This window comes from Burkholderia vietnamiensis LMG 10929 (assembly GCF_000959445.1).
In the GTDB taxonomy this organism is placed as follows: Bacteria; Pseudomonadota; Gammaproteobacteria; order Burkholderiales; family Burkholderiaceae; genus Burkholderia; species Burkholderia vietnamiensis.
In genome coordinates, this window is sequence record NZ_CP009630.1 from 685,639 (window position 1) to 916,324 (window position 230,686).

Genomic DNA, 230,686 nt, shown 5'->3' on the forward strand with positions numbered 1-230,686 from the left:
GCGCAGTAGCAGCCGGAGGCTCGTGCCGGAGTGCGGTCGCTGCGTTCGGGCACATCTGGCGCGCCCCGATTACGTATGTCGCCATTGGCTGGTCGTCGATGTGGCACGTTGACGCACGGCGCGCTGGCGCGCCGCGGAGGGCGGCCCGCGAGGCCCGTGCCGCTTGACTTGCGAACAGTTTCGATCGACTGGCCGGTTCCGATAGGCAAGTGTAAGCCCTGATGGTGCGTCGCAACATTCTTTGACTAGACTGGCGAATGGCAGGATCGCGTCGGCACTCGGCGCAATTTTTCGACATGCCCGGCGGCGCCGATGCGACGCGCAGGGCAGGAGCACAATCCGTGATCGTACTGGACTCATCCCTCGAACCCTCGCTGCACGTCTTCGAACAAGACGGCGGATGGCAATGGGCGCTGACGGTGAAGCGGACGTCCGGCGTGGGCGTGAAAGTCGTCGCGTTCAGCACCGAGGGCTACCACCGCGAAGCCGACGCGTATGCCGCCGGCGAGCGGGCGCGCGCCGAGTATGACGACGCCGTGACGACGTGAGCCGCTGACGCTGCCGCATCGGGCGGTATGCGGGCAGGCGTCCGTTCGTCGTCTCCTTTCTTTCTGCCTTTCCGATTTTCTTAGCTCTCTACCCCGCGTCGCGCCAGACACCGGCGTGACCTCGGGCCGCGCGCCAATCGAGCCAAATAATCCGCACGCTTCGATACACCGCTGCAATACGCGGTGCTCGTCGCCGATTTCCTCCATTCGCTGCCACGCATTGCGTCACGCGCACGCGTGCCTCAGGCCGCCCGCGGTCCGACCGAAACGATCCGGACCCTTCGAATTTCCTCAGTTCCTCGCGACGCATCGCGTCATGCAACGACGTGGTGCCGGGGCATGCGTCGCCCGAAATGATTCGTAGCTTTCGCCACGGATCTGCCATACGTGCCGCTTTCCCCACTTTGCTGCGCTCCCCGTCACGCATTCGCGTCACTTACCGGCGTGATCCTGGCGCGTGCGCCGCCCAAAATGATCCGTACCTTTCGACACGTCCGTGCCATACGCTCCGCTTAACGTGCACGGGTGGCGTCCGCCATGGCGACGCTGCGCGACGCGTCGCGTGCCCGGCGCACGCCGCGCGGCGGCGACTCACCGACTCGAACGCAGCTCATGTGCGATGACAGAACCGACACTTTCCGCGCTGCTCGGGCATCGCGACGGGGCTTCACATTGATCGAGGTGCTGATCGCGCTGGCGATCGTCGCGGTGGCGCTCGGCGCCGTGATGCGCGCGATCGGCGCGCTCGCCGCGGATACCGACACGACCCGCATGCGGCTGCTCGCGCTCTGGAGCGCAGACAACGCGCTCGGCGAACTGCGCATCGCGTCGAGCTGGCCGGACGCCGGCACGCAGACGTTCGCGTGCCCGCAAGGCCGTTACCGGTTCGTCTGCCGACAGTCCGTCGCCACGCTGCCGAGCCCGCTCGTGCGGCGCGTGACGGTCAGCGTTTATCCGTCGGCATCGAGCGGCACCGTGCTCGCCGAAGTCGTGACGGTGATCCAGAATGAAGCACGGCGCTGATCGGCCCGCGCGCCTCCATGCGCGCGGCTTCACGCTGATCGAGATGCTGGTCGCGATCGCGCTGCTCGCGGTGATCGCTCTGCTGTCGTGGCGCGGCCTCGATGCGACGATTCGCGGCCGCGACGACATCGCGTCGAATCTGGCGCAAACGCGTCTGCTCGGCCGCTACTTCTCCCAGCTGCAGTTCGACCTGATGAACCTCGTGACGGCCGACGAGGTGTTCGGGCCGCCGCTGCGCATCCGGCCGAACGAGCTCGTGATGGTGCGCCGTCTCGGCGTCGGCAGCGGGCCGACGCACGTGCAGGTCGTGCGCTACCGGCTGAACGGGCGCGCACTCGTGCGCAGCGCGTCGCAGCCGCTCGCCACGCTCGCCGAGGTGGACGCGGCGCTGCGGCACATGGACGATTTCGCGCAGGTCGTCGTCAGCAGCGATGCACGCGCGATGCAGCTCGCGGTGTGGATCGCCCCCGGCGGCTGGACGACCAGCCAGGCCGCGATCGAGCAAGCCTACGCGCAGTTTCTCGCGCAGCACGGCATCAGCAATTCGACGTCGCTCGGGATGCCGCTGCCGCGCGGTGTGCGCTTCGCCGTGACGATCGGCGCGCCGCCGGTCGAATACGTGAGGACGATCGCGATCGGTCAGTGACGGCGGCGGCAACGCCCTGCGGCGCCGGCACGGCCGCGGTCGGCCGCAGCCGACCGAGCGCTGCGTGACCCGGCAAAAATGGTCCGTAACTTTCGTCATACGGCTGTTATCGGGCGTCCGTTAGTCTCGTGCCGAACATGACCGCCGCGACCGGCCGCTTCGGCCCGTCGCCGGCATCGGCAAACGGGAAGGGGGCGAACGTGACGGTCGAGCACCGGCATGATCCACACGCGGGCGCGCCGGCGAACGGTGCGTCCGGGCAATGGCAAGCGGCGGCGCTCCTCGGCCGCGCGCAGCAATGGCACGGCGCCGGGCGCTTCGACGACGCGGCACGCGACTATCTTGCCGTGCTCGCGAACGAACCCGATCATCCGCAGGCGCTGCACCTGTACGGCGTGCTGCAGTTCCAGCGCGGTGCGGCCGATCAGGCCGAAGCGCTGCTGCGCCGCTCGATCGCGCTCGACGCGAGCGCACGCGCGTTGTCGGATCTCGGCGCGCTGGTAGGCGAGGAGGGACGCGTCGACGAGGCGCTCGACCATTTCGCGGCGGCGCTGCGGGCATCGCCCGACGACGTGCAGACGCTCGTGCGCCGCGGCAACACGCTGCTCGGGCTGCGGCGCTACGACGACGCGCTTGCGTCGTTCGATCGCGCGCTGGCGCTGTCGCCGCTCGTGCTCGATGCGCTGTGCAATCGCGGCGGTGCGCTGCGGGCGCTCGGCCGCTTCGACGAAGCGCTCGACACCTACGAGCGCGCGCTGATGGTCGACCCGCAATCGTGCGAATCGTGGTTCAACCGCGGGCTCGTGCTGCGCGAGCTGCAGCGATCCGTTGACGCGCTGCACTGCTTCGAGCGCGCGCACGCGCTGCGGCCGGGCGTGGCCGCGATCGAGGCCGAGCGCGGCCGCGCACTGGCCGATCTTGGCCGCGACAACGAAGCGCTCGCCGCGTTCAACGATGCGATCGCGGCCGACCCGGCGCGGCTCGACGTGCTGCGCGACAGCGCGGCCGTGCTCGAACGGCTCGGTCGCGCGGACGAAGCGCTTGCCCGCTGGGAGCGCGTGCTGGCGTCCGATCCGGATCAGGTGCATGCGCTGGCGGGTGGCGGCAATGCGTTGCCGCCACTGCGCCGCGACGTCGATGCGCTCGACGGCCGCGCGAGGTCCTCGAACCTGGAACGAGCGCCACGCGCGAGCGCGCCGGCCGCGCCGCGATCGGCCGATGGCAGTCAGCACGATGGCAGCGCGTCGGTTGGTCATCAGCCAGATGCCAGGCGAGCCGATGCCGGCCGGTCCAATGGCAACCGGTCCGATGCGAGCTCGCCCGACGACAGCGCGCCCATTGGTAACCAGCCCGATGCCAGGCGAGCCGATGCCGGCCCGTCCAGTGGCAGCCGGCCCGGTGCGAGCCAGCCCGATGACAGCGCGCCCATTGGTAACCCGCCCGATGCGAGCCGAGCCGATGCCGGCCCGTCCAATGCCAGGCAACCCAATCCCAGCGCCCCCGAAGCGCTCGCCCCCGACCAACTACTCGCCCGCGCACGCGCCGCGCACCGCGACGGCGCGCTGCAGCAGGCCGAGCACGCGTACGCCGCGCTGCTCGCAGCCGATCCCGACCATCCGGAAGCGCTGCACCTGCTCGGCGTGTTGCGTTTCCAGCAGGGACGGCTCGACGATGCCGAGCCGCTGATGCGGCGCTCGATCGAGCGCCAGCCGGCGCCGCTAGCGCTCGCGAACTACTCGGCGGTACTCGCTGGGCTCGGCCGCACACACGACGCACTCGCACGGCTCGACGATGCGCTCGCGATCAATCCGACGCACGCGCGCGCACTGTTCCAGCGCGCGGGCCTGCTCGCGGAACTCGGCCGGCACGACGAAGGCCGCATAGCCTACGACCGGCTGCTCGCACTGACCCCGGGCTTCGCCGACGGCTACGTGAAGCGAAGCGACACGCAGCGCGCGCTCGGCCACCACGCTGCGGCGCTGGCCGACTGCGATCGCGCAATCGCGCTCGCGGGCCGCACGTTCGACGCGATGCGCGCGCGCGGTCTCGCGCTGCGCGAACTCGGCCGCTATCGCGACGCGGCCGACAGCTACGACCATGCGCTCGCGCTGGCGCCCGGCAGTGCCGACGTGCTGTTCCTGCGCGGCGTCGTTCATCTCGATCTGCACGATCCCGAGCGCGCGCTCTCGGATTTCAACGCGGCGATCGCGACGAAGCCGACCTTCGTCGATGCGCTCGTCAACAGCGCAATCGCGCTCGAGCAGCTTGGCCGCCACGACGAAGCGCTGCTGCGCTGCGACCGCGCGCTTGCGCTCGAGCCGCGCCACGCGTGCGCGCTCGCCACCCGCGGCAACGCGGCGAGCCAACTCGGACGTCACACGGACGCAATCGATAGCTATGCGCGCGCGCTCGACGCCGATCCGCTCAGCACCGTCGTGCTGTGCAACTTCGCCGATGCGCTGATGCGCGTCGATCGCCACGCCGACGCGCACGCGCTGTGCGAGCGCGCGCTCGAGCTCGACCCGCAGTGCGCGCCGGCGTGGTTCACGCGCGCACGCGTGCGGCTCGAAACGCATCGTTACGACGATGCGCTCGACGATCTCTCACGCGCGATCGCGCTCGCGCCGCTCGACAAGCTCGCGCACTTCCATCGCGGCCACGCGTTGCGCGCGCTGCGCCGGCACGACGACGCGCTGCACGCCTACGCGCGCGTGCTCGACATCGATCCGGACGATGCCGCCGCACACTGCACGCGCGCCTTCCTGTGCCTGTCGACCGGCGATTTCGAAACCGGCTGGGCCGAGTACGAATGGCGCTGGCGCGACAGTCAGCTCGACGCCAGCCGGCGCGATTTCGCGCAACCGCGCTGGACGCGCGGCATGCCGCTCGACGGTCGCACGATCCTGCTGTATCCGGAACAGGGGCTCGGCGACACACTGCAGTTCTGCCGCTACGTGCCGCTGGTGAAGGCGCTCGGCGCGCGCGTGGTACTGGAGGCGCCGGTCGAGCTGACGACGCTGTTCGCCACGCTCGACGGCGTCGACGTGCTGGTCGCGCGCGGCGAGCCGCTGCCGCCGTTCGACCTGCATTGCCCGCTGCTGAGTCTGCCGCTCGAATTCCGCACGAATCTCGCGTCGATTCCCGCGGGCGCGCCGTACCTGCGCGCCGATCCCGAGCGGGTCGAACGGTGGCGTGCGCGCCTCGGCGACAGCGGTCGTGCACGCATCGGCCTCGTATGGACCGGCAACCCGCTGCATCTGAACGATCGCAACCGTTCGATGACGCTGGCCGAGCTGCTGCCGCTGCTCGACGATCGCTACGACTGGATCAGCGTGCAGAAAGTGATTCGCGACGACGACCGCGCGGTGCTCGACGCGAGCGCGATCCGTTTCGTGGGCGACGACCTGACCGATTTCGCCGAGACGGCCGCGCTGATCGGCGCGCTCGATGCGGTGATCAGCGTCGATACGTCGGTTGCGCACCTGGCCGGCGCGCTGGGCTGCCCGCTCGCCGTGCTGCTGCCGCACACGCCCGATTTCCGCTGGCTGCTCGATCGCGACGACAGCCCGTGGTATCCGCGCGCGACGCTGTTCCGGCAACCGGCCGGCGGCCAGTGGGTGCCGGTGGTCGAGCGCGTGCGCGCCGCGCTGCCGGCGCTGCTTGCGCGCGCGACGCGATGAGCACCGTGCCCGCGCCGCCGCTGCGGGCGGCCGTCGACGACGCGCTGCGACACGCGCGCGCGAAGCTCGCGCGGCACGATTTCGCCGGCGCGGCGCGGCTCTACGAAGGTGTGCTCGCGATGCTGCCCGATCACGTCGAGGCGTTGCACCTGCTCGGCGTCGTGCATCTGGAACGCGGCGACCCGTCGCGCGCGGAGCCGCAGATCGCGCGCTCGATGCGCTTCGGGCTCGATCAGCCGTGGAATTTCACCAACCATGCGGTGGCGCTGACCGGAATCGGCCGCCATCGCGACGCGCTCGACGCGGCCGCGCAGGCGCTCGCGCGCGATCCCGGCCATGCGCGCGCGCATGCGGTGCGCGGCGACGCGCTGCTTGCGCTCGGCCGGCATGCGGAAGCGCTCGGCGCATACGACCTCGCGCTGCTGCGCGAGCCGGGGCGCGTCGCGACCAGGGTGCGGCGCGGCGAGGCGCTGCGCGTGCTGGGCCGTCCCGCCGACGCGCTGATCAGCATCGAACGCGCGCTGCAGATCGACGCGCACGACGCGGACGCGCTCGCGCAACGCGGCCATGCACTGCGCGCGCTGGGGCGCGGCGACGAGGCCGTGCATTGCTTCCGGCTCGCGATGGTGGTGCGCGGCAAGACCGCCGAACTCGTCTACGCATGCGGCCATGCGCTGATCGAACTGGGCCGCCCGGCCGACGCGCTCGCATGCATCGACGAAGTGCTGACGCGCATGCCCGACGACGCCCAGTTGCTGTTCGTCAGCTGCGTCGCGCTCGATCTGCTGCATCTGCACGACGAATTGCTGAAGCGCGCCGACCGTCTGCTCGCGCTCGACCGCGACAGCGTCGGCGCGTGGCTCGGCCGCGGCAACGCGTTGCTCGGACTGCGCCGTCACGACGAAGCGGTGCGTGCCTACGACGAAGCGCTGGCGCGCGCGCCGGGCGACTTCGACGCGCTGCGCAATCGGGCGGGCGCGCTGCGCACGCTGGGCGCCTGTGAAGACGCGCTTGCCGATTACGATCGCGCGCTCGCCGCGCGCGGTCCGCATGCCGAAGTGCTGTGCAATCGCGCGATCGCGCAGCAGTTGCTCGGCCGTTACGACGATGCGCTCGCGAGCTACGCGGCCGCCGCCGCCGCGCCCGGCAGCACCGCGCAGGAGCTCTGCACGCGCGCGGTCGCGCGCCAGCAGCTCGGCGACTACGCGGGGGCGCTCGCCGATTTCGCGCTGGCCTGCCGGCACGACCCGAATCACGGCATCGCCCGCCGTTCCGACGCATTCTGCCGTCTGCTGACCGGCGACTTCGCGACCGGCTGGCGGCTGCACGAGGCGCGCTGGGACGCCGCCGACGTGACGTTGCACCGGCGTCATGCGGGCCGCCCGCAGTGGACCGGCGACGCACCGCTCGCGGGCCGCACGCTGCTGCTGCACGCGGAGCAGGGCTTCGGCGACACGCTGCAGTTCTGCCGCTACGCGAGCCTCGCGCACGATCTCGGGGCCACCGTCGTGATCGATGCGCCGGCTGCGCTGGCCGAGTTGCTCGGCACGCTGCGCGGCGTGAGCCGCGTCGTCGCCGCTGGGCAGCCCGCGCCGGCGTTCGACCTGCATTGCCCGATGATGAGCCTGCCGTTCGCGTTCCGTACGACGCTCGACACGGTGCCGGCCGACGTGCCGTATCTGCATGCCGACCCGCGGCGGCGCGCGGCCTGGCGCGCGCGGCTGGACGCGGCCGCGCCGTCGCGGCGCCTGCGCGTCGGGCTCGCGTGGTCGGGCAATCCGCATCACGCGAACGACGAGAACCGGTCGATGACGTTGGCGGCGCTGGCGCCGCTCATGGCGCTCGACGCGACCTTCGTCAGCCTGCAGGTCGACGTGCGCGCGCGCGACGCCGCCGCGTTCGCGGCCGGCGGCGTGCTGTCGTTCGCGAACGCGTTGACCGATTTCGCGGAAACGGCCGCACTCGTCGACGCGCTGGATCTCGTGATCGCCGTCGACACGTCGGTCGTGCATCTGGCCGGCGCGCTCGGCCGGCCGGTGTGGGTGCTGCTGCCGCGCGTGCCCGACTGGCGCTGGCTGCTCGAGCGCGACGACAGCCCGTGGTATCCGCACGCGACGCTGTTCCGCCAGCGCCTGCCGGGCGACTGGCCGGCGGTGGTCGAGCGCGTGGCCGATGCGCTCGCCGCGCGTGTGCGCGCCCACGCGGCCGGCCGACTGTGACAAAAGCTACGGACCATTCGCGCGCGGCCGGAATGGTCCGTAACACCCGCCATGTCGCTGCCATCGGGCCTTCGTATGTTCTCGGGATTCCCGCGGCCGGGTTCCGGCCGACGCGCAACGACCAGGCGCGGCAACGGATCGGCGTCGTGGGCGGCGCGATCGTCGCCGAGCGCCATTTCATAGGATTCGGGGTGACGAATGGCAGCACGCGCACGTACGGCACGACAATCTGACGCGACGGGGTCGCGCTCGACCCTCAACTCGGAACTGCGGCCGCTGGTGCGCGCCGCTGCGCTGATGTTGCTGGCTGCGGCGTCCGCGCATGCGCACGCGGCCGGCATCATGAATCTCGGCGCGACCACCGCGCGCGCCGCAGGCGGCGGCAGCGGCGCGGCCCGCGTGCCGGGCATGCCGAACCTCGGCGTCTCGCCGCAGCAGGCCGCGCAGGCGAGCCAGCCGTCGATCCGCAACCTCGGCTACGCCGCGCATGCGATCGCCGCCCAGATCGCCGCGCAGCAGAACGCGGCCGCCGCCGCGGCGAAGCTGCCGTCGAGCGTGCCGAACGGGCTCGCGCCGGGTGGGCTGCAGGTGGCGGCCGGCGCGACGGCCGATACGAGCAGCCCGGTGCTGTGGTTCAACGCGAACGCGCCGACGCAGAGCGTCGACGCGAACGGGCACGTGAACGTCGACGTCAAGCAGACCGGCCAGAATGCGGTGCTCACGTGGGAGACGATGAACGTCGGCCGTCAGACCACGCTGAATTTCGACCAGTCGGGCGGCACGCAGACCAACGGTGCGAACAACTGGGCGGTGCTGAACCGCGTCAACGATCCGAGCGGCCGGCCGAGCCAGATCCTCGGCAACATCGCCGCGCAGGGCGCCGTCTACGTGATCAACCGCAACGGCGTGCTGTTCGGCGCCGGCTCGCAGGTCAACGTGCATTCGCTGGTCGCGTCGTCGCTGAACCTGCTCGACATGAAGAAGCAGCTCGTGCCGACCGCGGACGGCATCGTCGCGAGCAACCTGCAGTTCCTGAGCGTGCAGCCCGGCAAGACGGGCGGCCTGGCCTATCCGCAATCGGGCAGTTCGAGCGGCGTGGCGGGCGCCATCGGCCGCCCGAACGAGGTGCTCGGGCTCGGCGGCCCGGTGCTGCTGAGCGGCGCGTATCAGGCGCCGGGCGACGTGACCATCGAGCAGGGCGCGTCGATCACGACGCACACCAACGGGACGGCGAGCGACGGCGGCTTCGTGCTGGTCGCGGCGCCGAACGTGACGAACGCCGGCAGCATTTCCGCGACGGCCGGACAGGTGGTGCTGGCGGCGGGCGTCGGCGTGAGCCTGCGCCCCAACACCGCCGGCGTGACGGCTAATCCGCAGGTGCTGTTGCCGGAGTTGAGCGGACAGATCGTCAAGACCGACCTGCAGACCGGCGGCACGATCGACGTCACGCCCGCCGGCACGCTGACCAACACCGGCATCGTCCAGGCCGCGCGCGGCAACGTGAACCTGCTCGGCAGCCGCGTCGCCCAGAACGGCGTGGTCGGCGTGACGACGAGCGTGAACACGCCGGGCACGATCACGATCTCGACCGCGGACGAATATGCGTCGAACGATCCGCTCGGCAATCCGTACCCCGGCTCGGGGCTGGTCTCCAGCGGGACCGGCGGCGCCGACAACGTCAATCGCGCGGGCCTGCTGAGCTTCGGGCCGCAATCGGTGACCACCGTGCTGGCGGACAGCGCCGGCCAGACGGCGACGTCGACGCCGGGCACGACCTTCACGCCGGGCGGCATCGCGATGACGGCCGGTTCGGTGTGGTTCCAGCGCGGCTCGCTGATCGAGGCGCCGGGCTCGAACGTGTCGGTGACGGCCTATGTGCCGTCCGTCGTGTCGAATTCGACGCCGGGGCAGAGCGCGGTGCCGGGCCGCATCTACGTGGACGACGGCGCGACGATCGACGTATCGGGGCTGGCCGACGTGCACGCGCCGATCTCGCAGACGCTGCTGACCATCGACCGGATCGGCCAGAACGAGCTGGCCGACTCGCCGTTGTTGCGCAACAGCTTCCTGTTCGGACTGAAGGGCGTGGTCGTCGACAGCACGCTGACCGGCACGCGCAGCGACGGCGTGCAGTGGGTCGGCAGCCCGATCCTGAACCTGTCCGGCTACGTGAACCTGATTCCGCGCACCGTCGACCAGCTGCTGACCAACGGCGGCACGATCACGCTGTCCGGCAACGAGGTGATGACCGCGACCGGTTCGTCGATGAACCTGAACGGCGGCTACGTGCATTACGACGGCGGGATGGTGAACACGACGCGGCTGGTGGACGCCAACGGCGCGATCGTGCCGATCGGGCAGGCGAGCCCGTACGAGCGCTATGTCGGCATTGCCGGGCAGTTCGTCGAAAGCCATCCGCGCTGGGGCGTGACGAAGTCGTGGTTCAACCCGCTGCAGACGGGCGCCGCGTACCAGGCCGACTACATCGTCGGCGGCAATGCGGGCACGCTCGACCTGTTCGCGTCGCAGGCGCTGGTGCTCGACGGCGACGTCAGCGCGCAGGCGTTCGGCGGCGCGAAGCAGACGCAGGGCAACAGCCTGCCGTCGGGCGGTACGTTCAACCTCGGCGCGGACCCGAAGCTGGCCGGCGGCGCGCTGGCCGGGATGGCGTGGAACGCCGCGGCCAGCACGTCGCTCACGATCAACGGCATCGCAGGCCTCGTGATCCTGCAGAACGAAGCGCCGCAGCTCGGCGCGTTGATGCCGGGCTTTTCGATCGACACGCGGCTCGACCCGAGCGCGTCGGCGGCGCTCGCCGCGAACGATCCGGACAATCTGCCGGCCGCGCAGGTCGTGCCGGTGGCGACGCTGAATCGCGGCGGCTTCGCGAGCCTGAACGTGACCGGCGACAGGAACGCCGGCAAGGGCATCGAGGTCGCGCAGGGCACGCAGCTGAACCTGCAGCCCGGCGGCTCCGTTTCGCTCGACAGTTCGGCGATCGGCGCGGACGTGAACATCGCGGGGCGCGTCTCGGCGCCGTCCGGCAAGATTTCGGTCACGAGCGGCGGCAATGTCGTGGTCGGCCCGCACGGCGCGCTCGACGCGGCCGGCCAGTGGGTGAACAACGACGTGCAGGCCGCGCCGGGCACCACGCCCGGCAACAGCCAGTTCATCAACGGCGGCAGCATCTCGCTGTCGGCGATGCAGGGCTCGACGCGCGTGAACGGCGCCGACGTGGATGCGACCGGCTCGATCGTGCTGCAGCCGGGCAGCGTGCTCGACGTGTCGAGCGGCGGCGAAATGCTCGCGAACGGGCAACTGCTGATGCGCGACGGCGTGCCGGTCGGGCGCGGCGGCAACGTCACGTTGCAGACCTATGCGGCATCCGGCGCGACCAGGCAGTTCGGTCACACGCTCGACGGCGGTGCGCCGCTGCCCGCCACGCAGCCGAGCGCCGGCACGATCGCGATGGGCGGCACGATACTGAGCGAAGGCTTTTCGGGCGGCGGCACGCTGACGCTCGAGGCGCTCGGCTTGCGGATCGGCGGCGACCGCTCGGCCGCCTCGCCGTGGGACGTGTACCTGCCCGACAGCTTTTTCGCGCAGCAGGGCTTCGGCAAGTACGTGCTGAACGCGTACTACGACTCGACCATCGCGCCGGGCGCGACGCTCGCGCTGACGCAACGCAACCGCATGCCGGACGCGCTCGCGCTGCAGCGCACCGGTTCGGGCGCGAACCTCGCGTCGGCGGGACTGACGACGATCGGGCAACTCGACGCCTATCACCGGCAACCGACGAGCCTCGTGTTGACGGGCGGCAACTATCTGACTTGGCAGAGCACGCCCAATGGCCCGCCGCCGTCCTATGCGGACGTGACCGGCGCCGTGACGCTGGCGTCGGGCGCGTCGATCCATGCGGATGCCGGCGCGAGCATCGGCTTCGGTTCGCCGCTGCAGGTGACGGTGCTCGGCTCGGTGGTCGCGCCGGGCGGCTCGATCACGCTGAGCGCCGATACGGGCGGCGGCCCGTTTGCGCAGCCGGGGCAAGCCATCGTGTTCACGCCGAGCGCCGGCCGCTCGGTGTGGCTGGGCGCCGATGCGACGCTCGACGCGGCCGGTGTCGCGTTGGCCGATCCGCTGGCCGCGCCGGTCAGGATCGGCGCGACGACGGTCACGCCGCATACCGGCAAGGTGTTGCCCGGCGGCTCGGTGACGCTGTCGAGCGATGCCGGCTACGTGGTCGCGCAAGCCGGCTCGACGATCGACGTCTCGGGCGCGTCGACGAACTTCGACCGCCTGCAGGCGAACGGCGCCTATGCGTCGCAACCGGTGTGGAGCGACGCCGGCTCGATCACGCTGTCGGCCGCATACGGGCTGTTCGCGGACGGCAAGCTGGCGGGCCACGGCGGCGCGTCGCAAGCGCGCGGCGGCACGCTGACGATCCTGCCGCACCAGAACGGCGGTTCGCCCGGCGCGACCGCGCTCGTCGTGCGGCAGAGCGGCACGTTGCTGCCCGCCGGGTTCGCGCCGGGCGCGGCTGTCCCGACGCCGGCCGATAGCGCGGCCGGCCAGCCGAGCGGCGTGATCGAGTTCGCCGCGGATCGCCTCGACGGTTCGGGGATCGCGAATCTCGTGTTGGGCGACAGCACGCCGTCGCCGCTTTCGGCGCCGGTGCCGACGATCGCCTTCGCGGGCAACGTGAGCCTCGCGCTGCCCGAGTCGGTGACGCTCAATGGCGGGCGCATCGCCGCGATCGGCATGGACCAGCTGCAGACGCTGCTGGCGACGCCGCAGCAGCCGGGCGCCGCCGGTTCGGCGCTCGACGCCCTTTTGTCGCAGGCGCCGGCTCACCCGCTCGGCACGAAGGTGACGATCGACGCGCCGTACGTCGCGCTGGCGGGCCCGACGGCAACGTCGTCGACGCCGCAGTTCGCGCCGGTCGAGACGCTGTCCGATGCGACGCTGAACGTCAATGCGTCGTTCGTCGATCTGCGCAACCAGATCCAGCTCAACAACTTCGGTCACGCGAACCTGAGCAGCCGCGGCGACATCCGGCTGAGCTCGACGAGCGTGTCTCAGCAGGGCAATACGCTGCTGCCGGGCGTGCTGTACACGCCGGGCAACGTCACGTTCAATGCGGCGAGCCTGTATCCGGCCACCGGCAGCACCTTCATCGTCGATGCGGTCGGTCCCGTCGATCCGGTCACGGGCCAGCGTGCGCCGACCACCGTCACGTTCGGCTCGACCGGCGCGTCCGGCACGCCACTGTCGGCGGGCGGCACGCTGCTCGTCGACGCCACCGACATCGTGCAGGGCGGCACCGTGCGCGCGCCGTCGGGCGCGCTCGTGTTCGGCGTCGGCGATCCTGCGAGCGGTGCGACGCAGAAACAGTTCGGCACGCTGCCGCTCGTCGCGACCGATTCGGTGACGTTCGCGAACGGCAGCGTCACGTCGGTCTCGAACGGCACGTCGATCATTCCGTACGGCACGACGATCGACGGCGTCGAATGGCAGTTCAATCCGCTCGCCGGCGCGTCGGCGGGGGACCTGAACGCGCCGCCCGCGAAGTACGTGGGCGTGAACGGCGCGCGCGTCGCGCTCGGCAAGGGCGCGACGATTGACCTGTCGGGCGGCGGCGATCTGCAGGCCGCCGAATGGGTGCCGGGCACGGGCGGCACGCGCGACGTGCTGGCGCAATACAACGTGAGCTATGCGAGCGGCAACGGGGCAACGGCGGTGCCGGTCAACGCCGGCGCCGGGAACGTCTACGCAATCGTGCCGGGCGTCCAGTCGCCGGTCGCCGCATACGATCCGATGTTCGCGCAGACGCTGCAGCCGGGCGTCGCGAGCAACGGGACGCCGACGACCACGACCGCGACGCTCGATGTCGGCCAGGCCGGCTTGCACGACGCGATCGGCAAGGCTGTGTACCTGTCCGGCGTGCCGGGCCTGAAACCCGGCTACTACACGCTGTTGCCGGGCAAGTACGCGACGCTGCCGGGCGCGTACCGCGTGACGGTGTCGGGCACCGGCGGCAACGTCGTTCCGGGCGCGACGCAGGTGCGGCCGGACGGCACCGTGACGACGGCCGGCTACTTCGCCGACGCGGTCACCGGCGGCCGCAGCGCGACGCCGACGCTGTTCGACGTGCAGTCGGGCGCAACCTGGCAGCAGTATTCGCAGTACACGCTGAAGGGCGCGAACGATTTCTTCGCCGCGCAGGCCGCGAAGCAGGGCAACGTGACGCCGCCGCTGCCGGTGGACGGCGGTCAGCTCGTGCTCGCCGCGACCAAGGCGCTGGCGCTCGGCGCGACGCTCAACGCGGCGCCCGGTGCACTCGGCGCGCCGGCGGAGGTCGACATCGCGTCGCGCGACATCCAGATCACCGGCAGCGGCAGCGCGGCATTGGCCGGCTATCTGCAGATCGGCAGCGATGCGCTCGATTCGCTGAATGCCGGCAGCCTGCTGATCGGCGGCACGCGTGCGGCGACCGCGAACGGCGTGACGATCACGCCGATCGCGAACAGCGTGGTCGTGTCGAACGACGCAAGTTCGTCGCTGAAGGGCCCCGAGATCCTGATCGCGACGAGAACCGACGCGAGCGGTACGGATCCGAATGCGGCGAACGGCTTGCGCGTCTACGCCGGGGCATCGATCGCGGCGGCGGGCGACTACCCGGCGGCCAAGGATCAACCGATCACGATCGCAGGCGACGGCGCGCTGCTGCGCGTATCGAACGGCGCGATGGCGCCGCTCACGCGCAGCGGCGCGACCGGCGCCGGGCTGTTGACGGTCGGCGCGGGCGCGACGCTGTCGGGCGGACAGGCGCTGCTGCTCGATTCGTCCGGCACGCTGAAGGCCGACCCGAGCGCGCTGCTGTCGGCCAAAGCGATCACGGTGGACGGCTCGGCGATCACGTTCACGAATGCGGGCGGCGCAGCCGCGGCGGGCCTGCCCGGTTTCGTGATCGATCCGTCGGGCCTCGCGCAGTTCGCGAACGCCGATCTCGTGTCGTTGCGCAGCTATGGCGCGATGGGCTTCATCGGCGACGTGAATGCGACGTTCGGCAAGCACGTCGACCTCAGCGCGGGCACCTTCACGAGCGACGGCGGCCGCGTGACGCTGAACGGGCAGCAGATCGCGTTCACCAACGAGACGGGCGCGCCGAACGGCGCCGTCACGCCGGGCCGCGGCACGCTGACGGTCAACGCGCAGGAGATCGATTTCGGCGCCGGCACGAAGTCGCTGAGCGGATTCGCGTCGGCGAACCTGAGCGCGAGCGCCGGCATCGTCGGGCAAGGCACGGGGACGTTCGATTTCGGTGCGCTGCCGGTGACGCTGAACGCGCCCGTGTATCTGGCCGATACGCGTTCCGCGTCGACCGTGAAGACGGCCGGCGCGCTGACGTTGAACGGCGCGGCGGGCGCCGCGTTGCCGCAGACGCCGGTCGGCGGTGCATGGCACTTCGTCGGCGCCACGCTCGCCGACAACGGCGCGACGATCGCGGCGCCGGCCGGCAACGTGAGCCTCGAGGCGACCACCGGCAATCTGACGATCGGCAGCGGTTCGACGGTCAGTTCGGCAGGCGTGTCGAAGCAGTTCTTCGACGTGACGCAGTACGCGCCGGCCGGTTCGATCACGCTGACCGCCGATGCGGGGACGGTCGACCTGCAGCCGGGCGCGACGCTCGATTTCTCGGGCGCGAAGGGCGGCGGCGCGGCGGGCAGCCTGACGCTGTCGGCGCCCAAGCAGGTCGTGAACCTGAACGGCACGATCAAGGGCGGCGCGGCGAGCGGCTATGCGGGCGGCTCGCTGTCGCTCGACACGGCCGGTGCGGCCGACCTCGACGCGCTGGCGAAGACGCTCGCGTCGAGCGGCGTGAACCAGTCGATCGACATTCACACGCGCTCGGGCAACCTGACGCTGTCGGCCGGCAATGCGCTGTCCGCTCACGCGGTGTCGCTGACGGCCGACGGCGGCGCGGGCAACGCGTCGGATGCGGCGAACGGCAACGTCGACGTGCTGGGGACGATCGATGCGTCCGGCAAGGCGGGCGGGCAGATCAGCCTGTACGGCAAGAGCGGCGTCGATATCGAGGGCTCGCTGCTCGCGAAGGCAACCGATGCGAGCCAGCGCGGCGGCAAGGTCGCGATCGGCACGAGCGCGACGTTCGATCCGGCCGTCGCCGATCCGTACAACGCGAGCTACGGCTACGAGAACGTGTCGGCCGCGCAGTCCGGCGCGATCCGGCTCGGTTCGAATGCGTCGATCGACGTGTCCGGCGGTACGCCCGGCGGCACGCTGGACGGCACGGTCGATTTCCGCGCGCCGCTGCTGCGCGACGGCACGGTCAACGTCGTGCTCGACGGAAGCCGCGTGCGCGGGTCGCGCAAGACGACGGTCGAAGCGTATGCGGTGTGGAGCACCGCCGATGCGACGACCGGCTCGCAGCATTTCGACGGCCTCGTCGATCCGGCCGGCTGGTACGACGGCAGCGGCCATCTGCTGGCGGGCACGTTCACGGTGCCTGGCAGCACGCCGGCGACGTACAGCTATACGCCGGGCGGCGCGGGCGGCGGAACGCTCGTCAACGACGCGACCGGAGAGTCGACGGCGGTGACCGAGGATCAATTGCGCAACGGGATTTCCGGCAGCGGCTTCACCGGGCTGTCCGGCGCGTACTTCGCCGCCGCGGCCGCCAACGCCGATCATGTCGCGTTCTACGGGTATCGCGCCGACGCGTCCGGCGCAGCGCCGGGCACGCTGATGGCATTCGTCCAGCATGGACCGGATGGCGTCGCCGGCCAGTTCGCCGCTGCATCGCTGCAGAATTTCAGCGTCGCGCCGGGCATCGAGCTCGCCAATCCGGGCCATGCGGTCAACGGCGGCAATATCTCGGTGCTGTCGAACTGGAACCTCGGCGCGGGCGCACCGAACAACAGCGGCAGCATCACGCCTGATTTCCGCTATCGGTCGACGATCGCGCCGACGCTGACGTTCCGCGCGGCCAACGATTTCGATGCGTACGCAAGCATTTCGGACGGGTTTTATCAGAGCCAGGTGGCGTCGATCCTGGGCGGATCGGGGCCGGCTACGGCAACCGGCACTTATACGGACGCGAAGCAGCAATTCGACCAGTTGGTGTCGCTTGACGATCCGACGCAGGTGACCGTGACGTTTACGAACGGGGGAACGGCGGGCCTCACGTCGCTGGATCCGAATGCAATGCTGGTATCGCCGCTGACGGGGCAGACCGGTGGCTATTACTCGGCATATCTGTCATATACCGGCGCGTGGCAACAGGATATCGAAGCGTGGACGTCGCCGAATTCCTCATCGATTTACACCGGGCACATTCTGCCGGTCAGGCCGTCGGTTACGCCGGCGCCGGTACTGGCCGATCATTCGACCTACAGCGACTATCTGACGGCCTATTGGGGCTCTGACCTCACGAGCGGCCCCGCGCCCGGCACTTACATGAATGGGTACACCCCCAGGACGGTTACGAGTTTTGGCACACCTGCCGCACCGACTCCGCCGACCGGCCTGGCCGCGAACGCGACGTTGTCGGAGCAGCGTGCCTACCTTGCCGATTACGCGAACTATATGCTCGCATATTCACGCTATTTCAATCGTCGGCTCCCGAGCCTGTTCACACCGCCCGTACGTGCATACAACGTGTTCTATGCGCCCATTGCGCCTTCGTCGGTGCCGGATACCGGCGTCGTGAATATCGGCGCGCTACCCGGCAACGCGGCGGCGAACGTGCCGACCGCGAACAATCCGCTACCGGTCGCTTTCGCGACCTTGCTCGGCGGCGAAAGCTCGTCGTACCGGATCGTGTCCGGCGCCGATGTGTCGAGCGCGAACCCGCTCGCGTTGCAGCCGGCTTCGACGTCCACGAACGCAGCGGCGGCTTCCGCCAACCTCGGCAACGTGGTGCTGAGCGGGCACACGGGCTACGTGGACAGCAACGGCTTGACGCTCGTCGAACCGGTAACGATCCGGACCGGCAAGGGATCGATCGACGTGGCGGCCGGCAACGACGTGTCGTTGTTCGACACGTCGCGGGTCGCCGATCCGTCGACGCTGATCATTCCGGGCGTGATCTATACGGCCGGCGCGCCGGCGGCAGGCGCGCCGCCGGTCGGTTTGACGACCGCGATCGCGCATGGCAACGTCGCCGGCCTGCAGGACGTTCTGGTGACTTCGGCAGTGAATCCCGATTCGGCCGGCGACATCACGATTCATGCGCGACGTGACATCAAGGGCATGCAGAAGGTGATCGACGCGAACGGAACCGTGACCGGAAATGCCGGTAACTCGATCGACCAGTATTGGTGGCAGTGGATGCAGATCACCGGCGCGAAAACGGCCGACGGCAACACACTCGTTGCTCCGCTGGCCCGGACCTCGATCGATTTCGGCGCCTTCGACCAGGGCGTGATGAGCGTCGGCGGCAATGTCTCGCTCAGTGCCGGCGGGAATATTTCGGATCTCGCGGTGTCGTTGCCGACCACCTGGTACAAGGACGCAACCGGCCAGCCCGTCACCGTCGGCGGCGGCAATCTGTCGGTACGCGCCGACGGCGACATTTTGAGCGGCACTTACTTCGTCGCGAAAGGCGCGGGCGTGATCTCGGCAGGCGGCAGCATCGGCTCGGACATCGCGGTGCCGGTGTCGATCCCCGGGCAAGCTCCAGTAGCGGTATCGACGATCCTGGCGACCCAGGACGGCGTGTTCGACGTGACCGGCCGACAGGGTGTCGAGCTCGGCGCGGTGCTCGATCCGTCGTATGCGAGCGCGTTCCCTCAGGCAGGCGATTCGCCGACCCACCAGATCAACCTGCAGTACTACGGGCAGTACGCCGACAGCCAGGGCTACTCGCCGACCTCGTCGGTGAACGTGTCGTCGACGACCGGCGATATCCGGCTCGGCGCAATCGGCAGCCTGTTGACCGGTGCGAACGGCGTGCTGCCGGCCAGCGTCAATCTGACCGCATTCAGCGGCGGTATCGACGTCGAATCGGGCGGTTCGCTGTTTCCGTCGGCGCGCGGACAACTGAACCTGATCGCGGATCGGTCGGTGCGCCTGTCCAACGCCGCGGCGTTGTCGGTCGGCAGCGACACGGCGCCGGCGACGCAATTCGGCCTGTCGGACGCCGATCCGTCGACGATGCCGTCGCCGACCAACCCGCTGCCGGTCGTCGCGATCCCGGCGCTGACCGACGCGACGCTCGCCGCCCATGCGCGCACGGCGCTGCACGGGGACGACGCGACCCCGGCGCGGATCTACAGCGTGAACGGCAGCATCGTCAACGGCGTCGCCGACACGTCCGCCGACGGCGATGGCTTCTATCGCAACCTCCTCACGCTGTCGATCGACAAGCCGTCGCTCGTGCAGGCCGGACAGGACATCGTGAACCTCGCGTTCTGGGGGCAAAACCTGCGCGGCTCGGACGTGACGCGGATCGTTGCCGGCCGCGACATATACGACACGCCGACGCCTCAGAACGGCAGCGGCGTGGTGCCGGTCCTGTCGGTCGGCGGCCCTGGCTGGTTCGATGTCCAGGCCGGCCGCAACATCGGCCCGCTGACGAGCCAGGCCGAGCTCTACAACCAGCACGCCAACACAGGCGGAATCGCGCACGTGTTCACGGGCATCGACGCGGTCGGCAACGCGAACAACCCGAATCTGCCGCACCAGAGCGCGAACCTCGACGTGCTGTTCGGCGTGGGCCCCGGCATCGACGTTCCCGGTTTCGTGGCGGCCTACGTCGCGCCGGGCAGTTCGGTCGCCGGCGTGCCGAGCGCGACGCCGGCGTTGATCGCGTTCATGGAGCAGTACGACGCGGGGCTGCGCGTCGATACGGGGCTGCAGGCCGACCACGACGCGGCGCTCGCGAACGTCGGCCGGCTGACGGCCGCCGAAGCGTGGAAGCAATTCCAGGCGTTGCCGTCGTATGTGCAGCAACGCTTCGCGCAGAAGGTGCTGTTCGGCGTGCTCGCGCAGGTCGGGGCCGACTACAACGATCCGTCGAGTCCGTACCGCGGCCAGTATGCGCGAGGCTATCAGGCGATCAACACACTGTTCCCCGGTTCGCTGGGCTATACGGCGAACAGTCTGGGCGGCGGATCGAACGGCGCGAACCGGCAGGTCGCGACCGGCAATCTCGACATTCGCAGCACGACGATCCAGACCCAGCAGGGCGGCGACGTGACGATCCTCGGCCCCGGCGGGCAGGCGCTCGTCGGCAGCACGACGGCGCCGCCGCAGATCGTCGACGGCACCGGGAGCGTGGTCGCCGGCCCCGGCACGATGGGGATCCTGACGCTCGAGAAGGGCAACGTCGACATCTTCACGGACCAGAGCGTACTGCTCGCGCAGAGCCGGATCTTCACCGAGCAGGGCGGCGACATGACGATCTGGAGTTCGAGCGGCGACATCAACGCGGGCAAGGGCGCGAAAACGGCGGCCGACACGCCGGCGCCGCAGTACGTGTGCGACGCGAACCATTACTGCACCGTCGACGCGCGCGGGCAGGTGACGGGCGCCGGCATCGCGACGCTGCAGAGCATACCGGGCGCGCCGAAAGGCACGGTGAATCTGATCGCGCCGCGCGGCACCGTCGATGCGGGCGACGCCGGCATTCGTGCGGGCAACCTGAACGTTGCCGCGTTGCACGTCGTGAATGCGGACAACATCCAGGTGACGGGCACCGTGAACGGCATCCCGCTCGTGCAGGCGGTGAACACCGGGGCGTTGACCGCCGCGAGTTCGGCCGCCTCGGCCGCGAGCCAGGCCGCGCAGGACATTGCGAAGAACAACGCGTCGGGCGTCGCGCCGCGTCGCTGGACGATCAGCGTGCAGGTCGAGGGCTTCGGCGACAACGGTCCGGATGGCGGATCGAAGCGGCGCAGGCCGGAGCAGGTCGGCTACGATTCGTCGAATTCGGTTTCGCTGCTCGGCTTCGGCGCGCCGGGGGCGACGCAGAAGACGCTGCTGAGCAAGGACGAGCTGGCGAAGCTGAACCGGTTCTGAAGCGCGCGTCGCAGCGGGACGCGCGCTGACGGGGCGGCGACGGGTGACGTCGGTCGCCGGCCGCGGAAAGTCGACATCGAGATCGGCGATGTGACGCGCGTAGTGCTTGGCGGGATTTCATCGACGCTGGGGCAGTCGCAGACGCCGTGTGCTTCGGCCCCAGAGCGATCGGTTATCGGCTCACTGTGCCGCATCGGGCAGCGCCGTATCGCGCAGGCGCTCGGCTCTCTCCTTTCGGTTCGAACCCGATGCATCGCTTCACCACGGCTCGCGTGAATCGCTGCGCTGTCCGCAATGAAAAACCCCAAAGGTCGGCTTCCGACCTTTGGGGCTCCGTCCGTCACTCGACGCGCTTCATCCGCGCGCCGATTCGGAAGCGATCCGGCTTACCGGCCCGCGTAGCCACCCGAACCGCAGATGGTCGAGTCGTTGATGTCGAGGAAGTTGCCGCTCGAGTTGCTCAGGAAGTTCGCGGAAATCGCGGTCTGGAAGCTCGACGGAACGGTGTCGAAGCCGTTGCCGTGCACGACCGACGCGTAGCTCGCGTTCGTGTAGTGGTTGTTGAGGAAGTCGTGGATCGCCGTAGCCGCGGCGCCGTTCGCATAGCACTGGCTCAGGATGATCTGGCTCGTGCCGGAGACCGGATAACCGGATGCAGGGTTCGCCAATGCGGTATACGCCGAGCCCGACACCGGCACCCAGTTGGTCGGATCGCTGGCGGCAATGCCCGAAGGCGGAGCGATCGTGCCGAGCGCCGTCTTGGCGTTCGTATACGTCGGGGCGTAGTACGCCTTGGCCGCCGTGTTGTACAGGCTCGCGATCGGCAGTTGCAGCGCGCCCGACGACGTGACGACCGAGCTTTGCGACGCGAGGAACGTGTTCGTGTAGTCCGGGCTCAGATACGCGACGGCGGCCGTACCGGCAGCCGACAACGACGCGAGCGAAGCGCGCACGCCGCCGCTGCCCGACGCCGCGACGAAGTTCGCCGGCACGCCGGACGGGAATGCGACCGTGTTCGCGAACGTCAGCGAATCGACGAACGACACGCCGGTCTTGGTATTGGCCGTCGTGCAAACCGCGTGCAGATGGCGGGTCAGCAGTTCGGTCGTGCCGCTGCCGTCCGCACGGTAGACGACCGAGATCGCCTTGTTCAGCGGATAGGCCGAGCCGGTTTCCGGGTTGGTGACCTGGTTCCAGTTCGTCAGCTTGCCCGAGAAGATGCCGCACAGGTCGTCGTCGTTCAGCGCGACGCTGTGCGCCTGACCCGGCGTCGTTTGCGGCGTCGTCGTGCTCGTCACGGCAGGGCCGTTGACGACCGGCACCGTGATGGCCGTCACGATGTACGGGATCTGGATCAGCGGGCCGTTGCTGGTGCCGAGGCCCGTGTTGTTGTACGCGCTGACCTGAGCGGTCGTGAGCGCGGCATCGCTGTTGGCGAAATGCACCGTGCCGGTCACGCCCGAGCCGAAGAAGGTCGGCTGGTTGTTCAGGAACGCGTTCTGGCCGGCGCCCGAGCCGACCGAGTAGTACGTGAACGTGCCTTCGGACGTGCCGAACAGGCCGATTTCACCGGACGCCGGCGACACGGCGCCGATCGTCGGTGCGACGAGCGACGAGCCGCCGCCCTGAAGCACCGGGCCGGCGGCCATCGCCACCGATGCGCCCATGCCCGCGACGACGAGAGCCAGGACCTGACAGATCTTGCGCTTGCTGGATTTCATGAGAAATTTCCTTGGACGAAGATAAACGGGAACCCCTGCTACTGCGGTTGGAATACTTGTGGACCGCCGGGTAAATGTAGGTGTAAATCGAAAATGTCCGTGTGAATTTTTCATAACGAATGATGCGTAACATTTTGAGCGAATACGGCATTGCGTTACTGGAATTGGCGATGCCGTTATTTCGCCTGCGTTCGCTGCGGACCGGCGTCCCGGATGTTGGGCATCGCATCGACGCATCGTCGCAATGCTCGCCCGGGCGCCGCGCTTGCGCCGAGCCGGCGCACGGCAAAGCGCTAACCCAATGCCAAGTCGGTTTCATGTCGAATGGTGCGTAACATTTCACGCGTCGTCGCTTGAACGACGTTTTCGTCGGCATATTTAAATCGGCGAAACGTATTGAATCGAGTATTCGATCTACATTATAAGAGCGAGTGATTTAGAGATTCGGAGATTAAGGTGCGTGTTATGAAATCGTTTTTTTGTGAGGCGAGTTGAATCATATCGGCCGATAATCGGCCGCGATCAAAAAGGTAGCCCAACATCGGTCACAAATTTGCGCCGGTTCGCGCCTTAGTCTTGCGCGGGCGACGCGATCCGCCTTGCCGTCTCAAGTCATCGCGGGCGGTCGCGTACGTGACAGGAGAATCCCGGCATGTCGGCATTCCGCTACGAAGCGATCGATCCCACCGGCCGCACGCTGAAGGGCGTGCTCGAAGCCGACAGCGCGCGCGCCGGCCGCAGCCAGTTGCGCACGCAAGGCCTCACCCCGCTCGTCGTCGAACTGGCCGCGCAACGTCTGAACGGTGCGCGTCAGCGGCGTCTGTCGCTCGGCCGCAAGCTGTCGCAGCGCGAACAGGCGATCATCACGCGCCAGCTCGCGAGCCTGCTCGTCGCGGGGCTGCCGCTCGACGAATCGCTGTCGGTGCTGAGCGAGCAGGCGGAGCGCGAATACGTGCGCGAACTGATGGCGTCGATCCGTGCGGAAGTGGTCGGCGGGCATTCGTTCGCGAATGCGTTGACGCAGCATCCGCGCGACTTCCCCGACATCTACCGCGCGCTGGTCGCGGCCGGCGAACACACCGGCAAGCTCGGCGTCGTGCTGGCGCGGCTCGCCGACTACATCGAGCAGAGCAACGCGCTGAAACAAAAGATCCTGCTGGCCTTCACGTATCCGGGCATCGTCACGCTGATCGCGTTCGGCATCGTCACGTTCCTGCTGAGCTACGTGGTGCCGCAGGTGGCGAACGTGTTCACCAGCACGAAGCAGCAACTGCCGACGCTGACGGTCGTGATGATGGCGCTGTCCGGTTTCGTGCGGCACTGGTGGTGGGCGTCGCTCGCGGCGACGGTCGCGATCGTCTATGCGATCCGCAAGGTGCTGTCGCGCGATGCGCCGCGCCTCAGGTTCGACACGTGGGTGCTGACCGCGCCGCTCGCCGGCAAGCTCGTGCGCGGCTACAACACGGTGCGCTTCGCGAGCACGCTCGGCATTCTGACGGCGGCCGGCGTGCCGATCCTGCGCGCGCTGCAGGCGGCCGGCGAGACGCTGTCGAACCGCGCGATGCGCGCGAACGTCGACGATGCGATCGTGCGCGTGCGCGAAGGCTCGGCGCTGTCGCGCGCGCTGGCCCATACGAAGACGTTTCCGCCGGTGCTCGTGCACCTGATCCGCTCGGGCGAAGCGACCGGCGACGTGACGACGATGCTCGATCGCGCATCCGAAGGCGAGTCGCGCGAGCTGGAGCGCCGCACGATGTTTCTGACCAGCCTGCTCGAACCGCTGCTGATCCTCGCGATGGGCGGCGTGGTGCTCGTGATCGTGCTGGCGGTGATGATGCCGATCATCGAGCTGAACAACATGGTGCAGTGATGGGCGTGTCAGCGCACGAACGCGTCGGCGTGCCCGGCCGCGGGCAGCGTGATCTCGCGGCGCAGCCCGTTGCGCTCGACGACGATCGAGCGCGCGCGCACATCGGCGAGCGTCGCGGCCGCGCCGATCGGCGCGCCGCGCGACACGACGCGGGCCGCGTCGCCGCCGACGCCGACGATCGCGGCCGCGCGGCGTGCGTCGAATGCGATCACGCCGAGCACCCGGACCGCATCGCGGCCGTCATCGGGCGGCGCGCCGAACAGCCGTGCGCCGGCCGTGACGTCGGGCGGTGCGGGCAGCATCGGCGCGGCAACCGGCGCTGCGGTCGTGCCGAGCACGCGCACCGCATACAGCGATACGGCGACGAGCGCGGCCGCGGCGGCCAGCGTCGCGACGACGGCGACGGGATCCGCGCGGGACGCGACGGTGTGGAGCAGCGTGAGCGGTTTCATGGCGATCGGGCGGTTCGGGCGACGCTTTCCATTCTTTGACGCAACGGCGAATGCACGATGACGCGGCACGAAAACCCACGAACCACGGACGCGCGGCGGCCGCGCACAGGCACGCAACGCGGCTTCACGTTGCTCGAGATGCTGGTCGTGCTCGTGATCGTCGGGCTGCTGGTCGCGGTCGTCACGCTCACGCCGTCGCGCAATCGCCGTACCGATCTCGCCGAGGAAGCGCAGCGGCTCGCGAACCTGCTCGAATCGGCGGGCGACGACGCGCAGGTGCGCTCGATACCGATCGCATGGCAAGCGGTCGGCGGCGGCTACCGGTTCGTCCAGCGCACCGACGGCGGTGGCTGGGCGCCGATGACGGACGACCTGTATCGCGCGCGCCGCTGGGGCGCCGCGGTGACCGGCGTCACCGTACGCTACACCGGCGGCGGCGACGCACCGTCGCCGGTCGTGCTCGGCAACGAGGGCATCGACGTGCCCGTCACGATCACGCTGTGGTCCGGCGACGTGCGGATGGCGGTGGTCGGCACCGGTATCGGCAACTTCGTCGTGCGCCGGCCGTGAGCGATGCGACGCATGAGGCGGGTCGGTTTCGCGCGACCGCACGCTTCACCTGACTGTCACAGTGGCCGCTCACAATCTGACGTTCGCTCGCGACGGTACGGCTGTCGGCGGGATGCGTTCCGGCACGCGGCGTGCAACTCCACTTCCGACCAGGGATTCATGACTCGTTCACGGGCGCCGACCGGTGTCGTGGCGCTCGTCGCGTGGCTCGTGTTCGTCGTGCCGTGCCTGCGCGGCGCGCTCGCGCAGGAAGCGGGTGTCGCGGGCCGCCCGCCGGGCAGCGTCGCGCACTTCGCGCTGCGCGCGCAGCCGCTCGCGAAGGCGCTGCAGGATTTCGCGCGCTTGACCGAGCTGCTCGTGCTCGCGCCGGCGCCGCTGCTCGACGGCCGCACGAGCGCACCGGTGCAGGGGGATTTCGCGCCGCGCGACGCGCTCGAGCGGATGCTGGCAGGAACGGGGTTGCGCGCGGAATTCGCGCGCCCGGACGAAGCGATCATCGTCGCGCAGCCGGCCGCCGACGCGGTACCGTCCGCGGCCGACGCATCGGACGCCGCGCTGCCGATCGACGGGCTCGGCGAATCGGGCGAGCGGCGTGCGTTCGCGGGCATGCTGCAGGCGCATCTGATCGATGCGCTGTGCGCGCAGCCCGCGGCGGTGCCGGGCAGCTATCGACTCGTCGCGCAGGTGCGCATCGACAACAGGGGGACGGTGGTGGCAGTCAACATGGTGGCATCGAGCGGTTCGGCCGCCCGCGACGCGGCGGTGCTGCACGCGTTGCGCGCGCTGAAGCTGGACGATGCGCCGCCGGCCGACCTGCCGCAGCCGGTCACGATCCTGCTGCGGCCGGAGGGCAACGGCGTGCATTTTCGCTGTCCGCCGGCGGCGTCGCGAGGCTAGGGCGACATGTCCAATACGTCAGATACGTCCGACACCACGCGCGGCGGCCTCCGGAAGCTGCTGGCGGCGCGCTACGCGTACCTGGTCAGGCGTCTGGAGCGCGTGACCGGCTCGAAGGACGGCGCGACCGACGCGCTGCACGAGACCTGGCTGCGTCTCGAGAACGCCAACGTGTCGACGCAGGTGACGAACGCGGACGCCTACATCCTCGGGATGGCGAACAATGTCGCGATCGACCAGCATCGCCGCGAGCGCCGCCATCTGCACGACGACGATGTCGAAACGCTGCTCGAGACGCCCGACGAGCTGGCCGACCCGGAGCGCATCGTTGCGGCGCGCCGCAAGGTCGACACGCTGAAGGACGTGCTGCTCGGCCTGCCGCCGCGGCGCCGTGCGATCCTGCTGGCCGCGCGCGTGGACGGGCTGCTGAACCGCGAGATCGCCGAGCAGTTCGGCATCTCGTTGCGGCTCGTCGAAAGCGAACTGAGCGCGGCGATGAAGTACTGCCTGCAACGCATGCAGGAAGACGGCGATTCGTACACGGGCTCGCGAGGCGGGCCGCGTAAATTTTGAGTACCCGGATGATGACGAAAGCCCAGGCAGAACCCGCCCACGACGCCCTCGACGAAGCGAGCGCGTGGCTGCTGCGTCTGCGCTCGGGCGAAGCGAGCCAGGCCGACGCCGACGCGTTCGAGCGCTGGTGCGCGCAGCGTCCGCAGGCGGCCGCGCTGCTGCGCGACACGTGGGGATCGTTGCGCACGGCGGCCGCCGAACTCGCGCAGGAAGAACGCACGAACGCCGCGTGGGCCAGCGTCGCGAAGCGCGAGCGCACGATGCGCACGGGCCGCCGCGCGTTCATCGGCTTCGCGGTAGCCGCGGGCGCGTCGTGGCTCGCGGTGCGCCCGCCGCTGCAGCTGTGGCCGTCGCTCGGCGACCTGACCGCCGATTACCACACGGGCACCGGCGAGCAGCGCAGCGTCGCGCTGTCGTCGCGCGTGACGGTCGCGCTCAACACGCAGACGCGCATCGACATGCTGCCCGCGAGCGATGCCGCGCACGGTGTCGAAGTCGTCGCGGGCGAGGCGGAGATCGACGCGGCCACGCCGCTCGCCGGCCGCGCGACGCCGCTCCAGCCGGTGACCGTGGTCGCCGGCGACGGCCGCATGCAGGCTACCGTCGCGCGCTTCAACGTGCGGCGCACCGGTGCGCAGGTGTGCGTGACGTGCCTGTCCGGCACGGTCGCGCTCGCGCATCCGCGCGGCGCGCGCACGCTGAAGGCCGACGATCAGGTGGTCTACGACGATCGCGGCGTGCAGCCCGTAACGCGCGCCGATCCGGGCGCGATCAGCGCGTGGCGGCGCGGCATGCTGGTGTTCAACGACGTGCCGCTGTCGAGCGTCATCGACGAAATCAACCGCTATCGTCCCGGCCGGGTCGTGCTGCGGCGCACCGCGCTCGGCGCCAACCGGATGCAGGCGCAGTTTCCGATCGCGCGGCTCGACGACGTGATCGACATGGTCGGCCGCCTGTACGGCGCGCACATCACGCGCCTGCCCGGCAACATCGTGTTGCTGAGCTGACCGGCGCGTTCTTCGCCTTCTTTCTCCTTCTTTCTCCTTCCTCTGCCGCAACGGGCGGCGCGCTCGCGCTGCCGCGCGCGCGTTGCGGGTTACCGTCGTCCGATACGACCTGATCAATGAGGGCCGGCAAACGTCGGGCCGCCGTATGCGGCTGCCCGGTGGCGCGTGGTCGGATCCGGGGCGTGGATGGCGGGCGCCCCGGCCGTGCAGCGATGCGCGGCGCGGGGGATCGGTGTCGAGGCAGCTTCGGGCGGTGGCGTGATGATCGACGAATCGCAACGGGATGCGGATTCCGGCGACGCGCACGCGCGCGCCGACGCGATCCGCGAAGGCGCGGTGCGCTGGCTGCTGTGGCTGCGCACCGGCGAGACCACGGAACGCGAACTCGACGCGTTCCGGCGCTGGCGCGCGCAGAGCGACGAGCATGCGCGCACCGTGCGCGAGCTGATCTGGATGTGGGCCGTGCTCGCGGCGATCGGCGGCCCGGAGCGGGGCGGCTCGACGCGTACGCATTGAGCGCCCGGTCCATGCGGCATGCCGGGCCGCGGTGGAATCGTTTTCGTCTGCGCGGCAGCGCGTCGTGCGCGAAATTCTGCGGGTTAGGCGCGCCCGCTTCGACCTTGTATACGAGAGAGCGAGGGGGCCGTGAAGCGGGACCGGAGGCCGATGCGGGCCTGCGGATCGCCGCCGCGTGGGGCGTGGGGTGTGGCGCAGTGAGCGGCCGGCCGCGGGCAGTCGTACGTGCCACGCCGCGCGGCGTCTAGCCGATCGTCCACGTCGCGTGGCGGTTCACACAGAAACGGGAAGCGTTCGAACAACGGGCGGATTCTTGCAGAGCAACGATATGGTCGACCATCCATTGCAGCAGCTCGCCGCCGTGCCGGACCTGCGCCGGGCGCCAGTCAGGCATCGTCGCGACGTGCGCGTAAGTGAAGTGCGCGTCACCGCGTGCGTCGATGGCGAACCGCGCGCCGCGACGGCAGGCGGCGGTGCGCGTTCGGTCGCTCGCGAGGCGGCTGCTGCGGCCCGGCAACGGCGAGCGTGCCGGGGCGAACGATACGGAGCGGCCCGATGACGCGCGCGGTGGTCGAACGCTTCGTCGAACAGAGCCCGATGGCGATCATGACGCGGCTCATGCTGCAATGCGCGATGCACGACGACTGGCCCGATACGCGCGACGATGCAGGCGGCGAGCCCGACGACGAGCCGATCCGCGAGGCGCTGTTCGCGCGCGCGGTCGATGCGATCGCGGCGATCGCCGCACGGGCGCGCACGCGATCCGATGCGGGCGGCAGCGCATCGACCGGCGGCGCCGCGGTCGCCGCGCTGCACGACGCGATGAGCCGGCTGCGCGCCGGCTGGGGGCGTGCGCTCGTGAAGGACAGCGCGGAGCTGCTGCAGCCGATCGCGGCGGTGCGCGCGGACGAGCGCGGATTCGAGGGGATGCGACTGCGCGTGCTCGAGGACGCGGACGACGGATGGATGGCCGCGCCGGATGCCGGCGATGGCGGCCGGCCGCGCGACGCTGCTGCGCGCGAACGCGCGCCCGACACCGGCGCGCGCGTGCTGCCCGTCTACGATCCCGATCTCGGATTGATCGTCGATCTGCTGCCGGTCGAACGCGGCCGGCAGAACGCGCGCGCGTTCGTCGCCGCGCTGCTCGAGACGGTGCGGCCCGGCGAGCTGTGGATCGTCGACGGAGGCTTCGATGCGGACGCGATCCTGTCGGGCTGGCCGCGCCGCGGCGGCGCGTTGATCTTGCGCGAACATGGGCGCGCAAGCGGATGCCGGCCGCTCGGTGCGTGGCGCGAGGCCGGCGCATGCGGCGACGGCCTCGTGTACGAGCAGCCGGTCGCGATGGCGGGCGACGACGATGCGGCCGGTGCGTTGCGCCGCATCGAATGGCGTCGCGCGCGGGCGGACGGCGAGCTTGCGGGGACGACCACGCTGTTGACGGACTTGTCGCCCGCCCGGTTCGATGCGGTGCAGATCGTGCAGCTGTCGCGCCGACGCTGGCGCGACGCGCTGCCGTTGCCGCTCGCGCCGGTACGGGAAGGTGCGCCGTTCGGCGACGCGCCGGCGCGCGCGTCGCTGCTCGCGTGCGGTATCGCGGCGCTCGCGTACAACGCGTTCAGCATGATGACCCAGGTGATCGGCGCGGCGCTCGACCTCGACGCGCGCAACGCCGAACGTCTCCCGGCGCATATCGCCGACGGCGTCACCGCGGTCTACGCGGGGATGATGGTCGCGCTGCCGCCCGACTGGTGGCGCCGCTACGACCAGCTGCCCGCGACCACGCTCGGCCAGCTCGTGCGGCTGCTCGCCGTGCATGTCGATCCGCGCAGCGAGCGGCGCAAACGGCGCGACCGGCTGTCCGCGAAATCGCAGGCGCTGCTGCGCGCGGCGACGCTCGAACGGCTGCTGCACGACGACGGCGACGATGCGGCCGCGAACGTGTTCAGCCTGCGCACGATCGCGATGGGGACGCGCGACTTCAGCAGCAATCCGTCGAAGGCGCTGCGGCATGCGGGCGATGCGCTCGTGATGGTCACGAAATACAACCGGCCGATCGCGCTGCTCGTGTCGATCGACGACTGGAACCGCCTGCTCGGCGAAGTGCGGGAGACGAGCCTCACGCGCTTGACGTTCGAGTGTGCGATGGTCCCGCAAGCGGCGTGCACGGTCGGGTTGACCGAGTCGTCGCCCGTCTAGCGCGGCGGCGCCTGCGCAACCAGCGCGGCCCGCTTCAACTCGTGAGCCGCCGCACCCAGATCACCGATGTCCACGTGAAGTTGCCGCTGCCGTAGCGCGCGATCAGCGTGTCGACGCGTGCGTTGATCCGCGCCGAATGCACGCGGCAATGCACGATGAAGTAGCCGCTGGTGACGCCCACGGCCGCGCCGTCGGGCAGCGTCGCGTTGCCGCCCGGCGCGGGCAGCAGATATTCGGCGATGTCGCCGGTGCTGACGAAGTACGCGGTGGCGCGCCGGTCGACGAGCCGCTTTGCCTGGCTTGCCGACAGCGTCGGAATCGCCGCGACGAGCACCGGCTCGGCCGCCGTGTTCGCATTCACCATCGTCAGGTCGGGCAGCACCGTCACGAACGGTGCGAGCGCATCGATCGCACGTGCGTCGTAGCCGGGAATGCGGGCGAGATCGTCGACGCTCACGAGTTGCAGCGGCCAGCCGTCGGGGCCGTTCGTGTCGCGCAGCGAGCGCAGCATGTAGTCGGCCGTCGCTTGCGCGAGCGCGGCGTCGAGCCCGAGTGCGCCGAGCAGGCGCCGATACGCGAGCACGCCTTCCGCGTTGGCCTGCCACGGCTTGCCCGGCGCGACGCGCGACACGAGGTTCAGCAGGTTGAAGCGCGCCTGCGCGTCCTCGACGTTGCCGGCGATCGACGCGCGCGCAAGCTCTGCATTGACCGCGATCGCATCCGGCGGCAGCAGGTCCGACAGCCGCACGTCGGCGAACGGCGTCGACCACGGCTGGCCGACGAAGGTGACGTTCGACGTCGCGTTCTGCGCGCGCAGCAGCGCACGCGCCCATTCGACCGCGGCGCGCTCGACCCACATCGTCTGCGTCGCGAGCCGCTGGTTCTCGACGTCGCGCATCGCCACCTGCTGGCGCCACAGCACGCTGGCCGCGAGTGTCGCCGCCAGCGCGACGACCAGCAGCACCGTCACGATCGCGATGCCGCGCGCGCGCGGCGCGCGTGTTGCACAGGATCTTCCGTGTCGATGCATTCGCGTGCCCCCGTTATGTGGTCGCAGCCGCGTTCAGATCCTGATTCAGGCCTCGAACGCCAGCCATGCGTGAGCGATGCTCGCATGCGCAGATGACGTGACGCCGAACGTCGCCGCAAGCGCCGCGACCCAGCATGCTAGCGTCGCGGGGCGCAGGTCGCCGCCGTCGACGGCGAGCGGCCCGACCAGTGCCGGGATCGCATGCGAGCGCCACATCAGCAGCACGAACAGCGTGCAGCCGATCGCCGTCGCAACGAAGAACATGAACAGCGCGACCGTCGAGCGGCGCGTGAACGGCATGCGGTGATGGCGCTGATTCGCCGCGACGATCGCGATGCCGTTCGCGACGGGCACGATCGCGATCGCGAATGCCCAGAACAGCGGCTGGTCGCTCGACGCGTTGACCAGCAGCAGCGCGCCGATCGACCAGACCGGCGGTGCGAGCAGCGTCAATGCGCACCACGACAGCAGTTGCCACGCGAGCCACGGCGCCCGCCAGCGCAACGGGCGCGGCGACGCGACGCTGCGGGCGGCGGCCGCGCGCTGCGGGTTCGGCGGTGCGGCCGCGCCGGCGATTCGGCCGGCGAGCCAGCGCACGAGCATCGTGGCGAATGACATGAAACGGACCCTTCGTCGGCGTGTTGTTCTCATTTGATTAAGACGGATCGGGGCGCGCGATACCGCAGCCTTTCACGATGCGTGCGCGATCGCCGTCGCTCTGGTGGATATCTTCAGCTCAATGTCACAAAAACTTCCCGATAGCATCAGACGATGGTCGGGCTGCCCGCATGGCGCGTCGCGCATCGCGCGATGCCCGTCGGGCGGCGTACGTTTGCCGACGCTGCAAGCAAGTGCAACGCCGTAGAGCCGTGATGGCCACGCAAACGATACGCATACGAAACCGGGGGCCACGCACATTCCTGCACGGCATCCCGCGCGAGCGCGCGGGCTTCCGCCGTGCGCGCATTGCAGGCCGCATGCCGTCGACGACGCTGCTGGAGCGGCGCCGTCGGCCGCGCGTATTCGCGGGCCGAGCGGCGGCTGCACGTGTTCGGCGTCGCGCCGGCCGCTCGCACAAAAAAGTTTGCGGCAATGCGTACTTCGTTCCGTCTAGGTAGGTGAGAGCGGCAAGCCGGTGCATCGGGCACGCTCGCGACGCGGTCGAATGCGATGCGGCCGCGTCGATGGTTGCGGGTTGTGCGATGACGATTCGTCCTTTCCGATTGACACGGTCGAGGCCGTTCGACAGTGCGACGGCGGCGACACGAACGGCGCCATCGTTCGATGCTACGGCTGCGGGTATCGGAAATCTCGGCAACGCACCGCGCAGTCCAAGATAAGGATGGCGAACCAAGCGTCATCAAAGTGAAACAGGCATTTGATAACGGAGCGGGCGGCGCATGCAGCACGGCCGGTCCGGGAATCGGAACCACATAGGGGAATGGCGCATGCCGCCGAGAGTAGACCGCAAGTCACGCGAACGATGGCGGCTGAGATGCCGATGCCTCGCCGGCGCCGTAATGGCCGGCGGCCTGTGCGTCGCACCGGGCGTGCGCGCACAGCAAGCCGCCGCGGCGCCGGCCGCGAGCGCCGCCGCGCCGCAAGCGCCGGCGCCGCAGACGTTCGACGTCAACGCATTCGTCGTGCGCGGCAACACGACGTTGCCCGCGCTCGAGATCGAGAAGGCCGTCTATCCGTTCGAAGGGCCGGGCCGCACGCTGGCCGACGTGAACGGCGCGCGCGATGCGCTGCAGAAGGTCTATCAGGATCGCGGCTATCAGTCGGTCGTCGTCGAGCTGCCGCAGCAGCAGGTGAAGAACGGCGTGATCCTGCTGCAGGTGACCGAGGCGAAGGTCGGCCGGCTGCGCGTCGAAGGTGCGCGATACGACTCGCCGCAGAACATCCGCGACGCGGTGCCCGCGCTCGCCGAAGGCAAGGTGCCCGACTTCAACCAGGCGCAGCAGCAGCTCACGGGCCTGAACCGCTCGGCGGATCGGCAGGTGATTCCGGTGCTCAAGCCGGGCACGATGCCGCAGACGGTCGACGTGGATCTCAAGGTCGACGATCACAGCCCGCTGCACGGCACGCTCGAACTGAACAACGACAACAGCCCCGGCACGTCCGCGCTGCGCACGAGCGCGAGCCTCAGCTACTCGAACCTCTGGCAGCTCGGCCACGTGATCTCCGGCACCTACGTGATCGCGCCGCAGCATCCGAACGATGCGCGCGTCTATGCGTTTTCGTATCTCGCGCCGATCAAGGACACGCGCTGGAGCTTCCTCGCGACCGTCGTGCATTCGGACAGCAACGTCGCGTCGGTCGGCGGCACCAACGTGCTCGGCAAGGGCACGACGTACGGCTTCACCGCGATTTATGCGCTGCCCGGATCCGACACCTACGCGCACACGGTCAGCATCGAGATCGACCGCAAGCATTACGACGAGAACGTGAGCGTGGTCGGCCAGACCTCCACCGCGCCGCTGACCTATGTGCCGGTGACGTTCTCGTACAGCGGCCAGCTGAGCCTGACGAACTCGCAGACGTCGTTCTCCGCGTCGCTGACGACCAACATCCGCGGCCTCGGCAGCGACTGGGGCGCCTGGGACAACAAGCGCTACAACGCGACGCCGGATTTCGTGTACGGCAAGTTCGACGTCAACCACACGCAGCGCTTCGCGAACGACATGCAGGCCAACGCGCACGTGAGCGCGCAGCTGTCGAACTCGCCGCTCGTGTCGAGCGAGCAGTTCGCCGCGGGCGGGATGAACAGCGTGCGCGGCTACATGCAGGCCGAAGACACCGCGGACAGCGGCGTGATCGCGTCGCTCGAGCTGCGCAGCCCGTCGCTGTCGAAGTGGCTCGGCGGCGCGGTCGGCAGCCGCGTGAACGAGTGGCGCTTCCACGCATTTTTCGACGCCGCGCATCTGTGGCTGCTGAGCCCGCTGCCGGAGCAGACGTCGCGCTTCAACCTGATGAGCGTCGGCGTCGGCACGCGGCTGCAGCTGATGAAGTACGCGAGCGCGGATTTCGAGGCCGGATGGCCGCTGAAGGCCGGCGTCTATACGCGGCAGTACAGCCCGCGTTTCGATTTCTACGTACGGCTGGGGTTCTGACGGATTTTTTTTTGACCGTGCCGGGGCGCTGCGGCGAGCGCGGCGCCCGCACATTCGGGGAGTGGATCGTGAAGCGAGTCTTGTTTTTCCTGTTGGCGGCGATGCTCGGCGTGCTGCCCGGCATTGCCAACGCATGGTGGCAGAACGACTGGTCGTACCGGAAGGCGATCACCATCGACGCGAGCCCGAAAGGCGCGAACCTCGCCGAGTCGGCCGGCCGCGTGCCGCTGCTGATTCGCCTGCATTCGGGCAACTTCCAGTTCGACGGGCTGGCCGACAACGGCGCGGACATCCGCTTCGTCGCGGCCGACGACAAGACCCCGCTGAACTACCACGTCGAACAGTACGACCCGGTGCTCGGCGTCGCGCTGATCTGGGTCGACGTGCCGAAGATGCCGGCGGGCGCGGCGGAATCGATCTGGATGTACTACGGCAACAAGAAGGCGCCGGACGGCGGCAAGCCGGCCGACACGTTCGACGCCGACTACACGCTCGTGTACCACTTCAACGGCGCGCCGGGCACGCCGCCGAAGGACGCGACCGCGTACGCGAACAACGCGCAGAACGCGACGTCGCGCGCGATCGAGGACGGCATCGTCGGCAAGGGCGCGCGCTTCGACGGCAATGCATCGCTGACGCTGCCCGCGAGCCCGTCGCTGAACGTGCCGGCCGGCGGCAGCTTCACGTTCAGCGCGTGGGTCAAGCCGGCCGCGCTCGCGCCGAACACGCTGCTGTACGGCCGCCGCGACGGCGCGAACGCGTTGCTGATCGGCCTCGACAACGGCGTGCCGTTCGCGCAGGTCGACGGCGCGGCCGGCAGCGCGGCGCCGGTGCGCACGCCGACTGCGGCGCCGCTCGCCGCGAACCAGTGGGCCTATCTCGCGGTGACCGCCGACGGCAAGAACCTCACCGTCTACGTGAACGGCAAGCAGGCCGCGCAGGTCGCGGCGGTGCTGCCGGCGCTGAACGGCGCAGCGACGGTCGGTGCGGACGCGGCCGGCGCGCCGGCCGGCTTTGCCGCGTACAACGGCGCGCTCGACGAGCTGCGGCTGTCGAAGATCGCGCGCACGCCGGCCGCGCTCGCGCTCGATGCGCTCGCGCAGGGCTCGGAATCGAAGCTCGTCGCCTACGGCGCGGACGAGAAGCAGTCGGGCTTCGGCTTCGGCTACTTCGGCGTGATCGTGCAGTCGGTGACGGTGGACGCCTGGGTCGTGATCACGATCCTGCTCGGCATGGCGCTCGTGTCGTGGGTCGTGATGTGGACCAAGGCGCGCTACGTCGGCACCGTCGACAAGGCGAACCAGTACTTCGTGCAGCGCTTTCGCGAAGTGGCCGGCCGTCATCTGGTGGGCCTCGCGCACGTCGACGAGGCGAGCGCCGACGGGCGCCGGCTGTACCAGTCGTCGCTGTACCGCCTCTACAAGGCCGGTGTGCACGAGATCCACAGCCGCGTGGACGGCAACGGCCGCACGGTGATCACCAGCGAATCGATCGAGGCGATTCGCGCGTCGATGGACGCGACGCTCGTGCGCGAGAACCAGCGGCTGTCGAAGTCGATGGTGCTGCTGACCATCGCGATCTCCGGCGGCCCGTTCCTCGGCCTGCTCGGCACGGTGGTCGGCGTGATGATCACGTTCGCCGCGATCGCCGCGGCCGGCGACGTGAACGTGAACGCGATCGCGCCGGGTATCGCGGCCGCGCTGCTCGCGACGGTCACCGGGCTGTTCGTCGCGATTCCCGCGCTGTTCGGCTACAACTACCTGCTGATCCGCAACAAGAACGTGACCGCCAACATGCAGGTGTTCGTCGACGAGTTCGTCACGCGCCTCGCCGAAGCGCACCGCACGCCGGACCACGCGGTGCTGGCCGACTGAACGCACGCAGGAGACCACCATGCAGGTTCAGGACGACGACAAGCCGTACGACGACATCAACATCACGCCGATGCTGGACCTCGCGTACGTGCTGCTGATCATCTTCATCATCATGACCACCGCGTCGGTGCAGGGCATCAAGGTCGATCTGCCGAAGGCGAGCTCGTCCGCGAGCCTCGCGAAGCCGAAGACGAAGGCGATCACCGTGGCCGATTCCGGGCAGATCTTTCTCGACGCGTATCCGGTGACGATGGACGAGCTAGAGAGCCGGCTGCGCACCGAGAAGGCGACCAACCCGGAATTCCCGATCGTGCTCAAGGGCGATGCCGCCGTGCAATACCAGAAGGTGATGGACGTGCTCGACCTGCTGCGCCGCCTCGACCTGTCGCAGGTCGGCCTCGTGACGGGCAAGGCGAAGCAGGGCGGCTGACGCGATGGAAATGACCTACAACGGCGGCCCGCCGCACAAGGGCCCCGGCCGCTACGTGAAGCCGGTCGCGATCGCGCTCGCGCTGGCCGCGCTCGCCGCGCTGATCTGGCATTTCGCGGGCGATACGGCCGGCGTGAAGCGCGCGAGCGCGCCGCAGGTGACGACGGTGATCCCGCTGCCGCCGCCGCCACCGCCGCCACCGAAGAAGCCGCCGCCCGAGAAGGTGAAGGACGAGGTCAAGACGCCGGTCGAGCGGCCGACGATCGCGCCGAAACCGTCCGAAGCGCCGAAGCCGTCGGACGACCAGCCGAAGCAGATGACGATGAACGCGCCCGCGCAGGCCGGCACCGACAGCTTCAACATCGGCGCGGGCGACGGTTCGGGGATGGTCGGCAGCGGCGGCGGCGGCAAGTTCGGCAATGCGAGCTACGCGCAGTACATGGTGTACGTGCTGCAGCGCGCGATCGAGCAGGACAAGGGCGTGCAGGAAGCCGGCGGCGCGCGCTTCGCGGGCAGCCTGAACCTGTGGATGGACGCGTCCGGGCGCATCACGAAGGTGACGATCGCGCAGTCGACCGGCGACGCGAAGATCGACGCGGCGGTGCTCGCGGCGGTCGAGTCGCTCGGCCGGGTCGACGAAGCGCCGCCGCCCGCGACCGCGTATCCGGTGCTGGTGCGGCTGCAGGGGCGCAAGCCCGCATGACGCACCGCGCGCGAATGGCGAATCAATCCAAGGGGCAGCTCCGTTGCACGGATGCTGCCGCACAAGAAACGGAAATTGTTCGGAGTGCTTCGATGAGTCACAAGATGAATGGACCGGGCGCGGCGCCCCGCAGCGGGGCGCTGCCCGCGCGCCTGTCGCGCGTCGGCGCGGCGGTGCTCACGCTCGGGCTGGCCTGCGCGTCGACCGCGCACGCGCAATCGCTGGCCACGCAAGCCGCGGCGGGCAAGGCCGCGCCGACCGAGAGCGTGGTGATCAACCTGATCAACCTGCTCGTCAAGCGCGGCGTGCTCACGCAGCAGAACGCGAACGAGCTGATCAGCGAGGCGCGCAGCGAGGCCGTGCAGGCGCGCGCCGCGCGCGGCGCCGGCGTGCCGGTCGCGGCCGCGGCGGGCGTCGTGAACCCGCCGACGCAGCCGGGCGACGTCGCGGTGCCGTACGTGCCGCAGCTCGTGCGCGACCAGATCCGCGACCAGGTGAAGCAGGAGGTGATCGCGCAGGCGAAGGCCGAGAACTGGGCGCAGCCGAACACGTTCCCCGACTGGGTGTCGCGCATCAAGCTCGACGGCGACATGCGCGTGCGCGACGAATACCACTTCTACGGCAGCCGCAACGCGAACAACGTGACGAACTTCGCGGCGATCAACCAGGGCGGCGGCTTCGACATCAACTCGAACACCAACACCACGCAGCTGCCGACGCAGAACACCACGCAAAACCGCAACAACCTGCTGCGCTACCGTGCGCGGCTCGGCGTGACCGCGACGCTGTCCGACGAGATGATCGCCGGCCTGCAGCTCGCGAGCGGCAATGACAACGGCCCGGTGTCCACGACGGGGACGGCCGGCGGCGGCTGGGGCAAGAAGAGCATCTGGCTGAACAAGGCGTTCTTCGCGTACCGGCCCGCGCCGTGGCTGAACCTGACGGCCGGCCGTTTCGACAATCCGTTCTTCAAGTCGGACCTGGTGTTCTCCGACGATCTGATGATGGACGGCTTCGCCGCGAACCTGCAGCATGCGCTGCCGTGGAATCCGGACGTCACGCTGTTCGGCACGCTCGGCGTGTTCCCGATCCAGTACACGGGCGAGAACTTCCCGTCCAACAGCACCGACAAGGCCGGCAGCGATACCAAGTGGATGTTCGGCGCGCAGTTCGGCGCGGACTGGAAGATCGACGCGCGGAACCGGCTGAGGGGCGCGGTCGCGTACTACGACTTCCAGAACATGCGCGGCACGCTGTCGTCGCCGTGCGCGCTGTATCTCGGCGCGACCAGCTGCAGCACCGACAACGAGGCGCCCGTGTTCATGCAGGGCGGCAACACGCTGATGGCGCTGCGCAACATCGTGCAGAACCCGAACCTCGCACCGGGGATGACGCCGCAGCCGCAGCTGTTCGGTCTCGCGTACAACTACCGGCTGCTCGACCTGAAGGCGCAGTGGGATACGGTCGTCGCCGATCGCATCAAGCTGCGCCTCGACGGCGAATACGTGCGCAACCTCGCGTACAACGACAACAAGGCGTTCGCGGCGGCGTCGCTGCCGGTCAACAACTACGAGTCGACGTCGGTGAACGCGACGCGCGCCGACTATCGCAGCGGCCCGAACGGCTTCCTCGCGAAGGCGACGATCGGCGAGCCGGAGCTGCGCGAGAAGGGCCAGTGGAATTTCTCGATCGCATACAAGTACCTGCAGCCGGACGCGGTGCTCGACGCATTCAACGATTCCGACTTCCATCTCGGCGGCACCAACGCGCGCGGCTACGTGATCGGCGCGGCCTATGCGGTCGCGCGCGATACGTGGGTGTCGGCCCGCTACCTGAGCTCGAAGGAAGTGTACGGGCCGCCGGTGTCGATCGACGTGCTGCAGCTCGAGCTCAACGCTCGTTTCTGACCGGAGCCGCGCATGAACACGACCTATCGCACGATGCTCGCGGGCGTGCTGCTGCTGCTGGCGGCCGGCGCGGCGCATGCGCAGAGCATCGACGACAAGCTGCGCAGCCAGCTGCGCTCGACCGTGCAGGAGTTGCGCCAGCTGCAGGACAACCAGGCGCAGTTGCGGGCCGACAAGGCGGCCGCTGAGAAGCAGCGCGACGACGCGCTCGCCCAGTTGAAGGCGGCGCAGGCCCAGCTCGCGGCCGCACGCGGCGACACGGGCGCCGAAGCGGCCGCGAAGCGCGCGCTGGCGGCCGAACGGGCGGCGCGCGAGCAGGATGCGCGCTCGCTCGCGAAGTACAAGGCGTCGTACGACGATTTGCTCGCCGTGTCGCGTACGCGCGATGCGCAGCATGTGCAGGCGCAGCAGGATCTCGCCGCGCGTGACACGCAACTGAAAACCTGCGAGGCCCACAATGCGGCGCTGTATCGCGTCGGGCACGAGATCCTCGACGCGTACGAGCATGTCGGCATCGGCACGTTCTTCGCGTCGCGCCAGCCGTTCGCGCAGTCGGCGCGCGTCAGGTACGACGAGCTCGCGCAACGCTACGGCGATGCGCTGTATGCGGGCAAGTACGACGCGGCCGCACGCGCGCCGGCTGCGGCGCCCGCGTCGGCGGCCGCCGCATCGGCCGCGTCCTCCGGCGCAAGCGCTGGTGCAAGTGCGAGCGGGCAGTGACCGCGAGCCGGCGCCGGCCCGAACCGATCGATTCGTTGAATACCGGGAACACAGACATGGAACATGAGCAAACCCACACCGCCGACGAACGCGCGGCACACGATGCGCCGATCGAAGCCGTCAGCGCCGAGCTTCTCGCCGAGATCCTGCGACGCGCGGGCTATCGCGTGACGGTGGCCGAACAGAACGGTGCGATGCAGCTGATGAGCGCGAGTCAGGGCGTCGGCTTCGCGGTGCGCTTCGGCAATCCGGCCGTAGGCGTGCCGCCGGCCATCGACGCCGCGCGGATCGTCTACCTCGACTACACGCTGTCCTGCGTGTTGCAGGTGCAAGGCGAGTTGCCGGCCGAACTGGTGGCGAACTGGAACAGGACCAAGCGCTTCGCGCGTCTCGCGAGCCACGGCGCGTTTCTCGCGCTCGAGATGGACGTGGTGGTCGCGGGCGGCGTGTCCGAGCGCCATCTGCGCTCGACGGTCGAGCTGTGGGACCGGCTGATCCAGGAATTCCTGCTGCATCTGCGCGACCGTCCGACGCTCGCCGAGCAGGAAGCGGCGGCCCGTGCGGCCGACGCCGACCGTCCGGATGCGCCGGCTGCCGTGACGGCGTCGTCCGGGGCCGCGGTGCCGTCATGATCGCCGCGAGCGCACGCGTGGGACGTCGGATCGGTGCCGCGCTGCGTGCGCTGCTGCCGCCGCATGCGCTGCCCGCTGCGAGCGCGGTGGCGAGCGACGCGGCGCCGGCCGTCTGGGTCGCGTATGCGGAGTGCGTGTCGCGGCGCCTGCAGGCGGTGCTCGACGGCGACGATGCCGTCGCGTGCCGGGTGCGCGCGGATGTCGGGCGCTGGGCCGATCGGCTCGCCGATACCGGCGACGACCGGCCGGTGCTGCCGATACGTGCGTGGCTCGACGGGCGCGGGCACGTGACGCGCGTCGATAGCGTGCCGGCCGGCGATCCTGCGGTCGATGCCGCGCTGCGCGACGCGCTCGTGGGCCGCGCGGTCGGCAGTGCGCCGCCGCACGGCATGACGCAGCCGATCGTGTTGCGCATGACGCTGTCGAGCGTGCGCTAGGGCGATGCGGCGATGAACGTGGCGACGCGCATGTCGTGCGACCGGCGGCGTGCGCACTTGAACAGCAACCGAGAGGGCGGTGCAGCGATGATGACGAAGATGAAGACGCGGGCGCTCGTGACGGCCGGCTTGCTGCTGGCCGCACCGCTCGCCGCGCATGCGCAGGACGACGTGATCGCGAGCGTCGCGCAGGCGTCGGTCACGCAGGCCGATATCGCCGGCGTGCTGAAGGCGGTGAACGCCGAAGGCCGCGAGCGGCTCGCTGCCGACCCGGCGGCGCTCGACCAGGTCGTGCGCGCGACGCTCGCGCAGAAGGCGGTGCTCGCCGAGGCGAAGTCGAAAGGCTGGGAGAAGGACGCGCAGGTGCAGGCGGCGATCGAGCAGGCGCGGCGCGACATCGTCGCGCGCAGTTATCTCGCATCCGTCAGTGCGCCGCCTGCCGACTATCCGTCCGATGCCGAGATCCAGTCCGCATACGAGCAGAACCGCGCGGCGCTCACTACGCCGCGTGCGCTGCACGTCGCCCAGATCTACATCGCGGTGCCGTCGAACGCGGACGCCGCGACGCTGGAAGCCGCTCGCAAACGGGCAGCCGATCTCGCGAACCGCGCGCGCAGCGGCGATTTCGCGGCGCTTGCGCGGGCGAATTCTCAGGACGCCGCGAGCGCGGCGAACGGCGGCGATCTCGGTTTCGTACCGGATTCGCTGATGCTGCCGGCCGTGCGGCAGGCGGCCGACGCGCTGAAGCCCGGGCAGGTGTCCGCGCCGGTTCGCACGCCGTCGGGTTTTCATGTCGTGAAGCTGATCGACGTGCGCGCGGCTGCGCCGCGTCCGCTGGCCGACGTGAAGGAGCAGCTGCGCACGATGCTGCGCGCGCAGCGCACGCAGCAGAATGCGCGCACGTATCTCGCGAACCTTGCCGCGAACGCGCCGATCAACGAAGACGCGCTGAAGAAAGCGCTCGCCGCTGCCCGGTAGGCCGCCATGGCAACTGTCCGTCCGACGCCGCCGGTCGCGGCTCCCGATGCGCGCACGCCGGAGCGGCGGCGCGCGGCCGTCGCGTCCGATCGTCCGCGCCTGCCGAAGGCGACGCCGTGGCCGAGCCGCCGCGGCGAATGGCCGACGCATTGTCCGCTGTGCTTCGGCGCGCTCGAGCCGCTGCCCGGCGCGGGCGGCTATGCGCGGCACCGCAGCGCGCGTTGCTCCGCGCAATGCGTGCTGACGACGCGGCAATATCAACCGGATGAGCTCGCGATCCGCGGGTCGAGCGATGTGGAGGTCGCGGCGCGTCATCGCGAGCGGTTCGTCGCGCGGTGGGCGTGTCATTACGCATCGATGCGGCATGTGTGGCCCGCGCTGACGATCGAGCGCTTCATCGCGGTGATCGCGTGCGCGGACGTCGCGGATCTGTGGTCGTACCGAATGTTGCGCGACGACGATCTGGCCGCCGTGCTGCTCGTGCTGGCGGGGTTTATGCGCGTGCCGGAGGTGGTGGGCGGGGATGCGGTGCGGGCGGATACAGCGGCTGGTGATGTGGCGTGTGCTGTTGCGCGGTTTGCCGATACGTCGTCTGCCGTCGCGCCGTCTGCGGATACACCGTCTGCCGACACACCTCCGGCCGTCTCTCGCAGCGCTGCCGCGCTCGCCCCGACCGTGCGCTGGGTGCGTTTCTGGTTCGACGCGAGCGTGCGCGACGTCGGCGATTTGTGGACCGCGGGCGGCGATGCGCCGCGGCTCTTTCGCGTCGACTATCGCGAGCCCGTCGTCACGCCGTATCCGACCGGCGCGCAGGTGCTCGCGTGGCAGCCGATCGACGGGATGCGCGACGTCTGGGGGCAATGCGCGAATGCGCACGAGCCAGCGGTCGGCGCGGCCGAGCGCGCGGCGTTCGCGCGCTTTCTGGCGCAACCGGTCGCGCGCGCGGTGCGTGCATGAGCGCGCGAATGCTGACGGACCGGCCATGATCGACGGAGAACGGATGAACGGACGACTTGGGGTGATGATGACGATCGCATGCGTGCTGCAGGCCGCGGGCGCGCACGCGCAGGGCGCCGGCGCGGCGGCTGCCGAGCCCGGTTCGGCTGGGAAGCCGGTGTGCGTCGATGCGGAAGTCGACGGCAAGCGCGCGCTGTCCTATGACTGCCTGAGCCGGCAACTGAAGCCGGCGTCCGACGCGCAACCGGGCGGCGCACCGCAGACCGATGCCGAACGGCTGTCGAAGCAGCCGTCGAACCGCCTCGGCACGTTCAACCTGTCGACCGAACGCAACCGCTTCGGCTCGAACTGGGGCCGCTCGGCGACGCCGCAGCGGCCCGACGCGCCGGTCGCGGTGCCGCCGAAGCGATGATCGCGCGGGATCGTCGGCCGGCGCGCAGCGATGCCATGCGCATGCGCATGAAGGCGGGCCGCGCCACGTTGCTGCGAGCGCTGACGGGTGGGCTCGTGCTCGCGTGCGCGGGGATTGCGGCTATCACAGTTGGCAGGGCTGCCACGGTTGCCACGGCTCCGACGACTTCCGCGATTTCCGCGGCTTCCACGGCCTCCACAGCGCCCACGGCCGCCACGACGCCCGCGCCAACCGAGCGCAGCCCCATCGCCACGAACAACCGCGCATCCGCAACCGTCGCACTGCCGAACTTTGCGGCGCTCGTGCGGCGCGTAGGCCCGGCCGTCGTCAACATCAGCGTCACGCGCGAAGTCGCGCAGATGGGCATCCAGCTGCCGCCCGGCATCGCACCCGATCATCCGCTCGCGCCGTTTCTCGGGCGGCGCGTGATCGGCAACCGCGAGGAGGTGAGCCTCGGCTCCGGCTTCATCGTCGACGCGGACGGCGTGATCCTCACGAACCGGCACGTAGTCGGCGACGCAACGAGCGTCGACGTGAAGCTCACCGACAAGCGCGAGTTCACGGGCCGCGTGCTCGGCAGCGATCCGCTGTCCGACGTCGCGGTGATCCGTATCGACGCGCACAACCTGCCGGTCGTCGCGACCGGCGATCCGGCACGCACCGAGGTCGGTGACTGGGTGATGGCGATCGGATCGCCGTACGGGTTTGCCAATACGGTCACGCAGGGCATCGTCAGCGCGAAGTCGCGCTCGTTGCCCGGCGAGCGCGCGATTCCGTTCATCCAGACCGACGTGCCGATCAATCCCGGCAATTCGGGCGGGCCGCTGTTCGATCTCGACGGCCGCGTGATCGCGATCAATTCGATGATCTTCTCGAAGACGGGCGGCTATCAGGGGCTCGCGTTCGCGATCCCGATCGATATCGCGCTCGACGTGAAGGACCAGTTGCTGCGCACCGGCAAGGTCGTGCGCGGCCGGCTCGGCGTGGCCGTGCAGGAAGTGAGCCGCGCGCTCGTTCGGCCTCCCGGGCCCGGACGGCGCGCTGATCACGATGGTCGAGCCCGACGGCCCGGCCGCGCAGGCGGGATTGCAGGCGGGCGACGTCGTGCTCGCGGTGGACGGCAACGCGGTTGCCGAATCGGCGGATCTGCTCGGCACGATCGCCGGCATGCGGGCCGGGCGGCAGGTCGACCTGCTCCTGTGGCGCGCGGGGCGGGCGATGCATGTCGGCGCGACGGTCGGCGCGTTCGACAGCGGGGCGGCGCCGGCCGGCGTCGCGCGCGGACCGGCCCGCTTCGGGCTCGTGCTGCGCGCCGCGACCGACCGCGAACGGCGGCGGCTCGGCGTGGGCCAGGCGCTCGTCGTCGAACGGGCGAGCGGTCAGGCGGCGCGCGCGGGGTTGCAGCCGGGCGACGTCGTGCTGTCGGTCAACGGCGCGACGGTCGCGAGCATCGACACGTTGATGGCCGCGATGGACGCCGCGCACGGCAACGTCGCGCTGCTCGTGCAACGCGGCGGCACGCGGCTGTATGTGCCGATCGGGGCAGGATGAACGCGCAGGCCGACGCGGTGCGATGCGCGCCGTTCGCGCACGCGAGCGATACACATGGAACGGGAGGCGGGATGACGCGAACGCGGGTAGGGACGGTATCCGGATGGTTGCGCGCAGGCGTTTGCGCGGCGTTGCTGGCCGCGTGTACGTCGGTCGCCGCACAGACGACCGACGTGCCGCAGTCCTGGATCACATATGCACAGTTGGTCGGGCATCAGTTCGAGATGTGGCTCGAAGCGGGCGGAGACGCGTCGCAGCGGCTGCATCGCCATCTCGAAGCGCGCGGCCCGGATGTGAACGCCGATGCATCGCCGCCGATCGCGATACGCGCATGGATCGGTGCGAACGGCGTGGTCACACGAGTGGATTTCGCGACGCTCGGCTCGGCCGACGCGGACGCGGCGCTGCGTCAGTTGCTCGTCGCGCGAGCGCTTGCCGAAGCGCCGCCACCGGACATGCTGCAGCCGCTGCGCGTGCGCTTGCAGCTGATCGCCAATCCGCAAGCCGCGGCGGCGTCGGATACGCATACGCCGTGACGAGACGTCGCGCGACATGACGCGCGCGCTCCATCCCGAGCAACATCGAAACGGCCTCCGCACGCGCCATCGATCCCGCCTCCGCGCTGCGAACGAATGTCGCATCGGCATCGTGCGGTGTGCGTACTAGAGTCGGACGGTAGCGTACCCACCGACTTCAGGACAACGCATCATGGCCAAAAAATTCGCGCTGCACCCGGCGCATCCGGAGCGGATCTGCTGGGGATGCGACAACTACTGCCCGACGGATGCAATGCGGTGCGGCAACGGCTGCAGTCGCACGCAGCATCCATGCGAATCGCTCGGCGAAGACTGGTATCGCTACGGCGACTGGGGCATCGAATTCAGCGAAGGCGAAGCCGACCACGCGCCCGCCGAACCGGCCGGCGCGCAGTCATAGCGACAAGTTGTCCCACACGTGTGCTTTTTTGATCTGCGTCAGGGTGGCAGATGCTGCGCCGAAAGATCATGAAAAAGATGCATAGAGAACGCATCTTGAAGCGGGCGTAGCGCCCGGCGGCCGAAACACGATTTGCGGCGCCGACGCACCGACCCGCGTCCCCATGATCGACAAAGGAGAGCACCGTGTTTTGCTATCAATGCGAACAGACCGACCGGACCGGCGCACGGCCCGGCTGTGCAACGGCGAAGGGCAACTGCGGCAAGGACGAGACGACTGCCGACCTGCAGGATCTGCTGATCCATGCGGTGAAGGGCATCGCGCAGTACGGCGCACTCGCGCGCACGATGGGCGTGCGCGACCGCGAAGCCGACCGGTTCGTGCTGTACGCGATGTTCACGACGCTGACCAATGTGAACTTCCACGCCGCGCGCTTCGTCGCGCTGCTGCGTGAAGCGGCGCAGACGCGCGACCGCGTGAAGGCCGCATGCGACGCGCAGGCGCGCGCCACGGGCGCGGCGCTGCCGGCGCTGCAGGGTCCGGCAGCGTGGCAGCCGGCGGACGATCTGCCCGGTCTGCTGAAGCAGGCAGCGGCCGTCGGCATCGACGCGGGCCTCGATACGGTGGGCGCCGACATCGTCGGGCTGCGCGCACTGGTGCTGTACGGGCTGAAGGGTGTGTGCGCATATGCACACCATGCACGCGTGCTCGGCTACGAACGCGACGACATCTACGAAGGCATCGAAGCGGCGCTCGCGTTTCTCGCGACCGACCCGACCGACGTGAACGCATTGCTCGAGCAGGCGCTCGATCTCGGCCGGCTGAACCTGACGGTGATGGAGCTGCTCGACAGCGCGAACACCGGCCGCTTCGGCGCGCAACAGCCGAGCGCCGTGCGCGTGTCGCCGGTGGCCGGCAAGGCGATCCTCGTGTCGGGCCACGACCTCGGCGATCTGCATGCGCTGCTCGAACAGACGGCGGGCACCGGCATCAACGTGTACACGCACGGCGAGATGCTGCCCGCGCATGCGTATCCGGCGCTCAAGGCGTTTCCGCATCTGGTCGGCAACTACGGCGGCGCGTGGCAGGATCAGCAGAGCGATTTCGCGCACTTCCCCGGCCCGATCCTGATGACGTCCAACTGCATCATCGAGCCGCTGCCGCAATACCGGCAGCGGATCTTCACGACGGGGCCGGTCGGCTGGCCCGGCGTGCGGCACCTCGAACATCACGATTTCTCGACGCTGATCCGTGCCGCGCAGGCGCTGCCCGGCTTCCCGGTCACCGCGCCCGAGGAGACCATCACCGTCGGCTTCGGCCGTCATGCGGTGCTCGGCGTGGCCGACAAGGTGATCGACGCGGTGAAGGCCGGCCAGATTCGCCACTTCTTCCTGATCGGCGGCTGCGACGGCGCGGCGCCGGGACGCAACTACTACACCGAGTTCGCGGAGCAGGCGCCGGACGACACGGTCGTGATGACGCTCGGCTGCAACAAGTACCGCTTCAACCGGCACGCGTTCGGCGATATCGGCGGCATTCCACGTCTGCTCGACGTCGGGCAGTGCAACGACAGCTATTCGGCGATCCGCATCGCGACGGCGCTCGCGGACGCATTCGAATGCGGCGTGAACGACCTGCCGCTGTCGCTCGTCATCTCGTGGTTCGAGCAGAAGGCCGCGGCCGTGCTGCTGACGCTGCTCGCGCTCGGCATCCGCAACATCCGGCTCGGACCGACGCTTCCGGCGTTCATCACGCCCGGCGTGCTCAACGTGCTGGTCGATCAGTTCGGCATCCAGCCGATCGGCGACGCCAGTGCGGACCTCGCCGCTGCGCTGTCGCGCCAGGCAGCGTGAGCGGGATGATTCGATGAGCTATCGGATCGAGATCACGACGCGCGACGGCGAGCCGTTCGGCTTCGACTGCGAACCGGGCCAGGACGTGCTCGCCGCCGCTGCGCAGGCCGACATCACGCTGCCGTCGCAATGCCGGCGCGGCAGTTGCGGCGCGTGCCAGGCCACCGTCGTCGACGGCCCGTACGAGCTGCAGGGGCACAGCGCCGACGCGCTTGCGGCAGGCCAATCCGGCGCGGTGCTGCTGTGCCGGACGACGCCGCTCGGCGATCTGCGGGTCGCCGCACCGTACGACCGCAGCAAGGTGCTGCTGCAGCCGGTGCCGGTGCGCACGGCGCGCATCGTGACGCTCGACACGATCGCGCGGGACACGATGCGCGTCGAGCTGCAGATCGAGCCCGACGACGTGTTCGGCGCGGCGGCGGAATTCGAGGCCGGCCAGTTCGCGGAGCTGGAGGTGCCGGGCAGCGGCCTGCGCCGCCCGTATTCGCTCGCGAATACGAGCAACTGGGACGGCCGCCTGGAATTCCTGATCCGGCTGCGGCCGGGCGGCTGGTTCTCCACCTATCTGCGCGAGCGCGCACGGCTCGGCGACGCGCTGACGGTGCGCGTGCCGATGGGCGGCTTCGGACTGTTCGCGGACAGCTTGCGGCCACGCTGGTTCGTCGCGGGCGGCACGGGGCTCGCGCCGATCCTGTCGATGCTCAGGCGCATGGCCGAGTATCAGGAGCTCGCCGACGCGCGGCTGTTCTTCGGCGTCAATGAGGAAAGCGAGCTGTTCCTGCTCGACGAGCTGGAGCGGCTGCAGGCCGACCTGCCGCAGTTGCGGGTCGACCTGTGCGTGTGGCGGCCCGGCCCGCAATGGGCCGGACTCCACGGCACGCCGGTCGATGGATTGCGCGCGGCGCTCGCGCAGGCCGACGTGTCGCCGGACCTCTACGTGTGCGGGCCGCCGCCGCTCGTCGAGGGCGCGCGTGAAGCAGCCGCAGCGGCCGGCCTGCCGGCCGCGCAGTTCGCCAGCGAGCGCTTCACCGTGTGATGCGCGTGCGTCGTGCGGTCCGGCAGCGGCTTGCCGGATTGCGCGGGCGCACGTACGCTGCGTCGATACCGAGGCTCTCGAGCAGGTGATCGACCATGCAAGCCCTTCCTTTACGTCTGTCTCCCGGTGACGATCTGCGCGCGTCGATCGAGCACGCGTTGCGTCGGCTCGATGTTCATGCGGCGTTCGTGCTGCAGGGCATCGGCAGTCTCAGCGTCGCGCGCGTGCGTTATGCTGGCGTCGATTCGCCGGCCGAGTTGCACGGCGACCTCGAAATACTGACGCTGGCCGGCTCGGTGTCGCCGGACGGCGCGCACCTGCACATGACGGTTGCCGACGCGTACGGACGCGTGTCGGGCGGACACGTCGCGAGCGGCTGTGTCGTGCGTACCACCGTTGAACTGCTCGTTGCATCGTTGCCCGCGCATCGGTTTTCCCGCGAACGCGACGCGCGTACCGGCTTCGACGAGCTCGTGATTCGGCCGGCGAGCGGTTGATCGGGTGGGTTTGCCGGCTGGGTCGATCGTGTGCGATACGGTGGGGCCGGGCCCGGAGCGAGCTGGTGCGGCCGTGCGCGATACGGGCGCGGCCCGAAGCGGCACGACACGACATGGCGCGGCTCGAAGCGGCACCGTGCTACACCGCGCATCGCGTGATCCCGCGGCCACGATTCAGCGCCCCGTCCTCCGCAGCACATGGCGACGGCAATGTTCCAGATACGCCTGCTCATGCGCGGCCATCAATTCGATGTTGCTTCGCCACAGCCAGGACGGTGCGTCGACCGTCTTCGGACGCCTGCTCCGCAACTCGTTACGCCATGCCCGTTGCGTCGCGTCGTCCATCTGTATCGCATGTGCGTGTCCGACCACGCGCGCAAGATATCGCGCCGCGTCGATCGCGTCCGCTTCCGACAGGCGTTCGGCGTCCAGCTTCAGATCCTGCGGCATCAATTCGCGCATGACGACCGGGCGCCCGTCGAGGCGCGCCGCGCACATGCGACTTCCGAGCATCGGCGACACGTGCCGCGCGCCTTCGAGCACGCGCTGCGCGGCATCCTGCGGCATGCGTATGCCTCTCTGTTTCGGCGCGTCGGCCGTGGTGGCCTCCTTGATGTCGATCAGATAGGGGCGGCGCTCATCGGGACACCCGTCGTCGATCTCGAGCATCACCGCGAAGCGGCGCCGGCCGAGCGAGCTGCATCCCTTGACCCAGTAGGCGGCGTCGAGCACCGTCATGCGCGCGTTGGCGCAAGCCGCATGACTGAGCGCGGCGCTGACCGGAGACACCGGAGCCGATTCGAACAGCACGTGAATGGCGCGCCGCTCGGCTTCGGACAGTGGCCAGAAGCGCTTGCCGAGCGGAATGTGCGGGGCGCGTTTGCGCAGCGTCTGCCGCTCGAGCTTGCGCCACGATCGGTGCAGCGCCGCCTGCATCGCTACTTTCACTGCGGTCGGGCGCTTCGTTCGGGCGAGTTCGTCGCGACGCCGCGGATCGAACGCGAGCGCATAGCCGTCGATCAGCGCTTCCATCATGCGCCATGTGATGACGCCGGGCAGATCCGAGCTGCGCGCCGCGGACGCCAGCGAGAAGCCGAGCCGCAGCAGGTCGTGCACCGGATTGCCGATCACGCTCTGGTCGAGGTCGCGTATCTGCACGGCGACTTCGCCCGTCTTCGCCGCGACTGGCCCGAGGTTGCCGAGATGGCAGTCGCCGCAGATCCACACCGCGGGGCCGTCGGGCAACGTGCCGGTTCGATGGTCGGCCAGCCACGCGTAGAAGCGTTCGGCGCTGCCGCGCGTGTACGTGTGGATCGAGCGCGCCATCTTGCGGCTGCGCGGGCGCTCGAGAGTGCGCGCGCGTTCGTCGCTCGCGGGCAGCCGCGCGGATGCTGCGCTTTGTTTCGCCACGATGCTTCCTCCTTCTTCCACACGGCGCCGGCCTGTCGGCAGGCAGGTCGGCGCACGAGACGTCCGCCGAGCGCGCCGGGATCGGCCTTGCGGCTCAGCCCGGCACGAACACGCCGGTGGCGGCGATCGCCATCGCGGCCGTCGCGATCCAGCCGCCCCAGGCCAGCACGCCGCGGACCGCGAACTCGCCCATGATGCGTCGGCTGCGCGCCATCAACATCATCACGATCATGATCGGCACGGCGGTCACGCCGTTGATGACCGCGCTCCAGTAGAGCGCGCGGATCGGATCGAAATGCATGAACGTGATCGCGACGCCGCCGATGATCGCCAACGCGATCACCGCATAGAACTCGGGCGCGACACCGACCTTCAGCGCGAGACTGTTGCGCCAGCGGAACGTGCCTGCGGCCGCGTAGGCGGCCGATCCGGCGAGTACGGGCAGCGCCAGCAGGCCCGTGCCGATGATCCCGAGCGCGAACAGGATGTACGCGAAGTGGCCGGCAATCGGTTCGAGCGCGCGCGCGGCGTCCGCCGAGGTCTTCACGGCGATGTGATGGCGGTTCAGCGTGGCCGCGGCCGTGAGCGTGATGAAGAATGCGATGACGTTCGATACGCCCATGCCGACCCAGGTGTCGAAGTTGATTCGTTGCAGTTGCGCGGGGGCCTGATGCGGCGCCCGCCGCAACGACTTCTGGTTCGGTTTCGCGCGCAATTCCTCGACTTCCTGCGATGCCTGCCAGAAGAACAGGTAAGGGCTGATCGTCGTGCCGAGCACGGCGACGACCGTGGTCAGGTACGCCGCGGTCAACTGGAACCGCGGCCGCACGAGCGCGCGGCCGACTTCACCCCAATCGACCGGCACGATCAGCGCGACTGCGACATACGCGAGCAGCGCCAACGCGGTCCATTTGAGCAGGCGCGCATAGCGGTCGTACGGCACGAAGATCTGCAGCAGGGCCGACAACGCGCCGAGGAAGACGACATAGAGTTCCTGCGGACCGTGCAGCAGCAGATTGACGGCTGCGCCCATCGCCGCGAGGTCGGCCGCGATGTTGATCACGTTCGCGACGATCAGCAGCACCACGGTGGCGTAGAGCAGCCACGGCGGATAGTGGGCGCGCATGTTCGAGGCGAGCCCCTTGCCCGTCACGCGACCGATGCGCGCGCTGACGAGCTGGATGGCCGTCATCAGCGGATAGGTGAGCAGCAGCGACCACAGCAGTTCGAGGCCGAATTGCGCGCCGGCCTGCGAGTAGGTGCCGATGCCGGAAGGGTCGTCGTCGGCGGCGCCGGTGACGAGACCGGGGCCGAGGCGACGCAGCCACGAGCCGCGATGCGGACGAGTTTGGGCGGAATCGAGTGAGTTGTTGTCGTTCATGTAGGTTGGCGGCCCGTGGGGATATGGCGATCGGGGAGCAATCGGTGTACCTGGGGTACGCGGTCGCTGCGAGGGGCTCGGGACGAGCGATGCGGTGGGCTGTCGACAACAAACGATGGGGATCGGGGACGCGGCGCGGCGGAGGCGCGTGGCCGTCGTGTTGTGAGCGTCGCGGGCGTTGGTTGCGGCGCGGAACGGCAGCGGCGGCCGTGTCGGCCGAGGGATGCGGCGTGCGTGTCTATCGACCGCGTCGGGCGCAGTAGGGTAGTGGGGCGAGTATCACCGCGATGTGGGTGTCGGCTCCATCAGTCGCAAGCCGCGGAAGCCGAAAGCCGAAAGCCGAAAGCCGGAAGCCGGAAGCCGGAAGCCGGAAGCCGGAAGCCCGAAGCCCGAAGCCCGAAGCCCGAAGCCCGAAGCCCGAAGCCCGAAGCCCGAAGCCCGAAGCCCGAAGCCCGAAGCCCGAAGCCCGAAGCCAGAAGCCCGAAGCCGCAAGCCCGAAGCCGCAAGCCCGAAGCCGCAAGCCGCAAGCCGCAAGCCGCAAGCCGACGAAAAGCGCCGATCGCTACCGAAGTCCGCGCGAGAGCCGCAGCGGACGCCGCGCACCGAACGTCAACGGGACGCGGTCGTCGCATCCATATCGGCGCGCCCGCTCACGAGGCATCCCGACATGAACGCCTCGCTTTGGCTGCCGGCAGCCGCGGCGCCGAAGCCGCGGCTGAGCGCGTCGTATTTCACCTGCTCGGCGCGCTGCGAGCATGCACTCGGCGTGGCGTCGCGGCCTTGCGCGTGCAGCAGCGCGCGATCGCCGATCAGGTATGCCAGCAGCGCAAAAAAAGCGATGTGCACGACTCGTCTCATGATTCGTCTCCTCGTTGCCCGAGCGTAACGCGGGCACGGCTCGCGCCGCACTTGGGGCTTCCCCCGGTTAACGTCTGCGGAAACGGCTGGCCGGAATCGGTCGTGTCCTTTTTTCACCGGCAGCGCAATCGGGCGCGATCGTCCCGGCAGCGGCGCGAGTGACGCGAGTTTGACCAATATCAGGATGCGCGCGCGGGCTGACGGTCGCGCGCGCGTTCAAAGCGATAGCATGAATGCATGTTTGTGGAACACGATGCGCGGGCATGTGACCGCGCAGCGGCTCCGCTCCGGGCACTGCGGTCATTCGTTGCACACCGCTATCGAAATGGTGAGGAATCCAAATGCTAAACGTCTCTTCCGTACTGATCAGCATGGCGCCGTTGTGGGTCATCCTGCTGGGCGCGTCTTCATTGGCAACCTATCTGCTGTTCGTCCGCAAGGTCATCAAGTAAGCACGCCGGCGCTGCGCGCACGCATACTCAGGCGCAGCGCAGCGGTGTAGACGGTGCGGTACGGCATCGCGTCCGTCACGGCGCATCGCCGCGCCGACTTGAATCGAAAGACCCGCCGAATCCGGTCCACGACCGATTCGTTGCGCCGCGCACCGATGCTGCCGGCACAGTTCTCTTCAGCGGCTTATCGGACGGCCGTCACCGGCACGTTCGAGATCCGGACCAGCCGGCTCATCACGCTGCGGCGAAACATCGACAGCAGGGCATGAATCGGGTCGTGCCGCGGCGCGACCACGACGATCTCGTCGCAGCCCGTCTCGGCCGCTGCGGCCGCGATCGTGTCGGCCACCGGCCCGACCTTCTTCACCACGCTATATCTGGCGCCGGCTTCGCGCAGCACGCGCTCGGCCATCGCCAGATCGTCGCACGCAAACCTGTCCTCGATCGAGCGCAACCGCGACAGCGGGTGAAACGCCTCCAGCCGTGTCGCTTCGAGCGGCGGCTGCACATTGATCAGCACGATTTCCGACGCACAACGTTCGCGATACAGAAAGGCCGCGTGGCGCACCGCGTGCAGCGAGCGGGGCGAATGACCGATCGGAACCAGAAGCTTGAGCATGGCGAGCGCCCGGAAGTGGTGACGGTTGCAGCGTAGCGCGCGCCAGGAAGGCACGCGCTAAAGAAAGCGGCCGGCCGCGTAAAAATGTCGTCAACGCCGGCCGGCTTGCCGCTCTTATTAGAGATATAAGAAATTTAAGTTTATGCGCATAAACGTTTTCACTGATCGCGGCGCGGGACGGGGATTTCAGTGACGTGGCGGGCGGTCGGTACGTCAGTCCGGCGCTTCGTCGAGGCGGGGTACTGCGTGCGCCGAGCATCGCTGCGCACCGACATTCGTCGCATGAACGGTTCGGCGCGCCTCACTCAGGGCTGCGAGTCGTCCATGCGCAATTGAAGCTGCCGTATCGGCTGGTCGGTCGCCGCGTTCGAGATCACCCGCGCGTCACCGTGCGCGGGCGCTTTGCAACGCCGATAGCAACGACGGCTTCGAGCCGCGACGTGCAACTTCGCGAATTTCCACGGCTACTCCATGCTGCCGCCTCTATCGACAGCGGGGATGACGCCTGTACGGCTCAAACGCTAATGACTCTGCCGATCCACGAAATCATCGAGCCGGTTCCTCGCATCCGATTCGTGATGACTCGCATCGTGGCCCACGCCGGCGTCCAATTCGAAACCCTTCCGAACGTTGATTGAATTGCGCGCACTACCGGCGACGCGATTTGATGGATTCGATTGACTTATTTTATTCGACCGAATTCGAATCGCCGTCATAGTCTGGATCAATTGAAGGAATAAATACTACCGATTGGCCGACGAATTCCCTACAAGATCACAATCCTCCCGCATTCCAACATTACGTTCAATTGTGGAGAGGTCATATGCAAAGAAATCGTATCGCAAAATCGGTGCTGGCTGCGGTCGCCGTTATCGCGATGAGCGCCGGTTCCATTTCTGCCCGCGCGGACGGAGCGCCGCGCGCGAATGGCTTCTGGTGGCCGGAGACGCTCGATCTTTCGCCGCTACGTCAGCACGATGTCGAGTCGAATCCGTACGGCAAGGATTTCGACTACGCGCAGGCATTCCAGAAGCTCGATATCGAGGCCGTGAAGAAGGACATTCGGACGACGCTCACGACCTCGCAAGACTGGTGGCCCGCGGACTACGGCAACTATGGTCCGTTCTTCATCCGCATGGCCTGGCATGGAGCCGGCACCTATCGCACCTACGACGGCCGCGGCGGCGCCGGCGGCGCACAGCAGCGATTCGAACCGCTGAATAGCTGGCCGGATAATGCAAATCTCGATAAAGCTCGCCGTTTGTTGTGGCCGGTCAAGAAGAAATATGGCCAGAATATTTCGTGGGGCGACCTGATGGTTCTGACGGGCAATGTTGCGCTCGAATCCATGGGTTTTCAAACCTTCGGATTCGGCGGCGGCCGTGAAGACGATTGGCAATCGGATCTGGTTTATTGGGGCGCGGGACCGAAATTCATGTCGAATAACCGCGACAAGAACGGCAAACTCGAAAAGCCGCTCGCTGCGACCCAAATGGGTTTGATTTACGTCAATCCGGAAGGTCCGAATGGCAATCCTGATCCCGTTGCGGCGGCGCAGGACATTCGCGAAGCCTTCGGCCGCATGGCGATGAACGACGAGGAAACCCTTGCCCTGATCGCCGGCGGCCACACGTTCGGCAAGGCGCATGGCGCGGCTTCCCCGGACAAATGCGTCGGCGTGGCGCCTGCCGGCGCGGGCGTCGAAGCGCAAGGTCTCGGCTGGGCCAACAAGTGCGGCACCGGCAAGGGCGCCGACACGATCACCAGCGGCCTCGAAGGCGCGTGGTCGGTCGATCCGGTGCATTTCACGATGCAGTACCTCGACAACCTGCTCGGCCACGACTGGGTGCTGACGAAGAGCCCGGCCGGTGCGCACCAGTGGATGCCGAAGGATGCGCAGAACATCGTGCCGGACGCACACGATCCGTCGAAACTTCATCCGTTGATGATGTTCACGACCGATATCGCACTGAAGGTCGATCCCGCGTACAGCAAGATCGCGAAGCGCTTCGAGGAGCATCCCGACGAATTCAAGCTGGCCTTCGCCAAGGCCTGGTTCAAGCTGACGCATCGCGACCTCGGGCCGAAGGCGCGCTATCTGGGCAAGGACGTGCCCAAGGTCGACCTGATCTGGCAGGACCCGCTGCCCGTCGCCGGCTACCAGACGATCGGCGCTGCCGACATTGCGGATCTGAAGAGCCGAATCCTGGCATCGGGGCTGCCGAAGTCGGAGCTGATCAAGACCGCGTGGGCATCGGCGGCGTCGTTCCGCGGCACCGACTACCGAGGCGGCGCCAATGGCGCGCGCATCCGTCTCGCGCCCGAGAACGGCTGGGCCGTGAACGATCCGGCGAGCGTGGCGAAAGTGCTGAAGTCGCTGGAAGCCATCCAGTCCGGCTTCAACAAGGGCAGAACGGACGGCAAGCAGGTGTCGCTCGCCGACCTGATCGTGCTGGGCGGCAGCGCCGCCGTCGAGGATGCGGCCCGCAAGGCCGGTTACGACATCACCGTGCCGTTTGCGCCGGGACGCGTGGATGCGACGCAGGCGCAGACGGATGTCGCGTCGTTCGCCGTGCTCGAGCCGACCGCCGATGGGTTCCGCAACTACTACCAGAAGGGCAATGAGCGCTCGCCGGCCGAATTGCTGGTGGACCGCGCGAGCAAGCTGGATCTGACCGTGCCGGAGATGACGGTGCTGGTGGGCGGCCTGCGCGCGCTCGACGCGAACACGGGCCATTCGAAGCTGGGCGTCCTGACGAATCATCCCGGCACGCTGAGCAACGAGTTCTTCGTGAATCTGCTGGACATGTCGACCGAATGGAAGAAGTCGCCGAGCGCCGACGGGACTTACGAAGGGCGCGATCGCAAGACGGGTGCGCTCAGGTGGACGGCAAGTCCGGTCGATCTGGTGTTCGGGTCCAGTTCCGAGCTGCGCGCCGTCGCCGAAGTCTATGCATCGGACGATGCGCACGAGAAGTTCGTGCGCGACTTCGTCGCTGCGTGGACCAAGGTCATGAACCTCGATCGCTTCGATCTGAAGCGCATCTAATACCGTGATCGGACCGGCCGCGGAAGCGATTCCGCGGCCGGTCCATCGGAGGGCGAAATGAGGAAAATCGGATGGCTGCGCCTGATCGCAGGTGCGGGGCTACTGGTATCGATGGGCGCGCATGCGGCCGATGTCGAGGTTCGGATGTTGAACCGCGCGTCGGACGGTCAACGGGGCTTCGAGCCGGCCCTCGTCCACATCGACGTGGGCGACAGCGTGCATTTTGTTGCCGCGGACAGCGGGCATGGCGTCGAAAGCATTCCCGGCATGGCGCCGGCCGGAGCCGGGGCCTTTTCCGGAAAGATCAGCGAAGATCTGACCGTGAAGTTCGACAAACCGGGCGTCTATGGCTATCGCTGCATCCCGCATTACATGTTGGGGATGGTCGGCTTGATCGTGGTGGGACACCCGACCAACGAGGCCGCGGCGCGCAGCGTCGCGCAGCCGCGCGAGGCGAAGGCGCGTTTCGATCAACTGTTCGCGACGCTGGACCACGAGCAGCCCACGCAGAAGTAGCCGATGCGTCGGCCGGGGGCGGGGCGCGCCAACCCGGCCGCGCTCGAAACGGTGTGGGGCGCCGGATCGATGACGGTTCGGTCGCAGCGAGCGCGCGCAGGCGTCGGACGCGCGATGGGCAGGATCGCTTGCCCGGCGTCGGATAGCCCGGCCGGCCATGCGGTCATGGCCGAGACGCATGCCGTCTGAAACGCGATCTCCGACGGGCACCGTATCGATGCGGCACGCCATGAGCCGTAGCCACTCACGCGTCGGGCAACCCGCGACGAGTCGCGTACAGTTGAGCGTCGGCCGCAGCGCGCCTCCATTCCGGCTGTCCGGAACGGAGCGCCGCCATCGCGCGGCCCTCGGCCCATCCCGATCCCAGGAGAACCCGCATGCCGCACCGCGCCCCGTATCTCGCTCCCGCCTCCATCCCCGTCGATCCGCTGGTGCGCCTGTCGGCCGGCGAGCTCGCGTCGGCGATCCGCCGCAAGGCGGTCTCGTGCGTCGAGACGATGCGTGCATATCTCGATCACATCGAGCGGGTGAACGGTGCGGTGAACGCGCTGATTTCGCTGCGCGATCGCGCGACCTTGCTCGCCGAAGCCGCGGAAAAGGACGCGGCGCTGGCCCGTGGCGAATACCACGGCTGGCTGCACGGGATGCCGCAGGCGCCGAAGGATCTCGCGATGACGAAGGGGCTGCGCACGACCTACGGCTCGCCGATCTTCCGCGATCACGTGCCGCAGGCCGATTCGATCGGCGTCGGCCGCATGCGGGCGGCCGGCGCGATCTTCATCGGCAAGACCAACACGCCGGAGTTCGGCCTCGGCTCGCACACGTTCAACGACGTCCATGGCGCGACGCGCAATCCGTACGACCTGACGCGCAGCGCCGGCGGCAGCAGCGGCGGCTCGGCCGCGGCGCTCGCGGCGCGCATGCTGCCGGTGGCCGACGGCAGCGACTTCGGCGGCTCGCTGCGCAATCCTGCGGCATTCTGCAACGTCTACGGCATGCGCCCGTCGCAGGGCCGCGTGCCGCGCTGGCCCGCCGTCGACGTGTTCATGCAGCAGCTCGGCACCGAAGGGCCGATGGGCCGCACGGTCGGCGACGTCGCGCAACTGCTGGCGATCCAGGCCGGCTACGACGCGAACGATCCACTGTCGCTCGCGGAGCAGCCGTTGGTGTTCGCGACGCCGCTGGACACGGATCTGCGCGGCCGGCGCATCGCGTGGGTCGGCGACTGGGACGGCTATCTCGCGACCGAGCCCGGCGTGCTCGCGCAGTGCGAACAGGGTCTCGCGACGCTGCGCGAGATCGGCTGCGACGTCGATGCCGCGCTGCCGGCCTTCGCGCCGGAGCGCATCTGGCGGCTGTGGCTCGCGCATCGGCATCTGCTCGCAGGCGGCGGGCTGCTCGCGCACTATCGCGACCCGGCGCGGCGTGCGCTGCTCAAGCCCGAGGCGATCTACGAGGTCGAAGGGCTGCTTGCGATGGGCGGCGCGGCCGTGTTCGACGCGAGCGTCGAGCGCACCGCGTGGCATCAGGCCGTGCTGCGCTTCTTCGATCGCTACGACTTCATCGCGGCGCCCAGCGCGCAGGTGTTCCCGTTCGACGTCGAGCTGCGCTGGCCGCAGGCAATCGCGGGCCGCCCGATGGACACCTATCACCGCTGGATGGAAACGGTCGTGCCGTGGACGCTGGCCGGCTGTCCGGTGATCAGCGTGCCGGTCGGTTTCAACGACGATGGATTGCCGATGGGGATGCAACTGATCGGCCGGCCGCGCGCGGATCTCGCGGTGCTGCAGCTCGCGCGCGGCTACGAGCAGGCGGCCGACTGGGTCGGCCGGCGGCTGCCCGGCTGGATGGCCGCGTAGTGGGTGCGTAGTGCGCGCGGCGCGATCGTCTCGTGAAGAGCCGCCGACCCGCGATATTGATGCGCGTGAGGAACGAATTCGGGCGGTAGCGACCCATCGCGCAGCCGCTGCCGACGAATGCGCGCGACCAACGGCACGCGCGGCGCAATTGCAAGCGATTGCCGCGCGCGATTTCGTTTCGATGTGTTTCAGTCGTTGCGGCGGCGCGCGACGCGCTTCGACAATATCGGCCTCAATCATTCGGCACGAGGGAAACTGATGAAGCACATTCGCGCGACGGGCAAGCAGCTGGCAGCGGCCGGCATCGCATTCGGCATGCTGCTCGGCATGAACGGTCACGCCGATGCGCAGCTCGACCTTCAGTCGATCGGCTCGGCGCTGCTCGGCGGCGGTCAGCAGCAGGCCGCGCCTTCGCAGGGCGGCATTGCGCAGCTGATGCAGGCCTACCTCGGCGCGAACCAGCAGGTGCTGGCCGGCCAGTCGTCGCTCGCGTCGGCGATGGGGCTCACCGGTGCGGCCGGCCAAGCGCAACAGGCCGCCAGCCTGCTGGGCGGCGGCAATGCGCTGACGCCGGCCGTGCTGTCGCAGATGGGCGGCGCGCAGCAGTCGGTGTCGCAGGCGCTCGGGCAGGCGTTCGCGAGCGGCGGCGCGACGCATGGCGCGGTCGACAAGCAGGCGTTCAGCAACGGCCTCGCGTCGCTCGGCCAGGGCCTCACGCAATATTCGCAATTGCAGTCGGGGCTGAACGGCCTCGGTTCGACCAGCGCCGCATCGCTGCTGCAGGCCGGGCTCGATCCGCAAAACATGCAGGCCGCGTCGTATATCGCGCAGAGCGCGCCGAGCCAGTTGCAGTCGCTCGCGTCGACGCTCAGCCAGGCCGTGCAGTTCGCGACGAGCCAGGGCATTTCGGTGCCGCCGGTGGCGTCTTCCGCGCTGAAGCTGCTGCCGTAACGCCGGCGGCGCGCGCCGCCGCTGCGCGCGATGGCCCCGTGCAACCCGGGGATTTCGCGCGATGCTATCGTGACGTGTTCTCCGCTTCCGGTGCCGCTTCATGACTGACTCGTTCGACCTTTCGCGCTACTTCGCCCGCATCGGCTACGACGGCCCGGCCGAGCCGACGCTCGACGTGCTGCGCCGCCTGCATCTGCTGCATCCGCAGGCGATCCCGTTCGAAAACCTCAATCCGCTGACCGGCGCGCGCGTCGCGCTCGACGTGCCGGCGATCGTCGCCAAGGTCGTCGCGCGCCGCCGCGGCGGCTATTGCTTCGAACTGAACAAGCTGTTCTACACGGCGCTCACGACGCTCGGCTTTCGCGTCACGCCGCTGATCGCGCGCGTGCGCTGGATGCGGCCGCCCGAGGCCGTCACCGCGCAGACGCACATGCTGCTGCGCATCGATCTGGACGGCGCGGCGTGGCTCGCCGACATCGGCTTCGGCAGCGCGACGCTCACCGCGCCGCTGCGCTTCGCGCCGGGCGAGCGGCAGCTGACGCCGCACGGCGCGTTTCGCGTCGTCGACGCACCGGTCGACGGCGAGTTCGACATGCAGTTCGAGATTCCCGACGGCTGGCAAACCACCTACCGCTTTTCGCTGAAGCCGGCCGAGTGGATCGATTACGACGCCGCGAACTGGTTCACGTCGACCTATCCCGAATCGATCTTCGTGAACGACCTGATCGCGTGCCGCGTGCTGCCGACCGGCCGCGCGGCGCTGTTCAACACCGTGCTGACGCTGCGCGACGCGGCCGGCGCCGGGCGCACCGTCACGTTCGACGACGCGGCCGCGTGGGGCGCGTGCCTGCGCGACACGATCGGCATCGACACCGCCGGCTTCGATCTCGACGCGCTGTTCGCGCGGGTCGCCGCGCGGGCCGGCAACATCTGAACGCGGATTGCGCGGCCGTGGGGCCGCGCCTCGGCGTTTGACTTTTGCTATTTTGCTAGCACGCTGGCAATCACGAACGACGAAGAAGGGAAGCAGTTCAACGTGTACCTGCCGCTCAGCCTGATCCGGCAGGGCAAGTTCCGGGCCATCGAAGCGCAGCAGTCGTTGTCCGCGCTGGTGGCCGACGCATTGCGCGCCTATCTGGCCGCGCCGCAGTCGGGGCGGCCGCCTGCCGAGGAGGAATGACGTGTCGTCCGAGCGAATCGAAGCGGCGTATCTCACCACGCACAACTGGGGCAAGTCGGCGAAGTTCTTCCAGGCGCCGGCGTTCACGCTGGAATTCGAGACCGATCACAGCATCTCGCTTGCCGGCGCCGCGCCAGCCGGCCGCGTGAGGGGACGGCGATGAGCGATTGCGAAGCAGCACCCGACAGCACCGCCGCGCGCGTCGCGCTGTGGCGCGCGCTGCACGTCGAACTCGACGCGCCGCCGCACGTGCTCGCCGACGAAATCGGCTTGCGCCTGCTCGCGCCGGCGCCCGGCTGGCAGCAGCGCGGCGACATGGACCCGCAGTTCACGCGGCCGTTTCGCGCGTCGATCGTCGCGCGGGCGCGCTTCATCGAAGACCTCGTCGTCGAGCAGGCCGCGCAGGGCGTGAGCCAGTACGTGATCCTCGGCGCAGGCCTCGACAGCTTCGTGCAGCGCCGGCCGGAGATGGCGTCGCGCGTGACCGTCTTCGAAGTCGATCCGCCCGCGCCGCAAGCGTGGAAGCGCCGCCGGCTCGTCGAGCTCGGTTTCGGCGTGCCGGACTGGCTGCGCTTCGTGCCGGTCGACTTCGAGGCGAAGCAGTCGTGGCGCGACGCGCTGGTGCGCGCCGGTTTCGACGGGGGCAAGCCGGCGGTCGTGGTGTCCACCGGCGTCAGCATGTACCTGACGCGCGAAGCGAACGCGGCGGCGTTGCGCGAAGTCGCGTCGCTCGCGCCGGGCACGACGTTCGCGATGACGTTCCTGCTGCCGCTCGAGCATGCGGACCCGGACGTGCGGCCGGGGCTCGAGATGGCCGAGCAGGGCGCGCGCGCGAGCGGCACGCCGTTCATCAGCTTCTTCATGCCGGACGAAATCCGTGCGCTCGCGACGGCCGCCGGCTTCGCGCGCGCCGAGCACGTGTCGGCCGACGCGCTCGCGCGCCGCTATTTCGCCGGCCGTGCCGACGGCCTGCGGCCGCCGAACAACGCCGAAGAGCTGCTCGTCGCAACGGTCTGACGCCCGTCGCGTTGCCGCCCGTCACGCGCGTTCGAGCACCGCGATCTCGCGCACGACGACGAGCAGCACCGCGAGGCTCGCGCCGCCCGACGCCCGCAGATCGGCGAGCAGGTGGTCGTAGCGCTGCAGCGCGGCGTCGCGCCGCTCGCGCCATGCGTGGACGATCGTCTCGGGTGCCGTCGAGTCGGCCGATTCGGCGAGCGCGCTGGTCGCGAGCGTGCGCTTGAGCCGCGCGATCTCGGCCAGCGCGGCGGCGCGCGCGAGCATGTCCCAATGCGTCGGTGTGGGCAACGTGGCGGCCCGTTCGGCGATCCAGCCGTAGTTCAGCAGCGTGCCGAGCGAGAAGTACACGCCCGCGACCAGTTCGAGACTGCGCTCGCAGGTGGCCGCCACTTCGGCGATGTCGAGCAGCGCGGCCGAGATGTCGCCGCTCGCGACGCGGGCGGCGAGCGTGCCGTCGACGCCCGCGTCGACCAGCACGCGTTGCCGCTCCGACAGCGCGTCGAGGTCGCTCGCCGGCAGCAGCGACGGCAATTGCGGCGCGATGCGCTGCACCGCGTCGCGGCAGCGCGCGATCAGCCCGGCCACGCTGCCGTCGGCCACCGCGCCCGACTGCAGGTGCCGCAGGAACCACAGCGCCGCGCGTTCGAGCAGCCGCGCGACGTCGACGAACATGCGCGCCTGCACGTCGTCGGCGACGCGGTTGTCGAGCGCGTCGATGTCGCGCCACACCGCATCGAGATCGAACACGTCGCGCGCCATGATGCACGCGCGCACGATGTCGCCCGGCTTCGCGTCGGTTTCCTCCATCAGCCGGTGCACGAACGCGCAGCCGACCCGGTTGACGAGCGCGTTGGTGAGATGCGTCGCGAGAATCTCGCGGCGCAGCGGGTGGCGCTGCATCGGCTCGCTGAAGCGCTGCTGCAGCGGCTTCGGGAAATAGTCGACCAGCATCGCGGCGACGAGCGGATCCTCGGGCACGTCCGACTCGAGCAGCGCGTCGTACAGCCACATCTTGCTGTACGCGAGCAGCACCGCGCGCTCGGGCGACGTCAGCCCCTGTTTCGCCGCGTGGCGTTCGGCGATCTCGTCGTCGGTCGGCAGGAATTCGATCACGCGGTTCAGCCGGCCCGCGCGCTCCAGCCAGCGCATCAGCCGCGCCTCGGCGTCGAGCAGCTCGACGCCGTAGCGGCCCGCGATCGACAGCGCCTGCGTCTGGTAGTAGTTGTCGCGCAGCACCAGCAGCCCGACTTCGTCGGTCATTTCCGCGAGCAGCGCGTTGCGCTGCTTGTCGGTCATTTCGCCGTCGCCGACCACGAGCCCGAGCAGGATCTTGATGTTGACCTCGTGATCCGAGCAATCGACGCCGGCCGAGTTGTCGATCGCGTCGGTGTTGATGCGCCCGCCGCGCTGCGCGAACTCGATGCGGCCGAGCTGCGTGCAGCCGAGGTTGCCGCCTTCGCCGACCACCTTGCAGCGCAGCTCCGCGCCGTTCACGCGCACCGCGTCGTTCGCGCGGTCGCCGACCTGCTGGTGCGTCTCGTGGGTCGCCTTCACGTAGGTGCCGATCCCGCCGTTGTACAGCAGGTCGACCGGCGCCTGCAGGATCGCGCGGATCAGCTCGGTCGGCGGCAGCGCGTGCGCGTCGATGCCGAGCGCCGCCTGCACGGCGGGCGACAGCGTGATCGTCTTCGCGGTGCGCGGGTAGATGCCGCCGCCCGCCGAGATCGTCGACGCGTCGTAGTCGGCCCAGCTCGAACGCTCGAGCGCGAACATCCGCTGGCGTTGCGCGAAGCTCGCCGCCGGATCGGGATCCGGATCGAGGAACACGTGCCGGTGATCGAACGCGGCGACGAGCCGGATATGCGGCGACAGCAGCATGCCGTTGCCGAACACGTCGCCCGACATGTCGCCGATGCCGACCACGGTGAAGTCGGTCGCCTGCGTGTCGACGCCCATCTCGCGGAAATGCCGCTTCACCGACTCCCACGCGCCGCGCGCGGTGATCGCCATCTTCTTGTGGTCGTAACCGACCGAGCCGCCGGACGCGAACGCGTCGTCCAGCCAGAAGCCGTATTCGTGCGAGATCGCGTTCGCATAGTCGGAGAAGGTGGCCGTGCCCTTGTCGGCCGCGACGACGAGATACGGATCGTCGGGATCGTGCCGCACCACGTCGGGCGGCGGCACGATCGCGTTGCCGGCGAGATTGTCGGTCAGGTCGAGCAGCCCGCGCAGGAACGTCTGGTAGCACGCGATGCCTTCGCGCAGCCATGCTTCGCGATCCGTCGGCGGCGGCGGATTCTTGACGACGAAGCCGCCTTTCGAGCCGACCGGCACGATCACGACGTTCTTCACCATCTGCGCCTTCATCAGCCCGAGCACCTCGGTGCGGAAGTCCTCGCGCCGATCGGACCAGCGCAGGCCGCCGCGCGCGACGCGCCCGCCGCGCAGATGCACGCCCTCGACGCGCGGCGAGTACACCCAGATCTCGAACATCGGCTTCGGCTCCGGCAGGCCGGGCACCTTCGCGGGGTTGAACTTGAACGACAGGTAGGGCTTCGCTTCGCCGTCGCCGTCGTGCTGGAAGTAGTTGGTGCGCTCGGTCGCGTTGATCACGCCGAGGAACTGGCGCAGGATGCGGTCTTCGTCGAGGTTCGGCACCTGGTCCAGCGCCGTCTCGATTGCCTTCAGCATGCGCTCGACCTGCACCTCGCGCGTGCCGCCGGTCGCCGGGTCGAAGCGCAGCAGGAACAGCTCGACGAGCTGGCGGGCGAGCGCCGGGTTGCCGGTCAGCGCGCGCTCGATGTACGCGTCGCTGAACGTCGAGCCGACCTGACGCAGGTATTTCGCGTACGCGCGCAGGATCGTCACTTCGCGCGCGCTCAGATGCGCGCGCAGCACGAGGCGGTTGAAGTCGTCGTTCTCGATCCGGCCGCTCCAGATGCGGTCGAACGCGTCCTCGAACAGATCCTTCACGCGCTCGATGTCCAACTCGGTCTCGTCGGCGAGCTCGAGGCCGAAGTCGTGCACCCACGCATGCGCGCCGTCCTGCGTGTGGATCCGGTACGGGCGCTCCTCGTCGACGCGCACGCCGAGATGCTCGAGCATCGGCAGGCTGCGCGACAGCGCGATCGGGTCGCCCGCGCGATACACCTTGAAGCGGAACGCGCGCGCGCCGGCCTCGATCGGCCGGTACAGGTTCATCGCGAGCCGGCCGGACGCCTTCACGCGCTCGATCAGCTCGATGTCGCGCACGGCGGTGCGCGCCGGATAGTCGTCGCGATAGCCGGCCGGGAACGAGTCCGCATAGCGCTGCAGCAGCCGGTTGCCTTGCTCTTCGCCGAACGCGTCGAGCAGCGCATCCGCGAGGTCGTCCTGCCAGCGGCGCGTGACCTGCACGAGCCGCGTTTCGAGCTCGCGCGTGTCGACGTCCGGCATCGTGCCCGGTTCGGCATGGACGACGAAGTGAATCCGCGCGATCGCCGATTCCGACAGCAGCGGCGTGAACTCGACGTTCACGCCGTTGTACGCGTTGACGAGCAGCTTCGCGATGCGGCGCCGCAGGTCCGTGTTGTACTTGTCGCGCGGCACGAACGCGAGACAGGACACGAAGCGGTCGAAGCGGTCGCGCCGCACGAACAGGCGCGTGCGCTGATGTTCCTGCAGTCGCAGGATGCCGAGCGCGATGTCGTAGAGCTCGTCTTCGTCGGCCTGGAACAGTTCGTCGCGCGGATAGGTCTCGAGCACGGTCACGAGCGACTTGCCGAGATGCCCGTTCGGCAGGAAGCCCGCGCGCTGGACGATGTTCGCGCATTTGCGCCGCACGATCGGGATGTCGGCGTACGAACCGAAATAGGCGGTCGACGTGTAGAGGCCGATGAAGCGGCGCTCGCCGCTGACCTTGCCGTCAGCGCCGACCAGCTTCACGCCGACGTAGTCGAGATAGCCGGGGCGGTGGACCGTCGCGCGCGAATTCGCCTTCGTCACGAAGATCGGCCACGCGCCGGTGATGATCTCGGCGGCGGCCGGCGGCAGCGGCGTCACGTCGGTTGCGCCGGGCGGGCGCAGCGATTCGCGCAGCAGGCCGAAGCCCGAGCCTTCGACGCCGCGCAGCGCGAAGCCGTTGCCGTCGGCCACGAGCGCGTAGTCGCGCTGGCCGAGGAAGGTGAAGTGATCGGCGACCATCCACTCGACGAACGCGCGCGCCTCGAGGTCTTCCGCGCTCGATTCGCGCGCCTTCATGTCCTTGATCGTCGCGCGGGCGATGTCGACGATCTTCGGCCAGTCCTCGACCGACGCGCGCACGTCGCCGAGCACGCGCGCGATGTCGTTGCGCAGCGTCTCGAGCAGCGTCGCGTCGCCGCAGCGATCCACCTCGAAATGGATGAACGACGCGAGCTGCGAGCTGCCGTCGCCGGGCGTCGCGCCGCCGGCGTCCACGCGCTCGATCGCGCCGTTGCCGCCGCGCCAGATGCGGAACACCGGGTGCAGCGCCGAGTGCAGTGCGAGGCCGAGGCGGTTCACCGCCATCGTCACCGAGTCGACCAGAAACGGCATGTCGTCGTTGACGATCTCGATCACCGTGTGATCGGAATGCCAGCCGTGCTGTTCGAGGATCGGGTTGTAGACGCGTAACCGCTCGCTGCCAGGGACGAATTTCTGCGCGGTCTGCCAGTGCGCCATCGCGGCGCCGTAGAGATCGGCGATGCTGCGGTTCTGCAGATCGTCGGCGTCGACGAAATCGTAGTAGTGGCGCAGGAACGGCTCGACGATCCGGAACGTGGCTTCGGGCAGGCGGGCGCGCGCGAATTCGACGACGTCGGAGAGCAGATGTGCGACCACTTCCTCGTTCTTCGCTTCCATGGCGGTCTCCTGGACGGGTGGCCATCGGCTGCTGCGGGTGTGTTCGGCATTATGCGCCGATTGGTGTGCCGATCGCGTCACCGCGCAATGTGCGGACGCACAACGGTGGCCTGCGCAGAGCGCCGCATGCTGCGTGCCGGCCGATAGGGTCGCGCGGCCGCGCGGCGACTGTCAGCGCGCGTCGCTCGACAGCTTGCCGGCCGTCGCGCGGTTGTCCTTTTTCATGTCGGTGAGCGCGATGTCCAGCGAGCGCCGCTTGCAGCCGGCGCCCGGCAGCCGAGAGCGGGCCGCCACGCATCACGGCGTCAGGACGGCGTGCGAACGACGATATCGGTTTCACCGAGGGATAAGCGTCGCGCGACGGCCACCGTGACCCACGATGCGAGCGCGAACGGCGCGGTGAGCGCGACGAGGCCCGCACGCATCGCGAGCCACTGGAGCAACGCGGCGAGCGCGGCTGCGGCGAGCGCCGTGCGGGTGCCGCGCGACATCAGCGCGAGCGCCGCGAGTGCGCCGTTGACGCCGAGCTGGCCGGCGTCGAACGCCGCGCCGCTGGCGCCGAACGCGACCAGCAGCACGCTCGACACGATCGCGCCGCCGAGCGCGAACGCCGCTGCGCGGCGCGATGCGGCCGCGATGCCGGCGACGATCAGCGCGGCGGGCCATGCGCCTTGCGCGAAGGTGGTCTGCGCGATACCGGACGACAGTGCGCACGCGATCGACGCAGGCGTCAGCGTCGCGCTCGTCGCGGCGTCGATCGGGTGTTGCACCGCGACAAGCGGCATCCACAGCGCGGTGACCGCGATGTACGGGCCTGAATACGGGCACTGCCGCCATTTGGCGAGCGGCGTGCGCAGCGCACGCTGCACGAGCGCTGCGCCGAGCGCGGCCGACGGCGCGAGCGCGAGCGCCGCGAGCGGAGCAGGCGCAAACGAAACGGCCGCCAGCGTGGCCAGCGCGCCGTTGAAGCCGTGCCGGCCCTGTTCGACGTCGCAATGCGCGGCGCCGCTCAGCGCCGCCGTCAGGTTCGCGACGGCCGCCCCGAGCAGCGCCGCGCACGCGAGCCGCAAGTCGGTCAGCGCGAGCGCGGCGATCAGCATGGCTCCCGTGAACGCGTTGGCCTGCAGCACGATCTGCCCGGTGCTGCGCAGCAGAATGCGCAGGGCGGTCGACGGGCTGGCTGAATGGGCGGTAGGCATGGCAGCGGACGAACAGGGCGAGCCGCGAGCATAGGACACCAACCGCCGCTTCGGAACGGGGTATTCCGGATACCGGGAATTTGTCGTCGGGCGCAGACGTGGCCGATTACGACACGCCTGGCGGCACTGAATTGCCGCTACCGCTCATCGTCCGCCGGTGCGCCCCTGCGCCCGCTTATGCGACCGTGACCGCGTGCCTTTCATGCATGGTCGCGAATCGATCGATCCGCGCCGCGATCAGATCCGGATTGCGCAGCACGACCCAGTGTGCGCCGTCAATCTCCTCGCGCACGTACTCTGCGAGCCAGCGATCGAGACCGACCGACATCTCGGGCGTCACGTAGCGATCGCGCACCGGCACGAGAATCTGCACGGGCGCCTGCGCATATCGCTCGCGCGGCCGTCGCGCCGTGGCGATGAAGTTCGCGCGATACAGCTGCAAGCCGTTCAGCGCATTCTTCAACTGCGCGGGATCACGCGCGGGCCGCACGCGTTCGGTCAACTGCAGCCAGCGCGGCCACAGTGCGCCGCCGCCGAGCCGCCACACCAGCGACGGCACGACCGGCAGATGAAAGAACGCGATGTACCACGATTTCAGGCTTTGCTCGAGCCGCATCTTCGCGCGGAACACGTGATCGAGGCATGGCCCGGAGATCGACGTATACGACGCGATGCGGCCGCGCCACGCCGGATCCGTGACGGCTTCCCAGCACTGGATCGAGCCCCAGTCGTGTCCGACCAGATGGAACGGCCGGTCGCCGCAGGTCGCGGCGGCGACGGCTTGCAGATCGTTGGCGAGTCGTGCGAGCGCGTAGTCCGCGCGCCGGCGCGGCGCATCGGACGCGCCTGCGCCGCGCACGTCATAGGCGATCACGCGGTAGCGCGTCGCGAGCCGCGCGCGCACCGGCGCCCATACGGCCGCGGAATCGGGATAGCCGTGCACGAGGATCAGCGGCGGCGCGCGTCGCGGGCCGCTGACGTAGACGGCCAGTTTCACGTCGCCGGAGCGAACGGTCAGCATCTCGCTTGCGCGCGCCATCGCGTCACGCCTGCGCGACCGGGTGCAACGGCACGCGGCGCGGCGCGGCCTGCGCCGCGTAGCGCGCATTGGTCGCATCGATGTTCGCGAGCAGTGTGTCGAGCCCTTGCAGATACTGATGGTTGTCGTGGTCCCACGGATGGAAGCCCGGCCGGAAGTAGTCGAGCCATTCGCGCGCGATGCTCGGGAACACGCCGGTCTTCGGGCCGTACAGATACTTGACGAGGCGGCCCATCCCGCCGAACCGCCCGTGCCAGCGACGGTGCGCGAGCATCAGCCGCACGTGAAAGTCGAACACGATGGTCCAGAACATCGCGGTGGTCAGCAGCATCGTGCCGGTGCGCAGCAGGTAGCTGCCGATTCCCGGCTTCATCACCGCGTTCCATACGTCGTACGACACCGCCTTGTGCTCCGTTTCCTCCATCGCGTGCCACATCCACATCTGCTGATAGCCTTCGACCGAGCCGTCGATCCGGTGCTCGTGGCCGGACAGCAGCTGGTTCGCGAGGATCGCCGTGTAGTGCTCGAGCGCGATGGTGATCGCGAGCTGCATCGAATGCGGCAGCACCTTCTTGAAGAAGCCGAGGATCGCCCACAGCCGCTTGTCCAGCTTGTGCGCGGGCAGGCCGGCCGACTGCAGCAGGTCGTTGTACTCGATGTGCTCGCGCGTGTGCATCGCTTCCTGGCCGATGAAGCCGAGCACCTGCTTCTTCAGCTGCGGATCCTCGATGCGATCGCGGTAGTTGCGCACCGAATCCATGAAGAAGCGCTCGCCGGCCGGAAACAGCAGCGACAGCGCGTTCATGAAGTGCGTGACCGGCACGCCCTGCACGTGCCAGTCTTTCGCGCGTTCGGGCGGCAGCGCGAAACGGATGTCGCGCCGCACCGGCATCATGTTCGGGGTCGTCATGATTGTTCTCCTCCCTGATTGCCTGCGTTGTTGTAAGTCGCGTTCAGCGGCGCGCCGGCCGCGGCGCCGTAGCGGGCCGCTGCGCGGCGCGCCTTCGCGGCCTCGCGGCGCGTCGCGAGCACGACGAGTGCCTGGTATGCGGCCGGCAATACGCGCGCCATCCAGTCGGCGGCCTTCGCGTCGCGGCCGATCAGCACGCGGCGCTTGTTGCCGCGCACGCCCGCGAGGATCGTGCGCGCGGCGTCGTCCGCGGTCGTGATGAAGAACTTCTCGAAGCTGTCCTTGCCTTGCTGCTCGCTTTCGACGATGAAGCCGACCATGTTCTTCGCGACGCGGCTCGACTGCGCGATGTTGGTGCGGATGCCGCCCGGATGCACGCAGGTGGCCGACACGCCGCACTTGATCATGTCGAGCTCCTGGCGCAGCGATTCGGTGAAGCCGCGCACCGCGTACTTCGTCGCGTTGTAGCCGCTCATCCCCGGCTGCGCGAAGATGCCGAAGATGCTCGACGTATTGATCACGTGGCCTTCGCCCGACGCCTTCAGATACGGCAGGAACGCCTTCGTGCCGTGCACGACGCCCCAGAAGTTGATGTTGACGATCCACTCGAGGTCGGCGTAATCCATTCCGTCGATCGTGCTCGACAGCGCGACGCCCGCGTTGTTGAAGATCAGGTTGACCTTGCCGTGTTCCTGCGCGGTGTCGGCCGCCCACGCGTACATCGCGTCGCGGTCGCCGACGTCGAGCACGCGCGTCGACACGCGCACCTTCGGCGCGATCGCGCGCACGATCCGCTCGGTTTCGGCGAGGCCGACGGCGTTCTTGTCGGCGAGCGACAGATGGCAGCCGGCCTGCGCGAGCTGCACCGCGAGCGAGCGGCCCATCCCCGAGCCCGCGCCGGTGATCGCGGCGACCTTGTTGGCGAAATCTCTCATGTCGGTTGCTCCTTTTCTGTCTCAGGCCGCGTCGGCGGAAGTGGATGTAGAAGCGGCCGGCGCTGCCGCGGGCCGCGCGCTCGCAGCGTGCTGCGGTGCGCGGTACGCGTGGTAATCGGCGATCGAGAAGTGCGCGGTGGCCTGCCGGAAGCGCCAGGTGAAGCCCGGCCACAGCGTCGTGTTCTTGCCGGTGCGTGGATCGAGGTACCAGCTCTTGCAGCCGCCCGTCGACCAGATCGCCTTCTTCAGCTTGCCCTGCAGCGCGCTGTTGTACTGCGCCTCGACGAGCGGGCGCACCTCGATCGCGTCGGCGCGTTCGCGCTGCATCGCGCGCAGCGCGCCGAGGATGTACTCGATCTGCGATTCGATCATGAACACCATCGAGTTGTGGCCGAGCCCCGTGTTCGGGCCGACGATCATGAAGAAGTTCGGGTAGCCGGGCAGCGTCGTGCCGAGATACGCATGCGCGCCGTCGCGCCACGCATCGACGATGTCGAGGCCGCCGCGGCCGATGATCGCGCCGCGCGGATACGGGTCGGCGACCTGGAAGCCGGTGCCGTAGATCAGGCAGTCGACCTCGTGCCGCTTGCCGTCGGTCGTCACGACCGCATCGGCTTCGATGTGGTCGATGCCGGTCGTGATCACGTCGACGTTCTTGCGCGACAGCGCCGGGTAGTAGTCGTTCGAGATCAGCACGCGCTTGCAGCCGAGCGTGTAGTTCGGCGTGACGGTCCTGCGCAGTTCCGGATCGGGGATCTGCTTGCGGATGTGCCGCAGCGCGAGCTTCTGCACGTTCTTCATCAGCGACGGATGGATCGCGAAGCCGAGCACGCGCGATTCGAGCATCCAGTAGATGCCGCTGCGCACCAGCTTCTGCGTGAACGGCAGCGTGCGGAACAGCCACTTCTCGACGCGCGTCAGGTTGCGGTCGGGCTTCGGCATGATCCACGGCGGCGTGCGCTGGAACAGCGCGAGGCTTTTCACGCGCGGCGCGATCTGCGGCACGAACTGGATCGCGCTCGCGCCCGTGCCGATCACCGCGACGCGCTTGCCTTCGAGCGGGTAAGCGTGGTCCCACTGCTGCGAGTGGAACGCGCGGCCCTCGAAGGTTTCGATGCCGGCGATCGCGGGCAGCGCGGCGCGCGACAGGCCGCCCATCCCCGACACCAGCACGCGCGCCGACAGGCGCTTGCCGTTCGCGAAGGTCAGGCGCCAGCGCTGCGCGGCTTCGTCGTACTCGGCGCGCTGCAGCTCGTGGTTCATTCGCAGATGCGGACCGATGCCGAAACGCTGGACGCAGTCTTCGAGATACGCGCGGATTTCCGGCTGCGGCGCGAACATGCGCGTCCAGCGCGGGTTCGGCGCGAACGAGAACGAGTAGACGTGCGATTGCACGTCGCAGGCACACCCGGGGTAATGGTTGTCGCGCCAAGTGCCGCCGACCGACGCGGCCTTCTCGAGGACGACGAAGTCGGTCGCGCCCGTCTGCCGCAGGCGAATGGCCATCCCGAGACCGGCGAAGCCGGTGCCGATGATGGCGATGTCGGTGGTTTCGTCCGGGCCGTCATGACCGTCATGACCGTCATGGCCGGGCGGGCCGAAAGGCAACGTGCGAGCATTCATCCGGGTGTCTCCGATCTGGCTCATTTTTGAATGTTACATTGGTTGATGTAACGATAGGGCGTGAACCGGGAAACCGCAAGCGCCTAGAACGCTCGCTCTAATGGCCGGAAGCCGCGTGGCAGAAGGGTTTGCGCCGTTTGGAACGGTGTGGTGTTGCGGCGGTGCGGGAGGGCCGCAAGCACCCGCCGGCGGGTGGTCGGCCGCGGGGCGAGCTGACCGCCGGCCGGCGGCCGACCGTTTGAAACACGCTCAGGGTCGGATCGTTGCGCCCGTCGTCTCATGGAAAACCCCGGCCACGATCGTGAGCTGCGCGAGCGCATAGAGGCCCCAGATCAGCAGCTCGATACCCGGAAACACGCCGATGAAGCGGCCGACGCCGATCAGCGTGTCCGAGCCGACGAAGATCAGGCTACCGAGCGCGACCAACGGCCCGCGCGTGCGGGCCGCGAGCGCGAGGCTCGCCATCGTGCACAGCGCCAGCATGTAGACGGCCACCGGTACGAGCAGATCGCCGAGGTGTGCGAAGAACGCTGCGTAGCAGGCGGCCGCCGCGATCCACAGCGCGATCGAAGCGCCGACGCGCCAGCCGCGCGGCCGCGCGCGCCAGCGCAAGAACAGCGCGCAATAACACAGGTGCGTGAGCAGGAACGCGCCGAGGCCCAGCACGAACGACGGCGGCCACGCGGGCAGCGCGAGCAGCACGTCGCCGAGCACGGCGGTGGCGAGCGCCGCGCACAGCCACGCGCGCTCGCGCGGCGCGGGGCACGCACTGCCCGCGGCGAGCAGCAGGATGCCCATCGCCGCTTTGGCGACGGGTTGGCCGGGATAGGGCGCGGTGACCAGCGACAGTCCGTACAGCAGCGCGGCGACGGCGGCGAGCGGCCAGAGCCGGCGATAGGGGGCGGGAAGCGTGGCGATCAACGCGGTGTCTCCGGATCGTGGTGGTCTGCGATGGTTTGCGATGGACGGCGCGCGGGCGAGCGCGCGGCTGCACGCATTATCGGGAACAAACGGCGCGCGAAAACCGGCGAATCCTTCTAGGAAACGACGGCGCGCGAGCGGCGTGACCAAGCGGTTTTTTTGCACGTTGCCCCGGTCGCGCCGGGGCAAGGGTTGCGGTCCGCCTTGCTATGCTCGCTTCCGGTATTGACGTTGTCCCGCCCGGCCGTGCGTAGCGATGCGCGCCGGTGCGAGCCCGATGAACGCGTGCCCGGCCCGCGCCATTGCGCAGGACGGCCTCCACGCATTCCACGCATGACAGGTTCCACCATGACCGAACTTCTGCATGGCGACGGCGCGATCCGTCGCACGACGCCGTACGGCTCGTCGATCGAGAACACCTACGCGGGCGTGCTGTCGTTCATGCGCCGCAACTATTCGCGTGTGCTCGACGGCGTCGACGTCGCGATTTCCGGCGTGCCGCTCGATCTCGCGACAACCTATCGCTCCGGCGCGCGGCTCGGGCCGGCCGCGATCCGCGCGGCGAGCGTGCAGCTCGCGGAGCTGCATCCGTATCCGTGGGGCTTCGACCCGTTCGACGATCTCGCGGCCGTCGACTACGGCGACTGCTGGTTCGACGCGCACAATCCGCTGTCGATCAAGCCGGCGATCGTCGAGCATGCGCGCACGATCCTGCGCTCGGGCGCGAAGATGCTCACGCTCGGCGGCGATCACTACATCACGTATCCGCTGCTGGTCGCGCATGCGGAGCGCTACGGCCGTCCGCTGTCGCTGATTCATTTCGACGCGCACTGCGATACCTGGGCCGACGACGAACCGGACAGCCTCAATCACGGCACGATGTTCTACAAGGCGGTGAAGGAAGGGCTGATCGATCCGGCGACGTCGGTGCAGGTCGGCATCCGCACGTGGAACGACGACTTCCTCGGCATCGAGCGGCTCGATGCAGCGTGGGTGCATGACCATGGCGCGCGCGCGGCGGTCGAGCGCATCGTCGGGATCGTCGGCGCGCGGCCTGCCTATCTGACCTTCGATATCGACTGTCTCGATCCGGCGTTCGCGCCCGGCACGGGCACGCCGGTTGCCGGCGGGCTGTCGTCCGCGCAGGCGCTGGCGATCGTGCGCGGGCTCGGCGCGGTGGATCTGATCGGCGCGGATGTGGTCGAGGTCGCGCCGGCCTACGACCATGCGGACATCACGGCGATCGCGGCCGCGCACGTCGCATGCGATCTGCTGTGTCTGTGGCGGCAGAAGAAGGTGGCTGGACGCTGAGGTGGCGCGTCGTGCACGCGTCGCGCAGCCGGCAAGGTCGGTGGCCGCGAGCGTTCGCCGATGGCGGCTTGCGTGCGACGTCCGCACAGCAGACGCAGAACGCGTGTATCGCAGCGCGCGGCACCGATGAAGCACGAAGGCCGACGGGCAGAGCGCCCGTCGGCCTGATTCGAGCGGATGCCGCCGCGTGTATTACTTCGCCGCCAGCGCGCCTGCCACCCGCTTGTCGGTCCACGCATTCTCCGCCACGCTCAGCTTCTGCGGAATCAGCTTCGCTGCATAAAACGCGTCGGCCACGCGCTGCTGCACGGCCACGATGTTCTCGTCGATCGGCACCGCGCCGAACGGCACACGCTGGATCCACGTCTGCACGAGCGGCAGCGGCAGGCCGACCTTCGGGGCGATCAGCGCGGCCGTCTCGGCCGGATGGCCGTTGACCCACAGGCCCGTCTCGCGCACCTGCTTCAGGATCGTGCCGACCACGTCCGCGTGTTGTTCGGCGAACGTGCGCGTAGCTTCGTAGAAGTTGTTCGCGGGCGTGAGGCCCGTATAGTCTGACAGCGTGCGCACCTTCAGCGAATTCTGGGCGGCCGCGTAATACGGGTCCCACACGGCCCATGCATCGACGTTGCCGCTTTCGAATGCGGCGCGCGCGTCGGCGGGCGGCAGGTAGACGGGGCGAATCTCGTCGTAACGCACGCCGGCCTTCTTCAGCGCTTCGAGCAACAGATAGTTCGCGCTCGAACCCTTCTGCAGCGCGACCTTCTTGCCGCGCAATTCGGACAGCGAGCGAACCGGCGAATCGGCCTTCACGAACACCGCTTCGTTGTGCGGCGACGGCGGTTCGGCGGCGACGTACACGAAGCGCACGCCCGCGGCCTGTGCGAACACCGGCGGCGGTGCGCCCGTATAGCCGAAGTCGATGCTGTTCGCGTTCAGCGCCTCGAGCAGTTGCGGGCCGGCCGGGAATTCGAACCACTGGACGTCGTAGCCGAGCGGCTTCAGCCGCGCCTCCAGCGCGCCCTGGCTTTTGAGCACCGACAGCAGCCCGGCCTTCTGATAGCCGATGCGTACGACCTTGTCGGCGCTGCCTTGCGCGAGCGCCGATGTCGCGGCGGCGACGGCGAGCGCCGTCACGGCGATGCGGGCGATCCAGCGGGTGAAACGAATCATCGAACGGACTCCATGCGAGACGTCTTCGGAAAGCGGCGTGTGCCGCTCGGTTGGAAGAATCGTCGCACGGGCGACCGGGCCCGCAAACCAAGCATTGCCGATATGAATATGACCGCGGCGGTCCTATGCTTTGTCGCCGTTGCCTTTCCTGGGCGAGCGGCCGGCGTGCTCGGAAGGGGCGGATGCGCTGGCCTGTCGCGCGGCTTCGTCGCTGAGCTTCTTGTCGAGGATCGTCGCGACGCGGCCGCCCAGATAGGCGCTGGCCGCGTTCTCGAGCGCGCGATTGGTCTCGGCTTCGACGAACACGGCCGCGAGCGGACGCAGCCGCCAGATGGCGTCGACGAGCGCCGGCACGTCGGTGACCGGCGGCAGCGTGCCTTCGTCGTAGCGGTCGAGCCGCTTCACGACGAGATCGACGAGCAGCCGCGCGATCGCATCGAAGTGCGGTCGCGCGACGCTGATCACGTCGAGCAATTCGCGCGGCGGGATGCCTTCCTTCGTCATCGCGGCCGCTGCTTCGAGCAGCGCGGGGCTTTTGGCGACGAACGACAGGCCGTGCCGTTCGAGCAGCCCGAACTCGGTTACGCGCGACAGCTGGGACGCCGTCTGCGGGCCGAACATCTGGGCGAGCGCGGCCAGCGAGTAGGTCTTGGGCCGTTCGTGCGACCACCGTCCGCCGATCGCGGTTTCCAGCCCGAGGATCGAGCGCAGGTCGTGGCCTTCGTCGATCGCCATGATCAGATCCTGGATGTTCGACAGCGTGTAGCCGCGCGCGAGCAGGTGGTTGATCAGCTTCAGGCGGGCGACGTGGGTGTCGTCGTAGATGCCGACGCGCCCGCGCTTCTCGGGCGGCGCGAGCAGCCCGCGATCCTGGTATGCGCGGACGTTGCGCACGGTCGTGTCGGATACGCGCGCGAGTTCGTCGACCGTGTACTCGTTGCGGGAATCCGCTGCGGCCTCGTCAGGCGTGTTGGGAGTCTGTTTTGGCATGCGGCCATTCTAGCGCGACGCGCCGGCGTCGGGCGTCGCGAGGAGCGTGCGCGCGCCGTCGCCGAGCGCGCGTTGCAGCAGCGCGGTATCGATCCAGCGGCCATGCTTGTAGCCGACCGCCTTCAGCACGCCGGCCGGCTCGAAACCGAATGCGCGATGCAGCGACGTCGAGCCGCCGGTGCCGCCGTCGGCGATCACGGCGATCATCTGCCGCCACGGGCCGGCCTCGCAACGCGCGATCAGCGCGGCGAGCAGCGCACGGCCGATGCCGCGGCCGCGCTGCGCGTCGTCGATGTAGATCGAATCCTCGATCGTGTGGCGGTACGCGCTGCGCGTGCGATACGGCGTCGCATACGCGTAGCCGGCCACGCGGCCGTCGCATTCGGCGACGAGATAGGGCAGGCCGTGGCGCAGCACCGCGTCGCGGCGTGCGCGCAATTCGGCGACGTCGGGCGGGGCTTCCTCGAACGACGCGACGCTGTGGCGTACGTGGTGCGCATAGATCGCGTGAATGGCGTCGAGATCGGCATCGGTCGCGTCGCGGACGGTGCAGGCGGGAGCGTCGGGCATGGCGGCAAGGCGGGCGGATGAAAACGCTACTATGCCGGCCGTCGGGCGGCGCGGTAAAGGCGGTGGTCAGCGGGCGCGCTGCGTGCGGCGCCGGCTCTACAGATGGCCATCCGCGTCGCGGACCGCTTCAGCGATCGCATCGGCGACGCGTTGCACGCGTGGCGAACGGCGCACGTCCGGGTGGACGACCAGCCAGATCTCGCGCTCGATTTCGCAGCGCGGGGCGGATGTCAGTTCGATTAGGGCGGGTGCGGTGGGGCGGTCGGTTGAAGTGGTTTTGGTGATCGGAGCGGTTGTCGCGATCGAAGGGGGTGAAGTGGTTGAAGTAGGCGAGGCGCTTGAAGTGCTCGACGCGGCCGACGCGGCCGAAGCACCCGATGCGCTCGATGCGCTCGATGCGCTCGAAGTGGTCGAGGCGCTCGAAGTGGTCGAGGCGGGCGGCGCAGTCGAAGTGATCGAAGTACCCGGCGCACCCGAAATGCCCGAAGCGACCGAACCCGCCTCCATCCCCGGCAAATCGACGAGAAACCGCGGCAGCAGCGCGATGCCCGCGCCCGCCACACACGCGCGATGCAGCGCGGCGAGATCGTTCGAGATGAACGCGAAACGGCGCCCGGCCGCGAAGCGTTCGAGCCACTGCTGCTGCGGCATTTGCGCGAGCGCGTCGTCGTAACCGACGAACGCCCACGTATCGGGCGGCGCGGCGGCCCAGTCGGGCGACGCGCACAGTGCGAAGCGCATCGTGCCGAGCCGGCGGGCGGCCAGGCCCGGCTCGCTCGGCCGCGACAGGCGCACCGCGAGGTCGGCTTCGCGCGCGTACAGGTTGGCCGCATGCATGTCGCCGATCAGGTCGATCCGTAGCGCCGGCCACGCGCGCTGCGCGCGGGCGAGCCGCGGTGCGAGGAAATGACTCGCGAACACCGGCGACGCCGACACGCGCACGACGCCGTCGAGCGTCGCCGCGCCCTGCGCGGCGCGCGCGAACGCATGCACGTCGGCCTCGACGCGCGCCGCATGCTCGGCCAGATGCAGACCTTCGTCGGTCGGCGGCCAGCCGCGCGGCAGCCGGTCGAACAGCCGGATGCCCAGCGCCGACTCCAGCGCGTCGATGCGCCGCGCGACCGTCGAATGCTGGACCTGCAGCGCGCGTGCGGCGGCGGACAAGCTGCCGCCGCGCATCACCGCGAGGAAGTAACGCAGATCGTCCCAGCTCATCGCCGGCGCGGAACCGCTGGATGGATCGGTCGAATTTTGCACAGGAAGTGGGCGGGAAACGGGAATTTCGCTCGATTATGCACAATGGGATGATCGCGTCACTTCATACGAACGCGAGGAATGCCATGACCCGAACTGAAACCGCGATCCGCATCGGAATCGACCGCTACGGCGACGCCGGTGCGTTGCGCCGCGTCGATGCGCCCGTCGCGCCGCCCGGCCCCGGCGAAGTGCGGATTCGACAGACCGCCGTCGGCGTGAATTTCGTCGACATCTATTTCAGGACGGGCGCGCATCCGTTGCCGGCGCTGCCGGCTGCGCTGGGCGTCGAGGCCGTCGGCGTGGTGGACGCGGTCGGGCCGGGCGTGGACGCCGTCGTCGCCGGCCAGCGGGTCGCCTATGCGGGGTTGCCGACCGGCAGCTACGCGAGCCTGCGCACGCTGCCCGTCGAGCGCGTGGTGCCGGTGCCAGACGGCGTGAGCGACGAAACGGTGGCCGGCGGCCTGTTGAAGGGGATCACCGTCTACATGCTGTTGCACCGCGTGCGGCAGGTGGCGGCTGGCGATAGCGTGCTCGTCCACGCGGCAGCGGGTGGCGTCGGCCTGCTGGCGACGCAGTGGGCGCACGCGCTCGGCGCGCGCGTGATCGGCACGGTCGGCTCGACGGCCAAGGCCGCGCTGGTGCGCGCGCATGGCGCGCAGGCGGTGGTCGATTACCGTGACGAGGATTTCGTCGCGGCCGCCCGCGCATTCGGCGGCGGCGCGGGCGTCGACTACGCGATCGACGGGATCGGCGGCGACGTGCTGACCCGCACGCTCGGCGCCATCCGCCCGTTCGGGATGGTGGCGAGCATCGGGCAGGTGGCCGCGATCGGCGCGCGACAGACGATCGATCTCGACGAGCTCGGCCCGGCGCGCTCGATCGCATTGGCGCGGCCGAGCGTGCTGGGCTTCATCGCGCGCGACGTGGCCGGCTATCGGGACGCGGCGCGCGCGACGCTCGAGCGGTTTGCGCGCGGGATGCACGTGGAGGTCGCCGCGCGGTTGCCGCTAGAACAGGCTGCCGACGCGCATCGCTTGCTCGAAACGCGGCAGACGACCGGCGGCGTGGTGCTGCTGCCGTGAGCGCGGGCGGCAGGGCTGCCGCTCGAGCAGGCCGCCGCCGCGCACCGCTTGCTCGAAACGCGGCAGACGACCGGCGGCGTGGTGCTGGTGCCGTGAGCGCGGGCGGCAGGGCTGCCGCTCGAATAGGCCGCCGACGCGCATCGCTTGCTCGAATCGAAGCAGACGACCGACGGCGTAGTGATGCTGCCGTGAGCGCGTGCGGCGCGACTGCCGCTCGACCAGGCCGCCGCCGCGCACCGCTTGCTCGAAATGCAGCAGACGACCGGCGGCATGGCCCTGATGCCGTGAGCGCGGCAGGCGCGGTTACCGCTCGACCAAGCCGCCGACGCGCACTGCTTGCTCGAATCGAGGCAGACGACCAGCGGCGTGGTGCTGCCGCCTCGCGCACTTTCCCGCCTCGCGCGACTGCGCCCGGCCGACAGCGCTGCCGCCTCGCGCGCCGCCACCGCCAATTCAACGCCGCGTCCGCAGCGGCGCGCGCTCGACGAACCACGCGAGCACGAACGCGATCGCGATCACGCCCGTCGCCGCGAGGTACACACCGTGCAGCGAGCCGGCGAACGCATGCAGGTACGCGTCGCGCACCGCGGCCGGCAACTGCTGGACGGCCGTCGGCCCGAGCGCTGCCGGCAGCGTCGCGTCGGCCGGCAGCGCTTGCTCGAGCCGCGACTGCAGCCCGTGCGAGAACAGCGCGCCGAACGCGGCCACGCCGAGCGAGCCGCCGATCGAGCGGAACAGCGTCGCACCGGAGGTCGCGACGCCCATGTGCCGGAATTCGACGGCGTTCTGCACGGCGAGCGTCAGCACCGGCATCACCATGCCGAGCCCGATGCCGAGCAGCGCCATGTACGCGTAGATCGTATGCAGCGACGTGTCGAGCGACAGCGTCGACAGCAGCGCCATCGCGACACCGCCGAGCAGCGTTCCGGCGATCGGAAACGGCCGATAGGTGCCGAACCGCGCGATCAGCCGGCCGCTCGCGACCGACATCGTCAGCATCCCGCCCATCATCGGCAGCAGCTGCAAGCCGGCCTGCGACGGCGTCGAGCCCTTGACGACCTGCAGATAGAGCGGAATGAACGTGACGGAGCCGAACAGCGCGATGCCGACGACGAAGCCGATCAGGCTCATCAGCACGAAGGTGCGCTGACGGAACAACTCGAGCGGCATGATCGGCTCGGCCGCGAGCCGCTCCTCGTAGACGAAGCCGCCGATCGCGACCGCGCCGAGCACGAGCGTCAGCCACAGTTGCGGCGACGACCACGCCAGCAGCGAACCGCCTTCGCTGGTGAACAGGATCACGCAGGTGAGCGCCGTCGCGAGGAACGCGGCGCCCATGTAGTCGATCCGGTGCTTGACGGGCGCCGCCTGCGGGCGGAACGCGACGCCGATCACCGCGAGCGCGAGCGCGCCGAGCGGCAGGTTGATCGTGAAGATCCAGCGCCACGACAGGTGCTCGACGAGGAAGCCGCCGAGCAGCGGCCCGACGATGGTGGCGAGGCCGTAGACGCCGCCGAACATCCCCTGGTAGCGCGCACGGCGATCGGGCGGCGCCAGGTCGCCGATCGCCGCCATCGTGACGACCATCAGCCCGCCGCCGCCGAGCCCTTGCAGCGCGCGCAGCACGATCAGCTGCGGCATGTCCTGCGCGATGCCGCATAGCGCGGAGCCGGCGAGGAACAGCGCGATCGCGGCCTGCAGCACGACTGTGCGGCCGTAGAGGTCGCCGAGCTTGCCGTACAGCGGCAGCACGACCGTCGACGACAGCAGGTACGCGGTGACGACCCACGACAGCCGGTCGAGGCCGCCGAGCTCGCCGACGATGGTCGGCAGTGCGGTCGACACGATCGTCTGGTCGAGCGCGGACAGCAGCATGACGAGCAGCAGCGCGGCGACGATCGGCCCGCTCGGCGCGTCGCGGCCGGCCGCGGCGGTGGGCGGGACAGCAACGAGAGTATTGGTTTCCATTGAAATATCTGCCTTGGCAGTGAATCGGTCGAAATATAGGCGTATTCCGTTGTCCGATCAATGATCGTCGTGGCTCGAATTGTTGCAGCGGTAACGGGAGATTTCAGGTCAGATGAATTGACCGAGATCAGTGTGCAAGCACACTTCGCACTCAAGTTTTTTGCAGGGAAACCGTAATAAAGAATGCCGCGGTCCGATTGCCGCGGCATTTTTCATCGCTCACTCCCGACATGATGAACCTGAACGCCCTGTTTTCCCGCTTTTCGATCCGTACGCGGATCTTTTCCACGCTCGGTCTGGTGGCCGTGCTGCTCGTCGTGTCGGGCCTGATCGGCCTTGCCGGGATGCAGAGTTCGAACCGCGCGCTCGACGAGGCCTATACGCGCCAGATGGTCGCGAAGACGGCGCTGTCCGCGGCGAACCTGAACCTGATGATCGTGCGCACCACGCTCGACCGCGCGCTCGTGCATCCGGACGCGCCGGAGGTGCCCGATCTCGTCGGCAAGGCCGAAGGTTATCTCGCGAAAGCCGACGCGGCGTGGCGCACCTACGCGGCGATGCCGCACGACGGCGACGAAGCTCCGCTCGCGAGCCGGCTCGACGCCGCCCGCCAGGCGCTGATCGGGCAGGCGCTGAAGCCGATGATCGACGCGATGCGCGGCGGCCGCCGCGACGACGCCGACCGGCTGCTGATGACGGTCGCGCCGCCGCTGTCGGTCGCGCTCGCGCAGGCGACCGATGCGCTGGACGCATACCAGGCGGCGCGCGGCAAGGACGTCTACGACACCGCGCAGACCTATTACGGCTGGATGCGCATCGGCGCGCTCGCCGGCATCGCGTTCGGGCTGGCCGCCTGCTTCGGCTGCGCGGTCGGGCTGCATTTCGCGATCACGCAGCCGGTGAACCGGCTGCTCGCGCATTTCCGCCGCCTGTCGGACGGCGATCTGACGGCCGAGCTGCACTGGTCGTCGCGCGACGAGATGGCCGAGCTGGTCAAGGGCGTGACGGGGATGCAGCGTAGTCTCGCCGATACGGTGCGCCAGGTCAGCCGCGGCTCCGAATCGATCTCGACCGCCACGCACCAGATCGCGGCCGGCAACACGGACCTGTCGCAGCGCACCGAGGAGCAGGCGTCGGCGTTGCAGCAGACGGCCGCGAGCATGGAACAACTGACGGCCACCGTGAAGCAGAACGCCGATCACGCGGTCGAGGCGCAGGCATGTGCGGACAACGCGAGCGAGATCGCGACGCGCGGCGCGACGGTCGTCGGCGAGGTGATCGGCACGATGAACGAGATCGACCAGAGCTCGCAGAAGGTCGCCGACATCATCGGCACCATCGAAGGCATTGCGTTCCAGACCAACATTCTCGCGCTGAACGCGGCGGTCGAAGCCGCGCGGGCAGGCGAGCAGGGCCGCGGCTTCGCCGTGGTCGCGGGCGAGGTGCGCACGCTCGCGCAGCGCTCGGCGTCGGCCGCGAAGGAAATCCGCACGCTGATCGGCGAGTCGGTCGAGCGCGTCTCGACGGGCTCGAAACTGGTCGGCGTGGCCGGTGCGACGATGCAGGACATCCAGCAGGCGATCGGCCGCGTGACCGGCATCATGACCGAGATCGCGGCAGCGTCGAACGAGCAGCGCGACGGCATCGAGCAGGTGAACCGCGCGGTGTCGCAGATGGACGAGGTGTCGCAGCAGAACGCGGCGCTGGTCGAACAGGCCGCGGCCGCCGCGGCGTCGCTCGAAGAGCAGGCGGAAGGTCTGCGTCGGGCGGTGGGGACGTTCCGGGTCGCGTGACGCATCGGGCGCCGGCGCATGCAGCGGCCGGCGCGGCTGCCGGCGTGCCGTTGTTGGCGTCGCCGGGGTCGCCGGGGCAGCCGTGCGTCAAGCGGCCGGCAGTTGCGCAGCCGCGCGCGCCGACGCGACGAGCAGCAGCTTCATCGTCGCGCGGGTCGCGCCGACGAACAGCTTGCGGGCCGCGCGCGCATCGAGCGTGTCGAAGTCGACCTCGGTGAGGATCACGCAGGGCGCCGATTGCCCCTTGAACCGGTAGATCGAATCGAGGAGCACGTCGCCTTCGCGGTATTCAGGGTTGCCGAACAGGTCGTACTTCCCCGTGAACCGTTTCAGCCGGTGCGGGCCGAGCTGGTCGAGCCGCGCCAGCACCGAGCTCTCGCGGCCGCGATACGACAGCACGGCGATGTCCTGCTTGCGAAAGCCGAGCGACAGCGCGTGCGTGATCGCGCGCTTGGTCGCGTCGATGCACGCGTCGGCGAGCGCGTCGTCGGCCGCGCCGGCTTCCCCGTATGACGACACGGCCGGATCGGAACCGTCGAACGGGCTGCCGGAGCGCAGCTCGGCCGCGAGTGGCTCCACCCGGCCGACGACGTCGCGCACGAATTCGAGCAGGTCGCGCGGGCTGCGATAGTTGGTCAACGCCTTCAGCGTGACCCAGCCGGGCAACGCGACGGGCTCGCGCAGATACAGGTTCTGCAGCGGATCTTCCAGCCACCACCAGGCGCCGTTCGGCGCGAGCAGGCGCTCGAGGGCCGTCGCCCACGGCGCGTGGAAATCCTGACCTTCGTCGACGATCAGCACGTCGAAGCGCCAGCGCTCCGTCACCGGTGTTTCGGCGAAGCGCGCCTCGAGCCGCTCGAACGCGCCGGGCGCGTCGAAGTCGGGCGTATAGCCGCCGTCGCGCGCGACCCAGTCGCACAGCTGATGGTAGTTCGCGATCGTCGCGCCGGGCGGCGCGATGCGTGCGATGTAGTCGGCGAGCGGCCGGTTGAAGCACACGTAGAGCACGCGCTTGCCGGCCGCGAGCGCGTCGCGCATCGCCTGCACCGCGAGCTGGGTCTTGCCCGAACCGGCCGTGCCCGTCACGCGCAATCGGAACGGCGTGAACTCGAGCTGGCGCGCCCATGCGGCGAGCCCGCCCGACAGCCGCGTGACCAGCGTGCCGGCCTGGCCGACGAGCGCGCTGGTATCGGGCGTGAGCGCGAGCTCGTCCGCGAAGAAGTGATGCAGCTTCGCGGCGTTCGGCAACGGCGCGTCGTCGTCGGGGAGAATCTGCTGGATGACCTGCGCGAGCTGCGCCTTGCGCGAGGCATCGACGATGCGGTCCGCCGGGACGCCGGCGATCGCCGTGTCGCGGATCGCGTAGTCGGGGCAGTACAGCAGCGCATCGACGCCGTAGACGCCCGCGCCGAGTGCGGCCGTCAGCCGCCGGTGCAGCGTTTCCTGCGTGCGCGCGAGCTGGATCGGGACGTTGCGCTCCTTCTGCAGGTAGACCTTGACGAGGCCCTTCGGCGTTTCGCGCAGGAAGCCTGCCTTCTGCTCGATCAGCAGCACGCGGCCCGCTGCGCTGACGACCACGAAGGCCGCTTCGCCGAACACCGAGAAGCCCTGGTCGGCGCGCGTCCAGTGGACGCCGTGATAGACGGTGTAGGTGTCCGGCAGCGCGTGTTCGAGCGCGGCGAGCGTCTCGCGCTCGCGTTCGGCCGCGCCGGTGGCGGCAAGGCTTTTCCAGTCGTCGGGAATCAGGCGGGCCATGAAGTCGGGCGGCGGAGGCCGGTCGTGAACGGAATCCGGCCATTGTACTGACGAACCCGTGCGCCACCGCCGAGCGGCCTGCGCCGGCTGCCCGTCAGCGCAGGCCGGCGCTCAACTGCGGGCCAGCCGCTTCGCGAGATCGGCGCTGAGAATCGCCATGCGCGCGGGCTTTTCGTAGCAGACGACGTCGAACGCGCGGATCACTTCGCTGATGTCCGCTTCGCTCGCGCGACCGGTCAGCAGGTCGCCGGTCAGCACGAAGATCGGGGCGCCTGGATTGTCGGACGTGCGCACCGCCTTGATCGCGGTGGCGGCCGTGCCGTCGTCGAACCGCCATTCGGTGACGACCGCATCGAACGCCTGGCCCTGCAGCGCGTCGACGAACGGCGCGAGGCCGTCGAACGCGGCGGTGGCGAAGCCTTGCCGTTCGAGATAGCGGCACAGTTCGGTCGCGCTGACGCGGTCGGGATCGATCACCGCGACGATCAGCTTGTCGCTTTCGGCGCGGCGCGGATATATCTCGATCTTGTGCACGTCGTACGCGTTTTGATACAGCACGCCGGTGTGGCGCAGCACGCGCCAGCGGCCGTTCTGTTCGTAGGCGACGAATTCGGGGCGGGCGCCCGCTTCGAGCGGCGCGCCGATCCACGCGGTGCATGGAATTTCGGCGACGCCCGCATAGAGCACGGCTTCCTGCGAACAGGCGCCGACCATGCCGGGGTCGAGCGTCTGCGCGCCGAACAGTTGGGCGGCGGGCTCGCCATAGGCTTCGGCGACTTTCTTGATCTGCGAGAGCGTCCAGGGGCTGCTGCCGCGCAGTTTGCGGTGACCCTGCGAAAAACTCAGGTCGAGGATGCGGCACAGCTCGGTGGTCTGCTGGCGCTTGCCGATGCCGTTGCGGGTCATCAACTCGCGCACGCGCTCGGCAACCGCGAGGGAATCCGTGGTGATTGCTTCAGTGGTCATGCTACGGGAACGGATCGTGACGTTCAGAACGACGCCTTGCGGCAGTCTCGGCGGACAGTCTTGAGGACGTCCAGGGGCGAGCCGACCGGCCACGCGCGGAAACGATAACTTTACCGCAAAACTGCGGCCATTCCGTGGCCGAAAAGATGGGTTTCTGTGAAAGGTGTGTCACGACGTTACGCGATGCGCACCGCTTCGGGGCATGCATAACGGTCGGCGCCGGGCCCGGGTGCGCCGCGTCGGCCTCGGCGCGCAGCCGCGCAGCATGCGGCCCTTTTTCGATGAAATCCTCTAGCGCAACCGATGAAGTTACAGTTGCCGGGCGCTGCCTGCACGAGCCGCACGCCATGCTACGATTTCGCTCGTCTCAAAACAGATCGAAGCGATGCAGAAAAAGTTTGTGATGCGCGGGTATGAGATGAACTGCGAGCCGCGCGTGACCGAGAACGGCAAATATGCTGCGCAAGTCGAGGTGACGAAGCTGGGTTTCAGCCGCGAGGCCGCATTCCGCAAGCTGGGCGAATTCGACACCGAAGCGGAAGCCGTCGCGTACGCGAAGAAATTCTCGGAAGAATGGTTGAGCCGCTACGCATAGCGCGCCGACGGGTTGCGGAACCCTCGAGCAGTACGCTCTCCTGACAGCCGAACTCGTTCAACGAAGCCAGCCATGCCAGGCGTGCCACGTGCGATCGCTTTGATTCATTCCATATGGTTGCGAATGGCGACGTAAATTTGTAGATTGATCGGATGAATCGCCGGTATCGGCCGATGATTGGTAGAACGACACGCAACGGGAGACCGTCAATGTCAGCCTTGTGCATGCAGACCATCGTTCACGGCAGGACCGTCCAGGTCGTGCTCTCACCCGAGCGGCGAACCGCCAGGATCCACATCGTCGACGACGAATCGGGCAGCTATCCCCCGCGCACGATCAGCATCGAACAGTATTTGAGCGCCGGGATGACCGACGAGCAGATCGCGCGGCATGTTCTCGAAGTCGTCACGATGTCGGTCGAGCAACTCGCCAGATTGCAGCCGTTCGACCGCGCGAGCGGAAACCGCAACCGCACGCGCCATAGCCACTGATTCGGGTCGCGCCCGACTGCCGGCGTTTGCCGCCGGAGACTCCTTCCACGATTCACGCGCATCGCCGTATGCGGCACCGCATACGGCGAGCATTGCCGCGACTATCAGGTCTGTGTCTGCGGCTGCGCGCTGCCGGCATCGGCGGCCGCCGCGCCGAACCATTGACCGCACTGCGCGTATGGCTCGTCGCGGTCGTGCGCGAGCGCGGGCGGACGACCGCTCGTGCGGCGGCGGCGGGCGCCACTCGCGCCGAACGCGTCGAGCATCGCGAGCCCGCGCGGCGTCAGATGCGCGCGCCGATCGCCGTCGGCGCGGTGTTCCAGCATGATCAATTGGCGTGCGAGCAGCGTGTCGATTTCGGCACGGCCGCTGTCCAGCTGATCCGGCGCATGACGGATCAGCATCAAGGTCGCGAATTCGTGTGGACTCAGCATGTTCGTCTCTCATGTCAAAGCATCGCCTGGCGGCAACCCGATGCGCGACGAACCGGTGCGCTACCATGCCGTTGCCTGCCTGGCCGATAACCCATCGAAGCACGCAGCGCGAGAACCGCGACTGCGTCGAGCGACACCTAAAATAGGTCACGCGTTGCGAATTTCAAGGGGCGTCCGCTTTCGAAAGAATGGGACGTTTCATGGACCTTTTCGACATCGTGAACCAGCAGATCGACGCCGTTCGACTGCCGCTCTATGCCGTGACCGTGACCGCCGCCGCACGTGCCGACACGCCGTTGATCGCGATCCTGCACTGGCATGGCTTGCTGCGCGAAACGCCGCTCGCGCTGCCCGGCATCGACGTGCCGCCGCGCCCGGTGCCCGGCAGCGCGATCCAGTTCGAGCGCCCGGGGCCGGCGCTCGAATCCGTCGAGGCGATGCTGCTCGATGCGGCATGGCGGTTGGGCGCATGGGAGCTCGAGCGCGTCGAGCGGCGCGCGTGCAATACGCTCGGCGCGTCGGCCGGCGAAGCGCTCGCGTGTCGCCAGGCGTTCGGCGACTACGGCGATTACGGTGCCGGCGCGTGCGTCGAGCATCATCTGGTCGACGGCGCGCCGGAGCGCGACGCGCTGATGCAAGTGGCCGCGCGCAAAGGCTACGCACGCTGGATGTTCCGTCCGGTCAAGGGCGGCCTCTGGCGCACGCTCGACGAACCCGACGACACACTCGATGCGGACGGCGGCCGACAGCCGCCGTGCCCGATCTTGCCGCGGCCATAGCGGCCGTCGCTGCAGCGCGCGGCGCCTGTTCGCTACCGGCTGGGCGAGGTGCGCCGCATCCTGATCCGTTGAAACATTTTGTTACAAACGCATCGTGCGCGCGGGTCTTGAAGCGCGTTCGCTCGCCACTATTTCGCTTTTCGCCGATCGACGGCACGGCAGCGCATCGCGGCTTTCGCCGGTGGCTGCGCTGCCGGATTCCCTTATTCAGGTGATCTCATCGCTCAGGAGATGAAAATGCAGATTCGTCCCCTCTACGACCGGGTTATCGTCAAACGAATCGAACAGCAGCGGACGACGGCCTCGGGCATCGTCATTCCCGATTCCGCCGCGGAAAAGCCCGAACAGGGCGAAGTCATTGCAGTCGGCAGCGGCCGGCTGCTGCAGGACGGCTCGCAGCAGCCGTTGCAGCTCAAGGTCGGCGACCGGGTTCTATTCGGCAAATATGCAGGCCAGACCGTCAAGGTGGACGGCGAGGAACTGCTCGTCATGCGCGAAGAGGACGTGATGGGCGTGCTCGAAGCGGCATCGCCGGCTGCCCGCAAGGCGGCCTGAAGCGCGATGCGCCCGCGCCGCGCCGGCAGGCGGCCGGTGAGCGCGGCATTCCGTTCAACGACTTTACCCGGAGCAACGAAATGACTGCAAAAGACGTGAAATTCCGCGACGGTGCGCGTAGCCAGATCGTCAAGGGCGTGAATGTCCTCGCCGACGCGGTGAAGGTGACGCTCGGCCCGAAGGGCCGCAACGTGGTGATCGAACGCAGCTTCGGCGCGCCCGTCATCACGAAGGACGGCGTGTCGGTCGCGAAGGAAATCGAGCTGAAGGACCGCTTCGAGAACATGGGCGCGCAGATCGTCAAGCAGGTCGCGTCGAAGACGGCCGACGTGGCCGGCGACGGCACGACGACCGCCACCGTGCTCGCCCAGGCGATCGTGCAGGAAGGGATGAAGCACGTCGCGGCCGGCATGAACCCGATGGATCTGAAACGCGGCATCGACAAGGCCGTCGGCGTGGTGCTCGAGGAGCTGCGCACACTGTCGCGGCCGATCTCGACGCACAAGGAGATCGCGCAGGTCGGCGCCATTTCCGCGAACGCGGACGACGCGATCGGCAAGATCATCGCGGACGCGATGGAGAAGGTCGGCAAGGAAGGCGTGATCACGGTGGAGGACGGCAAGTCGCTCGACAACGAACTCGACGTCGTCGAAGGCATGCAGTTCGATCGCGGCTACATCAGCCCGTACTTCATCAACGATCCGGAGAAGCAGGCCGCGTATCTCGACGACGCGCTGATCCTGCTGCACGACAAGAAGATCTCGAACATTCGCGACCTGCTGCCGATTCTCGAGGCGGCGTCGAAGGCCGGCAAGCCGCTGCTGATTGTCGCCGAAGACGTCGAAGCCGAAGCGCTCGCGACGCTCGTCGTGAACGCGATGCGCGGCATCCTGAAGGTGGCCGCGGTCAAGGCGCCGGGCTTCGGCGACCGGCGCAAGGCGATGCTCGAGGACATCGCGATCCTGACCGGCGCGACGGTGATCTCGGAGGAAACCGGCAAGCAGCTCGACAAGGCGACGCTAGACGATCTCGGCAGCGCGAAACGCGTCGAGGTGCGCAAGGACGACACGATCATCATCGACGGCGCCGGCGACGCCGCGCGTATCGACGCGCGCGTGAAGTCGATCCGCGTGCAGATCGACGAAGCGACGAGCGACTACGATCGCGAGAAGCTGCAGGAGCGTGTCGCGAAGCTCGCGGGCGGCGTCGCCGTGATCAAGGTCGGCGCGGTCACCGAAGTCGAGATGAAGGAGAAGAAGGACCGCGTCGACGATGCGCTGCATGCGACGCGCGCGGCGGTCGAGGAGGGCATCGTGCCGGGCGGCGGCGTCGCGCTGCTGCGTGCGCGCGCGGCGCTGACCGACCTGAAGGGCGCGAACGGCGATCAGGATGCCGGCATCCGCATCGTGCTGCGCGCGCTCGAAGCGCCGCTGCGCGTGATCGCGTCGAACGCGGGCGACGAACCGTCGGTGGTGATCGCGAAGGTGCTGGAAGGCAGCGGCAACTTCGGGTACAACGCGGCGACCGGCGAGTACGGCGATCTGGTGGAGGCCGGCGTCGTCGATCCGACCAAGGTCACGCGTACCGCGTTGCAGAACGCGGCGTCGATCGCCGGCCTCGTGCTGACGACCGATGCGACCGTCGCCGACGCACCGAAGGACGAACGCGCTGAAGCCGCGCCGTCCCCCGAGCTCGGTTACTGAACGCGCCGACACTGGCGCCGCCGCTGGCCGGCGCGGCACGGTTCGGTGCGCGCGATAGGCGCGCGCACCGTCTTTTTCATGTTGCAGAGACCGATCATGAAACTTCAGCTGTCGATCGATTCGAAGCCGCTGCACATCGAGATCGACGATGTCGTCGCGGGGCTGCTGGCCGCGCGGCTCGGGCTGCCGCCGGACGGCGACCACCGCGATGCGGTGGCCCGCTACCTCGGCGACGCGGCCGGCCCATGGACCCTCGACGACGCACACATGCGCAAGCGCGTGATGCGTCGCCTGATTCTCGACGTCGCGGATCCGACGCTCGTCATTCAGTACCTGATGGCCGACCAGTCCGAGCCCGGCGCAACGGGTGCGTGATCGCGACGCTCGGCGCCGTCAGCGTTTCGCGGGCGCGTCGGTCTCATCGCGGGCGAGATAGGTGCGCACGACGCCCGCCATGTTGTGTTCGAGCCACGCGGCCATCGCCTGCTCCTCGGGCAGGATCCGCTCGCAGATCGTCATCGTCTCGCGGTCGCCGACGAAGCGCGCCGCTTCGATCAGGTTGCGATACGCGGCGATTTCGAAATGCTCGAAGGTGTAGCTCGCCATGCCGCCCTTGACGATCTCGTCGGAGGCGAACATGCCCGCGAGGCCCTGCACCCACGCCATCGTCTTGGCGCCGACGTCCTTCATCGTCGACACCGATCCGCCGCGCCGTTCGATGCAGCCGCGTATCAGGCGTGCCTGCTCGCGCGTTTCTTCGATGTGTTGCTCGATGCGCCGCTTCAGATCCGGATAGTGGTCGATCCGACCGGCCATCGACGTGAGCATCGTCTCAGCCTGTTCTTCCATCGCGTGCGCGTCGCGCAGCCAGTCCATCAGGTTTTCCTCTGCTGCGGTCGTGTCCGTGGTCATTGCGTTCTCTCCGTTCGATTGGGTGAAGCGGCGTTCCGCTCGCAAGCGCACGTCCGTCGCGTGATGGTTCATGCGTCATCGGGTTCGTCGGCCGCGCCCGGCTGCGGCGTCGGTGCGCCAGAGCCGAGCTCCGCGCCGGTCAGCGGATCGCTGTTGCGGTCCGATGCCAGCCGTTGCGACATCGCGTCGATCGCGTCTGCCTGCTCCGGTTCCAGCATGCCCTCCGCAATGCCGGTGCCGCCGTCGACCGCAGGCTCGCCGGGACGAATCTCCAGGCCGGCGCCGTGATTCCACGGGCCGACCAGCGCGGCAGCGTCCGGCTGCATGCGGAAGTACACGCGGTCGTAGGGCTCGACCGGCGGCAGCTTGCCCGGCGGGAAGTTCGCGGTGATCGCGTACAGCGCCTTCTCGAACGACTTCTGATGCGATACCTCGCGCGTCATCAGGAAGCCGAGCGCGTCGCGGATGCCGGGATCGTCGGTCACGTTGATGAGCCGCTCGTAGATGATTTTCGCGCGCGCTTCGGCCGCGATGTTCGAGCGCAGGTCGGCGGTCGGCTCGCCGATCGTGTCGATGTACGCGGCCGTCCACGGCACGCCGCCCGAATTGGTGAGCGGCGTGCCGGCGCCGTACAGCAGCTGCGTCACGTGGCTGTCGTTGCCCGCGCCGTGCAGCTTGCGGTACAGCTCGGCCTGCTCGTCGACGGCCTCGGCGAGTTCGCCCTTCGCGCCGCGATTGAGCATCGCGACCAGCGAGCCGATCACTTCGAGGTGGCTCAGCTCCTCGGTGGCGATGTCGAACAGCATGTCCTTGCGGCCCGGATCCTCCTCGGTGACCGCCTGCGTGAAATAGCGCATCGCGGCGGCGAGTTCGCCCTGCGGGCCGCCGAACTGTTCGAGCAGCAGGTTCGCGAGCCCCGGATTGGGCGCATCGACGCGCACCGTGTACTGAAGCCGTGTGTTGTGAATGAACATGAAGTCTCCATGAAGTGGGTTGCGCGTGAAGATCCGCGATGGCCGTACAGCAGGAAGCGATCCCGCAGTCGATCGAGCGGCCGGTTCGTCGCTCGAGCGGTTGCCGCGCAGAGCGTCTGCGCTCGCTGCGCGACGAGCGGCGTGTTCGCGAACGTAGGTGCGGTTCAACGGAGCCTGAGCGGCGCGTGACGCCGCGCGAACGCGTCGTAGTGATGCGCGTAGCGATCGGACGATGACGGTGCGGTTCGGCGCAATGACCTGTGCGGGCCGGCAAACGCTTGTGCCGCTACGGCAAAGTTCGTGGCCGTTTGAGGCGCTTTCGCGATGCGGGGAAGACGAGACGCGAGCGGCGCTTTCGCGATGCGTGCAAGCGTCGGCGGATTTTTCAAGCGCTTGTCATTTCGCTTACGCGCGGCAGAAGCAGCTTTATTGGAAGAGTCGATGCGGGGTTGCGTGTGGCCGGGCACGGCAGCCGGCCGGTGGGAAGGCAAGCCCGCGGTTTTCGCAGGCTTGCGTGCTTATCGCGCCTTCAGCATTTCGTCGGCGAGCCGATAGGCGGTAACGGCGCGCTTCGATTCATAGTCGGCGATGGACGACACGTTGCGACCGGCATCGCGCGACAACAGTCCTTGCAGTGCCGCGGCTGCGAAAAAATCGCGCAGATCGGGCATCGGCTGCTGCTCCGGTTGCGGCGCAGGCACGTCGATCGGCGGCGCGGGCTTCCAGAAGGTGGGCGAAGGCTCGGCGGCTTTCGCTACGGAAGCGGGTTTTCTGATGCTCACATCCTGGGACGGCGGCGTCATTTCTTCCCCTTCGATCGGATATCAGTTCGCGAAACAACGTAAGTCCTCGTTTTGCTCGGAGAGCGGCGTATTTTTTGTGTTTTGAAGAAGTACTAACCGATGGATCGACGCGAATATTCGCCGGTTATGCCGATCTCGTCAAAGAAAATAAATGAGTGCCGGCAGGCGGTGTGGCGCAGCACGTTTCGTTCCCGGCCGCGGCAAGGACGACATACGGTGCGCCGCGCGTGATTGATGGTATGGCCGTGCGAGTGACGTCGCTGTGACACGTGCAACGTGCGATGGCGAACAGACGTGTGCGCGATTTTCGTGGTGATGTAGCGGCCGCGAGCGGATGCATCACCGTACGAACTCGCGCTACGGGACGAACGCGTCAGGACGGCAAGTACGTGAACGGCTCGCCGTCTTCGCGCTCGACGGACAGCAGCCGCCTGAGCTGATCGAGCGCGAACAATTGCTTGCCGTCGGCGGCGGCTTCGTCGATCGCGTCGTCGACCAGTTTGCGCGCACGCGCGAGTATCACCACGCGCTGTCGCGCAATCTCGAGCACCATGCGTCGTTCGAGGCTGTAGTGGCTCGATTGCCGGTCGCTCGAGTGACGCCAGCGTTCGCGCAGTTCGGCCCACGTGACGCGCTCGAACGCCGGCACCGTGCGTACGCGTGCGCCGGCTTGCGCCGGCCCCGGTTGCGCGCGCAATGCGCAGCGCAGCGCTTCGCGAGCGCGCCATTCGTCCGAAAACGGCGCATAGACGTCGCGCGAGCGGCCGATCGGATTGGCGCGTTCGATTTCCTTTTCGAGCAGGTAGGTCAGCCGCCGCAGCGCGGAGCCGTGCGTGAGCATGTCGGGATCGAGCACGCGAATCCGGCGCGATGCGTCGGCGACGTGCGCCTTCAGTTCCCACAGCGTCAGACGCAGATGCTGGACTTCCAGTATCAGGCGCTGCACGTCCGCATAGGTGCACTTCGTCCACCATTCGGTGAGGTCGTTCAGCTTCGGAGGATCGAATGGGGGGAGGATCATTGCCACTGCACAAACACTGTATGGATATACAGTTTAGCGCGCGGTAACATAGCGCCGTCAAGACGAAAAAATGGGGACGGCCGCTCGCGTGCCTTGCCGTGCGTTCGCGCACGATCCGACCTTCGACAGCCCGATTCGGCGGCGACCATCGCGAATGGCGATGCGCGGCCGGACACCTCACGCCACCGAGAACGATGACGACCACTTATCCGTTGCACGATGCATTGACCCGCGCCGACGCGGTGTTTCCGGCCGAAGCCGACGTGGTGATCGCCGGCGCCGGCATCATGGGCTGCGCGGCCGCTTACTATTTGGCGCTGCGCGGACTGAAGGCCGTCGTGCTCGACAAGTCGCGCATCGCCGGCCAGCAGTCGACGCGCGCGTGGGGTTTCGTGCGGCAGCAAGGCCGCGAATCCGCCGAAGTGCCGTTGATGATGGCCGGCATGCGGATCTGGGAGGGGCTCGAGCAGACGCTCGGCTTCGACCTCGAGTGGCGCCAGGGCGGCTGCCTGTACATGGCGGACAACGAAGAAGACTGGGCGTCGTTCCAGGCGTGGCTCGCCGTCGCCCGCGAGCACGGGCTCGATACGCGCACCGTCACACGCGCGGAGATCGACGGGCGCGTGAGCGGACTCTCCGCGCACGTGCGCACGCTCGGCGGGCTATATACGGCTTCGGACGGCCAGGCCGAGCCGCGTCGCGTGGCCGCCGCCTTCGCCGCGCGCGCGGCGGAAGCCGGCGCGCGTTTCTTCGAAGGCTGCGGCGTGACGGCGATCGAGACGGCCGGCGGCGCGGTGGTCGGCGTCGCGACCGAGCGCGGCACGATCCGCACGCGGCGCGTGATCTGTGCGGCCGGCGCGACCAGCTTCCGGCTGCTCGACGGCGTCGGCATCCGTCTGCCGCAGCACGCCGTGCGCGGCACCTGCATGCGCACCAACGTGCTGCCCGCCGTGTCGGCGTCGACGATCTGGGGGCACGGCCTCGGGATCCGCCAGCGCCGCAACGGTGCGATCAATCTCGCGGACGACATGCAGGTCGACGTCGATCTCACCGTGGGCCATCTGCGCGGCTTGAGCCTGTTCTGGCCGGAATTCTGGTCGCACCGCGAGAAATTCCGGCTGCATCTGAACGGGGCGGCGTGGCGCGACCTCAGCGCACGGGTCCGCGGCACGATCGGGCCGATCGAGCCGCGCGACCCGCAGCCGCAGCCGAATCCTGCGCATGCGCCGCGCGCGCTCGGGAAGCTGAAGGCGATCTTCCCCGCGCTGAAGGACGCGCAGATCGTCGAGGCGTGGGGCGGCCTGATCGACGTGCTGCCCGACGGGATTCCGGTGATCGATGCGCCTGAGGCGCCGTCGGGGCTCGCGATCGCGACCGGCTTCTGCGGGCATGGCTTCGCGATGGGGCCGATCGTCGGCCGGCTGCTCGCCGAATGGATCGACACGGGCGAGCCGTCGCTGGACCTGTCCGCGTTTCGTGCGCGGCGGTTCGTCGACGGAACGATGGTGCGTCCGCGCAGCATGCTGTGACGCGCGTGGGCGCGCACGCTCGCGTCGCAGCCCGTCGTAGCCCGTCGTAGAATCGAGCCCGCATTGTTCAGGAGAATCCCGTTGGCAACGCCTTCCGACCAGCGCCGTTCGTTGCGCTCACGCCTGCGTCGCGCGCGCGAGCCGTGGCAGGCGCCGCGCGTGCGCACGCTGTTCACGCGGCCCGCGACGTCGCCGCGTCGCACGCTGCTGTTTCGTCTCGGCGCGGTGGTCGTGCTGTGCATGCTGGCGTTCCTGGTGCTGTATCTCGACCGTGACGGCCTGCGCGATTCGACCAAGAGCACGCCGATGGGCGTCGCCGATCTCGTGTACTTCACGATGGTCACCGTCGCGACGGTCGGCTATGGCGACATCGTGCCGGTCACGGCGCGAGCGCGGCTGATCGATGCGTTCTTCATCGTGCCGATCCGCATCGGCATCTGGTTCATCTTTCTGGGCACGGCGTATCAGTTCGTGATCCAGCGCGTCATCGAGGAATTCCGCATGAAACGGCTGCAGAAGCAACTGTCCGATCACATCGTCGTGTGCGGATACGGACTGTCGGGTTCGATCGCCGTGCGCGAACTGCTCGAGAGCGGCGTCGACCCGGCGACGATCATCGTGATCGATTCGCAGCAGCAGGCGCTCGAAGCCGCGACGTCGCTCGGCGTGACGGGGCTGCTCGGCGATCCGGCGCACGAGGATTTGCTGCAGCAGGCGCAGGTGCGTGCTGCAAAGGCGGTGATCATCTCGGTGACCGACGATCCGACCGCGATCCTGCTGACGCTGTCGGTGCGCAGCATCGCGCCCGAGACGAAGATCGTCGTTCGGATCCAGGAGAATTTGTACCAGCGTCAGTTGCGGCAGGCGGGCGCGGACGTGATCGTATCGTCGACGAAGATCGGCGCGCTGTTGCTCGCCGATGCGGTGCACAGCCGTTATATCGTGCCGTTCGTCAACGACATGCTGTCGACGCGCGGCCGGGCGACGCTGGTGGAGCGCACGGCGCTGCCGCATGAGGTGGGATGCATGACGAACGTCGTGCCGGGGGCGATCGTGGTCGGGCTCGATCGCTGCGGGAAGATCCATTCGTTTTATGAGGATCCGCCGTGCCGGATCGAGGCGGGGGATACGCTGGTCGTGATTCAGTCGGCGAGGATTCCAGAGGGGGATGGTTGAGGGAGGCTGCCTCTGATTAAATCCAAATTCGCTCGCAAAAAAGATTGAGTTGCACCTTGCGCGCATGAGGTGGCGATGCATGCGCGGTCCAGTAGTGACATTTGGCCCACGGGCGCTGCTTCCGGTTGTTCAACGTGATTGAAGATTTCAACCGCGAAGCCCTTGATATCGAGATCGACTTTTCGCTGCCGTCAGAGCGCGTGAGCCGTGCATGGCGAGGCCCAAAACGCTGCGGTGTGGTAACGCGCCGGAGTCTCTGAGCGCGGCGATTTTCGAATGGGCTCGACAGTACGACATTCGGCTGGACTACAGCCGTCCGTGCAAGACGCAGCAGAACGCATACCTCGAACGATACAACCGAACCGTTCGGTACGAATGCTGCCGGTTTTCCGCTCCCCGCGGATGAGATCGATCGCCTTCGCTGTCGGCACTTCATCGATCTTCACGAATCGATGAGGGTTTATCTGCCGTATCCGCGGACGTTGCAACGACGCGGAAGAAAGATTCATCGATTCCCAATTTAATCTGACGATTTAAACATTTCTCATTACGTCCAACACAATATTTTTCTCATCAGCCAATAAAAAAATTAATTCGCAGTTGATCGTTTGCGAGGGCTGGCAGTCACGCTGACGCGTCCGCGTGGTAGGGCAAGCGAGCCGATTTATTCGGCCATCTTGAGAAATGTCTCCTTGGCCGGCGAGCGCATCAATTACAGTAAGTTTGCAATGTGCCGACATACCGGTAAGAAGCGGAAGAAGAGCACGGGCGGCCGTGTACCTGGGTATCGAGCGACCGGCGATTGTCCGGAACATTTCGTACACATGGCCCGCACCGCAACGCATCCGAACCGCCGATCGATACGTATACGGCGTAGGAACCGCGCAGCGCAGCCAGCGATAGCAATAAGAGACGAAAAAAAACGGGGAATCAGGGAATGATCCAGGCTTGGCAACGGGTACTCAATCAGGGCGCATCGACGTTCGTCGCACGCCAGCCTATCGTCGACCGGGACGGCCGGACCGTCGCCTACGAACTGCTGTTCAGGAACGGCCACACGGCCACCGCCGATGTCGTCGACGGCTTCGGCAGCACCGCACATGTCGTCGAGCGTACCGTGGGTGCGTTGGGCCTCGATACGGTGCTCGCGGGTCTCGACGGGTACCTGAATTGCACGTCGCATTTCCTGCACTCCGATGTGCCGCAGATCTTGACCGGTCCGCGATTCGTGCTCGAAGTCCTCGAATCGTGTGAACTCGACGAGTCGCTGAAAAAGCGCTGCAATGCATTGCGCGCGTCCGGCTTTCGCGTGGCGCTCGACGATGTCGCGAAGCTCACGCCCGACATCATCGCGTTTCTGCCGGCAGTCGACATCGTCAAGCTCGAGTGGCCGGCATTCGACGCGCCGAGCGCTCGCGCGATGGTGGGCGATCTGAAACGCGCCGGCAAGATCGTGGTTGCCGAGAAGATCGATAGCCACGAACAGTGGCATGCCGCAATTGGCAGCGGCTGCGACATGGTCCAGGGCTTTTACTTCAGCAGACCGCAGGTGATGGAGGCGCGCCGTCTGGTGCCCGACCTGGGGCAACTGGTGGATCTGCTCAACCTGCTGATCGAAGACGCTGGCGATCATCGCGTCATTCACGCGCTATCCGACATGCCCGTGCTGGTGGCGCAGGTTCTGCGCCTCGCCAACTGCTCCGGCAATGTGAATCCGAAGCGCACGGCCATCGCTTCGCTGCATCACGCACTCGCTGCGATCGGCACTACACGGCTATTCCAGTGGTGCAGCCTGCTGCTCTACAACCATCCCGATCCTGAGACGGTCTGTCGAGATCCGCTGATCGCGCTGGCGAGACAACGTGCTTCCTTCATGCTGGACGTCGCGCTCTTCGAGTCCCCGAACGAGACGGCCTTCGCCCAGACCGCTTACCTGACCGGCATGCTGTCGCTGTTGCACGTCGTCTACGGCCGGCAACAGGATGAGTTCGCAGAAGAACTGCCGCTCGAGCCGGGTATGAAAGCGGCTCTTACCGGGCGGTCCGGCAAGCTCGGAGAGCTGCTCGGCGCTGCTGAGATATTCGAGCGCGGACGGGATTCCACATCGGATGGGCAAGGACAGAGATAGCCGATGGCGCTTCCTTTGCCCGACAAGTCTGCGAAGGCCGAATGCGTCTCGCGGACCCCTCGCCGGCCGAAGGAAGTCGCCGGGCGACCCGGAATACCGGGCGCAACCGCAGTGATTTCGATGGCGATCGGATGCGTCGATTTGCGCTCGATCGCCGGTCGGCTTGATGAGACTAAGTCGTTATATGGAACGTCAAATGGAGAATGGCTTATGAAGTACTTAGAGACGGTTTCATAAAGACTGATCGGCCCGCCGAAGGGTATTCCAGCAGATCAGGCAGCAACCGAGTTTGAGGAACGCGCCGTGAATGTCTGCACGGCGCTCGAAACGAATACGGAGACGACGGAAGTGATGCAGCCAGGCATGCGTGCGTTCGACGACCCAGCGATATTTGCCAAGGCCGCTGCCATGTTCGGTACGGCGCTTGGCGATCACTGGCTCGATACCGCGATCGCGCAACGCGCGCCGATGTCGCTCGGAGTCGTAACCGCGATCCGCGTAGACCACACGCGGCCGCTGCAATGGGTGGCCACGCAATCCGCGGATCGGCGGAATCGCGTCGATCAGCGGCAGCAATTGCGTGACGTCGTTGACGTTCGCGCCGGTCAGGATCGCGGCGAGCGGCGTACCGTTGGCGTCGGTGACGATGTGGTGCTTGGAACCGGGTCGCGCTCGATCGGTGGGGTTTGGCCCAGTTTTTGGCCTGCCCCAACGGCGCGAATCGATGATGAATCGACGGCGGCTCGTGAGAAGTCGATCTGGTCCGCTGCGCGCAGCTTTGCGAGCAGTAGCTCGTGCAAGCGATCCCAGACACCGGCTGCTTGCCAATCGCGCAGCCGGCGCCAACATGTCACGCCCGAGCCGCATCCCATCTCGGCCGGCAGGTCGCGCCAGCGTAGTCCGGTCTTGAGAACGAACAGGATGCCGGTCAGCGCGGCGCGATTCGAAACAGGCAGGCGGCCCGGGTTCTTCTCGCGCCGCGGCTTGGGTGGCGGCAGTAACGGCTCGATCAGTGTCCACAATTCATCGTCGATGATCGGCTTGGCCATCTCCTCAGTCTCGGTTGTTCCGATGCCTGAGGTTAACAGCTCACCGCGAAAGTTAACAGCCCCACGGGGCCTTTTTGAAACCGTCTCTTAGTTAACCTGCGCATTGGAACTCGCCTCAGAGTGGGTTTTGGCATCACGTTGCTGCTGCTGATGGTGACGGGCGGACTCGCCATGTTGCAGGCATCGCGAATTTATGGGGGCACCCGCGAGATCGCCGACAACTGGCTCGTCAGCGTTCAGACATTGGGTGAAATCAGGGCGCTCGCCAACGGTGTCCGGCGGGCTACGCTCCGGTCCGTGCTGGAAAGCGAGGCTTCGGCGAAGAACAGCCAGCGCAGTCAGCACGATGCCGCGCTGGCCTCCATGAAAGCTACGATGGCCAGTTACGAGAAGCTCGTTTCTTCGCCCGAGGAGCGACAGCTTTTCGACAGTATGGGTAAAGCATGGAGCGCATTCCTGGCCTCCGACGCGAAACTTCTGGCGCTATCGGAATCGGGCGATGCCGGCTTCGGTGCGGCCAGATCGCTCGCCACCGGCGAGTCTGCAACGCTGTTCGCGCAGGCGTTGGACCTGATCGAGCAGGACGTAAAGCTGAATCGCGCGGGCGCGGGCGTCGCGACGGCCGAAGCGGCAACCAACTATCACTCGACGCTCCTGTTGACCGGTGTGTTGTGCGGCACGGCGCTACTGCTGTCGGTCGCTGTCGCATGGTTGATTACCCGTTCCATCGTCACACCGCTCGGTCGCGCAGTCGGCATCGCGGAGACGGTCGCGCGCGGCGATCTCACGTCCAATATCGAAGTATCCGGTCGCGACGAGACGAGCCAGCTTCTGCTGGCGCTGCGGAATATGAACGCGCGGCTGCAGGACGTGGTGGGGCGCGTGCGCTCGAGCAGCGAAAGCATCGCGTCGGGCTCCGCGCAGATCGCTGCCGGCAACACCGATCTCAGCCAGCGTACCGAGGAGCAGGCGGCCTCGCTCGAGGAAACCGCGGCCAGCATGGAGCAGTTGACGGCGACGGTCAAACAGAACACGGAAAACGCGCGGCAGGGGAACACGCTTGCCGGCAATGCTTCTGAGGTCGCGGTCCGAGGCGGGCAGGTGGTGGCGAAGGTCGTCGATACGATGCACGACATTTCCCATAGCTCGGCAAAGGTCGCTGAAATCATCGCCGTCATCGAGGGTATCGCCTTCCAGACGAACATCCTCGCACTGAACGCCGCCGTCGAGGCAGCGCGGGCGGGCGAGCAAGGTCGCGGCTTCGCGGTGGTGGCGAGCGAAGTGCGGGCGCTTGCGCAGCGAAGCGCATCGGCGGCCAAGGAGATCAAGGATCTGATCAGTCAGTCGGTGGCCAAAGTGGAGGCCGGCACGTCTCTCGTCGACAACGCCGGCGCCACGATGAACGAGGTCGTCGTCGCGGTAAAGCGTGTCACCGACCTCATGGGCGAAATTGCGTCGGCGTCGGTCGAGCAGCATACCGGCATCGAGCAGGTCAACCAGGCGGTCATGCAGATGGACGAGGTCACGCAACAGAACGCCGCGCTCGTGGAGGAGGCTTCTGCAGCGGCGCAGTCGATGGCATCGCAGTCGAACGCGTTACGCGAACTGGTTTCGATCTTCCGCCTGCCTGACGGGATGGCGGTCGCGGCCAGCCCAACGGAGCGAGCGGCAGAGGTCCAGCCGCGCCCGAAGCCGGCCGTGCGAAAGACGGTTCAACGCAAAACCGAGGCCGCAGTCGTGGCCAATGAAAGCGCCGCGAGCTGGCAGTCGTTCTAGTCCGTGACACGTTCTGATTTTTGATGGACCGCCGGCGGGCATGCGCCCGCCGGCGTCGTTTCTTGTTGAACGGGTCGCTGTGACTCGGTCCAGTAAAAATTGCCGACTTCAAAGTCGAAATTTCCGGCGTGATGTTGTCATCGAGACGAGGAATCACGTCGTGAAAGCGGGCAAGTTCACCGAACAGCAAATCCGCTGCGCGTATTAACCCCAAAGCAGCGGCGGCCATGGCCGCTTAGTTTCTGCTTCTGAATCCCACGTAAAGCGGGGATTATCACGCCAGCTTCCTCGGGGACAGCATTCATCGAATCCCGCTGGCTTCGTTTGCCGCGTGCATTTCCCGAAAAATCCCGCCGAGATGGCGTTCCTGGCTTTGCGATTCAGTCCAATCATCGGTCCCGCGACGAATTCGCGACACATATCCCCATGCAGTCCGGCACGAATTCGCGACGCATCGTTCGACCATTTGAGGCGCACTTAAGGTAATCTAAGGACGCATGACTGCACTCGCCGGTGAGGACAGAACGGCTTCGCGCGTCACTGGCGGATGCTTCCCCGGCGTGGTGCAACGTGCTTCAGAACGCGCGTGCGGTATCTCTCCAGCGGGAAAGCCGTCGTTTCGCATCAGATTCCCAACCTACGATTGCGACACATGTCTTCTTCAAACTCGATTACGGTTCGAGGCGCGCTGAATTCGGCTGGGGCCGAAGTCGTTCGATCCATGCAATTGCCGTCGGGCATCATCCTGTCAGAATGGACAGGTCAGAACACACTGACCGAATATAAGAGTTCGTCCGAGAACGTGCTGAGCGTCTATTTGTCCGGTGGCGAGAATTGTGCGCAGGTCGATGGCCGGCACATCGTACGCCGAGGCTTTAAAAGCGCGGTCTGTCTGTTCCCGGTCGGCGAAGGCGAATCGCAGTGGCGGATTACCGAGCGCCTCAATTTCCTGCATATTTATTTCGATTTGCCCAATCTGGAGCCCAGTCTGATCCGGTCCTTGCGCCAGCCGGCGGACGCTTACCGGTTCCGCGAGGTATTCCAGGAGGCGTCCCCCGTCATCAGCGCGGCCGCGACCAGCATCGCGCAGGCCGACTGGAACGATGACACGCTGTCGCTCGGCATCGATAGCCTGATGAGCTGGATTCTGCTGAATGCGATCAGCCGTTACGCGATGGCCGACCTGGAGCGCGTGGATGCGCGCGGCCGGCTGTCGGCGAAGCAGGCCGAGCAGATCCGCGAATATTGCAACGCCAATCTCGGTGAGGCCGTGCGGCTCGAGCATCTTGCCGATCTGGTCAATCTCAGCCGCTATCACTTCCTGCGCAAATTCAAGAACACGTTCGACCGGTCTCCGCACGCATTCTTGACCGAATTGCGGATGCATCGCGCGCACGACCTGCTGAAACATACCGATCACAAGATCATGAGCATCGCACTCGAGTGCGGCTACGCCCAGCACAGCCGGTTCTCCACCGCGTTCAAGCGGCATTACGGCTATTCTCCCGGCGCGGTGCGCGGAAAGTGACAACGCCGACGTCAAGCGCCGGTTTTCGCGTCGTTGATCAGGCCGGCCAGATCGGGTGACCTCAATTTTCGATGCGAGAGCGCGGGAACGCCAAGTTCGCTCGCGAGACTACGCACCTGCTGCTTGTGCGCGCCCTTAAGGTTGTCATGAAACGCGATCGCATCGACACCGCCCTTGATCGATCGGGCACACGCGAGCAGGTCCGCCAGGCGTTCGGGCGAATCGTAACCGTACGCGACCAGCCAGTGATTGGGCAGCACGTGCGATAGCGCGAGTCCTTGCGTGTCGCCGTAATCGCGCAGCAGTTGCGTGAAGCCGGGCTCGAAGTGGACGCCGCCGATACAGAGCAGCGAGATCGCCGGTCGAGCGATTCGCTCGCCTACCGTCAGCAACGCGCGTGCCAGCACGTCGACGGCATCGGGGCACGCCCATGCGTCCGTGGTGCTGCCGATTTCCAGATCGATGACCGACGGCTCGACGGCGGAGACCAGGCAACCGGACTGCGCGCCGTAGAGCGGGCCGGACCAGTGCGTGGCCTCCATCCAGGTCGAATACGAATCCAGGCCCGCTTGCTGGCGCGCGTGCTCGACAGCCAGAAACAGGCTGCGTGTGACGGCCGGGTCCACCGGGCTGAACGTTCCGCTTTCCATGTCGCCGGTGGTCTGGATCGTGAAGATCCGGTCGGGCGCGTTCTTCCCTTCATGCCAGTTGACGATCACGATCGCGTCGGCGTCGGCGAAGACGCTGTTCGCCAGCGGGGCGTAGCGCCGATAGTCGTGGCTGAACACGTTGTCGAGCTGCAGCAGGCTGTAGCGCACCGCGCCGGATTGCATGTGCAGGATAGGGCGCCCGTCCACGACGCCATCGGCGTGCCAGTCGATGCCGGATGCCAGAAGTCGCGCGAGCACGCGCGACGACACCGGGTCCTTGTCGAGATCGGTACAGAATGCCAGGACGATGTGATTCACGGTCGAGCGTTTCCTTGAGGGGCGAGCGAGTTCAGAACAGCAGGAACACGATCGAAGAGGCGGACAGCAGCGCCATGATGCGCTGGAGCGTCTTGCCGTGCAGCATGCGGTGCATCATGAGACCGCATACCGCCCAGATCGAGTTGCACGGGAAGAAAACGATCCCGAGCGTGAGCGACAGGAGCGTCGCGTCGACGTAGGCGTTCCCCGTCAACGGCAGGAACGTCGACGCCGCGCTGGCGCCGAGCAGCCAGATTTTCGGATTGACGATCTGGAGCAGGGCTGCCTCGCCGAACGTGATGGGACGCTCGATCGAGCGGCGTTCGGCGTGTTCGGACTGAGCCGTGTAGAGCTTGTAGGCGAGGTACAGGATGTACGCGGAGCCGACCACCTTGAGTGCGTGTTGCAGCAACGGGTGACGGCTCATCACGCTGAACAGCCCGAGCGCGACGACCATGAACAGGACGACCACGCCGACCGAGATGCCGGTCAGCGATGGCAGCGTGCGCCGATAGCCGAATTGCGCGCAGTTGGCGGTCGTCATCAAGTTGTTCGGCCCCGGCGAAATGATCAGCGGGGTCGAGAACAGGATGATCTGCAGCAACTTGCCGACAAGTGCATCGTCAACGTTCATCTAACTGGTCTCCTTGCCGCGATTCGGGCCTGCCGCCAGCCGGCGGCGAATGGCGCCGAGGTGATGCACGAGTTCGACGAGCGGGCCGCGGTCGCGCATGCGATAGGTGGAGCCGACGTTCGGCTGCGGCTCGCTGCTCCATGCGGCGATGTCGGGTTCGCGCTTCAGGCGCGCCACGAGGCTGTCGATTGCGGCTCGTTCGGCGCGCGAATAGAGCGTTTCCGAATTGTCGTCCGCGCAGAACCGAACCGAATGGCGGCTGATGATGGCGCCGGTATCGAGGCCCGCCGACACGCGGTGGATCGTCGTGCTCAGCTTGTCGAGTTCGCCGTGGTGCAGCGCAAAGAAGAAGCAGTGATTGCCTCGGTAGTACGGCAGGTGGCCACCATGGATGTTGATGATGCGGTCGGCCGGGACGAGCGACAGCAAGGCCTCGCCGATCTTCTTGGTGCCCATCACGATATAGACGTCGGAAAGGTCGTCGCGCAGCGCATCGAGCACGGTCGTGTCGTTGATCCATGACGTTTCCAGATACCGCACGCCCGCATGACGTCGAAGCGCGTCCCATGTGCGCGGTTCCCGCTCGCGAACGAAGTAGCGCCGCCGGTACGCGTCATAGCCGAACAGCCTGCGTCGCCATTCGTGATAGCGCGTCCACAGATACGCGCGATAGTGGCCGTTGCGCAGCAGGCGCGATGCCTGTTCTCGCCCGGGCTCGACGATGACGCGAACGCGTCCGAACGCGTCGAGGATTTCCGCGGCGAGATACAGATGATGCGGGCCGTCCGAACAAAGCAGTGTGATGTCCGTCATGCTTGCACACTCATGAAGCACCGATCGAGCGCCTGCCTTACCGCTGTCTCGCGCGATTCGCACGATCGCTGGCGTCGGCGCTGCTCCAGCAGGCGGGCGGCGAGTATCGTCAGCGCGGCGTGCGTGTTGCGCGTCGACGGTCCGCCGCCGCCGTCGAGCCGGTCGAACACGTGCGCCCCTTCGAATTCGTCATGGAGACGCCCGAGCAACGCGGCCGCGGCGGAGCCGAGCGGATCCGCTGCGGCATCCGGCGCGGCATCGGGCGGGCTCGACAGTACGCGACCGACCGCCGCGTGAGCGTCCCTGAACGATGCCATGCGTTGCTGCACCAGCGATTCCGCAACGAGCGTTGCGCCTGCGTTGCCCATGTCGATCGCGCGGCGCGCGGCGTTGGAGTCGAAGCGGATGCCGTCGATCGAATAGATGAGCACGCTCAGCATGTCGATGACGAGTCCACTCATCTCGCTGACGGTTTCCACCGCAGTGCGACTTGCCTGATACGAGTTGCCGGTCGGCAGATGCGATAGCGAAGAGAGCGCCGTGGCGCAATATCCGGCGATGCGATCGTGGCCGAGGCGCAGCCATTCGAGCAGATACGGATTGCGTTTTTGCGGCATGTTGGACGACCCGCCGTACATGCCGTCGGGCAGCGTGACGATCGCGATTTCGCGCATCGACCAGAGCTGAAGATCCGTCGCGATACGGTTCAGATTGCTGCTCAACTCGGTCAGCAGGCAGGCGCAGCGCAGCGCCGGATTCTTGTCGGTGATCGCGCTCAGCGAGTTGAGCGGCCCCGTCGAGAAGCCGAGCAAAACCGCCGTGCGCCGCGGGTCGGTGACGAACGTGGTGCCCGCACCGGCGCACGCGCCGAGCGCAGAAGAGCCAAGACCGTCGCGCAGCGACGCCAGCGCATCGAGCGTGCCGAGCAATATCTCGCACTGCGCGACGAGATAGTGGCCCGCCGACCCCGGCATCGCGGTCTGGTATTGGCTGTAGATCGGCAGCAGGACCTCGGCCGAATCCGCGGCGCGTCGTGCGAGCGTCTCGCCGAGATCGACGACGCGCCGCGTGACATGCGACAGCGCCTGACGCAAGGTCAGCAGGAGGTGCGTGGCATTGATGTCATTGCGTGAGCGCGCGGCCTGAATCATGCCGCCCGTGTCTCGTCCGCAGCGGTCGATCACGTACTGCTCGTAGTCGAAGTAGTCTCCGCGACCGGAAACATGTTCGCTCAACAATGCCGGATTCGCCTCCAGCGTCGTTACCGCTTCTCGCAGCGAGCGAAACTGTTCCGCGCTGAGAATCCCTTGTTCCCGCAGCATGATCAGATGGGCCTTCTCGATCGCGAGCAGATTGACCGTGAGCTTGCCGAAGCATGGGGGAGAGGATTCGTAGACGATGTCGTGAATCGCGTCGCGGTCGGGAGTCGTCCGCTCCGGATCGTCGTACAGCACGCGCGAACGCTTCCGCAGCGACAGCGCTTTCCGGAGCACCGAGGACGCGCTGCGGCCGACCGAAATCACGTAGCCGGCGCGATCCGAAAAGTCGAACTTGCCGCCGTTGACGCCTTCGTCGCGAAACAGCCCGGCATCCGCGCAATCTTCCGGAAAATCGATGCCGACGTAGCGGCGCCCGACTTCCGGCACGACGAACGCAACGGCGCTGTACAGCGCGGGTGTCGGTACGACGAACTGGCTGCGACGCGACAGATGGCTGCGCACGTACAGGTCGGCGATCGACCATCCATACGCACGTTCCATCAAACGGGGAATCATGCCGCCGGCCAGGCGCGCATTGATCTCGATGATGGTGATCGTGTCGCCGTGGACCTTCAGTTCCGTGTGCGCGGGACCGAACGCGTAGCCGACCGCATCGAGCGCGCGCCGCACGGTATCGACGATGCGGGCCTGGGTCGCCGCGTCGAGGTCGGCGGGCAGGACGTGCGCCAGCTCCAGGAAATGGGGCGGTTTGGTCAGGAACTTGCGTGTGACTGCGAGCACATGGTGTCCGTCGGCGTCGCTGAACGATTCGACTGAGAACTCCGCGCCCGGAATGAAGCGCTGGCAAATGAACGCGCCGCCCGATGTGTCCGGAAAGTCCTGCTCGCGTTCGACAAGGCGCACGCCGATGCTTCCGGTGCCCTGCCTGGGCTTCACGATGACCGGATAGGTCAGCTTGCGCGCGGCATCCGCCGATTCGATCGCCGTCGTGTACGGGTACGGGACGCCATGGTCGCGCAGCGTATCCTGAAGCCGCAACTTGTCCCGGCATAAGGCGACGGCCTCCGCGGGCGTGCCAGGCAGGCCCAGGCGCTGCGACAGTCGTGCGGCGTTCTCGATGAACGCGTCGCTCGTCGACGCGATATAACGCACGTCCGGAATCTCGCCGACGACGCGCTCGAGCGCGTCGACAGACTGCGTGTCGCAATCGATCACCCGAACGGCAGGCGACAGTCTCGCGAGAAAGGGATAGCGCGCGCGGTCGCGCACGAGAAAGCAGGTTTCGTCATGGTTCAGCGACGCGTCGAGCAGGCTTTGCCCGAACCCGGTGGTGTTCGATTCGATGTAGACGATCGCCATGATTCATTGAAACCGGTGAATGTCAGAGCGATCCCATTTCATCCACGCCCATTCCGTATTCGCGTCGTACGCGGTGGGGTGCCCGATCTCCACGGGTCGCAGCTGATCGTAGGCCGGGCTGTCGTCGTTGCTGGCGAAGGTCGTGTCGACATAGCGGGAGCCATCGTCCGGGCTCAGGAATACGATGGGTGCATCCGGATATCGGTTGCGCACGAAGCGGACGACGGCGAATGCGGCGCCGGTGGTCGGCCCGCGAAAATGGCCGGTGGCCTTGTAGAGTTTGCGCGTGAAATGATCGGCGAGTTCGGAGCTGACCCAATGCACGTCGTCGAACAGCGTGTGCTTCAGGTTGCCGGGCATGATGGTATTGCCGAGCCCGCGCAACTTGCGCGGGCCGTCGATCTGGCCGAACAGGACGCTGTTGAATGTGTCTACGCCGACGAGCGTGCAATCCGCCCCGCCGGCGCGCAGCGCGGCTGCGATCCCGCAGCTCGATCCGCCGGAACCGACCGGTGCGACGAGAATCAGGCGAGGGCCGATGATTTCGAGCAGCTCGCGCGCGATGTTTGCATAAGCGAGCCCGTTGTTCTCGTTGTCGTACTGGCGGCACCAGAAGGCACCTTGCTCGGCGGCGAGAATCTCTTGCAGCCGGTCAAGTCGTGCCTTTTGGTATCCCTGGCTGCCCTTCTTGTCCGTGACGATTTCAACCCGGCCGCCCAGCATTTCGAGCTGGCGTTTGAACGCCGGATCGATCGCGGGATCGCCGATCGCCACGAACGGATGGTTCAGGCGGTTGCATACGATGGCCATCCCGAGCGCAAAGTTGCCGCTCGACGTTTCCACCACGGTCTTGCCCGGCTGCAGGTCGCCGCGATCGCGCGCCTTGCTGATGATGTAATGGGCCGGCACGATCTTCATCGCTTTGAACGACACCATGTGCAAGGCTTGCCCGATCGGAAACAGCACGGCGTCCCGCATCGCATCCAGCGACGATTCGTATTGAAGCATGTACGATTCCTATACCGTTGTGTATTGAATGGATTCGATTCGACGGACCTGCAGGCGCGCTTGGGCATAGGCGGCCGCGGTCGCCGTTTCGGGAGCGTTCGCGTCGTAGAGCAGCCCGACGCACGTGCCGGAATGGGTCGCGACGAGGCCGAGCGCGTCGGTCTCGGCGCGCAGCTTGCGCAGGACGTCGATGTGCGGATGAGGATTGAATGCCTGCGACAACTGGCAGCTGCGCGTCGCGATCTCGCCGAGCTCGCGCAGGTCCTGGGCGCGAACCGCCGCTTTCATCCGCATCAGCATGCCGCGATATTCGTCGCGCACTTCCGCGGACGGATCGCGTTTCTTCCGGTTGAACTCGATCGTGTCGCATTCGCCGCCGCGATCGGCGCTGACGATCACGAGCGCGGGGGTCTTGCCGAGTCGCTCGTCGAGCTTTACCTCGCGGTGATAGAACGACACGACGCCGTCGTACATCACGCCGTCCGTCGGTTCGATGGCGCGCAGGATCGACTCGATGGTCTCGGGCGCCGGTGTTCGGCCGTACGCGTATGCGGCCGCACGGATCGCCGCGACCATGTCGGCGGACGAACTCGCCAGCCCCTTGCCGACCGCGAACATCGACTTGAAATGCAGCATGCCGCCCGGTGGCAGCCCGTGCAGGCGCAGATAGTCCTGAACCGCGCGACATGCCTTGGTCTTGAATCCGACATCCACGGCAACGCGATCGGCGCCGGTGATCTCGAACTCGACGACGCTCTTCAGGTTGACCGGCAACGTGACCAGGAAATGTCGATTGTCCGGCAACACGCCCTGCATCAGCTCGCCGAACGTTCCGTGACATTCGCCTCTGGGGAAAAGCGACAGGAACGCGTCGTTTCGTAGCGCATCGTCTTGCTCTGACAGAACGGCCATTTTCTCCTCTCGGAATGAAGGCAAATCGTGATGTCGAGCCCAGAGCATAGCGACGGCCGCTCGTCCGCTTCTTTATGAAAATTGCGCACTAGTATCGAAATGTTGCTCAGCCGCGCGTGGCGGCGCGAGCCGGATCGATTGAAAAACGCGTGCGGCCGGAGCGGATTCCGTCTCGCGCAAAGTGCCGGAAAAGCGCTTCGGATCCTTGCCCGGTATGGGTTTACGGCCGGATGGCCGGTGCGGCGTCAAGGGCGCTGCGATTGCGCGGCAGCGCCGGTTGCGTGACGAGCTCGAGCGAGTCGACCGCTCTTTACGTATGCGGCCGGCGCGGGATAGAGTGTTTCCACCACGGAAGACGGCGTGCCCACTCTCGTTGCAACGGGGCGGTGCGCACGGCATCCGTCATTGCCCGAGTTTCGTCGAAGTCGACATCGCACGATCGAACATGGATCGGACCGCCGTGTCGATGCGTAGTTATCCGATTCAATTCAATCGAAGCTTCGTTTGCGGCGTCGACGCGTCGACGGGTTTTGACTTTCGAGTCAGGACGCGTCGGTTCGCGGGCACGCGAAAATCACTCAACCATTCTGGAAACGTGAAATGGAAACGGTATTCGCTGGCCGGTTTATGACATTCGACGGGCATGGAGTCGACAGGCGCATGACGCTGCGCGAGGCCGCCGAGTGCGTGCGGGATCGGGAAGTTGCCGTGGCATTGCTGGATGTGGTCGGCCCCGACGAAATCGATGCATGGTGGAACGATCGCGGCTTCCCCGATTTGCGCAACCACCAGTACCACCGCGCGCTGAACGCAACCGGGATAACGCTCGGTCAGCTTCAGCGCTCCCGTCCCGAATCGTTGGTGAGCAATATCGCCGAGTACTTCGGCCATGCCGGCGTCGCGAATATCCCGATGCGCGATACGCGCTTCATTCAGTTGTTCATGAAGGAGCTGGGCGCGGAAACGCTCCAGTTCGGCAACTGGAGTCAATTCATGTTGGCGACGAAGCGCGAATATCCGCCTTTCGAAGGCGATCCGTTCAGCTTCGCGCCGCACTGCGACTGCATCGACTTCGGGCGCGATGTCGAACGGTGGCCGTTCCGGCTCAATCTCGAGCAGTTGGGCGCCTTCATCACGATACAGAAGGCCGAGAACGAAGCGGGCTTCGTTCTCTGGAACATCCGTCCGGAATCGCGTCGGCAGCTCGACCAGTGGGCCGACGAGTATGCGCAGCACAAGACGCTGGGCGTGCTCGACGGAGTCGATGCGCTGACGGTGCGGCCACGCAGCGGTCAGCTGTGTGTCTTCAATAGCCGCAATCTGCATGCGGTCGAGCGCTGCTCGTCGCTGCGCCGAACGATCGGCACGTTCCTCGTGTATCACGAGGCGGGCTGGAAACTACTGCACTAGTCCGGTCGACGTCCATCACGCCCGCTCGTCCATCGCAAGATGCATCCAGTCTCGACGAAAACCCTGTCTATGTACGAATCGTTCATTACCGCGTCCGATGGAAAGCAGCTGCGCGTACTGCATGGCGATTGGCTCGAAACGAGGCCGTTCCTGACGTTGATACTTCCGTTCGGGCTTCGCGTCGATGCGGCGCGCACGCTGTTCGCGCTGTTGGCGAGCGAATTCAATGTGCTCACCTGGCAAGGGCGCTCGTTGTGCGATCGGCCCCTCGCGCCGCACGAGAGCGGAATGACGCCGGAGGCGCATGTTCGGGACATGTGCTCGGTGCTGGACGCATTTGACGTGCGCAAGACGGACGTCGTCGGGTTTTGCTCGGGCGCCGGCATCGCGCTCGTCGCCGCAACCATCGAGGGACATCGCATCGATCGTCTCGCGCTGGTTTGCGGAGAGTACATGCTGAGCCCCACGGTCTGCCCGCAATCGAATTTTCAACGGGAAGTCGACAGCCTGTTGCCGCTGGCGGCGCAAAGCCTGAATCATGCGGCCGCCTTGTGCGAGAAGCTCACGGCGAGCCGCGTGCGCGCGCCGGCCAGGACCGAATTCGACGAGGAGGTTCTCGTGCCGTTCTCGTCGGCTGCACGTCTGCATCGCCACGGGTTGAATTACCTGACGTATCGCGGCACCGATTTCATGGCGTTGGCCGGCAGCGTACCGCACCCGACGCGGCTGATCTCGACCGACCGCGACGAACAGGTGAGCGCCGCCAGCTCGCGAGTCATTGCGGCGTTGTTGCGCAATGCCGAGCAACACGTCGTGGTGCCGGGCGACCACTACGAAATCCTGCGTGGCAGGAACGCGGTCAACGATTCGATCGTCGAGTTCCTTGGCGGCAGGGGAGCGGCATGACGACGTACGCCTTGGTTCGCTACGGACGGTCCGTCGGTCCCGAAGCGAGTGTCTGTTTGATGTCGAGCCGGCAGGACTGGAGATGAGCATACTCGAGCGATTCGGACAGATGGTCCGGCGTCATGCCGAGCACACCGCGCTTGCCGCGGAAAGTGCGCGGTACACCTATGCGCAACTTGACGCGCTGTCCGATCGGTTGGCGGCGCGCCTCGCCCGATCCGGCGTTACCGCGGGTTCGCCGGTCGTGCTGCTGTTGCCGCGTTCGCCCGGCGCAGTGATCGCGATGATTGCCGTGCTGAAGGCCGGCGCCCACTACGTTCCGGTCGATCCGGCCGGCCCGGCCTCGGTGCTGAACGAGCAGCTGCGCGAACTCGGTGCGCGCGTCGCACTGACGTTGCCCGAGTCCGTCGCGCAGGTGAGATCCGATCTGGATCTCGCCGGCATCGCGCTTGTCGAGATCGGGCGCGATGGGGTCTTGCCGGACCGGCGCGACGGCGCGCAGACGAGCGCACCCGTGCAGGCGCCGACGCCGATCTCGCCGGCCTACGCGATGTTTACCTCCGGCAGCACGGGCAAGCCGAAGGGCGTACTGGTGCCGCATCAGGCGGTCCACCGTCTGGTCGTCGAGACGAACTACATCGCGCTGAGTCCGCACGATCGTGTGCTGCAGATGGCGCCGATCACGTTCGACGCATCGACGTTCGAAATATGGGGAGCGCTGCTCAACGGCGCGACGCTGGTGGTCGAGGAATCGCCGGTGCTCGATCTGAACGCGCTGGGCCGTCTGTTGCGCGACGAGCGCGTGACGGTCATGTGGTTGACGGCTGCGCTGTTCCATCTGGTGGTGCGCAATCGGCTGCCGCTGCTATCGGAACTTCGCGTGCTCCTCGCGGGCGGCGACGTGGTCCAGGCCGACGCGGTCGCACGCGTGCTCGCCGCATTTCCCTCGCTGACCGTGATCAACGGATACGGACCGACGGAAAACACGACATTTACCTGCTGCCATGTGATGACGGCCGCTGCACCGCCGGTCGCGACGGTGCCCATCGGCAGGCCGGTCACCGGTACCACGGTGTGCGTGCTCGACGCGAGCGGGCAGCCGGTGCGCCCGGGCGAGGTGGGCGAGCTCTATGCGGGCGGTATCGGCCTCGCGCTCGGTTATCTGAACGATCCGGAGAAAACGAGGGCCGTGTTCGTCGACGATCCGCACGACCGGGATCGCAAGCTTTACCGGACGGGCGATCTCGTGCGGGAAGGCCACGACGGCGCCTACGAATTCATCGGTCGCGTCGACAGGCAAGTGAAGATACGCGGCTATCGCGTATCGGTCGAACAGGTGCAGCAGGTGCTCGCGACGGCCGACGACGTCGAGGACGCGATCGTCGACGTCGGACGCGACGAGCTGGGAGAAAAGCGTCTCGTCGCGTTCGTGCAGTCGTCGCGGGATCCCGCCGAGGTCAGGGCGGCCGTCCGGCGCCACCTCGGGCGACATCTGGCGAGCTACATGATTCCCGACGTAATCGAAGTGCAAGTGGCGCTGCCGTTGACCGTCAATGGCAAGGTCAACCGGCGGAGCCTGATGAGTTCGCAGGAGAACCGCAATACCGGAGATGAACATGAGCGAATCGCTGCAATTCAAGGAACCCATTCGGAAACGACTGGCCGAGTTGTTGAAGGATCGTGAGATCGGCGACGACGACGACTTTTTCGACCTGGGCGCCAGTTCGCTGTCGATCGTCGAGCTGCAAGTCAAGATCGAGGAGGATCTGGGCGTGACCGTACCCACGGCCAAGCTGATGCTAGCGCCGACGCTGGCCGGCTGGACCGGGCTTTATCGAGCGGCAGCCGTTGCCGCAACCGCCGTAGAGAAATAGCGCAAAGCGACTCAACCGAGAGGATCGACATGACGCAGTTTTCACTGACTCCAGACGAACTTGCCCGATTCCGTGCACAGGGCTTTTTCGGGCCGTTTCGCGTGTACTCGCCCGACGAGGCGCGCGAGCGATACAGGGCGATTCGCGCCGAGCTGTTCGACAGGGAACACGCCATCTACGATCTGCCGGCGACGAGCCCGATCGCCAATTACGATCGTCACCTCGACGTGAACCTGCTCAGCGAGCACATCGGCCGGCGCGAGATCGTCGATCGCGTCGCGAGCATGCTCGGGCCGGACCTGTTGTGCTGGCGATCGGAGATGTTTCCGAAGTACCCGGGCGACGAGGGGACGGACTGGCATCAGGCCGATACGTTCGCGCATGCATCGGGCGCGCCGCAGATAGTCTGGCCCGGCGAAAGCCGTTTCGGCGGGGCGATTACCGCATGGACCGCGTTTACCGATGCGACCGAGGAGAACGGCTGTCTGCGCTTCATTCCCGGCACGCACGAGGAAATGTTCTACGACGAGTCGAAGAAGATGGCCTACGACGCTTCGAAGATCAATACCCAGGAGAAGGACGGGATCAAGCGCGGGTTTTTCGGTTACGACTACCGCTCCCTTCAGAAGGATCCGTCGTGGAAGCCGGATGAGTCGCAGGCGGTGTCGATCACGATGCAGGCCGGCGAGTGCGTGATCTTCTGGTCCACGCTGATGCATTCGTCGTTTCCGAATTCGACGGCCGACGTGACGCGGCTCGGCTACGCGAGCCGCTACGTTCCGACCGGCGTGAAGGTGTATCCGGATACGAACGTCGTCGAGGAGTACGGCAGCGCCATTTCGCTCGACAAGTATGGCGTCGTGCTGGTCTCGGGTGAGGACCATTACGGTCACAACCGGCGCGCGCTCAGCAATGCGCGAGGGCGGGCGTTTGCTTTCGACGACCGCGGCTGACGGCCGACGGCTCGATACCAGCGATATCCGGATCGTCGCCGCGCGCGCGGCGACGGCGGTGGCGATCCGATTCACGTGATGGAGTGAACATGCAGACAACCAGGGCACTCGTGAAGCGCCTGTTTTCCGAAGCGCTCGGCGTCGAGCACGTCGCGGCCGATGCGGACTTCTTCGTGCTCGGCGGCGGGTCGCTGGCCGCGGCGGTGCTGGTCACGAAGGTCGAGCAGGCGTGCGGTATCGAAGTGTCGTTGCTGGACTTCATGAATCATTCGACGGTCGACGGGTTCGCCGCGGTCGTCGAACAACGGCTGAGCAACGTCGGATGAGTCGCGCAGCCTGCTTGTCGAACCCGATGGACGTAACGTGCGGCGCGATCGACGCGAACGGCATCGAGATTCATTATCTGAGGCAAGGCAGCGGCCCGCTGGTCATCTGCTCGCACGGCTTTCCGGACCATGCGCGCTCGTTCCTGCCTTTGCTCGCCGAGCTGGCGCACGCGGGTTTCACGGCCGTCGCACCGTACCTGCGCGGCTACGCGCCGTCCGGCACTGCCCCGGCCGATCAGTACCACACCTGCTACATGGCGCATGACCTGCGCGCGTTGATCGACGCGCTGGGTGTCGAACAGGCGATCCTGGTCGGGCACGACTGGGGCGCACAGGCGTCCATTGCGGCGGCCATCCTGTTTCCGGAGCGCGTCACGAAGCTGGTGGCGCTCGGATGGAGCCGTCCGGACGCGGCGCAGCGGCTGCACTACGACTACCTGAAAGGCATCTGGCACACGTTCTTCTTTCAATCGCCGTCGGCCGAGCAGGTGCTGGCCCACGACGATTTCGCGTTCATCGAGGCGTGGTGGCGCGATGCTTCGCGCAACTGGGACGTGCCGCGGGACATCATCGACGCGGTCAAGACCACGTTTCGCCAGCCAGGCGTGCTCGACGCGGCGCTGGCGCAATACCGCTGTCGCCATGTCGCGTTGCGCGACCCGGAGCGTCGTGAACAGCAGGCCCGCATCGCCGCCGGGCCGGTCACCGTGCCGACGCTCCTGATGCATGGCACTCACGATCGCGAAGGGCGTCTCGAAGCATTTTCCGGTGACGGCGTGCCGGAATATTTTTCAGCGGCGCTCACGCGCGAGATCGTCGACGGGGCCGGGCATTTCCTTCACCTTGAAAAGCCGGCCGACGTGAACCGATCGATCATCGACTTCATTGTGGCGCGATCATGAACAGGATTCATTTGCCGGACATCCGCGTCGACGATTTCGCCGAGCAAGACATCGGCCCCTGTCTCGACTACTGGTATCGGTCGCCGCCGGCGCTGATGGAGTCGATGAACGTCGACGTCGACAAGCTGCCGAGCGAGCAACGCATGCGCGAGTTGCTGACGATTCTGGTACGGCGGGCATGCGGCGGTGTCGCGCCTGCGCCGATATTGACGATCCGTCACATGGGTGAGGCGATCGGCGTCCACGAGCTGACGCACCTCGACCCGGGGCGCAGTGCCGTGATGCACGCCCATATCTGGCAGGCCCGATACCGCGGCGCAGGCATCGGACCGGTGTCGTATCTGGCAGCCATGCGCATCTTCTTCGATCGATTCGATCTGGAGAGCATCCGCTTCGAGACGCCTGCCGAAAACGTTTCGGCGCAGCGCGTCAAAAGCAAGCTCGGGATCGAGCCGCACGGCGAGGGCGTCATCGACATGCCGATGCTGCGCAATCCCGTCAAAACGATCAGCTATCGCGTGCTGCGCGCAGAACTCGACGCCATCGAGAAATTCGTCAGATCGACCGCACGCTGATCTCGCTTCGCCGGCAGCGCGTGCTGTCTTCGTAACGCCGTTGAAATGTCCGTCAGGGGGACCTCATGTCGTTTGCTCTTGCATCAGGAATCGAACAATTCAAGCCGCTGGCCGTCGCCGCGTATATTCTCGCGCTCTCGATTACGCCTGGCCCGAACAACGTGATGCTTGCCGCGTCCGGCGCGAACTTCGGATTCGTGCGCACGTTACCGCATTTGCTGGGCATTACGGTGGGCGCAACCGTTCTGGTCGCGCTGAGTGCGACCGGGCTCGGGGTCGTGTTCACCGAATATCCGGCGGCAAGACTGGCGTTGTTCGTGGTTGGCGCGCTCTATCTGGCATACCTCGCGTTCAAGATCGCGAACGCCGGGCGGCCCGCGGCCAAGGACGCGCAAACGAAGCCCTTTTCGTTCGTTCAGGCCGCGACGTTCCAGTTCGTCAATCCGAAAACCTGGCTGATGGCCGCGAACCTGATCATTCTGTTCTCGGTCGACGGTCAGGGCTTCATTTCATCGGTAATCGGAATCTGCATATTGATGGTGGCGATCAATTTTCCGGCCGTGTCCGTGTGGGCCGCGCTCGGCGTCGGGATGCAGAAGCTGCTGCATACCGATCGTGCGCGCGTGATCTATAACCGCACGATGGCGCTGCTGCTGCTCGCATGCGTGCCGTTGCTGTTCTGGAAATAGGCGCGCGCGGATATGCCCGTCATGCCCGAAACCACGCGGCTTCCCCGCGGCATCGTGTCCTTTCCCACCGACGGGCACGCGGACGCCCGGATTTTCTGTCTGCCCTACGCGGGCGGCAGTGCCTCGATCTTCGCCGGCTGGCGACACGCGCTGCCCGCGAGCCTCGAAGTCTGTGCGATCGAATTGCCCGGGCGCGGCAGCCGATTTGCCGAACCGGCGCTGACGCATATGGATGCCGTGGTCGACGAGCTGGTTCGCATGGTCGGCGACTGTCCGCCTGCGCCGTTCGCGTTGTTCGGCCACAGCATGGGGGCCGTCGTGGCGGCTGAGCTGGCACGTCGGCTGGTCGAGCTCGGGCGGCCTCCGATCGCCCTCGTCGCGTCGGCATGTGCCGCGCCGCACCTGCCGATTCGGCGTGAGCACGTGCTGCATTTGCTGCCGCGCGACGCGCTGATCGAAGCGTTGATCCATCTCGACGGGCTGCCGCCCATTGCGCGCGAGCGCAGGGATTTCCTCGATACCTTCATGCCGACGATTCGCGCCGACCTGCAGTGCCGGGAAACCTGGCGCAGCACGCCGCACGATCTGCGCATACCGGTCCACGTGCTGACCGGCGCGGACGACGGGCTGGTATCGGAAGCGGATGCGCTGGCGTGGCACGCCTTCACGTCGACGGAGTTTTCGATACGTCGTTTCGACGGCGGACATTTTTTTATCCATTCGGCAATGCAAGCCGTACTGGATCACCTGGCTGCGATCGTCCAGCGTTCGCTGGCGCTTCGTCACGGCGAATCCGTTGCGCCGGCACGCCATGCGTGTGCGCCCGATCACGACAGAGGGATGAAGTGACGCATCTAGAAAATTGGCAGATCCGCAAGGCCGCGATTTCCGCATCGGGCGGCATCGTCGTGAGCCAGCACTACAAGGCATCGAGCATCGGCGCGGCGGTGCTGGAGGACGGCGGCAACGCGGTCGATGCCGCGATAGCCGCGAGTTTCGCGATCGGCGTGCTCGAACCGTGGCAAAGCGGGTTGGGCGGCGTCGGGCATATGGTCGTTGCGCCGGCCGGCCGAACTGCATTCAGCATCGACTTCGCAGCGAGAGCGCCGTTGGCGCTCGAAGCCGACGACTATCGCCTGACCGGAGAACCGGCGCGGGGCATGTTCGGGTGGCCCGCGGTCGTCGACGACCGCAATCTGGAAGGTCCGTTCTCGATCGGCGTTCCGGGGCAGGTCGCCGGCATGACGCTGGCACATCGCGAATGCGGCTCGTTGCCGTGGCGGCGGCTGGTGGAGCCGGCGGTTCGTTGCGCGCGGGAAGGACTCGAAATCGATTGGTACTTGACCTTGAAGATCGCGTCCGTTGCCGCGGGGCTCGCACGTTATCCGGGAAGCAGTGCATGCTATCTGCGGGACGGACACGCGCCTGCGTCGGACTGGGCGGGCGCGGCGTCGCCGATCGTGCTGGAGGATCAGGCGGCCACGCTGGAGGCGATTGCCGAGCGCGGCGGCGACGATTTCTATCGTGGTGCGCTCGCTCACCGAATCGCCGCCGATTTCGCAACCGTGGGGTCGCGTCTGAGCTTCGACGATCTCGCTGCGTATCGGGCCGAAATCACGCCGATCGAAGCGCTGCGCTACCGCGATGCATCCATCCTGACCTCATCGGCGCTCACGGCAGGGCCGGCGCTGACGCGCGCGCTGTCCCTGTTCGCGCGGCAAGCGGACGCCGACGGGACGGCACGTCCGGACGCGCGATTCTTCTCGCGCATCGCCGACGCGCTGACGCAGACCTATGCCGAGCGGATCGGCGGCGCGGCGCCGGGCGACGATGCGCGACGCGGGACGTGCACGACGCATATCAGTGTCGTGGATCGACACGGCAACGCGGTCGCGCTGACCCAGACGCTGTTGTCGATGTTCGGCTCCAAAGTGACGTTGCCGCAAACGGGGATCGTCATGAATAATGCAGTCATGTGGTTCGATCCGCGACCGGGGAAGGCCAACTCGATCATGCCGGGCGCCGTGCCGTTGTCGAACATGTGCCCGACGGTGGTCAAGCGCGCGACGGGAGACGTACTGGCGCTGGGTGCGTCGGGCGGCCGGCGGATAATGCCGGCCGTCATGCAGCTCATCGCGTATCTGGTCGATTGCGGCATGTCGATCGAGGACGCGATTCACTTCCCGCGCTTGGATGCGAGCGGCGACCCGTGGGTCACGATCGACGATCGCTTCGACGCATCCGTTTCGCAGGCCATCGGAGCGGCTCACGAAGTCAGGCGGGCCGCCAATCTCGTCGCACCCAATCTGTTCGGTTGCCCCAACGTCGTCCTGCGCGATGGCCAAACCCGCCAGCTGACCGGGGGCGCCTTCGTCTCGTCCCCGTGGTCGGCGGCGGTGGCCGAGCGCGACGCACATTGAGGCGGCCGCGATTCAGTTCACGTCCGATCACACCATGCACGAAGACTTCAATTATCTGACCAGTATCCTGAACGCTCCCGTCTACGACGTGGCCGTCAAGACCCCGCTCGAATCCCTGTCGCGGCTGTCCGAACGCCTGGGCAGTCGCGTCTTGCTCAAGCGGGAAGACATGCAGCCGAGCTTCAGCTTCAAGGTCCGGGGCGCCTATACGCTGATGGCGCGGCTGTCCGCGGAGGCGCTCGCCCGCGGGGTGGTGACGGCCTCCGCCGGCAATCATGCGCAGGGCGTGGCGCTCGCGGCACACACGCTCGGGTGCCGCGCGCGCGTGTTCATGCCGCACACCACACCCGACATCAAGGTCCAGGCCGTCGCCCGCTATGGCGCCGAGGTCGTGCTGTACGGCGACAATTTCGACGATGCCTGCGATGCCGCGCTGGCCGATGCGCGCGAGCGCGACAGCACCTTCGTGCCGCCGTTCGATCATCCTCACGTGATTGCCGGCCAGGGGACCGTCGGGATGGAAATTCTCCAGCAGACGACCCAACTCGATGCGATTTTCGTGCCGGTCGGCGGAGGAGGGCTGGCCGCCGGCATTTGCGCGTACGTCAAGCGCGTGAAGCCGCAGATCAGGATTTTCGGTGTGGAGCCGAGCGACGCCGACAGCATGTATCAGGCGCTCGAGGGCGGCGCGCCGGTGCGGCTCGCGCACGTTGGCCGATTCTGCGACGGCGTGGCGGTGCGTCAGGTCGGCGCCCACAGCTTCGAGCTGTGCAGGCAGTATCTCGACGGCGTCGTGCGCGTCGACAACGACGAGGTTTGCGCAGCGATCAAGGACGTCTTCGTCGATACGCGCTCGATTCTCGAGCCGTCGGGCGCTCTGGCGCTCGCCGGCTTGAAGGCGTGGCAACGACGCGAGCAGAAGGGCGGGACGCTGGTCGCGATTGCATCCGGGGCCAACATGAATTTCGATCAGCTGCGCTACATCGCCGAGCGTTCGACGCTCGGCGAAAACCGTGAGGCGCGCTTCGCTGTTTCGATCGCCGAGCGTCCCGGGAGCTTTCGCGCGCTCATCGAGCAATTCGGCGATTGTGTCGTGACCGCGTTCGACTATCGCCGCGCAACGGGCGGCGACGCGCAGGTTTTCGTCGGCGTGCGGACGCCGGGAGCCGAGGGCGCGCGCAAGATCGTACAGGATCTGGCGGCGGCCGGATACCGGGCCACCGATCTCGGCGGGAGTACGCTTTGGCGCACGCATGGTCATCAGCTCGTCGGCGCGGAGGCGTTCCGCATCGACGACGAGAAGCTCTTTCAGGTGATGTTCCCCGAGCGCCGCGGCGCCTTGCTGGAGTTTCTGCGCAAGCTCGACGATGCGTGGGACATCAGCCTGTTTCACTATCGTAACGAAGGGTTCGACTACGGGCGCGTACTGATCGGCATTCGCTGCGGCGAGGCGGATTCGGCCCGCCTGTACGGTGCACTGGAGGCGACGAATTTCGAGTTCAGTGAGCAAGCCGACGCGTCGCCGTATCTGGCTTCGCTGCAGGGCGAGCGACGCTGAAAGACCGGTCACTATCGCGGGCGAGGCTACGTTGAACTCCCATCAATTGATGACGATGTGCTTCTACACGATCCTGGTATTGATCGTTCCGGGGCCGACCAACACGCTGTTGTTTTCGTCGGGAATCAGCGTGGGCCTGGCGCGCACGCTGCCGCTCGTGCTTGCGGAAGCGGCCGGGTACGTCATCGCCATTTCCGTCTGGGGCGTTTCGCTGCTGGCGTTCGCGGCGCAGCATCCTCACGTCCTGAGCGTGATCAAGCTCGCCTGTTCGTCGTACCTGCTGCTGTTGGCCGCCAAGATGTGGACGCGAGGCAGGCTGGAGGAAGATCAACGTCCGAAAGCGGTGACGTGGCGGAACCTGCTCGTCGCCACCTTGCTGAATCCGAAAGCCTTTCTGCTCGCAAGCACGGCGTTTCCATGGCAGACGTTTCACGATTCGAGCAGCGCGGCCCAGGCATTCGGCGTGTTTCTGCTCGTGCTCATACCGGTTGGGACCGGATGGGCCAGCCTGGGGCGCGCAACGCGCATGCTGGCGTCCGGCTCACACCATGTCACTGCCGTGCTTCGCTTTTCATCGATGGTACTGGTGCTGTTTTCAGGGACCCTGCTGTATTCGCTCGTCAAATGAGTTGCTGACGTTGCAACGCGACGATGAACGGCGGGGCGGGGCTGGTGGTGATCGAACACGGCTGCTATTGGCGAGGCGGTGTCGAACGGCGCGGTCCAACGAATCCCGCCACGAACTGCGCGCCCGTCGGTTGCTCCGACAGCACGCCGCGCAATGCGGCATGACGCTCGATTCCGGCGAACCTGCCGGCCGGATTCGATGACGCTGTCAAACGAGAAATCTGGAAATCCATATAGATAAAAAACGGATCGCGAGCTGTGGCTTGCACCGTATGAACACCGATACGTTTGATGCACGCGACAAAGGAATCTTCCAGTTTTTGCACTATATCGAAACGTGCGCAGTCGCGAATATTTGCCGACTGGCAATCTTGCTTGCGACGCGATACTGCACGTGGCCAGTGTCAGGATCGTTTAAGCATGAATTCGTATTTACTAATTCGTAACCCGAATTGACGGTGACCGGAAGGCAGGCAACGGAAGATGACGCAAGCAGCACGTTTCAGAACGAGCCATACCATTGCATTCGCGGGCGCGTTGTTGGCGACGACAAGTTCCGCGACGCAGGCGCAGAGCGCCGTCCAGCTGTCGGGGATCATCGACGCGGGCATTGCGTACGTGAGCGATAGCGGCAATACCCACGGGCATCAGAGCGCGTGGCAGGCAAAGAGCGGGGACATCAACGGTAGCCGATGGATCCTGTCGGGCAGGGAAGACCTCGGTGGAGATCTGAACGCGGCGTTCATGCTGGCGAACGGCTTTGCGCCGATGACGGGCACGGCTTCGCAGCAGGGCCGGTTGTTCGGCTTCCAGTCCTGGGTTGCCTTGCAATCGCAACAGCTCGGCTCGCTGATTGCGGGGCGCCAGTTCGACGAGGTCGTGCAGTTCGTCGAGCCGTTTTCCCTGGGAGGGACGCGATATGGCGGCACGGCATTCGCGCACGTCTTCGACAACGACAACCTCGACAACTGGACGCGCATCAACAACTCGGTCAAGTACGTGAGCCCGCTGGTGGGCGGCCTCAAGCTGGGTGTGCTGTACGGCTTTTCGAACCAGGCCGGCGGCTTCGACGACAACCGCGCGTATAGCCTCGGCGCGTCGTATCAATACGGCAATCTCGATCTGGGCGCGGGCTATGTGCAGTTCAACAACGCATCGAACCTCTCCAGTGCCAACGTGAACGGCGCGGCACCGGCCGGCGCACCATTCAACGCGGCGCGCCAGCGCACCTGGGCCGCGGGCGGCTTGCTCCATTTCGGCAACGGTGCGGCCGGCTTCGTGCTCAGCGAGACGCGCCTCGATCACGCCACGTCGATCAACGACGTCGTGGACACGGCGGTCAGCCTGCCGGGCGACGATGTGCGGTTTCAGAACGTCGAGGTGAACGTGCGCTACAGCGTGCTGCAGAACTGGGACGTTTCGGCCGGTTATACGTTTACCGCGGGGCGCTTCGCGACGCCGGCGGGCGTTCGTTATCCGAAGTGGCATCAGGTCGGCATCGTCAACACGTACTTCCTCTCGCCGACGACGGACATCTACGCCGAGGCGGTCTATCAACGGGCCAATCAACTGGCCGGAACAGGCATCCGTGGCGCGCAGATCGCCAATTTTTCACGGGCGTCCGGCGCGAACCAGCTCATTGCGTCACTCGGTTTGCGACGCCGGTTCTGATCGTCTCGCCGGATGGGCACCTGTGGTGGATGCCGCGCGTTTTTCGTGGGCGGCTTGCATCCTGCGGCGAGTGGATACGCGAAGCGCTGCCGGTTATGACGAAGGCCGGTACACGACGCCGGATTCATCTACGCCGCGAGCGGCACGCCGTCGTCGAGCATGGACCGGTTGGCGTGCAGCGTGATGCCACGGTCGCCGATCATGATCGCGCTCATGTAACGCGTATTCGACGCTATTTCAGTATCGGTCGAGCGCTGCCTGCAGCATGCGCAGTCTGGTTTTGCCGTCCGGCATGAAGTTCGTGCCGAAGCGCACGAGCCCTGCCTGATGCAAATGGCAGGCCATCGTGAAGCTGATCAACATACCAGGCTCGGGCGGATGAATTTCGATTTCTATTCGCTTCAGACGCGGTTCGTAAGCGAGCAGGGTCGCCTCGATCGCGCGCCGCAGCTTGTGCGCCGAGGACGGCAGATGCCGATAGATCTCCGACAGGTCGTCTAGGCCGTAGTCCGGAAGGTGCGCGAGAGACCCGCGCCGACTATTCAGGATGCGCTCGATGTTGTCGCGCACCGACAGGAAAACCTGCACTTCTGACGCGAAGTCGTCCACGCCAGAGCCGTCAGCGAAGTGCCCGGTAATCCGCTCGAATAAGCCAGGTCCTACCCACATCGTGGAGTTCCTTTATTGCGCGATCTGCGCAATCGACGCGATGAACCATCGATCGACCATGAACCAGGCGACGCCGACGGCGACGCACGAGGCGACCACCCAAGTCAGCGGAGAAATGCGCAGCGGGCGGGCGTTGGTGCGGTTCACCACGATCGAAGCAGGCGCTGCGTGGTTGTCCTCCGCTGCGGTCGTGCGCCCGAGTCGTTCGTCGAGGGTGCGAATAAGCGCCGCACGCGCTGTACTCCCGTCCATCGCAAACCGTCCGGTGAAGCCAAGCGACAGCACCGCGGCGAATATCGCAAGTAGCACCCGCGGCGACCGTGGCTCGAGCAAGCGATCCTCGATGCGTCGTACCAATTCCTCGCCGGCATCGTTTCTCGAGAAACGTTCCTCCTGGAGCGGCCGCTTCTCCCAGCTTTCGCGAGCTTCTCCCGTGAGGTGCTTCAATGCGGCCTCGTCGAGCAGCGCGCACAGCGCGTAGACCGCATCGTTGATCCCGTGATCCGGGAGGCCTCGCAAGCCCAGATCGGAGCGCAGTTGGTCGATCTGCGTGTTGCATTGGCCTCGAAGCGCGTCGAACGACAGCGGCTCTTCGGCCAGTGCGGTGACCGTGCGTGCCGTGTCACGTAACGCAACCGGGAGCAGGGGCGAATCTGCCATCGTCACCGCACTCATGACGGCAGCACCGCATACAGCTCGAGCGACGCTTCAGGAATCGACGCCGGCACGTAGATCTGGCAGGCATGCGCGTCGATCATCCGTTTGAACGCGGCATCGTTGCTGTCCAGCGCGAAGTACTGGTTTTCTATCCGCACGGGAATCGCGGCAGGCAGGCGCGACATCGGTCGCAGTGCGATGCCGAGCAGTGCGGAATTGACGATCTGCTCGACTTCGTCCGGTGCGCCGACCTTGCAGAGGCGCGGCAGGTGCTCGATGAGGGCGTGTGCGGGCATGGCGGCCTGAACCGACAGATAGTATTCAGCGCCTTCCGTCAGCCGCTCGTCGTTGATTCGGCCAACCCATATGGTCGCGCGCACGCGCTCGAGTGCAATCGGCACGACTCGGGACGGAATCACGGCGTCGAGCAGTGTTCTGATCAGCGATTCGAGCTCGGCAAACATCGGCTCCGGTGCGTGGTGATCGTATAGCGGAATCGCCTGGAGCGACTCGGTCGTAGAGAACGTCAGCAGTGAGCCGGCCAAGCGGGCGAGCACGGCGTAGAGCCGTTCCGGATGCTGGTCCGGCGCCTGTACGAGACGGGCGAGTTCGGGCCAGGTGCTATTCACGCTATGTAACAGCCAGAAGAGCGCCACGTCGGACACGGCGAAATCGGCGATCTGATCCGAGCGCTCTTTGCGGCGCACCGCAAGGCTGGCGCTCTTGGCAGACAGGATTTCGGAGATGCGCTGCGTGCGATGCACGAGGCGATCGCTCGCCGACAGGAACAGGCACGGCGGGACGAAGCTCTTGTCCTGTTCGAACCGCCCTTGTGGCGTGCGCACGAGCCGCGCGATCGGACAGGTGACGTAGTCTCCGGCCTGCTCGAAGTCGAACAGAAGGGCTACCACGTTGCGCTCGACACTGATTTCTTCCTGTCCGTCGCCGTTCAGATCGGCAACGTGCTTGTATTCGCGGGTCACGCGCCGCGGCCGCGCAGGCTTTTCGCCGGGTTCGACGCAGTTGCCGCCCTGAGCGTCCATCAGTGCTACACCAGCAAGCACGGTCACGCTGTCGACCGTTGTCGGCACGTCGTCGAGACTGCGTGCCGCAGGAAGCCAGTCGGCCGTTTCACTATCGATCAGCGTACCGTCCGGCAGGCGCAGCCCGAGCGCCGTGCACTGAAGTCGATTGACGCTCAGTGCTTCGCTGTCGAGCGCAACGTGGACGGCACCCCAAGCGTCGGGGCTCGCGATACGGGCTACACGGTCATGGACGTATTGTTCCCATATCGCCTGCTGCTGGAAGTGCTGCGGCGTCATGAAAATCCCCTTGGCCCACAGCGGTCTGGTTATCTTCATCTTGTTGGTTGTTCTGGAATGGAAGTAGCGGTGTAGAGGTGCGCGACGGAACGCGTTCAATGTTTCGCTTTCGGCATCTGCGAAACCAGGGAGAGGTTGATGTCGACGCCCTCGATCTGAAAATGCGGGACGATGAACAGCTTGATGCGGAAGAACCCCGGGTTGTCCTCGATGTCCTCGACCGTGACCTTGGCGTGCCGCAGCGGGTGTGCCGCCTGAAGTTCATCGCCGGGATCGGTCATTTCCGTGACAAGCGATTTAATCCAGGTATTCAGCTCGAGCTCCAGCAATCGGCTATCGCGCGTCGTGCCGATGTTTTCGCGCTGGATGAGCTTCAGGTAATGTGCGATCCGTGACAGCAAGAAGATGTACGGTAAACGGGCATTGATCCGGCTATTCGCGGAGGCGTCGCGTGCATCGTAAGATCGCGGCCGTTGCGTTGAATGCGCCGAGAAGAAACACGTTTGATCGTGATTGCGGGTATACGAAAGGGGAATTAGGCCGATATCGGCGAATTCATTCTCGCGTGTTTCCGAAATCAATGCGTCCGTGGAAATCTTACCCAGTTGCCCGGCGCCGAGGTCGTACCGATGCGCGGGAATGTCATTGATGACGCCACCCGCTTGCGGGCCGCGAATCTGCACACACCAACCGTTTCGTACGAAGCTGCGCACGATATTGACCGCAAAAGCGAACGCCGCGCTTGTCCACAGATATGCGCTGCGACCAGATTCCCTGACATTCTCGGTGTAATTGAATGCGCGCACGGGCATCGTATCGAATCCGTACGGCAAACGTGCAAGGAATCGCGGCATTGTGAGCGCGATGTAGCGTGCGTCCTCAGTTTCGCGGAAGCCCTTCCACTTCAGGTATTCGGCGCGCTCGAACCAGCTCGGCAGATCGCGGATGCCTGCGACGGCTTCCATCGTGGTTTTCCCGAAGAACGCAGGCGAGACGGCGCCGATGAACGGCATATGGGCCGCGGCCGCGACTTTCGAGATATTGCGCAATAGTGCGATGTCCGGGCCGCCGTGATCGAATTCAAAGGCCGAGACGATCGCGGCGATGGGCTGCCCGCCCGGCATGTCGTATTCGCCGACGTATGTCAGCCGGAACAGGCCACTCTGGATGATGTCCGGTGCATCTTCGAAGTCTTGACGCAGCGCTTCTTTCGAGACATCAAGCACCTCGATTTTGACGTTTTGTCGAAAATCAGTCCGATCCACCAGGAATTGCAGGCCGCGCCACGTCGATTCGAGTGTCTGAAATGCGCAGTGGTGGAGGATGGCGTCGAGCTGTCTGCCGAGTTGATCGTCCAATTCAGCCAGATACCAATCGATCAAATCGGAATCGATGCACGCAATCGTATTTATGCGCATTTCTGAAGATAATTTAGCGTCGGTGTATTGGTCGCATTGAGCGCCTTCACTCATCGGACGTTGCATCTGGCATGGCCGGATAACAGAGGAATGCGACATATAGCATGGCGAACATCTTAAAAATAGCGAAATACGTGAACAATTGTCAGACTTCGGGCAAATACAACAAACGGCCTGAATAATGCGCGCTCGCTCTTCCACGACAAGGGCGAGTGTAGTTACTGTTCTTCCTCGGCTCTGAGCGCGATGCGGGTGTTTGGCAGCGCTATCTGGATACGGGGTTACAACAATGTCGAACCTGTTTGACGATGCGAGGCGGTTCGTATCGGACTTGACCGGGGTGTCGGGGCGCCAGGCATATTTCTTCGAGGTGCCGGGGACCGAGAGCGCAGTTGCACTCTCGGTCGTGTCGGTGATGGCGGTCGAGCGGTTGGGATATCCCACCGAGGTGCGAGTGGTGCTCACGCATCCGCTGCAGCTGGCCCGCACTGACTATCTGAATCGCGACGCGGTCTGCACGATCGTGCCTGACGATGGTGTGCCACATCGTTTCTCCGGTTTTATCGCGCGCTTCTCGACGCTGCAGACCACCGCGGACTTCACCAAGTACGAGATCGTGCTGAAGTCGCACTTCGCGCGACTGGAAGCGGTGAGCACCAGCCGTATCTACCAGCACCAGACGACGCCGCAGATCATTGAGGCAGTGCTGCGCAGCCATGGCTTGGAAGGCCACCAGTTCGCATTCCGGCTGCGCCGCGAGTATCCGAAGCACCTGTTCCGCTTCCAGTACAAGCTCGACGACCTGTCGTATGTGCGGATGCTGATACAGAAGGCCGGCATCTACAGCTACATCGTCGAGACCGAGCATGGCGATCAGGCGGTGTTTGCCGACGACGTCGACCATTACCAGTGGGACCCGCACTTGACGGCGGCGTATCGCGAGACTGCGGGGCTGGAGGCGACCGGCGCCGAGGCGGTGACCGCACTCAAGACGCATACGGTGACCGTGCCGCAGTCGTTCGCCGTGGCCGATTACAACCCCGAGCAGGCGTGGGAGCGGTTCAAAGACGAGGCGAACGTCGCGCCGCAGGACCCGACCACCTATGGGCAGCCGTACGTCTACGGTACGAATCACCTCGATCAGGACGGCGCGAAATGGGAGGCGCAACTGCGCCACGAAGCGGCGATCGCGTGGCAGGTGGTGTACGAAGGTGAGAGCAACGTGCTGGCACTTCAGCCGGGGCGCGTGCTGAATCTGGACGCCGCACTGCCTGACGCGCCGGACGGTCAAGTCGTGATCGAGGTGACGCATAGCGGCGCGCGCGATCGGGCCTATACGAACAGCTATAAGGCGATTCCCGCTAACCGGCGCTTCCGGCTCCAGCTCGAAGACGCGAAGTGGCCGAAGATTGCCGGGACGCTGAGCGCTCGGGTGACGAGCCCCGACAAGTACAAATACGCTTACCTGACCGCGGCAGGCTACTACACGGTCCGGTTCGACGTGGACTTCGCGGACTGGCCGGCAGGCGGGGAAAGCGTGCCGCTGCGGCTGGCAAAGCCCTTCGCGGGCAAGTTGCAGACGGGCTTCCACTTCCCGGCGCTGGACAACGATGAAGCGGTGATCGCGTTCCGGGACGCGGACCCCGACAAGCCGGAGATCATCGGTTTCCACCATCACAGTCAGGCGCGCGATCTGGTGACGAGCGATCGCCGCTGGCTGTCGCGCAACGTGATTCGCACGCAGTCGAATAACAAGCTGCGGATGGAGGACTGGGCGGGGCAGGAGGGCGTCAAGCTTAGCACGGAACACTCCGGCACGAGCCACCTGGACCTGGGCTATCTGGTCGACGAGAAACTGGAGCGGCGCGGTGAGGGTTTCGAACTGCGCACGTCGGGTCACGGTGTCGAGCGCGCGGGCAAGGGGCTGCATCTGACGGCCTACGACCGCCCGGGTGCGAGCGGGAAGCAACTCGACATGCAGGAGACGATCGCGCAACTGGAGCAGGCGCTGGCGTTGGCGAAGTCGCTGGGCGACGCGGCGCGTACGGCTAAGGCGATTCCGGCCGGCACGGATGCGCAACAGCAGATGAAGGACGAGTTCGACGGTCTGAAGCAGCCGGGCTTACTGGCGAGTGCGCCGGCCTCGATCGGCGTCGTGGCAGGCGGCGGCGTGCAGATGGCTGCGAAGGAGAGTATCTCGGCGGTGGCTGGCAAGAACGCTGACTTCAGCGTGATGAAGCGTTTCACGGCGGCCGCGGGCGAGGCGGTCTCGTTGTTCGCGCAGAAGCTTGGAATCAAGATCTTTGCGGCTAAGGGGCCAGTCGAAGTACAAGCCCATAATGGACCAATGTCATTGGTAGCAGACAAAGACTTGACCGTGACAAGTGTCAACGGCGCTGTTTTCGTTCGAGCCGAAACTGAACTGACGCTTGGTAGTGGCGGCGCATTCATTCAGCTCAAGGACGAAAATATTACCGTGGGCGGTCCGCTCGATTTGTTCCTGAAGGTCATCACGATTCAGCAGCAAGGCAAGGCACAGATGCACCTGGCGGCACCGGCGTTTTCGACAACCGTAGTGCCGTTTACGTTCGCCTGCGACGCGTGGCGTCGTCCGATCGATTCGGATAACACGGAATCAACGCAGCCAACGCCAAAGGCTTCCGACTGGAATCAACTCGGCAATCCCGCGGCTGTAAGCGCCGAAGCTCCGGCGCCGCGCCCGCAAAAGCAACAACCAAACTCGCAGCCCGCTGTCACTACGAAACCTGATGTACCGAGTGCGGAGGCAATAGCACACGACGCGCGGGCGAAACCTGCTGCGTTACCTGCTGACAACGAATCGGCGCATGAACCGAAAAAGCCGCTGGCGGATGATGCCGGCACGCCTATTAAGCTGGAGACACCCGTCGTATGCGACTGGCACACGCCAGCGTTCACAGAAGAGCGCACAGATTCGACCGAAACAGTAGAGTACTACGGCTTGGATAGCCACAAGAATGCATGGCCCGACGCCCAAACGTTATCCGGGGCACAGCTAGACACGGCATTTGAGTTGTCATATGACCCTGAGAAAAAGACGCTTTATGCAGCGGTGCGCGTGCAGGTCATTCCTGTTGAATTGTTCAAATGCGATGGCTCTGGGAAGCCTGTGCCAGGCGAAGATGGCAAGCTTGAATCCCGCCCGTTTGATCACGACAAACATTCATTCCTTGTGGCGTGTGGAGTAGACAAGCCGATGAACGGCTATGTTATGAAATATCGCGAGGGGACTGGGGAGAATTTTGACATCAATGCCAAAGCTCGTCAGATTGAGGCTGTTCTCAATGGGCATAAGAGCAAACTGATTTTAAATGGATGCTCACGGGATGCGGCTTGTGGATGCCGAGTCTCGGTTGTGTTTAAGGTGAACTTGCTGCTGAGCGTTAAGGGGGAGAAAGTCGGTGGTGGTAAGAAAATCCATAAAACAATTCATCTGTTTCCCCGAACGCAGCGAGCAGATTCTGGATCATGGGGGGAGGGAATTATGTACCCCGAGGCGCTGCCTGACCAGAGTGTAGTTTGGAAGGATATGCCATATGAGACAAATGTGATCGCGCACGAATGCGGTCATCTTTTCAACTACCCAGATGAGTATTGGAAGTATGGAGGATGGGTGCATGAGCAGTACATCAAAGATAAGAAATTGGATTTTGATGTCGGTTTGCGCAACGATGGAAGGGAAACGTGGCAAATTGCCTCAAAAACAAACGTAATGGGTGGCGGGTGCAATATCCAAGCGTCGATGAGCGACAAGGCATCACCAAGCGCGACAGTGCATCCCTATTATTTGGAATACATCAGGCGACACTTCTGCGAGTTGACCGGAGAAAGAAAGCCGGTCCGGACTCCGGACGGCAAGAAGACGTGGAGAAAATGGAGGGTTGGGTACGATGTTTGATGCCAGAGGGGCTATAAATTTCCATCGCGCATTCAGATTAATCGTCGTAAGCTTTTTTTATGGAATTATAATGCTGCAAGCGATAACCAATGCAAGTCCTCGTGACGTCAACGGCGAAAGGCTATCCATTAGCATTATTGGCGATCACCAGGTTGGCACAAACGCTGTCGGGATATGGATTTCTTCTGGAAAGGTGCGCGTTAGTTTGTCGAATGCATTCGACAAGAATTTTGACGGGGCCGGGGTCGTCGATAGCATTCTGTCGGCTGATGATCTCAAAAGTGCGAGCGACGTTTTCAAGAAAATATGTCAAAGGATTGGTGGGCCGTCGTCGAAGGATTTGCCCCCAGACACACTGAATGTCTACTCGATTCGTTGTATGCGAAACGGAGAAATGACGGAGCACCAGGGTCGTCTTACCGATCTTCCTCGCGATCTGGCAATTGAGTCGTTTGGCTTGTATCAAAAATTACTGACCGACTACATTAGCTCCGGGCAGGTTGTCGTTAAAGTGGGTGCATCTGTATCCGCGGTTCGCAGAGAGCGTGAAGATTTCTTGGTTACGGTGAAATTTTCCAATGCTGGTCAGTATGGGATTAGTATGCGAACGCCGGACGAGTGGGAAAAGAATTGGCAAGAACGGCTTGACATTGGCGGAAGGCGAGTTGGCGGAGGTGATTTATGGAAAGCAAGTCTCGTTGGTCGTCGGCTATATAACAAGTCGGATCTCTCAATCAGAACCGAAGAGCTTCCTATGGGAGGCCGCGGGACGTTTGTAACTATTCCAGCCGGAGGGGCGGTCGAGTTCAAATTCCTCGTTGCACCCGACCAAAAAATCCCGAAGGGTACTTACAAGTTCAGCGTATTAGTCGTCACGACCATGACAACGGAGGGTGATGCGCCGAACTTGAGTCGCGTCAATTTCAGTTCGAATTCTGCCCGTGCTCCTAATTTTACGTTCGACACTGACTATCCGGCGACACCGAACGAGTGGAAAGACTTCGAAGCGCGGCAGCGGGAAAAAATGTCGTCGCAGTCAGTTGGCCCAGGCGCAACCGTTGCAGAACCGGGATATTACCGCAAGGTGGCGATTACCGGCGAGCGCGGCCAGTTCGTCCGGGGTTTGAGCAAAGGCGAGCAAGCCCCAACTCTTGACCGCCCATTTGAACACTGGGTGTGGGATGCCGACTTGGCGCTATCTACGCGATGCAAGCCCGGCGACTCTTGCCCTCGCGACGGTCTCTGGGTCGCTCGAACGATGAGGATGGGATCGGTAGACGCAGACGTCACACATGTCGAACTTGAGCGGCGCTTTCGTGCGGGCGAAATTGCTCCGAGCCTCACAGGTCTGGAGGGGAACGTGTTGCATCACTATTGGCAATGGCTTGGTGCATGAGCGGCGACGCTATGGGTGCTTGTCACGGCGGTAGCAATTGAGTCGGCTGAGAATCGTCCTCGTGCCTGGTTACTCCGACCCGGTACTTTCGCATGCTTCAGTTGGCACGTACTTTTTATTCGTGAGTGTTGATGCGCTCGCCGCTGTGGTCGGGCGCACCGTCACATCTCTTGTCGTTAGAACGATCGTTGCGATTGGGCCTTAAGGGATGAATGACGACCACGATTGGAGAAGGGGAACCACTGTCTCGCCGGGAAATATTCAATGGGTCTGACTGAGTGAATGTATTGGAATCGCAAATTGTATTGGTCGAATTTAATTTTTAGTCAGATTCGGTTTGATTGATGTTCGCGGTAGCATGCGAGGCTTCTCAAAAATAGCGGTATACGTCAACAATTGTCAGACTTCAGCCAAATACAACAATTCCGCTGAATAATCGGGGCTGGCACTTCCCGAGACAGGGTTCGTGCGGCTATCGTTTGTCGCTTAATCCATGCATTGCGCACCTAGGAATTAAACTGCCTGCGACGGCGGTGCGAACAGTGCTATTTGGATACGGGGTTATAACAATGTCGAGCCTGTTTGATGACGCGAAGCGGTTCGTGTCGAACCTGACCGGCGTGCCGGGGCGTCAGGCGTATTTCTTCGAAGTGCCGGGCACGGACTCGGCGGCCGCGCTGTCCGTGGTGTCGGTGAAGGCCGTCGAGCGGATGGGTGCGCCGACCGAGGTGCGCGCCGTGCTCACGCATCCGCTGCAACTCGCACGCACTGACTACCTGAACCGCGACGCGGCTTGCACGATCGTTTCCGACGACGGGGTGCCGCGCAGATTCTCTGGCTTCATCGAACGCTTCTCGACGCTGCAGACCACGGCTGACTTCACCAAGTACGAGATCGTACTGAAGTCGCACTTCGCGCGACTGGAAGCGGTGAGCACCAGCCGCATCTACCAGCACCAGACGACGCCGCAGATCATCGAGGCAGTGCTGCGCAGCCATGGCTTGGAAGGCCACCAGTTCGCATTCCGGCTGCGCCGCGAGTATCCGAAGCACCTGTTCCGCTTCCAGTACAAGCTCGACGACCTGTCGTATGTGCAGATGCTGATGCAGAAGGCCGGTATCTACAGCTACATCGTCGAGACCGAGCATGGCGATCAGGTCGTGTTCGCCGACGACATTGATCATTACCTGTGGGACCCGCACCTCACGGTTCCGTACCGCGAGGTGGCCGGGCTCGAAGCGACCGGTACGGAGGCTGTGACGGCGCTTAGAACTCACGCGGTTGTCGTCCCGCAGTCGTTTGTCGTGGCCGACTACAACCCCGAGCAGGCGTGGGAGCGTTTCCGGGACGACGCAAACGTTGCACCGCAGGATCCGACCACGTACGGCCAGACCTACGTCTACGGCACTCACCATCTCGATCAGGCGGGCGCGAAGTGGGAGGCGCAACTGCGCCATGAAGCGGCGATCGCATGGCAGGTCGTGTACGAAGGTGAGAGCAACGTGCTGGCGCTGCAGGCCGGGCGCGTGCTGAATCTCGACACGGTATTGCCCGATGCATCCGACGGACAGGTGGTGATCGAAGTGACGCATCGCGGCGCGCGCGATCGGGCTTACTCGAACAGCTACACCGCAATTCCCGCTAATCGGCGCTTCCGGCTCAAACTCGAAGAAGCGAAGTGGCCGAAGATTGCCGGGACGCTGAGCGCTCGGGTGACGAGCCCCGACAAGTACAAATACGCTTACCTGACCGCGGCAGGCTACTACACGGTCCGGTTCGACGTGGACTTCGCGGACTGGCCGGCGGGCGGGGAAAGCGTGCCGCTGCGGCTCGCCAAGCCGTTCGCAGGCAAGCTGCAGACGGGTTTCCATTTCCCGGCGCTGGACAACGACGAAGTGGTGATCGCGTTCCGGGACGCGGACCCCGACAAGCCGGAGATCATCGGCTTCCATCATCACAGTCAGGCGCGCGATCTGGTGACGAGCGATCGACGCTGGCTGTCGCGCAACGTGATCCGCACGCAGTCGAACAACAAACTGCGGATGGAGGACTGGGCGGGGCAGGAGGGCGTCAAGCTTAGCACGGAACACTCCGGCACGAGCCACCTGGACCTGGGCTATCTGGTCGACGAGAAACTGGAGCGGCGCGGTGAGGGTTTCGAACTGCGCACGTCGGGTCACGGTGTCGAGCGCGCGGGCAAGGGGCTGCATCTGACGGCCTACGACCGCCCGGGTGCGAGCGGGAAGCAACTCGACATGCAGGAGACGATCGCGCAACTGGAGCAGGCGCTGGCGTTGGCGAAGTCGCTGGGCGACGCGGCGCGTACGGCCAAGGCGATGCCGGCCGACACGGATGCGCAACAGCAGATGAAGGACGAGTTCGACGGGCTGAAGCAGCCGGGCTTACTGGCGAGTGCGCCGGCCTCGATCGGCGTCGTGGCAGGCGGCGGCGTGCAGATGGCTGCGAAGGAGAGTATCTCGGCGGTGGCTGGCAAGAACGCTGACTTCAGCGTGATGAAGCGTTTCACGGCGGCCGCGGGCGAGGCGGTCTCGTTGTTCGCGCAGAAGCTTGGAATCAAGATCTTTGCGGCTAAGGGGCCAGTCGAGTTGCAGGCGCAGAGCAACGCCATGGCACTCACGGCAGAGAAGGATGTAAGCATCGCCAGTGCGAACGGAAAGGTGAATCTCTCCGCCGCGAAAGAACTCATTCTCGAGTGTGGCGGGGCGTTCATCAAGATCGCGGACGGCAATATCACACTGGGCGGCCCGGGCGACCTATTCCTGAAAGTACTCACCATTCAGAAGCAGGGAGCGCAGTCTCTGAATCTGCCGGTTCCGCAATTGCCCGTCCCCGCTGGCGTTGAAATGTTCAGCCAACGGCTCGATGTCAGTCCGCTGCTCGGCAAGGAATTCTCGCTTCCCTTGCACCATATTCCGTATGCGGTGAAAGACTCAACCGGGCGGATCGTTGATAGCGGCATGCTCGACGAAGCAGGGTATACGGGGCGTACGTTCACCAAACAGTCTTCAAAGCTGAAGTACCACATCGGCAACGATCCTTGGCGTCTGTTTCTCGACTCGAAGCACGCCGAGATCGACAACGAGCCTCAGGAATAGGGAAGCACGCACATGGCAACGACTTTTGACGATGCAGCAACGGGATCGACAACGGTTCTCCCGGTCGATGGTGCCGCTTCCAACGCACAAGTGCCTGTTCAAGAATCGGCGACGACGAACGAAGCAGCATCTGAAATCACGACTACATCGACGGGCGCTCCCGCATCGGGAGACACGACCACGTCCGCGGTTGCCCAGGCCGACAAATTTCCTGCAACCCAGACAGCATCGACTGCTTCGTCTAACGACGGGCCGTTGCCGGAGGCCACGACGACGCAGGACTCTGCGCCACGCTCGGGCCTGGAGTCGGGCGCGCCGGTGCTCGATCACGTGTTTGTCGGCCTCGACGGCACGCCGATCAATGGGCTCAAATACCGCTTCGAATCCGACGGCGCAATCATTGACGGGGTGACGGATGGCGATGGCAAGGCCGCTCCCGTCAATTCGTTCTCCGCGGGGGCGGACTGCGCGGTTTTGGTATTGACGGACAGTGGCGCTTACAAACAGGTCGCCTGTTACACCGTGCCAACAGCCGACACATCGGCGACGCTGATGAGCGGAAGCATGGTGTTGGAAAGCGAGACGCAGCCACACGCTGGTTCGTCCGACGACGCGGCGCGTGAGCCATCGCCACCCGTCGATGACACGCGTAGCTCGCAATCGCATCCAGCCTATTCGTCTCAAGATGAGTCGACGGCGGGCGGGGCTTCGAGTGCACCAAGTACCACAAACGACAACACCCCGGCCGCTGCGACGTCGGGAAATTCCGAAACGATAAAGGCCACGGACGGGAGGCCGGGTGCGGCGGCGTCCTCGACGCCGCCAGTCGGTTCAGCAAAGCCGTCGACGACTCCCTTGCCGAAGAAAGGCACCACGATCGCTAAAGGGAGTTCCGGGAAACGTGCGCCGTCGACCACTACGACCGCCGCTCGGGACAAACTTGGACATCCGCAAGCGGCACCGACCGAAACATTTACCGACTGGGCAAGCCACAAGGTACATGCGGCATGGCACTTCATCGAAGACATCTTCGGGCTCGACTCGAACCCGGTGGCAGGGACAGTGGTCCGGCCGCAAACACCGGCGTCTGCACAGGGCGGTGCTGCCAACACGAGTAGTGCGCCACGAAATCTCACTGCGGTGCAATCGCTGATCTCCATTGCGGAGGGCCAGACGGAGCACTCGATGCCGTCGTCGGCCACGGTCGTCAATCTGAAGAAGATCGCGGATGGTTCGATTACGTATGGAAGCAAGCCTTCCAAAAAATCGAAGGGGCAATGCTACATGTATGTGAAGATCGCGCTGTGGCGAGGCAACGCGATCAAGTTCATAAAAAACAAGAAAGGAGATTTTGACGCGGCGGGGGGTAGCTATGCGAAGGTGGCGGGAGAATTCTTGATGTCGCAGGGATTCGTGAATGTCACCGATCAGCTTCCGGATGCGAGATGGGCCTTACCCGGCGACGTGATCGTCTACCACGTCAAGGGTGACGCGGAAACGGCTGACGGTCGTGGCCAGCCCGGTCACATTGACATACGCACGTACCACTACTATGTCAGCGACTTCAAACGAAACTATCTTTGCTTCAGTGGAGGCGGGGGTACGCATTTCTATGAGGTGAGCGGGATCTATCGCAAGCCTGGATACTTCGATCCACTTGCCCTTGCGCGCATGAAAGCTTTTTTGAAGATCATCCGGTCACGGGAGGCCAAAGCGTTTTTTTCATTCGGCGATGAAAAGACCTATTTTGCATCGCAAGGCGTCTACAAGATTCAGAACGGGATCAAGGATTTTTCAACCTATCCATCCAATCCCCAAAAAGCGGAAGACCACCAAGGTGCATACCAGATTGCCAGGTCATCATGGAAAAGAGGACACGCTCTGGGCACCGGCGCGTTACCTTCAGACTTCACTCCCCAGACCCAAGACCGCTATGCGGTGTGGTTGATGGAGGGCGAGCCGGGACGTTTTGGCCCGAAACCGGAATGTCTGCCCGCTCCCAGTGCTTTGGGTTATATCCGGCAGGGTGATATCGATCAGGCAGTGAGTCTGCTTCGCAAGCGTCAATGGCCATCGCTTCCTGGTGGAGGGCAAGACCAAGGCTACACGATGACCGATATGAAGGCGGACTTCGACAAGTACCTGAGAGAATACGGAGGCTCCTAGAATTTGATCGGAATACGAAAAACGAAATTTCTATGGGCGATCAAAATCAAATGAAAAGCAGACTTTTAAAAATCGTTGGAACCGCTCTTCTGGTGACGTCAATTTCGGTCTTTTCGGAAACATCGATCCGCGATTACGTTACCTCGAGAAACAACGCGGTCGAAGCCGTTCATGCGAAATACTCCGATCAAGGGAGCGAACGGTTGAGTCGGGCCGCCGATAAAGCGATGCAAGACGTGCGGATCAAATTGCAAAGACTGGTGGGCGCGGTCAATGCGAAAGGCTTTCCGAGAAGCGGCAAGAGCGTTATTGGTTCAAGGTCGGACGACGAGTACGATGGATTGGACGGAGTCGAGGTGAAATCATTCGATGCCAAAACACTACTTTTCGTTACGACTGTGCCGATTATGGAGTCATGGTTGGCGGTTAATCGGAAAGATTTCAAGCATTATTCGACGCTTCGGAAAATGCTGGGGACTGAAGAATTTTACAATGCGACCGCAACGCTCAACGGAGATGCAGCCGTTTATTCCTATGGCGAAATACCGGTGGCTGCACGAGGCGGCGATTCAATCGCGCGGGCGATTGTGTTTGCCGTCGGACAGGATGACCCCGCACCTAGTCCCCCCGACAACCTCGCCGTGACGGTCATGCAGGGCGATCGCATTTTCATTTTCACCGAGAAAGCTACGGTAAAGGGTATGCCGGCGTGTTCTGTGTCGAATCAACAGACATCGATCACCTATGAGCAATGCTTTGCGAAAAAACTGCCCTCCCAAAGCGAGTATCCCAAACTGGTCAATCAGGCGCAGCGATTGGTTGATCTTGTCTCTCCGCAGTTGCAGCGCTGAAGGTACGTATCGATCGTCGTCTGGTTACTTCACTATGTCCTGGCCTATTCCAACGCTGACCTCGGTTTTCTACCCGAAGCCGCTTGAACTTCGAGTATGGGTGCCCGGCCTCTTGGCACTCGCGGTCGGCGCTGCGGGCGCCTTATTGCTGCTGTGGCCTCATGGAAAATCCACGCACGGGCTTCAATTCTGGGGACTGCTCATCGGCGCTCCGCTTGTGTCTTGCGCGATAGCGCTCGGCATTCGGCTGGACCGCTGGGAGCGCGAACAGACGGTTGCGGAAGAACTGGAGCGTGAGCAAGAGCGGATCATGTCTCTTTGGCAATCATGGTGCCGACGCCACGTTTGTGTAACGGCTTCCGTGGCCATCCTACCGATACCTGTTCCAGCTGCTGGGATGAGGGAGCCCGATGCGGAGCTCCCAGTGAATAGAGGGCGGGCGAGCGCGTTTCCATGGTCGAAGAACAAAACGCTTAAGCAACGACGCGAGAAGTTGCTCAATCAAATCGCAGAAAAGTTGCAGGTGGCGCTTGCTGGGCGGAAGGAGTTGCGCGTCAAGCTGGTTGTCGCCGACGCACCGGAAGAATCTCTGCTCGGCTGGAAAGCGGATGCGGAGGACGCGCTTTGCAGGGTCGCGCCTGCTTGCAAATTCAAGATTGACACCGAACCGGCAATGGCTTGTGCATCGTTTCTTGCGCAGCAGGTCGACCTTGTCGGTACCGAGCCGCATCTGATCATTACTGCACAAATTTGGCCAGACAGTGCGACCAGGCATACCTTCAGCGAGGGCGCCGCAGCACTCCTGATGGAATCGGCCGACGAGGGGCCGGGCCGTGTCTTGCGTCCGATGATCAGCACGGCCGGCACGCGCGACGCAGACCTGAAGCAACTCGCGCAGATGCAGCTCTCACCCGATCACATCACTCACGCCTGGTTCACCCGATGCGAAGCGGAGTCCGGTGCGATTACGGCGGCGTTCACTACCGACACTAAGGTGAGACCGATCGAGAGATCCTTCGATCACATCGTGGGCGAGCCGGGGCCAGCCACCAGCTGGATTGCGCTTGCCACTGCGTATGAAGCATCGCAGGAAGGGGAACCACACCTCGTCGCCTGGCGTGAGCCGGGCGACGAGGTGCTGCATCTCTGCATCGTTCGCGGTGCCTAGCCGCAAAAAAGACAAAAGGAAATCTGAGGTGACGTTGAAAAGACGCATATTGGGCCGGTGCCTGCTCGTCATCGCGGCGATCGCGGCCGTGACGGCGTTGATTCTGTACACCGTCGATCTCAAGGATCTGAAGGCGTGGTCCTCCCAAAATCGGCTAGCTATCGTCGGCGCTGGAGTGATGCTGTTGGCAGCGATCGGTGTCACTTTGCAGCGACGCGGGCTCGTGCAGCTCGGTGCGCAGCAGGCGTCCAAAGATCATGGGCTCGAGCCTCCTCCTCCGATCAACCCCGCTGCCGACGCCGGGAAGAAGCAGGTTGAATCGGCCGCCTTGCAGTTGAAGGACCTCCGCTTCCAGATGAAGCAAATCCGATGGTTTCGATGGGCTTATACGCGCCCCTGGCTGCTGTTGACGGGCGACGAGACAACTATTGGCCGCCTGTTGCCCGACCTCAAAGAACGCGGCTGGCTGCTCGCGGATGACGCGGTGCTGCTGTGGGGGCGCACCGGATCGGACGGTCGGCCCGACGAGATGTGGCTGAAGCAGATCCGTCGCTTTCGTCGCACGCGTCCGCTCGACGCGATCATCCTGATGGTCGACGAATCGACATTGCTGCCCGACGCAGTTCGCGGCACGACAAGTCCATGGGGCATCCACCTCGCGCGTATCACGCACCTGCTGCGTTGGTCTGCGCCGGTATTCGTCCTCGATCTCGACGGCACCGACACCGTTCACCGTGTGGATACGCCCGTCACCGGTTGTGAAATCCCGCACGCTGCTGATGCGCCTGCAATCGAAACCGCGCTACTCGAATTACGCAATCGATTGGCCGACGTCAGTGTCGGCCAGCTCGCGCACAACCCTGCCGACCGCTACGCGTCAGATCTCTCGACCCGTCTCGATACGCGTAGCGCACCGCTGGCTCGCTGGATCGCGAGTTTGTCCGACTGGCAACGTCGTGCCCAACCGGTTGCCGGTGTGATGTTCGCACCGTGGCCGGCATCCGGAGCGACGACAACGGGCACCGACAGTCTTCACTTTCCGTTGTGGCGCTATCTGACCGATGCAGCCAAGCGTACGCCGGGCCGCCGTACGGCGACGCATCCTCTCACGATGGTCTCGGGAATCGCGCTGGCGGCCGTCGGACTGTGGGGCGCCGGCATGCTCATCTCGGGCCTGACGAATGCCCGCGGCCTGGCGCTGACGAATGACGTGCTTCGCACGTTCAATGGCGCCAACAGTCCGGCGACCCGTCTGCGCGCCTTGCTCGCGCTCCAGCAGCGCATCGAGTTCTACGAAGCGCGCGTCGAGCGTCCGACGCTGTTCTCGCGCTTCGGCCTGAATCACGATCAGGACGTGCTCACCGCGTTATGGAAGCCCTATGTGCGCGAAGCGCGCCCGCAACTGCTTGCGCCCGTGCAACAGGACATCGAAGGGCAACTGGTCGATCTCACGCAGATGGCGACCGCCCAAGTCGATGAACAGGTCAATCGTCTCGCTCGCGACGGTCACGCCGCGCTCAAGACGTACCTGATGATGGCGGACCCGTCGCGCGCCGATGCAGCGTTCATGACGCCGCAACTGGTGCGCCATTGGAACGGCGGCATCGGACTGTCTCCGGGCGAAAAGCTCGACCTGTCGCAGCGGCTGCTGGCGTTCTACGCGCAGCACCTCGGCGCGCATCCCGACTGGCGCATCGCCGCGCGCGACGAGCTCGTCGCGGGCGCCCGCCAGACCTTGCTCGCCGTGATCGGCGTGAAAAACTCGGAAGACACGATCTATCAGGGCATCCTCGAATCGGTCGGCCACAAGTACCCGGACCAGACGCTCGCGTCTCTGACCGATGGCACCGACACGCGCGGACTGCTGAAAACCACGGCCAGCGTGCCCGGCGCGTACACGCGTCAGGCATGGGACGGGACCATCGAGGCTGCGATCGACGACATGGCGAAACGCAATGGCGTGACGGCCGACTGGGTGCTCGGCGCGACCGGCGCCAATCGCAACGCGTCGGCCGCGACGCCCGAGGCGCTGCGCGCGTCGTTGCGCATGCGCTACTTCGCGGACTATGCGGACCGTTGGCAAACCTTCATGAACAGCATCACGTGCGAACCGGCGCGGACCTTGCCGGCCGCCGTCGCGCAATTGAAACTCATCGCCGATTCGCGGCAGTCGCCGGTGATCTCGCTGATGAAGTCGCTCGAGTTCCAGGGCGGAGCGGGCGTCGTGAAGACATCGCTGTCCGACACCCTGGTGAACAAGGCGCAGAACATGTTCGCGAGCAAGGACAATGCGCCGCAGCCGGCCGCGCCCGACCCGGCCGGACCGCTCGGCGTGTCGTTCGGCCCCGTGTTGCATCTGATCGCACCGGGGAACGCTGCGACGGCAGGCGCAACGAGCGACCTGAGCCTGCAGCGTTTCATCGAACGCATCACGATGCTGCGTCTGAAGCTGCAACAAATCGCCGACAGCCCGGACGCCGATAGCGAGTCGCGACAAGTCGCGCAGTCGCTGTTCCAAGGCAAGAGTTCGGAACTGGCCGACACGCTCGCCTATGCGCAGCTTGTCGCCGCCAGTCTCGGCGAGCAGTGGGCGGGGATGGGGCAGTCGCTGTTCGTGCAGCCGGTCACGCAAGCCACGCAGGCCATTCTGGAGCCGGCACAGGCGAGCTTGAACGACGCATGGCGCCAGACCGTCGTCGCGAGCTGGAACCGCTCGTTTGCCGGCCGCTATCCGTTCGCCAACACCAATAACGACGCATCGTTGCCCGAGCTGTCGCGTTTCCTGCGACCGCAGGGAGGCTTGGTCGGCTCGTTCCTCGCCACGCAGCTGGCGGGCGTGCTGACGTTGCAGGGCGACCAATGGGTGCCGGCATCGAGCGGTTCGGGCGCGAGCAGCGCGGCGCGCACGATCGATCCGGCCTTTCTCAATGCGATCAACATGCTGCAGCGGATCGCCAATCACCTGCTGGCGCAGGGCGAGCCGCAGTACGCATTCGACCTCAAACCGGTACCCAGCCTCGGCGTGACGGACACGCGCCTGACGGTAGACGGTCAAAAGCTGCACTACTACAACCAGCAGGAGACGTGGCAGACGTTCACGTGGCCGTCGAACGAGCCGCAGAAGGCCGGCACGCGTCTCGAATGGCAGACCGAGCGAGCGGGCACGAACCTGAACATGGAATTCGGCGGCCGCTGGGCGCTGGTCCGGCTGCTGGAGCGAGCACACGTGAGCCCGGTGGATACGGCCACCTATCTGATCACTTGGCAGGCTGCGCCGCAGGCGCCGCAGTCGAAGGCAGGCGCCGCGAAGACGGACGATGGCGAGTCGTTGACCGCGCAGGCGCCGCTCGCTCCCGCGCCGGCATCGCTGGCGTATCCGCTGACCTATCTGATGCGTACCGATGTCGGCAAGGGGCCGCTCGAACTGCTGGCGTTGCGCGGGTTCGCATTGCCTTCACGCGTCTTTGTGCCCCGAACGACGCCGTCCCGAGCGGCCGGTACGGCGTTGCAGCCGCCGCCGCTTCCGCCGGGCGCGCTCGCCGCGGCGCGCCACGCGTCCGTGCCGATCCCCGGCGGGGCGCTGCCCGAATGACACAACAGGACACTGAATGACGAATCCGATCAAGGATAACGAGATCCTGCGCTATTACGAGGCGGAGATGCGCTATTTGCGCGACGCCGGCCGGGAGTTTGCCGATGCATTTCCCGATCGCGCGCGCGAGCTGGGCCTGGATCGCGGAGGCGAGCGCGACCCTCATGTGGAACGGCTGCTCGAAGGCTTCGCGTTCCTGATGGGCCGCCTGCGTCACAAGCTCGACGACGAGCTGCCCGAGTTGACCGAAGGGCTCGTCAGCATGCTGTGGCCGCACTATCTGCGCATGATTCCGTCGTTGTCGATCCTCGAGCTCACGCCGGGCATGGGTGCGCTGCAAAAGCACGAGACGCTCGGCGCCGGCCTCGAGGTGACGTCCGGACCGATCGCGACGGGCCACACAGAGGGCGCACCCGCACACGTCGAATGCGTGTACCGCACGACGCAGCCGATCGATCTCTACCCGATCACGCTCACCGACGCAGGCGCGTGGGCGCGCGAAGACGGTCGCTCGGTCATCCGGTTGCGCCTGGCGATTCAGCCACAAGCTCAGCGTGAACGACTGCATGTACCGCGACTGCGGCTGTATCTCGACGCGGACCGCCCGATTGCGCTTGCACTGCATGCCGCGTTGACGGCGAAACCGCTGGCAATGCACGTGCGTGTGCCCGGTTTCCCGGAAGATCGCCCCGGTGCGCCTCAAGATATGCCGGGGCTTCGGATCGAGGCGGCCGGCTACGCGGGCAACGAACGTCTGTGGCCGAAGGCCGACAACGCGTTTGGCGGCTACCAGTTGCTGCTGGAGTACTTCACGTTCCCCGAGAAGTTCATGTTCGTCGACCTGCTCGGGCTCGACATCCAGGCGCTTCCACCGTCCGCGCCGCATGTCGACGTCGAGATCGTGCTGGCAAAGCCGTGGCAGGACGACATGCGTTTCAACGCGCAGAACGTGCGGCTCTACTGCACGCCGATCATCAACCTGTTTCCCGTTCAGGCCGATCCGGTCAAGGTCACGCAGTTCGAGACCGAGTACCGGGTACGGGCGCGCGAGCAGCACGGCCCGTTGGTCGATATCTACTCGATCGACGCGGTGCACGGCATCGATCGCGGCCGACGCTTCGAATATGCGCCGTTCGCGGCATTCCGCCATCGTGGCGGCATGCTGCGCCATACGATGCCCGAGCGATATTTCCATTCGCACGTGCGACGCGCGCCTTCCGGACGGTTCGATACGTGGGTCGTGCTGGGCGGCCACGCTTGGGAAAGCGAGCATGCGCTGCCCGCGGAAACGCTGTCGCTGTCGGTGACGGGCACCAACGGCATGCTGCCGCGCAAGGCGCTGCGCGATGCCAGCATCACGCGGATGCGCGCGGGCTTCACCAACATCGCGGCAGTGCGTAATCTGACCGCACCGACGCTGCCGGTCTACCCGCCGACCGGCGATCGCTTCCAATGGCGTGTGCTGTCCCATCTGGCGCCGAACTATCTGTCGCTGCTCGATGCGGAAATCCTGCGCGGCTCGCTCGCGTTGTACGACTGGACGGACGGGGAGTTGAACCGGCGGCGCATCGAGGCGATCGCCGACGTGCGTCACCGGCCATTGCAGAAGCTCGTGAAGGGCGGCTTGATGCGCGGCGTCGAGATTGCGGTGACGATCGACAGCACGCGTTTCGCGGGCAACGGCGATCTCGAGCTGTTCGGCGCCATGCTGAACCGGTTCCTCGGCCTCTATGCGACGGTCAACCTGTACACGAAGCTCGTCATCGTGTCGCAGCCGACTGGTCAGCGGCTCGAATGGCCCGATACGAAGGGCGAAGGAGCGCCGTTTTGAACGCACTCGCGACCCCGTCGGAACGCAGCTTGACGACCTTGCCGCCAGCCCACGCGGACCGGATGTTGTTGCCGGCGCTGTTGGATCAGGCGCATCGGATGAATTTCTATCGCTTCTGCGCGTTGATCGAACTGGCGTCACCCGATGCAGCGCCGCTCGGCGCCACCGATTCGCCCGCGACGGATCCGGTCCGGTTCCGCTCACGTGGCCAACTTGGGTTTCCGGCGCGCGAGATCGATGCAGTCGAATACGACGCGGACGATCCGGCGAAGCCGGTTGCGGTGCGTACGACGTTCCTCGGTCTGTACGGCGTCGACGCGCGGATGCCGACGTACTTCGTCGACGAAGTGGCGCAGAACCGCGACGGCGCCGAGCCGCTGTCGGCGTTCCTGGACCTGTTCCACCATCGTATTGCGACGCAGTTCTACCGGATTTGGCGCAAGTATCGCTATCCGGCCGGTTTCCGGCCGGATGGCTTCGACACGGTCTCCCGCGGTGTGCTCAGCTTTGTCGGTCTTGGGTTCCGGTCGCCGGACACACATGCGCCTGACTGGGGGCTGCCGCAGGGCGTTGGTGCACGAACGCTGCTGTCGATGCTCGGACTAGCCGCTCAGAAGACGCGTACCGCGGAAGGGCTCGCCGGCGTGCTGACACATGCGATACCGGATGCCGCGATCGACGTGGAGGAGTTCTATCCGGTGTGGCGTACCGTCAACGATTTCGAGCCTGCAGCGCTCGGCGAACAATGTCTGCTCGGACGCGGATTCTACGATCGGGCGAACACGGTACGCATCGTGATCACGCCGCACACGCGCGAATCGGTCACCGCGCTGGTACCCGGGCAACCGGCATACCGACAGATCACCGCGTTGCTGCGCTTCTACCTCGGCTACGAAAGCGAAGCGCTGCTCGAGATGCAGGTGCATCCTGACCTGATGCCGGAACCGTTGTTGGCCGCCGGTCAGGCGAACCTCGGCCTGACCACGCAGCTCGGGTCGCCGCCTGCGGTAGGGCACGGACCCACTCGCGTGACACGGGTGCAGCTGGGGCGCTGGAGCGGGGCGACGGAAACCGTATAAGCCCGCAGTACGAATCGCTGGCACAACGCGACGCAGAACTCGAAACATGGACAACAATCAGATGAACATTTTAAGGATACCGATTGGACGAAGCCTGGCCGGTGCAGTGGCCACCGTGGTGGTCGTTGCGACCGCCGGTTGCGGCGTCGGCCAGGCCGTGAAGGACAGCACGGTGGACGCTGCGAAATGGGCCTTCACGACGCAGGTGAAGACGATGAACCTGGACCTCGTCGCCCGCTCGTCGCTCAATGCCAACGCAGCGGGGCAGCCGTTGTCGACGGTGGTGAGGCTCTATCAGTTGAAGGACGCGAAGACCTTCGAGCAGCTCGACTATACCCAGTTGCAGACCAACGATCTCGATGTGCTGAAGGCGGATCTGCTTGCGACCAAGGATGTCGTGTTGCGCCCGGGCGCGAGCGCCAGCGTGGTCGAGCCGATGAACCCGGACGCGCAGGTGGTCGGCGTCGTGGCGTTCTTCCGTGAGCCGTGGGACGGCGCGGTGTGGAAACTGGCGGTGCCGAAGAAGCAGTGGAAAAAGACCGATCCGGTGAAGATCGAGGTGCGCGACAACACGCTTGTGCTGGTCGACGCGAAGGACCGGCCGATCGTGCGATCGGCGCCGCAGCAGAGCGCGCCGGCGCCGAAGCCGAAAGCGTCGGTGCAGCCCGGTACGCAGGATGAGGGTTGAGCAATTACGCTATTCGATCTTGAGCGGCGCAACGAGATGCGGTGTATCGGGCTACCGAATGATCCTGGATCGGCCGGATAGCAGATGACTGGGCTTGGAAAAATCGGAGGTAGCGGGAAATGCACAAAATGATGGCGCTGAAAGGCAATGCAACGACAACGGGCGGTCACGTGCTCGATGGTGACGAGTCCGATCTGGACCACGGACAACCCTATGCTTATCACATGGGCCGAGCGTCCTGCGGCCGTTGCGGCCAGACCGGGTCGATTTTCGGTACGGCGAAAACGTGGGGTGTAGGCAATACACACGGTGTACTCGACGGCGACATCGTCATGTGCGCATGTCCGCCCGGCGAAAATCGCGTCATTGCCCGGTCGACGTCGTACTACGGCGAATAGCCTGGCGGCCGGGAGTCTCACTTAGTCATATGCGGCCCCGGTAGGCATGGGTGCACCAAACGCCATCGAAACCGATCTGCATCAGCCCCCCGAAGTTCAACGCTTACCCGCCCACCCCGCACAGATCGCCCGCTTCACGCACTTGAACGATTTTCGATCCGCGTGAAAAAAATACAACCGGCGCCGGCCCCAACGCGCAACCCTCGCCCACGCACCAACTAACTCCGCCGCTTGATCTGCGCCCGCACCTTTTTTAGTATGAAGTAATCGAGGCATGCGCGTACGCACCCGTTCCGTCGCAAAGGAGACACATGCAGTCGAGGCCGGCGGCTCCCATAACCATCGTCGTGATCGGCATCGCGGTTGCCTGCGCGCTCATGGGCCTGTGCGTGCTGCAACTGTTCCAGAGCCGCACCGACGCGCTCGAGCGGGCAAGCGAAACGTCGCGCAACCTCGGCCTGATCGTCGAGCGCGACATCCAACGCAACTTCGAGCTCTACGACCTGTCGCTGCAGGCCGTCATCGACGGCCTGAAGCGTCCCGACGTGATGAATGCGCCGCCGAGCGTGCGCCGCGCAGTGCTGTTCGACAACGCGATGACCGCGCGCTTTCTCGGCTCGATGCTGGTGCTCGATGCCGACGGTAACATCGTCCTCGATTCGGCTACCGACGTGCCGCGCCGCGGCAATTTTGCCGATCGCAAGTACTTCACCGTCCACCGCGACCATCCGGATGTCGGGCTCTATGTCAGCGATCCGTTCGCGTCGCGGCTGCGCGGCGGCGCGCTGAGCATCGGCCTCACGCGGCGGATCTCGAATCCGGACGGCTCGTTTGCCGGCGTCGTCCTCATCGCACTGAACCTCGAATACTTCCACCAGCTGTTTGCCGGCCTGTCGCTCGGACAGCACGGCTCGATGTCGCTGATCCGCGACGACGGCGTCGTGGTGATGCGTCAGCCATACGATGCGCAAACCATCGGCCGCGACGTCAGCCGCGGGGCAACCTTCGGGCGCTTCCAGGCCGCGCGCGACGGCGTGTTCTCGGAAAAATCGTCGCTCGACGGCGTGCGCCGTCTGTACTACTTCAGGCATCTGCCGAAGCTGCCGCTGATCGTGATGGTCGCCGAAGCGGAGCAGGACATCTACGCGGCGTGGCGGCACCGCGCCGCGACGATCGGCGCGCTGGTCGCAACGTTCGGTGCGGCGTTCATCGCGGTGTCGGTGATGCTCGGCGCGCAGCTGCGGCATCGGATGCGCGCGGAATCGGAACTCGTGCTGCTCGCGCGCACCGACGGTCTCACCGGCCTCGGCAATCGCCGCAGCTTCGCGGAAGTCCTGGAGCGCGAATGGCGTCGCGCACGGCGCGCGCGCTCGGTGTTCTCGCTGTTGTTCGTCGACGTCGACCGTTTCAAGGCCTATAACGACACCTATGGTCATCAGGCCGGCGACGACGCGCTCGCGGCGGTGGCGCGCTGCATCGGCGACAACATTCGCCGGCCGGTCGACAGCGCAGCCCGCTACGGCGGCGAGGAGTTCGTCGTGCTGTTGCCCGACACGCCCGAGCCGGGCGCCGCGCGGATCGCCGAGCGCATTCGCGCGGCAATCGACGAGCTGGCGCTCGAACACGTCGGCAGCGAGCATGGGCACGTGACCGCAAGCATCGGCCTGGCCAGCTGGACGCCCGAGCGCGATGAGGAAGCCGACAACATGATCAAGGCCGCGGATCGGGCGCTATACCGCGCGAATGCGACCGGGCGAAACAAGGTTGCGGCGTTCCGGCCGTCGACATGACGCTGCGCGACAGTGGGCTACAGTGAGCGTCAACCGCCTTGACCCAAGGGCGAACACTAGGATCAGACGATGCAACTTCACACCGGCAACCTGTTCAGTCCCGAAGCAAGCCGCGGCAGCGACGAGCAGGTCGACGTGCTCGTCCACGGCGCGCGCGTCGATATCGAGCGAATCGTGTCGATGGGCCACGCGAGTCCCGCTGGGTTCTGGTACGACGATACGCGCGCCGAATGGGTGGCGTTGCTGTCCGGCGCGGCGGTGCTCGAGTTCGAAGCCGATGGGTCGCGGCTCGAGATGCGCGCCGGCGACTATCTGCTGATCGAACCGCACTGTCGTCATCGGGTCGCATGGACGCATCCGGATGAGCCGTCCGTATGGCTCGCCGTCTATCACGAACGCTGACGCGCAGGTCTGCCGCAAGCGATCGGCCCGTGACTGCGCCCACCGGTGCCAGCGCCGATGCCGGGCGGCCCGCGCAAGATCCCGCGTCCTTACCTCACGCATTCGAGCACGTATCTCAGCCCCTGGCCGAGCAGCCCGCGCCACACGTCCCACGTATGCCCGCCGTCGACGACGCGCAGTTCGGCCGGATTCTGCGCGCGGCGCAGCTGCGTGTACAACAGGCTCGATTCGGCCTGGATCGTGAGGTCGTCGTCGCCGGCCGCGATGAACATCGGCACGCGCCACGTGCGCGTGAAATAAGCGCGCATCAGCGCCGGATAGTTGAGCTCGTGCCATACGCGCGGATCGAATTGCCGGTCGCCGAACACGCCCACATAACGCGCGGCGGAATTCAGCGGCGGCTCGTTCGCGTAGATCGCGGGGCTCAGCAGCATCGCGCCGCAGAACAGGCCCGGTTCGAGCAGCGCGAAGCGCAGCGCGCCGAAGCCGCCCATCGACACGCCGCCGATCGCGCGGCCCGCGCGCTGGTTCGACACCGCGAAATGCGCCTCGACCTCCGGCAGCAGATCGTTGAGGAACGCGCTCTGCATCTTCTCCTTGCGGTCGACGTACCAGTCGGTGCCGCCCTGCGGCATCACGATCACGACGGGCGGGATCTCGTGGCGCTCGATCAGCATGTCGGCCGTGACCTGCAGCCGGCCCTGCGTGATCCAGTCGTTCGCGTTGCCGGCGTTGCCGTGCAGCAGGTACAGCACCGGATAGCGTGCGCCTTCCGCGTTGTAGCCGGGCGGCAGGTACACGGTGTACGACCAGTCGCGCTTCAGCGCCGCCGACCGGAACGAACGCAGCGCGATGCTGCTGCCCGGATTGAGCGCCGGCTCCTGAGCGGCCGGCGCAGCCGCGGCGAACGACGCGCCCGGCGACACCGCGGGCCCACCGGGCGTGGCATGAGCGGTGGCGAGCGTGGCGGCGAGCAGCACGGCGGTGATTGGCAGGACGAAGCGGCGCATGGCGAAGCGTTTCAATGGAGGCGACCGCTATCGTAGCAGCCGCGCATGACGGCTCGGCCGGTCATCGTCGCGAACGGAACGGCGACGGCAGCCGCGACACGAGCGGCCCATAGAGTTTCGCGACCAGATACAGCAGCCCCATCGCGACGACATCGGCGGTCAGCCCGAGCGGCACGTCGAGATAGCCTTCGGTCGCCTGGTACAGCAGCGAGTCGACCGCGAGCGAGATGCCGGTGCCCGCGACGAAGCACAGCAGCCCCTGGCGGCCGATCGTGCCGATCCACGGCATCGCATGCGCGACCTTCTTCATCCAGCCGAGGTGGACGAGCTTGGCCGCGAGCCACGCGATCGCGATGAAGTTCGCGAGCCGCAGCGCACCGAGGTTCTGCTTGATCGACGGATCGGTCGGGAACGGCTCGATGCGCAGCCGGTAGTACGCGCCCGCGGCGACGATCGCGAGCGAGACGGCCGTGAGCAGCCAGCCCTGCGGTTTCGGCGCGAGCGTCTGGTAGACGGGCTGGCAGCGCGCGATCACGCCGAGCACGAACAGGAACTGCCACGCGAACGGGTTGAAGTCCCAGGGCACGCCTTCGACGGTCGGCAGGAAGCGCGCGGCATGCGGCGCCGCGTACCACAGCGAGCCGCTGAACGCGAGCAGCAGCCACGGCTGCGTGCGCGCGAGCGGCAGCGCGAGCGGAACCAGCAGCGCGAAGAACGCGTACATCGGCAGCACCGACGCGAGATACGGCTGGCGACGGAACAGCAGGATGTCGCGCAGCGCGACGAGCGGCTTCTCGAGCAGGCCGTCGAGATCGTTGGTCGGCATGTTCGGGCCGTCGATCGAGAACGCGTTCAGCATGGCCGTGATCAGCAGCATCAGGCCGGCCGTCACGAGGAACGCACGATAGATCTCGAACGCGCGCCGGATGAAGCGCTGGCGCGCGGCTGCCTCGTCGTGGCGCTCCGCAAGCGAGTTGTAAGCGATGGCGGTCGCGAAGCCGCCGAGGAACACGAATACCTCGGCCGCGTCGCACAGCGCATACGCGTGCAGCGTGACGCGCGACAGGATGCTGCCGCCGATGTGGTCGACGACGATCACGAGCAGCACCAGGCCGCGGAAGAAATCGAGCTCGGCGTAGCGGCCGGCCCGGGCCGGCGCGGTCATCGGAGCGCCTCCCGGCGCCCGCAGCATGCGCGGCTGGCACGTGCCGCGCAGGAATCGGGGTGAAGCATGACTTCGTGAAGAAATGGCGAACGGATGCGCATTGTGCCACCGATGCCGCTGCCACCGGGTTTACGCGGATGGCGGCCCGTCCGGCCAACGCCGGCAAGCCGCGGCGGGCCGCCGGCGCAGTACGCCGCAGTACGCAGTTGGACGAGCGCAACGGTTTGCGCCGCGCACCCGCAGCCCGATGGACGGACGATTTCCGACGTGACACCATTTTGTCCTCACGCGGCCGCACACCGCGTCGTCCGCACGGCGGGCCACGTAAACAACAGACCAAACATGCGCCGGTTGCTCGACCAACCCGGCCCAGGCTCCGGAGATTCGTCATGAAGAAGCACGTCATTCTCACCGCCGCGCTGGCCGCTTGTGCCGCGCCGGTCTTTGCGCAGAACAGTGTGACGCTGTATGGCCTGATCGACGAAGGCTTCAACTACACCAACAACGTGAACGTCAACGGGCTCGGCAAGACCAATTACCAGCTCGCGAGCGGCTACGCGCAGGGCAGCCGCTGGGGCCTGAAGGGCAGCGAGGATCTCGGCGGCGGGCTGAAGGCGATCTTCACGCTGGAAAACGGCTTCGACGTGAACAACGGGCGGCTCGGCCAGGGCGGCCGCATGTTCGGCCGCCAGGCGTTCGTCGGGCTCAGCGAATCGCGCTTCGGTACGCTCAGCTTCGGCCGCCAGTACGACTCGGTCGTCGACTACCTCGCGCCGCTCACGGCCAACGGCAACTGGGGCGGCACGCTGTTCTCGCATCCGTTCGACAACGACAACACCGACAACTCGTTCCGCGTCAACAACACGGTCAAGTACGCGAGCGCCGACTGGAACGGCCTGACGTTCGGCGGCACCTACAGCTTCAGCAACAGCACCGGCTTCTCGAACAACCGCCAGTACAGCCTCGGCGCGCAGTATTCGCTGGCCGGGCTGCAGGTCGCGGCCGCGTATCTGCAGGCGAACAACCCGGGCGCCGGTAACGCCGGCGCGATCGCCGCCGACGACGCGAACTTCGTCGCCGACCGCCTGCGCATCTTCGGCGGCGGCATCAACTACACGTTCGGCCCGGCGACGGTCGGCTTCGTCTATACGAAGACGGACGTGAAGAACCCGGTGTCGACGGTCTACCTGCCGGCATCGACGTTCTCGGGGCTCGGGCTGAGCGCGACCAAGTTCCAGAACTTCGAGGTCAACGGCAAGTACCAGCTCACGCCAGATTTCTATCTGGGCGCGCAGTACGTGTACACCGACGGCAAGTTCGACGCTGCGGCCGGTTCGTTCAAGCCGAAGTACCACACCGTCGGGCTGATGGCCGACTACAGCCTGTCGAAGCGCACCGACGTCTATCTGCAGGGCGCCTGGCAGAAAGTGGCCGGCGACAAGACCGGCACCGCGGCGGACGGCGGCTATGTCGTCGGGACCGACGGGCCGTCGTCGTCGTCGAACCAGTTCGCGGTGCGCGCCGCGATTCGCCACAAGTTCTGAGCGGGCAGCGTAGTGCAGCGCCGGCCGCCGCCGCGCCCGCGGCCGCGCGCGACCATCACAGCTGCGCTTCGATCGCGGCCTTGTCGATGACCGACCAGACCTGCCGGATCCTGCCGTCGTCGAACTCGTAGAAGACGTTTTCGGCGAAGGTCACGCGCCTGCCGTCGACGGCAAGCCCCATGAACGTGCCTCGCGGTGAACACGCGAAGCGCAGCCGCGCCGCGATGCGCGGCGGCTCGCACACGAGCAGCCGGATCTCGAAACGCAGGTCCGGGATGTCGCGGAAATCCTGCTCCAGCATCGCGCGGTAGCCGGCCAGGCCCAGCGGCCGATCGTTGTGGATCACGTTGTCGGCGACGTAGTCGCCCAGCGCCGCCCAATCCTGACGGTTCAGGCAGTCGATGTATGCGCGATAGCGGATCGCGAGGTCGGATTCGGTCATGATGGCAATGCCTCCTCGTATGTCCTCCGGTTGCTTCGACGGCCGCGCGTCGCTCAGCGCGGCGGCGTGTCGTTCGACAGAAACGATACGAACGCCTGCGTGTATTTCGGCAACTGGTCGAACGAGCGCGCGCACAGCGTCAGCTTGCGATGGCTCCATGCGTCGGACAGCTCGACGAGCCGCACGTCCAGCGTCTGCGCCGCGCGCTCGGCCGCATGGCGCGACACGATGCCGATCCCGACGCCGCTTTCGATCACGCGGCAGATCGCGTCGAAGCTCTTCAACTGGACACGGTAGCGGATTCGCTTGCCGAGCGCACGCGCCTGCTCGGCGAGATGGACCTGCAGCGCGCTGCCGTCGGTGAGCCCGATGAAGTCCGCATCGACGATTTCGTCGAACGCGACGTGCTCGCGTGCGGCGAGCGGATGCGCGGCCGGCACGACCGCGATCAGCCAGTCCTCGCGGAAGCGCCGCTGCTCGAGCCCGTCGAGGCCGACCGAATCGGCGACGATGCCGACCTCCGCGGTCTTGTTGCGAATCGCATGCACGATCTCCTGGCTCGAACGCTCCTCGACGCTGATCGACAGTTTCGGATGATGCGGCAGGTATGCGGCGAGCGCGTCGGGCAGGTATTCGCTCAGCGACGCCGTATTGCACAGCAGCCGGATGTGCCCGCGCAGCCCCTGGCCGTATTGCTGCAGCTCGCCGCGCATCTGATCGATCTGTTGCAGCACCGTGCGTGCGTGATGCTCGAGCGCATGGCCGGCATCGGTCGCCTGCACGCCCGACTTCGCCCGGTGCAGCAGCGGTACGCCCAGTTCGTCCTCCATGCCGCGGATGCGCTCGCTCGCGGCCTGCAACGTGATGTGGGTCCGCTCGGCGCCGCCCGTGATCGTGCCGGCCTCGCAGATGTTCAGAAAGAGCCGCAGGTCGGTCAGATCGAAGCGCATGGTCGGAGCGGGGCGTCAGGACGGGAATGGCCGATAAGTTAGCAGGAACGGCCGCGCCGGTCTCGGGCCGGCCTCGGACCTCGGACCTCGTGCCTCAGGCTGAGCCTGAGACACGGTTCGCCGCTTCCGCATTTTCGGGGCGCGATCGGTCACCGATCATCGCCGCATATCGATCCAGGAGGAGACCGGGATGCGCGACGAGCCGTCGTGGGGTGTGTCGTTCAAGATCGCGTTGCACCTGTTGTTCTTGTGCATCGGCGTCGCATGGGCCTGCGCCGAGCTGGTCGACTGGCTGCGATGAAGGCCGCGCCGGCCGTCCGAATGCCGTTCCGGCGGTCCTCGGGCGAGAAAATTGCCGCCTGGCGTGCAGGAAACCGTCAAGTTTTTCCGATTCCGACCGTATTACCGAGAACGAAGGTCCCGCCGACGCGCGCCTCGTGATCGTTTGTCATCATTGTTTGCATCCGGTTACACGTCGGCCGTTCCGTTTTTGAGATGCTTGAAAGATTGTCAAACGGGAGTCGATCGTCCATGAAACTGTGCGAGATGTACCGCAACGCGGCCTGGCTGCCCGGCCTGGCCGCCGTGCTCGTCATGGCCGGTTGTGCAAGTACGGAACCCGTTCCGCCGAGCGATACGCTCGCGGGACCGTCGTCGGAGCAGCCCGCCGCTGCACTGCCGGCTACACCGGTGCCGCCGGCTGCCCCGATCCTCGTCGTACGGAAGTACGTGGTGAAGCGCGGCGACACGCTGAGCGCCATCGCGGCCGCGCACGCTTGCAGCGTGGCCGAGCTGCGTACCTGGAACAAGCTCGATGCGCACGCCAGGTTGCGGCGCGGACAGGTGCTGCGCATCGTCCGGCAGCAGCAGCCGGCACCGGCGCAGCGCGCGAGCGACGCGACGGCTGGTGCCGTTCCGGCCGCTCCCGCCGCGCAGACCAATCCCGCGGCTGCCGCGCAGCCGAACGTGTCGCCGGCGAACGAGCGCCGGGTCGTCAACGAAACCAGGCGGCACGCGAGCGCGGTGTCGCTGACGTGGCCGGCCCGCGGCAAGATCGTCGATGCGTTCCGTCCCGGCCAGAACCGCGGCATTCAGATCGCCGGCCGGCCGGGCGACCCGGTGCGCGCGGCCGCCGACGGCCGCGTGATGTATGCGGGCACGGGCCTGAACGATTACGGCAGCCTGATCATCGTCCAGCACAATGCGGATTTTCTGACCGCGTACGCGCATAGCCGCCGGGTGCTCGTGAAGACGGGCGACATCGTGCGCCAGGGCGATGCGATCGCCGAAATGGGCGACGTCGACAACGCGCATGTCGCGCTGCTGTTCGAGGTGAGGCGCGACGGCAAGCCGGTCAATCCGATGCCTTATCTGCCTTCTTCGCAAGGCTGAAGCGGCGCGCCGCTGGAACGCGGCGGCGCTCGCTGCTACGCTAGGGCCTGTTCACGCGAGGGCCGCCGTTCGCGGCGGCGACGAACGTGTCGCGCGAGGTGCGGCCACATCGTCGCGAGCCGGCCGCCGCCATGAACGCGCGCGTGCCTCGCCAATGCCCGCGCGTATTGCGCCATGCACCGCTTCGCCACCGTTTCCGACTGAACGCCTTCATTCATGGACCATTCTCCGACTCGTCGTTCGCTGTTGCTCGCCGCCGTGTCCGCGCCGTTCGTCGCCGCGTGCACGTCGGCTCCCATTGCCGATCAGGGGCGCGCGCATGTTGCCCGCAGCGAGCTCGCCGCACTCGATAAGGCGTCGAACGGCCGGCTCGGCGTCGCCGCGCTCGACACGTCGAACGGCACGCGCATCGCGCATCATGCGCGCGAGCGCTTCCCACTGTGCGGCACCTATGCGGTCGTCGCGGCCGCCGCGATCCTCGCGCGTGCGTCGCTCGATGCATCGCTGCTGCCGCGTCGCATCCTGTATCGCCGTTACGAAGTCGTGGCCGGCTCGCCGGTGACGGAGAGCCACGTCGACACGGGCATGACGATCGCGCAACTCTGCGCCGCAATGCTGCAGTCGGGTGACAAGGGCGCGGGGAACCTGCTGATGAACGTGCTCGGCGGCCCGCAGGCCGTCACGGCGTTCGCGCACGAAAGCGGCGACACCGTGTTCCGGCTCGATCGCTGGGAGCCCGAGCTGAACCGTGCCGCGCCCGGCGACGAGCGTGACACGTCGACGCCGGTTGCGATGGTCGATACGCTGCAGCGGCTGCTGCTCGGCGACACGCTGCAGCAAGCGCAGCGCGCGCAGCTCACCGACTGGATGACGGCCGGCGCGCCCGACGCGACCGGCATCGCGGCCGGCGTGCCGCCGGGCTCGCGCGTGGCGGCCAAGCGCGGCACCGGCGGTTACGGCACGACGACCGAGGTCGCGGTGGTGTGGCCGCCGTCGCGCGCGCCGATCGTGCTCGCGGTGTCGTTCACGCAAGCGCAGGCCGACGCCGCTGCGCGCGCGGACGTCGTCGCGTCGGCGGCGCGCATCGCGACCGGAGCGCTCACCGCCACGGCCTGAGCGCGCTGCGCGAGCGACGCGGCTCGCGCAACGCCGCCATTTCGCTTATCGTGTCGGTCAGCCCGCGCCCGTCCCGGCGCGCGGTGTGCCTGCGCGATGCGCGCTTCATGCGCGCCGTTGGTTCGCGCAGTTCGTCTGCTTACCTGCCTCGCCATGCGCCGACTTCCGCCTCTGCACGCGCTGCAGATCTTCTCCACGGTGGCCCGCCACCGCAGCTTCACGCGTGCGGCCGAGCAGCTGTGCGTCACGCAGGGGGCGGTGAGCCGCCAGATCCAGGCGCTCGAGGCGCACTACGGTTTTCCGCTGTTCAAGCGGCACGCGAAGGGCCTTCTGCTGACGCCGGAGGGCGAGCAGTTGCTGCCGGTCGTCAACGAGAGCTTCGCGCGCATCGAGGACATCTCGATGAAGCTCACGCGGCAGCGCACCGATCTCGCGCTGAAGGTGCCGACCTGCGTGATCCGCTGGATGCTGCCGCGCATCATGCGGTTCCAGGGCGAGCATCCGGATCTGCACGTGCAGATCACGACCGCGTGGCAGCACGTCGTCGATTTCTCGACCGAGCCGTTCGATGCGGCGATCGTCTACGGCACGTCGCCGGGCGCGGGCGTCGTCGCGCTGCCGTTGTTCGACGAGCGGCTGACGCCGGTGTGCGCACCGGAGCTGCGGCACGCCGCGCCGCTCGACGCGGCCGGCGATCTCGTGCGCCATACGCTGCTGCATCCGACGCGCGATCATCGCGACTGGCGCGCGTGGCTCGAGCATGCGGGCGAGCGCGGCGTCGACGCGCAGCGCGGCCCGACCTTCGACACGCTCGACCTCGCGACGAATGCGGCGATGCAGGGCTTCGGCGTCGCGATCGGCGACGTGACGCTCGTCGACGACGACGTCAGCGCACACCGGCTCGAGCGGCCGTTCGACATCGTGCTCGAGACCGGCGCGCGCTACTACTTCGTCTATCCGGAGAGCATCGGCAGTCAGCAGAAGATCCGCGCGTTCAGCGACTGGATCGCCTGCCATCGCGACTGACGCGCGCAGTATCGGGCGACGCTTCCTACTGGTAGGTGACGACGGCGATCAGCGGCGCATGGGCGGTGCCGGCGCGCTCGGGGACGACGATCGTGCGCGAACCCTGGGAGAACGACGTGGTGGCGACCGTGCGCAGCGTGGCCGCGTCGACGAACGCGACTTGGCCGGTGGCCGGGCGCGGGCAATCGGGACGCATGCGCGCATGCTGCGCATCGGCGCTGTCGACCGTGAACGAGCAGGGCGGCTCGACGATCATGCCGGTGAAGCGAACTATGCCGGACGCGCCGGCCGCGAAGGAAGACGATGAAACCAGAAGCGCGGCAGCGAGGGCGAACGAGGCGGTAGCACGGCGATGCTTCATGACAGGCTCCAGAGTGGAAGCGCGTCGCAGCGAGGCCGCTCGAATGGCAGGCCGTCAACGCTGCGGTGCTGTATGCGTAAACGGCAAGTTCATCGAACCTCTTGAGTGAGAACGGGGAGACGACGGCACGCAAGGGACGTCGGGTTCCGGTGATCAATCTATCTCGAACTTGTACTACTGCAACTCGGGGTAGTACGGATGGCGCATGCAGCGCTGTGGAAGGAACGGCGGTTTGCCGGCCAATCGTTGGGGAGTCAACCAACGGCGATCGTGTGAATCGCAGTACCAACAATGGGTTCGTCGTGGTCGCCGTTGGTCAATTGCGCAGGTGGGCACTCGCGTGCCGACGTCGTGCACGCTCAAAACAAGCCTTCGCGGCGTACACGGCCGAAGTGAACCGATGAGAAGACACCTATGACCAGCACGCCGGCGAGCATCGCCGCGCTATCTACGTTCACCCCGGGCGGGAACGGATGATGGAGCAGCAGCGCCAAGCCGATCAGTGCGTTCAGAAAGCCCCAAAGGACATTGACGAGCGGCGACGATGGCCCCTTTCCGTGCGGCTTCGAAAACGGAGACGGAAAAACTTCGCCGCGCAGACCGGCAGTCAGGTGCGGCATCGCGTTGCACAAGAAGGCACCTGCAAAGAAGGCTGAAACGAAGCTCATGACTCGTCCTTTCGAAGGGAGTGAAACGCATGAATGGATAGGGACGCGCGGAATCGCCGAGTCGGCAGCCGAAAGGATTGGCAGCAGCCCGAGTCGCGACGTCGTGAGGCTCGAACTGTCTCGATCGACATCTGCGAGGAAGGCTCTCGCGGTCCAGGCGGGCAAGCCCGCTGGAGCGCGACAGATTCGGTTCGCCGGAATCGATGAACCACGACCGGTGCAAGAAAACTGGCCGACCGCCAACGTCAGGTCAGAGGCGGCACCTTCCAGCGCAAGGCGGTGCTCCCGAGCGCGGCCGTGCGAAAAGCATAGATCACGACAGTCTAACTTGCAAGTTTAGCTGTCGAATTTCGTGCGTGCGCCTTCGTAGTGACGTTTCATGAAGTCCAGGAGCGATGTCGGCCGCACGGTCGGATATTGGTCATTTGCGATGTCGCGCAAGGTGCCTTCGCCCGACATCATCGGCAGCAGATACTGGAGCGGCAGCATTGCCATCGGATGAGCACCGGCCTTCGCCATTCGCCGTAGCTCGGCATAGCCGTCCGCGATCGAGCCTCGACGCACCCGATGAAGCTCCTTGCCGGTCGCTGCTGCATAGTCCGCTGCGATCTGGGCAATGGTGCGGCAGTCGCCTGCCACGGACACTATCCTGTTAGCCGCCGCCGGATCCTCGACGGCAGCCACGGTCCAGGCTGCAACGTCGTTCATGGACGTGAAATCGAGGGGCACCTCGTCGTCGCCCCAGTAAGCGATCGTGCCCGCTTTGGCGTCGATCAGGCCGGGGTTGGAGAACACGGCCTCCATGAAGCCACCGTTCAGGATGTGGGTGTGGCCAATGCCGCTCGGCGCGACCTTGCGATCGAAGGTCCGCCGCATGTCGAGGTAAGGGTTGATGCCTTCCGGAATCGAGAACAGGTTCTCGGAGAAGTCCGACGGGACCAATCGCCGGACGCCTGCCGCGAGCGCTGCCTCGAGCAAACGGGCCTGGCCATCGACGATGATGTCGGGGCCACCCTGAACTGCCGAAATAACGGTATCGACGCCGGCACAGGCTTGCTCGAGGCTGAGCGGGTCGTCCAGGTCAGTATTGACGACGGTTACGCCGTTCGCAAGCCACTGCCTTGCACGATTGCCGTGTTTACCTGCTGAACCGCCGCGCACTCCCGCGCGGATCTCACCGGCGGGTCGCGTGCGAAGTAACGCATCGATGATTCGGTGCCCAAGATTGCCGGCGGCGCCGACGACCAAACAGCTCGTGTGTGTATTGTCCATGACTCCCTCGGTTCGTCACGACGCTCGGTGGACGGCGTCGAGGAGAAGTCTAGGTCGTGCCGAATTTGAATATAAGATGGCTGAATCGAGACTCCGCGTTCCGGAAAACGACACGAAATGGACCAGGCCGACCTCATCATATTTCTTCGCTTAGCCGATAGCGGAAGCCTTTCAGGCACGGCACGCACGCTGAAGTCGCCCAAATCGTCCGTAAGCCGGGCACTCGTCCGGTTGGAGACGGAGATTGGATCGGCGCTCTTCGACCGGTCCACCCGACACTTCCGGCTGACCGATGCGGGAAAACTGCTGCTGCCCTACGCGTCGCGGGCAGTTCACGACCTGCAGGAAGCGCAGGCGATCATCGATGGCTACGCGGGGGAACCGCGCGGGCTGCTACGCATCAACACGACGCAATCGTTCGCACAGGGGCTCGTTGCGCCCATGCTGCCCGAGTTTCTCGACCGCTATCCGGCGCTCACCGTCGAGCTGACGACGGACTCGAACTACGTCGACATCGCGCGCGAAGGTATCGACGTAGCGGTGCGCGTCGGTACACTTCCCGACTCGTCGCTCGTCGCACGCAGGCTGCCGCCGGTCGAATTGTGGCTGTGCGCAAGTCCATCCTACCTGTCGCGGTCGGGCGCGCCGATGGCGGCAAGCGAGCTTCATGGACATCGGCTCGTCGTTCGAGAGGCGCCCACGAGCTGGGTGTTTCAGGATGGCCAGGCGGAATTGACCATACGGCCGCGTGGTAGCGCAATTATTCCTGATGCGGCTGCGCAGAAGATCGTGCTTGAAGGCGGGGGCGGGATTGGTTTTCTTCCAAGCTACCTCGCTGCTCCCGCCTTGAGGGCAGGTACCTTGGTGCGGGTGCTTCCGTCATTGAGACGAGAACCCATCGAGCTTCACGCGCTGTATCCGACTCACCGCAGTATGTCGGCAAAGGTCCGCGTTTTCATCGATGCCCTTGTTGGTCACCTCGAGACAGTCGGGCTAACGTCCTCGCGCGTCTAGCGGCTTGGGTGTACCAGGCGAGCGCCAGGCAATCGATACAGGCAATTGAACTGGCCGATCGCCGACGTGCCTCTTCTGCACTCCACGAAGAACCCAAAAAAACGGCCGCCCATTCCGGGCGGCCGCCTCGTGCTACCGCAGCTTCGCTCAGCCCGCGCGCTTGCGTACGGCCCCGACGATCACGAGCAGCACGATCGCACCGACGATCGACGCGATCCAGCCCGCGCCCTGGCCGGGCGCATACCAGCCGGCGGCGCGGCCGACATAGCCCGCGATGAGCGAGCCGACGACGCCGAGGACGATGGTCATCAGGATGCCCATCTTGTCGTCGCCGGGTTTGAATGCGCGCGCGAGCAGGCCGACGATGAGCCCGACCACCAGCGTTTCGATGAATTGCAGCATGAACGCCTCCCTGTTGCCATTGAGTTGTTGACGAACAGCAATGGACCAGCGCGCGCTGCGCAGGTTCCATTGCTCGGCACACCGATGCACCGGCGCGCGGGGTGCCGAGTATTGCACGCCCATGCGTCGCGCGCGTGTCAGGCAACCGGATCGAGACGGCGATACCCTTCGGTCGCGCGCAGCAGCGTGCGCGTGTAGTCGCGCGCGACCTGTCCGGCACGCACGTCCTCGATCCGCAACTGCTCGACGATCTGGCCGTGCTGCATCACCGCGACGCGCTGACACAGAAAACCGATCACCGCGAGATTGTGGCTCACGACGATCATCGTCAGCTTGCGTTCGCGATGCAGGCGGCGCAGCAGGTTCAGGATCTCGGCCTGCACCGACACGTCGAGCGCGGAGGTCGGCTCGTCGAGCAGCAGCACGCGCGGCTCGACGATCAGCGCGCGCGCGATCGCGACGCGCTGGCGCTGCCCGCCCGACAGCTGGTGCGGATAGCGGAAGCGGAACGTCGGCCCGAGCCCGACCTCCGACAGCGCCCGCGCAATGCGTGCATCGGCGTCGTCGATCCGGTGGATCGACAGCGGCTCGCGCAGCGTCTGATCGACCGTGAAGCGCGGATGCAGCGATGCGTACGGATCCTGGAACACCATCTGCACGTGGCGGCGCGAGGCGCGATCCGGCGTGCCGCCGACGGCCCGGCCGTCGATCGACAGGCTGCCGCCGGCGAGCGGGACGAGGCCGGTCAGCGCGCGCAGCAGCGTCGACTTGCCGGAGCCCGATTCGCCGACGAGCCCGAACACCTCGCCGTCGCGGACCGCGAAGCTCGCGTCGCGCACCGCATCGACGTGGCCCGTGCGAGTGGGAAAGCGGATCGAGACGTGGTCGACGTCGATCATCGTGTGGTCTCCGGTGGTTGCATCGGCATGCTTGCGGGCGGCGCGGCCTCGAGCCACGCCGGATCGCGCCGCAGCACGGGGAGTTCGTCGGGCGGGTTCACGAGCGGCGGATTCGCCGCGAGCAGCCCGCGCGTATAGGGATGCGTCGCATCGCGCAGGTCGCGCGCCGCGCAGGTTTCGACCACGCGGCCCGCATACATCACCGCGACGCGATCGCAGAACGACATCACGAGCGGCAGGTCGTGGCTGATGAACATCAGCCCCGTGCCGTGCTGCGCGATCATCGCGTCGAGCACCGCGAGCACCTGCATCGACACCGCGACGTCGAGCGCCGAGGTCGGCTCGTCGGCGATCAGCAGCCGCGGGCCGGTCGACACCATCATCGCGATCATCACGCGCTGGCCCATCCCGCCCGACAGCTCGTGCGGATACGCATCGGCGACGCGGGCCGGATCGCGGATCTGCACGGCCGCGAGCGCGTCGACGATCCGCTCGCGCAACGCGCGGCCGCGCAGCCCCGGCTCGTGCCGCCGGAACGCTTCGGCCATTTGCTTCGCGACGGTCATCACCGGGTTCAGCGAATACTTCGGATCCTGCAGGATCATCCCCATCTGGCTGCCGCACAGCCGACGGCGCTCGCCGGGCGTCATCGCGAGCAGGTCGCGGCCGGCGAAGCGCATGGTGCGCGCCGACCAGCGCGCGGCGTCCGGCAGCAGCCCGAGCAGCGCGCGGCCGGTCAGCGATTTGCCGGAGCCCGATTCGCCGACGATGCCGAGCCGCTCGCCGGGCGCGAGCGTCAGCGACAGGTCGCGCACCGCGTCGGACACGACGCCGTCGTGCCCGCGAAAGCCGATCTTCAGCCCGTCGATCTCGCAAAGCGGCGCGGCCGTTTCAGTGGAATTCGCTTGCATGTCACGCTCCATGACGCGGATCGAAGACGTCGCGCAGCCCGTCGCCGAGCAGGTTGAACGCTAGGCTCACCAGCAGGATCGCCGCGCCGGGCAGCGTCGCGACCCACCACGCGTCGAGCAGCACGTTGCGGCCCGACGCGACCATGAAGCCCCATTCGGGGCTCGGCGGCTGCGCGCCGAGGCCGAGGAAGCCGAGGCCCGCGACGGTCAGGATGATGCCGGCCATGTCGAGCGTCGCGCGCACGATCACCGACGACATGCACAGCGGGACGATGTAGCGCAGCAGGATGCGCGGCCCCGACGCGCCTTGCAGTCGCGCCGCATGAATGTAGTCGGCCTGCGCGATGCGGATCGTCTCGGCGCGCGCGAGCCGCGCGTACGCGGGCCACGCGGTGATCGAAATCGCGACCACCGCGTTGATCACGCCGGGCCCGAGCGCGGCCGCGAACGCGAGCGCGAGCACGATCTTCGGGAACGCGAGCGCGATGTCGGTGATGCGCATCAGCACGCTGTCGACGAAGCCGCCGCAATAGCCGGCCGTGGTGCCGATCAGCAGGCCGATCGGCACCACGATCACGACCACCAGCAGCGCGATGCCGAGCGTGATGCGCGAGCCGCCGATCAGCCGCGACAGGATGTCCCGGCCGAGCTGGTCGGTGCCGAGCCAGTGCGATGGCGAGCCGGGCGGCAGCAGCCGGTCGGACAGCACCTGACGCAGCGGATCGTGCGGCATGATCAGCGGCCCGACGATCGCGACCGCGATCAGCGCGACCAGGATCGCGAGCCCGAACAGGTTCAGCGGATTGGTGGCGAAGCGGCGCCAGCGACGGTACGCGAGGCCGAACGCGGCCTGCGAACGCGACGCGGGGGCGTCGGAAAGAAGCCACGCACGCAGCGTGGGACGCTCGATGTTCATGGGCGGACGATCTTCGGCAGGAAGGGAAGGACAGCGCAGCAGGAAGCGGTCATGGCGAAGCGGCCCTCAGCGCGCACGCGGATCGAACACGCGATACAGCGCGTCGGTCAGCAGGTTGACGGTGATGAACATCGCGCCGATCACGAGCGTCGCGCCGAGCACCGCGCTCATGTCGGCATTCAGCAGCGCGCCGGTCAGGTACGAGCCGAGGCCCGGCCACGCGAACACGATCTCGGTCAGCACCGAGCCCTCGAGCAGGTTGCTGTAGGTCAGCGCGATCACGGTGAGCAGCGGCACCGCGATGTTGCCGAACGCGTGCCGCCAGATCACGCGCCGCTCCGACAGACCCTTCGCGCGCGCGGTGACGATGTATTCCTGGCTCAGCTGGTCGAGCATGAACGAGCGCGTCATCCGGCTCAGATACGCGACCGAGTAATAGCCGAGGATCGCGGCCGGCAGCGCGATGTGCGACACCGCGTTGCGGAACACGTCCCATTCGCCCGCGAGCGCCGAGTCGATCAGCAGGCTGCCGGTGCGCGGGTCGACCATGCCGTCGTACACGGGATCGAGCCGGCCGGGGCCGGCCACCCAGTGCAGCCGCGCATAGAACAGCAGCAGCCCCATCAGCCCGAGCCAGAACACCGGCACCGAGTTGCCGATCAACCCGACGAAGCGCGCGATGTGGTCGACCGGCCGGTTGTGCCGGACCGCGGCCACGACGCCGAGCGGCACGCCGAGCGCGATGCCGATCAACGTCGCGATGGTCGCGAGCTCGAGCGTCGCGGGGAACACGCGGCGGATGTCGTCGAGCACGGGGTTCGACGTCAGCAGCGAGATCCCGAGATTGCCGTGCAGCACGTCGCGCACGTAGATCAGGAACTGCGTCGCGAGCGGCTTGTCGAGGCCGAGCGCGATGCGCTCGGCCGCGTAAGCGTCGGCCGACGCGCGATCGCCGAGGATCGCGAGCACGGGGTCGATCGGCACCTTGCGCCCGATCACGAACGTCAGCGCGAGCAGCCCCGCGAACGTGACGGCGAGCGTGAGCGCCCAGCGCAGCACGCGCAGCGCCCAGCGTACGGCCGGGCGTCGCGCGGGCAGCGTGCGCAGCGCTTCGAGGGAGGAGACGGGAGTCGACATGCGGCGAGTGTTATTGCTTCTTCAGGTTACGGTACGACACGAGATCGTTGATCGGCCCGACTTCGAGCCCGCTCACGCCCGGCCGCGTCGCGACCTGCGCGACCTTCTCGAACATGATCACGAACGGCGAGCGCGCGAGCATCGCCTTCTGCATCGCCTGATAGCGCTGCGCGCGTTGCGCGGCAGTGGGTTCGGCGAGCGCGGCGTCGGTGTCCTTGGTCAGTTGAGGAATGTCCCAGCTGTTGCGCCAGGCGAGCATTTTATAGCTCGACTTGTCGGAGTTGTCGGGGTTCCAGGCGAAACCCTGCGCGTTGCTGTGCGGATCGATGTAGTCGGCCGACCATTCGCCGATGTAGATGTCGTGCTGGCGCGCGCGGTACTTCGCGAGCGTCTGCTTGTTGTCGCCCGGAATCAGCTGCACCTTGACGCCCGCCTGCGCGAAGTTGGCCTGCACGGCCTGCGCGATCTCGGTGTACGGATAGTCGTTGCGCACGTCCATCGTCACCGAGAAGCCGTTCGGCACGCCGGCCTTCGCGAGCAGCGCCTTCGCCTTCGCGACGTCGAGCTTGTACGGGTTCGAATTCAGCGTGCCGAGGAAGCCTTCCGGCAGGAAGGTCTGGTGCACCTTGTAGGTCGTCTTGACGACGTTGGCCTGGATGCCGGAATAGTCGACCAGCCATTTCAGCGCTTCCTGCACCTCCGGCTTCGCGAGCGTCGGGTTCTTCGTGTTCAGGCCCAGATACAGCAGCGTCGCCTGCGGCGAGGCCGCGACCTTCGCCTTGCCCGACTTCACGACCGACGCGAGATCGTCGGGGCTCAGGTCGCGCGCCGCATCGACGTCGCCGTTCTCCAGCAGCAGGCGCTGGCTCGCCGCCTCCGGCACGTGGCGCAGGACGATGCGCTTCATCGCGAGCGGCAGCCGGTAGCCGTCGAAGCGTTGCAGCACGATGCTGTCGCCGGCCGTCCACTTGACGAGCCGGTATGCGCCGGAGCCGGCCTCGTTGGTCTTCAGCCACGCGTTGCCGAAGTCGTTGCCCTGCTGGTGCGACAGCAGCAGCTTGCGGTCGAGCACCGACGCCGGCCACGAGCCGAGCACGTTCAGCACGAAGGTCGGCGCGTATTTCTGGTCGGTCGTGATCGACACCGTCTGGTCGTCGAGCTTCTTCACGTTCGTCGCGACGTTCGCCTTCGTGAGGCCGATGCCGGTGAGCACCGCCGCCGGCCCCTTGTCGAGCAGCACCGTGCGCTGGATCGACCACGCGACGTCGTCGGCGGTCAGCGGATTGCCCGAGTGGAACTTCAGGCCCGTGCGCAGCTTGAACGTATAGGTGAGCCCGTCGGCGCTGACCGTCCACGATTGCGCGACGTCGCCGTTGAATTTCGACGGGTCGCGCAGGTCGACTCGCACGAGGCGATCGTAGGTGTTCGCCACGTATTCCTCGGGCACCAGCTCGTAGATCTCGCCGGGGTCGAGCGTCGTGAATTCGTCGAGCAGCGTCGCCATCACGAACATGTCCTTCGGCGTGGCCGCGTGCGCGGCGCGAAGCGGAACGGCGGCGAGAACGGACGCGGCGGCGAGCGCCGCGACGAGCCGGGAGATCGGGAGTTTCATGGGCGCTTCTCCATCTTTCGTTGAAGTCGTTGAAGTCGTTGCACGTGCATCGAAACGGCGGCGTGCCTCGCCGCTACATCAGTTGCCACGGGCCGCTCGCGGCGTTGTCGATCTGCGGCAACGCGCGTGAGCCGGGCAATTCGTAATGCCACCACTCGCTGTCGATATGCGCGAAGCCGGCCGCGTGCATCACGCCGAGCAGCAGCAGCCGGTTACGCTGCACGTGCTCGGGCAGCCCCGCATGGAAGTGGCCCGACGCGGCCACCATCTCGTCGAAGCCGGTGCCCATGTCGAGCGGCGCGCCGTCCGCGCCGACCAGCGTCAGGTCGAGCGCGGTGCCGCGGCTGTGGTTCGAGCCGCGGCCGAGGTCGGCGACGAAGTTCGGATCGGGCAGGAAATCCCACAACACCTGCTGCGCCTGCGGCGGCCGATACGCGTCGTAGATGCGCAGCGTGAAGCCGGCCTGCGCGGCGACGTCGATCGCGCGACGCAGCGCGGCTTCCGCCGGTTCGAGCAGCAGGCAGTGCGTGTGGCGGTAGATCGGCTTGCCGGTCAGGTTGCGCGCGCTCGCGTAGACGAGATCGATCTCGACGCGATGCGTGGCGGGGGTGATTTCGACGAGGCGGTGAGGGTTCATCGGCGGTCCGGTTTGCTCAGGATTCGAATTGGTCGAACGTGCGCTGCAACTCGCGGTTGCGCGCGACGCGCCGGTCGATCGCCGGACCGAGGCGATCGACCACCGCGGTGATCAGCAGGTTGAACAGGCAGGTGAGCGGCGCGAGCGAATCCCAGAACTGGCCGACGTCGGTCTTCACCTGCAGCAGGTCGGCCGGCCATTCGCGCGCCCACGGGCAATACAGGTCGGTGACCAGCGCGAACGGCTGGCCGCGCTCGGCGGCTGCCTGGCAATAGCGGCGCGCGCTGCGCGAATACGCGCGCGTGTCGGTGACGATGCAGTACGGCCGCTCGAATTCGGAGTTCAGCGAATCGACGTACGAGCCCGACTGGCCGTCGGAATAGAACACGCGCGGGCGCAGGTATTCGAGGTAGCTGCTGAATGCGTTGCTGATGCCGCGCGTCGACTGGATGCCGAGGATGAACACCGCGTCGGCGTCGGCGATGCGGTCCGCGACCTGCGCGAACACCGGTTCTTCGGCAAGCCGGTACACGTGGCGGATCGCGTCGAGCTCGCGCTCGAGCGATGCGGCGAGCGGGCTGCCGCTACGATCGCCGTCGCGCGCGTCGGCGGTCGCAGGCGCGGCGGCGGCGCGGCGGTACTCGTCGAGCCGGTCGGTGATCATCCATGGGCGATCGTTGCCGCCGCCGCGCAGTTCGCGTTTCAGGTCGTCGAGGTTCCGGTAGCCGATGCTGCGCAGGAAGCGCCCGACCGAGATGCCGCTGGTGCCGGTCTGCTGCGCGATCTGGTCGGCGGTTTCGAGGCCGAGCCGATCGAGGTTCGCGAGCATGTAGCTGGCGATGCGTTTTGCGGTCGGCGTCAGCTCGGCAAAGTGCGATTCGACGGTGTGGGCGAACGTGCAGGTCATCGAAATGTTAGATCGCTGTCATTTGATGATTAGATGTCATCTATCTGACAAAGCCAAAATCATGAGCGCCAGCGAATAAAAACTATGGACGGACGAGGGGTGATAGGGGTTGGCATACGTGCTACGGCCGGCAGCAGCGCTCTGCAGTGTGAAAATATTACTGACAGGAATACTTTGCGTTTATGTCTGTTAGAGATAATTTACGTTTATGCCTGTCAGAGATATACTGCATAGATTGCATCCAGGACGCCCGCCGTGAATCTCATCGTCAATACCCCTGCTCAACTGGGCGAAATCCTGTCGTCCGCGCGTCAGGCCAAGGGGCTGACGCAAGCCGAGGCGGCGGCACGCATCGGCGTCGGCCAATCGCGCCTGTCGTCGCTGGAAACGATCCGCACCGAAAGCCTGTCGCTCAAGCAGTTGCTCGAACTGACCGCGCTGTACGGTCTCGAGCTCAGCATCCGCACGAAGGACGGGCGCGACGCTGCCGACGTCGAGTGGTAATCGATGGGACGCAAATCGCACAGCCGCGCGCTATCGATCTGGGCCAACGGCGTGCGGGTCGGAATCTGGCGGATTCCCGCGCGCGGCGACATGGAACTGCTGTACGACGCCGGCTGGAAACAGTCGGATGCCGGGCGCCCGCTGTCGCTGTCGCTGCCGTTCGGCATCGGTCCTGCGCCGTTGCGCGGCGAGCGCGTGAATCACTACTTCGACAACCTGCTGCCCGACAGCGACGCGATCCGGCGCCGGCTTGCGTCGCGGTTCGGCACGGCGACGACCGAGCCGTTCGATCTGCTCGCCGCACTCGGCCGGGACTGCGTCGGCGCGGTGCAGTTGCTCGGCGAGGATGAAACGCCGACCGGCCATGACCGGATCGACGGTACGCCGTTGTCCGACGACGACGTGGCGCGCGTGCTCGATCAGGCGAGCGGGGCGGCGGGCGGTGCGCAGGACGACGACGACTTCCGCCTGTCGCTGGCCGGCGCGCAGGAAAAGACCGCGCTGCTGTTTCACGACGGGCGCTGGATGCGTCCGCATGGCTCGACGCCGACCACGCATATCCTCAAGTTGCCGCTCGGGCTGGTCGGCAACAAGCGTGCGGATCTGACGACATCCGTCGAAAACGAGTGGCTGTGCCTTGCGATCCTGCGCGCGTTCGGCCTGCCGACGGCGCATGCCGACATCCTGCGTTTCGGCGCACACAAGGTGCTGTCCGTCGCGCGCTTCGATCGCGCGCTGCATCGTGACGGCGGGTGGCTGTTGCGCTTGCCGCAAGAGGATTTTTGCCAGGCGCTCGGCGTGCCGCCGCATCTGAAATACGAATCGCAGGGCGGCCCCGGCGTGCCCGATCTGGCCGGCATCCTGCGCCGGTCGGAAACGGCGCAGGCCGACCTCGACACGCTGTTTACCGCGCTGGTGGTGTTCTGGATGCTCGCCGCGCCGGACGGGCATGCAAAGAACTTCAGCCTGCGCCTGCTGCCGGGCGGCCGCTTCCGTCTGACGCCGCTCTACGACGTGATGTCAATCTGGCCGGTCGAGGGGGACGGCGCGAACCAGTGGTCGTGGCACAAGGCGAAGCTCGCGATGGCCGTGCACGGCAAGCGCAAGCACTATGCGATGCGCGACATCACGCGTCGGCACTTCACTGCGATGGCGGAATATTGCCTGCTCGGCGATATCGCTACGCCGATCGTCGAACGACTCGTAGCGATGACGCCGCACGTGATCGAATCGGTCGGCGCGGCGCTGCCGGCCGGGTTTCCGGCGCGGATCGCCGAACGCATCCTCGGCGGATTGCGCTTCGCTGCGCAACGACTTGCCGACCTGCCGCGGGAGTGACCCGGCCGCCGCCCGGACTCGGCAGCTGAAAGCCGGCGCATCCGCACTTTCGCGTTCCCGTCGATGGCATCGAGCCGCCATCGCGCGGCGCGCATCCCGCTCTCTTCTCATCGACATTCATCCGCTGCTGCATCGCAATAATTACAAAATTAAAGTCGATCAGTTTTATTCATTAATTCAGCTTAATAATTCATTTAATTTTTAGATGAATATGGATTTAACTTGCGTGACGGGATGTTCGATTTTCGATGATTCGAAAACGGCCGGTATTCCGTAATGGGAATTCTCTCGAATGTAAAAATGAAGAGGAAATCATGACGAATCTTTCTCGACGCAGAATGTTGACGAGTACGGCCGGCGCAATTGCCGCCGCGGGCATTGCGGTAACGGCGAAGGCCGCTTCGTTCGGTAACCCGGACAGCCCGCCGGAAGGCGCGGTGAATGCCCGCAACCGGCAGAGCCTGTCCGACCCGGGCCTAAAAATCCAGCCATCGCCAATCAATTCCCGTCTTTTCAGGATTCGCCGGCCACCGATATCAACGGGATGCCGTTATTCTGGGCGTCTTTCAATAATGCCCATAAACGCATTCAGAATGGCGGATGGGCGCGCGAAGTGACGCAGGACGATTTCGCGATTTCCGAAACCATTTCCGGCGTCAATATGCGGCTGACGCGCGGCGGCATTCGGGAGATGCACTGGCACCAGCAGGCCGAGTGGGCCATCATGCTCGACGGCCGTTGCCGGATCACGGTGCTCGACGAGCTCGGACGGCCGTCGGTGCAGGACGTCAAGACCGGCGATCTGTGGTATTTCCCGCCCGGCCTGCCGCATTCGCTGCAGGGCCTCGGCAGCGACGGCGCCGAATTCCTGCTCGCCTTCGATAACGGTCGCGCGTCGGAATTCAACACGCTGTTGCTGACCGACTGGATCGCGCATACGCCGCCCGACGTGCTCGCGCTGAATTTCGGCGTGCCGGCCGACGCGTTCAAAAACGTGCCGCTCGACAACCTGTGGATCTTCCAGGGCGACGAACCGGGCCCGCTCGCGGACGCGCAGCGCGCGTCGGCCGCGTCGGCCGGTGCGCCGCCGCATCCGTTCGTGTTTTCGCTCGGCGACATGAAGCCGGTCAGGAAGACGCGCGGCGGCGAAGTGCGGATCGCGGACAGCACCAACTTCAACGTGTCGACGACCGTCGCGGCGGCGCTCGTCACCGTGCACCCGGGCGGCATGCGCGAGCTGCACTGGCACCCGAACGCCGACGAATGGCAGTACTACCTGCAGGGCGAAGCGCGGATGACCGTGTTCGACACGGGGCCGAAGGCGCAGACGGCCGACTTCCGCGCGGGCGACGTCGGCTATGTGAAGAAGAGCCTCGGTCACTACGTGCAGAACACCGGCCGCACCGACCTCGTGTTCCTCGAGATCTTCAAGGCCGACCGCTATGCGGAGGTGTCGTTGTCCGACTGGCTCGCGCACACGCCGCCGCAGCTCGTCGAAGCGCACCTGAACATCGCGCCGGACGTGATCGCGCAGTTCCCGCGCAATCGTCCCGACGTCGTGCCGCTGTAACGCCGCCAGCGTCCTGCCGTGGCCGGCATGCGGCTTGCTGGCTTGGCGGGCCGAACCCCGAATCGGTCCACTTCATTCGAACGGAATACTCACCATGATTCCTGTCCCGAGCAAAACCGCCGGCGGCTTCGCGCTGAACGGCCGGTCCGCCCAGCCCAGCGACGGCGCGGCGCGCGCCGCGCTGCTGCCGTTCGTCGGCCCGGCCGTGATCGCGTCGATCGGCTACATGGACCCTGGCAACTTCGCGACCAACATCCAGGCCGGCGCCGCGTACGGCTACCGGCTGCTCTGGGTCGTGCTGGCCGCGAACGCGATCGCGATGCTGTTCCAGGCGATGTCGGCGAAGCTCGGCATCGTGACCGGCCGCAATCTCGCCGAGCTGTGCCGCGCGCGCTTCCCGGCGCCCGTCGTGTGGGGCATGTGGATCGCGTCGGAGATCGCCGCGATGGCGACCGATCTCGCCGAATTCCTCGGCGGCGCGCTCGCGTTCGGGCTGTTGTGCCACCTGTCGCTGTTCGCGGGGATGATCGCGACCGCGTTCGCAACCTGCGCGATCCTGGCGCTCGAAAAACGCGGTTTCCGGCCGCTGGAGGCCGCGATCGCGGCGCTGGTCGGCGTGATCGGCGCGTGCTATCTCGGCGAACTGCTGATCGCGCCGCAGAACTGGCAGGCAGCCGCGTTCCATCTGGTGGTCCCGCAGATTCCGGACCATGCGGCGCTGACGATCGCAGTCGGCATCATCGGCGCGACGATCATGCCGCACACGCTGTATCTGCATTCGGGGCTCACGCAGGATCGCGCAGCGCCGCGCAACGACGCAGAGCGGCGGCGGCTCGTGCGCTTCTCGAACCGCGAGGTCGTGATCGCGCTGGGGCTCGCCGGGTTCGTGAATCTCGCGATGGTGATGATGGCGTCGTCGGCGTTTCACGCGACCGCGCCGGGCATGACCGACATCGGCGACGCCTATCACACGCTGATCCCGGTGCTCGGGCCGGCGGCCGGCGCGCTGTTTCTCGTCGCGCTGCTGACCTCCGGTGTGTCGAGCTCGGTGGTCGGCACGATGGCCGGGCAGGTCGTGATGCAGGGCTTCATCCGCCGCCGCATGTCGATCTGGCTGCGGCGCGCGGTGACGATCGCCCCCGCGTTCGTGGTGGTCGCGCTCGGCTGCGACGTCACGCGCGCGATGGTGGTCAGTCAGGTCGTACTGAGCTTCGTGCTGCCGATGCCGATGATCGCGCTGCTGATGCTGTCGGCGCGCACCGACGTGATGGGCGCTTACGCGATGCGGATGCCGCTGCGGATCGTCGCCGGCGCGGCGACGGTCGTGATCGTCGGGCTGAACGCGTACCTGGTATGGGCGGCATTCAATTGAACGCGATACGGGCGGGCAGCTTGCTGCTGCAGGTCCGGCGCTGCGCGGGCACGGCACGCGCGTTTCGCACCACGCGCGGTCGTTGTCGTCGATCGCTACGCATAGCGTGTGCTCGTCCCGCAACGCGTACCCGGCGTGGTATCCGCGCGATGCCGGTCGTTGAAGATCGCCGCCGCGCGCCGCGCGACGATTACCCGCGCGGCGACGTGGCCACGCCGGCGGCGACGATTACTTCGCGAGCGTCCGGTACGACACGAGGTCGTTGATCGGCCCGATCTCCGGCCCCGTCGTGCCGGGACGCGTCGCGACCTGCACGACCTTCTCGAACATGATGATGAACGGGGAGTTCGCGAGCACCGCCTTCTGCAGCGCTTCGTAGCGCTGCGCGCGCTTCGCCGGCGACGGCTCCACCAGCGCGGCCTCCGTGTCCTTCGTGAGCTGCGGGATGTCCCAGCTGTTGCGCCACGCGAGCATCTTCGTCTTCGACTGGTCCGAGTTGTCCGGATTCCACGCGAAGCCGCGCGCGTTGCTGTTCGGGTCCATGTAGTCGGGCGACCATTCGCCGATGAAGATGTCGTGCTGGCGTGCGCGGTACTTGCCGATCGCCTGCTTCGCGTCGCCCGGGATCAGCTTCACGCGGATGCCGGCCTGCGCGAAATTCGCCTGCAGCGCCTGCGCGATCTCGATGTACGGGTAATCGTTCGGCATGTCCATCGTCACGTCGAAGCCGTTCGGCAATCCGGCCTTCGCGAGCAGCGCCTTCGCCTTCGCGACGTCGAGCTTGTACGGATTCGATTTCAGCGTGCCGAGGAAGCCTTCCGGCAGGAAAGTCTGATGGACCTTGTAGGTGGTGCTGACGATGTTGCGCTGAATGCCGTCGTAATCGACGAGCCACTTCATCGCCTGCTGCACGTCGGGCTTCGCGAGGTTCGGGTTCTTCGTGTTCAGGCTCACGTACAGCAGCGCGGACACCGGCCACGATGCGATCCGGATCTTGCCGGCCTTGCTCAATGCGGCGAGGCTGTCGGGGCTCAGGTTGCGCGCGGCGTCGACGTCGCCGTTTTCGAGCAGCAGCCGCTGCGCGGACGCCTCCGGCACGTGGCGCAGCACGATGCGCTTCATCGGATACGGCGTGCGGTACTTGTCGAAACGCTGCAGCACGATGCTCTCGTTCGGCGTCCACTTGACGAGCTGGTACGGCCCGGAGCCCGCGTCGTTGGTCCTCAGCCAGCCGCTGCCGAAGTCGTTGCCCTGCTGATGCGACATCAGCAGCTTCTTGTCGAGCACCGACGCCGGGCACGCGCTGAGCACGTTCAGCACGAAGCTCGGAGCGTATTTGCGGTCGGTTTCGAGCACGAAGGTTTGCGGATCGACCGCGCGCACCTTCTGCATCACGTTCGCCTTCGTCAGGCCGAGATCGGCGAGCACGCCGGCCGGGCCCTTGTCGAGCAGCACCGTGCGTTGCAGCGACCACGCGACGTCGTCGGCGCTGACCGGGTTGCCCGAATGGAACGCGACGCCGGGCCGCAGCTTGAACGTGTAGGTCACGCCGTCGGCGCCGACCGTCCACGATTGCGCGATTTGCCCGTCGAAGCGCGTCGGATCCTTCAGGTCGACCCGCACGAGCCGCTCGTAGGTGTTCGCGACGTACTCGGACGGCACCAGCTCGTAGATTTCGCTCGGATCGAGCGTCGTGAATTCGCCGAGCTGGGTGGCGACGACGAAGATGCCGGGCGGCGTCGCGGCCTGCGCCGGCAACGCCGGAACGAGTGCGACGAGCGCGGCGCTGACGAACAGGCGGGACAGCAGATGCTTCATGCGGGCTCCGTGGAAAGGCAATCGTGGTGCGATTCTCTCATCGACGCCGGCCCGGATGAAAATATTCGGCGGTGCGGGCGGACGCTTGCCGCCCGCGCGGCGCTCAGATCGCGCAGCGCGCGATCGCGAAGCGCATCGCTTCCTCCGCCGGCTCGCTGCCCGAGCCGCGCACGACCTTGATCACCGAGCCGTTGGCCGACGGCGTCAGCGTGACGAAGTAGGAGCGCGACCCGACGGTGATGTCGGTCACGCCGTTGTGCTGCGACCGCTCGGTGTCGGACAGGCGGTTGTCGAGGCAGCTCGCGATCGCATAGGCCGGGCGCGCCGACGACACGTAGATCATCGGCGCCGAGCCGGACGAAGCGGAGTCGGACGACGGCGCGGAGCCGCAGGCGGCGAGCAGGGCGGCGGGAAGGAGCAGCAGGAATCGTTTCATGGTCGGGATCGTCGTGCAGGTCGTGTCGGGGCCGGCGAGCGGGGGACGCGAAACGGGCGGCTTCGCGACGAAACCGCCGGCATCGCGCCGACGGTGACGGTCGACACGGCAGGCGGCTGGATTGACGTCGGAGTATACCTGCGGCATACGACGCGAGTTGACTGCTGAAACGATTCGATACAACCGGCGCGGCCGCGTCACGTGAGCCGATACGACGGCCCCGGCGTCAGCTCGTCCGGCAGCGGCTCCTGATTCAGCTCGAGCAACGAGCGCTCGATCGTCCGCGCGATCGCATCGAGTGCCAGATGGTTCGGGCCGTCGCCGAACGGCTCGGCGATCGCATGAGCGATCGCGTCGAGCGCGATCAGCGTGTAGGCGACGAACACGGTGACGAAAGGCGTCGCCGCGCCGATCGAGTCGACCAGACCGAACGGCAGCAGCGCGCAGTACGCATAGATGGTCCGATGCAGCAGCACGTCGTAGGAGAACGGGATCGGCGTCGACGCGATGCGCTCGCAGCCGCTCACCATCGCCACGAGTTCGTCGAGCCGCGCATCGAGCATCCACAGCCGCGTCTCGGCGAGCTTGCCCGCGTCCGCCCGCGCGGCGAACGCGCCGCGCAGTTCATGCACGAGCGCGACGGGCGCGAAGCGCGCGGCGGCGATGCGCGCGCAGGCCTCGTCGTCGAGCCGCGCACGCAGGTCGGCCGCCGGATCGGTGCCGCGCAGCTGATGCTTGAGCGCATAGACGAACGCGACGACCTTGTGCACGAACGCGCGGCGCGCGGCCGCGTCGTCGCCGATCGCGCCGTAGCAGAGCGCCTGCGACACCAGTGTGCGCGTGGCGGTCAGCATGCCGCCCCACAGTTGCCGCCCTTCGCGGTAGCGTTCGTAGCTCGCGTTGTTGCGGAACCCGGCGAAGATCGCGAGCGTGAGGCCGATCAGCGTGAACGGCGTCGGATTCAGCGGCACCTTCTCGCCGAGCACGCGGCCGCCGCCCCACACCGCGACGAGGCTGATCGCGAGCGTCAGTACCAGTTGCGGCAGGATCGTCGGCAGCACCGAGCCGTTCCAGACGAGCAGCATCCGCAGCCAGTGTTCGCGCGGGCGAATGATCATCGCGGCGCTCCGTCAGGCGGCGGCCGCCGCCGGCGCCGCCGCGCGATGCAGCAGCACGGGCACCGACTTCGACGTCGGCGTGTTGCAGACGTCGCCGACGCTGTCGAGCGGCACCAGCGGGTTCGTTTCCGGGTAGTACGCGCCGATGCAGCCGCGCGGGATGTCGTATTCGACCAGCAGGAAGCCGTCGGCGCGGCGCACGATGCCGTCGTGCCAGACGGTCTCCATGTCGACCCATTCGCCGGCCTGCAGCCCGAGCATCGCGAGGTCGTCGCGGTTGACGAACACCACGCGGCGCTGGCCGTATACGCCGCGATAGCGGTCGTCGAGCCCGTAGACGGTCGTGTTGTACTGATCGTGCGAGCGCGTCGTCATCAGCGTCATCAGGCGTTCGCCGTGCAGCGCGCGGGCGCGCTGGATCGGCGTGTCGGCCGGCAGCGCGTGCGCGATGAAGTTCGCCTTGCCGGTCGGCGTCAGCCATTCGCGATCGCGCGACGCGACGCGCAGGTGGAAGCCGCCCGGCCGCGCGATGCGCGCGTTGTAATCGTGGAAGCCGTCGAAGGTCGCCTCGATCGCGTCGCGGATCTTCGCGTAGTCGTCCTTGTACGCGAGCCAGTCGATCGTGCCGCTGCCGAACAGCGCATGACCGAGGTGCGCGACGATCGCCGGCTCCGACATCAGGTTCGCCGAGGCCGGCTGGTTCATCCCGTACGACACGTGCACCATGCTCATCGAATCCTCGACCGTCACGCCTTGCGCTACGCCGTCCTGCAGGTCGATCTCGGTGCGGCCGAGCGTCGGCAGGATCAACGCGTCGCGGCCGTGGATCAGGTGGCTGCGGTTCAGCTTCGTCGTGATGTGCACGGTCAGGTCGCAGCGGCGCATGCCTTCCCACGTGCGCGGCGTGTCGGGCGTCGCCATCGCGAAGTTGCCGCCGAGGCCGATCAGCACCTTCACGCGGCCGTCGCGCATCGCTTCGATCGTCTCGACGACGTCGTAGCCGTGCGCGCGCGGCGGCGCGAAGTCGAACACTTTGCCGAGCCGGTCGAGGAACGCCTGGGTCGGCTTTTCCTCGATGCCGACCGTGCGGTTGCCCTGCACGTTCGAATGGCCGCGCACCGGGCACAGGCCCGCGCCCGGCCGGCCGATGTTGCCGCGCATCAGCATCAGGTTGGTCAGCATCTGCACGGTCGCGACCGAGTGCTTGTGCTGCGTGATGCCCATTCCCCACGTCGCGATCACCCGTTCGCTGCGCGCGTAGCGCTGCGCGAGCGCGTCGATCTGCTCGTACGGCACGCCGCTTTCGGCGCTCAGCGCGGCCCAGCTTTCGTCGCGCAGATCGGCGGCGAACGCGTCGAAGCCGGCCGTGTGCGTGTCGATGAATGCGGTGTCGAGCACGCGCGGCGTACCGGCGGCGCGTGCGGCGTCGTCGAGTTCGAGCACGCGCTTCGCGATGCCCTTGAGCAGCGCGAAATCGCCGCCGATGGTCGGCTGGATGAACGTCGAGGCGATCTTCGTGCCCGACATCGTCAGCATTTCGAGCGGGCTTTGCGGATCGGCGAAGCGCTCGAGGCCGCGCTCCTTCAGCGGGTTGATCGACACGATGGTCGCGCCGCGCTTCGCGCATTCGCGCAGCTCGCCGAGCATGCGCGGATGATTGGTCGCCGGGTTCTGGCCGAAGATCAGCAGCAGGTCCGCATGCTCGAAATCGTCGAGCGTGACGGTGCCCTTGCCGACGCCGACCGACGCCGGCAGCCCGCGGCTCGTCGCCTCGTGGCACATGTTCGAGCAATCGGGGAAGTTGTTGGTGCCGTACCGCCGTACCAGCAGCTGGTACAGGAACGCGGCCTCGTTGCTGGCGCGCCCGGACGTGTAGAACGCGGCCTGGTTCGGGTCCGGCAGCGCGCGCAGGTGGCGCGCGATCAGCGCGAACGCGTCGTCCCAGGCGATCGGCACGTAATGATCGGTCTGCGCGTCGTACACCATCGGATCGGTCAGCCGGCCGTGCTGCTCGAGCTCGAAATCGGATTGCTCGAGCAGTTCGGTGACCGTGTGCGCGGCGAAGAACGCGGGCGTCACGCGCTTGCTGGTCGCTTCGGCGGCGACCGCCTTCACGCCGTTCTCGCAGAATTCGAACGTCGACGCGTGCTGGCGGTCCGGCCACGCGCAGCCGGGGCAGTCGAAGCCGTCCGGCTGGTTCTGGCGCAGCAGCGTGCGGTAGTTGCCGCCGGCGACCTTCTCCTTGATCAGGTTGATCGTGACGGCTTTCAGCGCGCCCCAGCCGGCGGCCGGGTGCGTATATGGTTCGATGCGCGCGGTGGCGGTTTTCTTTTTCATGATGCGTGTGTCGGGGTTGGTGCGTGCAGGGTACGCGCGGCGCCGTGACCGCTGTGTGTACACCTTCTCATATCAAAAAAGAGTACAGTTGCGGCCATTCGGGCCGTACGAGCCATTCGGGCCCGCGACGGCATCGTTGAAGGGAAGCTGAAAGGAGCGCGCGTGAAGCGATACGAACGACTCGCCGACGATCTCCAGGCGCAGATCGAGCGCGGCGTGTACCGGCCCGGCGAGCGCATTCCGTCGGTGCGGCAGGCGAGCCGGCAGCAACAGCTCAGCGTGACGACCGTGCTGCGCGCGTACCTCGTGCTGGAAAGCCGCGGGCTGATCGAAAGCCGGCCGCAGTCGGGCTATTTCGTGCGCGCGCGGGCCGCCGCGCCGGCCGACGCCGAGTTGCACGTGTCGACGCCGGCCGCCGAGCCGTCGGCCGTCGACGTGAGCCGGCTCGTGCTGTCGACGCTGCGCTCGATCGCGCGCGACGACGCCGTGCCGCTCGGCTCACCGTATCCCGACGCGTCGCATTTCCCGGTGCAACGTCTCGCGCGGTACGCCCAGGCGATCGGGCGGCGCCGCACGCGCTGGGGCGTGATCGACGACTTGCCGCCCGGCAACCAGGAGCTGATCCGCCACATCGCGCGGCGCTATGCGGAGCGCGGCGTGGCGGTCGAGCCCGGCGAGATCGTGGTGACGATCGGCGCGACCGAAGCGATCAACCTGTGCCTGCAGGCCGTCGCGAAGCCGGGCGACACGATCGCGGTGGAGTCGCCGACCTTTTACGCGATGCTGCATGCGATCGAGCGGATGGGGATGCGCGCGCTCGAAGTGCCGACGCACCCGGGCGACGGCATCGATCTCGATGCGCTCGCACGGATCCTGGCGAGCGAGCGCATCGCCGCGTGCATGGTGATGCCGAATTTCCAGAATCCGCTCGGCTTCGAGATGTCCGACGCGCGCAAGCGCGCACTCGTCGAGCTGCTCGCGCAGCACGGCGTGCCGGCGATCGAGAACGACGTCTATCACGAGCTGCATTTCGGCGATACGACGCCGAGCGCGCTGAAGTCGTACGATCGCGACGGGCTCGTATTGCATTGCGCGTCGTTCACGAAGAGCCTGTCGCCGCGCTACCGGATCGGCTGGGCGATGCCGGGCCGCTATCGCGACCAGGTCGAGAAGCTGAAATTCCTGAACACGCTCGCGACGCCCGCCATCGAGCAACTCGCGATTGCCGAATACCTGAAGTACGACGGCTACGATTTCCATCTGCGGCGCATGCGCAAGCAGTATGCGCAGCAGGCGAGCGTGATGAGCGCGATGGTGCGGCGCTTCTTCCCCGAGGGCACGCGGCTGTCGCAACCGCGCGGCGGCTACGTGCTGTGGGTCGAGCTGGCGCCACAGGTCGACGCGATGAAGCTGTATGCGCTCGCGCTCGCGCAGCGCATCACGGTCGGGCCCGGCCATATGTTCTCGGCGAGCGGCAATTACCGGCACTTCATCCGGCTCAACTACAGCTACCCGTGGTCGCGGCAGATCGAGGAGGCGTTGAAGGTGCTCGGCCGGCTTGCGGCCGAATGCGCGGTGCGGTGAGCGGCGGGATGAGCGCGCGCTGTGCCGCGCCGCGCGATGGCGGGCGGCGGCCCGTTGCCGGCCGCTGCGTCGAACCTCAGCGCGTGCCGCCGGGCGGCCGTTCGCCCGCACCGCTTGCCCGCAGCGGCAGCCGCAGCGCCGTCGCGAAGCTCGCCGCATGCAATGCGCACAACAGGCCGAAGGCCCACGCGTACGCGACGCTCGGCGAGCCGCTCGTCGCCGTCTCGACGTGCAGCCGCCACGCGAGAAACAGCGTACAGAGCGTCGTGAAGGTCGGCCCGCCGAGGCGCTGCACGATATTCAGCGACGTCGTCGCCATCGGCAGGCTGCGCCGTTCGACCGACGCATACGCGGCGGAAATCGACGGCGTGCCGATCGCGCTCTGACCCATCCCGCGCAGAAACAGCGCGGGCATCAGCACGTCGCGATCGAAGCCGTGCAACGCGAGGTACGCGAACGGCAGCGTCGCGATCAGCGCGAGCAGCGCGCCGGCGGCGGCGACCCGCCGCACGCCGAACCGGCTCGTCAGCGCGCCCATCGACGGATAGGTGACGAGCATGCCGAGCCCGAGCGGTGCGAGCAGCCAACCGATCTCGCCGGGCGAGCGGCCGCACGCCTGGATCAGAAACACCGGAATCAACATCTGGCCCGCGTAGACCGCGCCGTTCGACAGGAACTGGGTGGCGGCGGCCGCGCCGAACACGCGCGAGCGAAACAGCGCGACGTCGATCAGCGCCCGTTCGCGCAGGCGCCGCTCGACACGCAGGAACGCGGCGAGCAGCAGCATCGCGGCCGCGACGGCGGCGATGCCGGGCGCGGCTTCGATCCGCTGCGCGCCGTACAGGAACAGCACGAGCGCCGGCGACAGCAGCGCGAGGCCGACCCAGTCGAGCGCGCGGCGCTGCGTCTCGTCGCGGTCGGCGGGCAGCAACCAGACGGCGAGCCCGAGCGCGAGCACGCCGACCGGCAGGTTCACGAGAAACAGCCAGCGCCACGAGGCGTGCTGCAGGACCGCGCCGGCGACGACCGGGCCGAGGAGCGGTGCGAGCAGAACCGGCACCGCCGCATAGCCGATCACGCGCGCCATCTGCTGGCCGGCCGCGCGCGCGATCATCATTTGCGCCATCGGCGCGAGCAGCCCGCCGCTGACGCCCTGCAGCACGCGGAACGCGATCAGCGACGCCGCCGACCACGCGAGCCCGCACAGCGCCGACGTCAACATGAACGCGGAGAAACACCACAGGTACAGCGCCTTCGCGCCGATGCGCCCGACCAGCCAGCCGTTCAGCGGCAACACCAGCGTGAGCGCGAGCAGGTAGCCGCTCGTCACCCATTGGATCGTCGACAGGCTCGCGTGCAGGTCGGTCGCGAGGCTCGACAGCGAGACGTTGACGATCGTCGCGTCGAGCTGCGACAGCAGCGCGCCGAGCGTCGCGACCGCGCTGACTTTCCAGACCGTCGGATCGAGCGGGGCGGCCGGGCGGTTCTCCACCGGCTGCGCGTGTCGCTCGCTCACGCGTCGCGGCGCGCGAGCAGCGCGACGATGTCGCGCGTCGAACCCGTTTCGCCGAGGCGCGGAAACACCCGTTCGACGCTGTTCGCGTGCGCGTCGGCGCTGAGGTCGGTCATCGCGTCGACGGCGAGCGTCACGTTGTAGCCGAGGTCGTATGCCTGCCGCGCAGTCGATTCGACGCCGATGCTGGTCGCGATCCCGGCGAGCACGATCTGCGTGACGCCGGCGGCTTTCAGGTACGCGTCGAGATCGGTCGCGGTAAACGCGCCCCAGGTGTGCTTCGTCACGACATGGTCGCCCGGCTGACGGTCGAGCTCGGGCAGCAGTTCGGTCCAGTCGGGCGGCAGCGCCGCGGTGCGCGGCGGTTGTTGCGTGCGGCCCGGTGCGCCGCCCGCGACGTTGACGAGCACGACCGGCAGGCCGCGGCCGCGGAACGCGTCGAGCAGTTCGCGCGCGTGCGCGATCACCGTGGCGCTCGGATGGCAGGCCGGCAGCGCGACGATGCCTTTTTGCAGATCGATGACGACGAGCGCCGTGTTCGGGTCGAGCCGGGTCGTGCTCATGGTGTCGATGCTCCGTGAAGGGGACGATGGAACGCATGCGCGCGACGGCCGCGCGGCATGCGGGCGGCGGTCATTGCTCGCCGAGACGCCGGATCAGTGCGATCGCGTCGGCGAGCGTGCGCATTTCGTCAGGTTCGAGCTTGCCGATCGCGGCGCCGAGCCACGCGTGTTTCGCCGCGTTGCGCTTGCGCCGCGCTTCGCGGCCGGCCGCGGTCAGCAGGAACAGGATTTGCCGGCCGTCGGTCGGATGCGGCTCGCGTTCGACGAGCCCGTCTTCCTCGAGGCTCGCGAGGATCGCCTTCATTGACTGCGGCTTCATGGCTTCGGCGCGCGCGAGCTCGGCGGTCGTCATCGGGCCCTGTCGTTCGAGCCGCGCGAGCGCGCTCGTCTGCGACATACCGAGCCCTTCGGAGTCGATTTCGGAGCGCAAACGGCGGATCAACTGGCCGACCGCGAGCGTCAGGTCGGTGGCGACGGTGTCGGCGGTAACGCCGGATGTGCGTGGCGGATTCATGCGGCCAAGCATAGAACACGACAGGCTAACTTGCAAGTTTGACTGTCGATATGGGGCCGCATGCGGCTACGAGTTGAGGCAAACGAGAGGGCGTCGCGTCGCGGCTTTGAATCAGCGAGACGCGCCGCTACCCGCGCGCGGGCGACGCAACGGGCACGACGTCGGGGTACTTCGGCGACGCATGCTCGTGGAGCAGGTCGCCGAGATATTGGGCGAGTTCGTCTGCCGCGAGCGTCGCCGGAATCTGCAGGCCGGCCGACCTGCGCTTGCCGTCGGCGCCGAGATCGAACACGCGCCAGCCGTCGCCTGCGCGGACGACGGCAAGCAGGCGGCCGAACGCGTTGAACCGGTATTCATGCTCCATCGCATCGCTCCTGCGCCGGAAGAGCGGCGCTTACTGAATCGAGCAGCTCAGCCAGCGATGGATTTTCAGCGCATCGCTGGACACGCCCGCGCGCGTCGGCGCGCCGAGCAGCACGATGGTTTCGCGGCGCCCGTGCACGCGCGTGCGCATCACGACGCCATGCCCCGATTCGTTGATGAAGCCGGTTTTCTGCAAACGGATCGGCAGCCGGCCGTAGCGCACCAGCGGATCGGAATTCACGTACAGCAGCTCGCCGTCGCCGGCTTCGATGGTCGTCGACGTGTCGGTCGAGAAATAGCGGATCAGCGGGTCGTGCGCGGCGGCGCCGACGAGCCGCGCGAGATCCTCGGCGGTCGATACGTTGTGCGGCGACAGTCCGGTCGGTTCGCGGAAATGCGTCGCGCGCATGCCGAGCTGGCGCGCTTTGCGGTTCATCGCGCCGACGAAGGCGGCGCGGCCGCCCGGATAATCGCGGCTCAGCGCGGCGGCCGCGCGGTTTTCCGACGACATCAGCGCGATATGAAACATCTGCCGGCGCGACAGTTCGGCGCCGACCGGCAGCCGCGAGCCGGTGAACTTGATCGTGTCGCGATCGCGCGCCGTGACGCGCAGCACGCCGTTCAGCGGCCGGTCGGCATCGCGGGCGACGAGCGCGGTCATCAGCTTCGAGATCGATGCGATCGGCCGCACCGTGCGCGCGTTGCGCGCGAGCAGCGGCGTGCCGGAGTCGACATCGACGACGTACGCGGCGCGCGAGTGCAGTGTGCGCACGGCGCGCGGCGTGTAGCCGCAGCTTGCGAGCAGGCGTGGCGGTTCGATGCGACGCGGGCGGTTCGCGTTCGTGCGGGGCTTGCGATGCGTGCCTTTGGCGCGGCGATGCTGCGGCGCGGGCGCCGCGTGATGCTTGACCGGATGGTGCGTGACGCGCGGCCGGCGGTGCTTGATGGCCTTGTGCGTGCGATGCGCGGCCTTGCTCTTGACGACTTTCGGATGCGCGTGCGTCGACGCGGTCCGATGCGCGTTCGCGGCCGACGCATTGGCCGCGAACGCGAGCGTCACGAACGACAGCGCGATGATCAGAGGGGTGCGGGCGCGGCGCAGGCGCGCGATGAGGCCGGTCAAGCGAAGTACTCCTTCTCGCGTGCGCGATGGCAGCGCGAAACACGTGGACAGTGGACGGGAGCGGGAAATTATACGGTCGATCGCAGGGCGATGACGATCGATGCATGCGGGTTCGTGAGGGTTCCTGCGATGCGTCGCGGCCGATCGGAGCGGAACGTGCGAGGTAATCGTCGGCGACGTCAGCGCGGCCAGTGTCGCCGCGACACGACCGCGAAGCTGAGCGCGATCGCGCCCGTGACGCGTTGCGGCGGCGCGTCGTCGGGCACGTCGCCGAAGCGCACGCGGCGGCCGCGGCCGCCCGCGCGCGCCGCGCGCCGCTCGTTCGCTGTCGCGTCGGCGTCGGGCTTTGCTGCGGATTCGCCGACAACCGCCGTGTCGGATGAATGATCGGCCGCGCATGCGGCCGCAGGATCGAAGGTCATCGCGGTATGTTCAAGGAAGGGCATGTGCGTATTGAACGCCATCGGATTCGATCAGTAAAATGAATGTTTTGATCGATCGGATTCCTTCGAAGAATGGAATTGAAACTGCTGCGCACCTTCCTGACGGTCACCGAGCTGAGTCATTTCAGCCGTGCGGCCGACGCGCTGCACATGAGCCAGCCGGCATTGAGCAAGCAGATCGGTGCGCTCGAGGCGAGCCTCGGCGGCCGGCTGTTCGAGCGCGGGCGTCACGGTGCAGAACTCACGGCGTTCGGCGAGCGCTTCCTGCCCGATGCGCAGGCGCTCGTGCACGATGCCGACGAGATGCTCGCGCGTGCGCGCGAGGTCACGAGCGGCCAGCGCGGGCAGTTGCGGCTCGGCATCTGCCTGTCCGTGCTGACGCTCGTGCCGAAGCTGATCGCGGAATTCCGGCGGTGCAATCCGGGCATCGCGATCACGCTGAGCGACCTGTCGTCGTCCGAGCAGACGCGCCGGCTGCGTTCCGGCAAGCTCGATGCCGGCTTCCTGCGCTTGCCGGCCGACGAAGGTCTGTCTTCGTTCAGGGTGACCGACGAGGCGCTCGCGCTCGCCGCGCCGCCGCATCTCGGCTTCAAGCGCGTGCCGACCGATCTCGACGCCCTCAACGAAATCGGCTTCATCGCGCTGCAGCGTGCGCGCGGCCCCGGCCTCGCCGCGCAGATCGAGCAGTGGTGCAGTGCGCGGCGCTTCGTGCCGCACGTCATGCAGCAGGCGGAAGACGTGCAATCGGTCCTCACGTCGGTCGCGGCCGGCGTAGGCGTTGCGTTCATCCCGTCGAGCGCGCAATATCTGCTGCGCGATGCGACCGTGCTGCCGCTCGCCGGTCGCGACGCGAAATGGCGCGTCGGCCTGGCGTGGTTGTCCGGCCGCGACGATCCCGTGACCACGCGCTTCGTGTCGTTCATGCGCGCGGCGTTGAAGGGCGCGTGAGCGCACGCAGCGCGTCCGCCACGCACCTGCTGCCTGAATGCCGGTCGGCACCGGCGCACCGATCTCGATTCATGACTTCAGAACCTGACGACTCCCCGCTGGACCCCGCGCTCGTGGCGACGCTCGCGACGCTGAACGAGGCCGCGCACGCGCCGTCCGGCGGTACGTGGTCGCTGCCGAAGATCGCGAAGCGCGCGCAGTTGCCGATGAGCACGCTGCGTCGCGTGCTGACGCAGCTCGACGCGGCCGGGCTCACCGCGACGACGCTGAACGACGACGGCACCGGCCGCGCCGCGTTGACCGACGAGGGGCGCGTACTCACGGCGCAGCTGTTCGGCGCGAACGATGCGCGATAAAAAGCGGGCCGCCCGAAGGCGGCCCGCTGCGCTACGTTCGACGCGGTTCAGAACCACTGCTTGTAACGGCGCACATAGAGCGTCTTGACGATCTGCGCGAGCAGGATGTAGCCGGCCATCGTCGCCGCGAGCCACAGCCAGTACGTGCCGGGCAGATGCATGAAGCCGAGCGCGTCCGCGAACGGCGAGAACGGCAGCCAGCAGCCGACGGCGATCGCGGTGAACGTCGACAGCAGCACCGGCAGCGCGGCCGTGCTCTGCAGGAACGGGATCTTCTGCGTGCGCAGCAGATGCACGACGAGCGTCTGCGAGACGAGGCTCTCGATGAACCAGCCCGAGTTCATCACGATCTGGCCGCCCGCGCCGCCGTGCAGGTGATACATCGCGCCGGCGCCGAACACGGTCCACATCAGCACGTAGGTCGTGATGTCGAACACCGACGACGTCGGCCCGACCCACAGCATGAAGCGGCCGATGTTGCCGGCCTCCCACTTGCGCGGCTTCTTGAGGAACTCGGGGTCCATCCGATCCCACGGCAGCAGCATCTGCGACGTGTCGTAGATCAGGTTCAGCACCAGCAGCTGGGTCGCGAGCATCGGCTCCCACGGCAGGAACGCACTCGCGACGAGCACCGAGAACACGTTGCCGAAGTTCGAGCTGGCCGTCATGTTCAGGTACTTGAGGATGTTGCCGAAGGTCTCGCGGCCCTTGATCACGCCTTCCTCCAGCACCATCAGGCTCTTTTCGAGCAGGATGATGTCGGCGGTCTCCTTCGCGATGTCGGCGCCGCTGTCCACCGAGATGCCGACGTCGGCGTCGCGCAGCGCCGGCGCGTCGTTGATGCCGTCGCCGAGGAAGCCGACCGTATGGCCGTTCGCCTGCAGCGCGCGGACGATGCGCGCCTTCTGCAACGGCGTGAGCTTCGCGAACACCGTCGTGCGTTCGACGGCCTGCGCGAGCGTCGCGTCGTCGAGCCCATCGATGTCGGCGCCGAGCAGCGGCGTGCCCGGCTGCAACCCGACCTGGCGGCAGACCTTGATCGTGACGGTCGCGTTGTCGCCCGTCAGCACCTTCACCGCGACGCCGTTTTCGCGCAACGCGGCGAGCGCCGGCGCGGCCGATTCCTTCGGCGGATCGAGAAACGTCAGGAAGCCGCGCACGACGAGGTCGCGCTCGTCGGCGGTGCGGTACTGCTCGCGTTGCTCGGCGGGCGGGATCGCGCGCGTCGCGACCACCAGCACGCGGAAACCGTCGTCGTTGTACGCGCTCGCCTGTTCGAGCAGCCGCTCGCGCGCGACGCTGTCGAGCGCACGCACGCTGTGCTCGTCCTGCACGTGGGTCGACACCGCGAGCATTTCCTCGACCGCGCCCTTGCAGATCAGCAGATGCGCGGCATGCGCATCGCCGACGACGACCGACAGGCGGCGCCGCACGAAGTCGAACGGCAGTTCGTCGATCTTCGTGTAGCCGTGCGGCTTCACACGGTCGCCGAGCTCGTCCGCGCGCGCGACGATCGCGACGTCGATCAGGTTCTTCTGGCCGCTTTGATGGAAGCTGTTGAGCCAGCCGAGCCGCAGGATGTCCTCGTCGCGCCGTCCGGCCAGGTCGAGATGGTGCTCGAGGATGATGCGGTCCTGCGTGAGCGTGCCCGTCTTGTCGGTGCACAGCACGTCCATCGCGCCGAAGTTCTGCACCGAGTTCAGCCGCTTCACGACGACCTTGCGGCGCGCCATCGCGATCGCGCCGCGCGCGAGATTCGCGCTGACGATCATCGGCAGCATTTCGGGCGTGAGGCCGACGGCCACGGCGAGCGCGAAGGTCAGCGCGCTCAGCCAGTCGCCCTTGGTCAGTCCGTTGATCATGAACACGACCGGCACCATCACGAACATGAACTTGATCAGCAGCCAGCTCACGCTCGCGACGCCGCGATCGAAGCTCGTCTCGATGCGCTTGTGGCTCACCACGTTGCGCGCGAGCGTGCCGAAGTAGGTATCGTCGCCGGTCGCGACGACCACGGCCGTCGCGGTGCCGCTGACCACGTTGGTGCCCATGAAGCAGACGTTCTCGAGATCGAGCAGCGACGTCGACGCGGCGGGCGGCGTGTCATGCGGCGCGCCGGCCGCAGCCGGCGCATGTGCTTGCGCCGACTTGCCGGCGACCGCGCCGAGCGTGTCGTACTTCTCGACCGGCAGCGCTTCGCCGGTCAGCACGGCCTGGCTGATGAACAGGTCGCGCGACGTGATGAGGCGCACGTCGGCGGGGATCATGTCGCCGGCCGACAGATGCACGATGTCGCCGACCACCACGTCGCGCATCGGCACGTCGCGGCGCGTCGGCTCGCACGTGTCGGTTGCCGCGCGCTGCACGGTGGCCGTCGTCCGCACCATCGCCTTGAGTTTCTCGGCGGCGCGCAGCGACCGGAATTCCTGCACGAAGCGCAGCAATGCGCTGATCGTCACCATCGCGAGCAGGATCGTCATGCCGACGTAGTCGCGATCGTCGGGCGCCGCGAACCAGACGTCGGTGCAGAAGCTGATCGCGGCGAGCACCAGCAGCACGTAGACGAACGGATTGTGAAACGCGTGCAGCAACTGGCGCGTCCAGTGCGGCGGCTTGTCGTGCGCGATTTCGTTGGGGCCGTGGTGCTGCAGCCGGTCGGCGGCCTGGCCGTGCGTGAGGCCGCGTGCACCGGTACGCAGCGCCTCGAAGGTCTGCTCGAGCGGACGGCCGGCTTCCTGCGCGATGCGCATGATGCGTGGTTCGTTCTGCCGGCCGTTGCCGGCGCCGACGAAGCCGCGCTGCGGGTTCCTGGATGGGTTTCGTTGTGTCATGACTCGCTCCTGGCGCATGCGGCGGCGCGCCGGGAGCGGTCGCGACGTTATCGACGCGCGAACGCTTCCCGCCGCGTCGCGACACGCGCGATCGGCTGTGGATCGGAAAAGGGGGAAACGCTCGCCGGCGCGGCGACTGCGCGCGCAGAGCCGATGCGCAACGCCGCACCGGCGAGCGGTAATCGACTACTGTCGTCTGCGTTCATCTGCGCTCCTTCGGTCGTGGATGGGCGGCACGAGCGATCGGCGGCCGCGCACGCGAGCGTGCGCACGGCCGGTCGGCACGTGAATGAAATACGCGCGGCAGCGCGCAGTGCGTCGCGCGAATGCACGCACGCGGCAGCGTGGCGCTGCGCGGCGACGCGCTTCGGCGTCAGCGAAAAATCGGGCGGGGATTCTGGCCGGTCAGGCCGGAAGGACGCCGCATCCTGCTGTCCAGGGATGCGGCAGAAGACGAGGCTCTGCGCGTTTCCTCAGGCAGCAGTCGGGTTGGTCGACGACCAACTACAACTCGCATCGGTGTTCACGGAACACTCCATGTAATCAGACGGGGGCGATGGTAATGGTTCGTTGCGCGAAGCGTCAACCCTTTACCGCCTTTACCCGCGTTTTTACGGCGTTTTCATCGATGCTTCGGCATGCTGCCGTCACGCGCGGCGATGAAAAAACGCGCGCACGCCGGGCCGGCATGCGCGCGTTCGTGTCGCGGCGACGCAGCGCTTATTGCGCGGCGGCCGTGACGGCCGCGCCCGCATCGGCGATACCGGCGCCGGCCGGCAGGGCGGTGCACGACGTCGTGGCGGCGGGCAGCATCGCCGCGCGTGCGCCGCCTTGCAGCTTCTGCTGAATCTGCGCCGGCGTGAGGTTGCCGTTCACCGCCAGCATCAGCGAGACGATGCCCGACACCTGCGGCGTCGCGAGGCTCGTGCCGCTCGCGGTGCCGTACGAGTCGGCACCCGGCACGGTCGTGCCGCTGTTGGCGGTCGACAGGATGCCCACGCCCGGCGCGCTCAGCGAGACGTCGGCGCCGAAGTTGCTGAACGATGCGCGCCGGCCGGTCGCGTCGGTTGCGCCGACGCTGATCACGCCGCGGCAGTTCGCCGGCTGGTCGAGGCCGGTCGACAGGCCGTCGTTGCCGGCGGCCACGACGACCGTCACGCCCTTCGCATTCACGTCGTCGATCGCCTGCTGGAACGTCGTGCTGCACGCACCGACGCCGCCGAGGCTCAGGTTGATGACCTTCGCGGGCGTCGGATTCGTCGGCACGCCGTTGACCGGAATGCCGGCCGCCCAGCGCATCGCGTCCGCGATGTCGCTGGTCGTGCCGCCGCACTTGCCGAGCACGCGCACCGGCAGGATGCGGCCGAGCCACGACACGCCCGCCACGCCGATCCCGTTGTTCGCGCCGGCGCCGATCACGCCCATCACGCGCGTGCCGTGCCAGCTGCTGTTGTTCGGTTCGCTCGCGCAGTGGTAGTACGGGCCGGTCGCGTCGTCGAGTTCCTGCTGCGTGACCCAGTCGCCCGGGTCCGTCGCGTCGTTGCTGCGCGCCTGGCCGTTGTTGCTGGTGTTGGCGTTCGAGATGAAGTTGTAGCCCGGCAGCAGGTTCGCGACGAGATCGGGGTGCGGCCGGTAGCCGGTGTCGAGCACTGCCGTGACGACGGTCGGCGCGCCCTTGGTGCGCGTCCATGCGGGCGGCGTGTTGATGCCGACCGCCGGGTCGGACAGATACCATTGCTGGCTGTACGAGGGGTCGCTCGGCGTGTCGCGGACGTGCATCGGGTGATCCGGTTCCGCGTAGTCGACGTCGCTGTCGGCCGCGAATGCGGCGGCCAGTGCGGCCGCGTCGTCCGATGCGATGCGCTGGCCGATCGACAGGACGGCCGCCCCGTTCGCCAGCGTGCGCTCGACCTGCACGTTCAGCGACGTCGTCGCGGCCGCATAGGCACGCGCGGCGCCGGTGGTCGTCGGCGCGCTCCAGCGCGTCATCGAGCGCTGGATCACCGCGTCGAGCCGCGTGCCGACGTCGAGCGCGGCCATCGCGCGCGTTCCCGTCGACGGCTTCAGCCGGACGATCAGATGATCGACAGGCGGCTCGGTCGGCGCGACCGTTTGCGCGGCCATCTGCACCGCGGCTTGCTGGGCCGCACAGGTGGTGCCGTTGGTCGGCGCGGGCGCGGGCGCCGGAGCAGGTGCGGGAGCCGGCGTCGGCGCGGGGGCCGGCGCTGCAGTCGCCGGGCTCGAGCCGTCGCCGCCACCGCCGCCGCAGCCGGCGATGGGGAGCAGGGCGGCTGCCGACAACATGCCGGCGAGCACGCGTGCGTGAGCGGAGCGGGCCAGCGCGAAATCGAAACGATTGGCTCTCATGGTGAAACTTCGTCCTCGTGGATAACCGTCGTGCCGGCGGTAGTGCGTGGTCCGGCCGAGGCCGGATCTGGTCTTTTTTGTCTGGCGATTGCAGCGGCTTGCTGCGACGCGCCATGCATTGGGTAACGGCCGTCCAGCGGGGTTCTTGAGTATGTTTTGGTAGAAAAGGCAGCGTTTGCGCAAACGATTTCGTTGCTGCATCGCAGCGGTGTTTGCGATTCCTGTCGGGCCGCGCGCTCGCCCGTGCGCGACCGGATGCGCTGCGGCGGCCCTGATGACGGAGAGGACGAGGTTTGCGCGCCACGGCAACGCGCGCGCCCGCGCGGCGCGGGTCGCCGGCTCGACGTTTCACTACGCGTTGGCCGATGCGGCGCGAATATTGTCGGGCGTAGGATCGCGATTCGATCAACGTTTCGTCAGGAGAAAAGCATGGATCGCCGCTTTCGTTGGCTGGCCCTCGTGCTGGCCGGTGCGCTGGCCGGCGCCGCGCACGCGCAGGCGCTGACCGGCACGCTGAAGAAGATCAAGGACACCGGCGTCGTGTCGCTGGGTATCCGTGAATCGTCGGTGCCGTTCTCGTATTCGGACAACCAGCAGAACAACATCGGCTACTCGCGCGACATCGCGGCGCGCATCATCGACGCGCTGAAGGCCGAATTGAAGGCGCCGAACCTGACGGTGAAGGAGATTCCGATCACGTCGCAGAACCGCATTCCGCTGCTGCAGAACGGCACGATCGACTTCGAATGCGGATCGACGACCAACACGCTGGAGCGCCAGAAGCAGGCCGCGTTCTCCAACAGCATCTTTCTGTACGGGATCCGCTTCAGCACGCGCAAGGATTCCGGCGTGAAGGACTTCGCGGATCTGGCCGGCAAGACCGTCGCGACGACGGCCGGCACGTCGGACGAGCGGCTGCTGCGCAAGCTCAACGAAGAGAAGGCGATGAACATGACGATCATCAGCGCGAAGGACCACGCCGAAGCGTTCATGAACGTCACGACCGGGCGTGCGGTCGCGTTCGTGATGGACGAGCCGCTGCTGTACGGCGAAATCGCGAAGGATCGCAATCCGGGCGCCTACACGGTGGCGGGCACGCCGCTCGTCCACGAAAACTACGCGTGCATGCTGCGCAAGGACGATCCCGCGTTCAAGCAGCTGGTCGATCGCGTGATCGCGCAGTTGCAGACCTCCGGCGCGGCCGAGCAACTCTACGACCGCTGGTTCATGCAGCCGATACCGCCGAAGGGCGTGAGCCTGAACTACCCGTTGTCGCCCGAGATGAAGCAGCTGTTCAGAAACCCGACCGATCGCGCGCAGTACTGAGCAGGCCGCGGCGACACGGTTGCAAACGAAAACCGCCGGCGCGGCGGCCGGCGGTTTCGGTTTTGGTTTTGTGCGGGGTCGCTCGCGTCAGGCCTTGATCTCCGGCCCGCGGGCCGCGGGCCTGGCCGGCGCCGACGGTGCAGGCGCGACCGTACGTGTGGACGGCTGCGCCGGCACGATCACGACGACCGGCTCCGGCATTGCCCACATCGGCATCGCGAAGCCGACGGGTTGCGGCGCCGGCATCGCGAACAGGTTGGCGAGCGCCGCGTGCTGCAGCGCCATCATCTGCTGCATGGCGGCCATCTGCGCCTGAGCGGCCTGCATCCGGTACTGCGCGGCCTGCATCTGCCGCCATGCGGTTGCGGGCGCCACGTCGCCCGACGTCGACGACGTCTGCATCTCGAAGCTCGCGCCGCCATGCGGGCTGTGCCAGCTCCACGTGCTGACCTTCATCGGGCCGAGCGCCGTCTGGACGACGCGCGTATCGGCCTTGACCGGCACGGCCTGCCCATCGACGTTGACGAACACCGGTTGTGCGGCCGGCGCCTGCGCGGCTTGCCCGGCGATCGCGAGCACGGGCATCAGCGCTACCGCGCCTGCCGCCATATACGAACGGAATCGCATATTCGTATCTCCATCAAACGATACTGATCGAATCAACATTGAACGAAGCGTGCGGCTCACGGACGGAGCCATCGGCGACTATGCGTGGGTCGGCTTAAAACAGGATTAAAACCGCGGCGTAGCCGGTCGGATGGACGTAGGCGGGACGCTGCAGCCGACGCCTGCAACGCCGAGCCGACAGCTCGCAACGCCCAGCCGACAGCTCGAAGCTCGAAGCTCGCGGTGCACGGCGCACCGTGCCGCCATGCCACCGGCGCCCATGTCCCCCCGCGCCGCCGCCCCATTCAACCTCTCCCGCGCCAGGGGATTCCGGTCGGCGCCCGCAACAAAGGGCACAATAGGCGCTTCGCCGCGCACGGCCGTTCGCTATCCGAACACGCCGGCATGCAGCGACGCCGCCGCCCGTATCCTTCCCGCCCGTCATGAACGCCTCGCTCACTTCCGCGCGCGAATCGAATTCGCCGCGCTTCCTGTTGTTCCTGATCTGCCTGTTCTCGTCCGCCGGCCAGCTGGCGATCGACATCTACGTGCCGGCGCTGCCCGACATGGCGCGCTCGTTCGCGACCACGCCGCAGGCGATCCAGTCGAGCGTGTCCGGCTACATGGCCGCGTATGCGCTGGGCCAGCTGATCTTCGGCCCCATCGCCGATGCGTACGGCCGCAAGCGCGTGCTCGCGTTCGGTCTCGTGATCTACACGATCGGCTGCCTGCTGTCGCTCGGCGCGCCGAACCTCGAGACCTTCCTGCTCGCGCGCTGCCTGCAGGGCTTCGGGATCGCGACGACGAACCTGCTCGCGAAGGCGATCATCACCGATTCGTTCTCCGGTCAGGCGCTGATGCACGCGTTCACCTACATGTCGATCGCATGGGGCCTCGCGCCGATCGTCGCGCCGGTGATCGGCGCGCACCTGCAGGAATGGTTCGGCTGGCGCGCCTGCCTGGTGTTCCTGCTGGTGTACTCGCTCGCGATGTGGGCGCTGCTGTGGCGCTATCGCGAGACCTTGCCGAAACCGGTGCATCTCGCGCCGCGCACGCTGTTCGCGAATGCGGGCAGGGTACTCGCGAGCCCGGTGTTCCAGAGCTGCTTCCTCGCGCAGGGGCTGTGCTACAGCATCCTGCTGGTGTTCAACATCGTCGGGCCGTTCATGGTGCAGACCACGCTGCACAAGCCGCCGACCTTCTTCGGCTATCTGGCGCTCGGCATCGGGCTGATGTATTTCCTCGGCGGGCTGTCGAACCGGATTCACGGGCGCGGGCTGCCGAGCGCCGAGCAGCGCTTGCGTATCGGTGCGCGCGTGATGGCGGGCGCCGCGGTCGCGATGCTGGTGCTCGCGCTGACCGTCGGCCTGCGCGTGTGGACGCTCGCGACGCCGGTGCTCGTGATGGGTTTCTGCGCGGGCGCGATGTATCCGACGCTGATGGCCAAGGGCAATTCGCTGTTTCCGCATATCGCCGGGCTGACCAGCGCAATCCTCGGCTGCGCGCTGCTGCTCGTGTCGTCCGCGATGATGGGGCTGGCCGGCTTCGTGTCGATTCACGTGCTGACGCCGCTCGCCGTGTTCTTCGTCGTGCTGGCGTTCGTCGTCGTGTGGATGGTGACGAAGCTGCTGCGCCATCTGACCCAGCAGCAGCCGGTCAGCGTCGCGTGCGCGAGCGGGGAAGCGACCTGAGCGCGGCCGGCGCGTGACTTGAGACTTGTGCGCGGCGGCGCGCCGCCCGCTCACAGCGGCTGCGCGGCGCCCGCCTGCGTCAGCAGCGCAACCGCGGCCGCGGCTGGCATCCCGCTGGCGTCGATCGCGCCTGCGGTCGCGAGCGCGCCGAGATCGCCGTCGACGCCCGGCTGTCCGACCACGAACGGCGTCGTCAGGAAGGCGGGCGTCGACAGCGTGACCGAATAGCGCTGCTGCAGGTTCGCCACGACCGCCGATTGCGCGGCCAGCACCGTGTTCGCGCTGCCCATTGCCTGCTGGAAATGCGTATTGCGCGGAAAATTGCCGATCAGCCCGGCCGGGTTCGTGCCGAGCTGCGCGGCGAGATAGACGAGCAGCAGCTCGGTTTCGGGCGTCGTGTTGAACGTGCCGCCCGCGTACGCGAGCGAATGCAGGCTCGTGCCGCCCGACGCGACCGCGATCACGCACGGCAGCGCGGCGTTGAGGGCGACGCGGTAGTTGCCGCCGCCGTCGGTCAGCGTGCTGGCCGAGCCCTGCACGCAGCTCACCGTCACCGCCGCGCTCGCGAGCGGCGCGCCGGTGGCGGCCGTGCCGGACAGCGCGACCGATGGCAGGGTGTCGTTGGAGCACACGTCGACGCCGAAGCAGGCTTCGCCGTTGCAGCCCGCCAGCGTGGCCACGAAGGCGGCGCCCAGGATGGGCCGGAGCAAGCGCGGAGGTCGGAGGTTCATGGTCGGGCGATCGGCGGATCGTGAGAGGGGACGCGGCGCGCCGACGCGCCGGCGCACGCTTCGTATTCTAGGTCTGCGATCCGCGTACTGCTTACCCTTTCGTGCGCTGCCGGCGCAGACGGCATCACGGTTTGCGCGCGCCCTTGCGCGCGAACGCGCCGCGCACCTCGAAGCCGATCGCGTCGGCGACGTTGCCGCGCGCATCGACGAGTTCGAGCCGGTGCCGGCCCGGCCACGGCATCCACGCAACGCGGTCGGCATGTCCGATCACCCGATCGTCGAGCCGCCAGGCGAACCGCGCGGCGTGCCCCGACGAACGCTCGAACCAGATCCGCTGATTGTTCGGCGGAATGTCCGGATCGATCGCGAAGATCGTGCCGTCGGTCGGCGCGCCGATCGCGAGCGGCGCACGCGCGCCGTCGTGACCCGGCGTGAGGGGCGCCGCGAGCCGGATCGTGTCGAGCGCCGTGCCCGCGACGAACCACTCGTTGCGCGACGGCTCGACGTCGCGCTCGAACGTGATGCGCCGCGTTTCGACGCCGGCCGGCGGCGCCGGCGCGCGGCTCGGCAGCGCACGGTGCAGATAGCCGACCACGGCCGACCACACCGGCGACGCGCCCGTGACGCCCGACACGTCCCACATCGGCGAGCCGTCCGCGTTGCCGACCCACACGCCGACCGTGTAGCGCGACGTGAAGCCGACCGTCCAGTTGTCGCGCATGTCCTTGCTCGTGCCGGTCTTGACGGCCGAGAAGAAGGGCGTCGCGAGCGGGTTGTCGAAGCCGAACGTGCGCACGCGCGCGTTGTTGTCCGACAGGATGTCGGTGACGACGAAGCTGGCCGCTTCGCTGAACACGCGCGTGCCGCCGTCGGCGCGCGCCGCCGACGCAGCGGCGGGCAGGTCGACGACCTTGCGCGCGACGCCGCCGTTCGCCAGCGCGCGATACGCGTTGGTCAGCGCCAGCAGCGTGACGTCCGCGCTGCCGAGCGCGAGGCTGAACCCGTAGTAATCGCCTTCCTGCGCGAGCGGCAGGCCGAGCGCTCGCAGCGTGCGCGCGAAGCGGTGCGGCGTGACGAGCACGAGCGTGCGCACGGCCGGCACGTTCAGCGAGCCGCCGAGCGCGCTGCGTACGCTGACCCAGCCCTTGAAATCCTTGTCGTAGTTCTGGGGGATGTAGAGGCCGCCGCCGGCCGCGAGGTTGATCGGCGCGTCGTCGAGCAGCGACGCCGCCGTCAGCCGCTTCTCGTCGAGCGCCTGCGCATAGAGGAACGGCTTGAGCGTCGAGCCGGCCTGACGCGGCGCGAGCACGGCGTCGACGTCGCGCGCGCTCGACAACGCGCCCGACGAGCCGACCCACGCACGAATCTCGCCGCTCGCGTTGTCGATCACCACCACCGCGCCGTCCTGCACGTTGCGCCGGTGGGCCGGAGCATTCAGCTCGGTCAACGCGCGCAGCAGCGTGTCGCGCGCGAAGCGCTGCAGCGGCGCATCGAGCGTCGTGCGCACCTGCGCGCCGGCCGCGGGCCTGACCTCGGCCGCGATCCGCCGCGCGAAGTGCGGGGCGAGCGCGGCGCCGTCGTCGCGCACGCTGTTGGCCGGGCGCGCGAGCACGAGCTGCACGTAGCCGTCGAGCGACGTGCAGGCCTGGCCTGCCTGCATGTCGCGCAGGATCCGGCACGCGCGCTCGGCGACCTTCGCCGGCGCGGCGTTGGGCGCGCGCACCAGCGCGGCCGCGATCGCGGCTTCGCGCGCGTCGAGGCCGGACGGCGCCTTGCCGAACAGCACCTGCGACAGCGCGGCGAGCCCCACCGTCTCGCCCCGGAACGGCACGAGATTCAGGTACGCCTCGAGGATCTGATCCTTGCGCCAGCCGCGTTCGAGCAGCAGTGCGTTCATCGCCTGCGTCGCCTTCTGCGGCAGCGAGCGCTGCCCCGAGCGGCGCGGCGAATCGCTGAGCAGCCCGGCCAGTTGCATCGTCACGGTCGACGCGCCACGGGTGCGCTCGTTCCACAGGTTGCCCCAGGCCGCGCCCGCGATCCCGCGCCAGTCGACGCCGCTGTGCGCGTAGAAGCGCTTGTCCTCGGACACGACGATCGCGTCGCGGAACGCGGGCGACACGTCGGCGAGCGACACCCAGTCGCCGCGCCGTTCGCTGAGGTCGACGCGGGTGCGCTGCAGCGGCGTGCCGTCGCGGGCGAGCAGCACCCAGTCGGAGCTGCGCCAGTTGCGGCGCACGTCGTCGTAGCCCGGCAGCGCGTGCGCGACGAGCGGCGCGGCCAGCAGCACGGCCGACACCGCGGCGGCCCATGCGCGAACGGCGAAACGCGCCGGCCGCGCCGATGCACGATCGTTCATCGCGCGCCCGTCACTTGCCCGCGTCGGCCGGCTTGACCGTCATCGGCGGGTTCGGCCACAGCCCGTACACCGACGGCGCATACAGCGCCTCGACGCGCGTCGGCGGCAGCCCGAAGGTGCCGACGTTGTTCAGCCGCACCGTGTACTCGACCGAGAATTTGCCCTTCGGCAGATAGTCGTAATACGCGCGGTAGCCGTCGAAGTCGCGCTCGACGAAGGCCGGCCATGCGCCGTCGGGCCGCTTCTCGTCCTGCGTCGCGGCTTCCGAATCGCGGCCGAGGCCCGAGCCGAGGATCGTCGCGCCGGACGGAATCGGATCGTTGACGACGACCCACGTCATGTCGCTCTGCGCGTCGATGTCGAGCCGCACGCGCACCACGTCGCCGCGGGTCAGCACGCCGCGCGCGGCCGGCGACACGGGCGTGATCGTCTTCGCGATCCGGTAGCCGGCCGCGAACGGCGCGCGCAGCGGCACGGCCGCGAGGCTCTCGACCGTCGCCCACGGGCGGCCGGTGCCGTCCTGCGTGACCGACAGCGTGGCCGGCCCCTGCGTCGCGCGCGGCCACGGCATCAGCACGCTGCGCGCGGCGGCCGCGCGGGTCGCCGCGGTGGCTGCGGTGGCCGCGGTGGCCGATCCGCCCGCATCGGCTGCCGGCGCCTGCGACCACGAGATCGCGCGCTCGCTGCCGCCGAGCGCGACCTTCGTCGTGCCGGCGACCGGCGTGCTCTCGTAGGTATGCGAGAAGCGCTCGACGGCGAGCTGGCCGAGTGCGTTCGACGTGGTCGTCTGCCACGCGCCCTGGCGTTGCAGCGCGAGCAGGCCGGCCGTCACGCGCGGCATCTCGTCCTTCCACGCCGGGTCGCCGGCGAACTCGAGCGCGAGGCGCGCGGCGTTGGTCTCGTTGCTCGTCATCAGCCACCACAGGTCGTCGTCGCGCGCGGTCGAGAAGACGAGCTGCGTACCCTGGTAGGTCAGGCGTGCGCGCAGGATCTGTTCGGCCTGCGCCAGTTTCGCGTCGCGCTGCGGGATGTCCTTCACGCGTCTCAGGATCGCGTGATAGTCGATCACCGCCGACGTCGGCCACTGGTTCGGCGCGATTTCGATCGAGCCGAGCATGCGGCCTTGCGCGGCGCCGTAACGCGACAGCGCCTCGATCGCGGCGAGCTTGCGCAGGTCGCGGTCCTGGCGCGGCGCCCAGGTGTTGCGCTCGACGCGGCCGTCGACGAAGCGCGCGAGGCCGGCTTCGAGCTGCGTGCGCAGGTCATCCGGCAGCGCGAAGCGCGGGTCGAGGCGGCCGGCCTCGTCGGCGACCACGAGCAGGTACGACGACAGCGTCGGGCTGCCGTAGTGCGCATCGTCCGACGGCGGCGGGAAGTAGCTGGCGAGCCCGTCGCTGTCGAGATAGACGGGCATGCGCGCGACCAGCGCCTGCCATTGCGCGGCATCGTGCAGGCCGATCGCGCGCGACGTCTGCTGTTCGAGGCAGCGGTACGGATAGCGCTCGAACCAGCGGCGCACGCCGGGCAGGCCGTCGGCGAGCTTCGCTTGCAGCGATACGGCGATGCCGCCGCGCGTCGCGCCCTGCGCGTCGCTCACGGCGCCCGCGGGTGGCGCGACCGGCAACGTCAGCGTGCCGTCGACCTGCGCGAGCGTCGCCTGCTGCACGGTGACCGGCAGCGCCGGCACGACCTTCTGCGTGACGGCGAGCGCGTCGGACGCATGCTTGCCACCTTGCTCGGCCGCGTCGATGCGCCAGTTCAGCGCGCCGGCCGCGTCGAGCGCCTGTTGCGGCACGGTGATGGTCCACGCGACCTCGGCGGCCGCGTTGGCCGCGAGCGAGACGGACTGCGGCGCGACGTCGAGGCCCGTCACGTGCGGCGTCACGACCACCTGCATCGCGCGCTCGGTCGTGTTGCGCAGCGTGAGCTGCGCGCGGAACGCATCGCCTTCGCGCACCAGCGGCGGCAGGCCGGAAATCAGCTGGAGATCCTGCGTGCTGCGGATCGACGTGCTGCCGGTGCCGAAGCGGTCGGGGCCGACCGCCGCGATCGCGACGATCCGGAAGCGCGTGAGCGCATCGTTCAGCGGCACCTCGACGGTTGCGCTGCCGTTCGCGTCGAGCGTCACGCGCGGATTCCACAGCAGCAGCGTGTCGAACAGCTCGCGCGTCGGCGCACTGCCGCCGCCGCCGCCGGCCGGCACGGCCTTGCGGCCGAAGTGGCGGCGGCCGACGATCTCCATCTGCGCAGTGGCCGTCTCGACGCCGTAGGCACGGCGCTGCAGCATCGCGCCGAGCAGGTCCCAGCTGTTGTTCGGCATCAGTTCGAGCAGCGCCTCGTCGACGGCCGCGACGGCGATCTGCGTGCCGGCCGGGGCCGGCTGTCCGTTCGGCAGCGTGACCTTCACGTGCGCCTGCGCCTTGCCGCGCACCGTGTAGCGCGTCGCGTCGGTGGTCACGGTCACGCCGAGGCGATGCACGGCCGTGCCGACCTTGATTTCGCCGAGGCCGTAGCGGAACGCCGGTTTCGACAGATCGACGAACGCGGTCGGCGCCTCGTAGTGGCGGCCTTCCGTCCAGAACGCGCGCGCCCATTCGACCGGCGCCTTCCAGCCCCACGTGAAGAACGAGTACCACGGCACTTCGCGTATCCGGCCGCGCAGCGCGAGCACCGACACGTAGACGTTCGGCCCCCACGATTCGCCGACCTTCAGGTCGACGGTCGGGTTCTTGCCGTTCAGCTCGACGATGTGCGTCTCCATCACGCCGCCGCGTTCGACCGCGACCAGCGCGGTGGCGTAGCGGAACGGCATGCGCACCTGGAAGCGCGCGGTTTCGCCCGGCTCGTACGAGGTCTTCTCGGGGATCACGTCGATCCGGTCGGTGTTGTCGCCGCCGAACCACAGGTCGTCCTCGCGCGTGACCCACACCGACGTCGCCGCGTTCGACACGCGGCCGTCGCCGTCCTTCGCGACCGCGATCAGCTGCACGTTACCGGCCTGTTCGAGCTTCGCGTCGCAGGCCATGCGGCCCTTGTCGTCGGTCTTGCCCGAGCACAGCACGCCGAGCTCGCGCGTGTCGCTCTTGTTGTCGTACGCGTAGAAGCCGCCGACCATCCGCTTGCGCGACGACGTCGTGACGTGCGCGACGCCCCTGATCTCGATCGGCACCGACGCGCGCGGCTTGCCCTGCAGGTCGACCGCGAGCGCCTGCACCGGCACGCGCTGGCCGACCGACACCCAATGGCCGGCCTTGATGCCGGCCACCACGGCGGCCGGCCAGAGGATCGTGTCGCCGCGGATCGTCTGCACTTCGCCGTTCGGGTCCGCGAAGGTGGCCTCGAGCGCGACGCGCTTCGGCGCGTCGACGTCCGGCAGGCCCTTCAGCGTGACCGAGCCTGCGCCGTTGCGGTCGAGCGTGAGCGGCAGCTTGTCGGCGATCAGGCGGGTCGCGTCGGGATCGTCGTTCGCGGCCGGCGTGTTGTCGCCGTCCTGCGCGTCGTCGTCGGCGTTGCCGTCGCTGCGCTCGGGACGATAGGGCGCGAAGCTGAAGTCCTCGAAGCGGTCGGCGAACGGCGGCGACGCCCATTTCATCAGCGCCGACACCTGCACCGGCAGGTTCGATGCGCCGCCGCCCGACACGTAGTCGATCTGCACCGCGAGCGGCGCTTCCTTGACCGCGACGAGCGGGCTCTTCTGCGCGTCGCGCGCGCCGATGGTGCCTTTGAGCACCGGCAGGCGGAACGCCTCGACGCGGAAGCTGCCGCTGTAGTAACTGGAGGTGGGCGCGTCGTCCGGGCCGCCTTCGAGCGTGACGCTGTATTCGCCGAGCTTCGCCGCCTGCGGCAGCGTGAACTGCGTGTCCGCGCTATGGTCGGCCGACCACGTGAGCGGCAGCTTGTAGGTCTGGTCGGAGCCGAGGTGGCGGATCGTCACGCGGCTCGGGTATTGCGCCGGGAACGCGAGGCTCTGCAGCGTCTCGGTGCGCACGAAGTGCTTCATCGACACCGTCTCGCCGGCCCGCAGCAGCGTGCGGTCGAACACGGTATGCGCACGCACGGTCGGCGCGCTGTCGGTGTCGGTCGGCACGTTGAAGCGCCACGCTTCGATCCCGCGGTTCCAGTTCGAGCTGACGAAGGCCATGTCGGGGCCCGTCTTCGGATCGTCGACGCGCGCGGACACGAAGTAATCGTCGAAGCCTCGCTCCGACGTGTGGCATTCGCGCTGCGGCTCGAACGGGCCGTCGATCTTCAGCAGCCCTTGCGCGTCGGTCTTGCCCGCTGCGATTTCGTCGCCGTTGCAATCCGAGACGCGAATCTGCGCGTTCGGCACCGGCTTGCCCTTGTCGAGCGTCGTGACCCACACGAGGTTGTTCTCGCGGCCCTGTTTCAGGTGCACGCCGAGATTGGTGACCAGCACCGTGGTGCGCACGTACATGCTCGACGGCTTCGCGAGCAGCGAGCGGCCGAGCGCCGGCGACGCGAGTTCGAGCACGTAGAAGCCCGGCTTGTCGATCGGCACGCCGACGATCTCGAACGGGCGCAGCGTCTTCGGATCGGCCTTCGGCAGCGTCAGCGCGTGCGCGCCCGGTGCGCCGGCGAGCAGCGACAGCGAGCGCACGTCGATGCGGCGATCGGCCGGCGCGGGCATCTTTTCCCCGGCCTGCAGCGGCACGTAGACGGGGTGCTGGCCCTTGCGCCGCAGTAGCCCCGGCATCTGCTCGTCGATCGTGCCGGCCGTCATCGACCAGTTGTCGAAGCGCGCGACGGTGCGCATCCATTCGCGGATCGCGGTGTCGTCGTCGACCTTCAGGTTCGAGAATTGCGCACCGGCCGTGTTCAGGCCCGCGACGTGGAGATCGGCTTCGACGTTGCGCAGCGTGACGGGCACCAGCGCAGGCGTGCCGGGCTCCGCGAAGCGTTCGACGATGCCGAACGTGCCCGACGAAAATTTTGCAAGCGGCGGCATCGGCGCGGTACGCGTTGCAAGCGGGAACAGGTCGGCGTTCGCGAGCGGCCGGTCGGTCACGTCGCGCAGGCCGGACGGCAGCTCGAGCGTCAGGTTCGTCTGCGCGGGCAGCGGCGGGTTGAACGTGACGGTCGTCACTTCGTCGCTGTGGTCGTCGGCGGCGAAGGTCGGTGAAAGCGAACCGTCAGGGCCGCGCAGCCGGATCGCTTCGGCGTTCTTGCGGGTGATCGGCGCGTTGAACGACAGCGTGAGCGGCCGCAGCGGCGTGCAGGGCGCCTTCGCGTTCTCGCGCTCGCACGAGAAGCTCGCGGCGAACGGCTCGCGCACGGTGAAGTCGAAGCGGCGCTCGGTGTCGTTCGCGATGCCGCTCGGGCTCGCGACGCCGCGGCCGTAGACGAGCTGCATCTTCGCGCTGGCGGGCAGCGCCTGCGCGCACGACAGCGTCAGCACGCGCGCGGCGTCCTTCTTGAGCCCGAAGTGATCGAGCAGCGCGGCGCGGGTGGTGTCGTCGGCGGCGGTGACCGGAATCCGGTTGCCGATGCCGGCCGCTTCGCACCAGATGTTGGCGAGCGCGGAGCGCGGCTCGGCCGGGCCGTTCAGCTTCAGCACGAACACCTGGCGCTCCTCGATCTCGTGCGAGCCAGGGCGGACGCTGACCGGGAACGGGCCGCCGGTTTGAAACGTGAAGCGGCGCGGGCCGGCGAGCGCATTGCCGGCGACCGAGCGCAGCGTGTCGTTGAGCGCGAGCGAACAGCGCACGCCCGGCGGCAGGTCGTTCTCGAAGTCGTAGACCCAGGTCTTGTCGTCGAGCCAGTGGCCCTGGCCGCGCGCGGCGGCGGCATCGGTGCAGGTCATGCGCGCGGGAGCCGGCGCGGACGCCGAGCCGAACGGGACCATCGCTTCGTCGAACTTGACGACGCTTTGCCGGACTTGAGTGACGGTGCCTTGCGGCGACACGCTCACGGTGCGCGCGGCGCCGGCGTGCAGCGACACCGCGGTCGCGGCGCCGAGTGCGGCGAGCGCGCCGATGCGCCAGAGCAGCCGTGTGATGTGGTGAGTTCGATTGGCTTTGTTGTGTTTGTCGTGCTGCTTCATCGCTCGATGCCCTCGGAGGGAAGCTTTCTGTTTGATTGCACGGGATTCTAACCGACGGGCAGGCGAGCGGAGGGCGGGAAGCGGTGTGTGACGGGCTTGCGACAGCGCGACCGGGCGCGCCCGTTGTCGCGCGGCCGACACACAATCGCGGCGAAATCCGGATCGTGTCGGATTGCGGAACAATTATTGAACTATAAAAGGATTGTCCAATTCGGATTGAGCGCGTACATTTCAGGGCCGCGCGAAAGTTTGATAAATATCAAGCGTGGTTTTCCCGAATCCGGTGTTCGAGAGAAGGAAACATGCACAACGACAACACCCCCCAATCGCGTCGCGACAGCGACGCAGCCGCAAGCGGCATCACGCGGCGTCAATGGCTGCAGGGCGCACTGGCGCTGACGGCGGCGGGCCTGACCGGCTCGCTGGCGTTGCGGGCCCTGGCCGACAGTCCCGGCAACGCGCCGCTCGACACGTTCATGACGCTCTCCGAAGCGTTGACGGGCAAGAAAGGGCTGAGCCGCGTGCTCGGCGAACGCTATCTGCAAGCATTGCAGAAGGGCTCCTTCAAGACCGCCGACGGTCTGTCGCAGCTTGCCGGCGCGCTCGCGTCCGGCTCGTTGAGCGCGGACCAGGAAGCCTCCGCGCTGACGATTCTCGGCGCGTGGTATCTCGGCATCGTCGACAACGTCGTGATCGCCTACGAAGAAGCATTGATGTTCGACGTCGTCTCCGACACGCTCGTGATTCCTTCGTATTGCCCCAACAAACCCGGCTTCTGGGCCGAAAAACCGATCGAGAGGCAAGTCTGATGGCCGGTACCGATACGCAAAAAGCCGACGTCGTGGTCGTCGGGTCCGGTGTCGCGGGCGCGATCGTCGCGCACCAGCTCGCGTCGACCGGCAAATCGGTGATCCTGCTCGAGGCAGGCCCGCGCATGCCGCGCTGGGAAATCGTCGAGCGCTTTCGCAACCAGCCGGACAAGACGGACTTCATGGCGCCGTACCCGTCGAGCCCCTGGGCACCGCATCCGGAATACGGCCCGCCCAACGACTACCTGATCCTGAAGGGCGAGCACAAGTTCAATTCGCAGTACATCCGTGCGGTGGGCGGCACGACGTGGCACTGGGCCGCGTCGGCGTGGCGCTTCATCCCGAACGACTTCAAGATGAAGACGGTGTACGGCGTCGGTCGCGACTGGCCGATCCAGTACGACGATCTCGAGCATTATTACCAGCGCGCGGAGGAAGAGCTCGGCGTGTGGGGCCCCGGCCCCGAGGAAGATCTGTACTCGCCGCGCAAGCAGCCGTATCCGATGCCGCCGCTGCCGTTGTCGTTCAACGAGCAGACGATCAAGAGCGCGCTGAACGCCCATGACGCGAAGTACCACGTGGTCACCGAGCCGGTGGCGCGCAACAGCCGGCCGTACGACGGCCGGCCGACCTGTTGCGGCAACAACAACTGCATGCCGATCTGCCCGATCGGCGCGATGTACAACGGCATCGTGCACGTCGAGAAGGCCGAGCAGGCGGGCGCGAAGCTGATCGACAGCGCGGTCGTCTACAAGCTGGAGACCGGCCCGGACAAGCGCATCGTCGCCGCGATCTACAAGGACAAGACGGGCGCCGACCATCGCGTCGAGGGCAAGTACTTCGTGCTCGCCGCGAACGGCATCGAGACGCCGAAGATCCTGCTGATGTCGGCGAACCGCGATTTTCCGAACGGCGTCGCGAACAGCTCCGACATGGTCGGCCGCAACCTGATGGACCATCCGGGCACCGGCGTGTCGTTCTATGCGAGCGAGAAGCTGTGGCCGGGCCGCGGCCCGCAGGAAATGACGTCGCTGATCGGCTTCCGCGACGGTCCGTTCCGCGCGACCGAAGCCGCGAAGAAGATCCACCTGTCGAACATGTCGCGCATCAACCAGGAGACGCAGAAGATCTTCAAGGCCGGCAAGCTGATGAAGCCGGCCGAGCTGGACTCGCAGATCCGCGACCGCTCCGCGCGCTACGTGCAGTTCGACTGTTTCCACGAAATCCTGCCGCAGCCCGAGAACCGCATCGTGCCGAGCAAGACGGCGACCGATGCGATCGGCATTCCGCGTCCGGAAATCACCTACGCGATCGACGACTACGTGAAGCGCGGCGCGGTGCACACGCGCGAGGTCTACGCGACCGCCGCGCAGGTGCTGGGCGGCACGGACGTCGTGTTCAACGACGAGTTCGCGCCGAACAACCACATCACCGGCTCGACGATCATGGGCGCCGATGCGCGCGACTCCGTCGTCGACAAGGACTGCCGCACGTTCGACCATCCGAACCTGTTCATCTCGAGCAGCGCGACGATGCCGACCGTCGGCACGGTGAACGTGACGCTGACGATCGCGGCGCTGGCGCTGCGCATCTCGGACACGCTGAAGAAGGAAGTCTGACCGTGCGGAAATCTACTCTCACCTTCCTCGTGGCCGGCTGCCTCGCGCTGCCGGGCTTCGCGCGCGCGGCCGACTCGGCCGATCCTGCGCAGATCAAGCGCGGCGAATATCTCGCCGTCGCCGGCGACTGCATGGCATGTCACACCGCGAAGGGCGGCAAGCCGTTCGCGGGCGGCCTCGGCATGCCGGTGCCGAAGCTCGGCAAGATCTATACGAGCAACATCACGCCCGACCCGGACACCGGCATCGGCAAGTGGACCTTCGAGGACTTCGAGCGCGCGGTGCGCCACGGCGTGTCGAAGAACGGCGACAACCTGTATCCGGCGATGCCGTACGTGTCGTACGCGAAGATCAACGACGACGACGTGCAGGCGTTGTACGCCTACTTCATGCACGGCGTCGAGCCGGTCCGCCAGACGCCGCCGAAGAACGAGATCCCCGCGCTGCTGAGCGCGCGCTGGCCGCTGAAGATCTGGAACTGGCTGTTCCTGAAGGACGGCGCGTACCAGCCGAAGCCATCGCAGAGCGCCGAGTGGAACCGCGGCGCGTACCTCGTGCAGGGCCTCGCGCACTGCAGCACGTGCCACACGCCGCGCGGCATCGCGATGCAGGAGAAGTCGCTCGACGAAACGGGCGGCAGCTTCCTGTCGGGCTCGGTGCTGGCGGGCTGGGACGGCTACAACATCACGTCGGACCCGAACGCCGGGATCGGCGGCTGGACGCAGCAGCAGCTCGTCCAGTATCTGCGCACCGGCAGCGTGCCGGGGCTCGCGCAGGCGGCCGGCCCGATGGCCGAGGCGGTCCAGCACAGCTTCTCGAAGATGACCGACTCGGACATCGGCGCGATCGCGACGTATATCCGCACGGTGCCGGCCGTCGCCGACGGCGATGCGAAGCAGTCGCGTTCGTCGTGGGGCAAGCCGGCCGAGGACGGGCTGAAGCTGCGCGGCGTCGGGCTTGCGTCGTCGGGCATCGATCCGGCGAGGCTGTATCTCGGCAACTGCGCGACCTGCCATCAGATGCAGGGCAAGGGCACGCCTGACGGTTACTACCCGTCGCTGTTCCACAACTCGACGGTCGGTGCGTCGAATCCGTCGAACCTCGTGCAGGTGATCCTGAACGGCGTGCAGCGCAAGGCCGGCAGCGAGGACGTCGGGATGCCCGCGTTCCGCAACGAGCTGTCGGATGCGCAGATCGCCGCGCTGACGAACTACCTGACCGGGCAGTTCGGCAACCCGGCCGCGAAGGTGACCGAGCAGGACGTCGCGAAGGCGCGCTGACGCGCGCGGCAGTCGCGGCAACGCAGACGACAGGAGGAGCACAGCACATCGGTTGGCCCCGATGCCGGTTGTTGCAGAGCGGGGCGGGCGGCGCGAGCGTCGTTCGCCCCGGTTCACAGGCAATCCGGTGCGTGCGGTTGCGCGCACCGCTTTCGTTGATCACACCATGACACCGAATCAACCGTTTCTCGCGTCCCAGCGCGATGTGCTGCTGCTGCTGTCCCGCATCCTGCTCGTGATCCTGTTCGTGATGTTCGGCTGGAAGAAGATCGTCGACTTCTCCGGCACGATCGCGTTCATGGGCAGCGAAGGCGCGCCGGCGCCGATCGTCTCGGCGGCGATCGCCGTCGTGATGGAGCTGTTCGCCGGCATCGCCATCCTGGTCGGGTTCCAGACGCGCGCGCTCGCGCTGCTGCTGGCGCTGTATACGATCGGCACCGCACTCATCGGCCATCGCTACTGGACGATGACGGGCGGCGCGCAGATCGACAACATGATTCATTTCTACAAGAACATCGCGATCGCCGGCGGCCTGCTCGCACTGTGCGCGGCAGGCCCCGGACGTTTTTCGATCGATCGAGGATGAACGGGCCGCCGGCGCGCGCATGGGGCGCGTGCCGGACGGTCGAGACTCCGAGGGGGCATCATTTTGCGACTCAAACACTTCGCATGGCTGATGGCAGCCGCCGTGCCGGCCACCGCGCTCGCGCAGACGAGCGTGACGCTGTACGGCCGCATCGACGGCGGCGTCGAATACCTGAACCACATCGCGACGCCGAGCGGCAGCGCGACGCGCTGGAGCGCGGAGGGCGGCGACTGGGGCACCAGCATGTTCGGCCTGAAGGGCTTCGAGGATCTCGGCGGCGGGATGTCGACGGTCTTCAATTTGGAGACCGCGTTCCAGGTGATGAACGGCACGACGGGCGGCGGACGCATGTGGTCGCGCCGCGCGTACGTCGGCCTGAAGAGCGACACGTGGGGCCAGCTGCAGGCCGGCCGCAACCTGTTCATCGACAGCGACGGCGTGTGGGAATTCGATCCGTTCGTCCAGCAGGCGTTTTCGTCGGCGTCGCTCGTGCGCGGCCGCAACTGGCAGCAGAGCAGCAACAACGTCGAATATCACAGCCCGGTGATCGGCGGCTTCGACGTGCAGGCGCAGTATGCGTTCGGCAACCAGTCGCGCGGCTTCAACTACGGCGCGGCCGACGATTTCGGCCGCTCGGACGGGATCATGATCTCGTACCACTCGCCGCTGCTCGACGTGCGCGGCATCTACGACGAGCTGCGCGACCGCAACGGCAAGATGAGCAACATCTTCACGGCGTCGCGCGAGTATTTCGTCGGCGCGAACGTGAAGGTGTCGCAGTTCAAGATCCAGGGCGCGTATACGCACTACCAGGCGCCGGACAGCCCGGCCGGCGTCGCGGACCGTGCCGATCACTACTGGCTCGGCGTGACCTACACGGCCACGCCGCAGTGGGCGGTGACGGGCGGCGGCTACTACGTGAAGGTCGGCGACGGCGGCGGCGATGCCTCGCACGATCCGTCCGGCCACGCGATGATGTATGTGCTCGGCACGACCTACAACCTGTCGAAGCGCACCTTCCTGTACGGCACGGTCGCGTACGTGCGCAACGGCGGCAATTCGAACTTCTCGCTGCTCGCATCGCCGCGCGACGCGACGTCCGGCACGAGCCCGCTGACCGGCGAATCGCAGACCGGCGCCTACGTCGGGATGATGCACACGTTCTGAACGTCGCGCGAGCCGCGGGCAATGCACGGACGATGATGGGCCGTGCGTTGCCGCGGTCGTTCATGGCGGGCGCGTCACGCGCCGCTCAATCGAGGGATTTGCCGGCCTTCTCGTCCATGCAGCGGATCGCGAGCAGCGTCAGCGTGCCGCATCCGATCGCATACCACGCGGGCGCGTTCGGATTGCCGGTCGCCGCGATCAGCCACGTGACGAAGAACTGCGCGAAGCCGCCGAAGATCGCGACGCCCACGCTGTACACCAGCGCGCCGCCGGTCGCGCGCACCGCACGCGGAAACAGCTCGCCGAGCATCGCGCCGGTCGCGCCGATGTTGATCGCGTGCACGATCGACAGCGCGGCGATGATCGACAGCAGCGACGCGGCGCCCGGCCAGCGATTCAACGCGATGAACGCCGGATAGATCGCGACCATCAGCGCGATGCGCGTCCACCAGACGATCCGGTTGCGCCCGTAGACGTCCGACAGATAGCCGCCGATCGGCGTGACCAGCATCAGGATCGCGCCGGCGACGCAACCGGCCGTCATCGACAGCCACGTCGGCAGGTGCAGCACCTGCACGCCGTAGATCGCCATGTAGAACACGATGATGTAGTGGATCGACGTGCCGCCGATCGTCACGCCGAGCCCCGCGAACACGGCCTTGCCGTGATGACGCAGCACGTCGGCGAGCGGCAGCGATGCGACCGCGGGTTGCGCGGCGTGCGTTGCAGGCGCGGCGGCCGGCACTTCGTCGACGGTGCGGCGCAGCCAGTAGCCGAGCGGCACGAACAGCGTGCCGATGACGAACGGCACGCGCCAGCCCCAGCTTTCGAGCTGCGCGGCAGTGAGCGTCGAGGTCAGCGCGACGCCGGTGAGCGCACCGGCCAGCGCGGCGAGCCCCTGGCTCGAGAACTGGAACGACGCGTAGTAGCCGCGGCGATGCTGCGGCGCCTGCTCGAGCAGCAGCGTCGTCGACGCGCCGACTTCGCCGCCCGATGCGAACCCTTGCAGCAGGCGCGCGAGCACCAGCAACAGCGGCGCGGCGATGCCGATCTGCGCGAAGGTCGGCGCGACCGCGATCGTCGCGGTGCCGAGCGCCATCAGCAGCAGCGTGACGATCATCGCGTTCTTGCGGCCGGCGCGATCGGCGTACATGCCGATCACGAGGCCGCCGAGCGGCCGCGTGACGAAGCCGACACCGAAGCTCGCGACGGCCAGCATCAACTGCCCGAACGACGAATGCACCGGAAAGAACAGCTTGCCGATCAGGATCGCGAAGAAGCTGTAGACCGTGAAGTCGTAGAACTCCAGCGCATTGCCGACGGCGGCGGCCGCGATCAGGCGGCGCTTGTGCGCGGCGGCGCGCGCATCGGCCGGCGAGCCGGCGAGCGGAAGGGCGGACGTTTCCATGAGGTTCCCCTGCTGAGGCGCAGAACTGCGTGATGAAGGCCGTCAGGCCGCGAGCCGGCGTTCGGCCGCGCGCACCCGCTCGCTCGCGGCGATCGCGACGATATCGTCATAGAAATCATGGCCGCAGTCGTGCGCCATGCAGCCGCCGAACGCAGCGCTCGCGAGCGTCTTCTCGACTGCGGGGTGCGGGTGAGCGTGGATGCGGCGATGCGCGTCGACCGGCTCGGCGGCGATCGCGGCGATGCCCGGAATGACGGGGTTCACGGCTTGCAGCATGGACTCTCCTGGCGGCGCGGTGGGATGCTCGATAGGCATATGACGAGCAAGCATATAAATTTCTTTCGCGCACCAGAAGCTGCTAAATTGCTTTGGTGCTCACCACCGGTTGCCGCCCGGGAATACCCCGAGCCGGCCTGCGTCGCGGGGCGCGGGCTTCCCCGATTCACGCGTGTCCCCATGAAATACCATCAACTCAAAGCATTCGTCACCGTTGCGGACGAAGGGAGCATCCGCGCGGCCGCGCGGCGCCTGAACGTGTCGCCGGCAGCGCTGACGAAGGCGGTCAAGGAGCTGGAAATCGCGCTCGGCGTGTCGCTCGTCGTGCGTACCGCGCGCGGCGTGCAGCTGACCGCGTTCGGTCAGCAACTGCAGGTGCGCGCACGGCTGATCGTCGCCGAGATGCAGCGGGCGCGCGACGACATCGAGCAGGCGCAGGGCGCGATGACCGGCTCGGTCGCCGCGGCGATCACGCCGGCCGCCGCGGTGACGATCCTGCCCGATGCGTTCCGCGCGTTTCGGCGGCGCTTTCCGGTCGCGCGCGTCAACCTGATCGAAGGCTTTCCGGGCGTCGCGCTGCCGCGGCTGCACGACGGCTCGCTCGATTTCGCGGTGGCCGTCGTCGTGCCCGAACTGCTCGCGGCGGAATTCGATCACGCGGAACTCTACGCGAGCCGCTCGCTGATCGTCGCGCGCAAAGAGCATCCGCTCGCGTCGGCCACGTCGCTCGCCGAGCTCGTCGATGCCGACTGGTTGATGAATCCGTCGCCGGAAAGCTCGACCCAGGTGCTGTTCAATTCGTTCGTCGCGTATGGGTTGCCGCTGCCGCAGCGGATCGTCGAATGTCCGAGCTTCGGGCTCGCGCACAGCCTGATGACCGGCTGCGATCTGCTCGCGTCGATGCCCGAGCAATTGCTGCAAGGCGAATGGGCGCGCGACCGGCTCACGGTGCTGCCGATTCGCGAGCGGCTGCCGGCCGTGTCGGTTCAGGTCGTCACGCGCCGCGACAGCCCGCTCACGCCGGCCGCCGCGATGCTGCTCGACTGCCTGCGCGATTCCGCGCGTCGCAAGGGGCTGCGATGAACCGCATGGCACGTCGCGCACGACGGACTGGAGGGAAATCCGGATGATCCGGTACGGCGGCCGATCGACCGCCGCCTGCGAGCCGGTATCATAGCGGCCGGCCTGCCGCCCCGGCCGGCTTTCGACAACACGCCAACCGGCATCCAGCAATCAGAGGCATCACATGACCAGTGCAACCCAATTCGACAACGTATCGGTCGTCAAGCGCGCGAACGTCTATTTCGACGGCAAGTGCGTGTCGCATACCGTGCTCTTCCCGGACGGCACGCGCAAGACGCTCGGCGTGATCCTGCCGTGCGCGCTCAACTTCGGCACGGACGCGCCCGAATTGATGGAAGTGCAGGCCGGCAAGTGCCGCGTGAAGCTCGCGGGCAGCAACGAATGGCAAACCTACGGCGCCGGCGAATCGTTCTCGGTGCCGGGCAACAGCCGCTTCGACATCGAGGTGCTCGACACGCTCGACTACGTCTGCAGCTACCTGTAAGCGCGAACGCAGCCACGCCGGCCGCGATGCATGGTGCGCGCCGCGGCCGGCGCGCAAAAATGACAAGCCCCGCAGAAGCGGGGCTTGTCGCATCGGGACGGCGCAAGGCCGTCCGACTCGCCGTTACAGACAGGCGTTGATGTCGCCGGCCGATGCCGCGTCGCCGCGCATGCCGACCCACGTTTTCGCGCCGGGTTGCCGCGCCGGGCGCACCATCGCGGCCGCGCCGTTCGGCGGCTGCTGGCCCGGTGCGTAGACGTCGGTCGCGAGGCCATTGGCCAGCACGTTCTGCGAAATCACCTGTTGCTGCGACTTGTCGGCCCAGGTCTTCGCGATGCACGCAGACACGTCCTGAGCGGGCTTCTGGCTTTGTCCCACGTTCTGCATGGCCGGATCGGCCGCATGTGCAGAAATTGCCACGGTCAGTGCGATGAACGGTAAATATTTCAGATTCACGTTGTATCTCCCTCGAGTCGTGATTGATTGAGTGGGATGCGCAGCAGAACTGCGTGCTTGTGAGATTGCGTCCGACATATGCGGTTCCGGCGATTGCGCAACAAGTTGTTAACGCGCTTGCCAAACTGCAATCCGCACGTTCGCGGTGTCGCTGCATGCGCAACGATGCGCTGCGTGGTCCGCTCGCTGCCCCGAGGGTGTGGTGGTGCGATACGGCGGCGCGCTGCATGTGCCTGCAAGTCGCGCCGCGTCTTTATTGAATGACGAGTGGAATGGCTGAATGGTGGCCCCGTCGCATGAGCATCATGATGACAAAATTTCGTCTGACGAATTGTTAACGAAGTTTAAACGCGACGATGTTCGGGGCGCGGGACGGCGGGGCAGTGCGCACGCCGCGGCGCTCAGCCGGCGTTGCGTGCGCGGGCGTTGCGCAGGTTGACCGGTACGACGGGACGGAACCGCTCGCGCTTGTGCTCGTCGTCGAAGTGCTGGAGCGCGGGTTTGATCAGGTCGCTGCGCGACACGATGCCGACGATGCGCAGCGACTGCGGATCGTCGACGACCGGCAGCCGTTCGAGCCCGAGCATCGCGAGCCTCGACGCGACCACGCGGCACGTCTCGTGCGCCTGCGCGACCGCCGGCGCACGCTCGGCGAATACGCTGGCGAGCGTGGCGCCGGGGCCGGCTTGCGCGCGATGCGCGTCGAGCGTTGCACGATCGACGACGCCGAGCAGACGGCCGTTCTGCACGACGGGGTACGCGCGATGCGTCTGCTTCGCGCCGAAGTACTGCGCGTCGACGGCGTCGAGCATCGTGGCGCCGTCGACCGCGACGAGCGCCTCGGCCGGCGTCATCACTTCGGCCACGTCGTGCCGCTCGAGCGGATCGACGCCGTATTCGCGATAGATGTGATAACCGCGGCGCGCGATCTTCTCCGTCATGATCGAGCGCTTCATCACGACGGTCGCGAAGCCGTGCGCGACGAGCGTTGCCGCGAGCAGCGGCAGCAGCGCGTTCGCGTCGTGCGTGAGGCCGAACGCGAACACGATCGCCGTCAACGGCGCGCCGAGCGTGGCGCCGAGCGTCGCGGCCATGCACACCAGCGGCCACAGCGCCGGATCGCCGCCGGGCAACACCGGCGACAACACGGTGCCGAGCCCCGCGCCGAGCATCAGCAGCGGCGCGAGCACGCCGCCCGAGGTGCCGGAGCCGAGCGCGATCACCCACATCACGGCCTTCACGATCAACAGCGCGAGTGCGATCTTCAGCGCGATGTGCTGGTGCAGCAGATCGCCGATCACGTCGTAGCCGACGCCGAGCGCGCGCGGCTCGAGCCAGCCGCCGATGCCGATCACCACCGCGCCCAGCGCCGGCCACCACATCCAGTGGACCGGCAGTTTCGCGAAGCCGTCTTCGACGCGGTACAGCGCAGCGGACAGCCCGCACGCGAGCATCCCCGACAGCAAGCCGGCGGCGATGCACGACAGCAGCGCGACGGGCGTCGGCGACGCGGTGGTCAGCGCAAACAGCGGCTCGACGCCGAAGAACAGGGCGCGCGCGAAGCCGGCCACGGCGCACGCGAGCGCGACCGGCAGGAAACTGCGCGGGCGCCATTCGAACAGCAGCAGCTCGACCGCGAGCAGCACGGCCGCGACCGGCGTGCCGAACACGGCGGTCATGCCGGCCGCCGCGCCGGCCACGAGCAGCGTCTTGCGCTCGGCGGCCGTCACGTGCACGCATTGCGCGATCAGCGAGCCGAGCGCACCGCCCGTCATGATGATCGGGCCTTCGGCGCCGAACGGACCGCCGCTGCCGATCACGACACCCGACGACAGCGGCTTGAGCACCGCCACCTTCGGCGACATGCGGCTCTTGCCGAACAGGATCGCCTCGATGGCTTCCGGAATGCCGTGGCCGCGGATCTTCTCGGAGCCGAAGCGCGCCATCAACCCGACGATCAGCCCGCCGATCACCGGCACCACGATCACCCACGCGCCGAGCGCGTTGGCGGCCGGCGAACGATCCGCAAACGAAAACTGCTGGAAGAAGAACAGGTTCGTGAACAGATGGATCAGGCTCAACAGCACGAATGCGGCCAGCGTGCTGAGCAGGCCGATCACGGCTGCCAGCAGCGCGATCCTGGGCAGGCGCTCGTTGGTCGAGAAATCGCGTTTGTGCGGTGCGTTCATCGGAGTCGGAAGGGTGATAATAGGTGGTTCAGAAATCGATCTGCGGGACCTGGAACGTGCCCTTGAGCGATTTGAGCTCGGCACGATGCATCGCCGCGAGGCGCGCGAGCAGCGTCTCGCCCGCTTCTTCGAGGTGTACCTCGACCTGGCGGCGGTCGGCTTCGCTCGTCTTGCGCCGCACGAGCCCCAGCGCCTCGCACCGCGTCACCAGCGCGACGACGCCGTGATGCTGCGCCTGCAGGCGCTCCGCGAGTTCGCCGATGGTCGCCCATTCGCGATGCGGATAGCCCTTGATGTGCAGCAGCAGCAGGTATTGCAGCGGCGTCACGCCTTCGCTTTGGGCGGCGCGTTCGGAGAAGCGTTCGAAGCGGCGCATCTGGTAGCGGAACTCGGACAGTTGCTGGAAATCGCTTTTGGTCAGGGCGCGTCGGGTATCGGTCATCGCAGTCGGTGTGCAGGCAGTTTCGATAGCGCAAAATATATCACAACATGATATAAGCGGCCGTTTTTCTGCGAAATGGCTGTATTTCCATCGTCGGTGGCGGTTACACGATTACGCGGCTTCTCGCATGCGGGTTTGCTGGTACAGGCCCGTGACGAGGTCCGTCTGCGTAATGATCCCGACCAGCCGGCGCGACGCGTCGACGACCGGAATGTGGTGATGGCCCGAATGCGTGAACAGCGGCACCAGCGCGGTGATCGGCATGGTCTGCGGCACGCATGCGACGTCGCGCGTCATCACCGACGCGATGCTCGCCGGCTGGCCGCCGAACGATTGCGACAGCCGCGCGGACAGCCGCTGCCACAGCGGCGGCGGCCGGCGCCACGGGCGCGTGAGGTCGGCGCGCGTGACGATGCCGATCAATCGGGCCTCGCCGTCGACCACCGGCAGCGCTTTCACGCGATGGCGATCGAGCAGCGTCAGCGCGGCGGTCACCGACGTGGACGGCGAGACTTCGATTGCGTGCTTCGTCATCAGGTCCGCGCAGCGCAGCTCGCCGAACGTGCGCGTATACGCCTGCATTTCGGTTTCGCGCAGCAGCGTTTCGAGGTCGTCCGGATCGACGTCGAGCCATTCGCCGCGGCGCTTCAGCACTGCATCGAGATCGGCGCGCGTGAAGCCGCCGCGCGGCGCGGCGCCGCCGGCTTGCGATTGCGCGTCGGGGCGCACGCCGCCGTGCGGGTAGCGATGGCCGGTGAGCGCGTGATAGACGAGCGCCGCCGACAGCAGAATGGCCGATTGCAGCGCGATGGGCACGACCACGAAGCCGAAGCCGAGCGCGTGGATAGCCGGGCCGCCGAGCACGGCCGTCAGCGCGACCGCGCCGGACGGCGGATGCACGCAGCGCAGCGCGAACATGCCGCCGATCGCCAGCGCGACGGCGACCGCGGCCGCCGTGATCGGATCGGTGATCCACTGCGCGCAGGCGACGCCGACCGTCGCCGCGACGAGATTGCCGCCGACGATCGACCACGGCTGCGCAAGCGGGCTGGCAGGCACGGCGAACAGCAGCACGGCCGACGCGCCCATCGGCGCGACCAGCAGCGGCACGAGCCCCGGTACGCCGGGCAGCAGCCGCATCGTCACGCCGACCGTCGCGATGCCGACGAGCGCGCCCGTGCACGAACGCATGCGCTCGCGCCAACCGAGCGTCATCGGATGGGGAATGAAGCTGTGCAGCCATTGGCGCAGCGTGCGGCGCGGCGACGGAGTGGGGCCAGACGACATGGACGTATACAAAAAAGAGGCGGCGCTGATCCAGCGCAAGGAAGCCGCAGATTATATCGCGTTGTGATACAAAATGTGCCGCTGCGTCAACGCGTTGCGGGTGCGGGACGTACGGAGTGCGCGGCAAACATTTCATCTGATGAAAGATTCGCACGACGCAATTGCACAAAATTCGTGTGCGGCGGCGTACAATTCAGGCCACCGAATTCCCCGATATGCCACAAGCACGCACGCGATGACCGCTCTCCCGCCCGTACCCCGGCATGGCGATCGCGTGCGCTTGGTCTGCGCGCCCGAGTCGAACCCCGCCTGACGCGAGCGCTGCCGACGTTTCCTCACCGACACTCCCAAAGCCAATTCAATGGACATGCTCGAAAACATGCGCCTGTTCGTGCGCGTCGTCGAAGCCGGCAGTTTCACCGCGGTCGCGAAAGAAATCGATGCGACCACCGCGCAGGTGTCGCGCGCGGTTTCGAACCTCGAAGCGCACGTGCAGACGCGTCTGCTGCATCGCACGACGCGCCATCTCGGCCTCACCGAAAGCGGCGAGCGCTACTTCGAGCGTGCGAAGTCGATCCTGGCCGAGTTCGACTATGCGAATGCCGAAGCGCGCAACGCGCTGCTGCGGCCAAGCGGCAAGATGCGCATTCACGCGATGACGGGGCTCGGGCAGAGTCACGTCGTGTCGTCGATCGTGCGCTATCAGGAGGACAACCCGGACGTGTCGGTCGAGCTGACGCTCGCGCAGAGGATGCCGAACCTCGTCGAGGAAGGCTACGACGTGTCGATCGTGACGGCGTCGCAGCTGCCCGACTCCGGCTACGTCGCGCAAACCTGCGGCACCAGCTGCAGCGTGCTGGTCGCGTCGCGCGAGTATCTGGCGCGTCACGGCACGCCGCAGACGCCCGACGACCTGCCGAACCACGTCTGCCTGCGCCTCGATACGCCCGCGTCGCCGGCAAGCGAGTGGCGGCTCGAGCGCAGCGACGGCGAGGAGACGGTCTACGAGCTGCAGCCCGCGCCGTTCCAGGTCAACGTGCCGGACGCGCTGTGCGTGGCCGTGCGCGCGTCGCGTGGGATCGCCTGCGTGGCGCTGTACACGGTGCTCGACGACATTCGGGAAGGGCGGCTGATCCGCGTGCTGCCGGAATACCGGCTGCAGACGGTGAGCGTCTACGCGGTGTATGCGACACGCCGCTATCTCGACGCGAAGATCCGCACGTTCCTCGACCATCTGCGCACGACGCTCACGCCGGCGCTGGAGAACGACCTGCGCGAACTCGACCGGCTCACGCTCGCGCAGATGCCGGCTGCCCGCCAGAGCGCGTGACGCCCGCCGTGCGGGCACGCCGGGCGGCGCTGCCTGCACTTTCCGCGCTTCAAGCGGCGTGACGCCAATCCGCTCGAAGCTGCCGCACGCCGCGCATCGCGTCCGCTGCGGATGGGAATCGAATCGATATCGGTCTAACATCGATGCGCTATCGATCGATTCAGGACGCGAATGATTGAACTGAACCAGCTTCGCTGCTTCGTCGCGGTGGCCGAGGAGCTGCATTTCGGCCGCGCGGCCCGGCGGCTCTTCATCACGCAACCGCCGCTCAGCCGGCAGATCCAGCTGCTCGAACACGCGCTGGGCATCGCGCTGCTCGAACGCAGCAGCCGGCAGGTGAGGCTCACGGCAGCCGGCGAGCGCTTTCTGCGCGACGCCCGCCACATCCTCGAATTTTCCGCGCGGGCCGAACAGGCCGCGCAGCGCGTCGCGCACGGCCGTGAGGGGCGGATCACGCTCGGCTTCACGGCCGTCAGTGCATACCGGATGATTCCGGTGCTGCTCGCGCACGCCGCCCGCGCGCTACCGGACGTCGATGTCGAGCTGCGCGAAATGGTGTCGACCGTGCAGATCGACGCGCTCGCGTCGCGCATGCTCGATGCGGGTTTCGTGCGCCAGCGCGCCGCGCGTCATCCGCTCGAATACCGGCTCGTGCAGCGCGAGCCGATGCTCGTCGCGGTGGCGCAGGGCTCGCCGCTTGCCGCGCATGAGCGGATCGGCCCGGACGAACTCGACCGCCAGCCGTTCATCGCCTACTCGCCGAACGAAGGGAAGTACTTCCACGACATGATTTCGGGGATGTTCGCCGGTGCCGGACGCCTGCCGAACTACCTGCATTACGTCGGGCAGACGCACACGATACTCGGCCTGGTGCGCGCCGGGCTCGGCGCGGCGCTCGTGCCGGCGTCGGCGCGCGAGCTGCACGTCGACGGGGTCGTGTTCCGGCCGGTGGCCGGCGTCGACGTGGCGGCGGAGCTGTATCTCGCGTGGCGCGCGGACAACGACAATCCGGCGCTGCCGGTGTTCAACGCGATGGTCGGGCAGTTCCTGACCGAAGGCGCGGCCGACGGCCTCTAGCACGGCGCGATGAAGCGGCGAGCGCGCCGCGCGTTGCGGGCGCGGCGCAGCGCCGCCGTTGCGCCGGGCGGCCCGCCGCTCAGTGCGTGACCGACAGGAACAGGTACGCGGCGAACAGCGACAGATGCACGACGCCGTGCAGGACGGTCGTGCGTCCCTGGCTCAGCGTGAGCGTGCTGACGAGCAGCGTGAGCGCCAGCAGCACGGTTTCCATCGGGCCGATGCCGAGCGTGAGCGGATGTCCGACCCAGATGAACACGGCGGCGACGGTCGGAATCGTCAGCCCGATGCTGGCGAGCGCCGAGCCGAGCGCGAGGTTCATGCTGGTCTGGAGCCGGTTTGCCCGCGCGGCGGTGACGGCCGCGAGCCCTTCGGGCAACAGCACGAGCGCGGCGATCACGATGCCCACGGCGGCCTCCGGCGCGCCGAGCTTCATCACCGCGTGCTCGACGGCGGGCGACAGCAGCTTCGCGAGCAGCACCACGGCGACGAGGCTCGCGAACAGCAGCAGCATGCTGACTGCCGCGGTGCGTGCGCTGGGCGGCGTCGCGTGGATCGATTCGTTCGCACTGTCGTGACTGGCGAGAAAGTAGTCGCGATGGCGAACCGTCTGCACGAACACGAACACGCCGTACAGCACGAGCGACGACACGCCCGCGAACGCGAGCTGCGAATTCGAGAACTGCGGGCCGGGCGCCGCGTTCAGGTAGTTCGGCATCACGAGCGACAGGACCGACAGAGAGGCGAGCACCGCCAGCGCCTTGCTCGCGCCGCGGCCCTGGAAATCCTGCTCGCCGTGCTTCCACGCACCGACCAGCAGGCACAGCCCGACGATGCCGTTGCAGATGATCATCACGGCGGCGAACACGGTGTCGCGCGCGAGGCCCGACTTTTCCGGGCCGGCGCCGAGCATCACCGACACGATCAGCGCGACTTCGATGACGGTCACGGCGACCGCGAGCACGAGCGTGCCGAACGGCTCGCCGACGCGGTGCGCGACGACTTCGGCGTGATGGACCGCGGCGAACACGGCGCCGGCGAGCGCGGCCGCGAACACCGCGATGACGAGGCCTTCGGCCGGCACGGCGCGCGACAGCGCGAGGACGAGCCATGCGGCGAGCGGAGCCCAGAGGGTCCAGCGCGGCAGCTGATTGGACGAAATCGGCATGAACGGTTTCCTATGCGAGCGGCGGCGCGACACGCGCCGTCACGGGTTGACGAAGCCCGGCCGGGTGATGCGCCGAACGATGACGATGAAGCTCAACGGATGACAGCACGAAACCGTGCTGCGTCGGGTCTGCCGCAGCGGGGCGGCGAGGGGTGCGGGCGGGCCGAAGCCCGTCGCTGGATGAAGCGGGTTGATGCGATCGGGTACCGATGACGGGATGCACGGGCCGACAGTCAGACCGGCCGACGACCGACCCGAACGCCGCCACGGCGACGAGAGGCGGCTGCGCGCGGTTCCCCAGGATGCTGCAATTTGTCTGATTTTATCACACGTTGAAGGTCTACTGCGCGATTTTCCAGAGATTTAGTGAATTTTCGTTCGATAAAGCGTCCCGTTGCCGCATGATTCCTTTCCTGCAGTTTCCGTAAAGCGGCATTGCCCAACGAATTCGGGCTGGCCCTGACATAAAGCTACCGACCGGTCGGTTTATAATCGCTCGCACTTCCACTTTCATGACGGATCGCAAGCGATGGCTGTTTCTTCTGCACATTCGGTGAACTCGGGCGCGCTGGCGCCATCGGCGCTCGTCGGCGTGATCGGCGCAGGTGCGATGGGCGCGGGCATCGCGCAGGTCGCGGCGGCGGCCGGTCATAGCGTGCTGCTGTACGACCTCGACGAGGCCGCGTGCGACAAGGCGCTCGCCGGCATTCGTGCGCAGTTCGCGAGGCTTGCGGAGAAAGGCCGCCTCGAGCCGGCGCAGGCGGACGCAGCCGGCAGCCGCATCCGCGCCGTGCGCGCGCTGGCCGAGTTCGCCGGCGCCGCGCTGATCGTCGAGGCGGCGGCCGAGCGGCTCGACGTGAAGCGCGAGATCTTCGCGACGCTCGAACGCCATGTCGACGAGCGCTGCGTGCTCGCCACCAACACGTCGTCGATCTCGATCACGTCGATCGCAGCCGGCCTGCGCGCGCCACAGCGCGTGGCCGGCCTGCACTTCTTCAATCCGGCGCCGTTGATGGCACTCGTCGAGGTGGTCAGCGGGCTCGCGACGGCCGCGGAGGTCGCACAGCTGCTGTACGACACGGCCGCCGCGTGGGGCAAGCGGCCGGTGATGGCGAAATCGACGCCGGGATTCATCGTGAACCGCGTCGCGCGCCCGTATTACGCGGAGGTGCTGCGCGTGCTGAACGAGCAGGGCGGCACGCCGGCGTCGATCGACGCCGTGATGCGCGACGCCGGCGGCTTCCGGATGGGGCCGTTCGAGCTGATGGACCTGATCGGTCACGACGTGAACTTCGCGGTGACCGAGTCGGTGTTCCGTGCGTACTTCAACGATCCGCGCTACACGCCGTCGTTGATTCAGCAGGAACTCGTGAACGCCGGCTTTCTCGGCCGCAAGTCGGGGCGCGGCTTCTACTCGTACGCGCCCGACGCGCCGCCGCCGGCGCCCGAGTTCGAAGCGCCTTGCGCCGCACCGGCCGACGTCGTGCTGTTCGAGCAGGAAGGCCCGGCTGTGGCGCTCCACGCGCGCTTTGCCGAGCGCATCCCGAACGCGCGGCAGAACGGCGCACACGCCGACGAGCTGATCGCGGTGGCCGGCCGCGCGTCGATCGCGCTGACCGACGGCCGTACCGCGACGCTGCGCGCCGCGCAAACCGGCGTGGCCGATCTGGTGCTTGTCGATCTTGCGCGCGACTACGCTCGGGCCGGCCTGGTCGCGCTCACGCGCGCGCTCCAGTGCAGCGACGCCGCTTACGCCGATGCGGTCGGCCTGTTCCAGCAGGCGGGGTTCCGCGTCGTGGGCGTCGGCGACGTGCCCGGCATGGTCGCGATGCGCACCGTCGCGATGCTCGCGAACGAGGCGGCCGACACCGTCAATCAGGGCGTGTGCTCGCCCGCCGATCTCGATCTCGCCATGGAAAAGGGCGTGAACTACCCATGCGGCCCGCTCGCGTGGGCCGATGCGATCGGCATCGGCCGCGTGCATCGCGTGCTGTCCCATCTCGCGGCGAGCTACGGCGAGGACCGCTATCGCGTGTCGCCGCGCATCGCCGCCCTGCACGCGGCCGGCCGCACGTTCCGTTAGCCGCCGCCCGCATCCCCTCGATCACGACAACGACATCACTCCACTGGAGGAGCACCCCATGACTCACCCGACGCATCCCGCCGCCGCGCTCGAGCCGATCGAGACCGCCAGCCGCGACGAACTGCAGGCGCTGCAGCTCGAGCGCCTCAAGTGGTCGCTGCGCCACGCGTATGACCACGTTGCGCACTATCACCGGACGTTCGACGCGGCCGGCGTGCACCCGGACGATCTGCACACGCTCGCCGATCTCGCGAAGTTCCCGTTCACGACCAAGAGCGACCTGCGCGACAACTACCCGTTCGGCCTGTTCGCGGTGCCGCGCGAGCAGGTCGTGCGCGTGCATGCGTCGAGCGGCACGACCGGCAAGCCGACCGTGGTCGGCTACACCGCGCGCGACATCGACACGTGGGCGAACGTGACGGCGCGCTCGATCCGCGCGGCCGGCGGCCGGCCGGGCGACACGCTGCACAACGCGTTCGGCTACGGGCTCTTCACCGGCGGCCTCGGCATTCACTACGGCGCGGAGCGGCTCGGCTGCATGGTCGTGCCGATGTCGGGCGGGCAGACCGAGAAGCAGGTGCAGCTGATCCGCGATTTCGAGCCGAAGATCATCCTCGTCACGCCGTCGTACATGCTGAACCTGATCGACGAGATGGTGCGGCAGGGGATGGACCCGGCCGACTCGTCGCTGAAGATCGGCATCTTCGGCGCGGAGCCGTGGACGCAGGCGCTGCGCGACGAAGTCGAGACGCGCGCGGGCATCGACGCGCTCGACATCTACGGGCTGTCGGAAGTGATGGGGCCGGGCGTCGCGTGCGAGTGCGTCGAGACGAAGGACGGCCCGGTGATCTGGGAGGACCATTTCTATCCGGAGATCATCGATCCGGCGACCGGCGAAGTGTTGCCGGACGGCAGCGCGGGCGAGCTCGTGTTCACGTCGCTGACGAAGGAGGCGATGCCGGTGATCCGCTACCGCACGCGCGACCTTACGGCGCTGCTGCCGCCCACGGCGCGCGCGATGCGCCGGCTCGCGAAGATCACCGGCCGCTCCGACGACATGCTGATCGTGCGGGGCGTCAACGTGTTCCCGAGCCAGATCGAGGAGATCGTCGTCGCGCAGGCCCAGCTGTCCGGACAATTCCAGGTCACGCTGTCGCGCGACGGTCACATGGACCGGCTCGAGCTGGCGGTCGAGCTGCGCTCCGAAGCCGCGGCCGGCATGACCGACGGCGATCGCGCGGCGATCGCGCGCGAGCTGCAGCACCGGATCAAGACGATGATCGGCGTATCGGCCGGCGTGACCGTGCTCGCGGCGGGCGGGATTCCGACGACCGCGACCGGCAAGGCGCGGCGCGTGATCGACCGCCGTCAGGCGGCGTGAATCCGACCGTCACCCGTTCTACCCCAAGGAAACCCGTTCGATGGATGGATTGAAGACTTTGGCCGTCGCGGTCGACGCGCGCGGCATTGCGACCGTCGCGCTGCGGCGCGGCGATGTGCTCAACGCGTTCGACGAGACGATGATCGCCGAGCTGACCGACGCCTACACGACGCTCGGCGCGCGCGACGACGTGCGCGCGATCGTGCTGCGCGCGGACGGCCGCGCGTTCTGCGCGGGCGCTGACCTGCAGTGGATGCAGCGCGCGAGCGCGAACGATGCGGCCGCGAACCTGCGCGACGCCGAGCGCTTCGCGGCGATGATGCGTGCGATCCGGCACTGCGCGAAGCCGACCGTCGCGCGCGTGCAGGGCCACGCGTTCGGCGGCGGCGTGGGCCTGTGCGCGGCCTGCGACATCGTGATCGCGAGCGATCAGGCGCGCTTTTCGGTGAGCGAGGCGCGCTTCGGCATCCTGCCGGCGGTGATCGGCCCGTATCTGGTCGAGGCGGTCGGCCAGCGCCAGGCGCGCCGGCTCGCGCTGACCGCGACGCAGCTCGGCGCGAGCGAAGCCGTGGCGATCGGGCTGATCCATCAGGCCGTGCCGCTCGATGCGCTCGATGCGGCGCTCGAGCGCACGCTCGCCGAGCTGAGCCGCAACGGACCGAACGCGCTGATGGAGATCAAGCGTTTTTTCGACGCGATCGGCGAATACCCGCCGTCGGCCGAGCGCGCGGCATTCACCGCGCAGACGATCTCGCGCGTGCGCGCGACGGCCGAAGCGAAGGAGGGGTTCGCCGCGTTCTTTGCGAAGCGGCCGCCGGCGTGGGAGCCGGGCGTCGAATAAGGCGGCGCGGGCCGGCTGCGGCGCCGCACGATTTGCGGCGCGCGCGCGGGCGCTTGCTCTACAATGCGTGACCCCCGGCACGCCGCCGGCCCAGCCCTGTCCGTTGATTTCCTCGATGATCGTCAACCGTCTTGTTTCCGAGATCCTGTTCGGCTTCACCGGCCTGATCGGCATCATCAATCCGATCGGCATCGCCTTCCTGTTCCTCGAGCGTACCGAGGCGCTGACCGAACATGAGCGCAACCTGCTCGCGCAGAAGGTGGCGTTCAACGCGTTCATCGTGCTGCTGGTCGCGTTCTTCGCCGGCACGCCGGTGCTGCATTTCTTCGGGATCTCGATGGAAGCGCTGCGCATCGGCGGCGGCTTCGCGGTCGCCGTCGCCGGCTGGCAGATGCTCAACGAGCCGGACGGCCCGGCCGGCGGCGGCGACACGCCGATCAAGCCGATCGATGCGAGCGCAATCATGACGCGCGCATTCTTCCCGCTCACCGTGCCGCTGACCGTCGGTCCCGGTTCGATCGCCACCGCGATCGCGCTGAACGCGAACCGCACGCACAAGCTGTCGGAATTCATGCTCTCGAGCATCGTGTCGATCACGGTGTCCGTGCTGGTCGCGGTCGTGATCTGGCTGACCTACAGCCGCGCCGCGCTGCTCGCGCGCTATCTCGGCACCGAAGGCACCAAGGTCGCGAAGCGCGTGTCGGCGTTTCTGCTGCTGTGCATCGGCGTGCAGATCATGCTGACCGGCTTCTCCGAGTTCCTCCAGCCGCTCGCCGACCAGATCAAGTAAGCCGCTTCGTCGTGGGCCGCATCGGCCGGCGCGGCGTCGGCCCCGCGTGGTGCGGCGGCGCCGCCGCGCGCCGGCGCGTTCGCGCGCGACGGGATACCATCCAGCGTCCGGCCGGCGCGCGATGCGCGTACGGCCGCCATTCCACTTCAACGACGAGGCGTGCGATGCAATACGTGAAATTCGGATCGACCGGGCTGGACGTGTCGAAGCTGGTGCTGGGCTGCATGACGTTCGGCGAGCCGTCGCGCGGCACGCATCCGTGGACGCTGCCGGAGGCGGACAGCCGCCCGATCATCCGGCGCGCGATCGAGGCCGGCATCAACTTCTTCGATACCGCGAACATGTATTCGGACGGCACGTCGGAGGAGATCGTCGGCCGCGCGCTGCGCGACTTCGCGAAGCGCGACGACGTCGTGATCGCGACCAAGGTGTTCTACCGGATGCGGCCGGGGCCGAACGGCGCGGGCCTGTCGCGCAAGGCGATCATGACCGACATCGACCAGAGCCTGAAGCGGCTCGGCACCGACTACGTCGACCTGTACCAGATCCATCGCTGGGACGACGCCACGCCGATCGAGGAGACACTCGAGGCGCTGCATGACGTCGTGAAGGCGGGCAAGGCGCGCTACATCGGCGCGTCGTCGATGTACGCGTGGCAGTTCGCGAAGGCGCTGTACACGTCGAAGCAGCATGGCTGGACGCGCTTCGTCAGCATGCAGAATCACCTGAACCTGCTGTATCGCGAGGAGGAGCGGGAAATGCTGCCGCTGTGCGAGGCCGAAGGCATCGCGGTGATCCCGTGGAGCCCGCTCGCGCGCGGCCGCCTGACGCGCGACTGGAGCGAGACGTCCGGCCGGCAGCAGAGCGACGCGGTCGGCCAGCGCCTCTATGACGCGACGGCCGACGCCGATCGCGCGGTGGTCGAAGCCGTCGCGGCGATCGCGGCCGCGCGCAACGTGCCGCGGGCGCAGGTCGCGCTTGCGTGGGTCGCGCACAAGCGCGGCGTGACCGCGCCGATCGTCGGGATCTCGAAGCCGCATCATCTCGACGATGCGCTCGGCGCGCTGCAACTGAAGCTGAAGGACGACGAGATCGCGGCGCTCGACGGTCCGTACGTGCCGCACGCGGTGGCCGGCTTCAACTGAGCCGTCGGCTGAGCCGGAGTGGCGCGGCGCCGCCGCGCGGTTCGGCGTTCAGTGCGCGGCGGCGAGCATCGGGTAGGTGAACAGCCCGAAGTGAATCGCGTTCAG

186 protein-coding genes and 5 pseudogenes (2 of these 191 running past the window's edge) are annotated in these 230,686 nt (G+C 67.1%); 111 read left to right on the top strand and 80 right to left on the bottom strand.

Annotated features, from left to right (window positions below; genetic code table 11):
* The 8 genes from AK36_RS03345 to AK36_RS03380 all read left to right on the top strand — a co-directional run.
* Window positions 1-9, top strand: partial view of an alpha-ketoglutarate-dependent dioxygenase AlkB family protein gene (locus tag AK36_RS03345; protein ID WP_045577855.1) — the 3' end only. 591 nt of this gene lie to the left of the window's left edge; only the last 9 of its 600 coding nucleotides appear in the window; its start codon lies beyond the left edge, outside the window; it ends in the stop codon at window positions 7-9.
* A 332-nt stretch (window positions 10-341) separates the two neighbouring features.
* A complete protein-coding gene (locus AK36_RS03350) occupies window positions 342-548 on the top strand; it encodes a hypothetical protein (RefSeq protein ID WP_043292475.1) in 207 nt (68 codons plus the stop codon).
* Between the two features lie 612 nt (window positions 549-1,160).
* The gene (gene gspI / locus AK36_RS03355) at window positions 1,161-1,571 is read left to right on the top strand and encodes a type II secretion system minor pseudopilin GspI (RefSeq protein ID WP_063710896.1); all 411 of its coding nucleotides are present in this window, start codon (window positions 1,161-1,163) and stop codon (window positions 1,569-1,571) included.
* Complete coding sequence (locus AK36_RS03360; RefSeq protein ID WP_034195246.1) at window positions 1,555-2,217, top strand: PulJ/GspJ family protein; 663 nt, start codon at window positions 1,555-1,557, stop codon at window positions 2,215-2,217. The genes gspI and AK36_RS03360 overlap by 17 nt, the downstream gene beginning before the upstream one ends.
* 137 nt (window positions 2,218-2,354) lie before the next feature.
* A complete protein-coding gene (locus tag AK36_RS03365; protein WP_224383334.1) occupies window positions 2,355-5,897 on the top strand; it encodes a tetratricopeptide repeat protein in 3,543 nt (1,180 codons plus the stop codon).
* Complete coding sequence (locus AK36_RS03370) at window positions 5,894-8,116, top strand: tetratricopeptide repeat protein (RefSeq protein ID WP_045578406.1); 2,223 nt, start codon at window positions 5,894-5,896, stop codon at window positions 8,114-8,116. The genes AK36_RS03365 and AK36_RS03370 overlap by 4 nt, the downstream gene beginning before the upstream one ends.
* 32 nt (window positions 8,117-8,148) lie before the next feature.
* On the top strand, window positions 8,149-8,349 hold the full coding sequence (locus tag AK36_RS03375) for a hypothetical protein (protein WP_014725296.1): 201 nt from the start codon (window positions 8,149-8,151) through the stop codon (window positions 8,347-8,349).
* A 64-nt stretch (window positions 8,350-8,413) separates the two neighbouring features.
* Window positions 8,414-21,157, top strand: a complete 12,744-nt coding sequence (locus tag AK36_RS03380) for a filamentous haemagglutinin family protein (protein WP_045578407.1) — start codon at window positions 8,414-8,416, stop codon at window positions 21,155-21,157.
* Window positions 21,158-21,543: 386 nt separating this feature from the next.
* On the opposite strand, the gene AK36_RS03385 is transcribed toward AK36_RS03380, so the two are convergent.
* Window positions 21,544-22,878, bottom strand: coding sequence for a substrate-binding domain-containing protein (locus AK36_RS03385; protein ID WP_045577856.1), 1,335 nt, complete (start codon window positions 22,876-22,878; stop codon window positions 21,544-21,546).
* Between the two features lie 652 nt (window positions 22,879-23,530).
* Between AK36_RS03385 and gspF the strand changes: the two genes are divergently transcribed.
* On the top strand, window positions 23,531-24,748 hold the full coding sequence (gspF, locus tag AK36_RS03390) for a type II secretion system inner membrane protein GspF (protein WP_034195244.1): 1,218 nt from the start codon (window positions 23,531-23,533) through the stop codon (window positions 24,746-24,748).
* A gap of 8 nt (window positions 24,749-24,756) precedes the next feature.
* Here gspF and AK36_RS03395 read toward each other — a convergent pair whose 3' ends face one another.
* Window positions 24,757-25,200, bottom strand: coding sequence for a general secretion pathway protein GspC (locus AK36_RS03395; protein WP_045577857.1), 444 nt, complete (start codon window positions 25,198-25,200; stop codon window positions 24,757-24,759).
* Between the two features lie 57 nt (window positions 25,201-25,257).
* On the opposite strand from AK36_RS03395, the gene AK36_RS03400 reads away from it, so the two are divergent.
* From AK36_RS03400 to AK36_RS03420, 5 genes are all read left to right on the top strand, one after another.
* On the top strand, window positions 25,258-25,770 hold the full coding sequence (locus tag AK36_RS03400; RefSeq protein WP_045577858.1) for a prepilin-type N-terminal cleavage/methylation domain-containing protein: 513 nt from the start codon (window positions 25,258-25,260) through the stop codon (window positions 25,768-25,770).
* A gap of 159 nt (window positions 25,771-25,929) precedes the next feature.
* Complete coding sequence (locus AK36_RS03405; RefSeq protein WP_045577859.1) at window positions 25,930-26,667, top strand: secretin and TonB N-terminal domain-containing protein; 738 nt, start codon at window positions 25,930-25,932, stop codon at window positions 26,665-26,667.
* A gap of 6 nt (window positions 26,668-26,673) precedes the next feature.
* Complete coding sequence (locus tag AK36_RS03410) at window positions 26,674-27,240, top strand: RNA polymerase sigma factor (RefSeq protein ID WP_045577860.1); 567 nt, start codon at window positions 26,674-26,676, stop codon at window positions 27,238-27,240.
* An 8-nt stretch (window positions 27,241-27,248) separates the two neighbouring features.
* Window positions 27,249-28,247: a FecR family protein gene (locus AK36_RS03415; protein WP_052691538.1), complete on the top strand. Its 999-nt coding sequence runs from the start codon at window positions 27,249-27,251 to the stop codon at window positions 28,245-28,247.
* 261 nt (window positions 28,248-28,508) lie between these two features.
* Window positions 28,509-28,763, top strand: coding sequence for a FecR/PupR family sigma factor regulator (locus tag AK36_RS03420; protein ID WP_045577861.1), 255 nt, complete (start codon window positions 28,509-28,511; stop codon window positions 28,761-28,763).
* Window positions 28,764-29,007: 244 nt separating this feature from the next.
* Here the strand turns inward: AK36_RS03420 and AK36_RS33805 are convergent, their stop codons facing one another.
* On the bottom strand, window positions 29,008-29,280 hold the full coding sequence (locus tag AK36_RS33805) for a hypothetical protein (protein WP_034195241.1): 273 nt from the start codon (window positions 29,278-29,280) through the stop codon (window positions 29,008-29,010).
* A 38-nt stretch (window positions 29,281-29,318) separates the two neighbouring features.
* Between AK36_RS33805 and AK36_RS03430 the strand changes: the two genes are divergently transcribed.
* On the top strand, window positions 29,319-30,959 hold the full coding sequence (locus AK36_RS03430; protein ID WP_045577862.1) for a type II toxin-antitoxin system Phd/YefM family antitoxin: 1,641 nt from the start codon (window positions 29,319-29,321) through the stop codon (window positions 30,957-30,959).
* A gap of 34 nt (window positions 30,960-30,993) precedes the next feature.
* Here the strand turns inward: AK36_RS03430 and gspK are convergent, their stop codons facing one another.
* Both gspK and AK36_RS03440 read right to left on the bottom strand, forming a co-directional pair.
* Window positions 30,994-31,989: a type II secretion system minor pseudopilin GspK gene (gene gspK / locus AK36_RS03435; protein WP_011882512.1), complete on the bottom strand. Its 996-nt coding sequence runs from the start codon at window positions 31,987-31,989 to the stop codon at window positions 30,994-30,996.
* A gap of 45 nt (window positions 31,990-32,034) precedes the next feature.
* Window positions 32,035-32,607 carry a hypothetical protein gene (locus tag AK36_RS03440; protein WP_034195238.1) on the bottom strand — a complete coding sequence of 191 codons (573 nt, stop codon included), beginning with the start codon at window positions 32,605-32,607 and terminating at the stop codon, window positions 32,035-32,037.
* Window positions 32,608-33,509: 902 nt separating this feature from the next.
* Here AK36_RS03440 and AK36_RS03445 point away from each other — a divergent pair.
* From AK36_RS03445 to AK36_RS03525, 17 genes and pseudogenes are all read left to right on the top strand, one after another.
* Window positions 33,510-35,102, top strand: coding sequence for a ShlB/FhaC/HecB family hemolysin secretion/activation protein (locus tag AK36_RS03445; protein ID WP_045577863.1), 1,593 nt, complete (start codon window positions 33,510-33,512; stop codon window positions 35,100-35,102).
* Window positions 35,103-35,170: 68 nt separating this feature from the next.
* On the top strand, window positions 35,171-36,976 hold the full coding sequence (locus AK36_RS03450) for a DUF2341 domain-containing protein (RefSeq protein ID WP_045578409.1): 1,806 nt from the start codon (window positions 35,171-35,173) through the stop codon (window positions 36,974-36,976).
* Window positions 36,977-36,995: 19 nt separating this feature from the next.
* Window positions 36,996-37,406: an ExbD/TolR family protein gene (locus tag AK36_RS03455; RefSeq protein WP_014725280.1), complete on the top strand. Its 411-nt coding sequence runs from the start codon at window positions 36,996-36,998 to the stop codon at window positions 37,404-37,406.
* A gap of 4 nt (window positions 37,407-37,410) precedes the next feature.
* Window positions 37,411-38,109 (top strand): energy transducer TonB family protein, encoded by a 699-nt coding sequence (locus AK36_RS03460; protein WP_011882506.1) that lies wholly within the window; start codon window positions 37,411-37,413, stop codon window positions 38,107-38,109.
* A gap of 92 nt (window positions 38,110-38,201) precedes the next feature.
* Entirely contained in the window at window positions 38,202-40,016 is a 1,815-nt protein-coding gene (locus AK36_RS03465; protein ID WP_014725279.1) for a putative porin, read from the top strand.
* A 12-nt stretch (window positions 40,017-40,028) separates the two neighbouring features.
* Window positions 40,029-40,736, top strand: a complete 708-nt coding sequence (locus AK36_RS03470) for a hypothetical protein (RefSeq protein ID WP_045577864.1) — start codon at window positions 40,029-40,031, stop codon at window positions 40,734-40,736.
* A 56-nt stretch (window positions 40,737-40,792) separates the two neighbouring features.
* Window positions 40,793-41,368 carry a YbjN domain-containing protein gene (locus AK36_RS03475; protein WP_045577865.1) on the top strand — a complete coding sequence of 192 codons (576 nt, stop codon included), beginning with the start codon at window positions 40,793-40,795 and terminating at the stop codon, window positions 41,366-41,368.
* 17 nt (window positions 41,369-41,385) lie between these two features.
* Complete coding sequence (locus AK36_RS03480) at window positions 41,386-41,805, top strand: hypothetical protein (protein WP_224020492.1); 420 nt, start codon at window positions 41,386-41,388, stop codon at window positions 41,803-41,805.
* An 87-nt stretch (window positions 41,806-41,892) separates the two neighbouring features.
* Window positions 41,893-42,783 carry a peptidylprolyl isomerase gene (locus AK36_RS03485; RefSeq protein WP_034195234.1) on the top strand — a complete coding sequence of 297 codons (891 nt, stop codon included), beginning with the start codon at window positions 41,893-41,895 and terminating at the stop codon, window positions 42,781-42,783.
* 6 nt (window positions 42,784-42,789) lie between these two features.
* Entirely contained in the window at window positions 42,790-43,740 is a 951-nt protein-coding gene (locus AK36_RS03490; protein ID WP_034195233.1) for a hypothetical protein, read from the top strand.
* A 67-nt stretch (window positions 43,741-43,807) separates the two neighbouring features.
* Window positions 43,808-44,152, top strand: a complete 345-nt coding sequence (locus AK36_RS03495) for a hypothetical protein (RefSeq protein ID WP_011882499.1) — start codon at window positions 43,808-43,810, stop codon at window positions 44,150-44,152.
* Window positions 44,153-44,199: 47 nt separating this feature from the next.
* Window positions 44,200-45,703, top strand: a pseudogene (locus tag AK36_RS03500) (Do family serine endopeptidase).
* A gap of 107 nt (window positions 45,704-45,810) precedes the next feature.
* The gene (locus tag AK36_RS03505) at window positions 45,811-46,239 is read left to right on the top strand and encodes a YbaB/EbfC family DNA-binding protein (RefSeq protein WP_224383335.1); all 429 of its coding nucleotides are present in this window, start codon (window positions 45,811-45,813) and stop codon (window positions 46,237-46,239) included.
* Between the two features lie 172 nt (window positions 46,240-46,411).
* Window positions 46,412-46,639, top strand: a complete 228-nt coding sequence (locus tag AK36_RS03510) for a DUF3079 domain-containing protein (protein WP_045577866.1) — start codon at window positions 46,412-46,414, stop codon at window positions 46,637-46,639.
* Window positions 46,640-46,824: 185 nt separating this feature from the next.
* A complete protein-coding gene (gene hcp / locus AK36_RS03515) occupies window positions 46,825-48,492 on the top strand; it encodes a hydroxylamine reductase (RefSeq protein ID WP_045577867.1) in 1,668 nt (555 codons plus the stop codon).
* Between the two features lie 13 nt (window positions 48,493-48,505).
* Window positions 48,506-49,528 (top strand): 2Fe-2S iron-sulfur cluster-binding protein, encoded by a 1,023-nt coding sequence (locus tag AK36_RS03520; RefSeq protein WP_045577868.1) that lies wholly within the window; start codon window positions 48,506-48,508, stop codon window positions 49,526-49,528.
* A gap of 95 nt (window positions 49,529-49,623) precedes the next feature.
* Window positions 49,624-50,025 (top strand): PPC domain-containing DNA-binding protein, encoded by a 402-nt coding sequence (locus AK36_RS03525; protein ID WP_045577869.1) that lies wholly within the window; start codon window positions 49,624-49,626, stop codon window positions 50,023-50,025.
* A 174-nt stretch (window positions 50,026-50,199) separates the two neighbouring features.
* Here the strand turns inward: AK36_RS03525 and AK36_RS03530 are convergent, their stop codons facing one another.
* The 4 genes from AK36_RS03530 to AK36_RS03545 form a co-directional block, all read right to left on the bottom strand.
* The gene (locus AK36_RS03530; RefSeq protein WP_045577870.1) at window positions 50,200-51,435 is read right to left on the bottom strand and encodes a DUF2252 family protein; all 1,236 of its coding nucleotides are present in this window, start codon (window positions 51,433-51,435) and stop codon (window positions 50,200-50,202) included.
* A gap of 94 nt (window positions 51,436-51,529) precedes the next feature.
* A complete protein-coding gene (locus tag AK36_RS03535; protein WP_011882491.1) occupies window positions 51,530-52,816 on the bottom strand; it encodes an Nramp family divalent metal transporter in 1,287 nt (428 codons plus the stop codon).
* A gap of 609 nt (window positions 52,817-53,425) precedes the next feature.
* Complete coding sequence (locus AK36_RS03540; protein ID WP_014725266.1) at window positions 53,426-53,674, bottom strand: hypothetical protein; 249 nt, start codon at window positions 53,672-53,674, stop codon at window positions 53,426-53,428.
* 636 nt (window positions 53,675-54,310) lie between these two features.
* Window positions 54,311-54,745: a universal stress protein gene (locus tag AK36_RS03545; protein ID WP_014725264.1), complete on the bottom strand. Its 435-nt coding sequence runs from the start codon at window positions 54,743-54,745 to the stop codon at window positions 54,311-54,313.
* 823 nt (window positions 54,746-55,568) lie between these two features.
* Between AK36_RS03545 and katG the strand changes: the two genes are divergently transcribed.
* The 8 genes from katG (at window position 55,569) to AK36_RS03575 (ending at window position 63,317) form a co-directional block, all read left to right on the top strand.
* Window positions 55,569-57,794 carry a catalase/peroxidase HPI gene (katG, locus tag AK36_RS03550; protein WP_045577871.1) on the top strand — a complete coding sequence of 742 codons (2,226 nt, stop codon included), beginning with the start codon at window positions 55,569-55,571 and terminating at the stop codon, window positions 57,792-57,794.
* Between the two features lie 57 nt (window positions 57,795-57,851).
* Window positions 57,852-58,310, top strand: a complete 459-nt coding sequence (locus tag AK36_RS03555) for a pseudoazurin (protein WP_011882485.1) — start codon at window positions 57,852-57,854, stop codon at window positions 58,308-58,310.
* A gap of 377 nt (window positions 58,311-58,687) precedes the next feature.
* The gene (locus tag AK36_RS03560) at window positions 58,688-60,169 is read left to right on the top strand and encodes an amidase (RefSeq protein ID WP_014725260.1); all 1,482 of its coding nucleotides are present in this window, start codon (window positions 58,688-58,690) and stop codon (window positions 60,167-60,169) included.
* A 258-nt stretch (window positions 60,170-60,427) separates the two neighbouring features.
* Window positions 60,428-61,120, top strand: a complete 693-nt coding sequence (locus AK36_RS03565; RefSeq protein WP_045578411.1) for a hypothetical protein — start codon at window positions 60,428-60,430, stop codon at window positions 61,118-61,120.
* Window positions 61,121-61,220: 100 nt separating this feature from the next.
* Window positions 61,221-62,054 (top strand): arylamine N-acetyltransferase family protein, encoded by an 834-nt coding sequence (locus tag AK36_RS03570; RefSeq protein ID WP_014725258.1) that lies wholly within the window; start codon window positions 61,221-61,223, stop codon window positions 62,052-62,054.
* A gap of 102 nt (window positions 62,055-62,156) precedes the next feature.
* Window positions 62,157-62,300, top strand: a complete 144-nt coding sequence (locus AK36_RS33655) for a hypothetical protein (protein ID WP_158348939.1) — start codon at window positions 62,157-62,159, stop codon at window positions 62,298-62,300.
* 1 nt (window position 62,301) lies between these two features.
* Entirely contained in the window at window positions 62,302-62,463 is a 162-nt protein-coding gene (locus tag AK36_RS33885) for a hypothetical protein (RefSeq protein WP_167343720.1), read from the top strand.
* Window positions 62,460-63,317 carry a class I SAM-dependent methyltransferase gene (locus AK36_RS03575; protein WP_045577872.1) on the top strand — a complete coding sequence of 286 codons (858 nt, stop codon included), beginning with the start codon at window positions 62,460-62,462 and terminating at the stop codon, window positions 63,315-63,317. The genes AK36_RS33885 and AK36_RS03575 overlap by 4 nt, the downstream gene beginning before the upstream one ends.
* 21 nt (window positions 63,318-63,338) lie before the next feature.
* Here AK36_RS03575 and AK36_RS03580 read toward each other — a convergent pair whose 3' ends face one another.
* The 8 genes from AK36_RS03580 to AK36_RS03610 form a co-directional block, all read right to left on the bottom strand.
* Window positions 63,339-68,180, bottom strand: a complete 4,842-nt coding sequence (locus AK36_RS03580; protein WP_045577873.1) for an NAD-glutamate dehydrogenase — start codon at window positions 68,178-68,180, stop codon at window positions 63,339-63,341.
* Window positions 68,181-68,351: 171 nt separating this feature from the next.
* Window positions 68,352-68,474 carry a tautomerase family protein gene (locus AK36_RS34540; RefSeq protein ID WP_257786195.1) on the bottom strand — a complete coding sequence of 41 codons (123 nt, stop codon included), beginning with the start codon at window positions 68,472-68,474 and terminating at the stop codon, window positions 68,352-68,354.
* An 11-nt stretch (window positions 68,475-68,485) separates the two neighbouring features.
* Window positions 68,486-69,379, bottom strand: a complete 894-nt coding sequence (locus AK36_RS03585) for an urea transporter (RefSeq protein WP_045577874.1) — start codon at window positions 69,377-69,379, stop codon at window positions 68,486-68,488.
* Window positions 69,380-69,554: 175 nt separating this feature from the next.
* Window positions 69,555-70,418, bottom strand: a complete 864-nt coding sequence (locus tag AK36_RS03590; RefSeq protein ID WP_045577875.1) for an alpha/beta fold hydrolase — start codon at window positions 70,416-70,418, stop codon at window positions 69,555-69,557.
* Between the two features lie 4 nt (window positions 70,419-70,422).
* Window positions 70,423-71,328, bottom strand: coding sequence for a metal-dependent hydrolase (locus AK36_RS03595; RefSeq protein WP_043292464.1), 906 nt, complete (start codon window positions 71,326-71,328; stop codon window positions 70,423-70,425).
* A complete protein-coding gene (locus AK36_RS03600) occupies window positions 71,325-72,263 on the bottom strand; it encodes an SDR family NAD(P)-dependent oxidoreductase (protein WP_011882475.1) in 939 nt (312 codons plus the stop codon). The genes AK36_RS03595 and AK36_RS03600 overlap by 4 nt, the downstream gene beginning before the upstream one ends.
* Before the next feature lie 21 nt (window positions 72,264-72,284).
* A complete protein-coding gene (locus AK36_RS03605) occupies window positions 72,285-73,886 on the bottom strand; it encodes a flavin-containing monooxygenase (protein WP_011882474.1) in 1,602 nt (533 codons plus the stop codon).
* A 249-nt stretch (window positions 73,887-74,135) separates the two neighbouring features.
* Window positions 74,136-74,807, bottom strand: coding sequence for a lysoplasmalogenase (locus tag AK36_RS03610; RefSeq protein WP_011882473.1), 672 nt, complete (start codon window positions 74,805-74,807; stop codon window positions 74,136-74,138).
* 348 nt (window positions 74,808-75,155) lie between these two features.
* On the opposite strand from AK36_RS03610, the gene speB reads away from it, so the two are divergent.
* Window positions 75,156-76,118 (top strand): agmatinase, encoded by a 963-nt coding sequence (gene speB / locus AK36_RS03615; RefSeq protein WP_011882472.1) that lies wholly within the window; start codon window positions 75,156-75,158, stop codon window positions 76,116-76,118.
* Between the two features lie 192 nt (window positions 76,119-76,310).
* On the opposite strand, the gene AK36_RS03620 is transcribed toward speB, so the two are convergent.
* The 4 genes from AK36_RS03620 to AK36_RS03635 all read right to left on the bottom strand — a co-directional run bounded on the left by AK36_RS03620 (window position 76,311) and on the right by AK36_RS03635 (window position 80,066).
* Entirely contained in the window at window positions 76,311-77,291 is a 981-nt protein-coding gene (locus AK36_RS03620) for a sulfonate ABC transporter substrate-binding protein (RefSeq protein WP_034195219.1), read from the bottom strand.
* Between the two features lie 123 nt (window positions 77,292-77,414).
* Window positions 77,415-78,281, bottom strand: coding sequence for a MerR family transcriptional regulator (locus tag AK36_RS03625; RefSeq protein WP_011882470.1), 867 nt, complete (start codon window positions 78,279-78,281; stop codon window positions 77,415-77,417).
* A 9-nt stretch (window positions 78,282-78,290) separates the two neighbouring features.
* The gene (locus AK36_RS03630) at window positions 78,291-78,851 is read right to left on the bottom strand and encodes a GNAT family N-acetyltransferase (protein WP_045577876.1); all 561 of its coding nucleotides are present in this window, start codon (window positions 78,849-78,851) and stop codon (window positions 78,291-78,293) included.
* A 96-nt stretch (window positions 78,852-78,947) separates the two neighbouring features.
* Window positions 78,948-80,066, bottom strand: coding sequence for a LysR family transcriptional regulator (locus tag AK36_RS03635; RefSeq protein ID WP_045577877.1), 1,119 nt, complete (start codon window positions 80,064-80,066; stop codon window positions 78,948-78,950).
* Between the two features lie 125 nt (window positions 80,067-80,191).
* Here AK36_RS03635 and AK36_RS03640 point away from each other — a divergent pair, with 125 nt between their 5' ends.
* The gene (locus AK36_RS03640) at window positions 80,192-81,190 is read left to right on the top strand and encodes a quinone oxidoreductase family protein (RefSeq protein ID WP_045577878.1); all 999 of its coding nucleotides are present in this window, start codon (window positions 80,192-80,194) and stop codon (window positions 81,188-81,190) included.
* 453 nt (window positions 81,191-81,643) lie between these two features.
* On the opposite strand, the gene AK36_RS03645 is transcribed toward AK36_RS03640, so the two are convergent.
* Window positions 81,644-83,158 carry an MDR family MFS transporter gene (locus tag AK36_RS03645; protein WP_045577879.1) on the bottom strand — a complete coding sequence of 505 codons (1,515 nt, stop codon included), beginning with the start codon at window positions 83,156-83,158 and terminating at the stop codon, window positions 81,644-81,646.
* Window positions 83,159-83,391: 233 nt separating this feature from the next.
* Between AK36_RS03645 and AK36_RS03650 the strand changes: the two genes are divergently transcribed.
* A complete protein-coding gene (locus AK36_RS03650; protein WP_041494308.1) occupies window positions 83,392-84,951 on the top strand; it encodes a methyl-accepting chemotaxis protein in 1,560 nt (519 codons plus the stop codon).
* Window positions 84,952-85,038: 87 nt separating this feature from the next.
* On the opposite strand, the gene AK36_RS03655 is transcribed toward AK36_RS03650, so the two are convergent.
* The gene (locus AK36_RS03655; protein WP_045577880.1) at window positions 85,039-86,706 is read right to left on the bottom strand and encodes an ATP-binding domain-containing protein; all 1,668 of its coding nucleotides are present in this window, start codon (window positions 86,704-86,706) and stop codon (window positions 85,039-85,041) included.
* 111 nt (window positions 86,707-86,817) lie between these two features.
* Window positions 86,818-87,672: a helix-turn-helix domain-containing protein gene (locus AK36_RS03660; RefSeq protein ID WP_011882463.1), complete on the bottom strand. Its 855-nt coding sequence runs from the start codon at window positions 87,670-87,672 to the stop codon at window positions 86,818-86,820.
* A gap of 385 nt (window positions 87,673-88,057) precedes the next feature.
* Between AK36_RS03660 and AK36_RS03665 the strand changes: the two genes are divergently transcribed.
* Both AK36_RS03665 and AK36_RS03670 read left to right on the top strand, forming a co-directional pair.
* A complete protein-coding gene (locus AK36_RS03665) occupies window positions 88,058-88,267 on the top strand; it encodes a hypothetical protein (RefSeq protein ID WP_034195215.1) in 210 nt (69 codons plus the stop codon).
* A 209-nt stretch (window positions 88,268-88,476) separates the two neighbouring features.
* Window positions 88,477-88,758, top strand: a complete 282-nt coding sequence (locus AK36_RS03670) for a hypothetical protein (protein ID WP_045577881.1) — start codon at window positions 88,477-88,479, stop codon at window positions 88,756-88,758.
* A 104-nt stretch (window positions 88,759-88,862) separates the two neighbouring features.
* On the opposite strand, the gene AK36_RS03675 is transcribed toward AK36_RS03670, so the two are convergent.
* Complete coding sequence (locus tag AK36_RS03675) at window positions 88,863-89,192, bottom strand: hypothetical protein (RefSeq protein WP_045577882.1); 330 nt, start codon at window positions 89,190-89,192, stop codon at window positions 88,863-88,865.
* A gap of 200 nt (window positions 89,193-89,392) precedes the next feature.
* Here AK36_RS03675 and AK36_RS03680 point away from each other — a divergent pair.
* The 4 genes and pseudogenes from AK36_RS03680 (at window position 89,393) to AK36_RS03695 (ending at window position 92,604) form a co-directional block, all read left to right on the top strand.
* Window positions 89,393-90,043: pseudogene (locus AK36_RS03680) on the top strand (diguanylate cyclase).
* 165 nt (window positions 90,044-90,208) lie between these two features.
* Window positions 90,209-90,526: a co-chaperone GroES gene (locus tag AK36_RS03685; protein WP_011882458.1), complete on the top strand. Its 318-nt coding sequence runs from the start codon at window positions 90,209-90,211 to the stop codon at window positions 90,524-90,526.
* An 80-nt stretch (window positions 90,527-90,606) separates the two neighbouring features.
* Window positions 90,607-92,229, top strand: coding sequence for a chaperonin GroEL (groL, locus tag AK36_RS03690; RefSeq protein WP_011882457.1), 1,623 nt, complete (start codon window positions 90,607-90,609; stop codon window positions 92,227-92,229).
* A gap of 96 nt (window positions 92,230-92,325) precedes the next feature.
* Window positions 92,326-92,604, top strand: coding sequence for a hypothetical protein (locus tag AK36_RS03695; RefSeq protein ID WP_045577884.1), 279 nt, complete (start codon window positions 92,326-92,328; stop codon window positions 92,602-92,604).
* A gap of 18 nt (window positions 92,605-92,622) precedes the next feature.
* Here the strand turns inward: AK36_RS03695 and AK36_RS03700 are convergent, their stop codons facing one another.
* The 4 genes from AK36_RS03700 to AK36_RS03715 all read right to left on the bottom strand — a co-directional run bounded on the left by AK36_RS03700 (window position 92,623) and on the right by AK36_RS03715 (window position 95,939).
* Complete coding sequence (locus AK36_RS03700; protein WP_011882455.1) at window positions 92,623-93,141, bottom strand: ferritin-like domain-containing protein; 519 nt, start codon at window positions 93,139-93,141, stop codon at window positions 92,623-92,625.
* Window positions 93,142-93,209: 68 nt separating this feature from the next.
* Window positions 93,210-94,115, bottom strand: a complete 906-nt coding sequence (locus tag AK36_RS03705) for a manganese catalase family protein (RefSeq protein WP_011882454.1) — start codon at window positions 94,113-94,115, stop codon at window positions 93,210-93,212.
* Window positions 94,116-94,633: 518 nt separating this feature from the next.
* Window positions 94,634-94,918, bottom strand: a complete 285-nt coding sequence (locus AK36_RS03710) for a hypothetical protein (protein WP_014725235.1) — start codon at window positions 94,916-94,918, stop codon at window positions 94,634-94,636.
* Window positions 94,919-95,291: 373 nt separating this feature from the next.
* Window positions 95,292-95,939 carry a hypothetical protein gene (locus tag AK36_RS03715; RefSeq protein ID WP_045577885.1) on the bottom strand — a complete coding sequence of 216 codons (648 nt, stop codon included), beginning with the start codon at window positions 95,937-95,939 and terminating at the stop codon, window positions 95,292-95,294.
* 194 nt (window positions 95,940-96,133) lie between these two features.
* On the opposite strand from AK36_RS03715, the gene AK36_RS03720 reads away from it, so the two are divergent.
* The 4 genes and pseudogenes from AK36_RS03720 (at window position 96,134) to AK36_RS03730 (ending at window position 100,772) form a co-directional block, all read left to right on the top strand.
* Entirely contained in the window at window positions 96,134-97,468 is a 1,335-nt protein-coding gene (locus tag AK36_RS03720) for an NAD(P)/FAD-dependent oxidoreductase (RefSeq protein ID WP_045577886.1), read from the top strand.
* A gap of 81 nt (window positions 97,469-97,549) precedes the next feature.
* Entirely contained in the window at window positions 97,550-98,644 is a 1,095-nt protein-coding gene (locus AK36_RS03725) for a potassium channel family protein (protein ID WP_011882450.1), read from the top strand.
* A 101-nt stretch (window positions 98,645-98,745) separates the two neighbouring features.
* A pseudogene (locus AK36_RS34170) lies at window positions 98,746-99,020 on the top strand (IS3 family transposase); the annotation flags it as partial.
* Window positions 99,021-99,581: 561 nt separating this feature from the next.
* A complete protein-coding gene (locus AK36_RS03730; RefSeq protein WP_045577887.1) occupies window positions 99,582-100,772 on the top strand; it encodes an EAL and HDOD domain-containing protein in 1,191 nt (396 codons plus the stop codon).
* Between the two features lie 231 nt (window positions 100,773-101,003).
* Here the strand turns inward: AK36_RS03730 and AK36_RS30640 are convergent.
* Window positions 101,004-101,821 (bottom strand): IS5-like element IS402 family transposase gene (locus tag AK36_RS30640; protein ID WP_085954470.1). Its coding sequence is split into 2 segments (ribosomal slippage): window positions 101,004-101,473 and window positions 101,473-101,821, totalling 819 coding nucleotides; the frame shifts between segments, so codons are not numbered across the junction.
* Between the two features lie 120 nt (window positions 101,822-101,941).
* Here AK36_RS30640 and AK36_RS03735 point away from each other — a divergent pair.
* Window positions 101,942-103,597, top strand: coding sequence for a methyl-accepting chemotaxis protein (locus tag AK36_RS03735; RefSeq protein WP_045577888.1), 1,656 nt, complete (start codon window positions 101,942-101,944; stop codon window positions 103,595-103,597).
* A gap of 652 nt (window positions 103,598-104,249) precedes the next feature.
* Window positions 104,250-105,125 carry a helix-turn-helix transcriptional regulator gene (locus AK36_RS03740; RefSeq protein ID WP_045577889.1) on the top strand — a complete coding sequence of 292 codons (876 nt, stop codon included), beginning with the start codon at window positions 104,250-104,252 and terminating at the stop codon, window positions 105,123-105,125.
* A gap of 11 nt (window positions 105,126-105,136) precedes the next feature.
* Here the strand turns inward: AK36_RS03740 and AK36_RS03745 are convergent, their stop codons facing one another.
* The 6 genes from AK36_RS03745 to AK36_RS03770 all read right to left on the bottom strand — a co-directional run bounded on the left by AK36_RS03745 (window position 105,137) and on the right by AK36_RS03770 (window position 112,039).
* Window positions 105,137-106,045: a D-aminoacyl-tRNA deacylase gene (locus AK36_RS03745; RefSeq protein ID WP_224383336.1), complete on the bottom strand. Its 909-nt coding sequence runs from the start codon at window positions 106,043-106,045 to the stop codon at window positions 105,137-105,139.
* 79 nt (window positions 106,046-106,124) lie between these two features.
* Window positions 106,125-106,727, bottom strand: coding sequence for a LysE family translocator (locus AK36_RS03750; protein WP_011882443.1), 603 nt, complete (start codon window positions 106,725-106,727; stop codon window positions 106,125-106,127).
* Window positions 106,728-107,540: a formyl transferase gene (locus AK36_RS03755; protein ID WP_034195176.1), complete on the bottom strand. Its 813-nt coding sequence runs from the start codon at window positions 107,538-107,540 to the stop codon at window positions 106,728-106,730.
* Complete coding sequence (locus AK36_RS03760) at window positions 107,537-110,119, bottom strand: lyase family protein (RefSeq protein ID WP_045577891.1); 2,583 nt, start codon at window positions 110,117-110,119, stop codon at window positions 107,537-107,539. Before AK36_RS03760 ends, AK36_RS03755 begins: the two co-directional genes overlap by 4 nt.
* 3 nt (window positions 110,120-110,122) lie before the next feature.
* Window positions 110,123-111,127 (bottom strand): PLP-dependent cysteine synthase family protein, encoded by a 1,005-nt coding sequence (locus AK36_RS03765; RefSeq protein WP_045577892.1) that lies wholly within the window; start codon window positions 111,125-111,127, stop codon window positions 110,123-110,125.
* A 9-nt stretch (window positions 111,128-111,136) separates the two neighbouring features.
* Window positions 111,137-112,039 carry a GHMP family kinase ATP-binding protein gene (locus tag AK36_RS03770; RefSeq protein ID WP_011882439.1) on the bottom strand — a complete coding sequence of 301 codons (903 nt, stop codon included), beginning with the start codon at window positions 112,037-112,039 and terminating at the stop codon, window positions 111,137-111,139.
* 600 nt (window positions 112,040-112,639) lie between these two features.
* Between AK36_RS03770 and AK36_RS03775 the strand changes: the two genes are divergently transcribed.
* The 13 genes from AK36_RS03775 to AK36_RS03835 all read left to right on the top strand — a co-directional run bounded on the left by AK36_RS03775 (window position 112,640) and on the right by AK36_RS03835 (window position 124,280).
* Window positions 112,640-113,449, top strand: a complete 810-nt coding sequence (locus AK36_RS03775) for a hypothetical protein (protein WP_034195173.1) — start codon at window positions 112,640-112,642, stop codon at window positions 113,447-113,449.
* Window positions 113,450-113,518: 69 nt separating this feature from the next.
* Window positions 113,519-114,355, top strand: a complete 837-nt coding sequence (locus AK36_RS03780; RefSeq protein WP_045577893.1) for an alpha/beta fold hydrolase — start codon at window positions 113,519-113,521, stop codon at window positions 114,353-114,355.
* 82 nt (window positions 114,356-114,437) lie between these two features.
* Entirely contained in the window at window positions 114,438-116,039 is a 1,602-nt protein-coding gene (locus AK36_RS03785) for an amino acid adenylation domain-containing protein (protein ID WP_052691539.1), read from the top strand.
* The gene (locus AK36_RS03790) at window positions 115,972-116,229 is read left to right on the top strand and encodes an acyl carrier protein (RefSeq protein ID WP_034195170.1); all 258 of its coding nucleotides are present in this window, start codon (window positions 115,972-115,974) and stop codon (window positions 116,227-116,229) included. The genes AK36_RS03785 and AK36_RS03790 overlap by 68 nt, the downstream gene beginning before the upstream one ends.
* Window positions 116,230-116,258: 29 nt before the next feature.
* Entirely contained in the window at window positions 116,259-117,182 is a 924-nt protein-coding gene (locus tag AK36_RS03795; RefSeq protein ID WP_011882434.1) for a chlorinating enzyme, read from the top strand.
* An 89-nt stretch (window positions 117,183-117,271) separates the two neighbouring features.
* The gene (locus tag AK36_RS03800) at window positions 117,272-117,508 is read left to right on the top strand and encodes a phosphopantetheine-binding protein (RefSeq protein ID WP_045577895.1); all 237 of its coding nucleotides are present in this window, start codon (window positions 117,272-117,274) and stop codon (window positions 117,506-117,508) included.
* A gap of 149 nt (window positions 117,509-117,657) precedes the next feature.
* Complete coding sequence (locus tag AK36_RS03805; protein WP_230939051.1) at window positions 117,658-118,410, top strand: alpha/beta fold hydrolase; 753 nt, start codon at window positions 117,658-117,660, stop codon at window positions 118,408-118,410.
* Between the two features lie 104 nt (window positions 118,411-118,514).
* The gene (locus AK36_RS03810) at window positions 118,515-118,985 is read left to right on the top strand and encodes a GNAT family N-acetyltransferase (protein WP_230943492.1); all 471 of its coding nucleotides are present in this window, start codon (window positions 118,515-118,517) and stop codon (window positions 118,983-118,985) included.
* Between the two features lie 65 nt (window positions 118,986-119,050).
* Entirely contained in the window at window positions 119,051-119,674 is a 624-nt protein-coding gene (locus AK36_RS03815; protein ID WP_011882430.1) for a LysE family translocator, read from the top strand.
* Between the two features lie 21 nt (window positions 119,675-119,695).
* Entirely contained in the window at window positions 119,696-120,523 is an 828-nt protein-coding gene (locus tag AK36_RS03820) for a thioesterase II family protein (RefSeq protein ID WP_045578412.1), read from the top strand.
* Window positions 120,520-122,094, top strand: coding sequence for a gamma-glutamyltransferase family protein (locus AK36_RS03825; protein WP_045577898.1), 1,575 nt, complete (start codon window positions 120,520-120,522; stop codon window positions 122,092-122,094). Before AK36_RS03820 ends, AK36_RS03825 begins: the two co-directional genes overlap by 4 nt.
* 34 nt (window positions 122,095-122,128) lie before the next feature.
* Entirely contained in the window at window positions 122,129-123,652 is a 1,524-nt protein-coding gene (gene ilvA, locus AK36_RS03830) for a threonine ammonia-lyase, biosynthetic (protein ID WP_045577899.1), read from the top strand.
* A 49-nt stretch (window positions 123,653-123,701) separates the two neighbouring features.
* Window positions 123,702-124,280, top strand: coding sequence for a LysE family translocator (locus AK36_RS03835; RefSeq protein ID WP_011882426.1), 579 nt, complete (start codon window positions 123,702-123,704; stop codon window positions 124,278-124,280).
* A 64-nt stretch (window positions 124,281-124,344) separates the two neighbouring features.
* Here the strand turns inward: AK36_RS03835 and AK36_RS32570 are convergent, their stop codons facing one another.
* Window positions 124,345-124,605, bottom strand: a complete 261-nt coding sequence (locus AK36_RS32570; protein WP_144410622.1) for a hypothetical protein — start codon at window positions 124,603-124,605, stop codon at window positions 124,345-124,347.
* 157 nt (window positions 124,606-124,762) lie between these two features.
* On the opposite strand from AK36_RS32570, the gene AK36_RS03840 reads away from it, so the two are divergent.
* Window positions 124,763-125,950 carry a porin gene (locus AK36_RS03840; protein ID WP_045577900.1) on the top strand — a complete coding sequence of 396 codons (1,188 nt, stop codon included), beginning with the start codon at window positions 124,763-124,765 and terminating at the stop codon, window positions 125,948-125,950.
* Between the two features lie 237 nt (window positions 125,951-126,187).
* Here the strand turns inward: AK36_RS03840 and tssE are convergent, their stop codons facing one another.
* From tssE to tssC, 4 genes are read right to left on the bottom strand one after another with little or no spacing between them, the layout of a single operon-like run.
* Complete coding sequence (gene tssE / locus AK36_RS03845; RefSeq protein ID WP_011882424.1) at window positions 126,188-126,619, bottom strand: type VI secretion system baseplate subunit TssE; 432 nt, start codon at window positions 126,617-126,619, stop codon at window positions 126,188-126,190.
* Between the two features lie 12 nt (window positions 126,620-126,631).
* Entirely contained in the window at window positions 126,632-127,294 is a 663-nt protein-coding gene (locus AK36_RS03850; protein ID WP_011882423.1) for a DotU family type IV/VI secretion system protein, read from the bottom strand.
* Complete coding sequence (tssK, locus tag AK36_RS03855; RefSeq protein ID WP_080938602.1) at window positions 127,291-128,637, bottom strand: type VI secretion system baseplate subunit TssK; 1,347 nt, start codon at window positions 128,635-128,637, stop codon at window positions 127,291-127,293. The genes AK36_RS03850 and tssK overlap by 4 nt, the downstream gene beginning before the upstream one ends.
* 56 nt (window positions 128,638-128,693) lie before the next feature.
* Window positions 128,694-130,016: a type VI secretion system contractile sheath large subunit gene (gene tssC / locus AK36_RS03860; RefSeq protein ID WP_014724738.1), complete on the bottom strand. Its 1,323-nt coding sequence runs from the start codon at window positions 130,014-130,016 to the stop codon at window positions 128,694-128,696.
* A 289-nt stretch (window positions 130,017-130,305) separates the two neighbouring features.
* Here tssC and AK36_RS03865 point away from each other — a divergent pair.
* From AK36_RS03865 to AK36_RS03915, 13 genes and pseudogenes are all read left to right on the top strand, one after another.
* Window positions 130,306-132,573: pseudogene (locus AK36_RS03865) on the top strand (type VI secretion system Vgr family protein); the annotation flags it as partial.
* Window positions 132,574-134,023: 1,450 nt separating this feature from the next.
* The gene (locus AK36_RS32575; RefSeq protein ID WP_011881739.1) at window positions 134,024-135,349 is read left to right on the top strand and encodes a hypothetical protein; all 1,326 of its coding nucleotides are present in this window, start codon (window positions 134,024-134,026) and stop codon (window positions 135,347-135,349) included.
* A 569-nt stretch (window positions 135,350-135,918) separates the two neighbouring features.
* Entirely contained in the window at window positions 135,919-138,465 is a 2,547-nt protein-coding gene (locus tag AK36_RS03870; RefSeq protein WP_011881740.1) for a type VI secretion system Vgr family protein, read from the top strand.
* 12 nt (window positions 138,466-138,477) lie between these two features.
* Window positions 138,478-140,631 (top strand): hypothetical protein, encoded by a 2,154-nt coding sequence (locus AK36_RS03875; protein ID WP_011881741.1) that lies wholly within the window; start codon window positions 138,478-138,480, stop codon window positions 140,629-140,631.
* A gap of 32 nt (window positions 140,632-140,663) precedes the next feature.
* On the top strand, window positions 140,664-141,482 hold the full coding sequence (locus tag AK36_RS32580; RefSeq protein WP_144410623.1) for a hypothetical protein: 819 nt from the start codon (window positions 140,664-140,666) through the stop codon (window positions 141,480-141,482).
* Window positions 141,483-141,516: 34 nt separating this feature from the next.
* Window positions 141,517-142,650, top strand: coding sequence for a hypothetical protein (locus AK36_RS03885; RefSeq protein WP_045577903.1), 1,134 nt, complete (start codon window positions 141,517-141,519; stop codon window positions 142,648-142,650).
* Window positions 142,651-142,678: 28 nt separating this feature from the next.
* On the top strand, window positions 142,679-146,242 hold the full coding sequence (locus AK36_RS03890; protein WP_045577904.1) for an ImcF-related family protein: 3,564 nt from the start codon (window positions 142,679-142,681) through the stop codon (window positions 146,240-146,242).
* Window positions 146,243-146,258: 16 nt separating this feature from the next.
* On the top strand, window positions 146,259-148,073 hold the full coding sequence (gene tssF / locus AK36_RS03895) for a type VI secretion system baseplate subunit TssF (protein ID WP_014724741.1): 1,815 nt from the start codon (window positions 146,259-146,261) through the stop codon (window positions 148,071-148,073).
* A 62-nt stretch (window positions 148,074-148,135) separates the two neighbouring features.
* Entirely contained in the window at window positions 148,136-149,152 is a 1,017-nt protein-coding gene (gene tssG, locus AK36_RS03900) for a type VI secretion system baseplate subunit TssG (RefSeq protein WP_045577905.1), read from the top strand.
* A 46-nt stretch (window positions 149,153-149,198) separates the two neighbouring features.
* Window positions 149,199-149,840: a type VI secretion system lipoprotein TssJ gene (gene tssJ, locus AK36_RS03905; protein WP_011882412.1), complete on the top strand. Its 642-nt coding sequence runs from the start codon at window positions 149,199-149,201 to the stop codon at window positions 149,838-149,840.
* 128 nt (window positions 149,841-149,968) lie between these two features.
* Window positions 149,969-150,238 carry a PAAR domain-containing protein gene (locus tag AK36_RS30645; RefSeq protein ID WP_224056530.1) on the top strand — a complete coding sequence of 90 codons (270 nt, stop codon included), beginning with the start codon at window positions 149,969-149,971 and terminating at the stop codon, window positions 150,236-150,238.
* A gap of 311 nt (window positions 150,239-150,549) precedes the next feature.
* Window positions 150,550-152,028 (top strand): sensor domain-containing diguanylate cyclase, encoded by a 1,479-nt coding sequence (locus AK36_RS03910; RefSeq protein WP_045577906.1) that lies wholly within the window; start codon window positions 150,550-150,552, stop codon window positions 152,026-152,028.
* Window positions 152,029-152,097: 69 nt separating this feature from the next.
* Window positions 152,098-152,430, top strand: a complete 333-nt coding sequence (locus AK36_RS03915; RefSeq protein ID WP_011882409.1) for a cupin domain-containing protein — start codon at window positions 152,098-152,100, stop codon at window positions 152,428-152,430.
* 89 nt (window positions 152,431-152,519) lie between these two features.
* On the opposite strand, the gene AK36_RS03920 is transcribed toward AK36_RS03915, so the two are convergent.
* Together AK36_RS03920 and AK36_RS03925 are read right to left on the bottom strand one after the other, a co-directional pair.
* Complete coding sequence (locus AK36_RS03920; protein ID WP_045577907.1) at window positions 152,520-153,440, bottom strand: alpha/beta hydrolase; 921 nt, start codon at window positions 153,438-153,440, stop codon at window positions 152,520-152,522.
* Between the two features lie 61 nt (window positions 153,441-153,501).
* On the bottom strand, window positions 153,502-154,605 hold the full coding sequence (locus tag AK36_RS03925; protein ID WP_045578414.1) for an OpgC domain-containing protein: 1,104 nt from the start codon (window positions 154,603-154,605) through the stop codon (window positions 153,502-153,504).
* A 389-nt stretch (window positions 154,606-154,994) separates the two neighbouring features.
* Between AK36_RS03925 and AK36_RS03930 the strand changes: the two genes are divergently transcribed.
* On the top strand, window positions 154,995-156,149 hold the full coding sequence (locus AK36_RS03930; RefSeq protein WP_014724747.1) for a porin: 1,155 nt from the start codon (window positions 154,995-154,997) through the stop codon (window positions 156,147-156,149).
* 55 nt (window positions 156,150-156,204) lie between these two features.
* Here the strand turns inward: AK36_RS03930 and AK36_RS03935 are convergent, their stop codons facing one another.
* Both AK36_RS03935 and AK36_RS03940 read right to left on the bottom strand, forming a co-directional pair.
* Window positions 156,205-156,591, bottom strand: a complete 387-nt coding sequence (locus AK36_RS03935; RefSeq protein ID WP_045577908.1) for an ester cyclase — start codon at window positions 156,589-156,591, stop codon at window positions 156,205-156,207.
* A 53-nt stretch (window positions 156,592-156,644) separates the two neighbouring features.
* Window positions 156,645-157,541, bottom strand: coding sequence for a LysR substrate-binding domain-containing protein (locus AK36_RS03940; protein WP_014724748.1), 897 nt, complete (start codon window positions 157,539-157,541; stop codon window positions 156,645-156,647).
* A 531-nt stretch (window positions 157,542-158,072) separates the two neighbouring features.
* On the opposite strand from AK36_RS03940, the gene AK36_RS03945 reads away from it, so the two are divergent.
* The 3 genes from AK36_RS03945 to AK36_RS03955 all read left to right on the top strand — a co-directional run bounded on the left by AK36_RS03945 (window position 158,073) and on the right by AK36_RS03955 (window position 161,075).
* Complete coding sequence (locus AK36_RS03945; RefSeq protein WP_014724749.1) at window positions 158,073-158,933, top strand: peptidoglycan DD-metalloendopeptidase family protein; 861 nt, start codon at window positions 158,073-158,075, stop codon at window positions 158,931-158,933.
* 216 nt (window positions 158,934-159,149) lie between these two features.
* Complete coding sequence (gene bla / locus AK36_RS03950) at window positions 159,150-160,049, top strand: class A beta-lactamase (RefSeq protein ID WP_011882401.1); 900 nt, start codon at window positions 159,150-159,152, stop codon at window positions 160,047-160,049.
* Between the two features lie 153 nt (window positions 160,050-160,202).
* Window positions 160,203-161,075 (top strand): LysR substrate-binding domain-containing protein, encoded by an 873-nt coding sequence (locus AK36_RS03955; protein ID WP_045577909.1) that lies wholly within the window; start codon window positions 160,203-160,205, stop codon window positions 161,073-161,075.
* Window positions 161,076-161,100: 25 nt separating this feature from the next.
* Here the strand turns inward: AK36_RS03955 and AK36_RS03960 are convergent, their stop codons facing one another.
* The 3 genes from AK36_RS03960 to AK36_RS03970 form a co-directional block, all read right to left on the bottom strand.
* Window positions 161,101-161,436, bottom strand: a complete 336-nt coding sequence (locus AK36_RS03960) for a hypothetical protein (protein WP_014724751.1) — start codon at window positions 161,434-161,436, stop codon at window positions 161,101-161,103.
* A gap of 359 nt (window positions 161,437-161,795) precedes the next feature.
* Window positions 161,796-162,104: a hypothetical protein gene (locus tag AK36_RS03965; RefSeq protein WP_034195148.1), complete on the bottom strand. Its 309-nt coding sequence runs from the start codon at window positions 162,102-162,104 to the stop codon at window positions 161,796-161,798.
* A 336-nt stretch (window positions 162,105-162,440) separates the two neighbouring features.
* Window positions 162,441-163,376, bottom strand: coding sequence for an NmrA family NAD(P)-binding protein (locus AK36_RS03970; protein WP_045577910.1), 936 nt, complete (start codon window positions 163,374-163,376; stop codon window positions 162,441-162,443).
* A 117-nt stretch (window positions 163,377-163,493) separates the two neighbouring features.
* Here AK36_RS03970 and AK36_RS03975 point away from each other — a divergent pair, with 117 nt between their 5' ends.
* Window positions 163,494-164,390, top strand: coding sequence for a LysR family transcriptional regulator (locus AK36_RS03975; RefSeq protein WP_011882396.1), 897 nt, complete (start codon window positions 163,494-163,496; stop codon window positions 164,388-164,390).
* A 147-nt stretch (window positions 164,391-164,537) separates the two neighbouring features.
* Here the strand turns inward: AK36_RS03975 and AK36_RS03980 are convergent, their stop codons facing one another.
* From AK36_RS03980 to sapR, 8 genes are all read right to left on the bottom strand, one after another.
* Complete coding sequence (locus tag AK36_RS03980) at window positions 164,538-164,792, bottom strand: GlsB/YeaQ/YmgE family stress response membrane protein (RefSeq protein ID WP_011882395.1); 255 nt, start codon at window positions 164,790-164,792, stop codon at window positions 164,538-164,540.
* A gap of 137 nt (window positions 164,793-164,929) precedes the next feature.
* Window positions 164,930-165,691 carry an ABC transporter ATP-binding protein gene (locus tag AK36_RS03985; RefSeq protein WP_014724754.1) on the bottom strand — a complete coding sequence of 254 codons (762 nt, stop codon included), beginning with the start codon at window positions 165,689-165,691 and terminating at the stop codon, window positions 164,930-164,932.
* Entirely contained in the window at window positions 165,688-166,602 is a 915-nt protein-coding gene (locus AK36_RS03990; RefSeq protein ID WP_045577911.1) for an ABC transporter ATP-binding protein, read from the bottom strand. The genes AK36_RS03985 and AK36_RS03990 overlap by 4 nt, the downstream gene beginning before the upstream one ends.
* Window position 166,603: 1 nt before the next feature.
* Window positions 166,604-167,518 (bottom strand): nickel transporter permease, encoded by a 915-nt coding sequence (nikC, locus tag AK36_RS03995; RefSeq protein ID WP_011882392.1) that lies wholly within the window; start codon window positions 167,516-167,518, stop codon window positions 166,604-166,606.
* Window positions 167,519-167,584: 66 nt separating this feature from the next.
* A complete protein-coding gene (locus AK36_RS04000; RefSeq protein ID WP_014724756.1) occupies window positions 167,585-168,655 on the bottom strand; it encodes an ABC transporter permease in 1,071 nt (356 codons plus the stop codon).
* 10 nt (window positions 168,656-168,665) lie between these two features.
* Window positions 168,666-170,267 (bottom strand): ABC transporter substrate-binding protein, encoded by a 1,602-nt coding sequence (locus tag AK36_RS04005; RefSeq protein WP_045577912.1) that lies wholly within the window; start codon window positions 170,265-170,267, stop codon window positions 168,666-168,668.
* Window positions 170,268-170,340: 73 nt separating this feature from the next.
* Window positions 170,341-170,904 (bottom strand): D-alanyl-D-alanine dipeptidase, encoded by a 564-nt coding sequence (gene ddpX / locus AK36_RS04010; RefSeq protein ID WP_014724757.1) that lies wholly within the window; start codon window positions 170,902-170,904, stop codon window positions 170,341-170,343.
* A 16-nt stretch (window positions 170,905-170,920) separates the two neighbouring features.
* The gene (sapR, locus tag AK36_RS04015) at window positions 170,921-171,811 is read right to left on the bottom strand and encodes a sap1 transcriptional regulator SapR (protein ID WP_034195142.1); all 891 of its coding nucleotides are present in this window, start codon (window positions 171,809-171,811) and stop codon (window positions 170,921-170,923) included.
* Window positions 171,812-172,066: 255 nt separating this feature from the next.
* Here sapR and AK36_RS04020 point away from each other — a divergent pair, with 255 nt between their 5' ends.
* From AK36_RS04020 to AK36_RS04035, 4 genes and pseudogenes are all read left to right on the top strand, one after another.
* Complete coding sequence (locus tag AK36_RS04020; RefSeq protein ID WP_011882387.1) at window positions 172,067-172,315, top strand: helix-turn-helix domain-containing protein; 249 nt, start codon at window positions 172,067-172,069, stop codon at window positions 172,313-172,315.
* 3 nt (window positions 172,316-172,318) lie between these two features.
* Window positions 172,319-173,653: a type II toxin-antitoxin system HipA family toxin gene (locus AK36_RS04025; protein WP_045577913.1), complete on the top strand. Its 1,335-nt coding sequence runs from the start codon at window positions 172,319-172,321 to the stop codon at window positions 173,651-173,653.
* 314 nt (window positions 173,654-173,967) lie between these two features.
* Window positions 173,968-175,223: pseudogene (locus AK36_RS04030) on the top strand (oxalate decarboxylase family bicupin).
* 94 nt (window positions 175,224-175,317) lie between these two features.
* Window positions 175,318-176,595, top strand: coding sequence for an Nramp family divalent metal transporter (locus AK36_RS04035; RefSeq protein ID WP_045577914.1), 1,278 nt, complete (start codon window positions 175,318-175,320; stop codon window positions 176,593-176,595).
* A gap of 228 nt (window positions 176,596-176,823) precedes the next feature.
* Here AK36_RS04035 and AK36_RS04040 read toward each other — a convergent pair whose 3' ends face one another.
* From AK36_RS04040 to AK36_RS04055, 4 genes are all read right to left on the bottom strand, one after another.
* Window positions 176,824-178,413, bottom strand: coding sequence for an ABC transporter substrate-binding protein (locus tag AK36_RS04040; RefSeq protein WP_011882383.1), 1,590 nt, complete (start codon window positions 178,411-178,413; stop codon window positions 176,824-176,826).
* Window positions 178,414-178,516: 103 nt separating this feature from the next.
* Window positions 178,517-178,849 carry a hypothetical protein gene (locus tag AK36_RS04045; protein WP_011882382.1) on the bottom strand — a complete coding sequence of 111 codons (333 nt, stop codon included), beginning with the start codon at window positions 178,847-178,849 and terminating at the stop codon, window positions 178,517-178,519.
* A gap of 197 nt (window positions 178,850-179,046) precedes the next feature.
* Window positions 179,047-179,967 carry a bestrophin family protein gene (locus tag AK36_RS04050; protein ID WP_014724763.1) on the bottom strand — a complete coding sequence of 307 codons (921 nt, stop codon included), beginning with the start codon at window positions 179,965-179,967 and terminating at the stop codon, window positions 179,047-179,049.
* A gap of 12 nt (window positions 179,968-179,979) precedes the next feature.
* The gene (locus AK36_RS04055; protein ID WP_034195138.1) at window positions 179,980-182,304 is read right to left on the bottom strand and encodes an FdhF/YdeP family oxidoreductase; all 2,325 of its coding nucleotides are present in this window, start codon (window positions 182,302-182,304) and stop codon (window positions 179,980-179,982) included.
* A gap of 162 nt (window positions 182,305-182,466) precedes the next feature.
* Here AK36_RS04055 and AK36_RS04060 point away from each other — a divergent pair, with 162 nt between their 5' ends.
* Window positions 182,467-183,888 (top strand): aminotransferase-like domain-containing protein, encoded by a 1,422-nt coding sequence (locus AK36_RS04060; RefSeq protein WP_014724765.1) that lies wholly within the window; start codon window positions 182,467-182,469, stop codon window positions 183,886-183,888.
* Window positions 183,889-183,964: 76 nt separating this feature from the next.
* On the opposite strand, the gene AK36_RS04065 is transcribed toward AK36_RS04060, so the two are convergent.
* From AK36_RS04065 to AK36_RS04085, 5 genes are all read right to left on the bottom strand, one after another.
* Window positions 183,965-185,404, bottom strand: coding sequence for a DHA2 family efflux MFS transporter permease subunit (locus AK36_RS04065; protein ID WP_034195136.1), 1,440 nt, complete (start codon window positions 185,402-185,404; stop codon window positions 183,965-183,967).
* A complete protein-coding gene (locus AK36_RS04070) occupies window positions 185,401-185,964 on the bottom strand; it encodes an isochorismatase family protein (protein WP_011882377.1) in 564 nt (187 codons plus the stop codon). The genes AK36_RS04065 and AK36_RS04070 overlap by 4 nt, the downstream gene beginning before the upstream one ends.
* A gap of 70 nt (window positions 185,965-186,034) precedes the next feature.
* On the bottom strand, window positions 186,035-186,490 hold the full coding sequence (locus tag AK36_RS04075; protein ID WP_011882376.1) for a MarR family winged helix-turn-helix transcriptional regulator: 456 nt from the start codon (window positions 186,488-186,490) through the stop codon (window positions 186,035-186,037).
* Between the two features lie 115 nt (window positions 186,491-186,605).
* Complete coding sequence (locus AK36_RS04080) at window positions 186,606-186,842, bottom strand: DUF7661 family protein (protein WP_045577915.1); 237 nt, start codon at window positions 186,840-186,842, stop codon at window positions 186,606-186,608.
* A 30-nt stretch (window positions 186,843-186,872) separates the two neighbouring features.
* Window positions 186,873-187,964 carry a serine hydrolase gene (locus tag AK36_RS04085; RefSeq protein ID WP_045577916.1) on the bottom strand — a complete coding sequence of 364 codons (1,092 nt, stop codon included), beginning with the start codon at window positions 187,962-187,964 and terminating at the stop codon, window positions 186,873-186,875.
* 515 nt (window positions 187,965-188,479) lie between these two features.
* On the opposite strand from AK36_RS04085, the gene AK36_RS04095 reads away from it, so the two are divergent.
* Together AK36_RS04095 and AK36_RS04100 are read left to right on the top strand one after the other, a co-directional pair.
* Entirely contained in the window at window positions 188,480-189,355 is an 876-nt protein-coding gene (locus AK36_RS04095) for a LysR family transcriptional regulator (RefSeq protein ID WP_045577917.1), read from the top strand.
* A gap of 71 nt (window positions 189,356-189,426) precedes the next feature.
* The gene (locus AK36_RS04100; protein WP_045577918.1) at window positions 189,427-189,711 is read left to right on the top strand and encodes a hypothetical protein; all 285 of its coding nucleotides are present in this window, start codon (window positions 189,427-189,429) and stop codon (window positions 189,709-189,711) included.
* Window positions 189,712-189,758: 47 nt separating this feature from the next.
* Here the strand turns inward: AK36_RS04100 and mgtA are convergent, their stop codons facing one another.
* The 3 genes from mgtA to AK36_RS04110 form a co-directional block, all read right to left on the bottom strand.
* Window positions 189,759-192,542, bottom strand: a complete 2,784-nt coding sequence (mgtA, locus tag AK36_RS04105; protein ID WP_080938603.1) for a magnesium-translocating P-type ATPase — start codon at window positions 192,540-192,542, stop codon at window positions 189,759-189,761.
* A gap of 47 nt (window positions 192,543-192,589) precedes the next feature.
* Window positions 192,590-192,748, bottom strand: a complete 159-nt coding sequence (locus tag AK36_RS33890; RefSeq protein ID WP_014724771.1) for a hypothetical protein — start codon at window positions 192,746-192,748, stop codon at window positions 192,590-192,592.
* Window positions 192,749-193,262: 514 nt separating this feature from the next.
* A complete protein-coding gene (locus AK36_RS04110; RefSeq protein WP_045577919.1) occupies window positions 193,263-194,909 on the bottom strand; it encodes a S8 family peptidase in 1,647 nt (548 codons plus the stop codon).
* A 429-nt stretch (window positions 194,910-195,338) separates the two neighbouring features.
* Here AK36_RS04110 and AK36_RS04115 point away from each other — a divergent pair, with 429 nt between their 5' ends.
* A complete protein-coding gene (locus AK36_RS04115; protein ID WP_011882367.1) occupies window positions 195,339-196,235 on the top strand; it encodes a glutamate/aspartate ABC transporter substrate-binding protein in 897 nt (298 codons plus the stop codon).
* A gap of 87 nt (window positions 196,236-196,322) precedes the next feature.
* Here the strand turns inward: AK36_RS04115 and AK36_RS04120 are convergent, their stop codons facing one another.
* Window positions 196,323-196,862: a hypothetical protein gene (locus tag AK36_RS04120; RefSeq protein ID WP_011882366.1), complete on the bottom strand. Its 540-nt coding sequence runs from the start codon at window positions 196,860-196,862 to the stop codon at window positions 196,323-196,325.
* Window positions 196,863-197,284: 422 nt separating this feature from the next.
* Here AK36_RS04120 and AK36_RS04125 point away from each other — a divergent pair, with 422 nt between their 5' ends.
* A complete protein-coding gene (locus tag AK36_RS04125; RefSeq protein WP_041494112.1) occupies window positions 197,285-198,532 on the top strand; it encodes a multidrug effflux MFS transporter in 1,248 nt (415 codons plus the stop codon).
* Window positions 198,533-198,582: 50 nt separating this feature from the next.
* Here the strand turns inward: AK36_RS04125 and AK36_RS04130 are convergent, their stop codons facing one another.
* The 3 genes from AK36_RS04130 to AK36_RS04140 all read right to left on the bottom strand — a co-directional run bounded on the left by AK36_RS04130 (window position 198,583) and on the right by AK36_RS04140 (window position 207,680).
* Entirely contained in the window at window positions 198,583-199,263 is a 681-nt protein-coding gene (locus tag AK36_RS04130; protein ID WP_045577920.1) for a hypothetical protein, read from the bottom strand.
* Window positions 199,264-199,387: 124 nt separating this feature from the next.
* Window positions 199,388-201,619 (bottom strand): penicillin-binding protein 1C, encoded by a 2,232-nt coding sequence (gene pbpC, locus AK36_RS04135; protein ID WP_045577921.1) that lies wholly within the window; start codon window positions 201,617-201,619, stop codon window positions 199,388-199,390.
* 10 nt (window positions 201,620-201,629) lie between these two features.
* The gene (locus AK36_RS04140) at window positions 201,630-207,680 is read right to left on the bottom strand and encodes an alpha-2-macroglobulin family protein (protein WP_045577922.1); all 6,051 of its coding nucleotides are present in this window, start codon (window positions 207,678-207,680) and stop codon (window positions 201,630-201,632) included.
* A 302-nt stretch (window positions 207,681-207,982) separates the two neighbouring features.
* Here AK36_RS04140 and AK36_RS04145 point away from each other — a divergent pair, with 302 nt between their 5' ends.
* The 5 genes from AK36_RS04145 (at window position 207,983) to AK36_RS04165 (ending at window position 213,141) form a co-directional block, all read left to right on the top strand.
* Window positions 207,983-208,489, top strand: a complete 507-nt coding sequence (locus tag AK36_RS04145; protein ID WP_011882361.1) for a sugar dehydrogenase complex small subunit — start codon at window positions 207,983-207,985, stop codon at window positions 208,487-208,489.
* Entirely contained in the window at window positions 208,489-210,108 is a 1,620-nt protein-coding gene (locus AK36_RS04150; RefSeq protein WP_014724779.1) for a GMC family oxidoreductase, read from the top strand. Before AK36_RS04145 ends, AK36_RS04150 begins: the two co-directional genes overlap by 1 nt.
* 2 nt (window positions 210,109-210,110) lie before the next feature.
* On the top strand, window positions 210,111-211,388 hold the full coding sequence (locus AK36_RS04155; protein ID WP_011882359.1) for a c-type cytochrome: 1,278 nt from the start codon (window positions 210,111-210,113) through the stop codon (window positions 211,386-211,388).
* A gap of 61 nt (window positions 211,389-211,449) precedes the next feature.
* The gene (locus AK36_RS04160; RefSeq protein ID WP_224019907.1) at window positions 211,450-211,974 is read left to right on the top strand and encodes a DoxX family protein; all 525 of its coding nucleotides are present in this window, start codon (window positions 211,450-211,452) and stop codon (window positions 211,972-211,974) included.
* Between the two features lie 90 nt (window positions 211,975-212,064).
* Window positions 212,065-213,141 carry a porin gene (locus AK36_RS04165; protein ID WP_230943408.1) on the top strand — a complete coding sequence of 359 codons (1,077 nt, stop codon included), beginning with the start codon at window positions 212,065-212,067 and terminating at the stop codon, window positions 213,139-213,141.
* A gap of 85 nt (window positions 213,142-213,226) precedes the next feature.
* On the opposite strand, the gene AK36_RS04170 is transcribed toward AK36_RS04165, so the two are convergent.
* Window positions 213,227-214,549 (bottom strand): MFS transporter, encoded by a 1,323-nt coding sequence (locus AK36_RS04170; protein ID WP_011882356.1) that lies wholly within the window; start codon window positions 214,547-214,549, stop codon window positions 213,227-213,229.
* A 42-nt stretch (window positions 214,550-214,591) separates the two neighbouring features.
* Window positions 214,592-214,825: a hypothetical protein gene (locus tag AK36_RS04175; protein ID WP_045577924.1), complete on the bottom strand. Its 234-nt coding sequence runs from the start codon at window positions 214,823-214,825 to the stop codon at window positions 214,592-214,594.
* A 180-nt stretch (window positions 214,826-215,005) separates the two neighbouring features.
* On the opposite strand from AK36_RS04175, the gene AK36_RS04180 reads away from it, so the two are divergent.
* Together AK36_RS04180 and ppnP are read left to right on the top strand one after the other, a co-directional pair.
* Window positions 215,006-215,908: a LysR substrate-binding domain-containing protein gene (locus AK36_RS04180; protein ID WP_014724784.1), complete on the top strand. Its 903-nt coding sequence runs from the start codon at window positions 215,006-215,008 to the stop codon at window positions 215,906-215,908.
* Window positions 215,909-216,071: 163 nt separating this feature from the next.
* Entirely contained in the window at window positions 216,072-216,392 is a 321-nt protein-coding gene (ppnP, locus tag AK36_RS04185) for a pyrimidine/purine nucleoside phosphorylase (protein ID WP_014724785.1), read from the top strand.
* Between the two features lie 123 nt (window positions 216,393-216,515).
* Here ppnP and AK36_RS04190 read toward each other — a convergent pair whose 3' ends face one another.
* The 4 genes from AK36_RS04190 to AK36_RS04205 form a co-directional block, all read right to left on the bottom strand.
* Window positions 216,516-216,848, bottom strand: coding sequence for a hypothetical protein (locus tag AK36_RS04190; RefSeq protein WP_174479779.1), 333 nt, complete (start codon window positions 216,846-216,848; stop codon window positions 216,516-216,518).
* A 401-nt stretch (window positions 216,849-217,249) separates the two neighbouring features.
* Entirely contained in the window at window positions 217,250-219,037 is a 1,788-nt protein-coding gene (locus AK36_RS04195) for a chloride channel protein (protein WP_045577925.1), read from the bottom strand.
* Window positions 219,038-219,065: 28 nt separating this feature from the next.
* Window positions 219,066-219,479, bottom strand: coding sequence for a MarR family winged helix-turn-helix transcriptional regulator (locus tag AK36_RS04200; RefSeq protein ID WP_011882350.1), 414 nt, complete (start codon window positions 219,477-219,479; stop codon window positions 219,066-219,068).
* A 111-nt stretch (window positions 219,480-219,590) separates the two neighbouring features.
* On the bottom strand, window positions 219,591-220,766 hold the full coding sequence (locus tag AK36_RS04205; RefSeq protein WP_045577926.1) for an HPP family protein: 1,176 nt from the start codon (window positions 220,764-220,766) through the stop codon (window positions 219,591-219,593).
* Here AK36_RS04205 and AK36_RS34545 point away from each other — a divergent pair.
* The 3 genes from AK36_RS34545 to AK36_RS04215 all read left to right on the top strand — a co-directional run bounded on the left by AK36_RS34545 (window position 220,705) and on the right by AK36_RS04215 (window position 223,173).
* On the top strand, window positions 220,705-220,833 hold the full coding sequence (locus tag AK36_RS34545) for a hypothetical protein (RefSeq protein WP_014724788.1): 129 nt from the start codon (window positions 220,705-220,707) through the stop codon (window positions 220,831-220,833). The two genes, AK36_RS04205 and AK36_RS34545, sit on opposite strands and share 62 nt — an antisense overlap.
* A 294-nt stretch (window positions 220,834-221,127) precedes the next feature.
* Window positions 221,128-222,096 carry a LysR family transcriptional regulator gene (locus AK36_RS04210; protein WP_011882348.1) on the top strand — a complete coding sequence of 323 codons (969 nt, stop codon included), beginning with the start codon at window positions 221,128-221,130 and terminating at the stop codon, window positions 222,094-222,096.
* Between the two features lie 171 nt (window positions 222,097-222,267).
* Complete coding sequence (locus AK36_RS04215; protein WP_045577927.1) at window positions 222,268-223,173, top strand: LysR family transcriptional regulator; 906 nt, start codon at window positions 222,268-222,270, stop codon at window positions 223,171-223,173.
* A 79-nt stretch (window positions 223,174-223,252) separates the two neighbouring features.
* Here the strand turns inward: AK36_RS04215 and AK36_RS04220 are convergent, their stop codons facing one another.
* Window positions 223,253-224,341: a calcium:cation antiporter gene (locus AK36_RS04220; protein WP_011882346.1), complete on the bottom strand. Its 1,089-nt coding sequence runs from the start codon at window positions 224,339-224,341 to the stop codon at window positions 223,253-223,255.
* Between the two features lie 529 nt (window positions 224,342-224,870).
* On the opposite strand from AK36_RS04220, the gene AK36_RS04225 reads away from it, so the two are divergent.
* The 5 genes from AK36_RS04225 to AK36_RS04245 all read left to right on the top strand — a co-directional run bounded on the left by AK36_RS04225 (window position 224,871) and on the right by AK36_RS04245 (window position 230,581).
* The gene (locus AK36_RS04225; protein WP_045577928.1) at window positions 224,871-226,424 is read left to right on the top strand and encodes a 3-hydroxyacyl-CoA dehydrogenase; all 1,554 of its coding nucleotides are present in this window, start codon (window positions 224,871-224,873) and stop codon (window positions 226,422-226,424) included.
* Between the two features lie 58 nt (window positions 226,425-226,482).
* On the top strand, window positions 226,483-227,805 hold the full coding sequence (gene paaK / locus AK36_RS04230; protein ID WP_045577929.1) for a phenylacetate--CoA ligase PaaK: 1,323 nt from the start codon (window positions 226,483-226,485) through the stop codon (window positions 227,803-227,805).
* A gap of 40 nt (window positions 227,806-227,845) precedes the next feature.
* Window positions 227,846-228,646 carry an enoyl-CoA hydratase-related protein gene (locus AK36_RS04235; protein WP_045577930.1) on the top strand — a complete coding sequence of 267 codons (801 nt, stop codon included), beginning with the start codon at window positions 227,846-227,848 and terminating at the stop codon, window positions 228,644-228,646.
* A gap of 115 nt (window positions 228,647-228,761) precedes the next feature.
* Window positions 228,762-229,436, top strand: a complete 675-nt coding sequence (locus AK36_RS04240; RefSeq protein ID WP_011882342.1) for a MarC family protein — start codon at window positions 228,762-228,764, stop codon at window positions 229,434-229,436.
* 164 nt (window positions 229,437-229,600) lie between these two features.
* Window positions 229,601-230,581 carry an aldo/keto reductase gene (locus tag AK36_RS04245; RefSeq protein ID WP_045577931.1) on the top strand — a complete coding sequence of 327 codons (981 nt, stop codon included), beginning with the start codon at window positions 229,601-229,603 and terminating at the stop codon, window positions 230,579-230,581.
* 48 nt (window positions 230,582-230,629) lie between these two features.
* Here AK36_RS04245 and AK36_RS04250 read toward each other — a convergent pair whose 3' ends face one another.
* On the bottom strand, window positions 230,630-230,686 hold the end of the coding sequence (locus AK36_RS04250; protein WP_045577932.1) for a CPBP family intramembrane glutamic endopeptidase. The gene runs 810 nt beyond the window's last position; 57 of the gene's 867 nt are visible here — the last part of the coding sequence; its start codon lies off the right edge, out of view; the stop codon is at window positions 230,630-230,632.

Coding starts and splice junctions, on each gene's coding strand:
- gspI (WP_063710896.1), top strand. CDS start 1,161: ATGTGCGATGACAGAACCGACACTTTCCGCGCTGCTCGGGCATCGCGA.
- AK36_RS03360 (WP_034195246.1), top strand. CDS start 1,555: ATGAAGCACGGCGCTGATCGGCCCGCGCGCCTCCATGCGCGCGGCTTC.
- AK36_RS03365 (WP_224383334.1), top strand. CDS start 2,355: ATGACCGCCGCGACCGGCCGCTTCGGCCCGTCGCCGGCATCGGCAAAC.
- AK36_RS03370 (WP_045578406.1), top strand. CDS start 5,894: ATGAGCACCGTGCCCGCGCCGCCGCTGCGGGCGGCCGTCGACGACGCG.
- AK36_RS03375 (WP_014725296.1), top strand. CDS start 8,149: ATGGTCCGTAACACCCGCCATGTCGCTGCCATCGGGCCTTCGTATGTT.
- AK36_RS03380 (WP_045578407.1), top strand. CDS start 8,414: ATGTTGCTGGCTGCGGCGTCCGCGCATGCGCACGCGGCCGGCATCATG.
- AK36_RS03385 (WP_045577856.1), bottom strand. CDS start 22,878: ATGAAATCCAGCAAGCGCAAGATCTGTCAGGTCCTGGCTCTCGTCGTC.
- gspF (WP_034195244.1), top strand. CDS start 23,531: ATGTCGGCATTCCGCTACGAAGCGATCGATCCCACCGGCCGCACGCTG.
- AK36_RS03395 (WP_045577857.1), bottom strand. CDS start 25,200: ATGAAACCGCTCACGCTGCTCCACACCGTCGCGTCCCGCGCGGATCCC.
- AK36_RS03400 (WP_045577858.1), top strand. CDS start 25,258: ATGACGCGGCACGAAAACCCACGAACCACGGACGCGCGGCGGCCGCGC.
- AK36_RS03405 (WP_045577859.1), top strand. CDS start 25,930: ATGACTCGTTCACGGGCGCCGACCGGTGTCGTGGCGCTCGTCGCGTGG.
- AK36_RS03410 (WP_045577860.1), top strand. CDS start 26,674: ATGTCCAATACGTCAGATACGTCCGACACCACGCGCGGCGGCCTCCGG.
- AK36_RS03415 (WP_052691538.1), top strand. CDS start 27,249: ATGATGACGAAAGCCCAGGCAGAACCCGCCCACGACGCCCTCGACGAA.
- AK36_RS03420 (WP_045577861.1), top strand. CDS start 28,509: ATGATCGACGAATCGCAACGGGATGCGGATTCCGGCGACGCGCACGCG.
- AK36_RS03430 (WP_045577862.1), top strand. CDS start 29,319: ATGACGCGCGCGGTGGTCGAACGCTTCGTCGAACAGAGCCCGATGGCG.
- gspK (WP_011882512.1), bottom strand. CDS start 31,989: ATGCATCGACACGGAAGATCCTGTGCAACACGCGCGCCGCGCGCGCGC.
- AK36_RS03440 (WP_034195238.1), bottom strand. CDS start 32,607: ATGTCATTCGCCACGATGCTCGTGCGCTGGCTCGCCGGCCGAATCGCC.
- AK36_RS03445 (WP_045577863.1), top strand. CDS start 33,510: ATGGCCGGCGGCCTGTGCGTCGCACCGGGCGTGCGCGCACAGCAAGCC.
- AK36_RS03455 (WP_014725280.1), top strand. CDS start 36,996: ATGCAGGTTCAGGACGACGACAAGCCGTACGACGACATCAACATCACG.
- AK36_RS03460 (WP_011882506.1), top strand. CDS start 37,411: ATGGAAATGACCTACAACGGCGGCCCGCCGCACAAGGGCCCCGGCCGC.
- AK36_RS03465 (WP_014725279.1), top strand. CDS start 38,202: ATGAGTCACAAGATGAATGGACCGGGCGCGGCGCCCCGCAGCGGGGCG.
- AK36_RS03470 (WP_045577864.1), top strand. CDS start 40,029: ATGAACACGACCTATCGCACGATGCTCGCGGGCGTGCTGCTGCTGCTG.
- AK36_RS03475 (WP_045577865.1), top strand. CDS start 40,793: ATGGAACATGAGCAAACCCACACCGCCGACGAACGCGCGGCACACGAT.
- AK36_RS03485 (WP_034195234.1), top strand. CDS start 41,893: ATGATGACGAAGATGAAGACGCGGGCGCTCGTGACGGCCGGCTTGCTG.
- AK36_RS03490 (WP_034195233.1), top strand. CDS start 42,790: ATGGCAACTGTCCGTCCGACGCCGCCGGTCGCGGCTCCCGATGCGCGC.
- AK36_RS03495 (WP_011882499.1), top strand. CDS start 43,808: ATGACGATCGCATGCGTGCTGCAGGCCGCGGGCGCGCACGCGCAGGGC.
- AK36_RS03510 (WP_045577866.1), top strand. CDS start 46,412: ATGGCCAAAAAATTCGCGCTGCACCCGGCGCATCCGGAGCGGATCTGC.
- AK36_RS03520 (WP_045577868.1), top strand. CDS start 48,506: ATGAGCTATCGGATCGAGATCACGACGCGCGACGGCGAGCCGTTCGGC.
- AK36_RS03525 (WP_045577869.1), top strand. CDS start 49,624: ATGCAAGCCCTTCCTTTACGTCTGTCTCCCGGTGACGATCTGCGCGCG.
- AK36_RS03535 (WP_011882491.1), bottom strand. CDS start 52,816: ATGAACGACAACAACTCACTCGATTCCGCCCAAACTCGTCCGCATCGC.
- AK36_RS03540 (WP_014725266.1), bottom strand. CDS start 53,674: ATGAGACGAGTCGTGCACATCGCTTTTTTTGCGCTGCTGGCATACCTG.
- AK36_RS03545 (WP_014725264.1), bottom strand. CDS start 54,745: ATGCTCAAGCTTCTGGTTCCGATCGGTCATTCGCCCCGCTCGCTGCAC.
- katG (WP_045577871.1), top strand. CDS start 55,569: ATGCAAAGAAATCGTATCGCAAAATCGGTGCTGGCTGCGGTCGCCGTT.
- AK36_RS03555 (WP_011882485.1), top strand. CDS start 57,852: ATGAGGAAAATCGGATGGCTGCGCCTGATCGCAGGTGCGGGGCTACTG.
- AK36_RS03560 (WP_014725260.1), top strand. CDS start 58,688: ATGCCGCACCGCGCCCCGTATCTCGCTCCCGCCTCCATCCCCGTCGAT.
- AK36_RS03565 (WP_045578411.1), top strand. CDS start 60,428: ATGAAGCACATTCGCGCGACGGGCAAGCAGCTGGCAGCGGCCGGCATC.
- AK36_RS03570 (WP_014725258.1), top strand. CDS start 61,221: ATGACTGACTCGTTCGACCTTTCGCGCTACTTCGCCCGCATCGGCTAC.
- AK36_RS03575 (WP_045577872.1), top strand. CDS start 62,460: ATGAGCGATTGCGAAGCAGCACCCGACAGCACCGCCGCGCGCGTCGCG.
- AK36_RS03580 (WP_045577873.1), bottom strand. CDS start 68,180: ATGGAAGCGAAGAACGAGGAAGTGGTCGCACATCTGCTCTCCGACGTC.
- AK36_RS03585 (WP_045577874.1), bottom strand. CDS start 69,379: ATGCCTACCGCCCATTCAGCCAGCCCGTCGACCGCCCTGCGCATTCTG.
- AK36_RS03590 (WP_045577875.1), bottom strand. CDS start 70,418: ATGGCGCGCGCAAGCGAGATGCTGACCGTTCGCTCCGGCGACGTGAAA.
- AK36_RS03595 (WP_043292464.1), bottom strand. CDS start 71,328: ATGACGACCCCGAACATGATGCCGGTGCGGCGCGACATCCGTTTCGCG.
- AK36_RS03600 (WP_011882475.1), bottom strand. CDS start 72,263: ATGAGAGATTTCGCCAACAAGGTCGCCGCGATCACCGGCGCGGGCTCG.
- AK36_RS03605 (WP_011882474.1), bottom strand. CDS start 73,886: ATGAATGCTCGCACGTTGCCTTTCGGCCCGCCCGGCCATGACGGTCAT.
- speB (WP_011882472.1), top strand. CDS start 75,156: ATGACCGAACTTCTGCATGGCGACGGCGCGATCCGTCGCACGACGCCG.
- AK36_RS03620 (WP_034195219.1), bottom strand. CDS start 77,291: ATGATTCGTTTCACCCGCTGGATCGCCCGCATCGCCGTGACGGCGCTC.
- AK36_RS03625 (WP_011882470.1), bottom strand. CDS start 78,281: ATGCCAAAACAGACTCCCAACACGCCTGACGAGGCCGCAGCGGATTCC.
- AK36_RS03630 (WP_045577876.1), bottom strand. CDS start 78,851: ATGCCCGACGCTCCCGCCTGCACCGTCCGCGACGCGACCGATGCCGAT.
- AK36_RS03635 (WP_045577877.1), bottom strand. CDS start 80,066: ATGAGCTGGGACGATCTGCGTTACTTCCTCGCGGTGATGCGCGGCGGC.
- AK36_RS03640 (WP_045577878.1), top strand. CDS start 80,192: ATGACCCGAACTGAAACCGCGATCCGCATCGGAATCGACCGCTACGGC.
- AK36_RS03645 (WP_045577879.1), bottom strand. CDS start 83,158: ATGGAAACCAATACTCTCGTTGCTGTCCCGCCCACCGCCGCGGCCGGC.
- AK36_RS03650 (WP_041494308.1), top strand. CDS start 83,392: ATGAACCTGAACGCCCTGTTTTCCCGCTTTTCGATCCGTACGCGGATC.
- AK36_RS03655 (WP_045577880.1), bottom strand. CDS start 86,706: ATGGCCCGCCTGATTCCCGACGACTGGAAAAGCCTTGCCGCCACCGGC.
- AK36_RS03660 (WP_011882463.1), bottom strand. CDS start 87,672: ATGACCACTGAAGCAATCACCACGGATTCCCTCGCGGTTGCCGAGCGC.
- AK36_RS03665 (WP_034195215.1), top strand. CDS start 88,058: ATGCAGAAAAAGTTTGTGATGCGCGGGTATGAGATGAACTGCGAGCCG.
- AK36_RS03670 (WP_045577881.1), top strand. CDS start 88,477: ATGTCAGCCTTGTGCATGCAGACCATCGTTCACGGCAGGACCGTCCAG.
- AK36_RS03675 (WP_045577882.1), bottom strand. CDS start 89,192: ATGCTGAGTCCACACGAATTCGCGACCTTGATGCTGATCCGTCATGCG.
- AK36_RS03685 (WP_011882458.1), top strand. CDS start 90,209: ATGCAGATTCGTCCCCTCTACGACCGGGTTATCGTCAAACGAATCGAA.
- groL (WP_011882457.1), top strand. CDS start 90,607: ATGACTGCAAAAGACGTGAAATTCCGCGACGGTGCGCGTAGCCAGATC.
- AK36_RS03695 (WP_045577884.1), top strand. CDS start 92,326: ATGAAACTTCAGCTGTCGATCGATTCGAAGCCGCTGCACATCGAGATC.
- AK36_RS03700 (WP_011882455.1), bottom strand. CDS start 93,141: ATGACCACGGACACGACCGCAGCAGAGGAAAACCTGATGGACTGGCTG.
- AK36_RS03705 (WP_011882454.1), bottom strand. CDS start 94,115: ATGTTCATTCACAACACACGGCTTCAGTACACGGTGCGCGTCGATGCG.
- AK36_RS03710 (WP_014725235.1), bottom strand. CDS start 94,918: ATGACGCCGCCGTCCCAGGATGTGAGCATCAGAAAACCCGCTTCCGTA.
- AK36_RS03715 (WP_045577885.1), bottom strand. CDS start 95,939: ATGATCCTCCCCCCATTCGATCCTCCGAAGCTGAACGACCTCACCGAA.
- AK36_RS03720 (WP_045577886.1), top strand. CDS start 96,134: ATGACGACCACTTATCCGTTGCACGATGCATTGACCCGCGCCGACGCG.
- AK36_RS03730 (WP_045577887.1), top strand. CDS start 99,582: ATGATCCAGGCTTGGCAACGGGTACTCAATCAGGGCGCATCGACGTTC.
- AK36_RS03740 (WP_045577889.1), top strand. CDS start 104,250: ATGTCTTCTTCAAACTCGATTACGGTTCGAGGCGCGCTGAATTCGGCT.
- AK36_RS03750 (WP_011882443.1), bottom strand. CDS start 106,727: ATGAACGTTGACGATGCACTTGTCGGCAAGTTGCTGCAGATCATCCTG.
- AK36_RS03755 (WP_034195176.1), bottom strand. CDS start 107,540: ATGACGGACATCACACTGCTTTGTTCGGACGGCCCGCATCATCTGTAT.
- AK36_RS03760 (WP_045577891.1), bottom strand. CDS start 110,119: ATGGCGATCGTCTACATCGAATCGAACACCACCGGGTTCGGGCAAAGC.
- AK36_RS03765 (WP_045577892.1), bottom strand. CDS start 111,127: ATGCTTCAATACGAATCGTCGCTGGATGCGATGCGGGACGCCGTGCTG.
- AK36_RS03770 (WP_011882439.1), bottom strand. CDS start 112,039: ATGGCCGTTCTGTCAGAGCAAGACGATGCGCTACGAAACGACGCGTTC.
- AK36_RS03775 (WP_034195173.1), top strand. CDS start 112,640: ATGGAAACGGTATTCGCTGGCCGGTTTATGACATTCGACGGGCATGGA.
- AK36_RS03780 (WP_045577893.1), top strand. CDS start 113,519: ATGTACGAATCGTTCATTACCGCGTCCGATGGAAAGCAGCTGCGCGTA.
- AK36_RS03785 (WP_052691539.1), top strand. CDS start 114,438: ATGAGCATACTCGAGCGATTCGGACAGATGGTCCGGCGTCATGCCGAG.
- AK36_RS03790 (WP_034195170.1), top strand. CDS start 115,972: ATGAGCGAATCGCTGCAATTCAAGGAACCCATTCGGAAACGACTGGCC.
- AK36_RS03795 (WP_011882434.1), top strand. CDS start 116,259: ATGACGCAGTTTTCACTGACTCCAGACGAACTTGCCCGATTCCGTGCA.
- AK36_RS03800 (WP_045577895.1), top strand. CDS start 117,272: ATGCAGACAACCAGGGCACTCGTGAAGCGCCTGTTTTCCGAAGCGCTC.
- AK36_RS03810 (WP_230943492.1), top strand. CDS start 118,515: ATGAACGTCGACGTCGACAAGCTGCCGAGCGAGCAACGCATGCGCGAG.
- AK36_RS03815 (WP_011882430.1), top strand. CDS start 119,051: ATGTCGTTTGCTCTTGCATCAGGAATCGAACAATTCAAGCCGCTGGCC.
- AK36_RS03820 (WP_045578412.1), top strand. CDS start 119,696: ATGCCCGAAACCACGCGGCTTCCCCGCGGCATCGTGTCCTTTCCCACC.
- ilvA (WP_045577899.1), top strand. CDS start 122,129: ATGCACGAAGACTTCAATTATCTGACCAGTATCCTGAACGCTCCCGTC.
- AK36_RS03835 (WP_011882426.1), top strand. CDS start 123,702: ATGACGATGTGCTTCTACACGATCCTGGTATTGATCGTTCCGGGGCCG.
- AK36_RS03840 (WP_045577900.1), top strand. CDS start 124,763: ATGACGCAAGCAGCACGTTTCAGAACGAGCCATACCATTGCATTCGCG.
- tssE (WP_011882424.1), bottom strand. CDS start 126,619: ATGTGGGTAGGACCTGGCTTATTCGAGCGGATTACCGGGCACTTCGCT.
- AK36_RS03850 (WP_011882423.1), bottom strand. CDS start 127,294: ATGAGTGCGGTGACGATGGCAGATTCGCCCCTGCTCCCGGTTGCGTTA.
- tssK (WP_080938602.1), bottom strand. CDS start 128,637: ATGAAGATAACCAGACCGCTGTGGGCCAAGGGGATTTTCATGACGCCG.
- tssC (WP_014724738.1), bottom strand. CDS start 130,016: ATGCGCATAAATACGATTGCGTGCATCGATTCCGATTTGATCGATTGG.
- AK36_RS32575 (WP_011881739.1), top strand. CDS start 134,024: ATGCTGCAAGCGATAACCAATGCAAGTCCTCGTGACGTCAACGGCGAA.
- AK36_RS03870 (WP_011881740.1), top strand. CDS start 135,919: ATGTCGAGCCTGTTTGATGACGCGAAGCGGTTCGTGTCGAACCTGACC.
- AK36_RS03875 (WP_011881741.1), top strand. CDS start 138,478: ATGGCAACGACTTTTGACGATGCAGCAACGGGATCGACAACGGTTCTC.
- AK36_RS32580 (WP_144410623.1), top strand. CDS start 140,664: ATGGGCGATCAAAATCAAATGAAAAGCAGACTTTTAAAAATCGTTGGA.
- AK36_RS03885 (WP_045577903.1), top strand. CDS start 141,517: ATGTCCTGGCCTATTCCAACGCTGACCTCGGTTTTCTACCCGAAGCCG.
- tssF (WP_014724741.1), top strand. CDS start 146,259: ATGACGAATCCGATCAAGGATAACGAGATCCTGCGCTATTACGAGGCG.
- tssG (WP_045577905.1), top strand. CDS start 148,136: ATGTTGTTGCCGGCGCTGTTGGATCAGGCGCATCGGATGAATTTCTAT.
- tssJ (WP_011882412.1), top strand. CDS start 149,199: ATGGACAACAATCAGATGAACATTTTAAGGATACCGATTGGACGAAGC.
- AK36_RS30645 (WP_224056530.1), top strand. CDS start 149,969: ATGATGGCGCTGAAAGGCAATGCAACGACAACGGGCGGTCACGTGCTC.
- AK36_RS03910 (WP_045577906.1), top strand. CDS start 150,550: ATGCAGTCGAGGCCGGCGGCTCCCATAACCATCGTCGTGATCGGCATC.
- AK36_RS03915 (WP_011882409.1), top strand. CDS start 152,098: ATGCAACTTCACACCGGCAACCTGTTCAGTCCCGAAGCAAGCCGCGGC.
- AK36_RS03920 (WP_045577907.1), bottom strand. CDS start 153,440: ATGCGCCGCTTCGTCCTGCCAATCACCGCCGTGCTGCTCGCCGCCACG.
- AK36_RS03925 (WP_045578414.1), bottom strand. CDS start 154,605: ATGACCGCGCCGGCCCGGGCCGGCCGCTACGCCGAGCTCGATTTCTTC.
- AK36_RS03930 (WP_014724747.1), top strand. CDS start 154,995: ATGAAGAAGCACGTCATTCTCACCGCCGCGCTGGCCGCTTGTGCCGCG.
- AK36_RS03935 (WP_045577908.1), bottom strand. CDS start 156,591: ATGACCGAATCCGACCTCGCGATCCGCTATCGCGCATACATCGACTGC.
- AK36_RS03940 (WP_014724748.1), bottom strand. CDS start 157,541: ATGCGCTTCGATCTGACCGACCTGCGGCTCTTTCTGAACATCTGCGAG.
- AK36_RS03945 (WP_014724749.1), top strand. CDS start 158,073: ATGAAACTGTGCGAGATGTACCGCAACGCGGCCTGGCTGCCCGGCCTG.
- bla (WP_011882401.1), top strand. CDS start 159,150: ATGGACCATTCTCCGACTCGTCGTTCGCTGTTGCTCGCCGCCGTGTCC.
- AK36_RS03955 (WP_045577909.1), top strand. CDS start 160,203: ATGCGCCGACTTCCGCCTCTGCACGCGCTGCAGATCTTCTCCACGGTG.
- AK36_RS03960 (WP_014724751.1), bottom strand. CDS start 161,436: ATGAAGCATCGCCGTGCTACCGCCTCGTTCGCCCTCGCTGCCGCGCTT.
- AK36_RS03965 (WP_034195148.1), bottom strand. CDS start 162,104: ATGAGCTTCGTTTCAGCCTTCTTTGCAGGTGCCTTCTTGTGCAACGCG.
- AK36_RS03970 (WP_045577910.1), bottom strand. CDS start 163,376: ATGGACAATACACACACGAGCTGTTTGGTCGTCGGCGCCGCCGGCAAT.
- AK36_RS03975 (WP_011882396.1), top strand. CDS start 163,494: ATGGACCAGGCCGACCTCATCATATTTCTTCGCTTAGCCGATAGCGGA.
- AK36_RS03980 (WP_011882395.1), bottom strand. CDS start 164,792: ATGCTGCAATTCATCGAAACGCTGGTGGTCGGGCTCATCGTCGGCCTG.
- AK36_RS03985 (WP_014724754.1), bottom strand. CDS start 165,691: ATGATCGACGTCGACCACGTCTCGATCCGCTTTCCCACTCGCACGGGC.
- AK36_RS03990 (WP_045577911.1), bottom strand. CDS start 166,602: ATGCAAGCGAATTCCACTGAAACGGCCGCGCCGCTTTGCGAGATCGAC.
- nikC (WP_011882392.1), bottom strand. CDS start 167,518: ATGAACATCGAGCGTCCCACGCTGCGTGCGTGGCTTCTTTCCGACGCC.
- AK36_RS04000 (WP_014724756.1), bottom strand. CDS start 168,655: ATGTCGACTCCCGTCTCCTCCCTCGAAGCGCTGCGCACGCTGCCCGCG.
- AK36_RS04005 (WP_045577912.1), bottom strand. CDS start 170,267: ATGAAACTCCCGATCTCCCGGCTCGTCGCGGCGCTCGCCGCCGCGTCC.
- ddpX (WP_014724757.1), bottom strand. CDS start 170,904: ATGAACCCTCACCGCCTCGTCGAAATCACCCCCGCCACGCATCGCGTC.
- sapR (WP_034195142.1), bottom strand. CDS start 171,811: ATGACCTGCACGTTCGCCCACACCGTCGAATCGCACTTTGCCGAGCTG.
- AK36_RS04025 (WP_045577913.1), top strand. CDS start 172,319: ATGGGACGCAAATCGCACAGCCGCGCGCTATCGATCTGGGCCAACGGC.
- AK36_RS04035 (WP_045577914.1), top strand. CDS start 175,318: ATGATTCCTGTCCCGAGCAAAACCGCCGGCGGCTTCGCGCTGAACGGC.
- AK36_RS04040 (WP_011882383.1), bottom strand. CDS start 178,413: ATGAAGCATCTGCTGTCCCGCCTGTTCGTCAGCGCCGCGCTCGTCGCA.
- AK36_RS04045 (WP_011882382.1), bottom strand. CDS start 178,849: ATGAAACGATTCCTGCTGCTCCTTCCCGCCGCCCTGCTCGCCGCCTGC.
- AK36_RS04050 (WP_014724763.1), bottom strand. CDS start 179,967: ATGATCATTCGCCCGCGCGAACACTGGCTGCGGATGCTGCTCGTCTGG.
- AK36_RS04055 (WP_034195138.1), bottom strand. CDS start 182,304: ATGAAAAAGAAAACCGCCACCGCGCGCATCGAACCATATACGCACCCG.
- AK36_RS04070 (WP_011882377.1), bottom strand. CDS start 185,964: ATGAGCACGACCCGGCTCGACCCGAACACGGCGCTCGTCGTCATCGAT.
- AK36_RS04075 (WP_011882376.1), bottom strand. CDS start 186,490: ATGCTTGGCCGCATGAATCCGCCACGCACATCCGGCGTTACCGCCGAC.
- AK36_RS04080 (WP_045577915.1), bottom strand. CDS start 186,842: ATGGAGCATGAATACCGGTTCAACGCGTTCGGCCGCCTGCTTGCCGTC.
- AK36_RS04095 (WP_045577917.1), top strand. CDS start 188,480: ATGGAATTGAAACTGCTGCGCACCTTCCTGACGGTCACCGAGCTGAGT.
- AK36_RS04100 (WP_045577918.1), top strand. CDS start 189,427: ATGACTTCAGAACCTGACGACTCCCCGCTGGACCCCGCGCTCGTGGCG.
- mgtA (WP_080938603.1), bottom strand. CDS start 192,542: ATGACACAACGAAACCCATCCAGGAACCCGCAGCGCGGCTTCGTCGGC.
- AK36_RS33890 (WP_014724771.1), bottom strand. CDS start 192,748: ATGAACGCAGACGACAGTAGTCGATTACCGCTCGCCGGTGCGGCGTTG.
- AK36_RS04110 (WP_045577919.1), bottom strand. CDS start 194,909: ATGAGAGCCAATCGTTTCGATTTCGCGCTGGCCCGCTCCGCTCACGCA.
- AK36_RS04115 (WP_011882367.1), top strand. CDS start 195,339: ATGGATCGCCGCTTTCGTTGGCTGGCCCTCGTGCTGGCCGGTGCGCTG.
- AK36_RS04120 (WP_011882366.1), bottom strand. CDS start 196,862: ATGCGATTCCGTTCGTATATGGCGGCAGGCGCGGTAGCGCTGATGCCC.
- AK36_RS04125 (WP_041494112.1), top strand. CDS start 197,285: ATGAACGCCTCGCTCACTTCCGCGCGCGAATCGAATTCGCCGCGCTTC.
- AK36_RS04130 (WP_045577920.1), bottom strand. CDS start 199,263: ATGAACCTCCGACCTCCGCGCTTGCTCCGGCCCATCCTGGGCGCCGCC.
- pbpC (WP_045577921.1), bottom strand. CDS start 201,619: ATGAACGATCGTGCATCGGCGCGGCCGGCGCGTTTCGCCGTTCGCGCA.
- AK36_RS04140 (WP_045577922.1), bottom strand. CDS start 207,680: ATGAAGCAGCACGACAAACACAACAAAGCCAATCGAACTCACCACATC.
- AK36_RS04145 (WP_011882361.1), top strand. CDS start 207,983: ATGCACAACGACAACACCCCCCAATCGCGTCGCGACAGCGACGCAGCC.
- AK36_RS04150 (WP_014724779.1), top strand. CDS start 208,489: ATGGCCGGTACCGATACGCAAAAAGCCGACGTCGTGGTCGTCGGGTCC.
- AK36_RS04160 (WP_224019907.1), top strand. CDS start 211,450: ATGCCGGTTGTTGCAGAGCGGGGCGGGCGGCGCGAGCGTCGTTCGCCC.
- AK36_RS04165 (WP_230943408.1), top strand. CDS start 212,065: ATGGCAGCCGCCGTGCCGGCCACCGCGCTCGCGCAGACGAGCGTGACG.
- AK36_RS04170 (WP_011882356.1), bottom strand. CDS start 214,549: ATGGAAACGTCCGCCCTTCCGCTCGCCGGCTCGCCGGCCGATGCGCGC.
- AK36_RS04175 (WP_045577924.1), bottom strand. CDS start 214,825: ATGCTGCAAGCCGTGAACCCCGTCATTCCGGGCATCGCCGCGATCGCC.
- AK36_RS04180 (WP_014724784.1), top strand. CDS start 215,006: ATGAAATACCATCAACTCAAAGCATTCGTCACCGTTGCGGACGAAGGG.
- ppnP (WP_014724785.1), top strand. CDS start 216,072: ATGACCAGTGCAACCCAATTCGACAACGTATCGGTCGTCAAGCGCGCG.
- AK36_RS04195 (WP_045577925.1), bottom strand. CDS start 219,037: ATGAACGCACCGCACAAACGCGATTTCTCGACCAACGAGCGCCTGCCC.
- AK36_RS04200 (WP_011882350.1), bottom strand. CDS start 219,479: ATGACCGATACCCGACGCGCCCTGACCAAAAGCGATTTCCAGCAACTG.
- AK36_RS34545 (WP_014724788.1), top strand. CDS start 220,705: ATGAAGCTGTGCAGCCATTGGCGCAGCGTGCGGCGCGGCGACGGAGTG.
- AK36_RS04205 (WP_045577926.1), bottom strand. CDS start 220,766: ATGTCGTCTGGCCCCACTCCGTCGCCGCGCCGCACGCTGCGCCAATGG.
- AK36_RS04210 (WP_011882348.1), top strand. CDS start 221,128: ATGGACATGCTCGAAAACATGCGCCTGTTCGTGCGCGTCGTCGAAGCC.
- AK36_RS04215 (WP_045577927.1), top strand. CDS start 222,268: ATGATTGAACTGAACCAGCTTCGCTGCTTCGTCGCGGTGGCCGAGGAG.
- AK36_RS04220 (WP_011882346.1), bottom strand. CDS start 224,341: ATGCCGATTTCGTCCAATCAGCTGCCGCGCTGGACCCTCTGGGCTCCG.
- AK36_RS04225 (WP_045577928.1), top strand. CDS start 224,871: ATGGCTGTTTCTTCTGCACATTCGGTGAACTCGGGCGCGCTGGCGCCA.
- paaK (WP_045577929.1), top strand. CDS start 226,483: ATGACTCACCCGACGCATCCCGCCGCCGCGCTCGAGCCGATCGAGACC.
- AK36_RS04235 (WP_045577930.1), top strand. CDS start 227,846: ATGGATGGATTGAAGACTTTGGCCGTCGCGGTCGACGCGCGCGGCATT.
- AK36_RS04240 (WP_011882342.1), top strand. CDS start 228,762: ATGATCGTCAACCGTCTTGTTTCCGAGATCCTGTTCGGCTTCACCGGC.
- AK36_RS04245 (WP_045577931.1), top strand. CDS start 229,601: ATGCAATACGTGAAATTCGGATCGACCGGGCTGGACGTGTCGAAGCTG.